This is a genomic window from Parabacteroides gordonii MS-1 = DSM 23371 (assembly GCF_000969825.1).
Lineage (GTDB): Bacteria > Bacteroidota > Bacteroidia > Bacteroidales > Tannerellaceae > Parabacteroides > Parabacteroides gordonii.
The window spans coordinates 1801544-2025162 of the sequence record NZ_KQ033919.1 but is presented as its reverse complement, the minus strand read 5'-3'; the positions used below and the strand labels follow the sequence as shown (position 1 = coordinate 2025162).

Here is a 223619-nt window from a genome sequence, read left to right as displayed (position 1 = left end):
CTACCAGAACTCTGTTTGCTTTGAATTATCGGATTTTGTGTTTTGTATATGAAAAAACTAGTGTTGATATTAATAAATGTGATTATGAAAAAAATCTTTTCAATTCTTTGCGCCATTTTGTTGTGTACTCAACTGGTGGTAGCGCAGGGTAAGCTGGTGAAGGGTGTCGTTACATCCTCGGAAGACGGTTTACCGATGATTGGTGTTGCGATCATGGATAAACAAACCATGAACGGAGTGACAACGAACGAGAATGGAGAGTTCTCTATTGAAGTGACTGCCCGCACCAAAGTTCTTCATGTCTCTTATCTGGGATACAAAACCAAAGAAGTTCCTGTTGTTGGAAACAACCTGTCGATTCAGATGGAACCGGATGTGGTAGCCATCGATGAGGTTATGGTAGTTGCTTATGGTACCGGAAAGAAATCGACTTTTACGGGCTCGGCAACAGTGGTTAAGAAAGAATCTTTGGAAAAGATACAAACATCGAATGTTACACAGGCATTACAAGGTCAGAGTAGCGGTGTTCAGGTTATAAACAGTTCCGGAGAACCCGGAGAAGATGCCAAGATTTCAATACGTGGTATCGGTTCGATCAATGCATCCAGTTCTCCTTTGTATGTAGTGGACGGTATAGCCTATGATGGATATATTAATGCGATCAACCCTTCCGATATTGAGTCGATGACAGTATTGAAAGATGCTTCTGCAACAGCATTGTATGGCTCCCGTGCTGCCAATGGTGTTATTATGATCACCACCCGTAAAGGGAATTCCGAAAAAGGACAGATCAATTTTAAATCGACATGGGGATTTGCAAGCTTGGCTGTCGGTTTGCCTGACAGACTGAGCCCGCAGGAATTTACTCAATTAACTTGGGCTGCATTGAAGAATGGTTATATGGACGACAAAGGTGTTTCTGCTGAAGAAGCTGCCCAATATGCGACAAACAGTCTGGCAACAGAGTTGAAGATTAATCCGTTCTCTATCAATCAGCCTGTGGGTTTGAATGGTTTGATGGATCCGAATGCCAAATTGTTATTCTCCGGTGATTGGGATGGTGAATTGATGAAATCACGTTTACGTCAGGAATATAATATTGATTTCAGTGGAAAATCGAAGAAAGCGGACTATTTTATTTCAGCCGGCTATGTAAATGACAAAGGTATATTTACTACACAGAAATTTGAACGTTATTCTACCCGTGGCAATGTCAATTATACAGTGAATAAATGGTTACAAGTAGGTACAAATATTGGTTTGTCTCACAGCCGCAGTGAAGGTTGGGCTAGTGGAAATACAACCTGGTTCCTTCGTACTATCCCTTCTACTTACCCTGTTTATGAATGGGATTATGATAAGGGAGCTTATAAAGTAGATGGTAATGGAAACCGTATCTATGATTATGGCGATAATCGTCAAAGCTGGATTGCCTGGAATCCATTGGCTGATGCTGTTTACAATCCTTCGCCGACTATGCATGATAACGTTTCTAACCGTACTTATGCCGAGATTACTTTCTGCCCGGAACTTAAATTCCGTACGAATGTTAGTTTTGATTATTTCTTGTATTCTTATGATGGATATACCAATAGTGAACATGGCTTTGGTGCCGGTTTCGGAGGGGAGGCTTATAAGGAATCTAATCGTGGTTTCTCTTATACGATCAATAATTTGCTGACTTTTAATAAGTCGTTTGGCGATCATACTTTGAGCGTACTTGTCGGACAGGAGGCTTATGCATACGAATATAAAAAATTGCAGGCAGCTAAACGCGGTTTCCCATTTAATGGTCTGACAGAGATCGGAGCAGCTTCGACGATGTACAGCATGGATTCATATAAGGATAAATATCGTTTATTAAGCTGGTTGAGTCGTGTTGAATATGATTACAATGATCGTTATTATATCTCAGGAAGTTTCCGTACGGATGGTTCTTCCCGTTTCCATCCAGACTCACGCTGGGGTAAATTCTGGTCGGTAGGCGCATCCTGGAGAATCTCGAATGAAGATTTTATGAAAGAATATACCTGGATCGACAATTTGAAGTTGAAAGCTAGTTACGGTGCTGTTGGTAATGACGGACTTTCAGATTATTATGCTTACCAGGGGCTTTATGCTACAGGAAATAACGATTATAACAACGCAGGTGTAAAGATCAGCCGCCTACCGAACAAAAACCTGAAATGGGAAAGTAATATGCAGTTCAATGTCGGTTTGGATTTCGCGTTATTCAACAAACTGACCGGTGGTATCGAATGGTTTAGCCGTAAGTCGAAAGATCTGCTGTTCCCGATGCCTATGGCTCCTTCTACCGGTTTCTCAAGTATCAACCGGAATGTCGGAGATGTTAAGAATGCCGGTATCGAGTTTCAGTTAAGCTATGCTGCTATCACGAATAAGAATTTCAAATGGACGATCGATTTGAATGGAACTTCTTATAATAACACAATCACCAAGTTGCCGCAGGAAGAAATGAATTCCGGTTATTTCAAATGGCGTGAAGGTGAATCCCGTTATAATTTCTGGGGGCCGGAGTATGCCGGTGTAAATCCGGAGACTGGTAACGATCAGTTCTGGAAAAATGTATACGAAACGAAAGATGGAAAGAAAGTGTTGGTAGACCGTGTATTGACTGAAGATTTCAACGAGTTGACCAGCGATGACCAGAAAAAATATCTGGGTGATGCTATTCCTGCCTTGTTCGGCGGTTTCACAAATAACTTCTCCTATAAAGGCATTGATCTTTCGTTTATGATTTATTATAGCATCGGTGGTAAATTGTATGACGGAGATTATTCACAAATGATGGCTTACCGTACCGGCTATAGTATGCATCCGGATATGTTGAAGGCCTGGACACCGGAGAATAAGAATTCCGAATTTCCCCGAATTTCTACTGCTTATGCGAATTCAATGGGATCTTATTCTTCTAAATTCTTGTATGATAACTCTTTTGCCCGTTTGAGAAATATAACATTGGGTTACACGTTACCTAAGTCTTTGTTGAGTAAGTTTACAATCAACTCATTACGTCTTTTTGTACAGGGTGATAATCTGCTCACAGTAGGTAGCGCCGCACGTAGAGGAACAGATCCGGAGCAGGATATTTCCGGTACAACCGAAAACCGTTTTCCGACAACGAAGTCTATCTCATTTGGTTTGCAGTTGAATTTGTAAGGATATAAAAAATAAAATGATATGAAATCAATAAAATATATAGTATCAGTGTTAGGTGCAGGTATGCTTGCATTAAGCACATTATCGTGCAGCGATTTTCTGGACACAAACCCGTCAACATCTGTGGCCGATAGCGAAGTATTCGTAACGGTGGCAGGTGCCCAGGCTGCATTGAATGGTTGTTATTATCACATGAGAGCTTATAATAGCGGAGGTGCCGATCGTTGGGATGATTGTGGTATCCCTTCTATGCAAATGGTTTCCGATGTGAGTGGAGAAGATATGATTGTTTGGGGCGGATGGTATGGCTATACTTATAATTATTGGGGTGAAACCCGTGGTGATATTTTCCGGAGTGGCGCATTATGGCGTTTTCACTATACGCTAATTAATAACACAAACGGAATTCTTGCCAATATCGATAATTGTGAAGGATCGGATATTGATAAACAATATGTGAAAGGACAGGCATTGGCTATCCGCGGATGGGCTTATTTTAGTTTAGCTCGTTTGTTTCAGCAGACTTATATTATTGCTCAGGACATGCCGGGTATGCCTATTTATACGGAGCCGACAACCGAGTCTACTGAAGGTAAACCTCGCGGGACATTGAAAGATACTTATACCCAGATCCTCTCAGACCTGACTGCGGCAGAACAGATGCTGGATGGTTTCGATCGTGGTAACCGAATCAATAACTTCGACCAGTCGGTGGTGCAGGGTGTTTTATCTGAAGTATACCAGGTAATGAATGATTGGCCAAAGGCGGAAGAATATGCGAAAAAAGTACTGGCTTTATATCCATTGACTACTGCGGAACAATTTAAAGCCGGCTTTAACGACGAAACGACTCCTTCCTGGATCTGGGGAATGAAACAGACAGAAGAGCAGAATATGAGTGATTATTCTCCGTTTGCGATGTGGGCGAATGATACGCGTAAATGCTTTACTTTCCGTTGTTTCTTCCTGAGTGATAATTTTGTCGCTATGTTCGATGAGGAGGATATTCGTGCCAGTCAGTTTGAATATTGGTGGGATCAGATTTATGCTTCCTTTAAATTCAGAGATAATGAAGAATGTCGTGGTTCTATCGTTTTTATGCGTGCAGAAGAAATGTTGTTGAATGCGGCGGAGGCTTTAGCCCGCCAGAACAAAGATAAAGAAGCACAGGAGTTATTGTGGCAGCTTCAGGATCTGCGTAGTGCCAAACACACAACAGCTACCGGTAATGATTTGGTTGAAGCAATTCTGATAGAAAGGCGTAAGGAACTGTATGGAGAAGGTTTTGCTCTGTATGATATTAACCGGAATCAGAAACCGTTGCTTCGCGAAGGCAATCATGTTACTTACGGAGGAGCAAAAAGTTTCCCTGCCCGTTCATGGCGTCTAATCTATCAGATTCCGAGTACGGAACTTAAGAATAATAAGTCGATGGTGGATGATATCTGGCCGGCCGGTGATCAGAATCCGTATGATGGAGTGTATGAGCCTTAATATTAATTACCAGTATGATAGTTTATCAGGTCCGGGCAAATTGTCCGGACCTGATTGTTTCCGTATAAATTTTATCCGTTACGCTTTTGATAAATAAAGATAAAAGCGTATTTTGCACGTTTAAATAATCAATGTGTTTTTAATAAAGTAAATTGACGTATGAAATATTTGTTTCGTTGTGTGTTATGTCTGTTGGCAGTTCTCAGTCTTTCTGTGTATGGTAAAGGTAAATATACGAATCCGCTGCCGGTGAAGTTCGGTGACCCGTATGTGTTGCTGGCTTCAGACGGTCGTTATTATATGTATGGTACGGGTGCCGGAGCTGTGGATGGTTTTTGTGCTTATTCTTCAGATGATCTGATAGACTGGAAGCCGGAAGGACAGGTCTATCGGGGAAATGTTCCCGGATCGTGGGCTGTTGCCAACTTCTGGGCTCCTGAAGTATATGAGCGGAACGGTAAGTATTATATGTTTTTCAGTGCAGACTGGAAAGAGAATCCCACGAATGAGTTGGAAAATTTCCGTATAGGTGTTGCTGTGGCCGATAAACTGACCGGGCCTTTTAAAGAGATGAGCGACCGCCCTCTTTTCGATCCCGGCTATCCGGTTATCGACGGTAACCTGCTGCAAGATTCCGACGGACGGTTTTATCTGTATTATTCCCGTTGCTGCTATAAGCATCCGGTAGAGAGCGAAGTGGCTACCTGGGCACGTGAAAAAGGTATGTTTAAAGAGATAGAAGAAAGTTGGATTTATGGAGTCGAGCTGAAACCAGACCTGAGCGGAATTATTGGTGAACCTGTTTTGATACTGCGTCCGCCTGTAACGAATGATGATCCGCAGGCAGAGTGGGAGAGCCGTTCCGTTACTTCCGGTGAGGTGAATCGCCGATGGACGGAAGGTTCCTATATATTCAAGAAAGGTGCTCTTTTCTATATGATGTATTCGGCGAATTATTTCGGAGGTAAGAACTATGCCGTCGGTTATGCTACTTCCAGATCCCCGCTTGGCCCGTTTGTCAAATCAGCGAATAACCCGGTATTGCAGAAGAATGTGGAAAAAGGAGGAATAGTAACCGGAACCGGTCATAACAGCGTGACTTATTCAAAAGACGGGAAACAGATGTATTGTGTCTATCACGGTCGTACAAAGGCTACTGGTGAAGAACGGGTCGTTTTTATCGATAAGATGGGCGTTGACAAAGACGGACATTTGTATGTGGAGGGACCCACCACCACTTTGCAGCAAATGCGTTGAAAGTTTACACTTTGGGTATCAGAAAAGATTTCCTACCTTTGTGGACTGTATTTACAGAAAGAAAAACGGATTGAAAACGAAAAAGTACGATAAGAGATGGCAAAGATATTAGTGATACGACTCGCGGCGATTGCCGATGTGGCGATGACACTTCCGGTCATCTATTCGGCTGCTAAAGCCAATCCGAAGGATTCGTTTACGGTGTTGACGCAGGCATTTATGATGCCGGTTTTCATGAATCGTCCTTCCAATGTGGAAGTGATAGGTATTAGTACTAAAGGTGCTGAGAAAACGTTGATCGGTCTGTTACGGTTTACTTCCGCTTTGGTGAAGTTTGATTTTGATATCGTTCTGGATTTACAGAATGTGATTCGTACTATGATTATTCGTACTTCCTTTTGGATGAAAGGTAAACCGGTCTATGTGCTGGACAAGATACGGAAAAGATACCCTCCGCTTATGCGTAGGGAAAACAAAAAACTGGAACCTCTGCCTTCCGTGCTCGAACGTTATGCCGATGTATTCCGTGCTGCCGGGCTGGCTTATACCGAATCTTTCACCTCTTTATACGAATCACATCCGGCCAACTTGTCAAAAATGGAGGCTATTGCCGGGGTTAAGACTGGTAAGTGGCTGGGAGTCGCCCCTTTTGCCCGTTATCGGGGTAAAGTTTATCCGATCGATGAAATGGAGCAGGTTGTTGCTACACTATCTAAAAGGGAAGATCTGACATTGTTCTTGTTTGGGGCGAGGGGATATGAAGAAGCTGTACTGGAAGATTGGGCTTATCGTTATCCCCGTGTAAAAAATGTAGTAGGTAAATATACGCTTGACAATGAATTAGCGTTAATAAGTCAGTTGGACTTGCTGCTTAGTATGGATTCCGCCAATATGCATTTTGCTTCACTGGTTGGAACACGGGTGTTATCCGTATGGGGAGCTACGCATATCTATACCGGATTTTATGGCTATCGCCAACGACCGGATGATGTGATCCAATTGTCCATGCCTTGCCGTCCTTGTTCGAAGTTTGGGCAAAAAGAATGTCCTCGGGGAGACTGGGGATGTCTTACGCAATTGCCTTCGGAACTTATTGTCTCAAGGGTATTGGCTGCGCTGGAAGAGAATTAGCTGACGGACAACAACCATATTTCAAGTATTGAAAATAAAGAAAGAAAAGATGAAGCAATTACATATCATTACCCCGGTAAAAGATTCGATAGAGTTGGCATTGCAAACGATCGAGTCGATACTGGCGTCCGATTTCACAGTGCCTTACCATTATTATGTTTATAATGATTTCAGTACCGAGGAGAATACAATGCGGTTGCATGAGGCTTCGGAGCGATTGGGCTTTGAACTGGTCAATCTTTCGGATCTGACAGATCATCCTTCACCGAACTATTTGCTGACCCTTCAGACAGCGCAGCAAAAAGCGATTGATGCTAATGCCGGGTTGTTGATAGTGGAATCTGATGTGATCGTAAAAAAGCATACGCTGCAAGCCCTGTTTGACGGAGCTTCGACTCGTCCGGATTGTGGTATTGCCGCAGCCGTGACGGTGGATGAGCAGGAAAATATCAATTATCCTTATTTGTATGCAAAAGGAAAGGAGGGCCAGGTCTTTCCGGAGAAAAAGCATTTGAGCTTTTGTTGCTCCCTGCTTACCTTCTCTTTTCTGAAGGCTTTTGATTTCCATTTGCTGAATCCGGAGAAAAATTGGCATGATGTCACTATTTCGCACCGTTCGCAGGAAAAAGGATTTACAAACTACCTGTTCACATCCCTGACTGTGTGGCATCGTCCGCATGGCAGTCGGCCCTGGAAACAGCTTAAATATACAAATCCTCTAAAATATTACTGGCTGAAGTTTACGAAAGGGCTGGATAAAATCTGATTTGCTTATGGAACATTCGCCGTTGGTTTCGGTCATCGTACCTGTCTATAACATGGAACAATATCTGGGAGAGACACTCGACTCGGTGTTGGCTTCCGATTATCCTTCTTTTGAAGTTATTGTCATGGACGATGGTTCTAAAGATGGCTCTTTGCGAATAGCGGAAGAATATGCTCGGAAAGATTCCCGGGTAAAAGCTTTTACGCAACCGAATGGCGGAGCCTGTGCTGCCCGTAATCATGCGATTTCGCTGGCGGAAGGTGAATTGATCTTACCCGTCGACGCCGATAACACTATTGAACCCGATTTTATCCGTAAAGCCGTAGAGGTAATCATGACAGATGAAGATATTAAAGTCGTTTGCCCGCGTTCGGACTTTTTTGGCGATCGTTCGGGAGAATGGCTTTTGCCCTCTTTCTCTTTAAAGTTGCTGGCACGGAAGAATATAATGGATACCTGTGCCTTATATCGTAAATCGGATTGGGAACGGGTAAAAGGCTATTGTGAGGAGATTGTCGCACGTGAAGATTGGGAATTCTGGATTTCTGTATTGAAGGATGGAGGGAAAGTAGTAAAGCTTCCTGATATATCTCTGCATTACCGGATTAGAAACAGCTCGAAGCGTGTAACGGACCGTTTACTGAAAAAGCATGTAATTGATGTGCTGAACAAGCGTCATCCTGAATTTTTCGAACGGGAGTTGGGCGGCCCTCTCCGGTACAGAAGAACCTGGTCGAAGCTGATCAATAGAATATACCGGATTTTCCATCCTCGTGTTTCATTTGTAAATGAAGCATATAGCAGTTTCTCTTATTTTGTAAAGACTCTCCCTGTCCATTTTAGGAATGGGGATGGCGAAGTTATTTATAAAGGGCGTAATGAACTGCGCGAATTTAATTATAAAGGACAGGATCTGGTAATAAAATCCTTCCGTAAACCGAATCTTGTCAATCAGATCGTTTACGGCTTGTTCCGTTCTTCCAAGGCACAGCGTTCGTATGAATATGCAGAGATGTTGTTGAAGTCGGGTATCGGCTCTCCGCAACCGGTGGGTTATTATACGGAGCGTACAGGTTTATTGTTTGAACGCAGTTATTATGTCAGCCTGAAGTCGGAATGTCCTTATACCTATTATGATCTGGTAAAAAATAATTTCTCCAACCAGGAACAGATACTTCGTGCAATTGCCCGTACAACGGCTGCTATGCATGAACATGGCTATTTACATAAGGATTATTCACGGGGTAACATCTTGTTTAATGATACGGAACAGGAAATAAAGGTCGAAATTATCGATTTGAACCGGATCCGCTTCAAAGAGATCGGGATGGATGAAGGCTGTAAGAATTTTGAGCGTTTGCCCGGTACGCCTGAAATGTTTGCCGTTCTGGCGGATGAATATGCAAAAGCAAGAGGCTTTGATGCGGATGAATGTTTCAGGTTGATTATGAAATATACGTTGGCGCAACAATAAGGTTTTAGTATTGTTCTGTCGGCACAGATAAAGTGTTTACCTATAATTAGAATTGAATATGGATTATCTTTTTCTTATAAAAAAGATCGTTCTTGCAGTTGTTGAGGGTGGTGTGCGGACAAATAAACGGAAATCCACGCCCAGGTTGATCATGACGTTGCTGGTTAAGAATGAAGAGGATATGCTGGAGGAAAATTTGATTTTCCATAAAGCAATGGGTGTGGATGAGTTTATCATTACAGATAATAACTCATCGGATCGTACGCCAGAAATTATCCGGAAATATAAAGAGAAAGGGTGGATAGTAGAAGCCATTGAAGAGAAAGCGACGGATTATCAACAGAAAAAATGGGTAGATCGCATGATCTGGAAGGCAAAATCGGTGCATAAAGCAGATTGGGTTATTAATGCGGATGCCGATGAGATATGGTATGCTCCGTTCGGTGATCTGAAGACTGAACTTGTTTCGAGCCAGGCAAATGTCCTGACCTGTGAGATGAAGTGCGTTTATCCCGAAGAGGGTAAGCCTTTCTGGCAATGGGGGCAGACTGTCGAAGTTGTAAACGATTTGGAGCGATATAACCTTTCCCGTTATTCTCTTTTTGCCCGTCAGAATAAGAAAGTGATTCATCGTACAGCCGGTTATATACAGATATCGATGGGTAATCACAAGGTGACTATGTTCCCGAAAAAGGTGGCAAAGAGTAATATTCGTATCTATCATTATAACATTCGGGGTAAAAAACCGTTTTTAGAAAAGATGATCAACGGTGGCAAACAGTTGGAACAAAACCCTAAAAAGCATGGAGGACGTCACTGGCGTTACTTCTATCAGCTTTATAAAGAGGGTTTGCTGGAAGCCGAATATGATAAAGTGATAGGAGCGACATCGTTCGATCAGCTTAAACAAGATGGATTTATCCGAACGGATACAACCATACCGGAATGGTTTGGGCGATTGGATGAAAAAACGATAAAATGAAACATGCATATTTGGTTATAGCACATGGAGAGTATCTCGTATTAGAAGCTCTTTTGTCGATGCTGGATGATGAAAGAAACGATGTTTTTCTGCATGTGGATAAGCGTGCATACGAGTTATCCCGCCAAGTGGGTCTCTTTCGGATGAGAAAAGCCGGTTTTTATCTTTTGGAGAAACCTATGAAAGTGCATTGGGGAGATATCAGCCAGGTTAAAGTTGAGTACCTGTTATTTGAGACGGCTTTGTCGAATGGGCCGTATGCTTATTATCATTTGTTGTCGGGAGTAGATTTGCCTATACAACGTCAGGATTATATTCATACGTTTTTCCGGGAGAATGCCGGAAAAGAATTTGTGGGCTTTTGGCAGAGCTCTTTTCATCAAAAAGATATGGATCGTAAGGTGTCCCGGTATCATCTGTTCACACGGCGTTTTAAGGGTGGAAATATTTTTTTGCACTCTGCTTCGTCTATTAGTCGTAATATCGTATTATGTTTGCAGAAAGTTTCCAAATATCGCAGGTATCATGAACTGGAATTCAGGAAAGGGGCGAACTGGGTCAGTGTCACACATGAGTTTGTAGAGTATCTTATGACAAAGAAGGATTTTGTCTTGAAACGCTTCCGGTATACGCTTTGTCCGGATGAGATATTTCTGCAAACGATTTTGTGGAATTCGCCATTCCGCTTCAATTTATATTCGAAGGAAGAGACGGATGACAGTTCTATGAGGAAAATAGACTGGGAGCGCGGAAGACCTTACGTGTGGCAGAATACGGATTATGAAGAACTGGTCGGTTCGGATATGCTTTTTGCACGCAAATTCAGTTCTGCGAACCGGAAATTAATTGATAAAATACAGAAGCACTATAGCGAATAAAATAGAAATCGCACAATGGGAAATATAAAAGTTGCCGTTATCGGTTTGGGATATGTAGGATTGCCGTTGGCAAGATTGTTTGCAACGCGTTATCCTGTCATTGGTTTCGATGTAAAGGTAGAAAGGGTGGCGGCTCTGAAAGCCGGAAAGGATGTCACGCAGGAGATTTCGGACGAATGCCTGTCCGCCGTTCTCCTTCCCGGATTGCCGGCTGATGGCGAAACAGGTTTGTATTGTACTTCCGATATAAATGATCTGGCTGTCTGCAATTATTATATAGTGGCTGTTCCGACACCGGTGGACAGTCACAATAGTCCGGATCTGACTCCTTTGTATCGTGCCAGTGAAACAGTCGGCAAGGTGCTGAAGAAGAATGATATTGTGATTTACGAGTCTACCGTTTGTCCGGGAGTGACAGAAGAGGAATGTGTTCCTATTCTCGAGAAAACATCCGGTCTGGCTTTTAACCGGGATTTCTTTGCCGGTTATTCTCCCGAGCGTATCAATCCGGGAGACAAGGAGCATACGGTAGAAAAGATTATGAAGGTAACTTCCGGTTCGACACCGGAGACGGCAGAAAAAGTCGATGCGCTCTATCGCTCTGTAATTACGGGAGGAACATTTCCTGTATCCAGCATCCGTGTGGCGGAAGCCTCCAAGGTGATTGAAAATACCCAGCGCGATATCAATATAGCTTTTGTAAATGAGTTGTCTAAAATCTTTCATCTGTTGGATATAGATACGAATGAGGTGCTGGCAGCAGCCGGAACGAAATGGAACTTTCTCCCGTTCAAACCGGGACTGGTTGGAGGGCATTGCATCGGTGTCGACCCTTATTATCTGATCCGTAAGGCGGAGGATTATGGATATCATCCCGGACTGATTCTGCACGGTCGCCGTATTAATGATACGATGGGTGAATATATAGCCAACCGGGTCGTCAAATGTATGATCAAGAAAGATGTTCCTGTGAAGTCTTCAGAGATATTGATGCTGGGCTTCACCTTTAAAGAAAACTGTCCGGATGTGCGGAATACCAAAGTGGGCGATGTTGTCCGTGTTTTGAAGGATTATGGAATAAACGTTTCCGTATATGATCCTTGGGCTCGTCCGGAGGAAGTTCGGAAGGAGTATGGCATCGATCTGGCTGTCTCTTTATCCGGTAATAAAAAGTATGATGCGGTAGTGCTGGCGGTAGCACATAAGGAATTTATGACCCTCGATATACCGTCGCTTGTAAAAGAAAACCATGTAGTATATGACGTGAAAGGTTGTCTGAACCCGGAATGGGTAGACGATCGTCTATAACAAAATAACAAACAGAACGTATAGAATGAAAACAAAGACGCTCTTTTCTATTTTTATTTGTTGCCTGTTATCACTATCCTCCGTACAGGCTGGCAACTGGTGGGATAAAGTACCCTTATTAGTCTATACTCCCCGCTATTTTGGAGCCAATGCCTTTCCTATACCGGAGATGTTGGGAGGAAAGCTTTCATCCCGTTGGGAAGTCGAACTCAGGGGTGAATATCATACGATGCCGGGGGATAAGACCAAAGATGTTTTTGCCCGTTTGTATATCCCCATTGCCAAAGGACGTGCCGGTGTTACGGTTCAGGGAGTGATCCAGGAATGGTATGAGACTTCACCGGAAGTGCGTGACGAACGTAATGCCGTGGAGGTAAAACAGCCTATCCCTTGTCATGGGGATGCTATTTTCGGTTTCCATTATCAGGCTCTTACCAGTGAAAAGTGGATGGATATCATCGTAAGTGCCAATCTGAAAACGGCCAGCGGAGGACGCTTGTGTGATGCCCGTTATACGGATGCCGCCTCTTATTGGTTCGATTGCAATATAGGACGTACGTTATGGAATAATCCGGAAAAGACGCTTTCTGTCCGTGCACAGGGAATGGTCGGCTTTTATTGCTGGATGACAAACAGTATTCAGAACCGGCAGAATGATGCACTTTGTTACGGGCTCGGCTTGCAGGGAACCTGCCATAATTTTACGTTGGATGTAGATTATTCCGGTTTTCGTGGTTACAGGGGAGAAGGGGATAAGCCGATGGTTTTCCGTTCCAAGCTAAATTATGAGATTAAGAAAAACATTGTCTCGTTCAGATATAAGCACGGTTTGCAGGATTATCTGTATGATACTTTCTCGCTGGCTTATATCCGTTGCTTCTGATCCGTTTTATTTTCGTCCGAAGTCAGCCGGTATCTCACCCCATACCGCCGTCTCCCATTTCAGGATGGTGGTGGTATAAGTGTTGGAGTTGAGCCATTTCTCGGCACGTTCTATCAGTTCGAAGATCGGTTCGTTGACTGGTTCGCGTTCGAGTAATGTTTTACATTTCTTCTTTTTTACCCAGATGATGGCGTTGCGGCTGTCTGAATAAATAGGCAGGTCGCTTCCTTTCTGCTTCAGCAACGCCAGGCCATGTACAAGGGCGAGGAATTCACCGATATTATTGGTGCCCTTTTTCAACGGCCCGATATGGAAGATTTCCTGTCCGGTAGCCGTGTAAACGCCGCGATACTCCATATCCCCCGGATTACCGCTGCAGGCAGCATCGACAGCCAGACTCTCATTGATAGGCTTTCCGATGGGAGCCTGTGGAGCCAGGTTGGAAGCAGCTTTGGCTGATGACGCAGCTTTCAAGTAATAAGAATACCCTTTTTCGAAAGCCTCGGCAGCCTCTTCGCGGGTTTCGAACGATTTGTATTTGGCACCATCCTGTCCTTCAACCTGCATCTTGCACTCCGCCCAGTTGTCATAAACTCCCGGGTTCAGCCCTTTCCATACTACATAATATTTGTTCTTCGCCATTGTCTGCTATTATTCAGATAAGAGTACAAAGGTAATACATCGGAACGACTTTTTCAGATCCCAACTATAATTTAAGGAAATCATAGTTATGAGGAAAAAAAACTTTACATTTGCGGTAAACAATCATATACGAGATGAAGCGTATTTTTTTGATAGGTTATATGGGAGCCGGAAAGACGACGGTCGGAAAAGACCTGGCGGAACGGATGAAACTCTCTTTTATCGACCTGGACTGTTATATCGAAGCCCGCTATCACAAAACTGTCGGGCAGATTTTTGCTGAGAAAGGAGAAGAAGCTTTCCGTGATATTGAACGGCGGATGCTTCAGGAAGTCTCGATGTTTGAAGACGTATTGATCTCCACAGGCGGCGGTGCTCCCTGTTTCTTTGATAATATGGAGTTCATGAACGCGAACGGGACGACTGTCTATCTGAAAGTTTCGGTGCAAGAACTGGCCAAACGCCTGGAAGCCTGCAAGGGTACCCGTCCGGTGTTGAAAGGACGTTCCGGAGAGGAACTGGTCGCATTTATTGCCGAAAGCCTGGAGAAGAGAACCCCTTTCTATACGAAAGCTTCAATCGTATTTGATGCGGAAGTGATGTTGACAGAGTCGGATGTACATGAAATATCGGAAGCATTAGAAAATATATTATAATATAATAAGGTAAAGGCAATTGCAGGAGTTGCCGACAGGAGTCGTATTATGGAAGCAACAGGAGGCAAGCAGGTACAGGGGGCATATATCCCTCAGGAACTGTTGAAGGAATTGAATAAGGTAAGCAACCGCTTACTGATTGGTATCCCTCGCGAACGGAAAGAAGGGGAAAAGCGTTTGGTGCTTACTCCCGAAGCTGTCGATATGCTGACCGATCGCGGACATCATGTGCTGGTAGAATCCGGAGCCGGACTGGGTATAAACTATTCCGATAACCATTATTCCGAGGCAGGAGCTCAGATAGTCGCTACCCCGGCTGAAGTATTCCAGGCCGATATTATCCTGAAAATCCTTCCCCCGTTGCCGGAAGAAATCCTGTTGATGAAACCCCGTTCGACCATATTCTCGATGGTGCAGCTCAACCTTTTTGCCGCTGAAGCCTTCGAACTGATGATGGCCAAACGTATTACGGCTATCGCTTACGAACTGATGTCGGACGACCAGAAAAGATGCCCGGTATTGAATATCATATCCGAGATAGAAGGAACCGCTTCAATTACCATCGCTTCCGAGCTGTTAAGCAATACGCAGGGGGGAAAAGGAATCCTGTTGGGGGGAATCCCCGGCGTCTCACCGACCGAGGTCGTTATTGTCGGAGCCGGTAATGCCGGGACAGTTGCTGCCCGTGCCGCCCTGGCGCTGGGAGCTTCGGTGAAAGTCTTTGACGATGATATTAATAAGCTTCGTACCATTCAGCAGGTGTTGGGGCAGGGACTTTTTACTTCCAATTTCCATCCGAACGTATTGCACAACGCTTTCCGTACCGCCGATGTGGTGATCGGAGCTATGCGTTATATCAATACCCGTTACCGTTACGTGATTGCGGAGGAACTGATCCGTACCATGAAGCGGGGCTCACTGGTGATCGATCTGCGTATCAGCCAGGGAGGATGTTTTGAGACTACCTGCTGTTTGGGTAAAGCAGATCCGACCGTGTTTGAACAATATGGCGTATTGCATTACTGCAAACCCAATATCAGTAACCGGGTGGCACGTACCACTTCAATGGCTTTCAGTAATATATTCGTACCCGTTTTCCTCTCGCTGGGGGATGCCGGGTCGGTCCAGAATATGATAAAGACAGATGATGGCTTTCGTTCAGGTGTTTACATGTATTGTGGAAAACCTGTAAGCAGTTATGTATCTAATCATTTTAATTTATCATCTAATAACCTGGATCTATATCTATCTGCTTTTTAAGCCCCAAAAGTTTTGAACTAGCCAAGTTTATTCTTTACTTTGCGGAAATCTAACTACAAACAAGCGATTAAAGCTAATATAAGTAATTATGGCAGAACAGACAAAAGTAACAACTTTGGAACAGGTTGTAGTTCGTTTCTCCGGAGACTCCGGAGACGGTATGCAGTTGACCGGAACAATCTTTTCAAATCTGTCGGCTATCCTCGGAAATGAGATCTCTACATTCCCCGACTATCCGGCAGAAATTCGTGCTCCACAGGGAACACTTAGTGGTGTATCGGGATTCCAGGTGCATCTGGGATCGCGCAAGATCTTTACTCCGGGAGATAAGGCAGATGTATTGGTAGCAATGAATCCGGCCGCCCTGAAGGTTAATGTAAAGAATATCAAACAGAATGCGATTGTTATCATAGATACCGATTCTTTCAAAAAGGCTGATCTCGACAAAGCATTGTTCACTACCGACGATCCATTCAAGGAATTAGGTCTGGGAAGTGTGCAGGTGGTTGCCGCCCCGATCTCCACAATGGTGAAAGACGGACTGGCTGAATACGGCCTGGATAATAAGGCTGCTCTGCGTTGTAAGAATATGTTCGCTTTAGGACTTGTTTGCTGGTTGTTCGACCGTCCTCTGGAAGAGGCTATGAACATGCTCCAGAATAAGTTCGCTAAAAAGCCGGCTATCGCAAAGGCTAATATCAAAGTCTTGACCGACGGTTATAACTACGGACACAATATCCACGCAACGGTTTCCACCTATCGTATCGAAAGCGAAAAGGCAGAACCGGGGTTCTATACGGATGTAAACGGAAATAAGGCTACTTCCCTCGGGTTGATTGCCGCTGCCGAAAAGTCCGGCTTGCAGTTGTTCCTGGGAAGTTATCCTATTACCCCCGCTACAGACATCCTGCATGAATTATCAAAACGCAAAGACCTGGGAGTCGTTACTGTACAGGCTGAAGATGAAATAGCCGGTATCTGTACTGCTATCGGTGCCAGTTTTGCCGGTAGCCTGGCTGCTACTTCCACTTCCGGCCCGGGGCTGGCTCTGAAGAGTGAAGCTATCGGTCTGGCTGTTATAGCCGAAATACCTTTGGTGATCATCGACGTACAGCGTGGCGGCCCTTCCACAGGTATGCCTACCAAGAGTGAACAAACCGACCTGATGCAGGCGCTTTACGGCCGTAACGGTGAAAGTCCGCTGGTTGTGATTGCCGCTTCTACTCCGACAGACTGTTTCGATGCTGCTTACTGGGCAGGTAAACTGGCTGTTGAACATATGACTCCGGTTATCCTGTTGACAGATGCTTTCATTGCAAACGGTTCGTCTGCATGGAAACTGCCTGATCTAGACAAGTATCCGGAAATCAAACCGAATTACGTATCTAACTATACGGAAGAAAAGGTGTGGAAAGCATACCGCCGTGATAAAGAAAGTCTGGTTCGTTACTGGGCTATCCCGGGTATGGAAGGTTTCGCACACCGTCTGGGTGGTCTGGAAAAAGACTACGAAACAAGTGCGATCTCAACGGATCCGATCAACCACCAGAAGATGGTTTCTACCCGCCAGGCAAAGATCGACAAGATTGCCGATTATATCCCTGAACTGGAAGTGATCGGTGATCCCGATGCCGACCTGCTGCTGGTAGGATGGGGAGGAACCTACGGACACTTGTATGAAGCAATGGAGACCATGCAGAAACAAGGCAAGAAGGTTGCGATGGCTCACTTCAAGTTCATCAGCCCGCTGCCGAAGAACACGGTTGAAGTACTTTCCAAGTTTAAGAAAGTCGTTGTTGCCGAGCAGAATAACGGACAGTTTGCCAACTACCTGCGTGGTAAAGTTCCCGGATTCAATCCGTACAGATTCAATCGCGTAAAAGGCCAGCCTTTTTTTGTTGCGAGATTAGTTGAGGAATTCACTAAAATATTGGAGGCTTAAAAAATGACAGATATAAAATTCGAACCGAAAGATTATAAGAGCGACCAGTATGTACGTTGGTGTCCGGGTTGTGGAGACCATGCCGTATTGAACTGCTTACACAAAGCAATGGCTGAAGTAGGAGTGGCTCCTCACAATATGGCCGTTATCTCGGGTATCGGGTGTTCTTCCCGTTTACCTTATTATATGAATACTTACGGCTTCCATACCATTCATGGACGTGGTGCTGCTATTGCAACAGGTGTAAAGACGGCTCGTCCCGACCTGAGCGTATGGTTGATCACAGGTGACGGCGACTGTCTGGCTATCGGTGGTAACCATTTCATCCATGCCGTACGCCGTAACATCGATTTGAACATTGTTCTGTTCAACAATAAGATCTATGGTCTGACAAAAGGTCAATACTCTCCGACATCCGAACGCGGTTTCGTCTCCAAGAGTTCTCCTTACGGAACAGTGGAAGATCCGTTTATCCCGGCCGAACTGGCTTTGGGTGCACGCGGAAACTTCTTTGCCCGTGTGATCGATGTAGACCTGAAGAATACAACCGAAGTGTTGGCTGCTTCAGCCCGCCATAAAGGTGCTTCCGTTACCGAAGTATTGGTCAACTGTGTGATCTTTAACGACGGTATCCACAAAAGTATCGTCGATAAGGAATTCCGTGCAGACCGTACTATCTTCCTGCGTCACGGCGAAAAGATGGTCTTCGGAAAAGACGGTAATAAAGGCCTTGTATTGGACGGCTTGAAGCTGAAAGTTGTTACGATCGGTGAAGACGGCTATACGATGGATGATATTCTGGTTCATGATGCCCATGAGAAAGATACGACTCTCCATATGATGCTGGCTATGATGAAAGACGATATGCCTATCGCACTGGGAGTTATCCGCGATGTGGAAGCTCCGGTATACGACCAGGCTGTTCATCAGCAGATAGAGGAAGTACAGACGAAAAATCCGACCCGTAAGCTGAAAGATTTGCTTATGCAGGGTGAGATCTGGGAAGTAAAATAAGATGGAAAAGGCGGTCGGATGATCGCCTTTTTTATTTCAGATAGTACTGTGCCTGAACACTTGAACTGACATTTTTGTTCTATATTGTAAGGTCTGGTTTGCAAATAGACTAGTGTATTTGTTAATTGCATGGAAAAGAGCAATTATTACTGAAAAATTTCCTTAATAGAGTATCAGCAATTAAAAAAAATATTACTTTTGTACCGGTCTTAACAAGGCGGGGTAACAGCAAGTTACAAGTAGGTATCAGAGCCCTGCTGTTTTTAATTTCGAGAGAGAGAAAAGTTATATAAAGTCAATCATTTAAATTATTATCAAGAATGGCTAATTTAGATTTAAGCAAGTACGGAATTACTGGTGTAACAGAAATTGTACACAATCCGTCTTATGAAGTTCTGTTCGCAGAAGAAACAAAACCAGGTCTGGAAGGTTTCGAAAAAGGTCAGGTAACTGATATGGGTGCTGTAAACGTTATGACTGGCGTTTATACAGGACGTTCTCCTAAAGATAAATTCTTTGTAAAGGATGCTACCAGCGAAAACACTGTATGGTGGACATCTGAAGAATATAAAAATGATAACAAACCAGTAGACGAAAAATGCTGGAAGGCGTGTAAAGAATTAGCAACAAAAGAACTTTCTAACAAAAGATTGTTCGTTGTTGACGCATTCTGCGGTGCTAACGAAAACAGCCGTCTGAAACTGCGTTTCATCATGGAAGTAGCATGGCAGGCTCATTTCGTAACAAACATGTTCATCCGTCCTTCAGCTGAAGAACTGGCTAACTTCGGTGAACCTGATTTCGTTATCATGAATGCTTCTAAGGCTAAAGTTGAAAACTACAAAGAACTGGGCTTGAACTCAGAAACTGCTGTAGTATTCAACCTGACTGAAAAGATCCAGGTTATCCTAAACACTTGGTATGGTGGTGAAATGAAGAAAGGTATGTTCTCTTACATGAACTATCTGTTGCCGCTGCAGGGTATGGCTTCTATGCACTGTTCTGCTAACACAGACAAAGAAGGCAAGAGCTCAGCTATCTTCTTCGGTTTGTCAGGTACAGGTAAGACTACATTGTCTACAGACCCGAAACGTCTGTTGATCGGTGATGACGAACACGGATGGGATAACGACGGTGTATTCAACTTCGAAGGTGGTTGCTACGCTAAGACTATCAACTTGAGCAAAGAAAACGAACCGGATATCTGGAACGCTATCAAACGTGACGCTCTGTTGGAAAACTGTACAGTAGACGCTAACGGCGCTATTGACTTCTCTGACAAGTCAGTTACAGAAAACACTCGCGTTTCTTATCCTATCTATCATATCGAAAACATCGTTAAGCCGGTTTCTAAAGGTCCGCACGCAAAACAGGTTATCTTCCTGTCTGCTGATGCATTCGGTGTATTACCCCCGGTATCTATCCTGACTCCGGAACAGACTCAGTACTACTTCCTTTCTGGTTTCACAGCTAAATTGGCTGGTACAGAACGTGGTATCACTGAACCGACTCCTACATTCTCAGCTTGTTTCGGTGCTGCTTTCTTGTCATTGCACCCGACTAAATACGGTCAGGAACTGGTTAAGAAAATGGAAATGGCTGGTGCTAAGGCTTATCTGGTTAACACAGGTTGGAACGGTAGCGGCAAACGTATCTCTATCAAAGATACTCGTGGTATCATCGACGCTATCCTGGACGGTTCTATCGACAAAGCTCCGACTAAGGTTATTCCTTATTTCGACTTCGTTGTTCCTACAGAACTTCCGGGTGTTGATCCGAAGATCCTTGATCCTCGCGACACTTATGCTGACGCTGCTCAGTGGGACGAAAAAGCTAAAGATTTGGCAGGCCGCTTCCAGAAGAACTTCGCTAAGTTCACTGGTAACGAAGCTGGTAAGGCTTTGGTTGCTGCTGGTCCGAAATTGTAATTTCCCTACCGGAGATAAGTTTTTATCAAAGGTTAAGAATAAAGCTATTGAAAAGCGTAGAACATCATGTTCTACGCTTTTTTTTATATATTTGAATGAATTTTATTATAATTGTTAGCGTATTTTAATTTCTATTGCTATCTTTACCGCATATTATCTGTTAATGTGGGGTTTTAAGGTATAATGATTAAACGTTTATTACTGTTTTTCGGAGTCGTATTGTTCTTGTCGTCATGCGGCGGGGACGTCCCTTACCGGATTGAAGGCAAATTGTCTAATCTGGAAGATGAGACGCTATATGCCGTTTTTGAGAATGACAGTTATAAAGTAGTCGATACCATCACCTGCGAAAAACCCGGACAGTTCTCTATCAAACGGAGTGAAGGCGACTTCAATACGGTAACTATCTTCTTTGATCATAAAAAGCGCTGGGCAACGGCTTACCTGATACCGGGCGAGAAAGTGACGATAACGGGTGATGCCCTTTATCCGGCTCTGTTGCAGGTAAAAGGCGGACGTATTAACGACCAGTTGACGGTTTTCCGTAAAGGCGTCAACCCCTTGCTGAAGGAACAGGCTGATTTGATCAATATCCTGAATAATAAGAGTAATCATACCAATACAATAGAGGAGACGGATATTCCTTCCCGCCTGACGAATGTAACCCATTCGCTGAGTGAGCGTGCTCAGGCCTATATCCAGGAGCATCCGGATGAAGAGGCTTCGGCTGTCCTTTTGCAGTATTTCTTTATGAATCCGGACGATACCCGCAAGATGGACGAACTCTTGGCGGTGCTGAGTCCGAAGCTGAAGGATTTCTACCTGATCCGTAAATTGCAGGAGTATAGTGCCAAGGCGCAGCGTACTTCGCTGGGGGCTGAAGCTCCGGGATTTAATGTGAAGAATATCTACGGGCATACCGTAAGCCTGGATTCTTTCCCCAAACGTTATTTATTGCTGGCTTTTACAGCTCCGTGGTGCGATATGTGCCAGACGGAAGATCTGCTTTTGGATAAGGTCGCTATGAAATATCCGAAAGACAAGGTCGAAATGTTACTGGTCAGTCTGGATGATGATCCGAAGGAAGTCCGTAAGTTGTTGGCTAAAGACAGTATCGACTGGAACCTGGTGACCGACTCGGCCGGTCAGGCTACTATGCTGGTCGACCTGTATAATGTAAATGCGCTTCCGCGCTGTTTCCTGATCGATGAGGATGGTAAGATCATCATGAAAACGGACAACGGCCTGGAAATCGAACAAACACTCGAAAAACTGGTAGAATGATGAGATAACGAATTATAAACTTTCAACCAAAAACCTTTTAATTATGTTAGTAAAATCTTACGCTGCTGCCGTGCAGGGCATTTCTGCAACCATCGTAACCATTGAGGTGAATTGTACAAAAGGCATCCAGTTCTTTCTGGTAGGCCTTCCCGATGTCGCTGTACGCGAAAGTCACGAACGTATCATTTCCGCACTTCAGGTGAGCGGGTATAAATTCCCCCGCAACCGTCTCGTTATTAATATGGCACCTGCCGATATCCGGAAGGAAGGTTCGTCGTACGACCTGCCGCTGGCTATCGGTATACTGGCCGCTGCCGAAGAGCTGGATGCGTCGCGTCTGGATCGTTTTCTGCTGATGGGGGAACTGTCGCTGGATGGTAGTCTGCAACCGGTAAAAGGAGTCCTTCCGATAGCGATCAAAGCACGGGAGGAGGGTTTTAAGGGATTTATCCTTCCGAAGCAGAACGCCCGTGAAGCGGCTGTCGTGAATGACCTGGATGTGTATGGTGCGGAGAATATCAAAGAAGTGATCGAGTTTATTGCCGGCAGACGCGACCTGCAACCTACCGTTGTCAATACGCGGGAAGAGTTTTACGCCCGTCAGCAACAGTTCGAATTCGACTTTTCCGATGTACGTGGACAGGAGAATGTGAAACGTGCCTTGGAAGTAGCTGCGGCAGGCGGTCATAACCTGATCATGATCGGCCCGCCGGGGAGCGGTAAGTCGATGTTGGCGAAACGCCTGCCTACAATCCTTCCCCCGTTCACTTTGCACGAATCGCTCGAAACGACAAAGATCCATTCCGTTGCCGGGAAAATAGGGGTGGAGACATCCCTGATGGTGCAACGGCCGTTCCGTTCCCCGCATCATACCATTTCGAATGTGGCGATGGTAGGTGGCGGTGCTTATCCGCAACCGGGAGAGGTGAGCCTGGCGCATAACGGTGTGCTTTTCCTGGATGAATTGCCGGAGTTCAACCGGAGTGTCCTTGAAGTGATGCGTCAGCCGTTGGAAGACCGGAAGATAACGGTTTCCCGTGCCCGTTTCTCGGTCGATTATCCGGCCAGCTTTATGCTGGTTGCTTCCATGAATCCCTGTCCCTGCGGATATTACAACCATCCCGACCGTCCCTGTCTTTGTCCACCGGGTGCGGTGCAGAAGTATATGAACCGTGTTTCGGGGCCGTTGCTGGATCGGATAGATATACAGGTGGAGATCGTGCCTGTTCCTTTCGAAAAGATCTCCGAACAACGTCCTTCCGAGTCGAGTGCCGATGTCCGTGAGCGGGTGATCAAAGCTCGCTCCGTCCAGGAAAAACGTTTTGCCGGTCACGAAGGTATCTATTGTAATGCCCAGATGAGCACTCAACTTCTTCATACATATGCTGTCCCCGATGCTGCCGGGCTGGCTCTTCTCAAAACAGCCATGCAACGCCTGAGCCTTTCCGCCCGTGCCTACGACCGTATCCTCAAAGTTTCCCGTACCATCGCCGACCTCGACGGCTCTGAAAAGATAGAAGCCCGCCACCTGGCCGAGGCTATCAATTACCGTAATCTGGATAGGGAGAGCTGGGGATTGTAGGAAAAATAGAGTTGTTTTTATTGGGTGAAATGTAATTAATTAGTTACCTTTGTATGAAATGCGGATTTCGATAGGCAATAATGAATATCGGACAATACTGTTTACAGTAGACGATAGGAATGTTATCCTCTCAACCAAAGTTGTTCTTTTGAATGGTTTCCTGAAAAAGTCAACCAAGGACTATGAAAAGCAAATAAAGAAAGCATTGAAACTTATTGATAAATATAACTTATGGGAGATATAATAGTAGAAAATAAAACCAAGCTGTTGAGCTTTACTAAAAGGCTGGTAGAAGAGTATGGTGAATACGGCACTCCGGAGCGTGAAGCTTTTCAGGCAAAGGCCTTAGCCTGGTATTATGGCGAGATACTTCGCGATCGTCGGAAGGAATTGAATTTGACTCAGAAACAGCTGGCGGAACGCATAGGAAAAGAACGTGCTTATATTGCAAAAATCGAGAAAGGTGAAACGGATATGCAACTATCCAGCTTTTTGCATATTGCGAATGCATTAGGGCTAACGGTTGATTTGAAGCCTATTCCCTGATAGCACATAACCTTTCAGCCTTCAGTGCCTTCATCTCTCTTCTAGCTTTTAATTAATAAGGAATAGCCCATGAACCCGGTTTTCATTCCGGGTTCATGGGGCCTTCATAGGGGCTTCATCAAACTTTTATTACATGCCAGAGATTGCCCCGCATCGTATGTCTTTTCGCTATTTCGTTCTTTATGAGGACGCGGGCGAAGGTGTTCATATTGGTTCTGCTTAGATGCACGCCGCTACGTTTTTGCATATCCAGCAGCATCTCGGTGGCCGACAGCCAAAGGCCTTCCTCTCCCGATTCCGCTTTCCGGTAATATTGAAGGAGCAACTGCTCTTCCGCCGGGCATTGCTGAAATCTTCTGTTGTCCTGCATGATAGCGACCTCTTCCTCATGCGTGAACCAATACCGTTCGCCACGCTTCAGCGCATCCAGTGCCTGTGCATACAATTGCTCGTAACAGATTGTCCGGCTGTTATCGATCTGCCCGTTCAGCTCGATACAAAGGAAACGGCGGCTACCTGTCGGGTCGGCCAGCAGGTCGAGGTTGTTGCAGGTCGCCATGAACGAGCCATACCGTTGTCGACTGTGAATACTCTGTCCGTACGGCTGCCTGATCTTCACTTCCGGCTTCTGCAATAAATGTTTCAGGAAAGCTTGCTGCCTGGAACTGATCGAATCGAACTCATCCAGGTTGATCAACGCAAAACGCCCCAACGCCATTTCCGCTTCCCGCCGACTGCTGAAATCGAGACTTTCGGCATAATACTCCCGCAACTCCGGCGGTAGGAGCGATCGGCACCAGGTGGACTTGCCACATCCCTGCGGCCCCACGATAAGCGGAACTACACTGTTGGCATGCATCCTGTCCATCTGCCGCCATTGGGCAACCACTCCCAGGAACCAGATATAAAAACGGTCGCGCCACATCCCGTTTTCCACCAGTAACGAGTCGGCCAGGCTGCGTATCCGGTCTTTTCCGTCCCAGGCCGGCAGATTTCCGAGATAAGTATCCAGCGGATCATAAGAAGGCGTTGCCGTGGAAAAGATAAAACGTTTCACATCCCTGTCCCATAGCTCGATCCCCTCTTTCTGTGCCTCTATGCTGATCGTGTTGATCACCTCGTCCGTCACCGGGCGGAAACGGAAGCAAAAGGAGCACTGCTCCCGGTATTCCATATCACCTCTCAGTTTGTTACGCCGGAATTCATAGCGGCGCGACATAAAATCATCCAGCTGCGCCATCAATACCTGTCCGGACGAAAGCTCCGGCTTGCCGCCGAAATTCTTCTCCACCAGGTAACAGGTATGTATCGTTTCCCGCAGTTCCGGCTCGAACTTGCGGAAACCCGTATGTAGCAATGTCCAGCGTACGGCATCCTCTTCCGGTACCTCGTTACGGAAACAATGTTCGGCCAGGTTCACCAGAAACGCCTGCTTATCGGCTTCCGCTTGGGGAACCGGCGTCGTTGCCAGTGTCTTTTTCAGTGCTACGTTATACAATCGGGCGATGACCTGGTAACGTTCGTAACCCGGCATCAGGTGGAGAAGCGGCTCTTTCTTTTCTTTCGTCCTGTTTTCTGCCTGAATTTCATCCGGTTCCTGTTGCGGTTGGGGCATACGGATCGCGATCGCGTCGGGATTATAATAAAGTCCGGGATCGAACGTGTAACGAACCCCTTTCGACGGCGAAGCACTGGTCGGCGTGACCGGCTGCTGTAATTGTTCCCCGTAGAAGATGACCGCCCGGCGATAGGCATGCGCGTGAAACAGCCTGATCTGCCGTTCTTCGTCCGGCAATGAACCGTCCGGTAGCGTAAAGTGCGTCAGTATCTTTACGCTTCTACCGCTCGAACCGACAAAGGCCGCCAAAGTTTGGAGAATTTCCGCCGCTTTTCCCCGAATTTTCTCCGCTTCGGAGCGGTTGGCAAGCCGATTGATTTCTACCAGGATGATACCGGTATACCGCTTTAGGACGGGGCTGCCCGACGACCGGCTGTAAACTCCGCTGAAAACAGTCACCGGTAACTTCTCCACTTCGGCCGGCCGGCTCTCCGGCATGCAATAATCCAGCATTTCGCGAAATGCCGTTACCGGAATTTGTTTTTGCGCTGTCCGCATCTCTTCCAGTAAGGTTGCCAACGCAATCTTTTTCATCTTTTTGTTCGTGCTATTGTAAATAGTTGCTTCCATATTGATTGATTTTTGATGTTTCTGTCAGCAAATATACAACCGTGATATCCGGTTTAAAGAACACTCCGACCGATAGTTATCCGGTTTTTGCTCTGTCCGCTACTAATAAATAAGTCGTTGTATCTTATGGTTTTGTTCGTTATATTTTATATCTTAGATGCCGACTTCTTATTCTTCCGCCAATTGTAATAAGATCTTTTGCCAGCTGTCGAATAATCTTTCGGCAATAGGCAAACAATCTTTCGACAATTGTCAAAAGATTACTAAGTAGGGACAAAAACAATAAGCACTAGTATATTAACCTATAATTGAATACTATATGGAAGCTAATTACAGAATGGAGCGAAACCCCAACCCCAAAGGCGAGAACGATGAGATGCCGTTGCATCCCCGTCTGATTCCTCATAATACATACAATATTAGAGAGTTGATGCGATACGGCAAAGAGCGGTCTACTTACTCGGAGGCCGATATTGCGGGTGCACTTCGACTGATAACGGATCTGGTGGCGGAAAATCTGCGTTCGGGAAATAATGTCGAGATCGAAGGGCTGGGCTTTTTCAGCGTCTCGCTTCAGTCGCGCCCGGTGATGGACAAGAAGGAGTTGCGAAGCGAGTCGGTGCATTTCAAGAACGTAAACTTCAGGTGCAGCCAGACGTTGAAAGACAGGCTGAAGACAATGCCGCTTACCCGTTTGAAAGAAGAAAAGTTGCGTACTTTCAACGACGATGAGAAATACCGCCGGTTGCAATGGTATATGGATCGCCACCCGTATATCACCGTTATGAAATATCGCGGATTGAACGGCTGCTCGGATTATGCGGCACGGAAAGACCTGGCCGGGTTTGTAGAGAATGGCACGCTCGAGGAGACCGGCACCCGCCATATAGCGATCTATACCCGCCCTGCCGGGAACGACGAACCGGAGCCGGGTAGCCTGATCATCGACTCGAATATCACCACGGATTAGTCTTTTCGATGAAGGCGGAATGAAGGCCGGTATGAATGCGGTCATGGAGTGCGTTCATATTGCAAATTGCTTTGTATTAGTTGAATATGAGGCATATGAAGGCATGAACGCACTTTTCTTGGAAAAGCGATTATGTACCTGAGTTCTTGCAGAACTTAGCTATTCCGGTATTCCTGCGGCCCCATGCCGACATGTCGTTTAAAGTATTTGCCGAAGAAAGACATATTGGTGAAGTTGAGCGAATAGGCGATGTTTTGTACCGAAACATCCGTCGATTTCAATTGCGCCTTTGCATCCATAATGACCATCGACGCAATGATATCCATACATGTTTTCCCTGTGACCTGCCGTATCGTGGTGCTCAGATGTGCCTGTGTAATACCCAGTTTATCGGCATAGAAGGCCACATTCCGTTCCTGGCTGTAATATTGCATGACCAACTGTGTGAAGTCGTGCGCAATCTTTTCGCTTTTGCCCTGTACGGTTTTTATCGTCCGGATGTCTTTGTACAATTCCCCCAGTCCGTAAACCAGTGTGAAAAGTATGTGTTTGATTACCTCTTTACTTATTTTCCCGTAAAAGGTAAGGTACGTTTTAGCAAGCAAGGCCAGATGATCCTGTATGATGGCGGCGACTTCCGCTTTCAGCGGGACGACAGGCGTGGCCTTTATTGTATAGAAGATATCGAGCGTCGGCTTGATCACGTTTGCTTCCGTGATAAACTGCGAGGAATATCCCAGGAAAAAGATCTTCAGATCGCCTTCTACCTTGTGTATCTGAAGGATACTGCCGGGGATGATTGTCACGAAATCGTTCTCTTTTACCTTATATTGGGTCATATCGATCGAAGCCTCGATCTCTCCCCCCATGCAAAGCACGAAGATACCGGCCTTCAGTCGGCAGGGAAAATTGGTGTACATATTCAGTATTTCCCGGCTGATATCCATCCCTACGATCCAGTCTTCGGGTATGTCCAGTTTGGGTAGCTCCTTGGGTATATTTGCGTTCATTTGCTTGCTTGTTTACTGGATGCAAATGTATTTATTATTTTTCAAAGGATGTCGTCTTTTTCTTATAAATAGAACACCGGATTTATCCTTTCCGGTGCTATATCGCATATAATAAAGTGAGTTAGTTAATATGTTTTAAGGCATATCTAATAAAAAGGACAGTAAATCGCATAAATAGACCTTGTGGGATTTTATAATTCAAGGTTACTTTGCACCCGATAAAAAGTGCATATCACATTAGTATATAATATTAAGGTTAGACAATAACCGCAAAAATAGGTAGATGAGGGAAATGGAAATGACGAAAAGACATAGTTCTGCAAGAACTGTGGTATTATTTGCATGTATTTCTGTATTAATAATAGGTTTGTTTGCTTGTGATGACCGGAAAGACGGTTCTTCCGCCCATTCGGGAAAACTCCGTTTAAGTTTGACTGCTGATACAACCTCTCTGAAGAAAGGAGTGAACTCGAATCTGACGAAAGCTGTTTCGGATGAGTTCGAGAAATTCCTGACCGTAGAGGATTACCAGATCCGTATCGTCACAGATAAAGATACAGTAAAATCTTACGACCGCTTCGACAAAATGCCTTCCGAGATCGAACTCCCCGAAGGTGCCTACACAATAGTTGCATCCAAAGGCAACGACCTTCCTGCTGCATTTGAAAATCCTTATTTTGAGGGGAGTACGGCATTTACCATTAAGGAAGGAATGAGCACTCCGCTGGATATGACTTGTACGCTGGGGAATGTGCGGATTACTGCCGAATATACGGATGATTTCAAAGAAGCATATTCCGATTATACGGCTCTGTTAAGTTCCACCTTTGCCACTACCGAATTTGAAATTGCCAAAGGAGAAACGCGGCCGGCTTATATGCAGGTGGCCAAAGAGGGAACAGACGTGGCGATCGGTATCCGTTTAAAGAAGATAAACGCAGAAGAAGAAAAAACATATTACGTGCCGACTGCTTTAAAACTGGAACGCCGCCAGAATGTCCGCTTGGTGTTCAAGACGGATGGCGAGGCGTTGGATGGGATCGGGCTGGATATCGTATTGGATGATACGATGGAAGAGGTGGCGCTGACAACGAAGATTCCTGATTTTATGTGGCAACAGGTGTCAAAACCGACGTTGAGTGCGGCAGGATTTGAAAACGGAGCTTCGATAGAGATAAAAACATCTGTTTTCGATGATGAGCTGCAAGTAGGATTTAATATTCCGGGTGGAGTGAAGTCTTTCTCTGTAAAACGTTGGATAGGTGACGAAGAGGAGGAAGATGCTGAGAGCCTTGATCTGGTCACACAAGCGGACGAGGCATTGAAACAAGGATATTGTTGGATGGTCGGAGAGACTGAAAACGGCAGTTTGTCTAATGCCCGGGCGGGATATATCAGTTTGTTGAAAGCGATCCGGAGTTTACAAGCGGATCCGGATAATCCTGTGACTTATCATTTCGTTTTTCAGGCTGTCGATGCGACCGGTAAGGCATACGAAAGCAATACGATTCGTCTGACTGTGGTCGTTCAACCGGCCGGCGCTCCCTTTATTGACGAGCAGGCATTGGCTTTGCCATCCGAAGCGGTGGAAGGGGATGAATTGGTTGATGTGCTGCAAGCCTCTTTAATAGCAGAAGGATTGATCGATGAAGAGCATACGACCTTGACGTTGACAAGTTCAGCCGGATTGAATGAGGTATTCCGCTTGACAAACGATGATGAACGGAAGAAGTTGTATGAAGGGTATGGCATAGGCGTGGAGAAAATTGCCGATTCCCGATTGGAACTGTATGTTTTCAAGTCGTTTACGACATTCTTGACTGCACCGAAAGAGGGAGGAAGTACTACTTATTCGTTGAAACTGCATCTGCAAGATAAAAACGGAAAGACGGACGAGGTGACGAAAGAGATTGTGGTGAAAGCTCCGAATTTTGAATTGGTAACAGGTAATGGGGATGCTTTTGCTAAACGAATCGTCTTGCGTACGAATTTCTTGGGTAACGAAAATAAGAATAAGTTGACTTATCAATATTTGAATGGAAGTGATTGGACGGATCTTCCGAACCAATCGTTGAAGAAGGATGCTTCCGGCACCCAGTGGGTAGATACTTTGCGTAATTTGACGCCGAAAACGAAATATTCTGTTCGTGCGATATACAACAGGGGGAAAGTTTATGAACGTATCAGCAAAGAGGTAACGGTTGAGACTGAGACGACCGGCACGATTCCGAATGGAGGGTTCGAAGGAAGTTGGTACTCACGAACTATTTCGAAAATGCTTAATGGTGCAAATATAATAGCATCTAGGGTCTCATTAACTGCGAATGATCCGGAGTCGTGGGCAACAGTCAATGTCAAAACTTTTGCAGAGGAGAGCAATGTTAATTCTACTTACAACAGAGTCCCTTCGACTATGAAATATGCCGAAGGATATAGTGGTACTGCTGTTCGATTACGGACGGTGGGATGGGATAATGGAGCTGGCAACACAGTCTCTATTTGTCGTCATGCAGCGGCAGGTAAATTATTCTTAGGTTCTTATGCTTATGATCATAATGCAAATACAGATACTTATGATTATGGTATATCATTTAATTCTCGACCATCTTATGTGAAAGCCTATTATAAATACACACCGGTCAAAGGTGATTCTTTTAAGGCTTGGGCTGTGGTGTTGAATAGGGAAGGTGAAAGGGAGTCTGTTCTTGGTATGGGTGAATTGGTGAAAGGTGAGTCTGTTACCGACTGGGAAGAGATGTGTTTCAAAATCAATTATACAAATTATGAAAAGAAAGCGACTCATATTTATGTCGTCTTTTCTTCTTCTTCCAAATGTTCAGAAAGAGAGGATGTAGAAACTGATAATTTGAAACCGTATCTGAATTTAGGTACGGAGGTGGATGGATATACCCACCATGAAGGTAGTAACCTTTATATTGACAACGTCGAATTAATATACGAATAAGAAAAGATGAAAAGAAATATACTATACTGTTGTCTGTGTGCCGTATTGCTGGGTTTGTCGGCTTGCGGTGACGAGCCGGAAAACAAGGTGACTGGCTTTGAGGAAGGAACGGGTGGTCTGCGACTGATGGCGGGTTATTCTACTGAAATAAAGGTTCCGGTCATTACCCGGAGTGCGGATTTCAGTGGTTTGGCAGTTAAAGACCTACATATAGTGATTACTGATAACAAGGACAATTCCGTGAAGCTGGATAAGGTGTACGGTGATTTGTTGAATGAAGAAGAGGGGGGATTACCTATTGTTCTTCCATTGGGAGAATATACAGTTAAAGCCTGTACGACAACAGATACAGCCGAGGGTGTGACGGAAATACCCTATTTTATGGCTGAGAATGATAAAGTAAGGGTAGAAGAAAAACAAATATCCAATGTCTCTCTTCGTTGTACATTTGAGAGTATAGGTGTGGAACTAGCCGTTTCCGACCAGTTCAAGCAGTTGATGGAAGAACAACCGAATAACTATTCTTACCAGGTAACAGTCTCCAATGGAATCGTTTCCAGAGAGTTTACTCCGGATAAAATGACGGCTGTCTATTTTCTGGACGCTTGTAAAGCTTTGGTTGTAAAGGTGAAAGTTAGGCTAGGTGCTTCCAATAGCTGGTATCCGGAACGAACCTATTACGTAAAAAACAGTTTGAATACGCCTGCCACCTCCCCGCAATTGGGAGAGTATTATGTTATACACCTGGATGCAGGGGCTGAACAGGAAGAAGCTTTGTCATTGAAATCGGTAACACAGGAGATAAAAGAATAAACAGATGAAGTACGTACGAATATATTGTAGTCTTTTATTATTTCTTTCTTTCTTGTTTTCTTGCGAGATGAAGAAAGATCTGTTTGGTGAAAAAGACGGGCAAACGGGAGATGGCGTGTCGATAGAGAATGTCGGTTTGCTTGATTTGGAAGTAAGTGCAGAAAAAGAGATTCCGGTACCGGGAACTAAAGGGGATGCTGATGAAACATTGAACTCGGATGAGTTTGGCGTTTCCATTTTAGATAGTTTAGGGCAAGTAGTAAAGGCATACGCCTCGTATGCCGAGCTGAAAGAAGCAGGCGAATTGTTGTTGCCTCCCGGGCTTTATCATGTGGTGGCTAGTCTGGGGGATGATGTGAATGCCGGATTCAACCGACCCTATTATGCAGGTGATACCACTTGTGTGGTCTCGGCTAAAGAGGTGGCAAAAGTGGTAACGAACTGTCGGTTACAAAATAAAAAAATACAGTTTGGCTTTTCTGATAAATTCCAGCAGGAGTTTTTAGGGGATTATACGATCGTGGCAGACAATGGCTTAGGAGTGTTGACTATTCCGGCGGAAGAGAAGCGGATTGCTTATCTGAAAAACAGCGGAACTTTACGCTTTACAGTATATGCCACGACAAAAGAAAATAAGGCTTGTACCTATTCGGTAGACCTATCCAAAGAAGAGACTGTGTTGGAACATAATAATGTATATATAGAATTGGGCACCGAGCCGATGAAACCCGAAACCCCTGATACACCGGGTGGAGGTGGTGATGGTGAGGGAGAAGAACCCGAACTGCCGGAGGATCCGGAAGAACCGGGCGATTCGTCACAAACGGTAGCTCGCCCCTTGTTGAAAGTGGATATATCTTTGGTGGAAAAGGACTATGTGATTGAAGTACCCTCTGTCTTTGAAGAGTCGGGAAAACCGGATACACCGGGAGGAGGCACGGATACGCCCGGAGGTGGAGACGGACCGGGAGGGGATACGCAACAGAAGATTGGTATAACCGGAACGATCGATGGCAAGTCGTTTAATGTCAATCAAGCACAGACAATTACTTCTGCTACTAAAAGTGTGGTGATTAACTTGTATTTACCGACAGGCTTGTCTCAGTTGGGTGTGGATGTGGCGATCGGAGCAGATATCAATTTGTCACTTGACTTGCTAAATAAGTCTTCAGTAGATGAAGTGAATGCTATTCTGGCTAACTTAGGTAAGAAATTAGTAGTCCCATCCAAAGGGGATAAAGGAAACCTGAAGTTTGATATATCGGGCTTCTTGGGACTGATGGATACGAATAACTCGTTTAAGATTTCTTTGGGAGACAAGAATGGGGAGACGACGAGTGCAACTATAAAGTTGAATAAGAAATAAGCGATGAACATGGACTATAAAAAGATAATAGGATACACTCTTTGCCTCTTGATGGCTTTTTGTCTTTCCTGTAAAGACGAGACAGAGGGAATACCGACAGGCATGCTTTATTTGAATGTGGAGGAGGATGCTTCTTTGCAAACCCGGGCTACGTCGGAGGTGACGTATGAGTCGCTTCGGGTAGCTATTATCAAAGGGGAGGAAGATACGCTGAAAGTCTACAACGATTACCTGGAGGAGGTAAAAGGCGAACGGTTGATATTGCCGATCGGGACATATACGGTTGCCGTTACTTCCAACCATGATGGGACAGCGGCATGGGAATCTCCTTTCTATCAAGGACAGGAAACGGTGGAAGTGAAACAAGGCGAGATAACGAATGCAAAGGTGACTTGTACCATTCACAATACAAAAGTATCGGTAGATGCTTCACAGTTGAAAGATTATTTTACCGATTATCAAACGGAAGTGAGTAATTCTTCCGGCTCTTTGATCTATACCCGTGACGAATATCGTGCCGGATATTTTGCTCCGGAAAAGTTGGCGGTCAAGCTCAAGCTGGTGAACCGGGATGGTAACGAATTTGTCATTAAACGGGTCTATCCGAATATCGAGCCGAAATATCATTATACTTTTAAGTTTGAAATAGATAACCAGGGACCGGGTGATACGAATGCCGGTATCGATTTCGATATCACTATTGATGAGGAACATAAAGAAATAACCTGTCCGATCTTTATCCGTAAAGAGGATTTGACACAAAAGGGAGAGCCTTCTTTGCTTCTTCGCGGTTTTAAGGATGAAGGTATATTCCAGCAACCGGAGATAGTGGACGGGGTAGAACCTCCGGCAGCCGGAACTGTTGGCTTGGTTTATCGTATCGGTAAAAAGAATAGTGTACAGTCGTTTAAGGTGACAACCAACTCCCCGGTATTTTCGGCAGCCGGATTAGCGGAGTTTGAGATGACCGATGAAACGGTTGCAATGCAGGCTGCTCGGTTGGGATTTCCGCGTTTGCCGGGGGTAGCGGGTAAAGAAGAAGAACTTTATCTCAACTATGAGTTGGATCTTTCGGGGATATTGCCTTATTTGAAGACGGTAGACCGCAAACCGACAGTGCATGCTTTCACGGTTACGTTGCTTGACAATATCAATCAGGAAACATCCATTGATTTCTCTTTCAAGATAATGCCGGATGTGGATGCTTATGTGGAAGAGCCTGTAAAATGGACGCACTTCGCTGTATTGAAAGGTGTCTGTCTGGACGAATCCAGCTATTTCATGTTGAAAGCGGCAGAGGGAGAACCGAAGAAGGTAGATGTTGTCCAGCGAGATGCGGAAGGAAATCTGTCGGCTTTGGTGGTTGGATTGACACCGGGTACAGACTATTCGTATTGGATTGAATCGGCGGATAATAGTGCGATGAAATGCGAACCGACAGGCTTTAGCTTAGCTAAACCATTGGAGGTGCCGGGATTGAATATGGACGATTGGGGAACACGGAGCGGACAGGGAGCTATCGGAGGAAATGTCTCTTATCCTTGCTTAAATGGAGTGAATAGTTCCGGAGGTGTGTACTGGGAATCCGGAAACCGGGGTGCTGCATCCGGGGGGGAAGTCCTGCTGCAGGGAGAAAGCACGGATGTCAAACAGGGGAAAGCTGCCAAACTGACTTCTCGTTGGGCAGGGGCTATTGGTATCGGTGCGTTCTCTGCAGGTAGTCTATTTTCTGGTTCTGTGCAAGATGTATCTACGGCAGGGGCTAAGCTGAAGTACGGGCAACTGCATAATGGTTATCCGACAGCCTTACAGGGATGGTATAAATATCATCCGGGCAAGATCAATTGGGTGGATAATAAAGAGACATCGACAAACGAAACAGATGAAGCAATTATTTATGCGGCATTGACTACCAAACAATATATCTTGGAATCGTTGCGTACAAATATTGGTGGAGTTATAACTTTTGATCCTACCGATGGTGGCGTGATTGCTTATGGCGAGATGAGGACTCAGCAGGAAGTTACAACTTATGAACAGTTCAATATTCCGTTAGTCTATGCTCGATTGCCGAAAGCAGAGGAGAAAGTCTACCTTATTATTATGGCTGCATCAAGCAGTAAGGGAGAGTTTTTCAAAGGATCGACGGATAGTTGGTTGCTTTTGGATGAGTTCGAATTGCTTTACGACTACAATGATTCTGCTGTTCCAGCTTCGGTAGTTGGAAATATGGTTTCGGTAAATATAAACGACAAATAACGAATATGAAACAACTCTTATCTTTAACCGTTTTGTTGCTTCTCTGTTTTTCTTTTCCTGCGTTGGCCAAGAAGAACAAATACGACCGGGGCATTCTGATGAAAACCTTTATTCCGAAAGGGCAATGGATGGTCGGTACTACATTTTCCTATAGCGAACATGTGGATGAGAATTTTGAGTTTTTGTCTGTGTTGAAGGATATTAACAGCGAAGGGTATACCTTTAAGGTTACTCCGTTGGTAAGCTATTTTATCCGCGATAATATTAGTCTCGGTGGACGGTTTGCCTATTCGCGTTCGAATATGGATATAGGTAATATATCGTTGGAGCTGGGTGACGATCTGAGCTTTGCGGTCGAAAACTTCAAGTCTGTATCCAACACATATACGGTTGCTGCCTTTATCCGTACCTATCTGAATCTGGGAGACAGCAAGCGTTTCGGATTGTTTAATGAGGCACGTGTGTCGTATGGTTATTCGGAAAGCAATAGCAGCTCGGGTACGGGTATCGATCTTTCCGGTATGTATCAGTTGAAACACAACCTGAATATCGGTCTGGCTCCCGGGTTGACTGTCTTTATCAACGATTACGTGGCAGCCGAGGCTTCGGTCAATGTGGCGGGATTGAACTTTAACTGGTATGACCAGACGAAAGACCAGGTGTATAAAGGGAAACGTACGGCAAGTTCCGCTAATTTCAAGATCAATCTGTTGTCGATCGATTTAGGTATTGTCTTTTATTTGTAAAAACAGGGCATGAAAGGAAGAAATCATATATTGTGTTTTTTATTAAGTCTGTTGCTGGCAGGCTGTGTGAAAAACGATCTGCCTTATCCTACCATCAAAGGGGTTATCGAGGAGTTCGCCATCGAAGGGCAGACTTCGGCAAAGATCGATAAGGCTTCGGCTTCCGTCTCTGTGAAGGTGGCGGATACGTTAGACTTAAGAGACCTGAGGGTGGAAAAGCTGGTCGTTACTCCGGGCATGACCGTGCTGCCGGATTCTGTTGCCTGCAAAGACTTCCTGCATTTCCCGGATACCGGATTTGTGTCGGTAGACAGTTTGCCCGCAACGGTCAATACGCGGATGAACTTCAGGAATCCGGTTTCTTTTCTGCTTCGTTTGTATCAGGATTATCCCTGGAAAGTGACGGTGGAACATGACATACAGCGTAAAGTAACTGTTGCCAACCAGCTGGGGGCTTCCCTGATCGATGCTGATACGCATAATGTAATTATATATGTGGATTCAATGGCCCAGCCTTCTTTGCGTAAGGTGAAAATAGAGACTTTCCAGCTGGGTAGCAGCATTGCAAAAACGACACCCGAACCATCGGCGGTCACCGATTTCACCCGTCCTCGTGTATTTCAGGTATCGGCTTTCGGTGAAACGGAAGAATGGACCGTGAGTGTGGCGTATCCGCCTGCCGGCATGTCGTTTACCTCATTGTCCGCTTGGGCGAAACGGGCGGTAGTAACGGGCAAGACATTGACCGGACAGGTTTCGGCTCGCTATCGCGGTAAACCGCAGGCGGAGACAAAGGCCGATTCGGAAGAAGGTTGGGAAGAGGTGCTTTCCAGCGAAATAGAGATAGATGAAGAAGGAAACTTCACGTTGGTCTTTACGCATCTTAAACCAAGCATGGTGTATGAATATCAGTTAACGGTGGATGGTGTAGCCGAGGATATCAAAACATTTACGACGGAGGCTGTGGAGTTGGTGCCGAATCTCTCGTTGGACGATTGGTTCAAAGATGGCAAAAGCTGGTATGCTAATCTCGACCTGACAGCGGAAAACTATTTCTGGGATTCAGGCAACAAGGGCTCGAATGCGGTAGGTGAAGCCAATCCTACTTCTCCCGAAACAAGTGATGTCGTAAAAGGAAAAGCAGCCCGTCTGGAAAGTAAAACGGTGGCCGGTGTGTTTGCAGCCGGTAGCCTTTATTGCGGTACATTCGGCAAAGTGGAAGGGCTGAGCGGTGCTTCGCTGAACTTCGGCCGTCCGTATACCGGTCGTCCGTCAGCCTTGCGTGGCTACTATAAATACAATTCCGGCACGATCGATAAAGCGAAAGATCCCTATAAGGATTTGGAAGGTCGTAAAGACTCCTGTCATATTTATATGGCGTTGTTCTCCGATTGGACAGCTCCTTTTCCTGTCAATACGAATACAGGAACCTTTGTCGACCTGACCTGGAACAATGAAAGCCTGCTTGCCTTCGGCCAACTGGTTCAGGGCGAAACAGTCAAGGATTATACGCAGTTCCGTATCGACCTGCAATATCGCGACCAGACAACAAAGCCAACCTATATATTGATTGTAGCTTCCGCCAGCAAGTATGGCGATTACTTTACAGGCAGTACGAGCAGCGTGTTGTTGCTGGATGAGTTGGAGTTGGTGTTTGAATAGGATTCGAATGTGGAAGAAAACCTGCTTATCGAGTAAGGTCAAATCTACTCGATAAGTAGATGCTCGTCTACTTAGTAAGTAGTGGGGGGGTCTGCTTATTAAGTAGACGATGCTCTACTTAGTAAGTAGTTTTTGGCTTGCTTCAATACTTCATAGAGCGGTTGTTAAGAATGAAATAAGAAACCGGATAGAACCGGAGGCTTTAAACCTCGGTTTTGGACCGGCATAAAATAAAAACAGTTTAAGAATAAATAGAGTAGTATCGGAAGAACGTATGTTTTCTTCCGAAAGAAACTGGGTTTTCTCCCGAAAGAAACGGTGTTTTGCTGGGAGGAAAGGATATGAAGATGGAAAGGAAGAGATATATGAAATGGCTGGTTTTGCTGGTCGGGGTACTTTGCTCGGTCGGGGTGAAGGCGGTGGATGTGAATTCTGCAAATGCGTTAAAAGATGCATTGCAAGGAAAAGCTACAGTTAATGGAAATACGGTGACATTGACGGGTAATGTAAACATATCGGAGACGATTAAGATAAAAGGAGGAGATATTATTTTGAATTTAGCAAAGTATATCATCTCTATGGAGAAGACAAACTCAAAAGCAACTTGCATTCTGGTCGATGGAAATAATGCTCGTTTACTCATTAAAGGGGGTGGAAAAATATCCGTTACAACAAAATATAAATTTGGAGGTGGCTCAGGATATGATGCTGTCGCTTTAGAATTTAAATCGGGTTTTTTGCAGATTTTGGATTGTGATCTAGAAGCATCAACGCCATCTGTAGCAACTGCTTATACAATAAAATCTTCAACTTCTTTGGCATCTCTTATACCTTATGGAGCGTATGTGTCGAATCAAAACATATCGTACACGGATAGTAATTTGAGCGAGTATATGGCGTGGACTAAGGGCACTTATGCAACAAATATAAAATCATCCAACTACAAAGCTGTGTTTAATATAAATGGACAGCAATATTCAGCGATCTCTAATTACACTTTGGATGGAGGCTTTTCCTATCCCAACTATGAAGTAGGAAAAGGTTATGAATTTTCTAATTGGAGGACATCGACTAATAATGTCACATATGTGAATGATATTCCGGTCTTAACAAATCGGGTAGCTAGTGGTACAATCACATTTGATGCTACAACATTATTAATAGAATATAAGATTAGCTATGATTTAAATGGCGGAGATACGAATCCCAATACGATTGAATACTATACAATAAAGGAAAATGAAGGAAAACCAATTACTTTGCAGGCTCCAACCAGACGGGGATATGATTTTACTAGCTGGCGACATAATGATGCGATTGTAAGGACAATTAACTATGACGATGTTGAGGCACAATCGGTAGATAAGGTATATACCTTAACAGCACAATGGGAAAAACATATATATAATGTAACATTTGATGTAAATGTAAATGGTGTAAAACAAGGAACATTCACAATTGATGATAATCATTTCTCTGAACCTGATGCCGATCAGATTCCTGAAGGGAAGGTCTTTGATGGTTGGTACATAAAAGGAACAAATACAAAAGTAGAGTTCCCTTTGGTTGAACTGAAAGATTTGCAGCTTGAAGCCCATTGGAAAGACAAAACCTATTATGCCTCTTTCTATGACGGAAATACAGAAGTGAATAAAGAACCTTTTACCGTTACAACTGGATTAGCTTCATTTGAGAATCCGGACTTCAAAGATGGATACATCTTTGAATATTGGATGGATGTCCCGGAAAATGGGAAAAAGGTTATATCTATTCCTACGAACGTTTCTGGAGATAAGGTCTTTTATGCTAAATGGACTCCTATCGAATATACATTGACGTATGATCTGAAGGGTGGTTCTTATGCCGGTGATAAAACGATTACTTATACATATAATGAGAGAGCTATACTATTAACCGGTGATGTGGTATCTCGTACTGGTTATAAACTTAAAGGATGGAAATTGGGGGATAAGCAGGTTACAGAAGTTCCGGTATCTGACGGTACGGTGAGTGATGGAGGACGAAAAATGTCTTTTACAATCACTGCCGACTGGGAGTTGATCAATTATGATATTGTATTTATTGAAAATGGTGGCACACCTGTTGACGATCGTAAATATAATGTGAAAGAAGGAGTTTCAGAAAAGGATATGCCTAAAACGGAGCGTGCCGGTTATAAATTCTTAGGTTGGTATAATGATCAGGATAAAGTAGTGACATCGATTGCTCCGGGTAGCGAAAAATTAACATTAACGGCCAAATGGGAGTTGATTGTATATAATATAACATATAATTTGTTTGGCGGTACGAATCCGGATGATGCCCCTACAACGTATACCTATGAAACGGAGGCGATTAAATTGCCTGATCCAACAAAGGAACATTACACTTTTGGAGGATGGTTTACTGAAGAGGAATTAGAGAATGCGGTTGAAGTTATAGCAACGACTTCCACGGGCAATAAAGTGTTTTATGCGAAATGGTCTCCTAAGACATATATTTTGACATTTGATCCATGCGGAGGACGTATTAGCCAAACAACGCAGCAATATGTATATGGCGAAGTAACGGAATTTGCCCGTAAACCATACAGGGATTACTATGGTTTTGCTGGTTGGTATTATGATAAAGCTTATACACAACCTTTTGGAGGTAAGATTGCAGCCGATAAAAGTGGCGATCATACATTATATGCTAAATGGGCGCCTGCAAAATATGAAATCGAATTAAATTGCTATTACGGAGAGTTTCTGGCAGGAACGAATGAGCCGACTTCGTATACGTATGGAAGTACAGTAGACAAACTTCCAATACCTATACGTGAAGGTTTCTCTTTTGCCGGTTGGTATGCAGATGATTTATTGACAAAGCCGGTATCTTCTCCGGTGGTTAAAGCGACAGATTCCGGCAACAAAACCTTCTACGCCACCTGGGATCGTGGTTACCAATTAATCTTTACCCAACCCTCTTATGGTAAGATTACCGTTACCCGCAATGGCGTTGCCTTGCCTGCCGGAACGATGATCGGTAAAGGCGAATCGTTGGCGGTGACAGCCGAAGCGACGGATGCGAATTATGAATTGAAACAACTGGTCATTGACGGTAAGACGTATACCTCCAGTCCGCAATTGATAACGATGCCGGAAAAGGATTTGAAGATTACGGCAGAGTTTACAATGTCATCTGTCCCTGCTGCCCCTGCCCCTAAAATAAACCTTACCCCATCCGGTGTAGATAAATTCCCGAAGGGAGAAGAGGTGAAAGTGCAGTTGGAGAAAACAGATGAGGCTACAACTTTATATTACCGTTTGGACGGTTCGCCGGAGAAGGCTTATTCGGGTGAGTTCCTGGTTGAGAGTGCTAAAGATACGGTTCTTTTGGAGGCTATTGCCAAGAAAGATGGTTATCGGGATGGGGTAACAACACGTTATATCATCTTCGATAACGGGAAGATTACCCTGACTTTCGATCTCCCCCTTGGCGTGAAAGCGAGCAACCCGACAGGTGGCGATGTGGTGACGGCTACCACGACCGGAGGCTCTTTTGAATTTAAGCTGACGGTAGATAAAAACTATTATACGAATCTCGACTCAATGGTTGTCTCGGCAAATGACTCGACGATTCGGGCGAATGCTTCCGGACTTTATACGTTGACGAATTGTTCTTCCGATATTATGGTGACTGTCTCCGGCCTGAAAGCCAGAACCTGCACGGTTACATTGCAGCAGACAGAGAACGGGAAGATCAGTTTTACAGACGGAGCAGAAGAAACGACCGCGACAGTAGACTATGGGGCGACAGTCTCTATAACAGCAACGGCGGATGAAGAGTATAAGTTCCTGCAATGGAGTACCGGCAGTCAAAGGAACCCTTTGCAACTGACAGTAACGAAGGATACGACTATCTCAGCTCGTTTTATTTCCGATTATAAAGCCTACGCGATTACATTGCCGCAATTGGAAGGGGTAACGGTGAAACCTTTTTCCGGCTTTACTACTGAAGTGAAGAAAGACGGAACTTTCAAATTCTATCTGCAATTTGCCAATGGTTATCACGAAGATAATCTGGTGGTTCGCGCTAATGGAGAAGAGTTGACGAAGAATAAAGGGGGATATGCGATTTACCATATCAATAAAAATATCAGTATTTCTGTTGAAGGTATTGGTAGGGATGCCATGACGTTGAAAGTACCTGAACATGTAACTGCGAAAGTTGTAGAGACTATGGCAGATGTTACCAAGCAGGGGGTATATGGAGAAACGGTGGTTCTGTTGCATGCGGAAGCACCGGCCGGTAAAGTCTTTACCAAATGGACAGATGGAAAAACAGATAATCCCCGTTTATCAACGGCATTAGATGCGGCACAACTGATCCCTCTTTTTGATGATAAAGGAGACGAGTCTTATGCGAAAGTGATTCTGAATCAAACGGCCGGAGCGGGTATTACCGGTGTGAATGCAAACTTGGATGCTGTAAAGAGTGGAGATGTGGTACAATTAAAAGTTGTTTTGCTGCCGGCATACAGTCAGAGTGAAGTGGTGTTGACAGCTGACGATCAAAAACTGTCACCAGAGGTCTCTTTACGTGCTGCAACAGATACGAAAACGTATGTGTATAAATTGCCGGTACAGAAAGACGGGGTTGCGGTAAAAGTGTCTGGATTAAAATTAAATACCTATGATGTAACGATGGCTCAAACAGATGGCGGAACTGTATCTGTCCTTCCTATCGGAAAAGTAACACATGGTGATAAAATTCAGCTTAAGGCACAGCCGGCATCAGGGATGTTATTTGTCAAATGGTGGGACGGAAACACCCTGAACCCTTATCCATATACGGTAACATCCGATACGGAAGTAAAAGCATATTTCTTAGGTGCAGAATCCACTGTCAATAACGAATCGATCCAAAAAGAAGAAAATGCCCAGATCACGGTATCCGGACAAACGTTATCGGTTACTGTTGCAGAAGAGTCGATGTTATATATATGGGATTACAAAGGCTCCCTGTTCCGTAATCAGAAGATACCGGCCGGAGCATACACATTGAACTTACCTGCCGGGGGATATCTCGTGAAAGTGGGAGATATGGGAACAAGGAAGATTATAATTCGATAAATAAAAGGATAATAAGGCATATCCTTGCAAATACAAACGAAATTACTTTACTTTGTGATAAAGTAAGTGTTTGTTTATGAAGACAAAGAAGGAATATATAGAGTTACTGCGTAGCTATTTTTTGAATAATGCCAAAGGATATGGCGTTGTTCGGATGGCTTTGTTCGGTTCAGTTGTCAGGAATGAACAAACAGAAAATAGCGATGTTGATGTCGCTTATGAAGGAGAAGCTAATCTTTTACTGCGCAGCCGTATGAAACAGGAATTGGAATCTTTGTTTGGATGTAAAGTAGATCTTGTTCGTTTGAGAAAGCAGTTGGCTGGTTCTGATTTTGGGAAAAATATCTCAAAAGATTTAGTCTATGTTTGAAAAAGAAAGAATTCTTTCCTTGCTTAACAGAATAGAAAATTCTATTTTGCTGATACAAACTAAATCCGGACAGATATCCAGTGCTGAGGATTTTTTATTAAGTCCGGATGGAATGTTTGTTCTAAGCGGTATTTGTATGCAATTGATATTTATTGGAGAAAGTGTTAAGACAATTGATAATAAAACAGGACATTCTTATTTAATAAATTATCCGATTGTACCATGGACTGGAATTATGGGTTTACGGGATATTATTGCTCATGAGTACCATCGAATAGATGAAGAAGAAATATTTAATGTAATAAAACGGGACTTAGATCCTCTCCTCAATACTATCCGTCAGATGAAGACTGACTTATCAGTGTAAATACGATCACCCTATATTCACTTTTCACAAATATTTCCGTACCTTTGCCCCTCAAAAAGAGAACACAAGGTATGGAAAAACAGTTTAAGAGAACGCTGATTACTACGGCGTTGCCGTATGCGAACGGGCCGGTACATATCGGGCACCTGGCTGGTGTGTATGTGCCTGCCGATATATATGCCCGTTACCTTCGCCTGAAGGGAGAGGATGTTTTGATGATCGGGGGATCGGACGAGCACGGTGTGCCTATTACCCTTCGCGCTAAAAAAGAAGGGGTTACACCGCAGGATGTGGTGGATCGTTTTCATGGCATCATCAAGAAATCTTTTGAGGACTTCGGTATCACGTTCGATATCTATTCCCGTACAACTTCGCCGACACATCGACAGGTGGCATCGGACTTCTTCCGCACCCTGTATGAGAAAGGCGAATTCATCGAAAAGACAAGCGAGCAATACTACGACGAGGAAGCTAAACAATTCCTTGCCGACCGATATATAACCGGTACATGTCCGCATTGCGGCAACGAAAAAGCGTATGGCGACCAGTGCGAAGCCTGCGGTACTTCGTTGAATGCTACAGACCTGATCAATCCGAAGTCTGCCATCAGCGGTAGCGAGCCGGTGATGAAGGAAACCAAACACTGGTATCTTCCGTTGGATAAGCACGAGCCTTTCCTGCGTCAATGGATATTGGAAGATCATAAGGAATGGAAATCAAACGTATACGGACAGTGTAAGAGCTGGTTGGATATGGGATTGCAACCACGTGCGGTAAGCCGCGACCTCGACTGGGGTATTCCTGTGCCGGTGGAAGGTGCTGAAGGTAAAGTGCTTTATGTATGGTTCGATGCACCGATCGGCTATATCTCCAATACAAAAGAATTGCTGCCGGATAGCTGGGAGACCTGGTGGAAAGATCCTGAAACCAAGATGCTGCATTTCATCGGTAAGGATAACATTGTGTTCCATTGTATCGTTTTCCCGTCTATGCTGAAAGCCGAAGGCTCTTTCAACCTGCCGGAGAATGTGCCTGCCAACGAGTTTCTGAACCTGGAAGGCGACAAGATTTCCACCTCTCGTAACTGGGCGGTTTGGTTGAATGAATATCTGGTGGATATGCCGGGTAAACAGGATGTGTTGCGTTATGTATTGACGGCCAACGCTCCGGAAACGAAAGATAATGACTTTACCTGGAAAGATTTCCAGGCTCGCAATAATAATGAACTGGTTGCTATTCTGGGTAACTTCGTAAACCGTGCCTTGGTACTGACGGAGAAATACTTTGAAGGTAAAGTGCCTGCTGCTGGTGAGCTGACCGATTACGATCGTCAGACATTGAAGGATTTTGAAGATGTGAAAGCCAATGTGGAACGTCTGCTGGATACGTATCATTTCCGTGATGCGCAGAAAGAGGCTATGAACCTGGCCCGTATCGGTAATAAATACCTGGCGGATACAGAACCTTGGAAACTGGCCAAGACGGATATGGAACGTGTGGCAACGATCATGAATATCGCTTTGCAGATCACAGCGAACCTGGCGATCGCTTTCGAACCGTTCCTGCCGTTCAGCATGGAGAAACTAAATAAGATGTTGAACGTAGAGCCGTTGGGGTGGAACCGTCTGGGCTCGACAGACTTGCTCGAAGCCGGTCATCAGTTAGGTAAATCAGAACTTCTGTTCGAGAAAATCGAAGACAGCGTGATCGAAGCACAGGTTCAGAAGTTGTTGGATACGAAGAAAGCAAACGAAGAGGCTAGTTATAAGGCTAAAGCAATTCGGGAAAACATTGAATTCGACGATTTCACAAAACTGGATATCCGCGTAGGTACGATATTGGAATGTACAAAAGTGCCTAAGGCAGATAAGTTGTTGCAGTTCCGTATCGATGATGGGTTGGAGAAACGTACGATCGTTTCCGGTATTGCCCAGCATTATGCACCCGAAGAGTTGGTAGGAAAACAAGTTTGCTTTATCGCAAACCTGGCTCCCCGTAAGCTGAAAGGGATCGTATCGGAAGGAATGATCTTGTCTGCGGAAAACTTTGACGGTAAGCTGGCTGTCATCACTCCGGAAAAAGAGGTGAAACCTGGTAGTGAAGTAAAATAAGAGAAATAAACCTTGCGTAAGAGGTATCAAAGGTGTGTCATCTTGTTTCCGCATGAATGGCACACTTTTTTTATAATAATGTAGCAGTTGCTACGTTATTAAATGCAAGGAAAAACAAAACGGGTACAAGAGAATAAAGATGTTTGAAAAACAGATACAAATGGTCGATTTGCATGGACAATATCATCGCCTGAAAGAGGAGATTGATACTGCGATGCAAACAGTAATCGAAAGCAGTGCCTTTATCAATGGCCCTCAGGTGAAAACCTTCGGAGATCATTTGGCCGGCTATCTGGATATTCCTTACGTGATCCCATGCGGGAATGGAACGGATGCCTTGCAGATCGCACTGATGGCGCTCGAACTACAGCCGGGGGATGAGGTGATCGTTCCTGCATTCACTTATGTGGCTGCTGCGGAGGTGATTGCTTTATTGGGGTTAACGCCTGTCCTGGTGGATGTCGACCCGCAGACTTTCAATCTCGATCCGCAGAAAATAGAAGGGGCGATCTCCCGTAATACGAAGGCGATAATAGCCGTGCATTTGTTTGGACAGTCCTGTGATATGGAGCCGATCCTGCAACTTGCCAAAAGATATCACTTGTATGTGATAGAAGATAATGCCCAGTCGATAGGAGCTGAATATACTTTTGCAGACGGGCATGTGAAGAAAACCGGAACGATGGGAGTGATCGGAACGACTTCTTTCTTTCCTTCCAAGCCATTGGCCTGTTATGGGGATGGGGGAGCCCTGATGACTTCCGACGAGATACTGGCTAAACGTATCCGTATGATCGCCAATCACGGGCAGGAACGTAAATATCATCATAAACTGATCGGATGTAATTCGCGGTTGGATACTTTGCAGGCTGCTGTGTTGGATGTGAAGTTGAAACATATCGATGAATTCACGGAAGCCCGCAGAGTGGTTGCCGGAAGGTATGATGAAGCACTGGCTTCGTGTGATCTGTTAATCATTCCGAAGAGATCTGCTTTTTCTACCCATGTATACCATCAGTATACGATTCAGTTGAAGCCTGCGGCTGGTTTTTCAGAGATGGCGAAGCAACGGGAGCTGTTGCAGAGTTACCTGAAAGAGAAAGGTATTCCTTCGATGGTTTATTACCCCTTACCTCTGCAGGCACAGGATGCCTATAAATGGATGGCCCGTACGCCGGGATGTATCGATGAATCGGCTCGTTTGAGCAAATGCGTCTTGTCACTGCCTATCCATACCGAAATGTCGAAAGAAGAACAAGAATATATAATTGATGCTATAGTCAATTTTAAATATGATGAATAAGATAAAATTTGCCGTAGTTGGTTGTGGGCATATCGGAAAGCGCCATGCCGAAATGGTGACCCGCGATCCGGACGCTGAACTGGTTGCCTTGTGTGATATCCGTCCTCGTGGGGAGTTGGGAATAGAGGCTTATGATGTCCCTTTCTTTACGGATCTGCAGGATTTGTTGCAAAGCGGTCTGCAGATAGATGTAGTTAACATCTGTACGCCGAACGGCTTGCATGCTTCTATGGCGGTAAAGGCTGTTGAGGCCGGATGTAATGTGGTCATAGAAAAGCCGATGGCACTGACGCTGGCAGATGCGGAGAAGGTGGTTTATGCTTCTTTGAAATATCATAAACAGGTGTTCTGTGTGATGCAGAACCGGTATTCTCCTCCTTCTGTATGGATCAAGGAAATGATTGAGTCCGGTAAACTCGGTAAGATCTATATGGTTCAGTTGAATTGTTATTGGAACCGTGATGACCGTTACTATAAACCGGGCGGCTGGCATGGGGATGCAGCATTGGATGGGGGTACGCTTTTCACCCAGTTCTCCCATTTTATCGATATCATGTACTGGCTGTTTGGCGATATTTGCAATATCCAGGCTCGTTTCGCGGATTTCAATCATGAGAAACTGACTGCTTTTGAAGATTCAGGCTTCGTAAACTTCAACTTCGTGAACGGAGGAATGGGTAGTCTGAATTATTCAACCTCTGTATGGAACAGGAATATGGAAAGCAGTATGATGATCGTAGCCGAGAATGGCAGTGTAAAGATCGGCGGTCAATATATGAATGAAGTGGAATATTGTCATGTGAAAGATTATGAAATGCCGGAGCTGGCTCCGACTAATCCGGGTAATGATTATGGTCCTTATAAGGGTTCGGCGCAGAACCATAACTTCGTGATCCGCAATGTCGTTCGCGTATTGTCGGGCACAGGATCGGAAAGTATTACTACCAATGTACTGGAAGGTATGAAGGTGGTCGATATGATACAGCGTATTTACGCACAGAAAGAATAATTGCATAACTAGTATTAATAACATAAGTAGTTTTAGTAAGTCACTCCGGCTGCTTTTGTACAAATAAGCTTTTTTATAGGGGTAGAATCCCTTCAATTTCCTATCTTTGTGACAGTTTAGTCATTCTCGGCATGGGACTGACGAACCTTTGCGTGCTTTCATTTTTTGAAGCTTGTTGAGATATATAGGGAAACTCAAATTTAACAAATAGCATGAAACAGATTTTAGTTACCGGAGGAGCCGGATTTATAGGCTCTCATCTTTGTGAACGCCTGCTGAAAGACGGAAACAATGTGATTTGTATGGATAATTATTTTACAGGTCGTAAACAAAACGTTATCCACTTATTGGACAATCCATATTTTGAACTGGTCCGCCACGATGTGACGTTTCCTTATTATGTAGAAGTTGATGAAATCTATAATCTGGCTTGTCCGGCGTCGCCTATACATTATCAGTTCGATCCGGTGAGTACAACTAAAACATCAGTTATCGGTGCTATCAATATGCTAGGGTTGGCTAAACGTACAAAAGCCCGTATCCTTCAGGCATCTACCAGTGAAGTATATGGGGATCCGGTGGTTCATCCTCAGGAAGAAAGTTATTGGGGAAATGTGAATCCGATAGGTATCCGGAGTTGCTACGATGAAGGCAAGCGTTGTGCGGAGACTCTGTTTATGGATTATCACAGACAGAATAAAGTCGACATCAAAATCATCCGCATCTTTAATACCTATGGCCCGCGTATGCGTCCGGACGACGGTAGAGTTGTATCAAACTTTATCGTGCAGGCTCTGAAGGGGGAAGATATCACTATCTATGGAGACGGAAAACAAACCCGTAGCTTCCAGTATGTGGATGACCTGATCGAAGGCATGGTTCGTATGATGGCTTCAGAAAACTTCACCGGCCCCGTAAATTTAGGTAACCCCAGAGAGTTTACAATGATAGAACTGGCAGAGGTAGTGCTTAAAATGACTAACTCAAAATCAAAAATAATATTTACACCGCTTCCTGCTGATGACCCCAAACAGCGCAAACCGAACATCTCTTTGGCAAAGGAAAAGCTGAATGGCTGGGAACCGAACATCCGTTTGGAAGAAGGGTTGGTTGAGACGATTAAGTATTTCAAAAGTCTTTAATTTTGTATTTGATTATAAATTATGAAAATAGCGATAGTAGGTACAGGCTATGTAGGTCTGGTAACCGGAACCTGTTTTGCCGAAATGGGTACCGAAGTTTTTTGTGTAGACGTAAATACCGAAAAGATTGAGAACCTAAAACAAGGCATAATTCCTATCTACGAACCCGGGCTGGAAGATATGGTTCATCGTAACCAACAGGCCGGAAGATTACATTTTACAACTGATTTGACAGAGTGCCTGGACGAAGTGGAAGTTTTGTTCAGTGCCGTAGGTACACCGCCGGATGAAGATGGAAGTGCGGACTTGAAGTATGTGCTTGAAGTGGCTCGTACGGTTGGCCGCCATATCAAGAAACATATTTTGGTGGTGACAAAGAGTACGGTTCCTGTCGGTACGGCGAAGAAAGTTCGTCAGGCTATTCAGGATGAATTGGATAAACGGGGGGCACAGATCGAATTTGATGTTGCTTCCAATCCTGAATTCCTGAAAGAAGGAGCGGCGATCAGTGACTTTATGAGTCCGGATCGCGTTGTTGTCGGTGTCGAATCGGAGCGTGCGGAAGAGTTGATGACTCGTCTGTATCGTCCTTTCCTTTTGAATAATTTCCGTGTGATTTTTATGGATGTGCCATCCGCAGAGATGACCAAATATGCTGCAAATGCTATGTTGGCTACCCGTATCAGTTTTATGAACGATGTGGCTAACCTGTGCGAGATTGTCGGTGCCGATATAAATATGGTGCGTAAAGGCATCGGTTCGGATAACCGTATCGGTAATCGTTTCTTATATGCCGGTATCGGTTATGGAGGTTCTTGCTTTCCGAAAGATGTAAAAGCGCTGATCAATACAGCGAAACTGAATAACTATCCGATGCGTATTTTGCAGGCGGTAGAAGATGTCAATGATGAGCAAAAATCTCTGTTATTCCGTAAACTGGAAAAACATTTCAATGGAGATCTGAAAGGTAAGCGCATCGCTATTTGGGGATTGGCATTTAAGCCGGAAACAGATGATATGCGTGAAGCTCCATCATTAGTACTGATAGAAAAGTTATTGGCAGCAGGTTGTGAGGTATATGCCTACGATCCGGTAGCGGTTGAAGAGTCTAAACGTCGTATCGGAGAGTCTGTACATTATGCAAAAGACATCTATGATGCTGTTGTAGATGCCGATGCCCTGATGCTCGTTACGGAATGGAAAGAGTTCCGTATGCCTTCCTGGTCTGCCATTAAGAAACTGATGGCTACCCCGCTGGTACTTGATGGCCGTAATATCTATGACATCAAGGAGATGGAGGAGAATGGGTTTGTTTATCATTGCATAGGGCGGTAAATGCAGGACATTCGATAGTAAAAAGGATGGTGTGTTTGTTCTCAAGAGTTTTTGAAAAAGAACTATCACACTATCACCTTTTTTATGTATCTTTTGATTTATAAGTGATTTAATGGTGATAGTTGATGAAATCATCTATCACTGATCTATCACAAACTATCACTGTCTCTATTTTTGTGTTAAGTATATACTTTTTCATATCGAACAAGTTACCTTTTTAAGACAAAACAAGGAGAAAAGTTGTTCGAGATCCCTATTTTCATGCTTTTTACACCCCGATCTGAACGATGCGGAGACCTGGGTGTGAAGTTGTTCGAGACCCGGGTCTCAATGAGTTTTTATAGTTATGTCGTTGAAAATAAGTAGTATACTATCGGTAAATAGATTACTGTTTTTGTGATAGTATGATAGTATAAATAAGCTCTGTCACAGATACTATCACTGCTTGAATGGTTTGATTTACACCAGGTAGAAGGTGGTGAGTGATAGTGTGATAGTTGCTTTGTAAAATGCATTGAGAATCAAAAAATAAAAGATGTTAGCGGCATTATATAGAAAAGTTATACCTAGTGATATACGGGCTTTTATTTACAGAGTATTTCTGGGAGATTTATTAGCAGTGATTCGTATTTCTAAACCTTGGATGAAGCATAAATGGTATAGAGTTTATTATAATATAGTTGCTCCCAAAACAGAAAAGGAGCAGGCTTATAAAGCCTGGAGTAAGGCAGAAAACTGCCTTACTCCATATCCATATTTATGGAAAGGAAAATATGATCAACTGCTTATTGATGTTCATATTGATATGGAAAACTCTCTTCCATTTGTTATACATCATGGTAAAAGATTATATTTTCAGCGTGATATGATTAATGATATTCCTGGGATGTATAAAGGGCTTTTGATCGAACAAGATGAACGTTCTGCTCATCGTTATGTTGTTTCATATAGTGACTTGAGAAATAAAGTTTTATTGGATATCGGTGCAGCAGAGGCTATTTTTGCTCTTGACACAATTGAATATGTTAATCATACATATCTTTTTGAATGTGATGAGAGATGGTTAGAGGCTTTGAAGGCTACATTTGCTCCTTGGAAAGAAAAAGTAACAATCGTTCGAAAGTATGTAAGCGATTTAAATGATGAAAATAATGTAACGTTGGACTCCTATTTCTTAGATAAGCAAACTGATAACTTTTTCTTGAAGATGGATATAGAAGGTTATGAGCGAAACGCATTGAAAGGAGCAAAGAATCTTTTGGGAAAGGCAAAGAATCTTTCGGGATCAGTTTGTATTTATCATCTACATGATGACAAGGAAGTTATACAAGAACTTCTGAAAATGTTTAATTGTGTTACTGAAATTCAACCGGGATACATTATATTTGAAAACGAATTTAGATCTGCGATATTACGATTTCATTTGTTTTCATGAAAATTTGAGTAGCAATTATTGTGTGATGTTATAAAATCAATTTGAGATAGAGATGAAATTAGTATAATGCAAGAAGAAACATTAAAAGATAAAACGGCTAAAGGACTCTTTTGGGGTGGTATCAGTAATGGATTACAACAGATTCTATCATTATTATTCGGAATATTTCTGTCTCGAATTTTGGATGCAGAAGATTATGGCTTGGTGGGATTATTGGCTATTTTTACAGGTATTGCAGGAAGTTTGCAAGAAAGTGGTTTTTCTGCAGCATTGACTAATAAATTGAATATTAGACATGATGATTATAATTCTGTCTTTTGGTTTAATATAGTTACAGGTGTTGTTTTATATATTATTTTATTTTTTTCAGCACCATTGATTGCTCTTTTTTTTGAACAGCCCAAATTATTGTGGGTTTCTCGAATTGTTTTTTTAAGCTTTTTGTTTGGATGTTTTGGAACTGCTCAGGCGGCTTATTTATTTAAAAATTTAATGGTTAAAGAACGTGCGAAAATTGATATTTTTGCATTGTTGTTATCTAATATTGTTGCATTGATAATGGCCTTAAAAGGTTTAGCATATTGGGGAATTGCTGTTCAGAATGCGCTATATATGGGTATTGGAACATTTTTTCGTTGGTATTATTCCCCATGGCGTCCCACATTTTCTTTTACAATTAAGCCATTAAAAGAAATGTTTCCTTTTAGTTCTAAGTTATTATTGACCCATTTGTTTGGGCAAGTTTCTACAAATGTCTTTTCGCTTTTGTTAGGTAAGTTTTATACAGTGCAGCAAGTTGGTTATTATTCCCAAGGTTATAAATGGATGAATATGGGGGGAGGGTTGATTTCAGGAATGATAACCAGTGTAGCTCAACCTGTATTTGCACAGGTTACATCAGAAAAAGAACGACAGGTACAGGTTCTGAGAAAAATGATTCGTTTTACGGCCTTTATTTCTTTTCCGTTAATGTTTGGTATGGCATTGGTCGCTAAAGAGTTAATTCTTATTACTGTTACAGATAAGTGGTTAGCATCTGTCCCTATATTACAGATTTTATGTGTTTGGGGGGCATTTTCTCCGATCTGCGAATTGTATAAAAACATTGTTATTAGTAGAGGGAATTCAAAGATTTTCTTATATGCAAATATCATTTTTGGTATTTTTCAGTTACTATTATTAGTTGTAATGTTACCTTATGGTATATTATGGATGGTCATTGCTTATGTAGTAGCTTATATGGGCTGGTTGCTGTCTTGGCATTACTTTGCGAATCGATTAATTGGTATTAAATTTTTTGATGTAGTTAAAGACATAGTTCCTTATTTAATTATTACATTTGCTGTATTGGGTGGAAGTTTTTTAGTTACATATAAGTTGGATAATATATATGTGAATTTTATTTTGAAAATTCTTATATCTGTGTCTTTATATATTTTTATTATGTGGTCTATGAAATCTGTTATATTTAGAGAAAGTGTAAACTATTTATTGCGTAAATGATTTTTCAAATAAAATACCAAATTATAGAATAATGGAAACTGTTACATTTGAAACAAAATGTTATGAGAATGATTGGGAGTTTGTTTTAAAGACAAACTATTTAGATGAAATGTTGCAAAGGATCCCTTGCTCTTTTACACATAAGCAATTAATAATAAACAATGTAAGTGATATTTCTTTAGTTTGTAAATATGCAGAAGAAAAGGTGAAAACAGGTGTAATTGATGCTTATTATATAGCAGAGGATTATGCAAAAGATTCGCTTAGTTTTTTTCAGATTGATAAAAAATCTTTTGGAAGAGGATATTATTATTCAATATCTGAATTAGTTGGACTCTATTTAAGTAAAACAACTTATCATCTTCATTTTTCTAGTGACGCTATAATGGGAAAGAATACTACTATTAATTGGATAGAACAAGCAATGCGACAAATGAACACGCATTCTGATTTTGTCGTAGCTAATCCTTTATGGAATTATAGACATCAAGATGCATTTAATGAATCTATGGACGAAATAGAAGAGTTCTATATAGGATATGGTTTCTCGGATCAGTGTTATTTAGTAAAAAATGAAGTATTTAGAAAACCTATCTATAATGAATATAATATAGCTTCTTCTAGATATCCAATTTATGGTGGCGAATTGTTTGAGGAGAGAGTGGATAGCTATATGAGAAACCATGAATTAAAAAGATTAACTCATAAACAAGTAAGTTATATTCATCAGAATTTTCCTAAAAATAAGTTTTTGAGGATGGCTCGAAAATTAAAAATATATTTAAATGTTTGATGCTTTTTATGAGAAAAAAACAAATAACATTAGTTCCCGTTGGTGGATTAGGAAATAGAATAGAGGCTATAAGTTCTGCAATAGCTTTTTGTATAGAAAAGAAATGGAATTTGAAAATATTATGGTTTAAGGATTGTGGGCTTAATTGTAGCTATGAAAAATTATTCTATTTGGATCCAATGTTAGATTTTGTGGAGATTTGTAATGCAAGAGTAAGTGATTTTTTATTAAGAGATAATCCTCGAAGAAAAAATTTATGGATACCTTCTGTTTTTGAGAAATTCTATTATGATAAGGCTATATATTACTATCATGATGATTTTCATGTAAGTTGTGAATATCCTCCTTTTGATGAACAATTAGATTGTTATTCTAATGTTTACATGGTTTCTTGTGGGGTGTATTGGAGGAATGAAGGAATGTATAAGTGGATAAAGCCTTCTGATATAATAGAAAGAAAGATCCAAGCACTTAAGTTCTCTAATATTTCTAGTATGGTGGGTATTCATATTAGGCGAACAGATAATTGGAATACTCAGAAATATAGTCCGACAAATTTATTTGTAAGTGCAATAAATAATGAAATAGAGATAGATGAAGGTATCTCTTTCTTTTTAGCCTCGGATTCCATGGAAGAAAAAAAATACTTAAAGGATTTATATGGTGATAGGATAATGGCATTTATGAAAGAAACCAATCGAAATACTGAAGAAGGAATTATTGATGCCTTTGTTGAGATGAATATATTATCACGAACAAAGAAAATTTATGCAGGTGATAGTTCTTTTGCTCGAATATCTGCTAATATATCTGGAATTGATTATGTTCAATTGGATTTGAGATTGTTGAAAAATGAGTAAAAAGAGCATTGTATATAACTTTTCTCATTATGATAAGGTTGAATTGTTAAAAACTTTCCCTCTTCCTTATTATATTGGTAAACAAAACAATATGTCTGTTGCAATAGTTTATCGTGCTGATGAGAAAAGTAAGGATCTTGCTGAATATTATAGAGGTGTACATTTTTGTCCGTTGAAATTCTGGGGAATTAGAAAAACTGGTTCATTAATTGGTGAATGGTATTTTCTTTGGTTTTTTTATATGCATGCACATGAAATAGATGTATTAATTAGACCGCATTTTTCTTATTTGACTATAATAATAGGTTGGATTTATAAATTAAGAAATCCCAAAGGTATATTTTATATTTTTAGTGATGGATATGGACTTTGGGCTGCTTTATTTAGAAAGAAAACATTACTGGTAAATATTAAAAACTTCTTTATAAAAAAAATCTTGTATAAAGCATGTAATATTGCAGACAAAATTTCTGTAGAATTAGTTGATATTTATAATTTTTATAAGATTCAAGAACCTTTAAGTGTAAATCAAAATAAATTGATTCATATGCGATTAGGGATTGATGAAGAAATTTTAAATACATATGATATAAAAGAATATCCAATAAATCAAAAAGAAAAACTTATTATCTCTGTTGGTCGCCATGGTTCTAAACAGAAGAATACAGAACTGTTTCTTGATGCTTTAAAAAAGATTGATTTGAAAGACTATTCTGTTGTATTTATAGGACCAGTTGAAAAAGAAGAATGTGATTTTCAATCATATATTGATACTTATTTTGTTGAAAATAGAGAATTGAAAGAAAAAGTTCATTTTATAGGAGCTGTTTATGATAAAAAGGAATTGTACTCTTGGTTTAATAGATCCAAAATTTTTGTTCATACAGCTATTTATGAATCCTATGGTATAGTAATTGGAGAGGCTTTTCGTTTTAATAATTATATACTTTCAACAGATGTTGGATGTGCTAAAGAATTAATTTCGATGGGTATGGGTGAATTATATCCTATGAATGATGCAAGAATATTAGCTTTTCGTTTACAACAAATAATAGATGGAGAAATAGATATTCAATCTATCTATGAGAGTAAACCGATAGATAATAAGATTATTTCATGGGAGAATGAAGTAAGAAAGCTGGGAAGGTTCAAATGAAAATATCTGTAATAACTATTAATTATAATGGACTTTCAGATACTAGAGTTTTTTTGGGGTCATTTAGAAAAGAGATTCAAGGAGTCGAGTATGAAATTATTGTTGTTGATAATGCTTCGGTGAATAATGAAGCTAAAATACTTGAAGATGAGTTTGATGGAGTAATTTGTGTTCGGAGTGATGTTAATTTAGGCTTTTCAGGAGGAAATAATTTGGGAGTTAAATATTCTACGGGTGAATTATTATTATTTATAAATAATGATATCATTATTAAGTCAAATTTTATACTACCATTATTAGAAAAAATTCACCAAGATACAAATATTGCAGCTATATCACCACAAATAAGATATATGGATAATACATTATGTTATGGGGGATGTGAGCCTATTGACAAGTATCTGCTGCGAATACATTATTTGAACGGTAGTTTAGAAAAAGGACTTTCTGTATCGCAGGAAGTTTCGTTAATGCACGGAGCTGCAGTTATTATTAAAAAAGATGTTTTGAATAAAATAGGTGGATGGCCTGAAATATATTTTTTGTATTCTGAAGAAGTTGATTTGTCTATTCATATTAGAAATCTGGGTTTTTCTATTTGGTATGAGCCGCAGTCAATAGTCTATCATGTAGGTAGCCAAAGCACAGGTAAAGACTCTTCTTTAGTTTGTTATTATAACACAAGAAACAGACTTTTGTTGTATAAAAGAAATTTGTATGGATTAACACGGCTTATATCTATTTTATATCAGTTGCTGGTTATTAATTTATCTACTTCCTTAAATTTGATTTTAAAAGGTGAGATAGATTTGTTTAAGGCTGTATGTCAAGGAGTAATTGATTTTTTATGTGGAAATTTTTATAAAAAGAAATGATATTAGCACCTATTGTTTTATTTACATACAATCGTTCTAATCACACTCAGCAGGTTATTAATTCGTTATTGAAGAATAAGTGTGCCAAGGAAAGTGATTTATTTATTTATTCAGATGGAATCAAAAACAGTAATGTTGCTCATGAAATTTTATCTGTACGAGAGTATTTGAGAACAATTAGCGGTTTTAAGTCTATAAATATAATAGAACGTAAAGAAAATTGGGGACTAGCAAAGAATATTATTGATGGTGTGACCTCAATAGTTAACCAATATGGAAAGGTGATCGTTTTGGAAGATGATCTCGTCGTCTCACGTTATTTTTTAAAGTATATGAATGAAGCGCTTGATTTTTATGAGAAAGAAGAGCAGGTTGTTTGTATTCATGGATATGTATATCCGGTAAAACAAAAACTACCTGAAACCTTTTTTATAAAAGGAGCTGATTGTTGGGGATGGGCTACTTGGAAGCGTGGATGGGATCTGTTCTGTCCAGACGGAAAGAGATTATTAAATGAAATAGAGAAACGAAATCTGCAAAAAGAATTTGATTTTGACAATTCCTATCCTTACTTTCGGATGTTAAAACGGCAAATTGAAGGAAAGAATAATTCTTGGGCGATCCGTTGGTATGCATCTGCATTTCTACAAAATAAATTTACGTTATATCCTGGACGGTCTTTAGTAAATCAGATAGGAGTGGATGGGAGTGGTACGCATTGCGGAGTTAATGAAATGTTTAATGTATCGCTGGCAGATTCTCCTATAGAACTTTCTGAAACAGTGATTCAAGAATCGAAGCAAGGAAGAAATGCTTTTATTTATTATTTCAGATATGTGATGTTTTACTATAAAGTTAAAGCCAGGCTGAAACGTCTTTTTAAAATTAGTTGATATGCTTAATTTCTGCACTTTATTTGATTCTGTTTATCTTTCAAGGGGACTGGCAATGTATAATTCGCTGAGTCAACATTGTAAAGATTTCCATTTATATATATTTGCTTTTAATGATAAGTGCTATTCGATCCTGAAATCGTTGCAGTTAGTAAATGCTACAGTGATTTCTCTATCTGAGTTTGAAGACGAAGAGTTATTGAAGGTGAAACCTACCCGTACTCGAGCGGAATATTGTTGGACATGTTCTTCTTCAACGATTCTATACGTACTTAATAATTATAAAGTGGATCATTGTACTTATCTGGATTCGGATTTGTACTTTTTTTCTTCCCCTCAGGTCTTATTGGATGAGATGGGAGATAATTCTGTATTGATAACGCCTCATCGCTATACTCCGGAATATGATCAGAGTGAGAAAACCGGCATCTATTGTGTTCAATTTGTCACCTTTAAAAATAATCAAGAAGGACGAGTTGTACTTGAATGGTGGCGTAATGCTTGTTTGGATTGGTGCTATAATCGATTTGAAGAAGGACGTTTTGGAGATCAGAAATATCTGGATGATTGGCCTGAGCGTTTTGAAGGTGTTTATGTCTCCCGAAATTTGGGGGGCGGAGTAGCCCCTTGGAATATGCAACAATATGAGTTTGAACAGTTGAATGATTGCATAAGAGGGCGCGAACTGAAAACAAATAAAAGATTTCCTGTAATCTTTTTTCATTTTCACTCTTTTGTCTTTGTTACTCCGGACTATTTCTCTCCCCGGCCTTATTATGAAAGAAACGAAACTTCAATCGTTTTGCTTTTCAAGCCATATGTGAAAGAAATTAAACAAATAAGAAGTAATTACCCTGCGATACAAACTTCTGAGTTATATTTGCATGGATGGAAATATTATAAGTATCTGCTAGAGCTTCTTGTTCGTCGCGGACTGAAGGAAAAAAAATATATTAAATTATTACATGAGAACTAAAATATGGCTCATATCATAGATTTGAAGACGTTTACAGATGATCGTGGAAATCTGACTGTAATAGAAAAAGTATTACCGTTTGATATGAAACGAATATTCTATATATATGGTGTTGATGATTCAGAGAGAGGTGGTCATCGTCATCATAAGACAGTACAGGCGGCAATTTGCCTGCAAGGTCATTGTACAATATCCAATAATACAGGGAAAGAGAAACAAGTCTTTGTCTTGGATTCTCCCCATAAATGCCTGATATTGGAACCGGCAGACTGGCATATCATGCATCATTTCAGTAAGGATGCTATCCTTATGGTTATAGCATCTGAGTTTTTTGATTCAAATGATTATATCTACGAACCTTATGATTGAATATGAAAGTTTAGGGAGATTGAATAAATCTTTCGAAGATGAATATGTGCAATGTTTTAGAGAGTTACTGAATAGTGGTTGGTATATTCTTGGTAAACAGGTTGCAACATTTGAAGAGGCATTCGCGCAATACTGCGGAACAAAACATTGTATAGGGGTTGCCTCTGGACTGGATGCTTTAATGCTGGCTTTACGTTGTTATGATTTTCCTGCAGGAAGTGAAGTACTTGTCCCTTCGAATACCTATATCGCAACTATCCTATCTATTCTTCAATGTGGTCTTAAGCCAGTGTTGGTAGAGCCGGATATCCATACATACAATATCGATCCTCTCAAAATAGAGGAAAAGATAACAAAGAATACCAAGGCGATCATGGTTGTTCATTTGTATGGGAAGGCATGTGATATGGAACCTATTATGCAGATCGCCGGCAAATATAAGTTACCCGTTATTGAAGATTGTGCACAGGCTCATGGAGCAATGTATAAAGGGCAGAAAGTCGGAACTTTTGGTATCGGGGCTTTTTCTTTTTATCCGACTAAGAACTTAGGTGCTTTAGGAGATGCGGGGGCTATTACAACGAATGATCAGGAAAAGAAAGATCTGTTTATGGCTTTAAGAAATTACGGGTCTAAAATTAAATATCAGAATGATTATATAGGTTATAACTCCCGTTTGGATGAAATTCAGGCAGGCTTATTAAGTGTAAAGCTTAAATATCTTGATAAGATTAATCGGCATAAGAGAGATTTGGCAGCAATATATCTGAAAGAATTAAAAGATGATTTTATAAAACCGTCGGTTTCTTCAGACTATTTTGATGTATACCATATCTTTAATATACGTCATCCAAAACGGGATGAGTTAAAAGAATATCTTCTGAAAAATGACATTAAAACAGATATTCATTATCCGATCCCTCCGAATAAGCAGAAAGCAATGGAAGGAATTATTATTGGAGAATATCCCATATCGGAAGAAATCCATAGAACGACATTGAGCCTCCCTATTTCATTCGGTCATACGGAAGATGATATTTATAAAGTAGTAGAGACGATAAATAAATTCTGATGGAGGCTTATTTTTATTGGGGTAAGAACTTGGGAGATGTTATTTATCATTCCTGTGTTTGCCTTGCAGAAGGATTTACAGAAATGGGAATAGCATGCTATTCAGACTTTTCCAATTGCCTTACTGGCATTGGAAAAGATTTTTTAATAAAATATGATGACAAGCACTCCCTCTCTGATGCTGATATTGTAATTATCCATTATACTATATATGAGCGGGATCCTCAAGCTGACGAAACGTTAATCCGGTTGAATAAGAAACCGAGAAAATATATTACGGTTTTTCTGGATGACAGTGATGGCCTACGTACTCCAGGATTTAGAAAAGGTGGCCGTTCGTGTGATATTGTTTTGAAGTCGCATTATAATAAACTATACAAATATCCTCAAAATTTCCATCCTTGGCAGTTTGGTCTTTGTAATAGAATATTAAAAGCTGTATCTCCTTTACCTTATAAGGAACGTGTCCCTCAGGTTCTGGTAAATTTTAGAGCAAAGCATCAATTAAGAGATTTTGTCGGGAATTTGGTTGCTCCTGTTTTTTCAAAGTATATGATTTGGAACACATCGTGTGATGCTTTCTCTAATGAGGGACTGGAGGGAGATGATCTTTTATACTGGAAGCAGACCGGTGCAAGGCATTATCCTGAATACTACAAGAAACTGTCATCGAGTATGGCTTGTGCTTGTTACGGAGGGGTTTTTGCTATTCCTGTGGGTAATTATAATAAATATACTGCTAAAATTGCACGTGAAATAAATGGAGTCTTGAATATTTATGAATGGGATAGAGTTCGTCAATGGGATTCCTGGCGTTTGTGGGAAGCTTGGGCTGCTGCAGCTTGTGTAATTCATGTGGATTTGGAAAAATACGGATGTGTATTACCTGTAATGCCGGAGAATGGTAAGCATTATATTGGTATAGATATTAAAAACGTGGATCGATTAGATAAGCTCTTAAGCCAGGATGCAAAAAGTCTTGATGAATCGTCGGTCTTAGGGGAGATTGCTACGAATGGTCGGGAGTTTGTTTTAGAAAATTATACACCCCGGAAAGTTGCCGAACGTTTGTTGGCAATGATTAATTTATAGTTTCTTTTTCATTAATGAATATGCAACAACCTCTTTTTTCAATTATAACAATCACATATAATGCTTCCCGCTGGGTGGAGCAGACTATTCTTAATGTGCTGAGCCAGTCGTACTCAAATATAGAGTATATTGTTATTGACGGAGGTTCGACAGATGGAACAGTGGATATAATAAAACAATATGCTTCTGGTATATCTTATTGGGTCAGTGAACCGGATAAAGGTATTTATGATGCGATGAACAAGGGGCTTCAAAAAGCGACTGGAGATTATGTCTGGTTTATAAATGCAGGGGATTCTTTGTATACTTCAGATACCGTACAGCGAGTTGCCTCATTGGTACAGAAAAAGAAAATTCTGCCTGATATTATATATGGGGAAACCTTTATTGTTGATGAAGATGGTAAATCATTGGGGAAACGGAGATTGAAGGCTCCCGAGAAACTTACATGGAAAAGTTTCAGGATGGGGATGTTAGTTTGTCATCAGTCGTTTATAACAAAACGTACTATTGCTCCGTTATATGATTTAAAATACCGTTATTCGGCTGATTTCGAATGGTGTATTCGGTGTATGAAAAATGCACGGAGAATATATAATACACGAATGGTTCTCTCTAATTTTTTGGATGGTGGCGTGAGTACAACACAAAGAAAAGCGTCATTAAAAGAGAGGTACGATATTATGTGTCAGTATTATGGAATAGTGTCGACATCGCTGTTTCATATATGGTTCGCTATACGTTTTTACGCGGCCAAATGGTTTAAAGGAAGAGTATAAACAAATAATATATAATATGCATAGTATTATGAAAAATGTGGGTAAGCATATTGCTGCCCTTATCTTATTTTTAGGGTTAGTAATGGCTTATTTCTCTCCGGCTGTATTTGATGGTAAGGTCATCATGCAGGGGGATAATATAAAAGCTACGGGTATGGGAGGAAGCCAAGCCGATAAATATGCAAAAACGGCCGAGCCTGGAGAATTTAGCGTTTGGTCGGATGCAATGTTTTCGGGTATGCCTTATGGTCCCGGATATGGAAATCCGGCTCCGGAGTTACCTTCTTACAGTATAGTGGATAGTTGGCTGAAAACAGTAGGATATGGAGATGCTGCGATGGTTTTTGTAGGCCTGGTTTGTTTTTATCTTTTGATGTGCATCATGGGGGTAAACTGGTGGTTAGCAATTGCCGGGGCTATTGCTTTCGCCTTTGCATCTTATAATATTATTATCATTGAAGCAGGGCATATAGTAAAGGCTTATGTGATTGGGTATATGCCTGTTACTTTAGCTGGAATGTTCCTGTTATTCAAACGTAAATGGTTGTGGGGAGCTGTGTTGTTCCTTCTTGGCGTTGCGTTTTCTTTATATAACGGACACATCCAGATTACCTACTATTTAGTACTACTTTGTTTATTCATCTATTTGGGATATGCGATAAAGATGTTTAAAGAAAAGGCCTACGGAGAGTGGATGAAAACATCTTTGATTATGGCTGCTTGTGTTATTTTGGCCGTGCTACCCAACGCCAAACATATGTATTCAAACTGGGATTTGGGTCAGCACTCTATCCGTGGAGCTTCTGAGCTGACCCCTAAAGCTGATGAAACAGGAAAAGTAGAGAAAGCTTCTACAGGGCTGGATAAAGACTATGCTTTCCAATGGAGTTATGGCTGGAAAGAGTTGCTGACGGTTATGGTTCCCGACGTATATGGAGGTGGCTCCGGAGGAACTTTGGATAGTTCTTCTGAATTATACAAAGAACTTAAGAAGAATGGGGCACAAGTGGGGAAGGAAGTACAAACTTATACTTATTGGGGGGATAAGCCGTTTACTTCCGGGCCGGTTTATTTCGGGGCGTTGGTTTGTTTCTTGTTTGTCCTGGGTATGTTTGTGATCCGTAATCAGATGAAGTGGTGGCTGTTAGGAGGCTCTGTCTTTTTGACGTTCCTGGCTTTAGGTAGAAATTTTGATGCCTTTAATGATATCATGTTCCACTATTTGCCTTTATATAATAAGTTCCGTACTGTGGAGATGGCATTGGTAATACCGGGATTGGTGTTCCCTCTTGTCGGTATCTGGGGATTGAGAGAAATTTTGACAGAAAAGATTGAAGAGGCACGTTTAAAAAAGAGTTTTCTTTGGTCGTTGGGAATAACCGGTGGTATTTGTTTGATACTTTGGTTAATGCCTTCCTTATTATTGAACTTCCATTCGCTTTATGATGCCCAGTTCCAGAATCAGGTTCCGGAATGGTATTACACTGCCTTGTTGATGGATCGTGCTTCGTTGGCTTCTGCTGATGCATTACGTTCTTTGATTTTTATTCTTTTGGGAGCCGGATTGCTTGTGTGGTTCTGGAAGTCGAAGAATAAAACCAGGACTTCTATGTTTGTGAGTGCTGGTATGGCTGTGCTGATCCTGGTTGATTTGTGGAGTGTGGATCGTCGTTACCTGAATGATAGTAATTACGTGAAAGAAACTGCACAGGAAACATACAAAGAAAGTGTTGCCGATAAAGAAATATTTAAAGATATGGATGAGTCATTCCGTGTATTTGGTCTGAATAATCCTTGGCAGGATACAAATGTCTCTTATTTCCATCATTCTATTGGAGGATATCATGCTGTTAAATTGCGCAGATATCAGGAGTTGATCGACCATCGGTTAGATGGAGAGTACCGGAATATAATCGGAGCTTTACAAAAGGCACAATCTGTTGATGATATAATGTCGGTTCTGGCTGCGTCGCCTTCTTTGAATATGCTGAACATGCGTTATATTATCTATAATCCGGATCAGGCTCCGATTCGTAATCCGTATGCTTTTGGCAATGCCTGGTTTGTAGACAAGGTTGAGATAGTAGATAATGCGGATGCAGAAATAGAGGCTTTAAATGTGATCAATCCGTTAGAGACAGCTGTTGTCGATAAACGCTTCGCAAAAGATCTGGAAGGTTTTACACCGCATAAAGACTCTACGGCTACGATCGTTCTTGAAAAATATCGTCCCAATCGTTTAACTTATAAGACTAAAGCCGATTCGGAACAGCTGGCTGTTTTTTCTGAAATCTATTATCAACCAGGTTGGAAAGCTACGATCGATGGAAAAGAGGTTCCTCATTTCCGTACAGATTGGATATTACGGGGAATGTTAGTTCCGGCAGGAGAGCATACGATAGTTTTTGAGTTCCGTCCGGAAGCTTATGTGACAGCGGCCTATGTCTCGTCTTACAGCTCATTTTTGATCCTGTTGTTGCTGATAGCTGCAGTTGGTTGGTCTGGTTGGAAATACTGGCAAGAATCTCGTAATACTACAGATATAAAAGACAAATGATTTCTTATTCAATCATAATACCCGTATATAACCGTCCGGTTGAAGTTCGCGAGTTGTTGGACAGCCTGTTGTTGCAGACGTTTAAAGACTTTGAAGTTTTAATTATAGAAGATGGTTCTGCCGTTCGGTGTGATGAGGTGGTTAAAGAATATGCGGACAGGTTGAATGTACGTTATTTCTTTAAGCCGAACTCCGGACGAAGCCTGACCCGTAACTATGGGATGGAGCGTGCAGAAGGTAAATACCAGATCTTTTTTGATTCGGATTGTATTATTCCTGCCGATTATTTTCAAAAGGTAACAGACTATCTGAAGGAAACAAATGCCGATTGTTTCGGTGGGCCAGATAGGGCACATTCGTCTTTCTCCCTGATGCAGAAAGCTATCAGTTATTCGATGACCTCTTTTCTGACAACCGGTGGTATCCGGGGTAGTAAAAAAGGATTGGAGAAGTTTGTCCCACGTACGTTCAATATGGGATTCTCCCGGGAGGTTTATCAGAAGGTCGGTGGTTTTAAGGATATGTTCGGAGAGGACATTGATTTAAGCACCCGTATCCGCAAAGCCGGATTCACCGTAGAGTTGTTCCCCGAAGCCTATGTCTATCATAAGCGTCGGGTGAGTCTGAAATCTTTCTACAAACAGGTCTATGTGTTTGGTATGGCTCGTGTGGATTTATATCTGATGCATCCGGACTCATTGAAATTTGTACATCTGCTCCCTGCTGTTTTTGTCTTGGGAGTTTTGTTCCTGCTGATCTCCTCATTTATTTGTCTTTGGGCATTGTTACCTTTAGGTATATATATCCTGGCATTATTCCTGGAATCTTTGTGGGTAAATAAGAGTTTGTCTATCGCGTTGCTGTCTATTATAACCAGCTTTATACAGTTAGGCGGATATGGTAATGGCTTTATCTATGCGTTTGTTCGTAAGGTGATTTTGAAACAAAAGGTCGATGTTGAAGCAGAACTGAAGAAACATTACAAGAAAAAAGCCTGAGCGAAACTTAATAAATCAGAATAATGGGCCTGGTAGAGTGTTTTTGAAATCTCTCCCGGGCCATATTTATTTCCAATAAAAATACCTGTAATCCCTGCATTCTTTGCAAAGAGCATATCGCTTATACTATCGCCGGCCATAAAACTGGTAGAGAAGTCGATGTCCGGAAAGTCCTGTTTAGCCTGAAGAGCCATGCCGATATTCGGTTTCCGGCTTTTATGGGAATCGCTGGTTGCCGTACAAACATATACTTTGTCTATTCTTCCTCCGTGAAGTGCTATCGTAGCCAACATAGAGGCATGTATCTCTTCTAATGTCTCCCTACTCATAACCCCTTTACCAACCCCTCGTTGATTAGTAACGATCACGATATGATCGAACAAGGGGGAAAGAAGTTCGAGGGCTTCCAATACTCCGTCAAGGAAGATGAACTCGTCCGGTGATTTGACATAATCATGCGGGCGTTGTTTGTTGATAACGCCGTCGCGATCCAGGAATAACGTGCTATATGGCTTTGTACTTTTCATCTTTAAAGTCTGTTTGGGCACGTTCGTAATCTTCGGGGATACCGATGTCTATAAAGTAACCTTCCGATATATAGCCGGAAAGGGTAGAGGTACGAACAGCCGTTTCAAAGAAGTCTTTCTCCAGTGAGAACTTTATCGGGAAGTTATCCAGTTCGTGACGGTTGATCAGGTATACACCTCCGTTGATCAGGCCTGATTCGCAATACTGCTTTTCGTTGAAGCGCAGGATACGGCTGGTTGGCTGTTCTATATCGACCACTCCGTATCTGTCGAACTTCTCCATTCTTTTTAGGGCAACGGTAACCGCCGATTGTGTTGACTTATGCAAGCTCAACATTTCCGGATAATGGACGCCAAAGAATGTATCACCATTTAAGACAAATACTTCGTTGGTTCCTGCCTTAGATAAAGCCAGTCTGACGGCCCCCCCCGTACCCAGCGGAGTCTCTTCCGTAACGGTAGATATATGGATGGGGAATGCATTGGCCTCGATCCATTCTTCAATAATTTCATGCTTGTATCCCAGGGCAAGGATGATATGGTTGAATCCCGCTTCAATCAGAGAGGTTATCAGGTAATACAGGAAAGGATGTCCGGCCACCGGCGCCATACATTTAGGAACGTCCGATACTACGCTTTGTAGCCGTGTCCCCATTCCTCCTGCCAGTATGATACATTCCATCTTATTTCTTTTTACCGAATATTTCTTCTTCTACCAGCTCGCAAATGATATGTCCGATGGTGATATGCGCTTCCTGGATGCGCGGTGTATCGGTAGACGGCACATTGATGATGAGTTTGGATAATTCACGCATCCGTCCCCCGTCGGAACCAGTAAAGGCCACCGTCGTGATCGCCTTTTCATGGCACGTCTCGAATGCTTTTACGATATTGGCCGAATTACCTGAGGTAGATAAGCCTATCAGGACATCACCGGCTTTCCCTATACCCGAAATAAGGCGGGAATAGATGATCTCGAAGCTAAGGTCGTTGGATACGGCTGTGATGTAAGAAGAGTTACAGTGTAATGCTTCGGACGGCAGGATATCCCGTTCCAGATAGAACTTACCGGAGAACTCGGCAGCCAGATGTTGTGCATCGGCGGCACTTCCCCCGTTTCCGCAGAAATAGACCCGTCCCCCGTATTTGAAACAGGTGACAATCGTTTCAGTGATCTGTGCGATCATGTCCTGCAACTTCTCATCCGACAAGATCTGCTCGATTACGTCGCGGTGTTGCTCCAACCGTTTTCTGATTATTCCTTTACTGTCCATGTGTTCAATCCTTTCTTGCAAAATTCAAATTGTTGTATATGTCCGATATCCATCTTTTCCAATACTTCGGACACTTTATAGCAACTATTGCCGGGGCAATAGAAAAACATGAATCCTCCTCCTCCGGCTCCGGAGATCTTTCCTCCCAGGGCACCGTTGGCGATGGCTGTTTCGTAGATATGATCGATAAATTCGTTGGAGATATTGCGTGCCATTTTCTTCTTGTTCGTCCAACTCGTGTTCAGGGCTTTTCCCAGTTCGATGAGTTCGTCCCTTAGCAGGCAATTCTTCATACGGAAAGCCTCATGCTTCACGTTGTGCATGGCTTCCAGCGAATCGTTTTTGTTGTTTTTGACGTTCTCGGCCTGTTCTTCGATGATCTTTCCGGAGCAACGTTGCTGTTCGGTATAGAAAAGGACAGTGTTCATCGCCCATTCCTGCAGGATGTCGTCGCTGATACGAAGCGGATTGACGATTACTTTGTCGTCTTCCAGGAACTCCATGAAGTTGACTCCTCCGAAGGTGGCCGCATACTGGTCTTGTTTACCACCGGCCATGTTGAGGTCGATACGTTCTATTTCGTAAGCGTAATGTGCAATGTCGTATTTACCCAGCGGCAGTCGCAGCCATTCGGTGAATGCTCCGAGAATAGCGACAACGAGGGTGGAAGAGGTGCCAAGACCGGAACCGGAAGGCACATCCATCTGGGTGATCAGTTCGAAAGAAAGAGGTTTTCCGTTGTTATACCGCGAAACGATCGAGTTGTAGATGCCCCGTTGTAGCAACAATCTGCCTTCCAGTGGAAGCTGGCTGACGGCATCGAACTCCTCCGTGATGTTTTCGTTGATGTGGATGAGCCGTATCTTCCCATTGTTAAGCGGGCGGATAGTGGCGTGGGCATATAAGTTGACGGTAACGTTGAGGATAGCACCACCATAGAGGTCTGAATAAGGAGATACATCTGTCCCTCCTCCGGCAATACCCAATCTGAAAGGTGCTTTACTTCGGTATAACATAACTGTTGTCAGGAGTTTTATTTATTCGTGATCGTAATAGGATATCGATTGCGCCCGGAATAAGGTGTCGATTGCGACCGAGATGAGGTATCAATCCCGACCGAGAGGATGTGTCGATCGCGATCGGGATTGAATGCCTGTTAATATCTGTAGTGATCAGCTTTGTACGGGCCTTCTACCGGCACTCCGATATAATCGGCCTGTTTCGGGCTCAACGTAGACAGTTTCACACCGATGCGTTCGAGGTGCAGGCGGGCAACTTCTTCGTCCAGGCGTTTCGGCAGGCGGTAAACACCTATTTCGTAAGGCATTGTCCACAAATCGATCTGGGCTAATACCTGGTTGGTGAATGAGTTACTCATCACGAACGACGGGTGGCCTGTTGCACAACCCAGGTTTACCAAACGGCCTTCAGCCAGCAGGAAGATAGAATTTCCGGTAGGGAATGTGTATTTATCCACCTGCGGTTTGATGTTGGTGTGCTTGATATTCGGATAGTTAACCAAATTCTCTACCTGAATTTCGTTGTCGAAGTGACCGATGTTACAAACAATTGCCTGATCCTTCATCTGCGACATATGTCCGATCGTGATAATATCACAGTTACCGGTAGTCGTAACGAATATATTTCCTTCCTTAACGGCATCTTCCATCGTAGTCACCTCAAATCCTTCCATTGCAGCCTGAAGTGCACAGATCGGGTCGATTTCAGTCACCAGCACGCGGGCTCCGTAAGAGCGCATGGAGTGGGCACAACCTTTACCTACGTCACCATATCCGGCAACGACTACCACTTTACCTGCAATCATTACGTCGGTTGCACGTTTGATACCGTCGGCCAGCGACTCGCGGCAGCCATACAGGTTATCGAATTTGGATTTTGTTACAGAGTCGTTTACATTGATAGCCGGAACCAACAGTTCGCCTTTCTCCATCATCTGGTACAGGCGGTGAACTCCGGTAGTCGTTTCTTCCGAAACACCCTTCATTTCAGCTATCGTACGATGCCAGCGCTGGTTATCTTCTTTCAGGATACTGTTCAGTGTGTCCAGAATAACCTGTTCCTCATGGTTTCCACCTTTACGGTTGATCGTCTCAGCATCGTTTTCAGCACGATATCCCATGTGAACAAGCAGAGAAGCATCGCCTCCGTCGTCAACAATCATCTGCGGGCCTTTTCCGCCGGGGAAACGGAGTGCCATATCGGTACACCACCAGTATTCTTCCAGTGTTTCACCTTTCCAGGCAAAAACGGGAACACCTGTTGCAGCAATAGCTGCGGCGGCATGATCCTGTGTAGAGAAGATGTTACAGCTTGCCCAGCGTACATCCGCTCCCAACGCAACTAATGTTTCGATTAACACTGCAGTCTGAATTGTCATGTGCAGTGAGCCGGTGATACGGGCACCTTTCAGAGGTTTCTGATCGGCATATTTCTGGCGAAGCGCCATCAATCCCGGCATTTCGTGTTCGGCGATTTCAATCTCTTTGCGACCGAATTCTGCCAAACCCATATCTGCCACTTTGTAAGGCAGATTAGTTGGAAATAATTGTGACATAAATAATAATTATTTTGAATGTGTGGCAAAGATAAGAAGAACACGCTAATTACCTGTAATAAATTTATAATTTTGCAGGTCGAAAATACAAATAGGGTTTTATAGTTATGAGTATCAAATTAAGGGATAATATCACCAGGGTATTGGGGGTGATTATTGGTTTTATTCTCATTTTTGGATGTACGGACAATAATGACAGCGATGGGCCGGCGGAAAGTAAATATGGTCTTATCCGAATGTCAGAAAATGATTATAATTCCGACAATACGGCTTATATTTTGCAGGATGGCGAACCGGATAGTTTACTTTTCAACCGCAACCAACGTAGCTTTCGTGTAAACGCGCCTTTACAAATTTCTGTAACTGAAAACCAGGAATTTCTTTTCCGCTTTTATAGCCCGAGAGGAATCAAAAATGTAATTGTGTGGGCGACCATAGAAGGATATGAAAAGGAATTGCGATTTGCGGAATTTACACATATACATCCTTTTCAAGAATTCCGGATAAAGATACCTTTTATCAATAACGATAAAATCTATTCTACCCGGGAGGGTGAAGAAGTGATTGTATCGGCAACTCCCGAGATCAATGCTAAAGATTTTAAGTTCAGGATCGAGTCTGCCGATCCGGTCTATCAGGGCATGATCAATGTCAAACCTAAATGGAACATCTGGTTCGGTAAATATTCCGGTTCCAACTGGGGGAGCTTTGGTCCGCATCTTGCTCGTGAAGCGGTAGCCTTGTCCCTGAATATGGCGGCAATGTTCTCCACTTCTTTGTTTGAACAGGAGTTAGATAAATGGAAGGGAAAACTGATTAATAATGGAAACATTGTTGACATCAACACTTTGAAGAAACAAATTACTAATCATTCAGGGTTTTGTTTCGGACGTGTCGTAAATGTGGTAGGACTGGGAGGAGGAAATACCTACGGATTAGGTGAATATGTTTATCTAACCCATTATGCCGACGATGCAAACGGGAGTGACACTCCCTATCACGAAATGGCACATTGTCTCGGCTACGGACACAGTGGTAATATGACTTATTATCCGGCGGAAGGGGGATTCCCGACCGTTTGTATGAAAGTGTATTCGCAACTATCCAGGGAAAAGAAATTGCCGGTTTATTCACGTCGTTTCTTGCATACGAGGCGAAACAAGAACTTGATAGAGAATAAAAATATCTATACCGCTTCGGCCTATATCATTGAAGATCCGGAGCTGGATGCCATAGATGGCGGACTTAGTATTCCTTTTACAGAAACAGACAAAGCCGGCAATGAGGGTTCTCCGCTTTCCTTTACCATTTCTGTACTGGATGTTCCCGGAGCCACCGTTGAAACGTTTCAACCTAAAGCCGCTCACTTGTATCAAAATACACTCTATGTGGCCAACAGTGCTCCCGGCAATTACAGTCTCGAAATCTTTGACGTTTCTTCCGGTATCCGCCATATACGGAGTATTCGGAAATGGACAGATAACAATACAGAAGAGACTTTTGCCGGAGAACCTACTGGTGTAACCCGTTCTTTCAATAAGATATACGTGACAAATGCAGGAAGTCGAACGGATGTGTTCGATGCTTCCACATATGAATTTATAACATGTATCGGAACCGGGGCTTGGGGAGAAGGTGCTTATCAGACTGTGCATGCTTTTGATGTGGCAGCCAGTCAAGGTAGCATCCTGATTCGGGATAAACGTAAACTGGTCGTCGTTTTGGAAAACGACGTACAATCCGGGACGGCACGACGGATTCCTATTTACAGTCGAAGTGTCAATCTAAAAGAAGCTGCCGGAACATATGGAATTGCTGTTAACGAAGAGGGCCTCATATATGTAACTGCCCAAAACACGAAAGAAATTCATATTTTCGATCCGAAAAACATACGGGAAGGTAATAGTGGCTTCATGTATAACAGCGTATCTCTCGGTTTCGAAAATGCGCCGCAATCATTGGCTTTTATTGATAATCGATTATTTGTAACTTTACGTATCAATAGTAAACAGTCTGAACTATGGGAAATAGATCCGTCTAATGGTAAGTTGCTGCAAAACTATACTGCTTCTTTTACCAATCCTGAAAAAATAATGGTTTCCCGCCGAACTTTGCTTGTGGTAGATCGTGGAACTCAAAGTATTAAAGCGATTCCTATAACTGATTTATAGCAAATTATTCCGCGTCGGTATATTGAATAAAAATAGCCGTTGGGCAATGCCAACGGCTATTTTATAAGTAAAAGCCATCTGTTTTATACCGGAGTGATACCTTGTTCGGCCAGCAATTTGAGGCTGAGGTCTTTCAATTTGAACTTCTGTATCTTTCCGCTACCCGTCATCGGGAAGGTATCGACAAAGAAGATATATTTCGGTATCTTATGACGGGCAATCTTTCCACGGCAGAAATCCTTTACCACATCGTCAGTCATCGTAACGCCTTCATGCAGAATGATAAACGCACCGACTTCTTCTCCATATTTCTTGGACGGGACGGCGGCCACTTGGACGTCTTTTACGCCTTCCAGGTGATAAAGGAATTCTTCTATCTCACGCGGGTAGACATTTTCGCCTCCACGGATGATCATATCCTTGATACGGCCGGTGATGCGGTAGTAACCGTTTTCGTCTTTTATACCGAGGTCGCCGCTATGCAGGAAGCCTTCTTTATCGATCACCTCGGCAGTCGCGGCAGGATTGTTATAGTAACCTTTCATGTTGTTGTAACCACGGTTACACATTTCCCCCTGTACGCCAACCGGACATTCCTCGCCTGTTTCAGGATCGATGACACGTACTTCCGTAAATTCAAAGTCGCGGCCAACCGTATTGTGACGTGCTTCTGCCGGATCATCGATACGGGAATGAGTCATACCGGGCGATGTTTCCGTCAGGCCATATACACTGGTTACCTTCATATACATTTTCTCTTCTACCTGACGCATCAGTTCTACCGGGCACAGTGAACCGGCCATGATACCGGTACGGAGCGAAGTCAGGTCGAACATCGGGAACATCGGGTGGTTGAGTTCGGCAATAAACATGGTCGGAACGCCGTAAAGTGCCGTACATCTTTCTTTGTGGATGGACGCCAGCACCACCAGCGGATCGAACTTTTCGACCATCACCTGTGTGCAACCATGTGTCAGTACGTTCATGGAAGCCAATACCACGCCGAAGCAGTGGAAGAGGGGAACGCAGCAACAAAGCTTGTCTTCGGTAGTGAACTTCATATGCTCACCAGTCAGCAGACCGTTGTTGGCTATATTATAGTGCGTCAGCATGACACCTTTCGGGAAACCTGTCGTACCGGAAGTATATTGCATGTTGACAACATCGTGGCAGGTAACGAGCTTCTTGGCATCTTCCAGTTTGTCGTCGCTGATGTTTTCTCCCAGCAATAACAGTTCCGGCGTGTTATACATACCGCGATATTTCTCCTGGCCGATATAAACCACATTCTTCAGTTTCGGGAAACGTTTGCTCTTCAGGTAGCCGCGCTGTGATTCTTTCAGCTCGGGAAGCATAGCATACATCATGTCGATATAGCTGCCATCGAAGACACCGTCGGTGATACACATCGTATGAATATCGGCGTTCTCTACCAGGAATTCCAGTTCATTCTGTTTGTAGTTCGTATTCACTGTGACGGCAACAGCCCCAATCTTGGCAGTTGCATAAAGGAAAGTCAGCCAGTCGGGGACATTGGTTGCCCAGATACCGACATGTGTGCCATGCTCGATTCCGATAGACAGCATTCCTTTAGCCATCCGGTCTACACGGTTGTTGAATTCTTTCCAGGTGAAACGCAGGTCGCGATCCGAGTAAACCAGATATTCTTTATCCGGGATGGTTTCGGCCCAGTGCTCCAACCATTGACCCAGTGTTTTGTCTTGCAATTGTATTTCCATATCCTTCTTTCAATTAATATGGGGTATAAACGACTCCGAGTATCTTAGCTGTACTTTCAGCAGCCGCATGTACATGGTGGGCAACGATCGAGTCGTAATAAATGCTATCGCCTTCTTCCAATATATATGTGTTCTTCCCGTAGTTTATTTCGAGAATACCTTCAAGCACATATATAAACTCTTCTCCTTCATGGGTAGAAAGAACAAAGTCGACACCCTCTTCCGACGGAGCCACATCGATCAGGAACGGCTCCATATGGCGGCCTGACTTATCCTGCGACAGAGAGTGATACTCCATATGTTTGCGGTTCTCCATCGAATTGTTGGTGAAACCGATGCTGTTAGAGTCGTTGCTGTCTTTCTTACGGCAGATTACCGGGCCGAGTTCAGACTGGTCGTCGAGGAATGTACCCAGACGGACTCCCAGTACCCGTGCTATTTTGATGAGTGGTGCGAGCGAAGGAAAATCTACATTACTTTCGATGCGTTCGATCTGTTCTACACTCAGGCCGGAACGTTCGGCCACTTCTTCGATGGAAAGTTGTTTAGAATCACGGATACTTTTAATCTTGGCTCCGATAATTTTGTTGTTTCCCATAAGTATGATTTTATTAGTATATCTTTTAATTTGTAACTAAACGCCGCAAATTTACATTAATATTTTATTTTACCATGTAATTTACTGAAAGAAAAAAAGGACAACCCAATAAAGAGTTGTCCTTTTACGAACTTCCGGAGAAGCTGTTTCTTATTTTCTGATACCAAGCTCTTTGATGATAGCACGGTATCTTGTGATATCAACTTTGATCAGATAATCCAGTAAACGACGACGTTTACCTACTAACATTTTCAGAGCTCTTTCAGTGCTGTAATCCTTGTGATTAGCTTTCAAGTGTTCTGTTAAGTGAGAAATACGAACTGTGAACAGAGCGATCTGGCTTTCTGCAGAACCTGTGTCTGTTGCTGATTTGCCGTACTTTTCGAATAATTCTTTTTTCTTTGCTGAATCTAATTGCATGATTCTTTTTACTTTAATAAATTGATACTATATTATCTAAGCGGCGACAAAGATATGCATAACTTTTTTGTTTGACAACTGTTTTCAGTATCTTTTTTATATTTTGCAACATGAAAATCACATACATATCGTAAAATTGTCGTACTTTTGCAGCCAATAAATTAGTCTTCGATGCAAAAACTCAGAAACATCGCGATTATCGCGCACGTAGACCACGGCAAAACGACGCTTGTGGATAAGATGTTATTAGCCGGTAAGCTTTTCCGTGAAGGACAGGCAGAGCCGGATCAGTTTATGGACAACAATGACTTGGAACGTGAACGAGGAATTACGATCCTGGCCAAGAATGTCTCTATTAATTATAAGGATTATAAAATCAATATTATTGATACTCCGGGGCATGCCGATTTCGGAGGTGAAGTTGAACGTGTATTAAACATGGCTGATGGCTGTCTGCTGTTGGTCGATGCGTTTGAAGGCCCGATGCCTCAGACCCGTTTCGTGTTGCAGAAAGCAATTCAACTGGGGCTGAAGCCGATTGTTGTTATTAATAAGGTAGACAAACCGAACTGCCGTCCGTCGGAAGTGCAGGAAATGGTTTTCGAACTCATGTTCAGTCTGGATGCAACGGAAGAACAGTTGGACTTTCCGACAATCTATGGTTCAGCTAAACAGGGTTGGATGTCGACCGACTGGAAGGAACCGAAGGAAGACATTCTGGCGTTGCTGGATGCCATTATCGAATATATTCCGGAGCCGAAAGTGTTGGAAGGTACTCCCCAGATGTTGATTACTTCGCTCGACTTCTCTAAATATGTGGGACGTATCGCTGTGGGACGTGTTCACCGTGGAGAGTTGAAGGAAGGTCAGGATGTTATGCTGTGTAAGCGTGACGGAACGATGGTGAAATCAAAAATAAAAGAAGTCGATGTGTTTGAAGGTTTGGGACGTACCAAAGTATCTTCAGTCCAGTCGGGTGATATTTGTGCTGTTATCGGAATCGAAGGGTTTGAGATCGGTGAAACAATTGCTGATGTAAATGAACCGGAAGCATTGCCGACGATCGCGATCGATGAGCCGACCATGTCTATGCTCTTTACCATCAACAACTCTCCGTTCTTTGGAAAAGACGGTAAGTTCGTGACATCACGCCATATCTTTGAGCGTCTGCAGAAAGAGTTGGATAAGAACCTGGCATTGCGTGTGGTTCCTACCGATTCGGCCGACTCCTGGTTGGTATATGGCCGTGGCGTACTTCACTTGTCTGTGTTGATCGAAACAATGCGTCGTGAAGGATACGAATTGCAGGTTGGTCAGCCGCAGGTAATCATTAAAGAAATTGACGGAGTAAAATGCGAACCGGTTGAACAGCTGACTATCAATCTCCCGGAAGAGTCTTCCAGCCGTATCATCGATATGGTAACGAAGCGTAAAGGCGAGATGACAATGATGGAAAGCAAGAACGACCGTATGCATCTTGAATTCAATATACCTTCACGTGGTATTATCGGTTTGAACAATGCCGTTCTGACTGCTTCTGCCGGTGAAGCGATCATGGCGCACCGTTTCCTCGAATATCAACCGTGGAAAGGGGAGATCGAACGTCGTAGCAACGGCTCGATCATTGCTATGGAAGGTGGTACGGCATTTGCTTATGCGTTGAACAACCTTCAGTCGCGCGGCCGTTTCTTCATCTCTCCGCAGGAAGATGTTTATGCCGGTCAGGTGGTTGGTGAACACACTAAGGAAGGTGATCTGGTAGTAAACGTAACGAAGTCGAAGAAACTGACCAATATGCGTGCTTCAGGTTCTGATGATAAAGTATCATTGGCTCCTCCTATCGTATTCAGTCTGGAAGATGCTTTGGAGTATATCAAAGGAGATGAATATGTAGAGATCACACCGAACTATATGCGTATGCGTAAGATCATCCTGGATGAAACGGAGCGTAAGCGTCAGGGTAGATAATAAGAAGTAATATACTATAATAGAAAACGGATGGCTCTGTAAAGAACCATCCGTTTTTGTTTCTAAGAATCGTAAACTGCTTACTTTACGATCACTTTGGTTGTCGTTGTTTTACCGGATGCCGACAGGCGTACGATGTAGATGCCGCTACCGGCCGGGATCTGTTCGGATGCGCTGATGGTATCGTTATAAACAATTTGTCCGTTCATTCTGATAATCATTGCATTCATCGTTGTTGCCGGTTCGATGCGGATCGCTCCCCTTAGTCCGTATATACGGCTTTCGGAAAGGATTTCTTCGATACCTGTTGCAGTGCTATTTACCGTTACTTCGCACAGGGCGGTGTAACCGCCGTCTTCAGTTGTGGCGATGATTGTAGCATTGCCGCCTTTTATTGCTTTCACTGTCCCGTCTGAAGTAACCGTTGCCACTTTGGGATCGGTACTGATCCATTTAACAGACTTATTGGTTGCATCTGTCGGAGTGATCGTGGGTATCAGTTGATACGTTTTTCCGGTTTGCAACTCCAGTGTTGTTTTATCGAGCGTGATACCGGTGACTGCTGTTTCTTTATCACCCGGTTTTTCCGGCTCTTCCGGTTTTCCCGGATCGACTGTGCCCGATTTGAAAGTGATAGTCAGTGTGAAGTCGTTAGCTGGGGCTGTACATGTCCAGAAAAGTACTTTGTCGTTGGCATCTTTATTTACAGAATGATCTACTCCCATGACGCTTTCTATTTCACCTTTTACCGGGGTGATGGTCAACTGCATTCCTTGTTGTATCAAGTCACCGCTTTTTACTTCAACGCCGCTTGCATTCGTTATCAGTGCTTCCCCATTGGCATTTCCAGCTTTTTGGATGGTTACTGTATGGGTTTGTACATCCAACAGGCTGACATAAACTTTTAAACCGTTAAGAGTTGAAGCGTCATAATTCGTATTTGTAGTAGTGAATGAAACTGATTGTTCTCCGGCTGCATTTACCGTAGCATTCTCACTTGCCCACTTAAAGGAACCGGCTATTGGTTGTCCGTTTAAACTAACCGAACCTCCTGTAAGTGTCGAAGTGGAAAGGGCGGCTCCTGTCAAAACGCCATTTGCGGTAGGTAAGACGATCGTCGTTTTATCACCCGTAGTGAGCTTCGCTTGCTCAATCTTTAATGTACCTACTTTTGTCGCAGTCGCAGCTGTATGCGTCTCACTTTCTTTACAAGATGCATAAATATCATATGAAGCAACATTAACCGGGGCAGCCTGATTTTCATCTTGTTTATAAGTGAATATCCACTCATCGGCAGCTACTGATGCAGGGAGAGTTAGTTGGGTAGCAGTAACGTTGACTGGCATACTGGTATAAGCTGTCTCAATGCTTTGGGAGGAAGAATTGATCTTGACCTCTTCTTTTTTCACAAAAGCTTGTGAAGCATTAATTGTCATGTCCTTGTCTTCGATTGTAAATGTGTGATCCGCACCCAAAGACTTACTATCAACTGTAACTTTGCTCCAATCGATCCTATAACCCGGATTTGCTTTTAAGGTAACCGTAAGCTTCAAACCTACCATTAACTTCTGGCCGCTGGTTACATCTGCATCCTGATTTTTGAGGCCGACAACTCCGTTTTCAGAGCCATTGATTGTTATAGTTTTAGTTTCTGCTTTATTCTTCATCTCGGTTGTCTGTGGAGCCTTAACAGTAACCGGTGATATGTTCGGATCTTCCGGATAGAAAGTGATCGTTTCAAAAGTTACTTCTCCACTTGTCTTTGTTAACAATAAAGACTTTCTTTCCGTTACACCTCCTTTTCTCCATACACCTTTTACTGTTGTAGTGTTGGCTACTTCTTTCCCCGTTGCCTGATTATTTATTTCTTCTGCTGCCGGAATATCCAGAATACCCGGCAGAGCCTTTTCAATGATCAGGGTACGTGTTTCGTTTACAGCTTTATATATATCATCTGCAGGACGAGTAATAACAACGGTATATGTATTGGCTGCAATTGGATCTGTGTAATTCGAATTGCCGGAAGCTCTGTACTTGATGTTGAAGTTACCCAGATTATTAGCTGTTTCGACAGCGTATTCCTGTATATTCGAGTTGTAGGTAACGGTGGTTACTTCCGGATTCAGTATTTTCAGATCGACCAACTGACGTATATCGACGGTAATGGTTGTCGGCCCTTCTACTATTATTTCACTACCGTTGGCTACCGGTTTGTTATTGACTAACAGTGAAATGATCTTGTAGTTGTCGGCATTCTTTTCTTTGGCCGATACCTGCAATTTACTTTTGTAGGCATATTTACTGCCGGAAGAGGCTACACCACTGACAGTAATATCTGCTAGCCCCAACCCATCGGTAGATACCAGATATTCTTCCGGTTCGAAGGTGGCGACTACTGCCATATCATCGTTTACGGTAGCCAGGCCGGTTTTTGTAATATCCGTACCGCCTGCCCGTAATTCTTTCAAACGATAACCTTTATTCGGAACGGCGATGATATTAACCGTACTCCCTTTTACAACCGAAGAGTTCGGGGTGACAATATCATTCCCTTGTTTCATTACAACCGTACCATTTTCCATTGAAGAAACGCTGATCATATATTGATCAGGAACGATCTCTTTAAACGTGGCTGCGATTGTATAAGATCCTTCTTTCTCTCCACCTACAACGAAGCTGGTTGCATCTGTTTCCGGATCGGTGCCGTTAGCATTCTCTTTTTTATAGGTATATCCGCATTTCACAACTTCCTTACTCTCATTCGGTTTTGCTGTAAGCGTCAGGGTGGTTCCGACTTCGATGTCAATACCTGTTGTGTTTAGAGATAAAGCTGTTGTCCCGTTTCTGACTTCTACCGTACCATCAGTCATAGTTGCTAATTTGACTTTGCGGGTCGCTTTGGCAAACTCTGCGGTGATAACTGTTCCATCCTCCACAGTACTGAATTCTTTTGTTACGGCTGTTTCTGAATCGGCACTTTCTGCATTAGAAGGTATTACCCATTTTACAAACTTATATCCAGCATCCGGAGTGGCTGTTGCTTTTATATCTGCAAAAGCGTCCGTTGTTCCTACATATTTATTATCGGCAGTTGCTTTATCAATTGTAACCGTACCGCCAACCGTCTGCTTAACCGTCACGGTGGCTACTTTCTTGGCCGCGACACTGATCGCTGAAACTTTTACGGCATTGTAGATAGCTGAAGAGTCAGGTGTGAAGGTTGCTGCATAATTATTGGTACCGCCTTTCAGAGCCAGATTCGGATTATCCCATGACCAGGTGCCTGCTATCACATGGTCTGCCTTACCATCAACCGTAACTTTACCACCTGTAAAGGTAACAGTAGAAAGCGGCTGGCCTTGCAAAGCTCCGGTGCTAACCGTTGGATTGGTTGCTACACTCAATGTTATTTTCTCATTGATGACCAGAGGAACTACCATATCCACTCCTTTATGATTGAAAGTTTCGTCTGTTTTTAGCTTTATATAATATGTACCGGCGTTATTAATCTTATCAAGGGTGGTGCTAGTCGTACATGCCTTGTCCGAATAATAGGTCGGTGTCAAAGTTAAATCTGCAATATCGGTGGTAACCGTGACAGCGGTTGCGCCGCTGGTGGTATTCACCGTTTGTTCCGTGCCACTGATTGTCACTTTCACTTCCGGTTTATCCACCCATTTCAGCACGATGTCAGTCTTTTCTTTGAGTTCTCCTAATGCAAAAGAGTAGGTGTTGCGTCCTTTATCGGTACCGGTCGTCTGAAATGCACCGTTAGCCGCTGATAACTTATCCGTGTTATTCACCGTAAAACTTTCCAGCATTTTCTGTGCTTCAGCCACCATGATGATCTTTGCGTCCGTGTTGTATGTGACTTTCTGATCCAACGTGGATGGCTTCTGGGGGGTGCTATGAAACAAAAGCGTTTCATACTTATCGTCACTTGTTGTCTTTTTCGCTCTCAGGGTATCTGAACCTCCTCCGTTATTCGTAACATTCAGGGTAACCTTGAATGTGGGAACTTCCGGAGCTGCTTTTGTCTGGGCATATATCGTCGGAGCCACTGCAAGGAGGGCCAGAGATATAAGGTATTTTATCTTTTTCATATTCTCTATTGTTTAAATTGTTACTTAACTATTACTTTCTGTCTGTTTACAACATAGATACCGGCTGGTACGGCAATCTGATAATCGCCGGATACACGGTCGTTGAAATAAACATGTCCTACTATATCGACCACCGTTACCAGTACCGGAGCAGCCGTATGAACTGTAATTGTTCCTTTGCCTGTCTGAACATAATAGCCGGCAACCGGTGTGATTTCGTTACCGGTCGGTGTTTCATCGACACGCAGCGAACGCAGTGTTGAGGTTGTCTGTTTGTCAGCCAGTACAAAGCTCTGGAAGGCTTTGATTGTCGGGTTGTCTTTGCGCTCGAAGGTAGTGCCGTCCGAACTCAATATATAAGCTGTTTGCGTCAGCTGGATATCGTAGGTGTTGGGATTTGCTACCATTTTAAAGTGCTCCGTTCCGCTTTTCATTACAAGATTGGCTGCTTCCGGTATTACCGGAGCCTCCGGTTCTGCTTTAGATGCCAACGAGATAGAACCGCTTGAAGTAACAACGATCTTACTGTTTGCATTGGCGGCTATGATACAGGTGGCAGCGGGTCTTGTATTTTGGGAGCTTACCTCGAATATTGGGGCAGTGGCTTTGATATTGGCTGTCCAGATACCATCATTCTCTTTGGCAACGGTTTGGATATCCTTTGTACCTTCAACGTCTTTAACCGTACCGATTGTGTATGGGAAACCGAAAGCTTTCCAGCTCTTTGCTACGTTATAAGTCAACTGTACTGCTCTGGCTGTTACGTTGGCACTGGTTTTCAGCTGTGCCGTTTCTGCCATGAAGACGGTATCCAAAGCCATATCGACGTTGATCGTCAGCGTTGCATTGTCGGCAATTTCAACCGAACGGTTGGCGTTGTTGGCATTGTTCCAGGTGGTGCTGGTCGGAACTTTTACCCGGTTATCGCCGACAGCAACTGTGCTAAACTTAGTAGCTGTTTGCTTTAGATAGAAAACGGGCTTGTCGGAAATTGAATTAGCAAATTCCTTTGCTGCCGTTTCCCCTGTTACTAAATAGCCGTCTTTACAATGGAAAACTATATTGTCGGGGATAGTATATGCTTCCCATGTCTTTGCAGTATTTGGTTTTTGAAAAAAGTTGTCTTTAGCAGCATTTAATGAACGCAGCGTTTTGTCTACTGTTGTATCTGTTGCCATAATCATATCTCCAGCGTGCGCTATTGGTTCATGATAATACACTGTATCATACAATTCTCCAAAGTCAATAGTCGCAAGAATAGTTGCTGATGCATTTCTGAAAGCACCTTCTGGCTTATTTATTATGATACAATCTTTATCATCCTGATCTTTTAATTGTATCTGGTTACCTTCAATGATAATAGTGTTGTTATCTTCTGCTAAATCCTGACCATAGCTTACCAGGGTTGGATTAGTTTGACTTTTTAAAGTTCTGATAATACTTCGGCCTTTTATCGTTATCGTGTTATTCTGGGCATATTTGTCTTTCCCATCTGACTTATATGGATTGCTATTAAACAGAATAGGAGTCATTGATGCGGTTTGCTTTGCCCTAAACTCGTTTCCTATGTACGAATCTTCGATCGTAACTTTATTGTTTGAAGCCTGCAATATGAGTGCGCCAAAACTATCGGACGGGCCGTTGTTTTTCGTGATACCAGTTAATGTACTTCCTCCTAAAACATTAATGATCATATTTTCAGATCCAAACGAATAGATAGCTCCATATCCTGAAAGAAGAGATTTATTCTTTACCGTTATAGTTTGATTACCTGCATATTTTGCATAAATGCAATAATGGTTATTCAGTAATATGGTTGTATTATCTAAAGTGACAGGTGTTTTCTCATGGAAGATATATACTCCATACTGGCAACTTCCTTCTTCAGTGTTTCCATTTACTTTTACATTAGTAAGAGAGATATCTTTCATGATGCCATCCACTAGAATGCAACTTTGGCAATTAGCGTTTAGATTAACAACAGAATTTTTTAATGCTAAACGACCTGTTGCATTTGGTGCTGTATAAAACACATGCTGATGTTGTTTGGCTGGTAACATCGTATTGTACGCTCCATATCCTGCAGTCTGATTATTAAACAGGCAATTCTCAACCAGTAGATTTACATTTCCTTTTATTCCAATCAAAGGCTTACAAGAATCCGTGCCACTTACCTTTTGTGGTGCATAATCGAACTTGATCCCTTTGATAGCAATACGGGTGGTATCGGTTGCGGAGTCATCGGGCGAAAGAGTGATTGCACCTTTAAGTATAGTCTTTGTCGTGTCTGTTCCCGATAGGGTTAAATTCTTGTTTACAGTAAAAAGCGTATTGCTAAAATCATACTCTGCTTCTGCCAATTGGATGGAACATTTGCGCGGACCGGCATTTAAGGCGGTAACAGCCGCATTGAAATCGCCACTTGTTTCAATTTCCATGTTTACAGAGTCGGTCGCTACTGTAAATTTACTCAAATCTTTAATGGCGGCAGGGACAAAGAAGTTTCGGTACTCATTGTTTTTATCTGCGTATAATACGGAAGATGGCTTTTTATTGTCTACGCCATAAGTGATCGAACCTTTCCAGCCGTCAGCCAAAACTATTTTGTTGTTTTCGCCTATATGCTCCTCTCCATCCTTGTCTGTCGCTTTTGTTTCTGAGTATGCCAATACCGGATTGGAAACATCCCCCCGATCCATGTATAAAGAAGATGTACCTTTCAATGTCACTGTGTTGCCGGTTACATTCCGTACATAACTACTGGTAGTAGAATATCTGATTTGAAAAGAAATGACTGCCTGTCCTTGTGTCGACTCAGCCGTATGCAGGGCTGCAACATAAGTGTCTTCTAATTGTATCTTGCCATTTTGTGTACTTTCCAATATTAAGGTTGCGAAGCCATTACTGGGGGCATTGGTCTCCCAATTCATAGTGAATTTATCACCATAACTATTGGTTCCATACAAATACGAATCTGTTATAGTGATATCCGGTTGTCCCAAAGAAGCATAAATGGCGCACCAACCTTCCAGTTTAGAACTTTTGACTTTGATTTCATTAGTAGCTTGTCCTCTTACCCACATTGCATAATGTTTAGGAGCATTAATATGTGAATCTTCAATATTTACACTATACTTATTAGTTGCTGTTTCCTTGTTTATTTTTAAACCCGAGTCAGGGCTGTACAATGCAACCTCTTTCAACGAAATAGTTCCTCCATCGGCCTTATTCGAATATTCCACTCCAGACACATCTCCCGAAACAGATATACGTAATTGGGATAATACTACCGGCTCGGTGGTAGCAACTGTTATTGGCTTGGTAATGACCGAACCGGCCTCTGTGCTATCCTTTCCTTGGATAGTCAGTTTCTTGTCGATAGTCAGTGCTTCAGCGTATGTTCCGCTTTTAAGAATAATAGAATCACCGCTACTGGCGGCTGTTATAGCAGCTGCTACTGTTTTGTAGGGTTTGTCTTGTGAGCCATCATTGTTAATATTAACACCAGTGTTTGCATCTACATAAATTGTAGTTTGTGCTTGCAGCCAGCTACTGCTGGCTAGTAGTCCGATGCCTAGTGCCAGTAGAAGATGTAAGGTTCGTTTGCCGCCGGAGGGGGTCGGTTGTCCGGTAGCTGCCATGTTGTGGTTCGACGATGGCCTGTCAATCATTTTGTGTAAAGTTACCCTTTTCATATTGAAAACTTATTAGGGTATCCATCAATTCCCAGAATGGATGTTGTAAAAATAAAGAAGGCGTAGGAACTGTTGATATATCTTTTAATGAGGCTCTCGACTGCCCAATGCACTGATATAAACAACAACCCACGCCCTTTATCTTGTTAATCCATACAAATGTACAAATATATACACCTATGAATAGGTATAACAAGGAAAGGCACGTGAGCGTTCTTGTTGTCTATTATCCAGTGCATTTGAAATTGTCGAGATTTCATTAAAAGGATAATATCTTTAAAACGCTTCCGTAATCAATAAAATGTACTGACCGGTAACGCTTTACCGGAGTACGTAGCAAAAGTATGGAGTATCATCGGATAAAACAAGTAAAACCCGGTTATTTTTCACACATCTTCCGAAATTCGGTATTTGTAAAGATTTCAGGCACTGTGCCTTTGTGATCTGTCATGTTAAGCACGGGAACAGGATCTCCTATTGCAGTGGGAGTTTATCCCCATTGCAGTGGGGAACATTCCCCGTTGTTGTGGGGGATAATCCCCGTAGTAGTGGGGAATATTCCCCACATGAATAAAAGAAGTGGGGAATTTTAACTGGTAAAACATTCTACAAGGTCGCCGCATGGTTGTAAACCTGCAACACATCCTCTATTACTTCGAAGTTTATATCATTGTCTTTAATGTATTTCCTTAATACCTCTTTATGTTCCGGATAAGCTTTCAGGAATTGTTTCTCGCTGGAGAAACGATATTGCTTGCCGCCTCGTTCGATGCGGAATATCTTGAATATGCTGGTTAGGATAAGTTTTTCTGTTTCCAGTTTATGTACGGTGGCTCCGGCCTGGAAGGTGGAATAAGACTCTACAGCCGAGGTTTCCGAACGTCCTCCGTATCCAACCTGTTTCCCTTCCCAACGCATCGAACCTTTGTATTGGACGAAAAGAGGTGGATTCATTTGCAGTACTTCCGTGGCTCCGTCTTTGGTAGGCAGGAAGATCCTGTCCCCGATCTTGATCGTTGCGACCATCTCCGGTTCGAGGAATTCTTTTATGTTGTTATTATCGTTTGGGTCAAGAAAGAGGAATTTCTTGATCGGCAGGCTATAGTTCATCGGAACCTGGAATTGACGGCCGTCTTTGTAAAAGACGTATCCATCCTGAAAACCTTTCAACAGAAATTGTGTACTGTCTATCTGAGCAACAAGGCCGGTAGTATGCACGATACAAATCAGGCAAAAGAGTAGAATTCGTTTCATAACTAGTCTATTAAGTGGTTTCTGATCCATTTGTTTCCTGCTGTAAATATAAACTATTTATGGGTCATTCCGATAGGATACAGGTATATTTTAGGACATAAAAAAAGAGGGAACCTTTTGGGCTCCCTCTTTGTATGTAGGTTGTAAACTTACTTACTTAACTAAGCTAGCGAAATCTGCGTTAGTTGCATATTTTGCAAATTCCAGATCGATAGCAGCTTCTTTAGCCATAGCTTTGTCAGCAGCGATAGCAGCTTTCAGGTTGCTGATAACTGCGTTTGCATCGTTTGTACGAGCTGCAACAACAGCCTTCAGGTAAGAAGTAGTAGCGTCAGGGTTAGCAACAGCGTTCAGAGTCTGAGAAGCTTTGCTATAATCCTTAACTAACAACTGAGCCAAAGCAGCGTTGTTTGTCTTAACTGAACCGAAAGAGTTAACAGCCTTAGCATATTCGCCTTGTTCCAGGTAAAGAACACCCAGAGCTTCGCCTAATTCAGCTACACCAGCAGCGTTACCGAACAATTGCTGAGCTTTAGCTTGGTCACCCTTAGTAAGAGCGATAAGACCTAAGTTCATGTTAGCTTCGTTGTTAGCCTTAACAGAGTTAGATTTGTTGAACATCTGTTCAGCCTTAGCCAGGTCACCAGCCTTGAACGCCATCATACCGATGTTGTTCCAAGTACGGTAGCAGTTAGGATACAATTCAGAAGCTTTTGTATAGATAGCCATCTTTTCAGCATCGTTGTTAGTCAGAGTAGCAGCATACAGAATTTCTTCGATGTTCAGTTCTGAAGGATTGCTCTTAGCCAATGCGCTGATTTCGTCGTCAGACTTACCGATGATTTCGATGTTAGCAGTCAAACGAGAACGACGCAACTGAGGTAAGATAGTTTCAGCCAGGTCAGAATAAACAACAGAGATATTTTTGATTTCTTTTTCTCTTGTTTCAGGATCCTGATACATAGAGATAACTCTTAATACGAGGTCTTTGTCCTGCAGGTTAGAAGCAGATACCAATTCTTTGAAACCTTCCCAGTCCTGAGCAGTGTAACGAGCGTCAACCGGAGCGTCAACTTTCATTTTCTTCAACTCTTTGTTCAGATATTTAGAAGTGTTACCTTCACGTCTTTCTGCCAGACCTGTATTCAACTTAACACCACCATCAGGAGATGCATAAGCAGAGATTTCGATTGCTACGTTCTGATTAGGAGCTTCGTCAGCGTTTTTAACCAGTTCTTTCCATTCTTTGATTGCGTCAGAGTTCAACTCTTTAGCACGCAATTCAGCCTGTTGGATAAGGAACATGATGTTTGCATCGTGAGCTTCTTTGATGATGCGCTGGAATTTGTCAGCAGCGATAGCAGCAGTTGCAGTAGCAGCGTCAGCCAGTTCAGAAGTAGCGATTACACCTTCACCGATTTTTACGTCTGGCAATTTAACTGTTTTGTTCTTGATCTTTGCGTCGAAAGTCAAATACAATTCAGATTTTTTCATTTCCGGTTTGTAAGTAAATGCAGACTTCATAGTTACGTTGCCACCTTCTTTCTGTGCAATAACCTGATTGTTGCCTTTTACTTTTTCACCTTGGTAAGTGTAAGATGTTCCCCATGCTTCACCACCTGCGTAACGAAGAACCGGAGTTACTGTTACAACAGCTTTTTTGTTGAACCATTTTGCAGGGAATGTTGCGTTGATAGTTACCGGAACTTTGCCTCCGATAGCCTCTAGCGGCTGCGGCTCAGCTTTGATATACTCTTCAGCTAGCGGTTTCAACTTGTTAGAACAAGAAGAAAGGGTTAAAATTGCTGCCATTACGAAGAATGACAATAAAAACTTTTTGTTCATAATTTGATGTAAGTTTAAAATGTTACTATGTTTATATATTCACTTTCAATTGTCCCTTAGCCATCAAAGTGCAAAACTAAAGCATTTTTTTGTTATGAATAGCAAAGATACAATAAAATCTTTCTAATTAATACTTATTAATGAATCGGCAACCTCTTTTTGGCTGAAATGGATGCAAATAGTAGTATTTATGGCCTTTCTTAAGGCGACTACTCCGATGTAATTAGGTTAATTTTTTGTATTTGCTTTGTCTTTGATCATACAACAATCTGGTATTTCCGACTCACTTATTGTGTATTTTTGATTAAAATAATATCTTTTGCGTGAAACTTTCATTATTGTAAGTAACCTGTATCAGATAGATCCCTGCTGTGGCAGAGGGTGTTGTCACTGTATTTTGCCCGGCGTAGACCGTGCCGCCCTGCAATGTTTTTCCATCTGCCGTGAATAAAGTATACCGGGCTTGCCGGATATCTTCCGGTAGCAGGACATGAACTGTTCCGGGATTTGCCCCCATAAAGATACGGATAGGATTACTTTTTTCGATCGAAGCATTGGCTGATGCCGTGTTATACTGAATGACCGGATCCACAAACAAGGATGTGCTCATCGGTGATGCCGGGTGAGCGGTTGCCTCTATCCATTGCCCTTTATAATTGATCCATGTGGTGTTCTTGGTGGTTTCTCCTTTCGGAAGGTTGAATGCCGAGAAGGAAACATTCTCTGTAGAAGACTTGATTCTGTATCCGACAAAGAAAGTTCCGGACACCGCTACCGGTTCGGAAAATGTAATAAATGATTCCTGATCGCGGTTCAATGGCTTGGAGACGCTTTCGAAGTCTTCTTTCTCAAACGTTGTGAATTTCGGTTGGAATGATTCGGAATGTAAAAGCCTTTCCGGTTTGTCGGAGCCACTGTATACGGTTATTTCTATGTCGATGTTTTTAGAGTCGCTGATAGCCGGATTGACTATATAAGTGCCGAAAATAGTGGCATCGCCAGTCGTTTTGTAAATCTCTGCAAACTCGGTCATGCCTAATGAGTTGTTTCCGAAAGCCGGCCCTGTTCCGGGTGAGGGGAGGGCTGTCGTTTCTATCGTGCTTGTTTTACCGCTTTCACTAATGTTACTCAGGCGGATAGCGGGTGTGGTACTATAAGGGTCGAGGCCATTACAGGTGAGTTCTTTGTTTCGGTTGGCAGGGTCGAGCCATGCTTTTAATTGTTTGTCGGCATCAGAGGAAAAATCCCAGCTTTTGGCTAATGCGAAATAGTAATCGTCGTATGGCTGTGAACAACTTGCTCCTCCTCCGGAAAGTCCTCCGATTATCTGATTGTTGTTGTCGAATAAGGCAGAACCAGAAGAGCCGTCCTGTGTACTTCCTTCTGCCCATTCCTTGACATGCCAGTGTCCATTCTTCTCAAAAAAAGAAAAAGAAGTTAATACAACACTTTCTGCTTTTGCAAATCTTTTTACGGATGCCTTTGGATGATGTATACTGATATAAGGCGCAGTTCCCTGATTCTTTGCATTCCATCCGGCATAATAAGGCTGATAGTAAACTGGTGGAGTTTCTATTAGTTCTAGTAATGCCATATCTGTATTTTCATTGGTCGCCCTGAAAAGGGTTGATGCCATTGACATTTCTTCTGTGCCTCTCATAACGGGGTCACAAAGCGGACTTTCATAATTGAAAAAGGTAACGATATTGCCTGCTACTTGTTCATAGTCAGGTTGAATCTGAAATCGATTGTTCAGGCAATGGGAGGCTGTCAGAATATAAGGTTTACCGTCATTTTCCGTATTATTAATTAATGTACCCGTACAAGCTGTTTCTCCATTGATAACGATCAGAATGATGCTTCGCCCGATCTCGTCATATTTATCTGTTTCCTCTTGCAGGTAGACCAATGGTTTCATGCACCATAAAAAAGGATCTTCTCCTTTGGGCTCATATCTTTTAAATCCCCGATAATCATGGTTCACTTCGCCAACCTTCAACTTGCCGTGAAACGGAGCATTTGCAGGTTCCTGGTATTCGATGATCAATTCGTCTCCCTTCACCGGTGCAACAGGCAATAATCCCAGTTCCGAATTATTAAGCTGGTTGAATGAACCCAATATATGTGTCTGATCAGGATTATAAAGGAAAAGCCGGGCACCTTCCGGCACTTCATATTCCGAGAATAATACATTAATAGAGTAAGCCCCGGCTGAGCGTATACCCAGACGCCATACCCGGGTACCATCCGCCAGTGTAAAGCGAGTACCCGAATTTTCCGGTGTAAAGTCCGTCATAAACTTATAGGCAAAGTGATAACCACTGCGCAAATCACTTTCATTTAGGGAGTCGATACGTAGTTGCTCTTTTATATCAAAGGATGGCATTTCTTTGAATATGCTACCGGAGCGGGTGTTGATTTCCGTCATCGGAAGTGGTTTGCCTCCGTGACTTATCTGTGCTGTCAAATGGTTGGTTATGAGCAGACACAATGTGAAAAATATGGTAAGCTTTTTCATATTCATGCAAATATATGTTTTTCTTTTCAAAACCTCTCCCGTATTTCGTGATTTTTATCTAAGTTTGCCATGCGAAAACGGATCATTCTTGAATTATAAAACCAATATTACATAATTAAATAATAAAGATATGGCAACACCTCCTTTCAAGTATCAGGAACCGTTCCCACTGGGACCGGATACTACAGAGTATTATCTGCTTACAAAAGATTATGTGTCGGTATCCGAATTTGAAGGACAACCGATGCTGAAAATTGCAAAAGAAGGACTAACGGCAATGGCTAACGCTGCTTTCCGTGATGTGGCTTTTATGCTTCGTCCCGAACATAACGAACAGGTTGCTAAGATCCTGAGTGATCCGGAAGCCAGCGACAACGACAAATTTGTTGCCCTGACTTTCCTTCGTAATGCCGAAGTTTCAGCCAAAGGCCAGCTTCCTTTCTGTCAGGATACAGGTACAGCAATCATCCACGGTGAAAAAGGCCAGCATGTCTGGACAGGTTATTGCGATGAAGAAGCGTTGTCGTTGGGTGTTTACAAAACATATACAGAAGAAAACCTGCGTTATTCTCAGAATGCTCCGTTGAATATGTATGACGAGGTAAATACAAAATGTAATTTGCCTGCACAGATTGACCTGGAAGCAACTGAAGGTATGGAATATAAATTCCTTTGTGTAGCAAAAGGCGGTGGTTCTGCCAACAAGACTTATTTGTTCCAGGAAACAAAAGCGATCCTGAATCCGACAACTCTGGTTCCTTTCCTGGTTGAAAAGATGAAGACATTAGGAACGGCTGCTTGCCCTCCTTATCATATTGCATTCGTTATCGGCGGTACTTCAGCAGAAAAGAACCTGCTGACTGTTAAGCTGGCTTCTACTCATTATTATGACAATTTGCCTACAAGCGGCAACGAAGGCGGACGTGCTTTCCGTGATATCGAACTTGAAAAGCAAGTATTGGAAGCTGCTCACAACATTGGTCTGGGTGCTCAGTTCGGTGGTAAATATTATGCACACGACGTACGTATCGTTCGTCTGCCCCGTCACGGTGCTTCTTGTCCGGTGGGTATGGGTGTTTCCTGTTCTGCGGATCGTAATATTAAATGTAAGATCAATAAAGATGGTATCTGGATCGAAAAGATGGATTCCAACCCAGGCCGTCTGATCCCTGCAGAATTGCGTAAAGCCGGTGAAGGTAACGCAGTTAAGATCAATCTGAACCAGCCGATGGCAGATATCCTGAAAGAACTGACCAAATATCCGGTTTCAACCCGCCTTTCTTTGAGCGGTACAATCGTGGTGGGCCGCGACATCGCTCACGCAAAACTGAAAGAACGTATCGATAAGGGCGAAGGTCTGCCTCAGTATATCAAAGATCATCCTATTTATTATGCAGGCCCGGCCAAGACTCCGGCAGGAATGGCTTCCGGTTCGTTTGGCCCGACAACTGCCGGTCGTATGGACTCATATGTCGACCTGTTCCAGGACAACGGCGGTAGCATGATCATGATCGCTAAAGGTAACCGTAGCCAGCAGGTAACAGACGCTTGCCAGAAACATGGTGGTTTCTACCTGGGAAGTATCGGTGGTCCGGCTGCTATCCTTGCACAGGAAAGTATCAAGAAGGTAGAATGTCTGGAATATCCTGAACTGGGAATGGAAGCAATCTGGAAGATCGAAGTAGAAGATTTCCCTGCCTTCATCCTGGTTGACGATAAAGGAAACGATTTCTTCAAACAACTGAAACCGCGTTGCTCTTGCAGTAAATAAAAACAATTAATTATAAGAGGTAAGAAACCTGTTCTCTGTTAAGGGAGCAGGTTTTTTCTTTATTGTATTTTGCTGTCGATGATTATGGGCAAGCTTGTTGATAATTATCGACAGGTTTACCCATAATTGTAAACAGGCTTGCTGATAATTGTGAGCAAGCAGGTTTAATGGAACGAGGTAAAAAAAGAGCTACCCGAATTGCGGATAGCTCTTTATATAATGTATAAGAAAGTCGTTTATTAACGATCGCCACGGTTATTGCGATCGCCGCGATCCTGACGAGGGCCACGGTCACTGCGGTCGCCACGTTCTGGTCTCGGGCCTCTTTCTGGTCTCGGCGGACGTTCTTCGTAACCTTCCGGCTTTGGCAACAATACCTTGCGTGAAAGTTTGAACTTACCGGTCTTTGCGTCGATGTCTACCAGCTTAACCTGGATCGTATCGCCTTCTTTCAAACCAGCCTGTTCTACTGTTTCCAGACGAGCCCAGTCGATTTCAGAGATATGAAGCAGACCGTCTTTGCCCGGCATGAATTCAACGAATGCACCGTAAGGCATGATAGAAGAGATCTTTCCTTCGTATACTTCGCCTACTTCCGGAACGGCAACGATACCTTTGATTGCTCTGATAGCAGCATCGATAGTATCTTTGTTTGTTCCTGAAATCTCGATTCTACCGAATCCGTCAACTTCTTCAATCGTGATAACAGCACCTGTTTTTTCCTGGATACCCTGGATGATCTTTCCGCCCGGGCCGATTACGGCTCCGATGAATTCTTTACCAATCATCATCGTTTCGATACGAGGTGCATGCGGTTTCAGATCTTCACGGGTTGTCGGTTGAGCTTCCATGATCTTGCCTAAGATGTGCATACGGCCTTCTCTTGCCTGAGCTAATGCGTTTTCAAGGATTTCGTATGACAGTCCGTCTACCTTGATGTCCATCTGAGTAGCAGTGATACCGTCTTTTGTACCTGTTACCTTGAAGTCCATATCTCCCAGGTGGTCTTCGTCTCCTAAGATATCGGAAAGGATAGCATAGTTCTGACCTTTGTTTTCAGAGATCAACCCCATTGCGATACCTGATACCGGTTTCTTCATCGGAACACCGGCATCTCTCAGAGCCAGCGTACCTGCACAAACTGTTGCCATAGAAGAAGAACCGTTTGATTCGAGGATGTCAGAGATTACGCGGATAACGTAGGGGTAATCTTCCGGTATCATGCGTTTCAATGCACGGTGAGCCAGGTTTCCGTGACCTATTTCGCGACGTCCTACACCACGCTGAGCTTTTGCTTCACCGGTAGAGAACGGAGGGAAGTTATAATGTAAAAGGAAACGTTCTTTGCTGTGGTTCAGTACGTCGTCAACCATTTTTTCGTCGGCTTTGGTACCAAGCGTAACAGTTGTCAGTGACTGCGTTTCACCACGAGTGAAGACTGCTGAACCGTGAGGTCCCGGAAGATAATCTGTTTCGATCCAGATCGGACGGATCTCAGTTGTCTTACGGCCGTCCAGACGTTTACCTTCGTCGAGGATTGCACGGCGCATAGCTTCTTTTTCTACATCGTGGTAGTAACGGCCGATCATTTCAGCCTTTTCTGCCAGTTCTTCTTCAGAGAAGTTGGCTTTATATTCTTCTACGATTGCCTCGAAAGCATCGTGACGCTGGTGTTTGTCTGTACCTGATGTCGCAACAGCATACGCTTTAGCGAAACATTTGTCGTGTACATCCTTACGTAATTCGTCATCATTTACTTCATGGCAATATTCACGTTTTACCAGCTTGCCGCAAGCTTCAGACAGTTCGATCTGTGCCTGGCACTGTATTTTAATCGCCTCGTGAGCAACCTTAATGGCTTCAAGCATTTCAGATTCCTGTACTTCAGACATCTCACCTTCCACCATCATGATGTTGTCGATAGTTGCACCAACCATCATATCGATATCTGCTTTTTCCAATTCTAAGAATGTCGGGTTGATAATGAATTTACCATCGACACGTGCTACACGCACCTCGGAGATCGGACCGTTGAAAGGAATATCTGAAACAGCCAGAGCTGCAGAAGCGGCTAAACCGGCCAGTGCATCCGGCATGTCTTCGCCGTCAGAAGAAAACAATATAACGTTTACATATACTTCAGCATGGTAGTTGTCCGGAAATAACGGACGCAACACGCGGTCAACCAGGCGTGATGTAAGGACTTCGTAGTCAGAAGCCTTTCCTTCTCTTTTTGTGAAACCTCCGGGGAAACGGCCAAATGAGGAGTACTTTTCTTTGTATTCAACTTGCAGCGGCATAAAGTCAACACCGGGATTTGCATCTTTTGCGGCACAAACAGTAGCCAGCAACACTGTGTTGCCCATACGAACGGTAACCGCACCGTCCGCCTGTTTTGCCAACTTCCCGGTCTCGATGGTGATGGTTCTTCCATCAGCCAACTCGATCGTCTTGTTAATTGGATTAAGCATAATCTTCTTTCTTATTTTTCTATCTGTAAAAATTGGTGCAAATGTAATGAAAGTTTACCTGTAAATGCATGAAAATGAAAATAAAAAACATCAGAAAAGTTCTTTTTTATAAAAATAAAGGGAAGATTTTGAGAATAATAGTGCCACAATTGTAAAATAATGTATATTTGCATCGGAATTACGAACATTGTAAAGAAGAAAGAATGAAACAAATATCTGCGCAGTTACTGCTTGTTATCGGAATATGTATGCTGTTGTTCACTGCATGTAACAATGCATCCGATTTTACAGTGAAAGGTGTGGTGTCCGGAGCTGATGGGCAGACCATGTACCTGGAGAATGTGGGTATATCGAATGTCGAAACTCTTGACTCTGTCAAACTGACGGCTGCCGGCAAATTTAAATTTAATCATAAACGTCCGGGATTTCCTGATTTTTACCGCTTGCGGTTGAATAATCAGTTGATCAATTTCGCGATCGACTCGGTTGAAACGGTTACTATCGCTGCCGATGCGGGGACATTTGCAACTTCCTATACGGTAGAAGGTTCTGAGAACTCCAAGGCGATCAAAGCAATTACGCTGGCACAGCTGGATGCAAATCAGGCGATCGGCAGATTGCGTAAGGAATACGAAGATAAGCATATAGCGGATACGACTTATCGTGCAAAGATGCTGGAAACAGCAGAGGCATATAAGGAGGTAGCCCGTAAATATATTTATTCGGCTCCGATGTCTACAGCTGCCTACTTTGCATTATTCCAGCAAATTGACGGTCTGTTGTTCTTTGACTTATATGACAGGAATGATGTGAAAGCCTATGGTGCAGTAGCGACCAGCTACGATCATTTCTATCCGGGCAGCCCGCGTTCCAAACATCTGTACAACCTGACATTGCAATCTATGAAAGTGCTTCGCGCACAACGTCCGGTGAACTTTGATGATGTGAAAACAACCGAAATAAGCTTCCTCGATATCGAATTGCCGAATCTGAAAGGGGAAGTGGTGAAGTTGTCGGGTGTGGCAGAAGGAAAACCGGTAGTGATTAACTTCACGGCTTATCAGGCAGAATGGTCGCCGGCGCTGAATATGGCATTAGGCGAGATTTATACGAAGTATCACGGACAGGGATTGGATATTTACCAGATATCTCTGGACTCTGATGCTCACTTCTGGAAAAATGCAGCTTCGAATTTGCCTTGGGTGACAGTGCGCGATCCGCAGTCGGTTTATTCGCAGATTGCCGGATTGTATAATGTGAAGCAACTCCCGGCGATTTTCATACTCGATCGCAAAGGTAACCTGGTGAAGCGTGTGGATGATCCTAAAACACTGGAAGCCGATGTGAAAGCTGTACTTTAATGTATTTTACTAGTAATCAGATTTATATGTTTTAAAGCACTTGCAAGGGTTTGTACATTCTGAAAAGATGTCTTATCTTTGCCTAGTCTAAAATAAAGAGAAAGAGGAGTTCCGGCCAGGCTATTGGTCGGGATTCTTTTTTTATATGTGGTATAAATATTAATTTAATAATCAATAATTAGGAGGATTTAGTATGGCTGTTAGTTATATGACAGAAGACGGCTACAATAAGCTTTTAGCTGAAATCAACTATTTGGAAACCGTGAAACGACCGGAGATTTCTGCCCAGATTGCTGAAGCCAGAGATAAAGGAGACTTATCTGAAAATGCAGAATACGATGCTGCAAAAGAAGCTCAGGGTATAATGGAGGCAAAGTTGTCTCAGTTGAAAGGCCTGTTGGCTAATGCGCGTCTGATCGATGAAACGCGTGTTCAAACAAACGAAGTGCAGATTTTGAATAAAGTAAAGATCAAGAACACAAAGAATAACGCTGTGATGACATATACTTTGGTTTCTGATTCGGAAGCCAATCTGAAAGAAGGTAAGATTTCTGTCAGTACTCCGATCGCTCAGGGACTGATGGGTAAGAAAGTTGGTGACGTTGTAGAAATCAAAGTGCCGTCAGGCTTGATGACTTTCGAAGTGATGGAAATTTCAATTTAATACAATAAGATATGGCAACAATATTCAGTAGAATAGTGGCTGGTGAAATACCTTGTCATAAAGTTGCGGAAGACGAAGAATTCTTTGCCTTCCTGGATATCAACCCGGTTGCAAAAGGGCATACATTGGTGATTCCGAAGAAAGAAATTGATTACATTTTTGACGTGGAAGACGCATCATTAGGGCGAATGATGGCATTTGCCAAGTGTGTGGCCCGTGCGCAGGAAGCTGCTATTCCGTGCAAGCGCGTAGGGTTGGCTGTGATGGGGTTGGAAGTACCTCACGCCCATATTCACCTGATCCCTATAACCAAGGAATCGGACATGTACTTCGGCGGTGAAAAAATGACAATAAGCCAGGAAGAATTGGCTTCAATTGCCGCCTTGATAAGAAAAGCGTACAAATAATTGGGTAAAGTCTTTTTTTATTCAAAATAATACGTATATTTGTAACCACTATTTCTGCTTAGTTTTTGAACTGCAGAAGTAGTGGTTTTTTTAAATGATTCATTAGTGGTTTTTACTCATAAATTTGTTAACCTTAGAAGAAAGGCCCCTCTGAGACAGAGCGGCCTTCTTTTTTTAAACACACATTTACTTATAAACAAAAGTCTTTAATCTCCCTATATATGTATTGAAAAATTAGAATTGTGCCATAGGTACGGACTAAGTGCCGGTAATCCCAGGTTTACAAAATAAATAATGCAGCCAATAAGAGCAAGTACCCAGATGGCCAGTAATGTCCATTTCGCAGGATTGGGCAACGGTTTTAAATTGAATAATTGTCCGAATATGGCGAAAAGCAGTGCTATTGCAGGTATTCCGATCAGTAAGATGATGCCGATACAGCCTATTACCGCTATATAAACAGGGACTCCGTTGTAAAGATCCATTCCGAAAGGAGAAAGTTGGTATAATATTCCTGCCCCTCCTCCAATCAAGGCAACTGTTATAACAAACAATATAAATACGACCAGCAGGAGAGGTGGCAGTAAAATGATACCAGCCAGGACAGCTCCAAATTTTAAGAGGAAGCCGAACACTGTGACGAACAGATCAGCTATTTTTTGAAAAAAACTCCTGGGTTTATCAGAACTTATATAGTCATTCACATTGTTTGAAACTTTTTCGAAACCGTCTGTAACCGTTTGTCCGATCGTTTCAAGCGTGACGCTTTTTCCCCGCATGATCAGCCGGTCGGCTGCCGTTTTTGCTAACGGCATTACCAACCAGAGTATAATGTATAATAAAGCCATCCAGTGTACGAACGGAATGAAGAGCAGCAGGATCATCGCTAATCTGACTGCTGTGGCATCCCAACCCATATAGGCAGCAATACCGGCGGCAACTCCGCCGATTACGCGGTTGTCGGGGTCGCGCATCAGTTTTTTCTTGCCGGAGATTACTTGTTCCTGATAAACACGTTTTCCCGTAGTCTCTTTTTCTTCCTCTTTTTCCTCTTCGAATATTTCTTCCGGTTTCCCCATGCGGTTGATCACCTCTTCGACATGTTCGATCGTGATCACTTCGTGACCCAGACGAACCCGTTCGCCGAAAAGCTCGGATATACGCATTTCGAAATCGTTCATAATTTCTTCAGAGCCCTCTTCTTTGCGGAAATGTATGCGCAGGTTCGAGAGATACTTATCTAATAGTTGATATGCGTCTTCGTCAATGTGGAAAACTGTTCCTCCCAAATTAACAGTAAGTGTCTTCTTCATTGTTTTGCTGTTTTAATTGTTTCTGATGTGGTTTATTGTATCATTTAGTTCCTGCCACGAGTTTTCCAGTTCTCCGAGAAACTCTTCTCCCGTCGGAGTGAGTTGGTAATATTTGCGGGGCGGACCCTGAGTCGATTCTATCCACTGATAACTTAATAGCTCACTATTCTTTAATCGTGTTAAAAGGGGATATAAGGTGCCTTCAACTACAATCAATTTAGCCTCCTGTAACTTCTGAATAATGTCAGAGGTGTAAGCCGGCTCTTTCTTGAGAAGCAGGAGGATACAATACTCCAGTGTCCCTTTTCTCATTTGTGATTTTACGTTCTCTGCATTCATATTTTATAGTTTTATGATGCAAATATATGTATTGCCTATGTACTATGCAATACATACTACTATATTTATTCTATTTTAACACGCTTTTCTCCGGATGGCCCTGATATGGAGTTTATGTTTTTGCACAAAAAGTGCGATTGTGTGTAAAAAAAGAAGGGAATCTGTTGCTATTCAGTAGGAAAGCCGTACTTTTGTTGTATCAACTCAAAAAGAAGATTTATGGTTTATTACCACTATGCTGAATTAATTCATAGGCAGGCTGAAAAATATGGCTCGCGTACAGCTTTGAAATACCGCGATCATGAAAGCGGAAAATGGTTAAAGATCTCATGGAAAGATTTCTCTGAGTGTGTAATGCTTACTGCTAAAGCGATGGCAGAGTTTGGAATAGAGGTACAGGAGAAAATCGGTATCTATTCTCAGAACATGCCTCAATGTTTGTTTACTGATTTCGGGGCTTATGGAAACCGGGTGATCTCTATCCCGATGTATGCCACCAACTCTCCGGCCCAGATAGAATATATTATTAATGATGCGGATATACATACCTTGTTTGTGGGCGAACAATTGCAGTATAATAATGCATTTAAAGTTCAGAAGGAATCGACCGTATTGAAGCGTTTGGTGGTATTTGACTCAGCCGTTAAATTGAATCCGGAAGATAAAACTTCTATTTATTTTGAAGATTTCCTGCGTTTGGGAGATACTGCTCATGCGGAGACAACCGTAAAGATCCGTACCAATGAGGCTACGGCCGATGATATAGCAACGATCATGTATACATCCGGTACGACCGGCGAGTCGAAAGGTGTTATCCTCCATCATTTTAATTATCTGGAAGCGATGCGCATCCATGATATTCGTTTGCCGATGGTGAACGATAAAGATACATCCATGTGTTTTCTTCCTTTGACTCATATTTTCGAGAAGGCCTGGACGTATTACTGTCTGCATAAAGGGGTGAAGATCGCTATAAACCAGGATCCGAAGATGATCCAGAAAACGTTGCCGGAAGTTCATCCTACGCTGATGTGTAATGTTCCCCGTTTCTGGGAAAAAGTATATGTGGGAGTTCATGAGAAGATCAATTCTTCTGCTCCTTTTATGAAAAAGATCTTTTTGGATGCGATAGAGACCGGTCGTTCATATAATCTGGAATATAAGAATAAAGGTTTAAAGGCTCCTTTCTGCCTGAAGTCCAAATTTAAATTCTATGATAAGACTGTCTTTACCTTGCTGAAGAAAGTTCTGGGTATTGAGCGGGGACGTTTATTCCCTGTTGCCGGGGCTCCGCTGTCTGATACGGTGAACGAATTCCTGCAGTCTGTTAATATCCCTATTGTTTATGGTTATGGATTGAGTGAAACTACGGCTACTGTGTGTTTCTATCCGGAAATAGGCTTCCAGTTTGGTTCGATCGGTGAGATTATGCCGGGGGTTGAAGTAAAAATAGATGAAAGTAACGGGGAGATCCTGGTGAAAGGAAAAACGGTTACCACCGGATATTATAATAAACCGGAAGAAAACTCCCGTTCGTTTACGGAAGACGGCTTTTTCCGTACCGGGGATGCCGGACGTCTGGAAGGTAATGTGCTATTCTTTACTGAACGTATCAAAGACCTTTATAAAACTTCCAATGGGAAATATATTGCTCCACAGGCCATAGAAATGGAAATGAGCAGCGATAGGTATATCGAGCAGATTGCGGTTATCGGCGACCAGCGTAAGTTTGTCAGTGCTTTGATTGTGCCGGCTTATCTCTTATTGGAAGAGTATGCAGAGAAGAAAGGTATAACGTATGGTAGCCGTGAAGAGTTGGTTGCCCATAACGAGATTATCCGTCTGATAGAGTCGCATATTGAGGAACATCAGAAGAACCTGGCTTCTTATGAAAAGATCAAGCGGTTTACTTTGCTTCCCCAACCGTTTACGATGGAAGGAAGGGAACTGACCGATACGTTGAAATTACGTCGTCCGGTTGTCCTGCAAAAATATGCCAATGAGATTGAAGCAATGTATGCTGAGTAAACTGAAGATTAATTTCCTATCTTTGCACAAAATTTAAAAGAAGAACAAGAGTATGATAACATCAGACCAACTACAGAATGTGTTGGAGCGCGAGCTCGCGCTGAGGGGGTATCTTTGACATAGATGGTAAGGCCATCCAGTTAGAAGAAGAAGAACTGCGTACACAGGATCCCGGTTTCTGGGAAGATGCCAAACGGGCGGAAGCTCAGATGAAAAAAGTAAGGGAGCTGAAAAAGTGGATTGAACTTTACAATGAGGTTCATGATGCGGCAGAGGAGTTGCAGTTATCTTATGAATATGTAAAGGAAGAAATTATCACCGAAGCTGAAGTCGATGCCGCTTATGGCAAAGCGTTGGAACTGGTAGAGAACCTGGAATTCCGGAATATGCTTCGTGATGAAGCCGACCAGATGAGTTGTGTCCTTAAGATCAACTCCGGTGCCGGTGGTACTGAAAGCCAGGACTGGGCTTCCATGCTTATGCGTATGTATCTGCGTTATGCGGAATCCAACAATTATAAAGTATCTATCGCCAACTTGCAGGAAGGGGATGAGGCCGGTATCAAAACAGTCACGATCAATGTGGAAGGTGATTATGCATTCGGTTATCTGAAAAGCGAGAACGGCGTACATCGTCTGGTTCGTGTATCTCCTTATAATGCACAGGGAAAACGAATGACCTCTTTCGCTTCGGTCTTTGTTACTCCGTTGGTAGATGATACGATCGAGGTTAAGATTGAAACGGCAGCTATTTCGTGGGATACGTTCCGCTCAGGAGGTGCCGGTGGACAGAATGTGAACAAGGTGGAATCCGGTGTTCGTCTGCGTTACCAGTTTAAAGATCCTTATACCGGTGAGGAGGAAGAGATCTTGATCGAGAATACGGAAACGCGCGACCAGCCTAAGAACCGTGAGAACGCCATGCGTCAGTTGCGTTCTATCCTGTATGATAAGGAATTGAAACATCGTATGGCTGAGCAGGCCAAGATCGAAGCCGGTAAGAAGAAGATCGAGTGGGGATCGCAGATCCGTAGTTATGTCTTTGACGACCGTCGTGTGAAAGACCACCGTACCAACTATCAGACCTCTGATGTAAATGGTGTAATGGATGGTAAGATCGACGAATTTATCAAGGCTTATCTGATGGAGTTTGGTGGTGAGGAAACTGCTGAAAAGTAAAGTTTTTACAAGAATACTTGCAAAATCCGATTAAAAGTCGTAATATTGCACCCGATTTCAGAGTAACCCTCTGAAATACCGGTCCTATAGCTCAGTTGGTTAGAGCACCTGACTCATAATCAGGGAGTCCTTGGTTCAAGCCCAAGTGGGACCACATATATGAATCGCTTAAATGTTGAAAATAAAACGTTTAAGCGATTTTTTGTTTTTTAGTGTTTGGGTATCATCAACATCAAAGTAAGATAGTTATGAACGAGAATGTGAATACCATATTGCAGGAAATAGACATTCTTAAAGCGGAATTGTCGATATTACGTCCATTGCCTTCGGAAGCTCTTAAGAAGATTGAGGATGCTCTTGATATGGAGTATACCTATGAGAGTAACCGGATTGAAGGAAATACACTTACATTGCAGGAAACAGCTTTGGTTGTAAATGAGGGTATAACTATATCCGGTAAGTCTATGCGTGAGCATTTAGAAGCTATCAACCATGCGCAGGCCATTGATTTTATTAAAGATGTTGCCCGGCAGGATATAGATATCAGTGAACGAACGATTAAAGATATACATGCTATTGTTTTGCATGGAATCAACCGGGAGAATGCTGGTCGATATCGTACTGTTCCTGTGATGATTTCCGGTAGTATGCACATGCCACCTCAACCTTATTTGATTGAAAATCTGATGGAGGACTTTATATTGAAGTTCAAGCAAATGGAGGAAAACAAAGTTCATCCGGTAATAATTGCAGCTTACCTGCATGATGAACTTGTACGGATTCATCCGTTTATCGATGGGAACGGACGTACATGCCGTCTTTTGATGAACCTTTACCTTTTGCAGCATGGTTATATTATTGTTACCTTGAAAGGGGATAATGAAAAGAAGTTACAATATTATAAAGCTCTGGAGAAATCGCATACAGAGCAAGAACCGGATGCTTTTTACATGTTAGTTGCCGAGGCTGAAAAAGAGGCATTGTTGCGGTATATTAAGATTGTAAAGTGAAGCATTAGAATATGTAAAAAAACCAGACACGGGAACATAGAGCCTCGTGTCTGGTTTTTTTGTTTATTTATTTGGATCCGTATAAAGTTTCATTGCATTATTCCAAGGAAGCATTTCTCCATTCCCCCACCAATAGAAATCATCCAGGTTGCAGAAGTCATTATTTCGTTTCATTTCTTCTTTTAAGAGGTTCTTATAAGCAGAAAGTTTGAAAGCGTAAGCCGGTTCCTGTGCATGGTTGACCATCTCCCAGGGATCATTTTTCAGATCGAATAGTTGCTCCGTTCTGAAGCCACCGACATTATAGACGATATATTTCCAGCCGTCCTTTACCAGGCCGCGTTGGATGCTATTGTAGGCAAGGAACAGGCAGTCTCTGTGTTTGTCGGCACCTTTCAGGACAGGAAGTAAGGATTTTCCTGTTACGGAAGGAGCCGGACGGATACCGGTCAGGTCGCACAGAGTCGGGTAGATGTCGTATAGATAACAATTGGCATCTCGTTTTGTCCCTTTTTTCTTATCCATACCGGGAGCAGAAATAACAAGAGGTACGCGTACGCTATGATCGTATAAATTTTGTTTACCCAGAAGACCATGCTGGCCGACTGCCAGGCCGTTGTCGGATGCAAAGACAAGGATCGTATTGTCCAGCTCCCCACTTTCCCGCAAGGCTTGTATGACTCTGCCTATTTGCGTATCAACCTCACTGATCATGCCGTAATAACCGGCTAGCTCTTTCTGAGTCGCTTCCTTAGTGCGGGGAACAGGAGTCAGTACTTCGTCACGTACTTTCATATCTCCGTTATCGAACGGATGCTGAGGCAGGAAGTTTATAGGCAGGTTTAGCGTATCCGCTTTATATCCGTGAGCATAATCGGGATGTTGCATCCGGGGATCGTGCGGGGAAGTGAAGGATACGAAGGCAAAGAACGGATTTTTTTCTTTTTTACGGCTTTTCAGGAAGTCGACGGCAGCATCTGCAAACATTTCGGAAGAAAACTTTTCTCCTATAAAGGGTTTCTCACTGTAGTTTCCGCTCGGATCATAGTGATGCAGATGGGGAGATACATGCCCGTTTGTCTCATAGGTATGCATTCCTCCGAAGAAAATATTTTCGCCGGTGCTGAATGAACGGGTAAAGGATTTATAGTCGGAATGCCATTTCCCGGTTGCAAAAGTAGTATATCCGTTTTGTCTGAATAACTCCGGCATAGTAACATGTTGTTCCGGTATCTGGGCACCATCCTGAATGACCTGATAAACACCTCGTCCTGTCATAATCATAGCCCGACTCGGCATCGACAGGGCACCTCCCAGGGAACCGTTCGTGTAAGTACGGGTGAATGATACTCCGTTATCGACGATCCGGTCGATGTTGGGTGAATAAACCTGATCGCATCCATAAGCATGAATGCATGTACTCTGCATGTCATCCACAAGGATGAACAGGACATTCGGCGCTTTCTTTTTAGATTGTCCGAAACATGCGGTAGATAAAGCCAGTGCGCAGACTGGAATTAAAATCTTTCTCATATAGATAGTGTTTTTTAGGTATCATTTATTTCGGATGTAAATATAAAGAAAATAGAAAGATGATATGGTGGAGAAAAAGTCTTTTGTGAAAATGTAGATTATAAGCTTGTATGAGCTATATGAGAAAGGGAATCGTTTTTACAAAAAAGGAGGACTTTACTTCCTCCTTTTCTCTAAATTGTATTTTTATAAATTAGAAATCCATTTTTTCAATTGTTTTACCATCGGAATTTCAAAGTAAAACATCCAGTCACTATTATTTGTCCTTGCCGAAAGATGTTTATTAGAATCAACCTCCTCTATATAGCCGTCTGCTACGGATAGGAAGCGTATTTCAGAATAAACATTTTCAAATTGACTTCTCATTACATTGAAATAATTGCATAAATTGCTTATTTCGGAAAGAGCCAGCTCTTTTTGTACAGAAGTACTTGCTAAATCATATTTATGAAGAGCAATTATAACTTTTGCAGAAAATGCGAACAAATGGGCTGTTTGTCTGTATACTTGAAGTGTATATCTGTTTCTTAAAGCAACTTTTTCCCCGAGATTGAGGATAGAATCAATCTTTTCATATCTTTTGATTGCTGTTGTTGCATCTTCCACCCTTTTGCCGTTATTTAAACTCCATTTTCCCGGATTATTAGGATCAGGCATATCTAATAAGGTAAAAGGCGTAACACCCCATGCCGGATTTCTTCTTCCACTTGTGACCAGCGCTTCGTCAAAAAAGTCTGCTAAAGCTTTCAGATCATTTATAAATTCCGTTAATGAATCAGCCGGACAAAAGCCGAACTCTCTTTGACCATGTGCCAGGCTGAAAGATTTCCTGTCTTTGCCAGTAGGGTTCCAACTATATTCTCCCAGAGCAATAAACTCACGCCATACGGCTTCTGCATGTGGCGAACCGTCATCCCAGGTTGTAGCCAGAATCCCTGTCAAATTATTTTTTGCAGTGATACCACAGAACCCTTTTATGAAATCAGTTCTTTCAATTTCTCTGGGAAGGTAAAGACTGTTTCCGGTAGCAGCGGCTGTTGCAGCCATTACTTTCAGGCCTTTATCTTTATACCAATTTAGAAGTTTCTGATGGATAGGAGTCACGGCTTGTTCATATTTCCAACGCATATAAATACAATCTTTAGGAAATAGATTAATGGCTTCATCAAGTTTCTGGGTATTCCATTGAATATCCAATTCTTTCCCTTGAAGAGTATCGTTTTGGAGAATATCCCATAAACCTGCGTGCTTCAGAGGCATATCATCCCAAAAGATAGGAGTGCGTCCATGCTCTGTCGCATAACTACATGTTTTTTGCAACCAATCCATTTGTAATTCAAAAGGAGTCTTTCCTGTGGCTTTACATCGTTCATCAATACCGATAGACTGAACTTCATCTCCTCCTATATGAAGATATTTTCCATAGGGCATTGCTTCGATGGCATCTTGATATAAATCAAATTGGAGTTCATACGTTCTGGGATCTGCAGGACAAAAGTCTCTGTCGCTTGCCGGATCTTCCCGTAGTTCCCAATGGTGTTTCAGAATATAAGAAGCATGGCCTAAACCTTGAACAAGAGGTGAAACATCAATATTTCTATCTCGTGCATAACGACAAAGGGCTATCATTTCTTCTTTGCTGATAGCATTAGGTGCTCCTATTTCTGGGCGGCGAATATAGCGGAGTTTATCTTCCAGTTCCCAAATTACAGCATTGATCTTATATCTGGCCAACCGATCCATCGCCTTGTAATAATACTCCATCCGATTTAGATGGTGTTTTGTATCGAAGTGAATGGCTCTGTAAGCTAAGATTGGATAATCAGTGATGATCATTTCTGGAATACTGCGTTTGAAATCCCGACTATCTTCCAATAACTGCTCTAATGTCTGACAACCATAAAAAATTCCAGCTTTATCTTTGGATGTTATAGTAATACCTTTTGAACTAATATCTAATACATACCCTTCAATGGAAGAAGGAACTCCCTCTTCCGTAATTATTAATTGGACACCTTTACCTGGTTTTTCAGTTTGCGGCAAAGCATCTAATATGGGGGGAAGCACCGGAATCTTGTTATTATGGGTGGATATTAAATAAGTTAACTCTCCATAATGTAAAGCCTTTCCTCCTTTTACTTCTATTTTTTGAGGTGTAGGTATTAGTTGGAATACATTGTCAAGCTCTTTTCCATTGATATTGGATAAGAGTAATAGCATGATTGTAATTAACTGTATCTTCATTTTAATAACCTGTATTTTGTTTAAGATTCGGATTCTTATCAATACTTGACTGTGGAATAGGCAAATATCGATTGTAAGGAGCGAATTTCCGGGTTTCGATCAGAGATAAAACTCCTGGCTCGATTACGGCTTTCTTATATGGATCTGTTTCATTGTAATTTATTGTTCCCGTAATACGGTATAAATTACTATTCAGCAAGTTCTCAGCCAGCATTTTCCCTGAGGAATCTTTCCATCGGAGGATGTCTGCTTTGCGAAGGCCTTCTCCTGCCAATTCTATTGTTCTTTCTCTTCTGATCAGTTCTCGAAGTGTTTCTTTAGTTCCGTACTTAGTCCGGTTTACAGTCGGCATGTTTACTCGGGCACGGATTTTGTCCAGTACTTTATATACATCATCAGATGGACCATTCAGTTCGTTTTCTGCTTCAGCAAAGGAAAGTAAAACTTCCGCATAGCGGAATACGATTGGGCAAGCACCTGTGTCCCATATATTGCTATATTGATCCATTGGTGCCAGATACTTAGACCATGAAAGAGCCGTTTTAGATGCATTATCTAATCCTTCAGGATAATTGTCATTGCTGATGCCATTAATTTCTTTGTCTAAAGTATTAAGAACTACAGCATCTTTTCCTTGCGCCTGCCACATTTGTCCAGGGAACAAAATTGTCATTTCCATTCTAGGATCTCTATCTTTGAAGGGATATTTAGGGTCGTATATATCTGATTCCTCTTTTGTCGATCCATCCTTCATTTCATACATATCTACTAAATTCTGGGTTGGAACGATAGACGACCATCCTCCATCTGCGTTGTTATACATTTGTCCGATAACTCCTAATCCTTGGAGGTTTTCGAGATATTGCACAGACAAGATTATTTCATTCGAACTTTTCCCTTTTAATGTGAATAGCTCTGCATAGTTAGGATGCAGATCATATTTTTTCATGTCTATAATTGCCTGAGCAGCATCTTTAGCACGTTGATAATCTCCCCAGTAGAGAGCAGATCTCATTTTGATCGCCAAGCCGGTAGCTTTAGCCACTCTCCCCGATTCAGATGGTGTTTCTTTCAGGTCTGGGATCAAAGCATCCAATTCATCATAAATATATTTTTTTACTTCTTCTTCCGTATTGCGGGGAACTTTTGCTTCTTCTGCAGTAATATAGGATGCTATAATGGGAACACCGCCATACCAGAAGTTCATTTCAAAATACTTATAGGCCCGTATTGCTCTTATCTGGGAAATCAAGTCTTTTTTTTCCGCATCGTCAGTAAATGATATATTTTCTATGTTTTCCAGGAAATCATTACAACGACGAATTGTTGTGAAATCGTAGAAACTGGCACCAGTATTGGAAGCACTGAGCTTTCCATTTCCGTGTACAGTCCATTTTTCCCAGGGAAAATTATTGTAACCAATATCGGAAGCGCAGTCCTGATAGAGAATTGTGTATCCGTCAAGCCATTTATTGTAACAACCGACAGCAAAACTTCTGGCATCAGTTTCACTTTTCCAGGTAGTAGCTGGAGATAATGCATCATAAGGTGCAGTATCGAGAAAATCAGAACAGGATGTAGTAGATACAACAATGGTAGAACTGATTAATATATATGATAATAAATGTTTCATGATGTATAATTTATAGTTATGTAATTTAGAATGTTAAATTAACACCGATAGAATGAGTTTGTACCAGTGGATAATGTGATCCGCGTCCCTCCGGAGCTTCTGGATCTACATTGATCATTAAATTATCGATTGTAAAAAGATTTTCACCGGAATAATATATTCTCAAGTTGGATAATCCTGATGGTTTTATCCATTCAGATGGAAATGTATAACCTAGCTGAATACTTTTCATTCTGAGGAAGTTTGCATTTTGTATCCAAAATGTAGAGACTGTATTCATAGAGCTACTGGGTGAATTTACTGCAACCCGGGGCATTTTTCCATCAGGGTTTTCTGTAGACCAGGCATCCAACCATGCTGTAGACGGATGAGTGGTATCTCCGGAAAATTCACCATACATTTGTGTGTTGAAGAAGCGGGAAACTCCGGCAGCTCCTGTAAATATGGCAGAAAGGTCAAACCCTCTCCATCCTGCATTAATATTTAAACCATAGGTGAATTTGGGGTCTTTACTACCGCAAATAACGCGATCTTCTGAGGTCATTTTTCCGTCTCCGTTTGTGTCTGAGTATATAATATCTCCAGCTTTGAAGTCTGATGTAAACGGATAACCCTCTTTCCCTTTGTATTTATCCATATATGCTTGTGCTTCTGCATCTGACTGGAAAAATCCAACAGCCTTGTATGCATAGTATGAATTAATCGGTGAACCTATTTGTTTAATATCATTTCCGTCGATCATACGTTGTACGCCTCCCAAATTCATGATTTCATTCCGGTTATACGTAAAATTACCGTTGACAGACAGGCTCCAGTCTTTCCATCTGTTATTGTATCCAAGTGCAATTTCAAGACCACGGTTAACCATTGCTCCTACATTATCTTTATATGCACCTAGTGCAAATTCAGAGGGAACAGGAACATCCATGATGATATCTGTCGTTTTGCGGTCGTAATAATCCATAGAGAAATTTATTTTATTCATTAAGGTCATGTCAAGACCAATGCCCCATGTACGTGCCTTTTCCCAGGATATACTTGCAAGTCTGTAGTTTTCCTGATAATATCCTGTTGATAAATTGTTATTGAACGGGTAATTTGCCCCAATAGAATAGGTATTCATCCATGGATAATAATCATTTAGTGCATCCTGATTTCCTAGAAATCCCCATGAACCCCTTATTTTCAGGTTGTTCATCCATTCATTCGCGTTTTCCATAAAATCTTCCTCGCTTAGGCGCCAGGCAGCTGATAGAGAAGGAAAATATCCCCAACGATTATCCGGGCTGAAGCGGGAAGAAGCATCAGCTCTGATGTTTGCTTCGAATAAGTATTTACTGTCGTAATCATAGTTGATACGTCCAAAATAGGATAACATGGCTAACTCCCGTGTAAAACCACCATTGGTTTGTGTAGAGGCTGTACCGGCATTCATATCTGTAAGGTCGTTGTTTGGAAAACCTTTACGGAACATTGTGTTCTCATAATAATTATATTTCTCCAAATGATAACCTAGTAATACTTTTAATCCATGTAGGTTGAGTCTTTTATCATAATTCAATAGCACATCCAGATTGGAGCGATTCCAGTTATAAACAGTTTCTGTTAATTCGTTCGGACCGTGATATTTAATCGGGCTATACTGTATATCTTTTACAAACGATTTGTAGTGCTGGTTATTTGTAATATATGCTCCCTGTACAGAGGTCTTAAGCCCCTCAATTATTTGATAATCTACAGCTACAGTTCCGGAGAAATTCTGGATATTGTTGTCTACTGTTTGATCCATATCCAACCATGCTATAGGGTTTCCATCTGAAACGGTTCCATAACTGCCATCTTCGTTTTTGTATGGGATCCAAGGAGCTACAATGTTCACTTCACGAATCAGTAAATCCGAATTACCAGGGATAAGACAACTATTTGGATCAGAATATGTGTTGTTAAAATAAGCCATATTCATTCGGACATTTAATTTTTCTGAAAGTTTTATATCCAGATTTGTCCGTGCATTGAATTGGTTTCTGGAGGAGTTTCTCAGAATCCCTGATTGATTTAAATATCCTACAGATGCCAGATATCTTATATTATCGGTACCTCCACTAACGTTTACATTGTGCTGATGTTGCACCCCAGTCCTGAATGCCAGATCTTGCCAGTCCGTGTTAGGATATTTGTAAGGATCTGAGCCGTCTCTGAATTTCTGTATTTCTTTTTCATCGAAACGGGGGTTTTTTCCTTCTGCCGTTAATGCCTGGTTGTATAATGTTGCATAATCAGCCGAAGAAAGAAGATCGATCATTGCGGTAGGGTTCTGGATCCCAACATATCCATTATAAGATATTTGAGGTTTACCGGTTTTTCCTCGTTTAGTAGTGATCAATATAACACCGTTCGATGCTTTGGAACCGTAAATTGCAGCAGAAGAAGCATCTTTTAAAACAGTGATGCTTTCAATGTCATTCGGATCTATGGAGTTCATAGAGCCACTTTCTATTCCGTCAATAAGAACATAAGGGTCTGAAGAATTTAATGTCCCTACACCACGTATGCGGATTGAACCGTTATCTTGTCCCGGACGTCCTTCCGATGTCGTAACAGTTACACCGGGCATTAATCCTTGAATGCCGGATGAGATGTTTGTGATTGGGCGATTGCTCAGTTCTTTACTATCTAATTGGGCTACAGCTCCGGATAGATTCGCTTTCTGTTGAACACCATATCCAACAACGATAACTTCATCTAATGCTAATTGATCTTCAGACAGTTTAATTGTAAAATTCGTTTTGTTGCTGACAGAGATAGTCTGAGACTCATAACCTAAGTAAGAAACCACTAACAGATCGTTTGGGGAGACTTCCAGAAAGAATTTACCATCGATATTTGTAGTTGTACCGATGTTTGTTCCCTTAATGATGATGTTAGCACCAATAATCGTCTCTCCGTTGGAATCGGTAACAACTCCGGTTATTTTTTTCTTTTGTGTCGTTACGGGAGTCGATCCGTCCGATTCCTTCTCGAAAAGATAGATCTTGTTGTTTTTGATTTCATAATTTAAATTAGTATCTGCTATAAGTTTTTCCAATACCAGATTAACATCTGCATTTTCAACTTTAATACTAACTTTTCTGTCCAGATTTACAATCTGTTTGCTATATGCTATACTAAGTCCTGTTTGCTTGGAAATGGAAGATAGTACTTTTTCTACCTTTGCATTATTAAAGGAAATAGACACTTTTTGAGCAGAAGCCTTTACTGTGAAAGTTAACAAAGAAATAACCAGAAAAAAGAATGTCAGTTTCATTGCATTCGGAATTTTCTCAATTAATATTAAAAGGTACCTAGATATGAGGCACAAATAGTTTTTTTTCATACTTTTGAAATGAATTAATGTATTAGAAATTGAACTAAATTTCAGTACTGCGAATAACCGGGAATGTGGGGACATTTCCGGTTGTTTTTTGAGCTTGTTAGGTTGTGTTGTTCATACAGTCTTTATTTTAAAAGGTTAAACAAAATAGTCTTATCTCGATTTCCTCTGATAAGAATGAGTCTTACCAGTGCTTTGTATAATAGACACATGATAAGAGAAAAAGTATGAGTCAGAAATGTAAAATGTCTTATTTTTTTCTCTTTATTTTAATAATTCCTTCTTCCTCTGTAAATTGTATCGGCGTTATTTTCTCAAGATCTTTAAGTATTATCTGAAGTTCCTGATTGGTCGAAGTCAATGTATAGTTGTAATATAGAGCAGAAGAATCCACAACAGTGAACTCTACATTATACCAGCGTGACAGAGTTTCTATGACTTCTGATAGAGGAGTATTATTGAATATGATCTGATTCTGTTTCCAGGCAGAGTTCTGTTCTATGTTTTCGGGTCTGGATATTTTACATAAGCCTGTTTTACGATTATATGTTGCTTTATCCCCCGGTTTTAGATGACCAAGTGGACGAGTATTGTTAGCTAGTGCTACTTTCCCAGTTTCCAGTGAAACAAAAATATTCGGATCTGTAATATATGCTTTTACATCAAATGTTGTACCTAATACTTTTACACTGACATCTTTCAGATCTACAATAAATGGGCGATCTTTGTTTGGAGACACTTCAAAAAACGCTTCTCCCTCCAATTCGACTTTGCGTTCGGAGAAACCGAATTTCCGCGGGTATTTGATGCGTGTCTCGGCATTGAGCATGGCTCTGGAGCCGTCCTGGAAGATCAGTTGCATACGTTCGCCTTTGGGTACATATATTTCTTCATAACCGGAGTCGGCAAAAAGATCGATACGTTTATCTATATACCAGAACTGGCCGAGAAGGAAGATAAAAGGGATTAGAATGGCGGCTGCACGGAAAAGCATTCGTTTTCTTTTTTGCAGATGGATTCTTTTCATGATGTACTGATACATTTCATCAGAAGGAATAGTCCGTTCTGCATATAGTTCTTCATTACCTGGCTGAATTGTATCAATATCTTCATCCATTAACGAAGACAGATAGTTTGCACCTTCAGGAGTGGAGAACCAACGAATTACCTGACGGGCTTCTTCCGGGGTAGCCGTATTACTGAGAGTTCTGTCGATGATATGTTTATCCGGTGCTTTCATTTTTATTTTTGTTTTCTTAATTGACACATAACTGAGCTGATAGTATGAGTGTTTGTTACTCTTTTTCTCTTTTCAGAGGAAAAGGGAGGAAAGTAACAGGATTAACAATTTATCGAAATGCTCACGAAGCAGCTTGATAGCCTGCGAGTAATGGGTTTTGACAGTTGGTATGGATATCTGCATTTTCTCTGCAATTTCCAGATTTGATAAGTTGTCTCTTAACTTGTACAGACAGACTGCCTTTTTTTGCTCCGGAAGATCGTTGATGGCTCGGTATAATTGCTCGGTCATTTCTTTTTCTTCCAGTTTCGATAATATTTCATTTTCATATTCGATCGCTTCCTGTGCCAGTTCATAATTCTTTTCCAGAGCCGTGTAATTATTTCGGATCTCATTTAGCAGATGATTTTTCAACATAGTATACAGATAATTTCTCAGGTTGATACTTATACTGAAGAGTGTGCGCGACTCCCATAGTTTCAGAAATATCTGCTGAACAGCGTCTTTAGCACTGTCATTGTCTTTTAAGTACTTATATGCCACCACAAAGAGAAGTTTGTGATAGCGTTCATAAATTGCAGTAAAAGCCCTCTCATTTCCTTTTTGCAAAAGAATAAGTAATTCGTCATCGGTTTGCCCGGATATGGAGAGGAACCGCTTGTGCATATAATAGTATCTCTTTTAGATTTTGTGCAAATATAGCTTTAATATGAAACTTTCCAATCCCCGAACTCCAAACTTAACTGTTCCCAGCGCTCTTTTCTTTCCTCTTCATCCCTTTCTTCCTGGGGATTTGAAACTGAAAGGCCGATCAGGCGGATGGGGTGGGTGGCGTAATCGACTTCCTTTAGCAATTGTTTGGCGAGGGGAAGAATATCGTTCAGGGTGGTCAGTTCACGGGGCTGTGTGATACTTTTGGTTTTGAGGGTGAAATCGTGGAATTTGATCTTTAATGTCAGGGTATTTCCTTTGAAACCCGTTCGCTGGAGACGACCGATCAGTTCGGTGGCCGCATGATAAAGCTCGATGATAACGGACGACTGGCGGGAGATATCTTTCTCCAGCGTATGCTCACAACCGACGGATTTGCGGATACGGACAGCTTCGACCGGGCGCAGGTCTATCCCTCGGGCACACTCATAATACAAGATACCTGCTTTCCCGAACTGGCGGGTCAGCATATCCAGAGAACATTCTCTCAACTGAACGCCGTTGTGGATGCCTAGCGTATGCATCTTTTTGGCGGTGACAGGGCCGACTCCCCAGAAAGACTCGATCGGTAAACGGCCGATGAAATCGAGTGCCTGGTCGGGATGGATAGTACATAGGCCGTCCGGCTTGCGGTAGTCAGAGGCTATTTTGGCAAGGAATTTATTGTAGGAGATACCGGCTGAGGCAACCAGGTTTAACTCCTGGCGGATACGTTGTTTGATCTCTTTGGCGATATCGACGGCCAGCGGGATCTGTTTCTTATTGACGGTGACATCCAGAAAGGCTTCATCCAGGGAGAGAGGTTCTATGATATCCGTATAATCATGGAATATTTCGTGTATCCGGTTAGAAACCTCTTTGTAGACACTCATCCTTCCGGGAACGAAGATCAGATGCGGACATAACCTCTTGGCTTTCTGCGACGACATCGCAGAACGTACACCGAACTTGCGTGCTTCGTAACTGGCAGCGGCAACCACACCGCGTTCTTCCGAATAACCGACAGCCAAAGGCTTTCCGCGCAGCTCCGGATTATCCCGTTGCTCGACCGATGCATAGAATGCATCCATATCTATATGTATGATTTTACGTTCCGTCTGAACCTCCTTTTCCTAAACAAAGATAAGAAAAAAGGGGGATTCATAATGCTCAGTTCTTGACAAGTTTTGAATGTAGTGTCGTTGTCTTGAAGGCTGTAAGCCTGACCTCAAAATTGGCTCAGGGTTTTAATCCTGGATATTGATAATCAACTAATCTGCTTTTAAGCCCTGTAAGGGCGACACAAGAGGTGCGCATTTTCTTGTAACGTCCTTACAGGACTTAAAATATACTTAACTTACTTATACCCAAGCTTAAAACCTTGGGCTAGCTTTGCACGCCCTTACAGGGCTACTTCGTCGCTATCAGGTTCAAAACTTTCTAATTTCGAGCCCCAATTTAACAGGATTCAGCTTGTAATTCCATTATAGCCTCCATCGCCTGCCCGGCTTTCTCCTTCTGAACAAATATATGGTCGTGATAATAAGCCGCAACAACATTAGCACTGATATCTTTTGATGCTAGTTTTGTGGCTATGGCAGCGGTTAATCCCACGGCATTAAGACTTGAATGAACTGTGAGTGATATTAATTTATAGACAGTATCAAAACGAATACCGTTCGATAACGCATCATCTGTTGTTATAATTAATGTCAGTCCCTCTTTTTCCCGGAAAGTACCAATCGGGGTTAAATTCGTTATTGCCTCCATAGAGAGGGGATTATCAAACGTACAGAATACAAATTCCCTACTATCTAATTCCGGTTTCATAGAAGACAATAATATCTTCAAATCCTCAATTCCTGCCATAAGTTTATTCATTAGTTTATAGTATACTCACAACAAATATAATACAACTCACGACAAATACAAACGATTTCTCTTGTACTCAGTAGGTGTCGTCCCGGTATGCCGCTTGAAGAACTTAGTCAATGTCGCCTGGTCCGGGAAATTAAGTCTGTCTGCGATTTGCTGAATGGAATTATCCGCAGCCTCAAGTTGTTGAGTAATCTCTCCAAGCAGCAAGGTGCTAATCCATTCATAAACGGTACGGCCGGAGATACTCTTTACCACCCGATTCAGATACTGAGGGGTAATACAGAGCTTTGAAGCATAGTAATTAACCGTACGCTCCTCGCCGATATGGCAGGAAAGCAATTTCATAAACTGTTTAAACAGGACATCTTTACGTTCCGTCTCCATTCTCTTGCTATTATTCTCTTTTTCCTTATGCAAATGGACATTCGATATATCCAGAAAAAGCATCCAAAGAGAATACTTCAACATCTCGGATTGAAAATAATGAGTACGATCCTGAAAAGCCGACTCTATATATTCCATCCGCTGAGTTAAAATATCCAACGTAGAAGTATTCAGGACAGATACCGGCTGTTTTTTCCTGTTCAACACATAAGTAATAGGAAACGGAGGCCTATTCTTCAATAAATTCGTAAGAAAAGATTCCGTAAAGAACAATTGATAGGCCGTAATATCATCAGAAACAGCAGTCATTTCCCAGGGACGCTTACCGATAATATCCGCGAAACAGTTTTTAGTAAGCAAAAGCTGCCTGTCACTGATTCTGACCTTCAGTTCCCCTTTCATGACTATTATCATAGAATGCACATCATTCAACACAAACCGGTTGGAATCACTCTCACCGGCAGTCATCTTCCACAAAGCAAATCCTTCTTCTATTGCATAACAATGCTCGTTCTGTTTTACAAATTCATAAAAGTCCATCTCTTTTCTCTTTTAGCATAACGGAACAATACAGGTTACCGATATAGGTGAATAAAATCAATCATCTTTTTACAAATCTAATTTGTTTGCCTGCCATAAGAAAACAAAATAGACCAACTCCCCCTTTTTGTCTCTAAAGCAACCATGTAAATCGACAAGGCAAATCTGCCCGGCTCCGTCACAGTTGTCAGGCTATTATTCCATTGCCCGTTTATGAGCTGTGTTTCCATATTGACAAAGGACGGTTCGGATTATACAAACCGTTTTGTTTTTTTATCTATCCTGTTTCCAATCTGACAAATACTGTTCCCTGTAAAACAAATGAGTCTCCACTTCACCACACGAACTTTGCAGCGAACAAAGAAACATTTCAACAAGTATTGGTTATGAGAAAGAAAAAAGTATTAGGTTATTTGATGCTGGCAAGCATCTTACTCTTTGGAAACTCATGTAAGGAACGTTCCGCTATGCCGGCGAACAACAATTACAAGACAATGCGTGTTTCCACGACAGACAAAACCTTGCATTCCAACTATTCCGCAAGTATTCAGGGACGACAGGATGTGAGTCTCTACCCGCAGGTATCAGGACTGATTACCCAGGTATGCATCACCGAAGGGGCTAATGTTAAAAAGGGACAGACCTTGTTTGTAATAGACCAGGTACCGTATAAAGCAGCCCTGGAAACCGCAAAGGCAAATGTGGAAAGTGCCGAAGCTGCTGTTGCCACCGCCCAGATGACGGCAGACAGCAAACAGGAATTATACCGGGAAGAGGTCGTGTCAGACTTCGACCTGCAAACGGCACGCAACACACTACGCTCCCAGAAAGCCGCATTAGCACAGGCACGTGCCGAATTAATCTCGGCCCAGAACAACTTGTCTTATACAGAAGTCAAGAGTCCGGTGGACGGTACGGCCGGAATGATACCCTACCGGGTCGGAGCCCTGGTCAGTGCCTCTATCTCCACCCCGCTGGTTTCGGTTTCCGACAATGACGAGATGTATGTCTACTTCTCCATGACGGAAAAACAAATCCTGGCCCTCTCCCGCCAGAACGGCAGGCTGGCAAACACATTGGAAGAGATGCCGGAAGTGGAACTTATACTGAGTGACGGTGTCAAATATACCGAAAAAGGAAAAGTAGATGCCATCAGCGGAATCATCGACACCAAGACAGGAGCCGTGACCGTCAGAGCCGTATTCCCTAATCCTCAACATATTCTGTGCAGCGGAGGTGCCGGCAATATCCTTTTCCCCTATGAAAAGAAGGATTGTATCGTCATCCCCCAGGCAGCCACTTTTGAGTTGCAGGATAAGGTATTTGTTTATAAAGTAACGGATGGAAAAACAAAATCGACCCAGATTTCCGTCTTCGCGATTAATGACGGGAAAGAATACGTTGTAGAGTCCGGCCTGAATACCGGCGACGTGATTATTGCCGAAGGCGCCGGACTGTTGCGTGACGGCATAACCGTAGAGGAAGGAGGACAACAATGAAACCGAAATTATTTATAGACCGCCCCATTCTGGCCGGATGTATCTCCGTACTGATTCTTATGCTGGGAATCATCGGACTTACAAATCTGCCGATGGAACAATATCCGGATATCGCCCCGCCCACCGTCCAGGTATCGGCCACCTATACCGGAGCCAGTGCAGAAACGGTTCAGAAGAGTGTCATCGTCCCCCTGGAAGAGAGTATCAACGGGGTGGAGAATATGATGTATATGACCTCCTCGGCCACCAATACCGGCAGTGCCACCATCAACGTTTATTTCAAACAAGGGACTGATCCGGATATGGCAACCGTCAACGTGCAGAACAGGGTGACAAAGGTACAAGGCTCGTTACCCTCGGAAGTAACCAAGATCGGTGTGACGGCACAGAAGCGGCAAAGCAGCCAGCTGAAAATCATGAGCCTTTACAGCCCGGACGGTTCATACGACCAGAATTTCTTAAGTAATTATCTGAAGATTAATATCGTGCCGCGCGTTCAGCGTGTATCGGGCGTAGGAGAAGTAATGGTGATGGGGAACGATTATGCCATGCGTATCTGGTTAAAGCCGGATGTAATGGCACAATACGGACTTGTCCCGTCGGATATTATCACCGTGCTGGGAGAACAAAATGTCGAGTCTCCTACCGGGACACTCGGAGAGGACTCCGAAAACACCTTCCAATATACATTAAAGTATCGCGGACGGTACGAAACAAGTGAGGAATACGGCGACCTGGTAATCCGTGCACTCTCGAACGGGAATGTCCTGCGTCTGAAAGAGGTGGCCGACATCGAACTCGGAGCCGTTTCATACAATTTCAGCAGCGAAGTGTCCGGACATCCGGGAGCAACCTTTATGACGATGCAGACAGCCGGTTCGAACGCAAATGAAATCATTACCGAAATAGATAAGCTGGCCGAAGAAATCAAAGCCGATTTACCCGAAGGAATGGTTCTGTCGGATATGATGAGTACAAAGGATTTCCTCGATGCCTCTATCGCCAATGTGATGCAGACGCTTCTCGAGGCTATCTTGTTGGTTATCATCGTCGTGTACGTCTTTTTACAGAGTATACGTTCTACTTTCATCCCTATGATTGCCATTATCGTATCTCTGGTCGGGACTTTTGCTTTCCTTTATGTGGCAGGCTTCAGTATCAACCTGTTGACGCTGTTCGCACTGGTGCTCGTCATTGGTACGGTGGTGGACGATGCGATAGTCGTGGTGGAAGCCGTACAGGCCAAGTTTGATGAAGGATATAAATCGCCTTACCTTGCCACGGTGGATGCTATGGGAGGAATTACGGCAGCCATCATCACGACAACCCTTGTCTTTATGGCCGTATTTATCCCTGTCAGTTTTATGGGAGGCACGACCGGAACGTTCTATACGCAGTTCGGATTGACAATGGCGGTGGCTGTTGCCATATCGGCTATCAACGCCCTGACTTTAAGCCCGGCTCTCTGCGCCTTAATTATGACTCCGCATATGGAAGCGCAGGAAGGGGAGAAACTGAGCTTTTCTTCCCGCTTCCACATTGCTTTCGACACGGCATTCGGCAGAGTGCTAGGCAAATATAAAAGAGCCGTACAATATTTCTTCCGCCGGAAATGGAAGGTCGGTGTCGCATTGGTAATAGCAGTCGTCACCCTTTTCGTCCTGCTAAAAACGACTAAAACGGGTTTGATTCCTGATGAGGATACCGGAACCGTATTCGTTTCCGTCACAGCCTCTCCGGGAAGTACGCTGGCCGAGACAAAAGTCATTTTGGACGAAGTGGAAAACCGCCTGGAAGCGATTCCTCAGATACAGCTTTTCGCCAAAGTCGGAGGTTATAACCTGATGGGAGGCGGACAGAGTAGTGCCGGCGGTACCTTCATTGTCCGGTTAAAGCCGTGGAGTGAACGCAAAGGGAAAGAGAACAGCAAAGATGCCGTTATCGGACAGATATTCGGCAGAACCGCCGATATAAAGAACGCACAAGTATATGCTTTCGCCCCGCCGATGATTATGGGATACGGAGCCAGCAACGGACTGGAAATCTATGTGCAAGACCGTAAAGGGGAAGACATAGTAACCCTGTTCGAACATACCCGGGCATTTATCCAGGGATTAAACGAACGCCCGGAAATACAAAGTGCACTGACTACCTTCGACACCCGTTTCCCCCAATACCTGGTAGAAGTGGATGCCGCCCGTTGTAAACGTGCCGATATTTCGCCCTCGGACGTACTCGATGTTCTTTCGTGCTATGTTGGTGGAAACTATGCGTCCAACATCAACCGTTTCTCCAAAATCTATCGTGTAATGATACAGGCCAGACCGGAAGACCGGCTGGACACAGAGGCTTTAAATAATATGTTCGTACGCACATCGAACGGCGATATGGCTCCTGTCGGGCAATTCGTTACCCTGACAAAAACGTATGGCCCGGAAATCCTGAGCCGTTTCAACCTGTTCAATGCCATCTCCGTAAATGCATCCGCAGCTACGGGATACAGTTCCGGGGATGCAATCAACGCGGTAGCGGAGGTTGCCAAAGAAACGCTGCCTTCTGGTTATGGGTATGAATTAGGAGGTATCTCACGTGAAGAAGCCTCTTCCGGAACTTCTATCGTAATCATCTTCGTTATCTGTATCCTGTTCATATACATTATTCTATGTTCCCTCTACGAGAGCCTGTTCATTCCGTTGGCCGTAATGCTTTCCATACCGTTCGGACTGGCCGGCAGCTTTGTCTTCGCCAATATATTCGGTATAGAGAACAACGTTTATATGCAGACCGGACTGATTATGCTAATCGGACTGCTGGCCAAGACCGCTATCCTGCTGACGGAGTATGCTTCGGAACGTCGCCGGGCCGGAATGTCGATTGCTGCTGCCGCACTATCTGCCGCAACAGTCCGCCTGCGCCCTATCCTGATGACAGCCCTGACGATGATTATCGGTTTATTGCCTTTGGTTGTCGCTACCGGAGCCGGAGCAAACGGAAACATTTCACTGGGAGTGGGAACGGTAGGCGGTATGCTTATCGGAACGATAGCCCTGCTATTCGTCGTCCCCGTACTGTTTATCGTATTCCAGCACATCGAAGAACGCGTAATGCCCAAGCGGAAGCTATAAGGCAAAGACTATTTTAGCAGCTTAAAAACAGGAAAAGATGAAAAAAGAACTGATTATAACAATAATACTGGCAATCCCGGCACTAAACGGTTGCGGCATATACACCCACTACCAAAGGCCGGAAGGATTACCAACCGACAGCCTCTACCGGGACATCCCGACAGGGGAAGACACCGCTTCACTCGCCTCCCTCTCCTGGCGGGAGTTGTTCACCGACCCCCAACTGGTAAAATGGATTGAACTGGGACTGGAACAGAACACCGATTTGCAGACCGCCCAACTGAAAGTCGAAGAGGCCGAGGCCACGCTGTTATCCGCCAAACTGGCTTTTCTTCCTTCCGTATCTCTCAGCCCGGAAGGTTCATTAAGCAGCTTTGATGGAAGCAAGGCAACTAAAACATACAACCTCGGTGCTTCCGCCAGTTGGGAACTGGATATTTTCGGAAGCCAGCGGAATGCAAAAGAAAGCGCCCGTGCCCTGCTGGAACAAAGCAAAGCCTATCAGCAAGCTGTCCAGACACAATTAATAGCGACTATTGCCGACACCTATTATTCACTGCTGAAGCTGGATAAACAACTTATCATTACCCGGCAGACAGTTGAAAACTGGCAGAAAAACGTCCGGATGACATCCGCGCTGAAACGTGCCGGGCAAGCAGACGAAGCAGCCGTGACCCAGGCCGAAGCAAACAGGCTGGAAGCCGAAGCCTCTATCCTGACATTGGAAAGGCAGATACACGAACTCGAGAACTCATTCTCTACCTTATTAGGAATGGTTCCCGGAGATATAGAACGGGGAGAAATATCCAACCAGGATTTCCCGGCCGACATGTCTGTCGGCATCCCGTTGCAGTTAGTCAGCAAACGCCCGGACATACGGCAGGCTGAATATAACCTGGCAAGCGCTTTCTATGCAACCAACGAGGCTCGTTCCGCCTTTTATCCGAAGATTACGCTAAGCGGTTCGGCAGGCTGGACAAACAGTTCGGGGGCAGCAATCGTCAACCCGGGTCAGTGGCTACTGAATGCCGTCGGCTCCCTGACACAGCCCCTTTTCAACCAGGGAAAGAATATCGCCCAGTTGAAAATAGCCAAGGCGCAACAGGAAGAAGCCGTCCTTGCCTTCCGCCAGAAGTTGCTGGATGCCGGCTCTGAAGTGAACAACGCCCTGGTTCAGTGGCAGACTGCCAGGAAATGCCAGGAGATAGACAAACAACGAATCAAATCATTGGAGTCGACCGTACGGAGCACCCAACTATTGATGCGCCACGGCAATACCAACTACCTGGAAGTACTGACTGCTCAACAAACCCTGTTGCAGGCCGAACTAACGGAAGTATCGGATAAATATGACGAGATACAAGGAGTCATCAATCTGTATCACGCATTGGGCGGCGGTGCCGATTGAGTTTATTTCATTAACCCCAAACAGATAGATTATGAACAGATTATTGGTTTTATTGATGGTGCTGTTGGTGAATATGGTAGCCAACGCACAGACAGAAAAGCGTATTTATACGCAAGCCGAGCAAGAGAGCGCACAAGAGCGTGAACTTCAGAAGCGTCTGGAAGCCATTCAGGATTCCGTTAATTATGTAAACGCTGTAAATGCGCTGGAGAAACTGGATTTCGTACTGGAAGCAGACCGCCTGGTCTTTAAACGGGGTGAAACGGCTTATGTAACCTCCAACACCAACTTTATCTCTTTATCAGACGATAAAGCAGTTATACAAATCGCCCCTTTCAATGGTGGCGGCCCGAACGGTGTAGGAGGAATTACCCTGGAGGGACAGGCTTCCAATATCAAACTCAAAACAGACAAAAAAGGGAATTCCATTCTCTCTATGAGCGTTATGGGAACAGGCTTGTCCGCCACAGTGGATATCTCTTTACCCAAAGGAAGCAACAGGGCTTCTGTAACTGTCAATCCTAACTTTCATTCCAATAAGGTAACCCTGAACGGTTACCTGGTACCCTCTACTTGTTCAGATGTTTTCAAAGGAAGAAGCATTTAACCGAGCGACCTAATTTTCTTCCTGTTTGAAAAGAAGCTCCGGCATTATCTTGCACAGCAAGCTCTATGCCGGAGCTAAATTCGTTAAAGTAACACAAAAACGCGTTGAATACTATGTACCGAACAGACGAATATGTATTTTCGTACCCAAATTCAGCTGTACATTATTGCATGGCATTTACGCAACATACGATTTATACTGTCAAAGCACGGGCAATCTGTATCATCATGTTATTCCTGGTGTTACTCGATGTATTCGGATACGTTGTGCCCAATTATGATACACATACAGCAGACCAGACGGAAATTTCCAACCAGGCGGAAGATACCGATGAGCCGGGTAATACGGACGAACTGTTTTACCGCAACGGGAACCGCCCCGTTCATCCCCTGATTCCGGTTTGTTCCGTACCGCTTCCCGACCAGTTCACACAGCTGGTTCATATTGATTACTATATCCCCGTTAACAACAGACCTGCCCCACGGCAGATACATTCCCTGTTCTGTACATTCCTTATTTAGTACACAGCCATATTCTTTCACCGGACGAAAGCATAATATCATATATTATAAGACTGCTGTATCATATATTGTGATACTCCGTTCGCATATATTATAATATTCTTGTATCATATATTATGATACTACCACCGCATGCAAACCATCCGGCCCCGCCCATAAGACTTTTAAATAATAAACTAAAACAGTATCATTTTCATGAACGAAATAATAATAATCATTTCACTTATCCTATTGAACGGCATATTTGCCATGTCTGAAATCGCATTAATCTCCGCCCGCAAATCGAGCTTGAACACTGACGCAAAGAAAGGCAGTAAAGCGGCTAAACTGGCCTTGAAGCTGGCAAATGAGCCGGATCGTTTCCTCTCGACCATTCAAATCGGCATCACACTGATCGGTATCCTGACCGGTATCTATTCCGGTGCAGCTTTGACGGACGACTTCTCGGTTATCCTGAAGAATTGGGGAGTGTCCCCTCTCTACGCATCCCTCATTGCCCAGGGGTTGATTGTTGTAGCCGTCACTTACCTGACCTTAATATTCGGCGAACTTGTTCCTAAAAGAATCGGTTTGAGTATTGCAGAAAAAGCCTCCAAAGTTGTTGCCCGCCCGATGTATATCTTATCGCTGGCAGCCGCCCCGTTTGTATGGCTGCTGTCGAAAAGTACTTCCTGCATGTTCAATCTGCTGGGCATAAAGGACTCGGATAATAAGGTGACGGAAGAAGAAATCAAATCGATCGTACAGGAAGGAAAGGAAGGCGGAGAAATACAGGAAGTAGAGCAGGACATCGTCGAACGTGTTTTCATCCTGGGCGACCTGAAGGTCAGTTCCATTATGACACAGCGGAATGAAATCATCTGGCTGGACCTGGATATGGATAAGAAGCAAGTGAAAAAGACCATCGAACAGGACTTATATGAAATGTATCCGGTGACCGGCAAGAAAAAGGGAGACGTGGAAGGAGTCATCTTTCTGAAAGACCTGGTTCTCCATCTGGATACACCTGATTTCAATCTGGAATGCATCGTCCGCCCGGCTTTCTATTTCCATGAGAACATGAGTGTATATAAAGTGCTTGAAGAAATGAAAGAACAGGGAATAAGCCGCGCTCTTATATGCGATGAATTCGGTATGTGCCAGGGGATTATAACACTCAGGGATATTCTGGAAGCCTTGTTAGGCACCATCAACGATACGCAGAAGGAACCGGAGATTATCCAACGGAGCAACAACGACGGCTGGTTGGTCGACGGACAGTGTTCTTTTTATGATTTCCTGTCTTATTTCGATAAAGAAGATTTATATGAAAGATGTAACTATCATACGGTAGGAGGATTATTACTGGAACAGCTGGGACATATCCCTCAATCCGGAGAACAAGTCGAATGGAACAACTTCCGCTTCGAAATTGTTGATATGGATGGAGCCAGAATAGATAAAATACTGGTTCAGGTACCCAACGATAATAATGCATAAAATACCCTATGGACTTTTCTGATTTAATCCAATGGTGCCTGGAGCACCTCAGCTATTGGGTGATTTTAATCCTCATGATACTTGAAAACTCGCTGGTTCCGCTACCATCCGAGTTGATCGTCACACCTGCCGCCTACAAGGCGGCAAACGGTGAGATGAATATTTTCCTCGTGATACTTTTCACAACCTTGGGAGCGCTCATTGGGGCGTTGATCAATTACCATCTCGCCCTCTTCGTCGGCAGGCCCATCGTCTATAAATTTGCCGACAGCCGCTTCGGCCATCTGCTCGGCATAAACCGGCAAAAGATAGAGTATGTGGAGTCATTCTTTCTAAAGCATGGAAAAATATCTACTTTCTTCGGAAGATTAATACCGGCCGTACGGCAGTTCATTTCCATCCCTGCCGGACTGGCACGAATGCGGCTTCCCGCCTTCATCCTGTTCACAACGCTCGGTTCGGCCATCTGGAACAGTATCCTGGTGCTGCTCGGATATTACCTGGCACAGATACTTCCGGAAGACCGGTTGCTGGAAGAACTGGAGAGATACAGCAGAGAAATAAGCTATGTTTTTGTGGCATTGGTAACACTCGCCCTCATTACCTGGTATCTGAAAAGGAAACTAAAAGCATGTCGATAATACTTGCATAACCCTATATCTTTGTATGCTTAACAGAAAGATATATTTATGCAAAATACAGAACTTATCATACTGGGAACGGGTAATGCGACAGTTACCCGTTGCTATAATACTTGCTTTGCGTTGAAACAGAACAACGATTTCCTGCTGGTGGATGCCGGTGGAGGAAACGGCATTCTTGCCCAATTGGAAAAAGCCAATATCCCTTATTCCGCGATACATGAAATATTTGTAACCCACGCCCATACCGACCATATCCTGGGAATAATCTGGATGATACGCATTATTGCCCAACAAATGAATAAAGGGAAATATCAAGGGAGATTAAAAATATACGGGCATGATAAGGTTATAAAAGTTCTGAATACTATTTGCGAACTGATATTGCCCCCAAAAATAACGGCACATATCAGCCGGGATATCCAATTATGCGAAGTACACCATGGTGAAACCTTTACAGCAATCGGCATGGACTTCCAATGTTTCGACATCGGCTCGACTAAAGAAAAACAATACGGATTCCGCACTGCACTTCCCAACGGCAAGAGTTTGGTCTGCCTCGGAGACGAACCGTACAATGAAGCCAACCGTCCATTTGTTGCAGATGCCGATTGGATGCTATGCGAAGCCTTTTGTCTATACGAAGACAGAGAAACCTTCAAGCCGTACGAAAAACATCACAGTACGGCACTGGATGCCGGAAAGATCGCTCAACAACTGAATATCAAGAACCTGCTGTTATACCATACGGAGGACAAAACCCTCGCTACACGTAAAGAAAAATATACAGCCGAAGCACAGGAGAACTTCTCCGGGAATATTTTCGTCCCGGAGGATATGGAGGTCATCACATTATAACAGCACCCGACAGAGAAGAGGCGATGATGAAGCGGCTAATGATAGAACGTGCCCGAAAACGAATCATACTGGCAGACAGCTACAAACTGAATATGGCAGAAGCCTATACTGTTGCCTCTCCGGAAGATATAGATTATCTAGGTTACCGAAGACTGTAAAATCGATTACATCAAACAACACTAGCCCAAAGGGATTATATTGTTTTATAAATTATAAAACAAAACGTTTGTATCTATCCGCCGCCTTTTCTATTTGCTCATCATCCGGCTTTTGATATTCACCGAAGAAAGAGGTTTCAATGGAGATATCTCCTTTCTTTACTGTTTTCTTCCAGTTACCGATAATCCTTCCGTTGTGTAATATGACCGGATAAAATATACCGAAATTATTAAATGCCTTAGGATGATGCTCCTTATCCATTGCCGCCGTACGATCCTTATAGCTGATCAGATATTCGTCGTAAGGCGGTAGGAAATGCAACACATCACTACTTTTTATCCTCTTGCCCCACTGTTGATGCACAAATAAGTTTTGAGAGGCAAACTTCTCTTTTATCAGTTCCGCATCGATCAAGCCTATGGCCTGCCGGGCATCAATGACAGGTAAGCCAGACCACCATACAAAATCCTCCAGGCTTGCAGGAGAATGGCTACAGAAATACTTCCTCGCCAATAAAGCCAGCGCCTCTTCCCGGGGCAAATCTTTTGCCATCGGAGCCCGCTCTTCAAGCAGTGCATAAGTAAACTTACCGCCTTTATCGTTGCCACTGCATATAATTCCTTCCTGTTCTGCCCGTGTGAAAAGATAGCCTAACTTAGGGGAATCGGGGAGAATGCCGGCCTTTACGATCTCGTCTTCCAGTTCTTGCTTTGTCAGGTGATTATTTCCCTCCAATATCTTTACAAACAAATCATTGGCTTTTGTATAAATACTTTCCGCGATATCAACTCCATTCCCTTTCGCAAACGAATTGCAGGCAGCTATGATCCGCTGCGAGGAAAGTTTCAACATCCAGCGGATATCTTCGGCAGTAACAAAATGCCATGTAGGCCGCATCACATGGGTACGGAGAATGTCACCTCGCCGGATAGCCTCATCAACGGCCTTGATCTTTGGCGATTTAAGCCTGATACCCAGTGCCCATTTCACCCTCGGATAATCCTGCGCCTGCATAGCTCCCATCCACGATACAAGATCTTTCGGATCATTGAATTCAGGCTTCACCAACTGTTGGCTTCGTAAACGGATATCAGTAATCATATGGATCATTGGTATTTACTAAAATTATATTTCTCACGTAAAGCCTGTTGTTCTTCGATGCTTAACGAAAGAAAATAGGCTTTCCAACCCGGACAAAAATTAATGTGCCAACGCCAAAAACGCCCCATTAAAGACTGCGGTTTTCTATCGTGCTTCGCCCGTAACGGGCATTCATTACAATGGTGCTTCATAAATTTGATTTTGTGGATATGCACAAATGTAGTAAAAAACCTTATTTAGTCGGTTCATTTCTGTTTGTTTTCCTAATTCTTTCTATTTTTGCACTCAGTATTCTTCGGGGCAGGGTGAGATTCCCTACCGGCGGTGACAGTCCGCGACTCTTCTGGACGTATGAACAGGAGACTGATTCGGTGAAATTCCGGAACCGACAGTTAAAGTCTGGATGAGAGAAGAAGACAGTATTTATCGATATGACATTTCTACCAACATAATATATATGTAGGGGAAAATGTTGCATCTGCCTCCCTTTGCCCTGTCGCATACCTTAATTTATAAACAACTACTTAATAACAGGGTTTGAAAATGAAAACTATCAAAGATTTCGGCGTTGACTACAAGGCACGCGTAGAAAAAGCAATCAGCTATTTGCAGGCAGGAAAAGGTATTTTACTGGTCGACGATGAGAACAGGGAAAATGAAGGGGATATCATCTATTCCGCAGAAAAAATGACCGTAAAAGATATGGCCCTGATGATCCGTGAATGTAGCGGAATAGTATGCCTCTGCCTCACTCCTGAAAAATGTAATTCGCTCGGGCTACATCAGATGGTAGAAGACAACACAAGCAAAAACCAGACAGCCTTTACGATCTCCATCGAAGCGAAAGAAGGTGTTACCACCGGTGTCTCTGCTGCCGACCGTATACAAACAATCAAAACAGCCATCGCCCCCAATGCCCAACCGGAAGACCTGTCTCACCCGGGACATGTTTTCCCTTTACGAGCCAGAGAGAATGGAGTTTTAGAAAGAAGGGGGCATACCGAAGGAAGCGTCGATCTGGTAAAACTTGCCGGCCTGGGAGACACGGCTGTTCTTTGCGAACTGACCAACGAAAACGGAACAATGGCACGCCTCCCCGAAATCATCCGCTTCGCTGCTCACCATGATATGACCGTCGTCTCCGTAGACGATATATGCAAATACAGACAGTAATATCAGCTAACAGGTGATATTACCGGTTAGCGTCTACGGGCACTAGCCGGTAATATCATTTTAACACCAAACAATCACATCATACACATTTCAAATAAAAACATTGACACATTTTAAATACGTCAAAACATTTTTTGATTTCAATTTGACATTTCATATCTTTGTCACGTAAACAAAAGACATTCGCATTTTACATGCATTTAATATAAACATTATAAAACTACGTATTGATATGAAGACTGAATTTACAGGTAAAACCCGCACCGAAAGCGACCTGATCGGTGCACGGGAAATACCGGCCGAAGCATTATATGGTGTACAAACACTCAGAGGAATCGAAAACTTCTCCATCAGCAAATTCCATCTCAACGAATATCCGCTATTTATCAACGGACTCGCAATCACCAAAATGGCAGCCGCCGAAGCGAACTTCGCTCTGGGACTACTGACAGACGAACAATACCGTGCCATCACACAGGCCTGCCACGAGATATTAGACGGACAACACCATGAGCAATTCCCGGTCGATATGATCCAGGGGGGAGCCGGTACGACCAGCAATATGAACGCCAACGAAGTCATAGCCAACCGTGCCCTTGAAATCATGGGACACCAGCGGGGAGAATATACTTATTGTTCACCCAACGACCACGTGAACCGTTCGCAATCGACCAACGATGCCTATCCGACAGCGATACATCTGGGTATGTATGCCACACATCTCCGGTTGATCCCTTATCTGGAAGCGCTGATCTCTTCTTTCCGTAAAAAAGGGGAAGAATTTGCACACATTATTAAAATGGGACGTACCCAGTTGGAAGATGCCGTTCCTATGACATTGGGACAGACATTCAATGGTTTTGCCAGTATCCTGCAGGATGAGATCGCTCATCTGGATCATGCGGCAAATGATTTCCTGACCGTCAATATGGGAGCAACAGCTATCGGTACAGGAATTTGTGCAGAACCGGGATATGCAGAAAAATGTATCGAAGCTTTACGTAAAATCACCGGATGGAATATCAAATTGTCTGCCGATCTGGTCGGTGCCACTTCCGACACCTCCTGCTTGGTAGGTTATGCCGCTGCCATGAAACGGGTAGCCGTCAAAATAAATAAGATATGTAATGATCTTCGCCTGTTGGCCAGCGGCCCGCGCTGTGGGCTGGGTGAGTTCAATCTGCCGGCAATGCAACCGGGATCTTCCATCATGCCTGGAAAAGTAAATCCGGTTATTCCGGAAGTTATGAACCAGATCGCCTACAAGGTGATCGGAAATGAGCTTTGTGTGACAATGGCCGGTGAAGCTGCCCAAATGGAACTGAATGCGATGGAGCCGGTAATGGCACAATGTTGCTTTGAGTCTGCCGAATTACTTATGAACGGTTTTGAGACACTTCGTACCCTTTGTGTAGAAGGAATTATAGCCAATGCCGAACATTGCATCGAAGAAGTACATCACAGCATTGGTGTAGTAACAGCTTTAAACCCGGTTATCGGTTATAAGAACTCCACGAAAATAGCCAAAGAGGCATTGGAGACAGGTAAAAGCGTGTATCAGCTGGTACTGGATCACGGCATCCTGACGAAAGAACAACTGGATACGATTTTAAGCCCGGAAAATATGATCCATCCGGTAAAGCTGGATATTCATCCGGCCAAATAACTTATCCATCGATTTGCTATCACTTAAAAGGAAGTGTATCTGAATATAGACAGATACACTTCCTTTTTTCTGTCATTTTCTTATATTTGTACCTTCATTAATTCTAAACCAGGAAAAACAATTAATCAATCGATGAACACGCAACAATCTGCAATCACAAAAACGCCCCGTATAGAGGTCGTTGACGCCCTAAGAGGCTTTGCCGTCATGGCAATTTTACTAGTTCACAGTCTGGAACATTTTATCTTTCCGGTTTATCCGGATGTTGCCACCCAACCGGGTTGGCTGAATATTTTGAATGAAGGAGTATTCAGTATCACCTTTTCTCTTTTTGCCGGGAAAGCGTATGCGATCTTCGCCTTATTATTCGGTTTCACCTTTTATATCCAATATACCAACCAGCAAATGAAGGGGAAAGATTTCGGATACCGCTTCCTGTGGCGTCTGCTTCTACTGGCCGGTTTTGCAACATTGAATGCTGCCTTCTTCCCGGCTGGCGACGTATTACTCTTATTCAGCATCGTAGGTATATTTCTTTTCCTCGTGCGCAAATGGAGTGACAAAGCTGTACTTATCACGGCCATTATCCTGCTATTACAACCGGTAGAATGGTTCCATTATATTGCAAGTCTCTTTAACCCCGAATACACCTTGCCTAATCTGGGAGTCGGAGAAATGTACGGAGAGGTTGCCGCCTATACCAAAGAAGGTGACTTCGGGAAATTCATCCTCGGAAATATCACCTTAGGACAAAAAGCCAGCCTGTTCTGGGCAATAGGAGCCGGACGTTTCCTGCAGACAGCCGGATTGTTTATGCTCGGATTCCTGATCGGCAGGAAACAGCTATTCGTCACATCCGACAACAATACTCGTTTCTGGATAAAAGCCCTGATCATTTCGGCTATCGTCTTCTGCCCGTTGTATCAGCTAAAAGTCATGCTATATGATAACAGCGACACCCCTATTATTCAACAAAGCGTCGGCGTCATTCTGGATATGTGGCAGAAGTTTGCCTTTACGATCGTACTGGTAGCTTCATTCGTTCTGTTATACCAGAAAGAGGCGTTCAAGAAACTGACTTCCGGACTGCGGTTCTATGGTAAAATGAGTCTGACGAACTATGTATCACAATCTATATTTGGTGCAATTATTTACTTCCCGTTCGGATTATATCTGGCACCTTACTGCGGCTACACAATCAGTTTGCTCATTGGCTTCGTCCTGTTCCTCCTGCAGGTCAACTTCTGTAAATGGTGGCTGAAAAGTCACAAACAAGGGCCACTTGAAAGCCTGTGGCATAAGCTTACCTGGATCAATTCCAAATAAACATGTAATGAAATGGCATTTCGGTACGGGAACAAACTATTTTATCGAACTCTCCCGTACCGACAGATGGGTAGGAACAACGATCTGGCGGGGTTTCTCCCTTTTTTTTATCTGCTTCAGTAACAGGCTGCAACACTCCTCTCCCATTTTATAGGTCTGGTGAGTGACGGCGGTAAGGGCTGGTTCCACATAGTTGGAATGCAGCTCATCGGTATAACCGATAAGCGAGATATCGGAAGGGATACGCAAACCATGCTTCTTGATTTCCTTCATGGCGGCAAAGGCCAGCGTATCATTCATGGCAAGGATCGCATCGGGCGGCGCCGGCAACGAAAGCAGGCGGCTGCATCCTTCGCGCCCTTCGCTGTAAGTCATCTTTTCACAGATTATCAACTCCTCTTCAACCGGAATACCCAGTTCGGCAAGTGCCGCCAGATATCCGGCTTTACGCTGTCGCACGATCTCCAGATGATCGGAACCACCGAGAAAAGCGACCCGTTTAGATCCCGTTTGTAACAAATGTTTGGTCGCAACGAGAGCCGACTCCATATTATCCGCCACCACCGAAGGGATAGCGTTCGGCATGCATACCCGGTCGAAAAAGACCAACGGGATATCCATATCGGACAGAGAAAGGAAATGGGAATAATCGATCGTTTCCTGTGAAAGACAAGCCAGTATACCTTCCACACGCATATTCACCAAGTCTTCCACGCAATGCAGCTCCTGTTCGTACTGCTCGTATGAAGAGGTGATGATAACCGAATAACCGTTCTTCCGCGCCACATCATTTATGCCGCTGATGATGGAAGAATAGAAATGAGTAACCAGATCGGGCACGATAATACCGATAATACGCGGCGTATTCTTCAGCAGGCTAAGGGCAAAAGGGTTGGGACGATAGTTCCACTGCTCGGCAAGCGCCTTTACACGCTCCCGCATCTCGGGACTGATCTCATAACTGTCGTTCAGTGCCCGTGAGACAGTCGAAACAGAGACTCCCAGTTCGTTTGCGAGGTCTTTCAATGATATGTGTCTTTTCCTGGCCATCGGGGTTTATTCAGTGACACAAATATAAGGTTTTTCCGATAGCAAGGTACTGATTTCCTGCTTTTATTACGCAAACGTTTGCGTAGATTTTTATGCATAATACGGTTATAATCAATACATAAAAGCTATACATTTGGCTTCTGACAACTTTAATCATACAAATTATGAACTATTCATATTGCGGAAAAACAGGAATGAAAGTCCCCATCCTAAGCTACGGCGCATCGTCGTTGGGCAGTGTATTTCACGAAACGCGCGAAGCAGAAAGCATCGATGCCGTCTTCACCGCTGTGGAAAACGGGATGAACTTCATCGATGTCTCCCCTTATTATGGACATTATAAAGCTGAAACAGTCTTAGGAAAAGCTTTGAAGCAAATCCCGCGTAAAGCCTATCTGCTCTCCACCAAAGTAGGCCGTTACGGGAAAGACGGAGTGAACACCTGGGATTACTCTGCCCGCCGGGCTACCGAAAGCGTCTATGAAAGTATGGAACGGTTGCATATCGAACAGATCGACCTGATCAACGTCCACGATATCGAGTTTGCCGACCTCAACCAGGTCGTTAACGAAACTCTTCCGGCTCTGGTAGAACTGCGTGATAAAGGCATCGTAAAGCATGTCGGCATCACCGACCTACAACTGGAGAATCTGCAATGGGTTATAGACCGTGTACCGGAAGGAACTGTCGAAACTGTTCTCAACTTCTGCCATTACTGCCTGAACGACGATAAGTTGGCTGATTATCTCGACTATTTCGAAGCGAAAGAGATCGGTGTGATCAATGCTTCCCCTTTGTCGATGGGTTTGTTGTCGTTGCGCGGCGTACCCGACTGGCATCCGGCTCCGGCATCACTGGTAAAGGCTTGTCAACAGGCGGTACAGCATTGCCAGTCGAAAGAGTATCCGATCGAGAAGCTGGCTATTCAGTATGCTATCAGCAATCCACGGATCGCTACGACTCTATTCAGTTCGGCCAACCCGGAGAATGTACTGAAGAATATCCGTTATGCGGAAGAACCGATCGACTGGCAACTGGTACGCGAAGTACAGGAAATCATCGGAGATCAGAAACGCGTAAGCTGGGCGAACTCATGAACAGAACAATCATAGATGCCCACTCCCATCTGTGGCTCCGGCAAGATACCACTGTCGACAACATGCCCATCCGCACACTCGGAAACGGCCGTTCGCTCTTTATGGGTGAAGTACGGCAGATGCTTCCCCCCTTTATGATCGACGGGAAGAACAGTGCGGAAGTTTTTCTATCGAACATGGACTATGCACAGGTAGCAGCAGCCGTCGTAACGCAGGAGTTTATCGATGGGATACAGAATGACTACCTGTTGGAAGTAGCTGCCGAATATCCGGAACGCTTCTTCGTCTACGGACTTTGCGAGTTCCGCCGTCCCGGTTATTTTGTACAGGCACAACAACTCATCGCACAGGGTTTCAAGGCAATCAAGATACCGGCACAACGCCTATTGCTGAAAGAAGGACGTATCTTCCTCAACTGCGATGAAATGATGCGTATGTTTCACTATATGGAAGAACACGGGATCATCCTGTCTGTCGATCTGGCGGATGGCGACACACAGACAGCCGAATTGGAAGAAGTAATACAGGAATGTCCTGCGCTGAAAGTAGCCATCGGCCATTTCGGGATGGTGACACGCCCGGATTGGCTCGCACAGATACGTCTGGCTCGGTATCCGAATGTGATGATAGAATCGGGGGGCATCACCTGGCTGTTTAATGACGAGTTTTATCCGTTCGACGGTGCCGTTCGTGCCATTCGCGAAGCTGCCGGACTCGTAGGAATGGAGAAACTGATGTGGGGTTCCGACTATCCCCGTACAATCACGGCCATCACCTATAAAATGTCGTATGATTTTATCGTTCGCTCCAAAGAACTGAGCGAACAAGAGAAAGACCGTTTCCTCGGAGAGAATGCGATTGCTTTCTACGGATTCCGGGATCTTCCGGTGTTACCTTATATAAAGAATATGTCCGAGTAGAACACCTTAAAATAAATCACCATGAAAAAGAACAACTACACATTACCACTGGCTCTGATATTCAGTCTTTTCTTTCTATGGGCGATAAGCAGTAACCTGTTGCCTACGATGATCCGGCAGCTGATGAAGACTTGCGAACTGAATGCTTTCGAAGCTTCTTTCACCGAAACAGCCTACTGGCTGGCTTATTTTATCTTCCCGATACCGATCGCAATGTTTATGAAGCGATACAGTTATAAATCGGGAATCATATTCGGTCTCTTGCTGGCTGCATTCGGCGGATTGCTGTTCTTTCCGGCCGCCATCTTAAAGGAATACTGGGGTTATCTGACAATTTTCTTTATCATTGCTACGGGTATGTGTTTTCTGGAAACGGCCGCAAACCCATACGTAACGGCTTTAGGGGATCAGGAGACTGCCCCGCGCCGCCTCAACCTGGCACAATCATTCAATGGGTTGGGGGCATTTATTGCGGCTATGTTCCTTAGCAAACTGGTATTGAGTGGCGACCACTACACTCGCGCTTCCCTGCCTGCCGATTATCCCGGAGGATGGGAAGCTTATATCCAGTTTGAAACGGATTCGATGAAGCAACCGTATCTACTCTTAGCACTACTCTTAATAATAATAGCGGTTGTCTTCATCGTTTCCAAACTTCCTAAAATACAGGATGAAGAACCTTCAAAAGACAAAAGTAATACCGGAAAACTAATCGACTTCGGCGTACTGAAACGTTCGCATCTTCGTTGGGGAGTGATCGCACAGTTCTTCTATAACGGCGGGCAAACAGCTATCAATAGTCTGTTCCTCGTGTATTGTTGCAGTTATGCCGGACTGTCGGAGTCTACAGCTACGACTTTCTTCGGACTTTATATGCTGGCCTTCCTGCTTGGCCGCTGGATCGGTACACTGCTGATGGTGAAGTTCCGCCCACAGGATATGTTGCTGGTATATGCCCTGTTGAATGTAGTTCTTTGCGGGATGATCGCTTTATGGGGTGGTACGATCGGGCTCTATGCCATGCTGGCGGTTTCCTTCTTTATGTCGATCATGTATCCGACACAATTCTCACTGGCGCTGAAAGATCTGGGTGATAATACCAAGAGCGGGGCAGCTTTTCTGGTGATGGCGATCGTAGGAAATGCCTGTTTGCCACAACTGACAGCCTATGTGATGCATCATTTCGAAGCTATTTACTATGTAGCTTACCTGATTCCGTTAATTTGTTTCCTGTTCTGTGCCTGGTATGGCTGGAAAGGATATAAAGTAGTTGATTAATCTATAATATATAACGTATATGAAAGCAATTCAAATTCCGGCTCCTGCCGATTTACGGGTAGTCGATATAGAAAAACCGGAAGTTAAGAGTGGAGAAGTTCTTTTGAAGATCAAATATGTAGGCTTTTGTGGTTCCGACCTGAACACTTTCCTAGGGCGTAACCCGATGGTGAAACTGCCTGTTATCCCCGGACACGAAGTAGGTGCAACGATTGAAGCAGTAGGCACGGATGTGCCGGCCGGCTTCATGGCTGATATGCCGGTAACCGTCAATCCTTACACCAACTGCGGAACCTGTGCAGCCTGCCGCAACGGACGGGTGAATGCGTGTGAACACAACGAGACTTTCGGCGTACAACGCAACGGCGCAATGAGCGAATACTTATCCCTACCCTGGCAGAAAGTAATCCCCGCCGACGGTATTTCCCCACGCGATTGCGCCTTGATCGAGCCGATGAGCGTGGGCTTCCATGCAGTTTCACGCGGACAGATAACCGATATCGATACTGTTCTGGTAATCGGTTGCGGGATGATCGGCATCGGTGCTATTGTACGTGCCGCATTACGAGGTGCAACTGTCATTGCCGTAGACCTTGACGATGATAAACTAGCGTTAGCCAAACGGATCGGAGCAGACTATACGATCAACTCAAAGACGGAAAACCTGCATGAACGTCTACAAGTAATTACCAATGGCTTGGGGCCGGATGTCGTCATAGAAGCAGTAGGAAGTCCCGCCACTTACATCATGGCTGTGAACGAGGTTGGCTTTACCGGACGCGTAGTGTGTATCGGTTATGCAAAAAGTGAAGTAACTTTCCAGACAAAATACTTTGTACAGAAGGAGTTGGATATACGCGGTTCACGTAATGCATTGCCGGAAGATTTCAGGGCTGTAGTACGTTATCTCCAACAAGGTGATTGTCCACTGGAAGAGTTTATATCCAATATAGTACACCCGGAAGAAGCACTTAACGCGATGCAGCAATGGAGCGCCGCTCCGGGTAAAGTATTTCGTATTCTTGTAAAGTTCTGAGATATCAAAAATTTATTTACCTTCGCACGAATCAAGAATCGAGATAAGTAAAATGAAAAAGCTAATCAATCTGATCGTATTATTCCTGCTCGTCAGCCTTAATGGATGGGCGCAGGACGCTGCCGAAGTGATTCGGGTGGCATGTGTGGGAAACAGTATTACTTACGGGGCCGGGATAGCGAACCGTGATCGTGATAGTTATCCGTCCGTACTCGGGCAAATGCTCGGACGGGAGTATGAAGTGCGTAACTATGGCTTCAGTGCCCGAACGATGCTGATGAAAGGAGATCATCCGTATATGAAAGAACAGATGTTTAAGGAAGCACTCGGTTATAATCCGAACATCGTTGTGATTAAACTCGGAACAAACGACTCAAAGTCATTCAACTGGAAATATAAAGCAGGATTATCCGGAGATATTCAGACAATGGTGAATGCATTTAAGGCATTGCCTTCGAAACCGAAGATATATCTTTGTTATCCACCAAAAGCCTATGTCAGCGATCAGGGTATTAACGATAGCATCATTGCTGCCGGGGTTATTCCTGTTATCGAACAGGTTGCAAAACGGAATAATCTTCCTGTGATAGATTTGCATACGGCATTAAGCGGAATGAAAGAACACTTTCCTGATAATGTGCATCCCGACCCTGCCGGAGCGCATAAGATTGCAGAGACAGTTTATAAAGCGATTACCGGAGAAGATACGGCTCATCAGATGCAAGCCTTCCCCGGTTTCAAAAGTGAATGGAATGGTTGCGACCGCTATGATTTCCAGTTTAGAGGACGGGATGCGATTGTTGTTGTTCCGAAACAGGCGGCTAAAGGCAATCCGTGGATCTGGCGTCCGGCTTTCTTCGATGCTTTTCCAAGTGTAGATAAAGCGTTACTTGAAAAAGGTTTCCATGTGGCTTATTACGATCTGACACATGCCTATGGAAACCCGCGTGCAGTCGCCCTGGGTACGGAGTTCTATAATTATATGAAGGATTATTATAACCTCTCTCCTAAAGTAACACTGGAAGGTTTCAGTCGCGGCGGACTTTATGCATTAAACTGGGCAAGTAAAAACACGGATAAAATAGCCTGCATCTATATCGATGCACCGGTATGTAACGTTTTCAGCTGGCCGGGAAGAAAAAACACAGAACTATGGAACGGTTTGCTGAAAGAATGGAACCTGACAGACGAAGAGATGAACTCGTTCAAAGGCAATCCGATCGATAACCTGGAGCCATTGGCTAAAGCGGGCATTCCTATTATCAGTGTTTGCGGAGATAGCGATCAGGTCGTTCCGTTCAAAGAGAATATGGACGTGGTGCGTTCCCGTTATCTGGCATTGGGCGGCCCGGTAGAACTCATTATCAAGCCGGGAGTAGACCATCATCCGCATAGTCTGGAAAATCCTGAGCCGGTTGTCGACTTTATTATCCGTCACCAGCCGGAATATGAGAAATACTTACATTATAATATACGCGGCAGCCTGCAAAACTCATTCGTCAAGTTTGAGAAAGAACGTAAAGGGCGTGTCGCCTTCCTCGGGGGTTCGATTACAGAAATGAACGGATGGAAGAACATGATCGAGAAGCAATTGCAACAACGTTTCCCCTATACGGCTTTCGAGTTTGTAGAGGCAGGCATCGGATCTACCGGAACAACGCCGGGATCTTTCCGTATGCAAAACGATGTGCTGTCGAAAGGAAAGATCGATTTGCTGTTTGTGGAAGCTGCCGTGAACGATCATACCAACGGCTTCAGTGCACTGGAACAGGTGCGCGGTATGGAAGGAGAAGTACGTCATGCCCTGATAAGCAACCCGCAGATGGATATCATTATGTTGCATTTCATCTATGATCCGTTTATCCCGATGGTTGCCAAAAGACAACAACCGGATGTACTGCTGAATCATGAACGGGTAGCGAACCATTATCTGATTCCTTCCGTCAACCTCGTTCAGGAGATAGGCGAACGGATGCAGGACGGTGAGTTCACCTGGGAACAGTTCGGCGGCACTCATCCCCTGCCCTTTGGACATAAATTCTATGCAGCAGCTATCAACCACCTGTTCGATAGTATGTGGAAAGGAGTTACTCCCGATATGCCTGTCACAGCACATGAGATACCGGAACAACCGCTTGATGCATACAGCTATTATAACGGCGACTTTATCGACCTGCAGGAAGCAAAGCTGAATAAAGGTTGGAAGTATATCCCTTCCTGGCGTGCAGATAACAAGTATGAAAAGAGAAAAGGCTTCGTCGATGTACCGATGCTCGAAGCTACCCGTCCGGGAGACAAGCTGACGCTCGACTTCGAAGGAAAGGCGATCGGTATCTTCTGCACCCCGGGCCCGACAGCAGGGATCATTGAATACAGCATCGACGGTGCACCGTTCAAAAAGCTGGATACATTCACTGAGTGGAGTAAATATCTTTATATCCCCTGGGTATATATGTTGGAAACAGAATTAAACGATACAAACCATAAGCTGGTACTCCGTATCTCGAAAGAGAAGAACCCCGATTCTTTAGGGACGGAATGCCAGATACGGAATTTTGTCGTGAACAGATAAAGATCAAAATGAAAGAATTAAACAGGCAGCATGTTCCGGTCGTTACCCGACCGGAACGTATCATACAGTTTGGAGAGGGTAATTTCCTTCGGGCATTCGTGGACTGGATCATCCGGAACATGAATATGAAAACAGACTTCAACAGCAGTGTCGTAGTTGTCCAACCCATCGAGAAAGGGATGGTCGATAGGCTCGGCAAGCAGGACAACCTGTATCATGTCAACCTGCAGGGACTGGATAAGGGCGAAGCCGTCAACAGCCTTGAACTGATCGACGTGATCAGCCGTTCGCTAAATCCATATACGGATCACGATGCCTTTATCCGACTGGCCGAACAACCGGAAATGCGTTTCGTGATCTCCAACACGACCGAAGCGGGAATAGCCTTCGATCCTTCCTGCAAACTGAATGATGCACCGGCTGCCTCTTATCCGGGCAAACTGACGCAATTGCTTTATCACCGCTTCAAAACCTTCAACGGAGATAAAAGCAAAGGACTGATCATCTTCCCCTGCGAACTGATCTTCCTGAACGGACATAAGCTGAAGGAGACAATCTACCAGTATATCGACCTCTGGCAACTGGGAGACGATTTCAGAAACTGGTTTGAAGAAGCTTGCGGTGTCTATGCCACGCTGGTAGACCGTATCGTTCCCGGTTTCCCGCATAAGGACATCGATGCGATCAAAGAGAAACTGCAATATAACGACAACCTGGTGGTGCAAGCCGAAGTATTCCATCTGTGGGTTATCGAAGCTCCGCAAGAAGTGGCAAAAGAATTCCCTGCCGATAAAGCAGGTCTGAATGTCCTGTTCGTTCCTTCCGAAGCGCCTTATCATGAACGGAAAGTGACCTTACTGAATGGCCCACACACCGTTCTCTCACCGGTGGCTTTCCTTTCGGGGATCGATATCGTAAGGGATGCCTGCCAGGATGAAGTAATCGGGAAATACATCCATAAAGTCATGTTCGACGAACTGATGGAGACGCTGAACCTGCCTAAAGCTGCACTCGAACAGTTCGCCAACGATGTATTGGATCGTTTCAACAACCCGTTTGTCGATCATCAGGTAACTTCCATCATGTTGAATTCTTTCCCTAAATTCCAGACACGCGACTTGCCGGGACTGAAAGAGTACCTGAAACGAAAAGGGGAACTCCCGCAAGGACTCGTCCTGGGACTTGCCGCCATCTTAACTTATTACAAGGGTGGCAAGCGTGCAGACGGAACAGCAATCATCCCGAACGACAACCCGAAGATCATCTCTCTGATGAACAATCTTTGGGCGACAGGTTCCACCCGCGAAGTTGCCGTTAATGTATTGGCGGCAGAAGATATCTGGGGAGAAAACCTGAACGAAATCCCCGGCCTGACAGACCGGATTGTTTACTATCTGGATGAGATTCAGGAAAAAGGAATGCGTGAAGTAGTAAAAGAAATCCTCTGATGAAAAAGTATATCCAAATAAATCCTGCCGATAATGTGATCGTAGCTATCGATCCGCTATCGGCAGGAGATAATATCACCGTAGGGACTACGCCGATCACCGTCAGTGAAGACATTCCGGCCGGTCATAAAGTAGCTCTGCAGGATTTCAGAACAGGCGATCCTGTTATCAAGTATGGTTTCCCGATCGGGCATGCCCGGAAAGATATCCCCACAGGTTCCTGGGTAAATGAGAAAAATATCAAAACAAACCTGGAAGGATTGCAGGACTATACCTGGCAACCGCAGGAAACTGTTTTGAACATTCCCAACCAGGGTCTGACCTTTAACGGCTACCGTCGAAAGAATGGTGATGTTGGTATTCGTAACGAGATTTGGATCATCCCTACGGTAGGCTGTGTAAACGGTATCGTTAACCAATTGGCAGAGACTCTCCGGCGGGAAACTTCCGGCAAGGATATTGACGCCATCGTCGCATTCCCCCACAACTACGGCTGCTCACAACTGGGCAACGACCATGAGAATACCCGTAAGATCCTGCGCGATATGGTAAAGCACCCGAATGCCGGTGCCGTGCTGGTAGTCGGTCTGGGATGTGAAAACAACCAACCGGATTCCTTCCGTGAATTTCTAGGCGAGTATGATACCGACCGTGTCCGCTTCCTGGTTTGCCAGCAGGTGGAAGATGAACAGGAAGAGGGAATGAAACTCCTGCATGAACTATACGCCATCGCTTCCGCCGATAAACGCACATCCGTCCCGTTGAGCGAGCTGCGTGTCGGATTGAAATGCGGAGGATCGGACGGCTTTTCCGGCATCACCGCCAATCCGTTGCTGGGAGTCTTTTCCGACTTCCTGGTTGCACAGGGAGGGACAACCGTATTGACGGAAGTGCCCGAAATGTTCGGTGCCGAAACACTCCTGATGAACCGTTGCGGAACGGAGGAGCTATTCAACAAAACGGTTCACCTGATAAACGACTTCAAAGCCTACTTTCTGGAAAACAAACAACCGGTATACGAAAACCCTTCCCCCGGCAACAAGGCGGGCGGTATCTCCACCCTGGAAGAGAAATCCCTCGGTTGCACACAGAAGTCCGGCAAGTCGGCAGTAAAGGATGTCCTTATGTATGGCGACAGGCTTTCAACCAAAGGGCTGAATCTGTTGAGTGCGCCGGGAAACGATCTCGTTGCCAGCACAGCCCTGGCTGCATCGGGTTGCCACCTGGTTCTGTTCACCACCGGACGGGGAACGCCTTTCGGTACTTTCGTCCCGACCGTCAAGATCTCCACCAACAGCCCGTTAGCGAAAAACAAACCCGGATGGATCGACTTCAATGCCGGAACATTAACAGAAGGTGTATCTATGGACACACTCTGCAAACAGTTTATACAATTCATCCTGAACGTAGCCGAAGGTAAGCAGACAAACAACGAACGGAAAGGTTACCGGGAGATTGCCCTGTTCAAATCGGGAGTGACTCTATAAATAGTCAAAACGTCACCCTCGCCTTAGTTGTAGAGTCATCAAACTGCGTTCATGCATTCATAACTCCTTGCAGGTATTGATTAATAATGAATAGGTTGATGAAGCCACTTTTCTTTTCGCTTTCATAGTGGCTTTCATCATTAGAAAAAGATGAGCTATCTGTTTATAGCGACAGGAGTAACTTTTCCCCTCTAGACATGATGTGATTGAACATATTGAAGATAAATCTCAATTCCTGTCCGGTATGAAACGTTATCTATCGGCAGGCGGTGTGCTCTTTATCGCCTTTCCTGCCTGGCAGATGCCGTTTGGCGGACATCAGCAGATAGCACGGGGCAGGGTTGTTTCGCATCTTCCTTTCATACATTTGCTTCCACGGGTTTTATATAAATGGATACTGGAAACAGGCGGTGAAGAAGAAGATACAATAAAGGAGTTGCTGAGTATTAAAGAAACGAAATGTACCATTGAAATGTTCCGGAATCTTGTAAAACAGACGGGATATCATATTGTTGACCAGCAATTATTTTTTATAAATCCGCATTATGAGGTTAAGTTCGGATTATCACCGCGAAAGCTGGGTAGAGTTCTTTCTTCCATTCCGTATCTGAGAAACTTCTTTAGTACAAGCTGCTTTTATTTGTTGAAAACGAATTGAGTGTTAAAATATAAACTATATTTGTGCGAAGTATGTTTAAGCATTCAGTTTGAAGCCATGTGGATTGTTTTCTAGTGACTATGAGACTCTGAAGGGTTGTTTTAGATGTTTGTTAAATAGAAACGGTAATGAGTTTAGATATTAGTGTGTACTGTAAAGAATTGACGGATGATTTAATGCCGAAAATTGTAAAGCGACTCAATGATTATGATATGATTGTTGAAGTTCATCCCGATGTCATGTTCACAAACCAAACAGGTTTTTGTCCTTTTAAATTTCAGTTGACAAATCCACCAGCGGAGATACTGAGAGGAAAAGTATTAGTAAGTGGTTTTGAGCTGTATGTAGATGATTTTGATTTGGCTATTGCTAAAGAAGAATTAAAACCCAAATTAGGTTTTTGGGATAAACTCTTAGGGAAGAAACAGCCGGAAATTGCTTTTGCCACTCCGGATATTGAAACACGGCTGAAGGATTGCAGGAAAGTAGTTTCATTTGTATGGCATATGGGGGATAGCTTCGAATTAAGATTTGTCTCTATGGTAAGTGCAATACTTACAGAGTTGACAAATGGGGTTTGTACATATCCTGCCGATGATATTTGGTATGAAAATAAGAATATCGTGGAGGAGTTTTATAAAGAAGTTTGTGATTATGAGAAATCTTTAAGCGAAGAAGAACTGGAGTATCATGAGTTTGATGGATGGTGAGCGTAATATGAAGTAATATTGATTGATTTTCATGTTAAACGACACTGTTCATAAAATGTGGATATCCTATTTCACAATTTTATGAACAGTGTTGTGTCGAATAAAAAACTTTCACGCTATTGTTTCTCTCCTGTTACTGTAATAGAGTAGATTCCGACATTTCCTGATTTATATTTCTGAATTGTATTTTCATCCAGATGTTCATATAGTACTTCATCGGGGATAATTACTGTCTTAGTCCTTTCCACACGGATATTTGTGAAATTCACTTTTTCTATCTCTGCTAAATAGTCTTCTTTTTGAATGGCACTAGCGATACAGCCTGCATACATAGCGGCATTGTCGGTAAACTCTTTGGGGAATATCCCATTCAGTACGACATCAGAGATGCAAAAATGTCCACCCGGTTTTAATACACGGTAGATTTCTTTGAAAATAATATTTTTTTGAGGAAGCAGGTTTAATACACAGTTGCTGACAATCACATCTGCAGTATTGTCCGGTAAAGGTATATTTTCAATATCTCCTTCTAAAAAATCAACATTCGTATATCCCCGCTTGAGTGCATTGGCTCGTGCTTTAGCTATCATTTGAGGAGCAAAATCAATGCCGATGACTTTGCCGCTTTCACCAACCTCCGAGCGGGCTATAAAACAATCATTTCCTGCTCCTGAACCTAAATCGATAACGGTGTCCCCCTTTTTGATGTTGGCATATTGGGTGGGTAATCCACATCCAACTCCTAAATCAGCATCGGGTTCATATCCTTTTAGGTTTTTATAGTCTTCACTCATTATAGTGAATACTTTTTTTGATGGGGTTGCCGGAGATTTGCCGCAGCAGCAACCTTTTAGCGTGTCGGAATCTAATGCTAGTTCATTATAACGCTGTTTTACCAATTCTTTTAAATCCTGATTCTCTTTCATATTCTTTTTTATTTAAATTAAACCCATTAGGTTGTTCGTAAAAAAACGAACAATATTCTCAAAAAAAGGTGCTGTTATTCACAGCACGATGTATTTGTAGAATTACAATTATTCCAAAAAGCAGCAAATAAATTGCGGGCAAGTTCCCAATTTTCCCGGTTGATACAATACCTGACTTTAGGAGTTTCTATTTCTCCCTGGATTAATCCGGCATCTTTTAATTCCTTTAAATGTTGTGAAACAGTTGCTTTAGCAATTGGTAGTTCTTCGTGGATATCTCCGAAGAAACAACTATCCTGTTTGGCTAAAAAATTAAGAATAGCCATCCGTGCCGGATGTCCCATCGCTTTAGCAAAACGGGCAATCTGCTCTTGTTCTTTTGTATACTGTTTCGTTCTCATTATTCCTTTACTGTTTGTTGTTCGCAAAACTACGAATAATATTCTGCTTTCCAAATGTAACTTGGTATTTTTAGTCTATTTAAAGGTTTAGTATGATTTTGACAGGTGTCAAAAGCCGGGGAATGCCATGCGGAACACTGTTCCTTCTCCGGGCTCTGAGGTCACAATAAGTTCTCCGCCGTGGAGTTGCATAATGCGGCGGGATAGTGGCAATCCTATTCCGCTTCCTTCTTTTTTGGTGGAATAAAAGGGGGTGAAGATATCTTCCAGTCGGTTTTCCGGAATGCCTTCCCCATTATCAGTTACTTGTATGAATGAAAAGGTAGCTTCTTTTCCTGACTCAACCCTGATTTGTGGCTCCGGGTTATTTGCGGTGGCCTGTAAGGCGTTGCGGATAAGATTAATGAGTGCTAGTGTTATTAAGTTTTGATCCAGTAGGATTTCTATGTTTTCCGGTGAAATATAACGGATGTTCTCACTGCCTTGTTCCGAGTTTAATAAACGGTCAAGTTTATCAAACAAAGTGCTGATTTTTACTTTTACTTTGACCGGGTCAGGGAGGTGGGTTAACCGGTGATAGGCATTCAGGAAAGTATTCAGCTGTTGTACCTGCTGGTTAATGGTTTGCAGTCCGTCAATTGTTCCTTCTTTTCCGTATTCATCATTATATTTAATCAGGTCGGCCGACAAAGAGGCTATAGGCGTAATGGAGTTTCTAATTTCATGCGTCAATACCCGAATGATACTCTCGTAATAGAATCGTCGTTCCTCTAATTCGGTATGATTGTTTTCAAATTGTGTGATAATCCGGTTCATCTCCCGGAATAATCCGTTCAGGAATTTATCGTCCCCTTTTTCCGTGAAGTGGGCGTTGAAGTCGTTATTATTGATTGCGCTGAAGAAGCTTTCCAACTGGCGGTCTGTCTTGTCCATTTTCCTTATCAGCATAATAGCCAAAGCTATGATCATACAGATGCAGACAAATGCAAAGAATAGGGAAGTCCGGCTAATCAAAAGCCAGGCACCTGCAATCGAGAATAACACAATTCCTGTTATTCCGCTGATGATGACCCGGTGTAATCTGCGATTCAGCATATCCTTTATTGCAAAAGTACAATTTAAACTAATATGATGCATTCAAAGTACTCTGCTTTCGGCTGAATGTCTGATTTATGGATAGCCACTTCCCGAAATTGTCTAAAATTTAGACGATTTCACCTCTTTGTAATAGAGGAACGCTATTTTTGTTGTCAGGCAGACAGGGACTGACTAGTTTTGACAAAAAACAGAAATATCATGAGGAACATATCATTCAAACTTATATTTCGGAGTTGGTTACGTAATAAAACATTTACTGTAATCTCTATTCTCAGCCTGGCAGTCGGCATCGCCTGTACCAATTTGCTGGCCGCTTTCGTTATCCATGAGTATAATATAGAACAGGAGAATCCGAATAAGGATAGGATGGTAGTGGTTAAACAAACTATTTCGGGGGCAGGAATGACTGCCTTTAATACGGTCTCACGGGATATCACTTCCCAGTTACTCGCGCGTGTCCCGGAATTGGATAAGGCGTGCCGTGTACATTCTGATATTGGTCATAGCTTGTTTCAATTATGTTAATCTGAGCTTTTCACGTGTATTCAAACAGTTATACTCCCTGCATATACAGAAACTGATGGGTGCAGGAAGCGGACAATTGAGCATGCAATTATTTGCTGATACATTTATGACTGTTGGTTTCGGTTTCCTGATTGCACAACTGATACAATTCGACCTGTTGGGGATAATGAATCGCATCATGTCTATTCAGGTTCCGGTCAATTTCCTGTATAGTAGTCAGATGTTGCCGGTTACATTCGGGTTTATTCTTTTTCTGGCGTGTATTCCTGCTTTGTATATGAGCCGGCGTTTACCGGATATGTCGGTTTCCATGTATAACAATTTCTACCGGGGAAAAGCAAAAGGGCGTATCATTACCTCTCTGGCTATCGTTCAGTTTATTATTTCATTTATCCTGATAATCGGTAATATTTCCGTGCGGCGGCAAATCTCGCTTTTATATGATAAGGCTGAAAATTATAAAGGAATTTATACTTTTTCAGTCGGAGATAACGAGACATCTATGTTCCGGCTTAAAGAAAATATCGGTTCTCTTTCGGGCATACAGGCGGTGGCATTAAGCAATCCCATATATGAATGGCCTCTCGGTGAGTTTTCGCCGGATGGTACATATGAATCTTATACTTCAGAGGATGGCGATGAAGAAATAATGGAAGTTATGGGCTATAAGCTATTGAAAGGTCTGCCCTGGAAAGAGGCGATAGAAAGGTATCCGCATCCGGTTTATCTAAACCGTACATGGGCTCAAAGCTTGTTCCCGGATGGAGAACTGCCTGTCGGGAGTCTTATAAAAGAATACGAACCCCGATTGAAGGATCGTCCTCCTTTTGGCGATGATCATGTTATTGCTGGGGTTGTTGAAGATTATTTTATGTATGTCTTCAGGTAAACCTGCTTCCATCAAGACAAAGCTAATATCTTTTTTGGTTGAAGCGGAAATAATGATAGGAAATATTCAGTGTAAATAAAGCAACATACGGTATATCACATTTTACAGATTATCAAAATGTCATTTCATCCCCTTCATAAAGGTTCCATACGAGAAAGAGTAAGTGCTCGTATGTTATTACTTGGCTCCTGGAGAGTTGTATACATACAAAATATCGCTATTATTGAATATTATCGCACATAATAACACCCATCAGCCACCACAACAACCCAGACATAACTTTTATGCATATTTCAAGTTACTATTGATATTCATAACCCGCACACTTTTTCAGTCATTCTGGAAAGAAAACATGTTCAAAAACACACCTTTCAGCCACAAAAAAGCTTCAAAAAGAATACACGCGCGTCTAAATTAACATATTTTCGCTTTAAAACAAACCTATTTTCTACTTCAAGAGAATTTCATTTCGTTTTAAACGAACTTGAAATTCGTTTAAAACGAAATGAATAGTTGAAACCCAAGAACCAACTTGTTAATTAATGTATACAACGATTATACAGAACAACTATTTGAGCATATACACCTGTTACGAAAAATGCACATATACAGACATATCAACATGTATTTAGCGATATTTTTATCATTATAACAACTCTTTTACTCATCCCTCAACGCTTTAACCGGATTTCCGGAAGCAGCCCTGAAGCTATGCCAACTGACAGTTAATAACGTTATACCGACAACAATTAATAGTGACAAAATATATGTCCAGATGCTAAAACTCGCCCGATAAACAAAACTTTGCATCCATTGATTAAGCAGCCACCAGGTTATAGGGACAGCAACAACGAAAGCGCTCCCAATCCATATAATAAACTGACGATTGAGCAGTTTTATAATCTGCCAGGTAGTCGAGCCGTTTACTTTTCGGATCCCGATCTCTTTTGTTCGTTGTTCGATAGCATACAGCGCCATACCAAAAAGCCCGAAACAGGTGAGCAGAATACTGATAACTGAATACATCATCAACAAGTCAGACAATTCGAAAAGTTTCTTATTATTACCCAGCACTTTGTCATACAGGCTCTCATGTTCAAGGTATTTCCCCGGATAAAGTTTATCCCATTCCCTATAGATTTGTTTGATAACCGAAGTATTTCCGGGAGCGATACGGATTTTTAAGTTAGTTCCATCCCTGGTATAGCCAATAATACCTTTATCTATAGGCGTCTCAAGACTATTAGGGATATAAAGCTTAAAATATAATTTGAAGAACAGAATGAATACAGATTACAAGGTGGGCGATTTGATTTATGACGCAAATATTTATGACGGATTAAATACCTTCCTGTCTGATTTGCAATTTTACAAAAAGTGGCTGCCGAAAAATAAAGAGGCTAAAATACTAGAGCTTTGCTGCGGCACAGGTAGGCTTACAGTTCCAATTGCAAAGGCGGGATACAACATTTGTGGAGTCGATTATACTTCATCGATGCTTGAACAAGCAAAGGTAAAAGCTTCTGAAGCAGGATTAGAGATCAATTTTATTGAAGCAGATATTAGATCGTTAAACTTGCAAGAAAAATTCGACTTTATATTTATTCCGTTTAATTCGATCCATCATTTATATAAAAATGAAGATTTATTTAAGGCATTCAATGGGGTTAAAAATTATCTCAAAGAAGAGGGCTTATTCCTGTTAGATTGCTTTAACCCTAATATCCAATATATTGTTGAAGGTGAAAAAGAACAGAAGAAAATTGCTGAATATACAACTAAAGATGGAAGGGCAGTATTGATAAAACAAACAATGCGTTATGAAAGCGCAACCCAAATTAATCGCATAGAATGGCATTATTTTATAAATGGTGAGTTTCATTCAATCCAAAACTTGGATATGAGATTGTTTTTCCCGCAGGAATTAGACTCCTATCTGGAGGGGGCTGGATTTGAGATTATCCATAAGTTTGGGAGTTTTGAAGAAGAACGATTTGAAAACAAATCAGAGAAACAAATCTTTGTTTGCAAAACCATGTGAATCTATTTTTTGCGCCGCCTTATTTATGCAGTTCCTTGCTCATCTTGTAATTGATGAGACACAATTGATTTGCTTTCCGCTTTTGCTCTTCATCGACTTGAAAACCTTGTTTTTCAAAAAATGGTTTAGCCGTGATGCTAACCTCTGATGTTAATTTTTTCGCACCCTTTTCTTTCGCATATATTTCGAGGTATTTATACAAAGATGATGCAATGCCTTGATGCTGAAAATCTTTGTGTACAAACAACGCATGCATATAGCCAGCATCGTTTACAGACGCAAAACCTACAATCACTCCTTTTTCATTTTCAGCCACTACATAATGTTGCTCTTTGAGAAGCTCGTCCCAATGTGCAGCATCTGCTCCACAAGAAGCCCAGTCTTTCACTTCCTCAGCTGTATAGTCTTTTCGGTTTACAGTTAGAACGGTATTCTGATATAACTCTTTCAGAGCCGGAATATCTGATCGGTTTGCTTGGCGGATTTTATTCATTTCTAAATTATTATAGTGGGAATTCATGCTAGATACCAATGTTTAATTTTGAAATACTTCAAAGTAAAAAGCTCCTGATAAAATTTTATCAGGAGTTTTAAGTACCCAGAGCCGGGATCGAACCGGCATGGAAGTGAATCCACTGGTGTTTGAGACCAGCGCGTCTACCAATTCCGCCATCTGGGCATTTGTTTTTTTCTAATGCGTTGCAAAGGTACGCATATTTTTTATTCTTGCAAGCGTTCAGCTATTTTTTTTCAAATTATCTGTTACGGAAGGCTAATAATACAAGATAGGGAGACTAAATCCCGGATTATTTCGTTAACTTTGTAAGAGTATAATATAAAAACAACCTGTGTATCATGAAAGATAATTATTGCGTTATCATGGGAGGAGGGATTGGCAGTCGCTTCTGGCCTTTTAGCAGAGAAAGTTATCCTAAGCAATTCCTGGATTTCTTCGGAACCGGACGTTCTTTGTTGCAGATGACTTTCGACCGCTTTTCCAAGATCATTCCAACAGAGAATATTTTTATTGTAACAAATGAAGCTTACGCCGATCTGATCCAAGAGCAACTACCTGAGTTAAAAGAAGACCAGATCCTTCTGGAACCTGCACGTAGAAATACGGCACCCTGTATCGCATACGCAGCATATCACATCAAAGCATGTAATCCGAATGCCAATATCGTTGTAGCACCTTCCGACCATCTGATCCTAAAAGAAGATGTGTTCTTGAATGATGTTCAGCGCGGGTTGGATTTTGTTAAGGAGAATAAGGCACTGGTTACATTGGGTATCAAGCCCAGTCGTCCGGAAACCGGTTATGGTTATATCCAGAGCAGCGACTCTATGCTGGGAGAATTTACCAAAGTAAAGACGTTTACGGAAAAACCGAACCTGGAGTTGGCAAAGGTCTTTTATGAAAGTGGCGAATTTTTCTGGAACTCCGGATTGTTCCTGTGGAATGTAGATGCTATTCTAGATGCATTCAGCAAATACCTACCGGATATCGCTGTACGTTTCGATCTGGGTAAAGATAAATTCAATACGGAACATGAACGTGACTTTATCCGTGAGAACTTCCCTTATTGCCTGAAGATATCTATCGACTACGGTATTATGGAGAAAGCGGATAATGTATATATGTTGTGTGCCGACTTCGGTTGGGCCGATCTGGGAACCTGGGGGTCGTTGTTCGAACTGGCTCCGAAAGACGAGAACAACAATGCCGTATTGAAGAACAGTAATGCGCTGCTGTATGAAAGTTCGGGCAATGTGATCGCAGTAGGAAACCCTAAAAGGTTGACTGTTGTACAGGGACTGGATGATTGTATCGTGGCTGAATCAGGAAATGTACTCCTCATTTGCAAGAAAGACGATGAACAACGCATCAAACAGTTTGTTGCCGATGCGCAAATAAAACACGGGGCGGAATTTAATTAAACCATTTCTTCCCCAGATAATGAACGGGATACCAGGCGGCCATAAATCCAATGGCCGCTACCGTTACAAACGCTACCAGGATATCCGTAAAGATAACACGTACGGGATAAGCATCGATAATAAAGGCACCGGCCGTCTGTCCCAGTTTGATCAGGCCGAACGATTGTTGCAGCAGGCAAAGAACCAGGCCGATCACAATCCCTATCAACGCTCCGAAGCCGGAGATCATCCAACCCTCAAACAAGAATATACGGCGGATCAGGCTGTCGCTTGCTCCCATGTTGCGGAGTGTGCGTACATCATCCTGCTTCTCGATCATCAGCATCGACAGCGAGCCTACTACATTAAATAAAGCGATTGCCAGGATAAAGCAGAGGATCAGGAAAGTCATCCATTTCTCTATCTGCATCATTTTGAACGAGGCCTCTTGTTGTTCGAAGCGATCCCGGATAATGAACTCATCCCCTAAAATGCTTTTTATTTGCTTTTTTACGGAAGAAAGATCTGCTTTATCTGTCAGCTTCAATTCTATGGCGCTGACTTCTTTGTCATAATGGAACAGCTCGCGGGCCAGCGAGAGAGGTACAATCATATAGCCTTCATCGTAAACCTGTTGATTGATCATGAAAACTCCGCCGGTATAGGCATATTTCCAGTTGAACGAAGAAGAAGGATTTGATAAGTTGACCTTCACATCCCGTTTAGGCACATAAAGTTCCAGAGGAGAGGCGAAGCCCGGCCGTGCTCCCAACTTTGACGACAGGCCAACTCCCAGCAAGGCGTAGTCTGCCACTTCGTCTTGTAGTGTGAAATTTCCGTCTATCAACGCGCTATCCATCATGGTAAGATGCTGGTAAGCATCATCCACCCCTTTTACGACAGCTACATCCTGACGGTCGTGGTAGCGGATCAGGGCATTGTCCTGCAATGTCTCACTGAAAAAAGCAATATCCGGCAACTCCCTTATTTTCTGCATATCGGAGGTTGTCGGATCGAATACTTTTCCTGTCCGGGGCGTGATCTTCAGTTCCGGATCGAAACTGCTGAACATACCTGCAACCAGATCATTGAACCCGTTATAGACCGACAGGGCGCAAACCAATGCAATGGTAGCGACCACCACCCCGCAAACACATATCATCGATATGATATTGATCGCATTGTGGGATTTCTTCGAAAAGAGGTACCGCCGGGCTATATAGAACGGGAGATTCAAAGTTCGGATGTCTTATTTTTGAAGCAGTTTATCTATGTTTTCAATATAATCCAGCGAGTCGTCGATGAAGAAGCTCAGTTCGGGAATGATACGTACCTGCTTACCGATGCGTTTGCCCAGATCAAAGCGGATCGCTTTGGTATTGGCGCGGATCGATTCCAGCAGCTCTTCGCCTTTTTCGGAAGGGAAGATGCTCAGGTATGCTTTGGCTACACCCAGGTCGGGGCTAACGCGCACTGCACTTACAGAAATCAGAATGCCAGGCATTCCCTGGGTCTGTTTCTGGAAAATGTCGCCTAATTCTTTCTGGATCAGACGACCAATCTTATTCAGTCTTGTACTTTCCATATCGTTGTAATTTTACTTTTTCCAAATCATTGTCAGGCCGTCGCGAAGCGGAAGGATCACTTTCTCCACCCGTGGGTCTGCTTTTATTTTATCATTAAAACTAAGAATACCGATGGTTTGTTTATCTGCCGGGTGAGGTTTTTCCAATACTTTACCGTCCCAAAGCGTGTTGTCGGCCAGGATCAGGCCGCCGGGACGGACTTTCGGAAATACCAGATCGAAGTATTCTGAATATAGTCGTTTGTCTGCATCGATAAACACCAGGTCGAACGTTTCATCGAGCTGCGGGATGATTTCCATCGCGTCACCGAAATGCAGCATTATTTTATCTTTATAAGGAGAACGGGAAAGATACTTCATGATGAAATCTTCCATTTCATCGTTTATCTCAAGGGTATGGATCAGTGCATCTTCTTCAGTTCCTTCGGCCATGCAAAGAGTGGCGTAAGCGGTATAAGTACCGATTTCCAATACACGCCGGGGGCGTAGCATACGACAAAACATTTTCAGTATCCTTCCCTGCAAATGGCCGGACAGCATACGCGGACGCAGGAGGTTTACGTTGGCATCCCGGTTTAAGGAGGATAACAACTCGCCTTCTTCGTCACTGTGGGAGAGAATGTATTCGTCTAATGTCATTATAAATAAAGATGTTTACGGGTCAAATATACAAAGAAGATGTTACAAATAGTCTTTTTACCATGACAGACTTGATCCGTCACCGCACTTCGACTTTTATAACACCTTCTTTTATCTTTATCGGATTATTCTTTAAAAGTCGGCAGGGAATAGTTGCTTCCTGAATCCAACACTTTACCTACGTTGTTGATTTCAAGGAATGTCGTTCCGCCACCTTCGCCGAAGCTACCGCTCAGATAAGCTACCATGTCGTTGCGTGTGATACGTCCGCTTTTGATCAGTTCGTTCAGCGCACTGAAGAAATAACCGCGGCGGCTGTCGTCCCAGGGTTGATAAACAGCCCATACACCGTATGACAAAGAAAGCATGCGGGTTACACGCTGGTTATAACAGATCGCAAATACAGTGGATGTACCGCGGAATGCAGCCAGATAGCGTGCTGTACGTCCGGTATGGCTGTCTGTGATAATCGCTTTTACGTGCAGTTTGTTGGATGATTTCACCGCCTGTTTTGCCAGGAATGAAGTAACATCCAGGTCGTTCCCTTCGATAGGAACGCGGATATCGTTTGCGGCCAGCTTGGTCTTTTCAGCTTCGCGGGCAACCTTCGTCATTGTCTGGACTGCTTCCAGCGGATATTTACCATAAGCCGTTTCCCCGCTCAGCATCAACGCATCCGTACGATAATAGATAGCATTGGCGATGTCGGTCACTTCCGCACGGGTAGGACGCGGGTTCTTGATCATGGAGTGGAGCATCTGGGTAGCCACAATTACCGGCTTCTTCATTTCCACGCATTTGCGGATCAATACACGCTGGATGCCCGGGATCTTTTCTGCCGGAACCTCGATACCCAGGTCACCGCGGGCGATCATGATACCGTAAGTCACTTCCAGGATTTCGTCGATATTGTCGACCCCTTCCTGGTTCTCGATCTTGGAGATGATTTTGATCGGGCTTTTATGTTCGTCGAGGATCTGTTGGATATCCAATACATCCTGTTTGTTTCTTACAAAAGAGTGGGCGATGAAATCAAGGTCGTTTTCGATAGCCCAAAGAATGTTTTTACGGTCTTTTTCTGTCAGTGAAGGCAGGTTGATACGTACACCCGGAACGTTCACGCTCTTGCGGCTACCGAGTACGGCATCGTTTTGGACTTCGCAAACCAGGTGATCGTCATGTTTTTCGATCACTTTCAGTTCCAGGTCGCCATCGTCGATTAGGACATCGCTTCCGACGATGAGGTCGCCGACAAAATTCTTGTATGATACATAAATACAATCATGCGTAGTTTCACCGTTCGGATCACCTATGATCTTTACACGTTCACCAGTTGTAAACGGGATCGGTTCCTGGCATATCGTAGTACGAACTTCAGGGCCTTTTGTGTCCATCAGGATACCGATGCGGTCGGATACGGCACGGGCATTTGTTACGACACGGTTCAAACCTTCTTCCATCATGTGAGCCGTATTCAGGCGCACAACATTCATTCCTGCATTATACAGCGAACGGATGAATTCAACATCACAACGCTGATCAGAAATCGTAGCAACAATCTTAGTATGCTTTAACATATAACCTTATAAATATTATAACCTATTATTCCTTGTAAGAGTCGACAACAGTCAACTAGATAAGCGCTTCAAGCGCCAACCGGTATGAATCCAGACCGAACCCGAGGATCACTCCTTTGCAGGCAGCGGATATCATAGAGACATGGCGGAATGATTCGCGTGCATGTACATTTGAAATATGTACTTCTACTACCGGCGTATTTACAGCTTTTATGGCGTCATGTAATGCGATGGATGTATGTGTATATGCTCCCGCATTCATTATAATACCATCATAGTCGAAACCCACTTCGTGAATTTTGTTTATCATTTCACCTTCAATATTACTTTGATAGTACGCTATTTCGCACTGAGGATATCGGGCGCGTAGTTCGTCCAGATAACTTTCGAATGAAGCACTACCATACACTGTCGGCTCTCGTTTGCCCAACAGGTTAAGATTAGGACCGTTAATAATCTGAATCTTCTTCATTTTGCTGTAACTTTATTACCTTTGTACCACCTTGTACGGGCTGAAAATATCCGGCAAAGGTAGTGATTTTATTTGACACATACATAATTACCTGTCTACAATGCAGCAAGGAAAAGATATAATCGGCAAATATAAGACCTGGCTCCGGCTGGAGAAGTCGTTATCTGCCAATTCGATAGAGGCTTACCTGACCGACCTCGATAAACTGACCCGTTTCATCGAATCGGAGGAAAAGGATTACACCGACATAACCTATCAGGATTTACAGCAGTTCGTCGCCCAGTTGCGTGATATCGGCATACATCCCCGTTCGCAGGCTCGCATCATCTCGGGTATTAAGTCGTTCTACCGCTTCATGTTGCTGGACGAGTATATAACAGTCGATCCTACCGAATTGTTAGAATCGCCCAAGATCGGATTGAAGTTACCCGAAGTTCTGACCGTCAACGAGATAAATGACATACTCGATTCTATCGACCTGTCCTTGCCGGAAGGCCAGCGTAACCGGGCGATGCTGGAAGTGTTGTACAGTTGCGGATTGCGTGTTTCCGAGCTGACTTCCCTGCGTTATTCGGATGTTTATTTCGATGAAGGTTTTATCAAAGTGGAAGGGAAAGGGAGCAAGCAACGCCTTGTCCCGATCTCCGATACGGCTATTCGGGAGATAAAGAATTATCTGTTGGATCGGAATCTGGTTGCAGTAAAGAAAGGGTATGAAGATATTCTTTTCCTGAGCCGCCGGGGGACAGGGCTTTCGCGTATCATGGTGTTTCATGTGATCAAACAGCAGGCGGAGATGGCCGGCATAAAAAAGAATGTCAGTCCGCATACGTTCCGCCATTCTTTTGCCACCCATTTACTGGAAGGCGGTGCCAACCTTCGTGCCATTCAGGATATGCTCGGGCACGAAAAGATCACGACGACAGAGATCTATACCCATATCGACCGGGAATTCCTGCGTAAAGAAATCCTGGAACATCATCCCCGGAGCCGTTACCGGGAATGAATGCCTTTTATCCTTTCAATTAGTTCGTCTCCCAACGCCCGTTTCGTCACGATATGCTCTTTGACGGCTGTAACGAATGGGTTTTGTTCGAATGCGCCGCGAACGGTTTCAAAGTCTTCCTGTTTCTCTTTTCTGGAACCGTCTACGCCGAAGCCGGTCATTGAGGTAAGCGAGAATTCCTTTTGCGCGTCCTTGTACAGCAGCTCATCCAGTTCGATTACGGAAGACTTCCATGTCTCCACCAGTTGTATGATCTCGTTAGCGGTGATGGAGTCAAGTTTTATGCCGTAGTATTCTTCTATTTTCTTATAAGCCCACGTCCATTCCATCTCATAATACAGATAGTGCATGGTGTGGAAGAACAAATCGATAAAACCCAGCGAGGTTGTTTCCTGGTTTTCAATATCCTCGATCAATCCATCCAGTTGGTCTTTGGGAAGGATCAGGCCGGCCAGGTCTACCCATTCTCCTTCTCCCTCTTCGGTTGTCGGGATCAGTTGACTGTGTACTTCTTCCAGGCTCTTGAACCGGGTGCCTTCCAGTCTTTTGATCAATGAGTTACCCAGAAATTTATTGATTGCCATCCCGTACAGTTTCAGGGCATTCCGCAGGGAAGAGCCTTTAATACGGGTGTTCTGGTAGTAATAGATCTCGGAAGTCTCACCGACAAGGCTTTGCAGGTTCTTCAGGATGTCGACTGCCTTCATCATCTTCTGGATGGTGTAAGGGCTTAACAGGTTGTAGTTGATCATATCCTGTTTGTTCGGGTCGGTACGCTTGTCGCGTTTCGGCCATTTCTGGGCATCACGGATCGTTCCGACGCTCCGCAGGTTAACGCCCGGAACAAGATAAGTTTCGTCATCCTGTTCTATTAGGTAGGAGAAAGGCATGTCGGATGTATCGCTGTGATGGTGATGCCGTCCCATGATCAACGAGAAAGCACCGATACGTGCCGGCCAGAGGATATAAGAGTCGCTGGTTGTCTTGGAGCCCCTTTCCACAATACCCTGATGGATCGGGCCGAGTTTGTACATGTGGTTGCTCTGGTTGGAACCGCTGCCGGCGTTCAGGAACGAATACATACCGGCAATCAGCAGGCTGCTCTTGTGCATGGATACCGTAAACGGCCCGGCAAAGATTGCGCAAGCCTCCCCGTTTTCGAACGAACAGTTACTGAACAGCAGGGAGTCGTGTGCCGAGAAATTATGCGTCACATGGCAGGCCTGTCCGATAAAGCAGCGGATAATCTTTGCTGCATCGGCAATAACCGCTCCGGAAGAGATAATGAAGTCCTGGGCGATCACGCTGTCGCCGATATATACAGGAGCTTCTTCGTTACTGTTTATCGTTCCGTTTTCCAGGCGTGTGCAGTTTTCGATGGTGGTGTATGGGCCTAGATCGACATTGCGGATCGTTCCGGCATTGATTATCTTTACATCCTTACCTACTGTCCCGTAGTCGGAAGTCAGTTTTTTAGTATAATCGGCAATCATTTCCTGTAGCTTGCCGATCAGCTTCGGGCGGTGGCGGTAAAGTGCGATCACATAAGCCAAAGGGGCGGAAAGCCGGTTGAAGATCGGTACTTCACGACCGCCGGTTTCGTTTAAGACCGATACCTGTACGTTGTTGCCGAACGTCGTTTCCCCTTCCACGACCATTATGTTGACATTCTCTATATAGCAATTATCGTGAATGCGGTAGTTCGCAATATAATTATGTACGTTCTCGATCAGGATATTATTGCCTAAGAAGCAATTATGCAAAGTAGCATTCCTGATCCCGCTATGCTTCTTTATTCCGCCGGGCAGCGTAAACTCCTTTTCGAAAAGACCGATTATAACCGTTCCCGAAAAGCGAACATTAACGAGATACTTCGTATCGAAGGAAAGCGGGACTAATACCTGATCCCAGCTCTCTGCGCGGCAGTCCTGAGATTGCAGGATCGCAATCTCTTCCGGCCGCAGGTTTCTTATTTTATCCATTGGTCAACTAGTTTGTATTTCTTCCGGCTTACTCCTGTTCTTCGTCGTCGTACTGCTGGAAGAGGAAGTCGTTGTAAGGAAAACGGGTGATATGTATCTGTTTAACCCGTTCGTATAGTAATGCTTTCAAAGCATCGATATTGGTACGTTCCTTGGCGGAGATAAAGATACAGTTATCCTGCAATTTATTCATCCAGGTACGTTTCAGTTCGTCCAGGTCGATATTTTCACGTTTCCGCGGAGTGAGGTCGTCCTCGTCTTTCGGAACGAAGGTGAAGGCATCGACTTTGTTGAATACCATGATCATCGGCTTTTCGCTCTTGTCGATCTCGGCCAATGTTTTGTTTACCACCTCGATCTGTTCTTCAAAAGTCGGGTGGGAGATGTCTACCACATGAACAAGCAGGTCGGCTTCGCGCACCTCGTCGAGTGTCGATTTAAACGATTCCACCAGTTCGGTAGGCAGTTTGCGGATGAAACCGACCGTGTCTGACAACAGGAACGGCAGGTTCTCGACAATCACTTTCCGGACAGTCGTATCGAGTGTCGCAAACAGCTTGTTCTCGGCAAATACTTCGCTCTTGCTCAACTGGTTCATCAGCGTAGACTTGCCGACGTTGGTATATCCGACCAATGCCACACGAACCATTTTACCGCGGTTCTTCCGCTGTACACTTTTCTGTTTGTCGATCTCTACCAGGTCGCGTTTCAGCTTGGCTATTTTATCCAGGATGATACGTTTATCGGTTTCGAGCTGCGTTTCACCCGGCCCACGCATACCGACACCACCACGCTGGCGTTCCAGGTGAGTCCACAGACGGGTCAGTCGCGGCAACATATATTTATATTGGGCCAGCTCCACCTGCGTCTTTGCGTTGGCGGTCTGTGCACGATGGGCGAATATATCGAGGATCAGGCTGGTACGATCGAGTATCTTCACCTGAAGTTCTTTCTCAATGTTACGGAGCTGCTTGGGGGTGAGTTCGTCATCGAAGATAACCAGTCCGATTTCATTTTCGATCACATACTCTTTTATCTCCTGAAGCTTACCGGTTCCGACGAATGTAACGGGGTTCGGATAGTCCAGTCTCTGATAAAATTGTTTCACGGCTTCGGCTCCGGCCGTATCGGCAAGGAATGCCAATTCGTCCAGATATTCTTTTACTTTCTGTTCGTTTTGCTCGGGGGTAATCAAACCAACGAGCACCGCTTTTTCTGTCAGCGCTTCTGATATGATAAATTCTTTCATGCGACAAAGATAATCATTTCAATTATTTCTTTATATTTGCGGACATAAATCAATCCAAAATAGTATTAACTATGAAAAAGAAACATTTACGTATGTTTCGGCGCATCTTAGCCGGGACTGCAATTCTTACAGTTTTAGTGCCTGTCCGGGCACAAGTGTCTAATCCGTCTGAATGGTCTGGTTTTGTGAAAGGAAGCGGGAATACGGTAGTTGTCGATACGTTTCGTATGCAGACGTTTTCGGGGGCGGCTGGTGATAACTGGGAGTATACGGGAAGTGACGGGGTAGTTATAGAGAAAGGAAGGGGGTTGAAAATACCCTTGAAAGGCAAGGTCTCGTTTGAACCTTATACGTTGGAGAGCTTTCAGAGAGTGTCGGCTGTGATTACTCTTTTTGCTCATTCGATTGTTGCAGGTGATACGTTGTTTGTCGAGCTCGATAATAAAAACGGGAAAAATCGGGGAGGAGCAGTTTATCCTCAAGGAAAAGATAAGCCCGTTGAGTCTGTACGATTTGGAAGTAACCCTTATCGTCTGGACTTTTTTGCATCTACTTTGAAGGCTAATACTCAGGGGTATTTCCTTATTGACAGTATTTATGCAAAGGATACAATACCTAGATATTCTCTCTTCTCTGGAACAGGCAACTGGAATGATAAAAGCTGTTGGTCTCACCTTCCCCCTTTCCGTCACCGGCGTGCTTTGATAAATGGGGTCGTAGAAATCAATTCTTTGGTACAATGTAACCAGGCCAGTTTAGCTGACGGTCGCTTACATATTACCGATAATGGTCATTTCATTGTGGATGAACTGTTTCTCCATAACACTGACATTTCACTGACAGTCGCCGGAGAGCTAACAGTAAATAAGCAGATAACGATATACTATACCTTCCCCGAAAAAGGCAAATGGCATTTCCTCTCTTTCCCTTTCGATGTTTCCCTGAAAGGGCTCGATCCCCGTTTTGAGTTGAAAGATGATACCTTTTCCGGTAATGGTAATTACCTGTATGTACAAACTTATAACAGCGACAAACGAGCTTCCAGTCAACAGGCTACCGGAAACTGGGAAGTCTTTCCTATGCCGTCCTCTTTAGAGAATCCTTTTATCTTTGAGAAAGGAAAAGGCTATCTGGTCGCATTAGACGCAACGGCATCTGACAATACATTGACCTTTTCTGTCGATAAAGAGAATATACCGGACAATTTCGGTAAGGGCACTTCTATACCAATAAATATATCATCTTCCGGTGATGCCAATTCAGGTCATAGCGGCTGGTATCTTTGTGGCAACCCGTTGCCCGAACCGTTGGAACTTTCCCGGATAAAACTTGATCCGGCACTGGATGGAAATATCTATTTATACGATGGGAATACCTATAAGCCCTATCCGATAGGCAGCAATTACGCACTTCCACCACTTGCCGCTTTCTTTGTCAAGGCGACGGCTGCTACCGAGTTGACTATTACCGGTGAATTATCTGAGGCAAATGTAATCTTGCTGAAATCCGATTTCTCTTTGCGTTCAGAGTTGGCAGAGCCGACAGAAGTTAAGACCCAAATATCCCAAGTCGAAAAGGAAACAGGGAAAAGTTTCATAAAAGGTAATACACTTTATCTCGAAGATCTCCCGTCTGCCGGAAAAGTAAAAGTGATAGATGTTGCCGGACGCGTTGTATATTCCCGCGCCGTATCAAATCGTTCATCCGTATTGCCTTTGTCTCTCCGGTCAGGATTGTACATTATTATTGTTGAAGCCGGTGGTTATCGCGCCCAACACAAATGCGTTCTGACCCAATAAAAGCCGGAACTATCTTGTATCTTTGCCTGTTCAAAGTAATAAAGAAGAAAATCGGTATGAAGAAGATTAATATTACAACCGGTGTCCTGTTGATCTACCTGATCGTAATGAGCGTATGGGGCTGGCCCGGAAAGCAACCCGACCCCGACTGGGTACAGTATTTCGCTGTCATGGGAGTATCCGTGTTCGTCATCCTTCTGCTGCGTTATCTGCAAATCAAGCGGATGAAGATGCGTAATAAGTGGAAGGAAGAGAACAAACGGTAGTTCAATGCCTGGAACTTGCCCCTAGAGAAACTGGCTGGCCTGGGAGATAACTTCCCCTGGAGCTGATGTGAACTTATTTACCTCCGCAATAAAACATTGTTCGACCTTCGTCAGACAGCTGTTCGACAAGTGTGAGACAGCTGTCTGACGAGTGTCGAACAGCTGTCTGACGAGTGTCGAACAGCTGTCTGACGAGTGTCGAACAGCTGTCCCACACCCGTCGAACAAAGTTTTCCTCCGTACCCCGCTGAAATTGCGACCGCGCTGATCGGTAATTCCCTCCCGGATAGTTGGAAATATGTCCGGGATCATCCTCCCTTCCCGCCGGGTAATGCTCTTTATCTGGTAGGTAACTTCATCTTTAATACTTATTAACTCCTTTTCTCTTGCTTGCTTACGATTATTTCGTAAGTTTGCGATACAATCGTAAATAAATAGGAATCATGGAAAAATTGACAATGCAGGAAGAAGAGGTAATGCGCTGGATATGGCAGATTGGTCCTTGTTTCGTTAAAGATATACTGGCGAAGTATCCGGACCCAAAGCCCCCTTACACCACGCTTGCTTCTATCGTGAAAAATCTGGAACGCAAAAAGTATGTGAAGAACAAACGCTATGGTAATACGTACGAATACACTCCCCAAATACCGGAGAGCGAATATAAACGTACCTTTATGAGCGGTGTTGTACGCAACTACTTTGAAGACTCGTACAAAGAGATGGTTTCCTTCTTCGCCAAAGAGCAGAAGATCTCTACGGATGATTTGAAAGATATCATCGATCTGATAGAAAAAGGAAAAGAATAAACCTTTTAATACCTTATTACCATGACACCGGAATTTGCCTACTTTCTGAAGGTGAATGTAGCCTTTGTACTCTTTTATGCCTTCTACCGACTGCTCTTTTATAAGGACACGTTCTTTAAGTTGCGTCGCTTTTCACTCCTTGCTTTCTTTGGGTTGGCGTTGATTTATCCCCTGCTCAACATACAGGAATGGGTGAAGGAGCAGGAGCCCATGACGGAAGTGATACAGATGTATTCGGCTATCCTGCCGGAAATAACCGTGACGCCCGAAGTGGTGGTCGAAACAGACTGGAAGAGTATCCTGCTCTCGGCAAGTTCTTATTTTTACTGGGGTGTCGTGGCCCTTCTTTTAGTCCGCTTCCTCGTTCAGTTAGGCAGTATCCTGCTACTGGCTTACCGCAGTCGGCGGACGGTCATACACGGCGTGCCTGTTTATCAACTGGATAAACCCGCCGGGCCTTTCTCGTTCTTCCAAATGATATTCATACATCCGGAAAACCATTCGGATAAAGAGATAGATGAAATACTTACACACGAATGTACCCACGTATTCCAATGGCATTCGGTAGATGTGATGATTTGCGAGCTGATTACCGTTATATGCTGGGTGAATCCCTTTGCATGGCTTCTCAAACGGGAAGTGCGCCATAACCTTGAATACCTGGCAGATAATACCGTTATCCAATCCGGATACGACAGCAGGAGCTACCAGTATCACCTGTTAGGTCTTGCCCATCACCATCAGGCTGCAGCAACGTTATATAATAGTTTTAATGTATTACATCTAAAAAACAGAATTAGTATGATGAACAAAAAGAGATCCAATGGGATCGGAAGAACAAAATACCTGATATTCATTCCACTGGCGGCATTCCTGATGCTACTCAGTAATATTGAGGCGGTTGCCCGCATTACGGGACAAATTGCAGCCGATGCAGTTGCTGAAGTAAAGGAAGCGACCGAGATCAGTCTGGTTCCGGCAGAAGCCGTGAAAGTGAAAGGTCAGGTAATAGACGATTTTAACGGGCCGATCATCGGTGCGAATGTGCTTGTAAAAGGATCCAACGTCGGGACAATAACCGACATGGATGGTAACTTTGTACTCGAAACGACAAAAGATGCCGTCCTCGTATTCTCTTTCCCGGGAACAAAGGCGAAAGAAGTGGCAGTGAAAGATGTGCTGGGTGACCTGAAGGTACAGTTGTATTCGGACGGAACGGTACAACGGTCACAGTCGGCCACGGCTTCTCCTGCTCCGCAACGGCAGTCGGATGGGCCGCAGGTTGTATCGGATCAGGTATTTACCGTTGTAGAAGTAATGCCGGAATTTCCCGGTGGACAGGGTGAATTGCTTAAATTTCTGGCCAAGACTATCAAATATCCGGTGATTGCACAGGAGAACGGTATTCAGGGACGTGTTACGGCTTCATTTATCATAGAGAAAGACGGTTCTATCCGTGATATCGAAGTGATCCGTGGTGTCGATCCATCACTCGATATGGAAGCTGTCAGGGTACTTTCTGCAATGCCGAGATGGACGCCCGGAAAGCAAAGGGGACAGGATGTGGCCGTTAAGTATACGGTGCCGGTTACTTTCCGCTTGCAGGGAAAAACAGAGAATCAACCCACTCCGGGCAAGGATGATATAGTAGTTGTTGGTTATGGTAGCGACGAGGCTGATAAAGTAGCCGATTCTAACCAGGTCTTTGCAATGGTGGAAAAGATGCCGCTATTCCCCGGTGGACAGGACGGCTTGATTGCGTTTTTGGCAAAGACAATACAATATCCGAAGGAAGCACAGGAGAAAGGTCTTCAAGGACGTGTTGTCTGCTCATTTATCGTGGAGAAAGACGGTTCGCTCAGTGATACGAAAGTAATTCGGGGTATCGACCCGTTATTGGATCAAGAAGCTTTGCGTGTCATTAGTGTGATGCCGAAATGGACTCCGGGAACACAGCGCGGAAAGGCTGTTCGGGTTAAATATACCGTTCCTCTGACTTTCACCTTGCAGTAACCACCAAATAATACGAAGCTGATGATGCATAAATATACTGTTTTGCTTCTTCTCAGTGTCCTGTCCCTGATGGGGCAGGCACAGAGTTTATCACTACAGGAACTGGTTAACAGAAAGCAGTTTACGCAAGTGATTGCCCTGGCCGATAGTCTTACGGCGGCAGACTCTGCCGACTATGTTACTATGTCGGCTATCGGCCAGGCTTATGAAGGCGTGCTCCGGTATAAGGAAGCATACCAGTGTTTCCGCCATTGTCTGTCGATGGACACGACGAATGTAGATGCTTTGAATGCGGTTGCCCGTGCAGCCATCAACTTCGGAAAGATTGCGGAAGCGAAGCGTTGTTTTCAGAAAGTGCTCGAAACGGATACGCTGAACTTCTACGCCAATAATCAGTTGGCCCGCCTGTATTATCAGTTGGGCGATTACGGGCAGTCGATGGAATATTACCATACGTTGGCTTCTTTCGAGAGTGATAATCCTTCTATCCTGGCCGGCCTCGCCGATTGCCATGTCAAGAAAGGAATCGGGCCGAACACGTTGATTGCCCTTTCCCTGTATGCCCGTGCGCTGGAAATAAACCCGGAAAATATACGTGTCGCCTCTTCCCTGATCAATACTTTGCTTCGGATGGGGGATGGAAAAGGGGCGTTGCAGGTATGCGATACCGCTTTGTATTATAACCCGGATAGTCGCCAGATCCGGCAGAGCCAGGGGATGGCTTTGTATATGACGAAGAATTACCTGAAAGCGGATACGGTCTACACCGGTTTGCTGGCTGAAGGCGATTCCTCTTTCATCAACCTCAAATATGCAGGAGCAGCCCGTTATATGTCGGGACATGCACTGGATGCTGTCGACCCTCTGGAGTTCGCTTACGAGATCGACTCTACCGATGTGGAGACGGTTCTTCTCTACGGTGCTTCGCTGGGGAAAACATACGACCGTCAGCGAGCGTACCGTTTATTCGACCAGGCGGAAGAGTGTATGAAGCCGAAGCCCTTTTTTGTCAATCTGCTGACTGCTTTCAGAGGAAGTACCCTGGAACGTGACGGCCGTTTCAACGAAGCGGAGAAGATATATTATGAAGCCTGGAAGAAAGATCCGACGCAACTGAATTTCCTGTATGAGATCAGTAAGAATTATTGGGCAATAGAACCGGATCTGTTTAAGGATGAGGTGAAGTTGCAGAAAACGCTTTTCAGCAAGTACACCTACCTGACGGAATATATGAAGCGGAATGAATCGTCGAAAGGACTCCATAGCTACCGCTTTTTCCTCGAAGACCTGTATCAGGACGCCTTCTTCCGTAGTGTCAGCGAGCTGACAATGTTGGCACCCGACGGGAAAAAGAGTAAACTCTCATTGATCGACCTGCGTTCTCTGATCAACAGCTTGCCCGAACCACCCGAAATAGAAAAGCAACACTACGAACAGATGCGTGCTGCCATGAAGAAACGGGAACAGAAAGAGATGGCTTCGAAGGACTCGTCCGATCATTACTTCAATGCCGGCAGGAAAGCTGCCCAGGAGAAAAAATCCGAATAACCTAACAGGTATGCATATGGTAAAACAGATCAGAATGGCAGGTGTACTTCCTGTCTGCTTATTTCTGCTTTCATGTGGAGGACAGAAGTCCGGTGATCAACAGGCGGAAGATATTTCCGGAGTATCCGGATATCCGGTAACGATCGCTTTTGAGAAAGGGATCGAGACGGAGCAGGAAGTACTGCTGAGTGAGATCGCTAAGGAAGTAAAGATCGTGCCGCTGGAGACGAAGCCCGAATGTCTGGTAGCCAAAGTGAATAAGGGGATGATACAGATGGTGGATCATAACTTGTTTATTCCATGCAGTGAAGGGTTGTTGCAGTTTACGGATGACGGTAAGTTCGTCCGCTCGGTCGCCAAGCGGGGACAAGGGCCGGGAGAATATGCGGCAGTCAGGTTTATTGCTGCAAATGACAGGTTGAAACAGGTTTATTTGATGGATCACGGAAAACTCCTTACTTATTCTGTCGATGGAACGTATATAAGAGAGTGCAAAATACCTTTCTGCTGGCAGTTCACCGTGTTAGGCGATAGTACGTTTGTCGGCTATATCTATAATAATACGGGACAGAAGAAAGATAAACTTCTTCTCATAAATCAGGAGGGTGAGACATGGAATACTTTTCCGCAGTATGATCAGTTTACCATTGCCAGCGGCTTGAATTATTATTTGTGGGGACGTTACGACCGTTATGTCTATTCATTTAAGGAGGAAGCCTGCTGCAAAGAGTATTATAATGATACGGTCTTTACGGTTACACCGGAGCAGCTTCAACCCCGTTATATCCTGGATATGGGAAGATATAAAATTCCGAAGGAAAGACGTTTTGAAATCCTCGAAGGAAACTGGCTGGTCTATTCAGAACCGGCACAGGCGTATCTGCGCCCGGATTTCCACGAAACTTCTCAATGGGTGTTTCTCCCCTATACTTCCTGGGATGTGACCAGTGAAGATGAGTCGCCCCGGTTGGCTATGTATGATAAGAAGAAAGGCGTTTGCTATAAGGTGAAGAACGACCGGATCAAGAACGATATGCCGGGCGGTTTGCCTTTTTATCCGGAAGCTCGCATCGCAGATGATGTGTTGCTTTATTACCTGGAAGCATCCGAGGTACTGGAGCTGGCAGAAGAGGATCCTTCGATCCTAGACTATGAGCAATTGAAGAATTTGAAAGAAGATGATAACCCGGTGTTGATGATCGTTCAGTTGAAATGATCTGAACAAGTAATAATCAACTAAATACTTAGGAGTATGAATAGATTTAGTACCATATCATTCGTTATTATCTCCTCTCTTTTGTTTTCCTGTGGCGGGAAGAAAGCAGAGAAACAGACGGAAGAAGTGGAGGTAGCAAAAGCTCCCACATATCCTATGACTGTTCCGTTTGAAACCGGTATAGAGACGGAGCGCGAAGTCTTATTAAGCGAGATTGCCGATTCTGTAAGGTTTATACCGTTGGAGACAAGCGATAAATCTTTGATCAGAGGAATAAAAGAGGCGAATATCCTGAAGACTGACAAATACTTCTTTTTACCGTGGGTGGAAACATTGTTCCAATATACTACAGATGGTCAGTTTGTCCGTAAGATAGGACGTAAAGGAAGCGGCCCCGGTGAGTTTGTCTGGATCTCCCAGATTGATGCTGATGAAGAAAAGGGATTGCTTTTTATGCAAACGACCTCGCAGCGGATCAATGTGTATGATATGGAGTCCGGGAAGTTTCTGCGATCGATGAAATGCCCGGATATTGAGTCGGGGGACTTTGCGATGTTGAATGATACGACATCCGTTACATTCGTTCGTAATACGAACGGCAAAAGGAAGATACGCCTTTATATCGCTGATGCCAAAGGTGATACCATGAATGCCTTCTCCCGGTCGGATCTGTTTGAGTTGAATAGCCAGTATTCGTGGATGATGAGTAGCCCGACGGATCGTTATATGTTCCATTATAAAGATATGGTTTGCTGTAAAGACTATTACAACGATACCCTGTTTACCGTAACGAAAGATTTACTCGAACCTCGGTATATCTTTGAAATGGGGAAATACTCTTTGCCTATTGATTGTCGTTTTGAATACCTGAACGGGGATGGCAAACGTTTCCAGGAGTTGGCAGCACCTTATCTGAGGTATCAGGCGATCGAGACAGAATCGTATCTGTTCATGCCTTATACGAATTGGACAGGTGAAAAAGCACGCAAGCGGCGGCTGGCTCTGTTCGACAAGAAAACCGGGGAGTGTTATAAAGTATCGGGTGATGGCTTCATAAAGAATGACCTGGGAAGTGAATTGCCTATTCGTCCTGTAGCTGCATTAGACAGTAAAACGCTATTGTCTGTATGGGAAATGCAGGATATATTTAAGGAAGCAGAAAAGAATCCGGCTATCCTTGAATTAGAACAATTGAAAGGGATAGACGAAGATGATAATCCGGTGTTGATGCTTGTTTATTTGAAATAAAATAAAAAGAGCGGACAAAAGCCCGCTCTTTTTAGAGATATCTTTGGATACAAATCTCTTATTCACTCAGAATAGTAAGTTCTGCTCCCGTTGCGAAATCCTGTCCATTCTGTGAGCTCAGTGCGGTGAAACGGATGTAACGTCCTTTCACTGGTTGGTCGAAGAGGACTTTCTTTTCATCCCGGTTATTTGCGAACTGGCCTTTGCAGACAGGCTCACCCCAGTTCTTGCCGTCGGAGCTGACCTGGATGGAATATTCTTTGATATTACCGTTGTTGCTGTCTTTGCGAGGCATGTAGATAAAGCCTTTGAATGCTTTTTCTTCGCCGGCATCCAGGTCTACCCAATGCGGATATTTAGCTACCGTAACCGAATACATGCTGTGCCAGATTGTATTCGGATCGCCGTCTACCAGGTTCTTGGCATCGCCTTCACCCACTTCCTCACTGCTGGCGTAGATAACTTCTGTCTGGATACTTTCCAGTTTGTTGAAAGTCTTTGTCGACTTGATCTCCGGATTATTCTTCAACCAGGCTGTGATTGTTCCGCCTTCGCGCATCGGGATGGCTCCGGTATATTCTTTCGCTTTCTTTTCCTTGCCGATCGTATAGTAGAAAACAGCGTCCTTGTCGATAGACGACAATTCGACCATACCTACCCGGCTGCGGGTGATGGAGAAAGGAATCTCACCGGCAGGCGATACCTGTGCCGCAGCAGACAGGTCTTGTGTTGCCGGGCGGATGATAAAGCCGATATTGTTCTGTCCGGCAAATACACGGTCGTACATCAAGGGGCCACCCTGTCCGCAACTGTTACCACCCAGGCCTGTAACGGCAAGGTCGAGATGCAGGTAGGTATCACCGGCTTTCGGCAATTGGTAAGGATGTCCGGCCAGGGTCATATCGAGTGCGGAATACTGCAAAGCCGAGGTAGAAAGGCGGTTGGTTGCTACAAAGACAGCTCCCTTGCCGGCCTTGTCGGTCAGGGCACACCAACGTATGTCCTCATGGTTGCCCATGTCCTGCGGTTTGGGGAAATTCACGAACAGGTCGGCTACGGTCGATTGATACTGCTCGATGAACTGTCCGGATTTACGGTCGGCATAGTTCTCAATAGGGCCGCGTCCGTAGTACGTATAGTTTTCGTAACGTTGAGGCACTATCATCCGGTAACCTAAACGCGGCAGTACCAGGCTCGGGTTGTTGGAAGTGATGCTTGCCTGCAGCTCGATGGAGCCGTCGCGGTAGATTGTCCATGCCTGGTCGGTCGTGAACTTGAAGTCGTCTTCACCGAATACCTTGTCGGTTTCTTCTTCCACCTTGTTCTTACCGCTCGAGGTTCCGCCCAGTATCTTGGCTGCATTGGGCGCCTGCGATTCTACGGTGTAGAACAATACCAGAGAACCGTCTTTCCGCTGGATTACTTTGGATGCGGTCGCTTTATGTTTCAGATTATGCAAGCCGTTTTCGAACCAGCTGCCGTAGAACCAGTTGTCGTTGTTGGTGAAGGCTCGGAAAGCATCCAGTTTCGGGCCGTTACCGTCGGCAATGATCGTTTCGCCACCGTAATTCAGACTGTAGATCGTTCCGGTTTCGTTATCGAATGTCGCTTTGAAATTATCACCCTTGATCGTTGAGAAGCGTGGGTCTGACTGTTTTTCGATCGATAATTCTCCTGCTGAGGCATTGGCCACTTCATTGATAGCGGGTTTGCCGGCGGAAGCTTTTACCGGGAGTTGTTCTTCAGCCATTACATAACCTTTGGCAGCCCAGGGTTTGTCTTCATTCAGCAGGAACTGTATTTTGACGAAATATTCGTTCTCCGCTTTCAGCTGACTGTAATTGTAAGGGATGGCTACCTGCGTACGTTTGCGCGGTGAAACCTTGCCCGGGTTCAGTGAGCCGCTTTCCACTTCTTTACCGTTTTCGTAAAGCGACCATTTCACATCGTAGTCAGACAGATCGTTGAAATAGTATTTATTGAACAGCTCGAAAAGGCCTTTTTGTGCATCCACTTCTGTTACACCGATATGCTGGTACACTTTCTTCACTTCGTAATACTGCGGTTTCGGTTCCAGGTCGCCAAATACGATACCGTTCATTACGAACTGTCCGTCGTTAGGCGTATCGCCGAAGTCACCGCCATAAGCCAGGTAACGTTTACCGTCCGGCGTATAGTTGTAGAGCGACTGGTCTACCCAGTCCCAGATGGCACCGCCACAGAAGAAGTTGGTCGACTCCATCGCATCCCAGTAATCAATCAGGTTACCGCAGGCATTCCCCATCGAGTGTGCATATTCCGAGATATGGAACGGATACTTGATATCATAATCACCTTTCACGGCGCCGCGTACCCAGGAGATAGACGGATACTGGTTGGAACCCATATCCACAATTTTATTGTTACGTTCATACTGTACAGGACGTGATAAGTCCGCTTTCTTCAACGCATTATAAGCATCCACGAAGTTCTGTCCCGGCCCGGCTTCGTTGCCCAGCGACCAGATCACGATAGACGGATTGTTGATATTGGCGTGAACCATTTCCAGGACACGTGCCACATGGGCATCTTTCCATTCCGCAGGGTGGGATAGGGAAGCTGCACCGTAATAATACTCATGCGATTCGATATTGGCTTCATCTTCCAGATAAAGACCATATTTGTTACACAGGTAATACCAGTACGGATCATCCGGATAATGCGAGTTACGAACGTGGTTGATATTGGCACGTTTCATCAGCATCACTTCCTCTTCCATCATCTTACGGGTGATGGCATGGCCTACGGCCGGATTGCTTTCGTGGCGGTTCACGCCTTTCAGCTTGACAGTCTTACCATTTACATAATAGTAGCGTCCGGCCAGTCCGAACTCGTCTTCCGAAGCGGGCGTATCTTTTATTTCCACTTTGCGGAAACCGACAGTGGTGGAGATTGTTTCTACCGTACGGCCTTTCTTATCTTTCAACTCGCCTACCAATGTATAACGGTATGGTTGTTCGGCAGACCATTTATTCGGGTTTTGTATTTTCAGGACTGTTTCAGCATTCATCTCCAAGCCCGGAGGAATCTGGGCGATGGGGGCGGTAGCTGTTACGTTCTCTATTTTCGTATTGTCGTCAGAATAGAGTTTATTGGCATACAGCGAATAGACCATCGAATATCCTTTCGCCATTTTCTTACCCAGGTTACGGATGTCTGCCCGGATAGCCAGTGAACCGTCTGTGTAGGTTGCGTCCAGGTCAGGCGTGGCAACCAGGTCGCGAACGTGCAGCTGCGGAACGGCAGTCAACGATACGGTACGGTAGATACCCGGCAGGCGGAACATATCCTGTGCTTCGAGGAAAGAACCGTCCGAACTGCGGTACACTTCAGCAGCTACGATGTTTTTCCCTTTCACCAGATAAGGAGTGATATTGAAGCTGGCCGTATTACGCGAGTTTTTGGAGAAACCGACGTATTGCCCGTTTATCCAGAGATAGAAGAACGAATCTACCCCGTCGAAATTTATAAAGACTTCTTTGTCTTCCCAATCCTGGGGGATGGTGAATTCGCGACGGTAAGAACCGACTTCGTTACGGTCTTTGAAGGTTGTCCAGTTTTCCGGCGGGGTACGCATCACGCCGCCGCGCCAGTCGTCGACAGCTACTTTATGCTGGAAGATAACCGGTTGATTCACATAGATAGGTGTCCCGTACTTCTGTGTCCCGTCTTTTTGAAGACCGACGATGTTCCAGCTGGAAGGCACCGGGATATTGTCCCATCCCGATACATCGAAGTTCGTTTGATAGAAGTCCTTCGGACGTTCTTCGGGAGTTCGTACCCAGTTGAATTTCCAGTCACCGTTGAGTGACTGCCAGTACGTACTGTTTTCCGGTAATACTTTCCGGGCACTTTCCTGATCCTGGAAAGAGAAGAACCAGGCATGAGGTTGTTCTTTGTTCAGCGCAAGGTTTTCGGGCGATTCCCATTCATTCCCTTTCGGCGCCTGTTCTGCGGCATACTGATAGCCTTTTAGTGGATCTACTGTAGCAAAGCTTTGCAATGTAAAGCTGCATAGTAATAGACATAATGCTAGTTTTTGCATATTGAGTTTTTCTTCTTAAGGTGAGAAACAGCCTCAAAAATAATACAATTATCGGAGAGTGTGGTTATTACTTAGTGTTTTTATTAGTAAATCTATTAAATACAGTAAACTTTATTTCATTTGTATCTTTAGCGTAAACCAACTACATTTGCTGCAAATAATGTGAAGATGAAAAAGTTACTTTACTTTTTGCTCCTGGTGCTGTTCACTTTCCCTTCGCTGTATGCTCAACGGAAGAAAGTAGGTGTGGTATTGGGAGGCGGAGGTGCAAAAGGAGTAGCTCATATTGGAGTGTTGAAAGTACTGGAAGAGGCGGGTATCCCGATCGATTATGTGGCAGGAACCAGTATGGGGGCTATTGTAGGCGGTTTGTATGCAATCGGTTATACGCCGGATGAGATCGACAGCATGGTGATTGCACAAGATTGGACAATGCTTTTGAGTGACCGGGTGACGCGTACCAGTCTATCCTTCCCGGAGAAAGAGAACTCCGAGCGATATATCGTATCCCTTCCTTTCGGCAAGGATAAGAAAGACCGTGTGATCAGTGGTATGATCCGGGGACAGAACCTGCAAAACCTTTTCTCGAACCTGACGATCGGATATCATGATTCCGTGGACTTCAAGAATTTTAATATTCCTTTTGCCTGTGTGGCGGTAGATGCCGTGAACGGGAAAGACTATGTGTTTGATAAAGGCAGCCTTCCGCTGGCGATGCGTGCCAGCATGGCTATACCGGCTGTGTTCACGCCGGTGAGACTGGATAGCATGGTGCTGGTCGATGGCGGATTGAACGATAACTTCCCGGTCGATGTGGCCCGGAAGATGGGGGCCGATATCATTATCGGGGTCGACCTGGGTACCAGCGACCTGAAAGAACTGAAAGACCTGAATACGCCCGGTGACCTGATCGGGCAGATCATCGCGTTGCATGGTTACGAGAAATATGCCAGAAACAAGGAACAGACAGATTTATTATTCCGTCCCAACATGACGCCTTATAATGCCGCCAGCTTCAGTACGGTAGCCCTCGATACCCTGATCCGGCGCGGCGAACGGGAAGCCTATGCCCGTTGGGACGAGATTTGCGCTTTAAAGAAGAAGATCGGCATTCCGGACAACTACCAACCGGAGGAGCAGGGGCATATGCGGAAGTCCTATCCCGTATTGCCGACCGACAGCTTTTATATCCGCCATATCCTGTTTACCGGAACTGACTCGCGGGATGAAAAATGGCTGATGAAAATCAGCGGCCTGCGGGAGAACAGTCATATCACATTGAATGAGCTCCATCATGCCATGTCGGTGTTGGTAGGTTCGAATGCTTATTCGAATGTAAATTATAAACTGACAGGCGAGCATCAACAGGATCTGGTATTGATGGCTCAGAAGAAATCGGTCAGTTCCTTGAATGCCGGCGTCCGCTTTGACTCGGAAGAGATCATCGGTGTGCTGCTGAACGCGACGTTCGATTACCGGACTCGCAACCATTCGAAACTGGCGTTCACCGGACGTGTCGGAGGGAAGATTTCTTCTGCCCGGCTGGATTATTCAATCGAGCGGAATCCGTTGCGTAACCTTAATCTGGCTTACCAGTTTACCTACAATGACCTGGATATTTATAAGAAAGGGGATAAGACGTTCAACACCAGTTACACGCATCATCTGGCGGAGTTCGGGTATTCGGATATGAACTGGCTGAACTTCAAGTTCAAGGTCGGCCTTCGTTACGAATACTTCAACTATACTTCTTTCCTGTACACGGGGGATAATAACAACGAGTATGCGGTGAAGCCGGAAGGGTTCATCAGTTATTTTGCCTTGGCGCATCTGGAGACATTCGACCGCCGCTATTTCCCGACAAAAGGGGTTTCCCTGAAAGCAGACTATTCGTTCTATACGGATAACTTTGTCAGTTATAACGGTCATGCTCCCTTCTCGGCTGTAGGACTGAACTTCACGTCCGTCCTGCCGATCACTTCCCATCTGAGCGTGTTGCCGTCTCTTTACGGGCGTGTGCTGATCGGGGGAAACCTGGCTTATCCTTTCCTGAATGCCGTAGGTGGCGAAGTGGAGGGGCGGTATGTTCCGCAGCAATTACCTTTTGCCGGTATCAACCGCGTGGAGATATTCGACAATGCCCTGGCTGTGGCCCGGTTGCATTTCCGCCAGCGTATCGCCGGACGCAATTATATCTCATTGATCGGTAACTATGCCATCCACCATGACGACTTCCTTCATCTGTTTAGTGGCAAAAGCGTGTGGGGAGGCAGCATCGGGTATGCTTATAACAGTATTGCCGGGCCGCTGAGTGCCAATTTCAGCATGTCCAACCAGAATACAAATCTTCAGTTTTATTTGAATCTGGGATTTTCGTTCTGATTTTTATTATACATTTGCTGATAAGTTAATCAATCAAATACATAGGAATCATGAAGCTTACACGAATTACCGGGATGGCGATCGGCTTGTCCCTGCTGGTGGCCGGTGTACAGGCACAGATCAGCCTGCCGTCTGTTTTTACTGACCACATGGTTTTGCAACAAAAAAGCGATGTGTCCGTATGGGGCTGGGGAGTAGCAAGCGGTACGATCAAAGTGGTCGGTAGCTGGGCTCCCAAAGATACGGCGACTACGGTTGTCCGTTCGGATGGAACCTGGGAGACGACGTTGAAAACGACTGAGGCCGGAGGCCCTTATACTTTATCTATCCTGGGGAACGGGAGCCGTGAACTGAAAGATGTCATGCTGGGGGAAGTATGGCTTTGCAGCGGGCAGTCGAATATGGAATGGACACCCATGAGCAATATCGATAACCGCGACGAGGAGATTGCCTCCGCCAACTATCCGGATATCCGTTTCTTCCATATCCCTAAGCGGGGAGCAACAACTCCACAGAATAACTGCGAAGCTTCCTGGGCTACCTGTACTCCGGATGTAATGAAGAATACCAGTGCGGTTGCCTATTTCTTCGGACGTAATCTGCAAAAAGACTTGAATGTCCCTATCGGCCTGATCGTTTCGGCCTGGGGCGGTACTCCGGCAGAGGTTTGGACGCCGGAAGAACGGGTGATGGAAAATCCACAGATACGTGATGCCATGCCGGATAAAACGTATCCCTGGTGGCCGGTAGAACCGGGTGTGTTATATAATCAGATGATTAATCCGATCGTGCCTTATAGTCTGGCCGGTGCCATCTGGTATCAGGGTGAGTCGAACCGTGACCACCCCGACTCGTACGGTATCCTGCTGAAAACGATGATCGAGAGCTGGCGGAAGAGTTTTAAGAAAGACTTCCCGTTCTATCTGGTGCAGATCGCTCCTTATACCTATAATGCCGGTGATAACGGAGCCGCTTTAGTTCGTGAGCATCAGGAATGGGTGTCCCGTACAGTCCCGGAAACCGGAATGGTTGTCGTTTCGGACTGTGTGGCAGATATAAAGAACATCCATCCCACCAATAAGCAGGATGTCGGCTTACGTCTGGCAAACCTGGCTATGGGAAAGACGTACGGACAACTTGCCTCCGGATACGAAAGTCCGGTATTCAACGGAATGACGGTTAATAAGAATAAGGCGGTTATCTCATTCCTGCATGCCGAAAACGGATTGGTCTGCAAGGATAAACAGATAACCGGTTTCATGATTGCCGGTGAAGACGGTGTTTTTGAGCCGGGTAAAGCGCAAATCAAAGACAATACCGTTATCGTGACTTCTCCGCGTGTGAAGCAACCTGTTACGGTACGTTATTGTTTTGATGATGCAACCGTCGGAAACCTCTTCAATAAAGAAGGTTTACCGGTAGCTCCTTTCCGTACGGACAGAAACTGGAATAATGAATGATATTATTCTGTATCTTTGCCTGTAAAACAAACAGATATTTATGAATGCAGAGATTATACAATTCCTGAAGGAATTAAGCCAGAACAATAACCGGGAGTGGTTTCAGGCAAACAAAGACCGCTACGACGTATTGCATAAAGGGTTTATTGACGAGGTTCAGCAAATCATCAACCGGATAGCGTTGTTCGATCCGCAGGTGGCAGGTCTGGAATCGAAAGACTGCCAGTTCCGTATTTACCGGGACTTGCGTTTCTCTCCGGATAAGACGCCTTATAAAATTCATTTTGCGGCTTATATGGCGCAGGGTGGACGTGCCAGTGAGCGGGGCGGATATTATATCCATCTTGAACCGGGTGCCTGTATGTTATCCGGTGGTGTATGGTGTCCTCCTCCCAAACTGCTGAAAATGCTTCGTCAGGATATTTATGATCATATCGATGAGTTTGTCGGTATTATCGAAAAGCCCTCTTTTAAGGAGGCGTTTCCGGTGATGGAAGGGGAAGTGTTGAAGCGTATGCCGACCGGTTATCCTACCGATTTCAAGTATGATGAGATCCTGAGACATAAGGATTTCTGTTTTGCCGTCAACTTGCCGGACGAGTTCTTTATGGCGGATGACTGGATGGAGCAGTCTTTGAAACGGTTTGAAGAGCTGTTGCCGTTCAATAACTTCCTGAATTATACGGTGGACGAGTTTCTGGGACGGGTATAAAATAGTAAAAGGCTTTAGTCGAACTCTATGGTTGGACTAAAGCCTTTAAAAAACTGAAACCTTACTTTAAATAATACCTTCTTTGTACTTTTTATTTTTATCAATCAGTTCATTAATCTTAGCAACGGAAGCGGTAGAACGCAGTCCGTCTTCCGGTGTATTCATGCAGTAATCCACCAGTACATCTATGGTAGAGACTGCAACATGCATCCGGGTATCGCTGGATGCATAATAGATGAATACTTTTCCATCTTCATCGGCAATCCATCCGTTGGAAAATAGCACATTCGACACGTCTCCTGTCCGTTCTTCCCCGACAGGGGCGAGGAAGTAGCCGCCGGGCTGTGCGATGACCTTTGTAGGATCATCGAGGGCTGTCATATACAGATAGAGTACATAACGAAGCCCGGCGGCACAAGCTCTGACTCCATGAGCCAGATGCAACCAGCCTTGCGGCGTTTTGATCGGATGAGGCCCTTCTCCATTCTTTACTTCCTTGATTGTATGATAGTAGCGTTTATCTATTATTTGTTCCGTGATGACTTCCGCATGTGTAATATCATCGATGAGCGACCAGCCAATACCGCCGCCGCTACCGGCATCGATAAAGCCGTCCTGCGGACGGGTGTACAATGCATATTTCCCATTCACGAATTCCGGATGCAGCACGACATTGCGCTGCTGGCTTTTTGATTTCAGATCGGGTAACCTTTCCCAGTTGATCAAATCTTTGGTACGGACAATCCCTGCTTTGGCTACCGCCGAGGACAGATCACCCGGTTTGGCAACCGGATCATGCCGCTCGCTACAAAAGATACCGTATATCCACCCGTCTTCATGTGCCGTCAGGCGCATATCGTACACATTAGTTTCTTCCGGGTCGATGTCCGGCAGATTGACCGGACGTTCCCAAAACCGAAAGTTATCCACCCCGTTCGGACTCTCGGCGATGGCGAAGTAAGATTTCCGGTCGAATCCCTCCACACGTACCATCAGCAGGTATTTGCCGTTCCATTTGATAGCACCGGAGTTCATGCAAGCATTCACGCCTATGCGTTCCAGGCAGTAGGGGTTGGTTGCCGGGTTGAGGTCGTAACGCCATTCGAGGGGCACATGTGCTGCTGTTACAACAGGGTTCTTATAACGTGTAGCGATGCTGCGGGGAGCATCCAGAGGGGCATTCTCTGCTGATAGAAGCATTTCGTGTTGTATCTGTAACTTTTCGATCGTATCTGAGAAACTGATTTCCATTATCGTATTGTTCTTTATTTATCTATGTATATTGTTAATCACTGTTCAGCATTCCGTTTTTAGAGGTTTTCCGGATAGAGGGAGATGCGGTTTACCCGATGGAATACTAAATAATCCGGTCGGGAAATATGCACTTCATATACAACTTCCTTGGTCTTATAATCTATCTCTATTATTTTTCCTCCAGCTCCATTCACATTGGGAGTGCCGACTCCCGGACCAAATAATATATGATTCGTTTGTGGAAGATATTGCACAGAAGAAAGTGCTACAGAATAACATCTGCGTCCCTGTTCTTTATGTCCGTATTCCCATATCTGTCGTACGGTCTTGTTTTTCTCATTAATCTCAAACTCAACAGCACGACTATATCCGACTTGACTATGAAGGTCTATCTCTTCATGACGACGATGATACCCGTTGTCGAAGATGAGTATGTGTCCGTTGTCAAGTATGACCGGACAATGTGCTCCCCACACCCAGTCGAAATCTTCATGGTATGTTTTTCCATCCAGCACTTCCTTGTCCGTAATTGAAGCCCCGTTGGTATCCAAAGGCGTTAACAATGAATTTCTGTTTTTTTCTGCTCCACGATGTGGCGTGAGAAACCATACCAATTGATTAGCACGCGTTAGTTTCACTAATCCTTGGTAGCGGTTGGAAACCAGTATGCAATCATCATCTTGTGAGTATGCAACAGCGTTGGAATGTGCCCAGTTATGCTGGAAATCGTCCATATCTTGTATGCTTAACAACGCATTCCGGTTCGGATCCATGCTTTTTTTCAAGTCCCATTCGGTTACAATGTCGCCTGTTTCACGGTTTACTTCTATCACATAATCGAAACGGGTGTAAGTCCCTTGTGAATTTGTGCTTCCGGCTTTAGTGACAGTCGCTAGAAGATTTCCATTAGGCATTTCTATCACATCATGGTGGAACGTGTAACCTCTCGAAGCAATATCCCACTCTTTCACAAGATTGCCAACCATATCAAACTCGAATAAGTTCCCTTTCCGGGCATCACCACCCAGAAAGTTGCCGTCCTCCAAACGCTTGAATCCGCAATGAGCCGTGATATTCAATTTCGGATGATTACGTAACCAAAGGTACCAACGTACCTCCCCGTCGCTGTCCAGCATATAGGCACGATGGGCATCATATTCCCCTCCCCCCTGATCATTCACAATAGTGACACCAGGCTCCATCTTGTCCGGTTTACTTATGACCGTTTGTCTGGCGGAAAAGAAATCGGGTACCAAATCTTCGGGAGTAGTCGTTTCGACTTCTATCGTTTCCGTCAGTAGGACTTTTCCTTCCTTATTGACAAAAGAAACATCGACTGTATTCTTTGAGTCACGGTACAAACCATGTATATATTCCTGATGATTATATCCGAATTTGGAAAAAAGGTGCGACAAATCGCCATGCGAGCCATGTTTACCTTTTACACAGACTTTTAATCTCCCTTCTACCGGAAAGGGAACAGTAAGCTGCATACTGCAAGGGGCGTATCCCGTAGGATTCACTTTTATGTTTTCCTTAGACAAGTTTAATGAATTGCCTAAAGTCGGTATGATAATTGTTGTGCCATCTACGTCTGTCAGCGTAGTCCGCCAAGCGGTTGCTTCCGTATTTATGGATGCAATGGATTTTGTAGGTATGAATACCGTATCTCCATCAAAAAAGAAACAGGTGTTTTCTGTTTCCTGCTCCACTTTCAGGAGCAGCTTGTTCTGTTGGATACAAGCATCCATTTGAATATATGTTTCATTGTATTCTTGTTCCTCCTCTTCTTCACAAGAACAGATCAAACCTCCACAGAGTATTACCATCCAAAAGGATAAGTAGCTTCCCGTTTTATTCATATCGGTAGTGTTTTAGGAAAGGAATCCTATCCTCCGCAAACAAAGTACACGTGGACAGGATTCCTTTATTTCAGTTTATTTCCACAACGGATTCTGTTCTATTTTCGGATTATTGTTCCTCTCTCCCTCGCTGATAGGATAGTAAAAATATTTCTCTGCAAAGTTTTCACCGCCTACCTTGCCACAGTCAATGAAATGCTGCTTGATTTCGGCTGCTGTATAATAACGTTTCAACTGATAGAAACGATGCCCTTCCATACAGAATTCCAGGAAATTCTGATGTTCTATCTCTTTCATTACAGCATCTTGTGACATTGCACTAAAATCCTTAGGAGCCAATCCGGCACGATTACGTATACGCTGTAAGTCGGCATTGGCACCGGCAAGGTCATTGGTCATGGCGCAGGCTTCTGCGTGAAGCAACAATACTTCAGCAAAACGGAATACACGCAAACTGTTGCTACGGTTAGACGGAGTATACATGGCATCATTGTCACCGCCAAAGAAGTTGGTGTATTTCTTTCCCAATGCCAGGAACTGAACGCCATTATCCGCTTTCGGATTCGTCATGTAAGAATGTTCCGGATCCCTGTTTAACTTACCTTTGCTCGGAGTTTCCCATAATTCGGCAAAGGTCTTGTCATAAGGATTGTCATAAGGCTTGTTGTCTCCCACTTCATTCTGGTTAAAGTAGAAAGTTGCATACATACGCTTATCGAATTTGCTATCCGATCCTTCAGGACGAGGTTCTTTGATAAATTCGCGTAATGCTTCTGAGGCCGGAGCCATCTTAAACCAAGCTCCCGTTCCTTCCGGACCTAAATAGGTAGGAAGATTCATACCCATACTGGCATTAGCATCGTCGCCGCCCCATGTACCTGTACCGCCTAATTCATTCACATAATCAATCTCGTAAACCGATTCTTTATTGAATTTGTTGTCTTTGTGGAAGTTTTCCAATGGATCCTCTACCAAATCATAATTATAAGGAGACTGTAACAATTGTCCCAATACCTCCTTCGCTTCGGCATATTTTTTCTGGAACACATATGTCTTGCCCAGATAGGCCAATGCCATACCTTTGCTGATGCGCTGTCTTTCGGATGCTGCGCGTTCTACCGGCAAATATTTGGCTGCCTCGATAAAGTCATCTTCCACCTGTTTCCATACAGTTTCTTCCGGAGAGGAGGCAATGTAGGTGTCTTCCGGATTGACTACCGGTTCCAAATGCAATGGTACAGCCCCATAATTGCTTGCTAAAAGGAAATAATACATACCGCGCATACCGTATGCCTCTGACAGGTATTGTTGTTTCAATTCGGGCTTTTCCCATTCAATCTCTCCCGACTGCAAATTGCTGATAACCATGTTAGCACGCTGTATCCCTTTGTACAAATCACCCCAGATACCCGGATCCATATTGGCTGTATTGGTAAAAGTGGAATAGAACTTGATATCTCCGTCTTCGTTGGGGATAAGAAACACATCATCGCCACGGCTAGTCATGGTAAGATAATGAGTATGTGCACCATAATAACCTTCTGACTGGTTCCTGATAGGGGCATATATGGTACATAGTGCCTGGTCCACATTTTGGGGATAATCCCAAAAACCTTCATCTGTAGGAGTGTTGGGATTTGTTTTGGATAGGAAGTCCGCTTCATTACATGCAGAGAATGATAATGCAAGTAAAGAAGCCAGAGTCAAGTTTAATATATTCTTTTTCATGTTTATTTACTTTAAAAGATTAGAAATCAAGTTGTATACCGAAAGATATAGTACGTGCCAACGGATAACGTCCGTGGTCGCAACCGCTGGTCATGATACCTTCGCCACCACCATTTGTAGCGTCATTAGCTCCTAGGTCAGGTGAATATCCCTTGTAACCGGTAATGGTAAAGAGATTGTCCATTGTGGTATAGAAACGGAGTTTATTCACATTGATTTTCTGTGTCAATGCGCTTGGTAATGTATAGCCGAATTCCAAAGTCTTCAAGCGGAAGAAGTCTCCATTTTCCAGCCAACGATCGGTCCAGCGAGTGTAGTTCATCTCATCTTTTTTAGCGTATCGAGGCATATCCGTATTCGTATTCTGGGGAGTCCATGAATCGAGTACTCTTACCGAATAGTTGTTGAGTTCGTTAGTAGACTCCATGCGGGCACGGGTATAATTGTAAATCTTTTGGCCGAAAGAACCATCGAAGAAGAGATTCAAATCAAAACCTTTCCACATACCTCCCATATTAAGGCCCAAATTGAACTTAGGGAAAGGTGAACCGCAATATTGACGGTCGCCATCTGAAATCTTTCCGTCGTTGTTGATATCTATGAAACGTATATCTCCCGGTTCGGCATCCGGTTGAAGCACAGTGCCATTGTTGTCTTTATGTGCTAATACTTCGTCTTGGCTTTGGAATAATCCGTCTGTTTTCGTTAACCAAAAACCGCCAATGGGATAACCAACCTTTGCCCGAGTGATAATTCCTTCTCCTTGCGGATTATAACCTCCATACTCTTGTACTTGGCCAATGGTGATTTCTTTTAGTTCGTTGGTTTGAGTAGAAGCGTTCACGCCTACGAAATAGTACAAATCACCTATCGTGTTGCGATGAGTTACCGCTATTTCAAAACCTTTGTTCTCCACAGTACCGGCATTCATGGTTGGAGAGCCTTTCAAACCGGCATTACCAGCCATGTTGATAGACAGCAAAATATCTTCTGAACGCTTCACATAGTAGTCGGCAGTCAAAGTTAATCTGTCGTTGAAGAATCCTAAATCCGTACCAATATCCCAAGTTTTGGATTTTTCCCAAGTCAAATTCTGTGGAGATACCCAGCTTGCATTGGTAATGGCACCTTGCCAAGACTTGTCTCCTATAATATAGTTCATACCTGTTACCAAGCCTGCTTGAGTCCTGTAGTTGCCGATTTCCTGATTACCCAATACACCATAGCTGGCTCGTATTTTAAAGTTGTTCATCGTTTCTTTCCAATCCTCAAAGAAGTTTTCCCTGGCTATGTTCCATGCTGCAGAAGCAGAAGGGAACCATCCGTAGCGATGTCCGTCAGCAAAACGGGAAGAACCATCACGACGTACAGAGGCAGACACCATATAACGACCTGCATAGCTATACATTGCGCGTCCGAACAATGAGACCAATGAATTGGACTGCTTGCTTCCCGAGTTAGTCATACTGGAATTAGGAGCAGCATCAAGGGTATGGGGAGCTCCCGGTGCAAAACCTTCGCGGTATGCAGAAACAGAACGTGAATTGAAATCCTGTGCAGAATAACCAACCATTGCAGAAAGGTCATGTTGTCCAAATGTACGGTCATAGTGCAGTGTATGTTCCAACAACCAGGAATCAGATTTGTAGGTGTTTTCATTCAATTTGGAATTACCGCTACTTCCCAAGTCACCCCAGTTATAACTACCATTCCACTTTGAATCGCTATATTCACTACGGTTGATACCTGCATTTATTTTATACTTCAAGCCTTTGAGGAATAGATCTACTTCTGCCCAGGCATTGATCAAAAGGTCTGAACCGTGACGCTCAAAGTCGTTGACATAAAGATAACCCAACGGGTTGGAAAGGTTCTTGAATCCACTGTTCGTGATGCCACCAAATCCATCTACCTTGTTATTAGGATCATATACAGGAATGATCGGGTTTTGCCGCAACGCATCCGTAATGGTAAAGTCGTCATAATCCTTATTGTAGAACTTCGCCATTATCGAGGATCCCATACGCAGATGATTATTCAAGAAAGAAAATGTATTTTTGGCATGCAAGGTGAAGGCTTCGTAACCTGTGGTACGCAATACACCTTTTTGGTTCAGATAACCTCCTGCCAGACTATAAGTCGAATTTTCAGCACCGCCGTTCACTGCAAGGGAAGCCTTGGTTACAGGAGCAGTATGGAACACTTCATCTTGCCAGTTTGTCCCTGCTCCGCCTTTCCAGTTCTTTACTGCTTCGGGTTCACCACCCGGAGAATAATAGTTATCCTTCATGAATCCAATCCACTGGTCGGCATTCATGACATCCAGTTTCTTGGTAACAGTTTGAAAACCTGTATACACGTTGGCGGAAATCTTAGCTTTGGAATTTTTGAGGCCTCCTTTGGTTGTTATCAGCACTACGCCGTTGGCTGCACGTGAACCGTAGATGGCTGCCGCTGAAGCATCCTTCAATACTTCTATGGATTGAATAACGGAGGGGTCGACCATATTGATGTCACCATATACACCGTCGATCACGACTAAAGGTTCGTTTGTGTTATTTACAGACCCTACGCCACGAATGTTGATGTTCATGCCAGAACCCGGCTGACCACCCACATTGGAGATATTAACACCTGCAATTTTCCCTTGCAAAGCGCTGGAAGCGCTGCGTGCTACATCGGCCATCAAATCCTTGTTGGATACGGAAGCTACTGCACCTGTCAAGTTACTTTTCTTTACTGTACCGTAACCGATTACTACAACTTCATCCAATAATTCGCCATCAGCCATTGTGATGTTGATTACATTCTTGTTACCAACAGTGATAGATGACTGTTGCATACCTACGTAAGAAAATTCCAGGACCTGTCCTGGATTGGCATTGATGGTGTAATTTCCATCAATGTCAGTTGTTGTACCTATTGTGGTTCCTTTTACAACAACTGTTGCTCCGATAACGGGATTATTCTCCGCATCTTTTACCGTACCCTTCACGGTAATTGCCTGTTGCGCCCATCCGGAGAGAGCGAAGGCTCCTAGTAATAGAGAAAAAGCTAGTTTTCTGTTCATGATAATATAGTTAAATAATAATTGTTAAGTTAGATTTACCACCATTCTGGAATATAACCGGTATCGGAAGGATTTGGGTCTACACCATCAATTGCAATAACTTTCTTTGTTAAAACAATATCAAGATTATCTCCTGTAACATGAGCTTTGATCGTTTGTTCTCCAAGTGCTTTTTCACGAACTACGACAATGTACTGTAACATATTTGTAACTTGATGGAGATCATCCAAATCCCATTCTACACGAACGTTTGCTGGTTTGTCTCCCATGATAGTATATCTTCTACCTATTTGATTATAAATATCATCTCTACCATAGATATAATAACCAGATTTGTTTTGTTCATTTACAGACTGATTTGTTTTGTTTGGGTTTTCAGCATAAACGTTGATTCCAGTTAACAATAAAAGAGAAATTACGAATACAATTTTGAAAGTCTTCATAATATTATGTTTTAAATTTATTGTAAGATATTTATTGCGTTTTATGTATAGAGCTCACAATAAGCTTACTTTCTTTGATTTAGTGAAAGTAAACTTATTGTATTGCTGTGATTACTTCTTAATAATCTTGGATGTTTCAACTCCTGTTGTTTTCTCTACTTGAATGTAGTAGATACCATTTTTACAGTTGGAAAGATCTATGTTGGCTTCCATACTGTTATTACCGTATGATTGGCTTTTAACTAAATCTCCCATTGTTCCGATAACTCGAATTGATTTTATAGCAGAATCGTCAGTCGATTTGACGGTTACATTGGATGCATCGTAATACGAAACTGTAATAGATAATTGTTTTTCTACAGAAAGGGATTTACTCTTTCCGTTGGAGATGCAATAAGAACCGTTGAAAAGCGGTAGTCCAGAACCTTCTGCATAAATAAAATAAAAATCTAAATATGTATAATTATCAGATGTTTGTTTTAAATGATAAGGCCAATTTGTTGGTATTTTGATCATAATATCAGTGTAATCATGTGCTGGTATCGTGACTGTGGATACTTTATCTCCACCACCATTGTAAACTTCACCAGTGTATGGTGATTCATGATAACCAAATGCAACTAAAATTCTCGGGTAATTTACTACAATCGGGTTATTTGTAGTATTTGTAATACTTCCTGACACATATATATCACCAGTAGTTGTTACAAAACTGTTTCTTGAATCCAGAGTATATGAACTTAAACGACCTCCAGCTGAACCTCGATCACTAATGTAATATAAGTCTAATCTTAGATCATTTTCAGAAGTAGAGGCCATAGTACTGGTCTTGGTTACAGAATTTGTAACATTATAAGTTCCTGTGAAGAAATATCCGCCTGCACCCTCAGCATAAACGAAATAAAGATTTAATTTTCCATTTCTAATTTGATAATTGCTGGGAATTTTGACTATTACTTCAGCAAAACCATGTGCTTCTATATTGAGGCTTGTTAACATGGTTTTATCATAAGAATATGTGGTTGAAGTATAGGGGGAATCTCCTTGAACAAAAGCAACTAAAATTCTGGATGTATTTAGTTGAATATCCTGATAAGTCTTATTTATCAATCTTCCTTTTACATAAATGTCTCCAGTTGTAAGGAATGTTTTTCCTGAACCATCAGTATATTCATTTATATCAGAATATGTTCCTGAGAGTTGGGTGCTGATTCCATCCAGCTGTAAAGAGATGTCATTTTTAGTAATTGCAAATGTTGTTGCTGTTCCTGCAAATATTGCTATCAGCAAAAAGATTGTTTGTGTTAAAAGCTTTTTCATGATTTTATCTATTTAAAGTTATTCAACGTTTCCTGTAAATGTTACAACACTCTTAGCCGGGAGCGTAACTACATATGTATTATTTACCGGTTGTATTGTATCAAGAGTTGCCCATTTGTGTGTGGCATCAGTCAGATGGCCTACTATCGGACCGGTAGTTTGAGTATTGTTGATCAGTAGATCTAGGGTCTTTTCTGTGTCATTGGTATTGATGGCAACCGCAGTGAATGAATTACCGTTTTTGTAACCGGATACCATATATCCCTGATCCGTATTATATTCGGCTGATATGCGTCTACTGCCTACGGGTATGTAGCGTGTAAAGTTTCCGAATGTTTCATATCGTTTACCGGTTTCGTAGTCCGTACGGTTCTTAGCGATATAGATCAGTCCTTCGTTTGTTCCGCTGTCAGGCAACGCTCCTGCCCACCAAATAATCGAACTTACATTGGCTTCACAAAGATAACGGTGGAATTTGACTGCCCAGTTAAGCCCATCTTCTATGGAAGTACTGTATGAGTTATGCGGGTCGCTGATCTCTGTCAACCATACCGGAACGTTTTTCGATTCAGCTTTGGTAAACGGTTCGATAGCCGGATCTTTTTTCGTTACCGGATCTACATAGCCATGTCCGGCTGCGATGATCGGGTAGTTGGTAATACGAGTATTGAGATTTAGAATATCACGTACATAGTTTTTACTACCCATGATAAAACCTAAAATACCTGTCCATTGTGCATTTTCTCCAAAGATTATCTTCACATCCGGTTGCTTGCTGGCGAATGTAGGCCCCATGTTGTTGACGATGAAACGTCCCAGGGTAGTTGTTCCCGGTAACCAGAGACAAGAACTCCAAGAGGCTGCATATTCCGGCTCATTGGCTGGTGATATGGCATAAGGCTTTAAACCTACTGAACCGTAAGCATCACAAAAAGCAGATAGATAATCGGCATATTCTTGATAGTAAGCAGATTTTAAATTCCCTTTCGAATCGCTGCCGTTACTTTTCATATACGCAGGCGGACTCCAGACGGAGTAAACGAATTTATCGACATCATATAATGCTTTGACACGTTGGTTGATCCATAGCTGACCTTTGCGTTGGGCCATTTCTTCGGCTGCTTCATTTCCATCGGCACTGTAGTCTATATCGAAAAATGGGTCGTCGAGCGGCATATCGATTTCTTCATCTAAATAGAAAGAGGTATCTCCTTCCTTTTTCCAATAATGAGAATAGACTTCACCTCTTAAGATATTCAGGTGCAATCCATCTTTTCCGAACATCAGGTCTAATACTGTATCACGTTTTCGGTGTGCATACAGATAATCAGCCCATCCGGCTTGTGCCACCCCGAAACCATCGATATTTTGTTCTTCTTTATCCCAATGAAGTACTACATCAGTATTTGCAACGGCTTTTGTCGCAATGGAACTACCAGCTTTCTGGTCTGCAAATTCGTTGTCTGTGCAAGATCCTAACAGGAACAAACAAGCGAATAATCCTAAGGTTAAATTTCGACGTGTTTTCATAATGAATGGCATTAATGTTAATCTTCATTGCAAATGTAGAGATTGGAAGAATCCTGGAAGTGTCTTATTCAGTCAAATTATTGCGCGTTTCTGTCAATTTTATTAAATCAAAACTCTTGCAACTGTCTTTAAATTGCATAAATTAACAGTATGACTGTCTGATAGGCGTTAGGTTAACAAATAAAAACCGAATATATGTGAATATTTGTAGGCGATGATTGCTGAGGCTTATTGTACTTAAATTATTGTTTTCCAATTGCTTTAGAGGTGTGGAAGTGCACTGTGAAGTCAAAAGTGATTGCTCTATTCGGTCAACGGAATAAGGGAGGTTCTTTTTTTCTAATTCGGATTTGAAAATATAGTGGGGGGAATAATGGGAGGAATGGTTTAATGAAGGGTAAAATCTTCTATGGTCAAAATGATATAACTATACTATGTAATCGAATTTACTATACGTACTAAATAGAATTACTACGGCGACTAATCAACGGTTGATAACCGTCAGCCGTATGGTTGATGATCGTCGGCCGATTGGCTGATAATTGTAAACCATACGGCCGATAATTATCAGCCGCTGATTTGTTCAGACGATAACTCGCATACGTTGGTAATTCTCGCGGTACTCCTGCGGGGTAACGCCCTTGAATTTCTTAAATACTTTGTAAAAATAAGACTGACTGACAAAACCACACCGGGAAGCGATGTCCATGATACATTCCTTTTCATTGTTGTTCAGTTCGCGGACAACAGAATTGATACGATATTCCTGTAAAAAGTCTGTGAAATTATGGTTCGTATTCTTTTTAAGGAAGCGGGAAAGTGTGGAAAGACTCATTCCCATATATTGGGCCAGTTCGTCTATCGTGATCGGTTCAGCCAGGTTTTTGCTGATATAATCGAGTATCTTTTTCATTTGATAGTCAGTCTCCGTATATTGCGGAGAAGCGTTTTTGGATAAAACGCGCACATCTTCCGACAGGGAGAGCTCATGTAGCAGAATAAAGAACTTCATGACCGAATAGAACCCTTTTTCAGTAGAGATCATTCGCATAATAGGAAGCACACGGTTGATATCGGCCTGGCCGAATACCAATCCATGTTCTGCTTTTGCCATCATTTTCATGACAGAATCGAACTGGTTCTTCTGGAAAGCCGGGTTAGAAAACAGGGACGGATGAAACTGGATGGTGATTTCATGAATATCGTTCGACCGGCAGTTACCGTTCATCCAGGCATGTTTCAATTCAGTGCTGGTGATCAGTACAAGGTCTTTTTCGCCGATAGTTTCTTCCGAGTCGCCGACAATACGCTGGGCACCGCTAGCATTTTCTACAAAGTTAAGTTCCCAAACATTGTGGACATGTATTGGGAAAGTGAAAGAAGATTTTGTGCGTTCGAATAGTATGAAACTGTCCTTAATGGATAGAGGCGACTTTTCTCTGAAAACTTCTGTTATCATGGCATTCATATTAAAACTAGTGTGTATGGGCAAAGATAGCAGATTGAACCTTAATTTGTACGATGAATTTTAAAAAATATTATGATAAATCATCAGCCGGATTGTATGGAAAGGTAAAAGGTTCGAAATTTCAACTCGTTTCGAACCTTTTACAATATGATCAGGACAATGCAGCGATACCTGTTCCGATCAGGTTGGCATTGTTCATTTTGTTGATATGAACTTCTACGTCTCCCAGTCCGAATTCATCCAGAAGCTCCTGCAATTTCTCCATTACGAGAATGTTATAGTCTTTGTCATTCCTGTTTTGACTCCAGAAAAGACTGCCTTCAGCTACCAGGCAAATCTTTTTGGTCTCTTTATTATAGGAAACAAGTAGTCGGATAAGACCGGCAAGCGATGCGGCTACCAGCTGTGCCGAGCGGTTGTAGATCCAGTGGGCTACCTGTACATATTTTTCTTTATGGATATCCGGATAGTTCATAATGGTAGTCAGTTTCTGCGCATCGAACTTTTCTTCGAATTCATCCAGCGGGAAGGTCGCTTTAAGTATGTCGCCCAGATACATGCCGGAAACAGCTTTCTCAAAACGCTGGTATCCACGGGTATTGGTGCAGGCATCTACCGTATCGTCGACAGTGGTCAGGAAAGGCGGATTAAAATCACCGGATTCCAGATTGACAGGGATCAGTCCTTGGACTTGGCAGGAGGGAGGAAGTTTTGTTATTTTCTCCGCAGGGATAAAAGTGGCCATATTCGTTCCGGTTCCGACAATCAGTCCTATATAGGCATCATAACCGCTGTTGGTCAGTCCGGCGAACAGGCTGGCTACGGTATCGTTGAGTACCTTTATACCAGTGAATTTGATGTCGTTCCTTTCATTCAGATAGTCGAGCAAAGGTTTTCCGACAGGTTCTCCGATCATATCCTTTATTTCAACACCCTTCGTCCAGTGCAATAACCGGGCGTCGCCATCGGGAAGGGATTCGGCTGCATAGGAGAAACAGTAACCGATCGGCATTTCTTCGTCCCGTTTGATCTCTCCGATCGGATCGGCCAGTTCCTTAAACAACTCCTCACGGGTGAAACCGGGTGTTTTCATAACGGACAGATCCTTTTTCCATCCGTTATCAGGGTGAATAGTTGCTTTGTCGTCTGCAAAATTGACTGTTGCCACCCTGTAATTGGTGCCGCCCAGGTCGAGAACCAAAGCCTTTCCGTTGATACCTTTACTCCTGGGAGTAATAAATGTTGGCAGACATTGTATTTCTGCATTGTCTTTTGCCAGACCTTCTTCTACTTTCTTCTGTAACGTAAGGGCAATTTCCTTCAATTGCTCCTGTTCTAGTTTAAAAATATTTCTCTCCATGATATACCGATTTAATTAGGATGCTAAGATCCTTCCTTTATTTGTAAATAACAAATTGCAGGGGGTATTTAGTTTTAAAAAATGTAGATGATGATGAAAAAACTCTTTGTGTCAATTCGTAAGTGGCGCGACTGTTTTTATTGTTTTTTTAAGAGGCGTCAGGCATAAAAGGACTTTGTTTGGCATTAATAGACCTGATTTCTTATAAATTGTAAGTTGGTGTTCGATTCGTTCTAATTTGATATTGGTTTAAAATGGTTAAATATGTTATTTTGGCTATCAAATTGTCAAATAATATTTGGTTGATACCGGAAAACTGTGTTCATTTGCACGCAATTTGAAAGTAAATCTTATAAGTAATATATTTTATGAAAGCTTCATTATTGAGAAAAGAAATTTTGACACTGGTTGTCTTGTTCGTATGTAGTTTGGCAATGAGTGCAGCCTCTCCGAGAAACTATCTTTATGATACAAAGGAGGAGAATGGTAAGATCGTATCGAAAGTTATCTTCCTGCAGGAAGAAGGACTTTTAAACAAGCAGGTGAAATATGAATTCACCTATAATGATAACGGCAAAGTCGCTGAAAAGAAAGCGTACCGCTGGAATCAGTCAAAAGAAACCTGGGATCCTTATTATCTGATTTCTTATCAGTATAACGAGGCAAAGGGAGAAATTAATTCCGTATACGGAATGTGGAACAAAAAGAAAAAAGATTTTAGTTTGAATACACAAGAAATGGTTGTACCAGCAACCAGTTATGAGGAAATATTCTCATAATACCTATTTTAAAACATTTCATAGACACACACACACGAAAGTGGCGCGAATAACAAAAGACGTGAGTCCCTGTTATTAGCGCCACTTTTACTATTTAAAAGATTATCTGTCGATCAGATAATCTTTTCTATTTCTGCTAAGTTCTTTGCTACATCCTCATCGGTAACTTCGTAGTTGCCCAGGTCGCCAGCCAGATACTGGTCGTAGGCGGCCATATCGATCAGTCCGTGGCCGGACAGGTTGAACAGGATGGTACGTTGCTTGCCTTCTTCTTTTGCTTGCAGCGCTTCGTTGATGGCAACGGCGATAGCGTGAGAAGATTCCGGAGCCGGGATAATACCTTCTGCCTGTGCAAACATAGTAGCTGCCTGGAATGTATCCAGTTGTTTTATGTCTGCGGCATTCATCAAACCGTCTTTCATCAGCTGGCTGACGATAGAACCGGCACCGTGGTAACGCAGGCCGCCGGCATGAATATTGGCGGGAGCGAAATTATGTCCTAACGTGAACATCGGGATCAGCGGGGTATAACCGGCTTCATCGCCGAAGTCGTACTGGAATTGTCCGCGTGTCAGCTTCGGGCAGGAAGCCGGTTCGGCAGCAACGATACGTATCTCTTTTCCTTCTGTCAGCTTGTGGCGCAGGAAGGGGAATGTAATACCTGAGAAGTTTGAACCGCCACCGAAGCAACCGATCACAACATCGGGATATTCGCCGGCCATTTCCATCTGCTTTTCAGCTTCGAGGCCGATCACGGTCTGGTGGAGCATGACGTGGTTCAATACACTACCTAAAGTATATTTACAGTTTGGTGTCTGCATTGCCAGTTCAACAGCTTCCGAGATCGCTGTACCCAGGCTTCCCTGATAATTAGGATGGTCTGTCAGGATCTTGCGTCCTGCTTTTGTGCTCATACTAGGAGAAGCGATCACCTGTGCACCGAATGTCTGCATGATCGAACGGCGGTAAGGTTTCTGGTGGTAGCTAACCTTTACCATGTAAACGGCCAGTTCCAGCCCGAATGCCTTGGCTGCATAAGAAAGGGCTGCACCCCATTGTCCGGCACCTGTTTCGGTCGTGATATTGGTTGTGCCTTCCTGTTTACAATAGTAAGCCTGTGCGAGAGCCGAGTTCAGTTTATGAGAACCGATCGGGCTGACACTTTCATTTTTGAAATAGATATGAGCCGGAGTATCCAGCATCTTTTCCAGGCCATAAGCACGAACCAGCGGAGTAGGACGCCATACCTTATATAGTTCACGTACTTCTTCCGGAATTTCGATCCATGCATCCGTAGTGTTCATTTCCTGGTGGGATACCCCTTTGGAAAATAAAGGATACAGGTCTTCTTCCTTCAACGGTTGCTTTGTCTGCGGATTTAACATAGGGCGTGGTTTGTTCTTCATGTCAGCCACTATGTTGTACCAGGCTGTAGGTATGTCTTTCTCCTCTAGTAAAAATTTTTTCGTACTCATAATTCTTTATGTAGTTTACATTATTAATCAAATTTGGCCTTTAAGGCTTACAACTTGGAAGCAAAGTAACAAATAATATTTCGTTCTTCAAATTGAATGAACAAAAATATATACCTTTGCGGCTTCAAACTAGACAAATAGGTAACAAACAACAACAATGAAAAAGCTGGCTCTGCTCTTGGTAAGTGCACTGACTTTGTTTTCCGCAACTGCCCAAAAGAAAAACTTTACTTACAAGTTTTATGGATTCGTACGTGGTGACCTGTTCTACAATACGCGTGCCAATATGGCTCCGGTAGACGGAAACTTTTACCTTTTCCCGCTGGATAAGAATCCGGATGAAGACGGGAAAGATCTGAATGCGACCCCGAATGGTAGCTTCTATACTTTTACTTCCCGTTTAGGGATCAGTGTAACAGGGCCGAATGTGGGTACAGCCCGTACTTCGGCTTGTCTGGAAACCGACTTCGGCGGCTTTTCGGGAAGCACCACGATGCTTCGTATCCGCCAGGCCTGGGTGGCGCTCGATTGGGAGAAGAGTAATGTATTGATCGGTCACACCTGGCATCCGTTGTTCGGTTCCGTTTTTCCGGATATGCTGAACCTGTCTACAGGGGCACCTTTTCAACCGTTTAATCGTAGTCCGCAACTCCGTTACCAATACAAGGCCGGTAAGGTGAAGCTGACGGCTTCTGCTATCTGGCAGCTGCAATACACGTCGAGCGGCCCGAAAGGAATGAGTGAAGATTATATTAAGAACAGTTGCGTACCGGAATTTTACGTGGGGGGCGATTATACTTCCGACAATGGCTGGTTGGCCGGAGCCGGTGTTCATTTGATTTCCCTGAAACCCCGTACGACCTCGGAGGTAGACGGTAAAACGTATAAAGTAAATGAGCGGATGACCACATATTCATACGAAGCTCACTTGAAATATACCGGCAGGAATTATACCTTTGCAGCCAAAAGCCTGATGGCATCCTGTCTGGATCAAACAGCCCTGATCGGTGGTTATGGTATCAGCTCGATCGATCCCCGGACAGGGGAACAGGAGTACACTCCTTTCCGTCATTCAACTACCTGGGCTAATTTTACTTACGGTACGAAATGGAAGACCGGGCTTTTTATGGGATATACCAAGAACCTGGGGACGGACGACGAACTGATTGCTTCGAAAACTGTCTATGGTATGGGATTGAATATCGATCAGTTGTTTACTGTGAATCTGAATTTATCATATAACCTGCCTCACTGGCAGATCGGACTTGAATATTCGCCGGCAACGGCCTGGTATGGTACGATCAACCAGAAGAGCGGGAAAGTGGGAGACACCCACGCCGTAACCAATCACCGGATACTGGGATTGGTTATGTATTATTTCTAAATTAAACGCTTTTGAATGAGAACGAAACTGAGCATGCTTTTACTGGCCGGACTGTTAGCGGTAACTACCGGTTATGCACAGAAGAAAAACTTTTCGTATAAGTTTTACGGACAGGTACGTGGTGATTTGTTTTATAACTCCCGGGCAAACTCCGAGATAGTAGACGGTTTGTTCCATCTTTATCCGCTGGATAAGAAACCGGATGCCGATGGCAACGACCTGAATGCTACGGCAAACGGTAGTTTCTACCTGCTTTATTCCCGGTTGGGGATAGATGCGGCAGGGCCGAATGTGGGGAAAGCGAAGACAACGGCCAAGCTGGAAGTTGACTTTCGTGGCTCGGGTAGTAACTTTGCGATGATCCGTGTGCGCCATGCTTATGTGAATCTCGATTGGGGCAAATCAGCCGTATTGATCGGCCAGACCTGGCATCCGCTGTTTGGCGATATCTTTCCGCAGATGCTGAACCTTTCTACCGGTGCTCCTTTCCAGGCGTTCAGCCGTAACCCGATGCTGCGTTACCGCTATACGGATAGCGGGTGGAGCCTGACCGGAGCGGCTATCTGGCAGTTGCAGTATCTCTCTACCGGCCCCAACGGGAAGAGCGAGGAATATATAAAGAATAGTTGTGTGCCCGAATTTTATGGCGGTATCGATTATAAATATAAGAACTGGACGGCAGGAGTCGGGGTGGATGTCCTTTCGCTGGCTCCCCGGGTGAAGTCTGAATTTAACGATAAAGTATATAAGGTAAAGGAGCGCATTACTTCCGTTTCGGTGGAGGCGCATGCCCGCTATACGGATGATAACTGGAAGATCTCCGCCAAGACAATTATGGGAGAGAACCTGGCTCACCTCTGTATGTTGGGTGGCTACGGCGTCAGCAGCATCGACAAACGTACCGGCGAACAGGAATATACGCCTTACCGCCATTCAATGACCTGGCTGAATATCGTATACGGAAAGAAATGGCAACCCGGCCTGTTTGTCGGTTATCTGAAGAACCTCGGAGCCGGTAAAGATATTGTCGGAGCGACCTATGGTGTCGGCCTGGATGTGGATCAGGTGTTTACAACCAATCTGCAAATGTCGTATGTGTTACCTCACTGGAAGCTGGGATTTGAATACAGCCCGTCATTGGCCTGGTATGGCGATAAAACACTGGCTGACGGACGTATCCGTGATACACACTCTGTAACGAATCACCGTATATTAGGTGTCTTAATCTATTCATTCTGATGAAAACACTGATAATCGGAGCCAACGGTTTCACGGGGAGACGGATTTTGCAGAATCTGTCCCAGCGTGGAGGATATGAACTGACAGGTTGCTCTCTGCACGGAGATATCGCCCCGGGAGATAATTACCGATTTGTCCGGGCTGATATCAACGATCACGCCATGATCGCGCAATTGGTGGATGAAATCCGCCCGGAGGTTGTGATCAATGGTTCCGCTCTTTCTGTTCCCGATTATTGCGAACTGCATCATGAGGAAGCTTATGCAGCCAATGTGCTGGCTGTCGAAAATATAGCCCGCTGTTGCGATAAACTGGGAAGCCGCTTTATCCACTTGTCTACCGATTTCGTATTTGACGGGAAGAAAACTACTTTGTATACTGAAGAAGATACGCCTGATCCGGTAAATTATTATGGTATCTCCAAATATCAGGGAGAGCTGGCTGTGGCAGCCAATTGCAGCAGTTATGCGAATGTCCGCGTAGTCGTTGTTTATGGCAAAGCCTTCCCCGGACAGCATGGCAATATCCTGCAACTGGTGAAGAACCGTTTGCAGGCAGGGCAGGAGATACGGGTCGTTTCCGATCAGTACCGCACGCCGACCTGGGTCAATGATATTGCTGACGGAGTGGAAAAGCTGATGCATATATCCCAAAACGGCATCTGGCATATTTGCGGTGGCGAATGCCTTTCCATTGCAGATATAGCTTATCGCGTAGCAGATTATTTCAAGCTGGATCGCTCGCTGATCCTTCCGGTCACTACTGAAGAAATGAACGAAGCAACGTCACGTCCGCGGTTCAGTGGGCTGAGTATCGAAAAAGCCCGTTGCGAATTAGGGTATAACCCGCATTCCCTGGAAGAAGGAATGGAAGAAATGAGATCGTAAATCATATATATAATAAGTAATATGAGTACAGAAAATAAGAACTCTCTGGAACTGAAGTACGGCTGTAACCCCAACCAGAAGCCGTCGCGCATCTTTATGCAGCAAGGGGAATTGCCAATTGAGGTATTGAACGGCCGTCCCGGATATATCAATTTCCTCGACGCCTTCAATAGCTGGCAATTAGTAAAGGAACTGAAAGAGGCTACCGGCCTTCCCGCAGCAGCATCTTTCAAGCATGTAAGCCCGGCCGGTGCGGCTGTCGGTATTGAAATGAGCGACACGCTGAAAAAGATCTATTTCGTGGATGACCTGCCGCTTACTCCTTTGGCTACAGCTTATGCCCGTGCCCGTGGTGCCGACCGTATGTCTTCTTACGGTGACTTTATCGCTTTGAGCGATACTTGCGACGAGGCTACCGCCCGCCTGATCAACCGTGAAGTTTCGGATGGTGTCATTGCGCCCGACTATACGCCGGAAGCCTTGGAGATCCTGAAGAACAAACGGAAAGGTACTTACAATGTAATCAAGATCGATCCCGCATATAAACCGGCTCCTATCGAACATAAGGATGTATTCGGTATCACGTTCGAGCAGGGACGCAATGAGATCAAACTGGATGAAAGCCTGTTGACGAATATCCCGACCAAGAGCAAAGAGTTTACAGAAGAAGCCAAACGCGACCTGATCATTGCCCTTATTACATTGAAATATACACAGAGTAACTCTGTTTGCTATGTAAAAGACGGACAGGCTATCGGTATCGGCGCCGGCCAGCAAAGCCGTATCCATTGTACCCGTCTGGCTGGTAACAAAGCGGATATCTGGTTCCTGCGTCAGCATCCGAAGGTAATGAATTTGCCTTGGATCGAAAAGATCCGCCGTGCCGACCGTGACAATACGATCGATGTGTATATCAGCGACGATCACGAAGATGTGTTGGCCGACGGTGTATGGCAACAGTTCTTCACCGAAAAACCGGAAGTGCTGACCCGCGAAGAAAAACGTGCCTGGTTGGATACGATGAACGGCGTTGCTTTAGGTTCGGATGCTTTCTTCCCCTTCGGCGACAACATCGAACGTGCCCACAAGAGCGGCGTTGAATATATTGCACAGGCAGGCGGCTCCGTCCGTGACGATAATGTAATCGATACCTGCGATAAATATGGTATGACGATGGCCTTTACGGGGGTACGGTTGTTCCATCATTAATTGATAATAGACGAATGGTTATTTGAATAGGCCTGGTTAGACTTATTCAAGTAACCATTTCCAGATAGGGAGGACGGCGATCTCTTTTCCGTCTTCCATGATTATTTCTTCTTCATCGTAAGTGATAATGAGTAATTTATCAACATCCATAATTTTCGCTATTTTCAATAGAGCGGTTATTTCGCGTTTACGTGTTGCTTCCTCTTTCAGACTGTATGATACTTGTACTGCAAGTTTCTTTGTCGGTATATAAAAGTCAACTTCAATATTTTGATGGTAAAAGTAAAGTTCATCTTCATATTTCTTTTTTAAACTGACAGCCACCAGATTTTCCAATAGTGAAGTGACCGGATCAATGAGGAATAGGTTCAGCAGGCCATTGTCAATAAAATAGTATTTCTGATTGGATACTTTCTCTACTAATTTGCTGGCATAATTCTCAATAGAAAAAATCAACCATGTCGCTTGTAGAAATTCCAGGTAATCAATAACAGTATCTGTGGTGACTTTAACTCCTGTGGACGAAACGATGTTTGACAGCCGATTGAATGAGGATGGCTGTTTTACGCTTTCCGCCAACTTGCGAATCAGGACTTTCATGGCTAAATCGTTTCGGATAGAATACCGTGTTATTAAATCACCGAAAAATATCTTATTGAATAAGCTGCTTAACCATTGGCGTTTTTCTATCTCTTCTATCAGTTCCAGTTCCGGTAGCCCGCCAAAGTAGAAATATGCAGAGAATGCACGGACTATTTCAGTACGATTTTTGAAATACCAGACCGGTTCAACAGTTATACTATTAGCTTTCAGATATTCCCGGAATGAAAAAGGATATACATTCTGAATGAGAAACCGACCACCAAGTGTTGTGGCAATCTCGCTACTTAGCATTTTGGCATTGCTTCCGGTGATGTATACCCTATATTTCTGATCGGCCAGCCGACGGGCAAACTTTTCCCAATGCTCCACTATCTGAATTTCGTCCAAAAAGAAGATTGGATGATGTGCATAAAGCTCTTCGTAACAGACTTTGATAAGATCCAGATCTTCGATTGTTAGGCCTACCAGACGGTCATCCTCGAAATTGAAATAAAGAATTTCCTCTATCTGGTGTCCTTCTCTCAATAAATGTTGTATCTGTTGATACATCAGATAAGACTTTCCGGCACGGCGAAGGCCGACAAACACATAGTTTAGCTGGTCTGATAGATGAATATCTCGTTCTATCAGTGTTATTTTCTCTACGAAATTTTGATATTCAATAATTAGAGACTTTATCACATCCTTTTCCATGTCGTTTTATCTTTTATACAGGCAAATATACTGCGATTTTATCGACTATAAAAGATAAAAGTCTGTTTATTTTGTCGATTATAAAAGACGAATATGCCTTTTTCATTCTGTAAGCAGGCGAACGTGATATAATAATGGTGTTTACTTAGGTATAAAAAACGAAAGGGACGGTCTCCAACAGACCGTCCCTCTCTTATATAGAAAGATTGTAAAGTTGTTATCCTATGTTCTTTACCTTGATCAGGTATTCGGCGATCTGAACAGCGTTCAGGGCGGCGCCTTTCTTGATCTGGTCGCTTACTGTCCAGAATGTCAGTCCGTTCGGGTTGCTGATATCCTTGCGGATACGACCTACGTAAACAGGTTCTTTATCGGCAACGAACAAAGGCATCGGGTAGTCTTTGTTTGCCGGATCGTCCTGCAGGATGATACCTTCGCCTTCGGCAAATGCCTTGCGAGCTTCTTCGATACTGATAGGACGTTCTGTTTCAATCCAGGTTGCTTCGCTATGGGCACGCATAACCGGAACACGTACACAGGTTGCGCTCACTTCGATATCGGAGTGCATGATCTTGCGTGTTTCGTTATACATCTTCATTTCTTCTTTCGTATAACCGTTTTCAGTGAACACATCTACGTGAGGGATCACGTTGTATGCCAACTGATAAGCGAATTTTTCTACAGTAGGTTCTTCGCCCTTCAACAGTTGTTCGTACTGCTTGATCAGTTCGGCCATAGCTGTTGCACCTGCACCACTGGCTGCCTGATAAGTGGCTACCTGTACGCGCTTAATGTGCGATACCTTTTCGATTGCCTTCAATGCAACGACCATCTGGATGGTAGTACAGTTCGGATTGGCAATGATACCGCGGGGACGATTCAGTGCATCTTCCGGGTTCACTTCTGGAACTACCAAAGGTACATCGTTTTCCATACGGAATGCGCTGGAGTTATCGATCATCACAGTACCATGTTTTGTAATGGTTTCTGCAAATTCGATAGATGTACCACCACCGGCCGAAACAAAAGCAACATCGATTCCCTTAAAGTCGTCGTTATGCTTAAGTTCCTTCACGGTATACTGTTTACCACGGAAGTCATAAACATGTCCGGCACTACGCGATGAGCCAAAAAGCACAAGCTCATCCATCGGGAAGTTTCTTTCGTCGAGTACGCGCAGGAATTCTTGTCCTACAGCTCCACTCACACCAACAATTGCTACTTTCATTTTGAGCACTAATTTAATTGTGATATAAAAAAATTGTTATAACTTTACCGCATCCAAAATCGGTTACGCGTATAGTTGTAAGCTATTAGCGTGCAAAGATAGATAATTTTATAACAAAACTATATAACTATGAAACAATTCATTCTATTTTTCCTCGTATTGCTTCCTGTTTGTGCATTTGCACAGTTCACAGAAACGTTTGATGGGCCTGAGATTAATTCCGCTAACCCGTGGGAGGGTCATTTGGACAAGTTTATAATCGATAAAGAGGGTTGGTTGCGGCTAAACGGAGTAGAAGGAGAGGTCGATACTGTTAGCTTGAGGTGTCCTATTTCCTATGCATCCACTATGCAGTGGGAATTTGATACCTGGATCGAGAATGCTCCGAGTAATGAAAATTACCTCCGTTTGTATCTGTATACAGAAGAGAGCGGTGCTTATTATTATGTACAAATCGGAGATGCAGGAGCAAAAAAAATCAGCCTCCGTACTAAAGGCTCTAAATCTCTGTTTACAATGAAAGAAAGTGATTTGCCAAAGGAGTCTGTATCTCTTTCTATAAAAGTAACATTAGAAGAAAATAAAGTTTGGACTATGTATTCTCGCAGAGCAGGAGAGTCTTCTTATCGCTTGGAGGGCCAGACTTCAACATTTCCTGTGAAAACGCCTCTGGAGAGCGGAAAGCTTATACTGAATATCAGACATACAAAAACACGTTACCGGAATTTTGCCATCGACAATTTAAAGGTCTTGCATGATATTACTCCAACCGATACCATTCCGGATGAAACTCCGGAAGATCCTGATCCGGAAGAACCGTTGCCACCTGATATTGTTTTGCCGAAACTGCTTTCTGTCGAACCGTTAAGTTTGTCTGAACTTCAGTTTACTTTTGATCAAGCGGTGAATATAACAGATGCCGAGTTCTCCATATCTAATATTGGTAAGGCTAATCGTGTGACATATACTGACGATGAAGAAATGACGATTGTGAATACCCGCTATCCAAAGGAGATGGTTGCGGGAGTAGAATATACAATTTCTTATAAAGGGATTACTGATAAGGAGGGAAACAAACTTTCCTCTTTCTCACAAGAGTTTAAACTGGAAGAAGAGGGAGAAGAAGCCACTTCCGGTTCTGTTCGGATAAACGAAATAATGGCAGATCCGAAAGGCTTGAAAGAATTACCTGAAACGGAGTATGTGGAGCTATATAATAAAACGGCCAATGTGATCAGCTTGGCAGACTGGCAGTTTTCCTATGGTGGAAAAGCTAAATCTATGGGCTCGTTTGAAATTCCGGCAAACGGTTATGCTGTACTTTTCCGTTCCGGACGTGATATAAAGATTGATCCTTCGGCTATAAAAGTACCATTAGATAATTTCCCGTCTCAATTGGCAAATGCAGGTAAGCAACTGCAATTACTCGATGCTTCGGGTAATCTGATCGACGAAGTAACTTACGATAAAGCCAAACCCGGCAAATCATGGGAACGTTCATCTTCCGGCTCTTGGCATCTTTCTTCCGATCCCCGAGGAGGAACACCCGGTTCGGCCAACTCTTCCGGGCAAGGAGAGCCGGAACAACCGGAAAAACCTGTTGAACCCGATAAGCCGGCAGAACCCGAAATCCCCGACGATCCTTCAGTTTCGCCAACTATCAAAGTTGAACCGAAAGAATTTATCTTTAATGAGCTTCTTCCCAACCCCTTTGCCGGAGGTAGCGAATACTTCGAGTTATATAACCGTTCCGACCGTTCTTTGCCTTTGTCCGGTTTGTCTGTCGCTGTGCGTAAAACGGATGGAACGTTGAGCACACGCTACCCGTTATCTTCAATAAATACGCTTATCGAGCCGGATGGTTATGCCGTACTGACCAAGAGTATTGAGGGAGTAGCTGATTTCTATATGGTGACGTCCCCTGCAGCCCTCTTTGAAATCTCAAAATTACCTATATTGGCAAATACATCTTCTACCCTTGTTTTGTTCCGTACTGAAGATGGAACGATAATCGACGAAGTGTCCTACTCTTCCAAATGGCATGCCTCTTCGATAAAAGATCAGAAAGGAGTCGCCCTTGAACGGATCGATCCCGAAGCCGAAACACAATCTCCTTCCAACTGGACTTCTGCATCAGCCACAGCAGGTTATGGAACTCCAGGATATCCTAATTCCCAATCTGATATTTCTTTCCCGAATGAACCGGATAAGCCGACCGGTATCGAAGCTCCTGAATGGGTTCCCGGTTCAAAGCATTACAAAATCACCTACTATCTGGATCAACCGGGATATAGTTGCCGTGCATTTGTTTTCAACACGATCGGGCAACGTGTAGCCGAGATAGCCAACCATGAACTGCTGGGACTTTCCGGTGAGTTAACCTGGGATGGCGCGTCACTGACTGGTAGCCACTTACGAACCGGCGTTTATATTTTCTATGCCGAACTGTATCATACCAGCGGTACGGTAAAAAGATATAAACAGGTATTCCTGGTTCGCTGAGAACGTGTGGATAAGTAGTAAAAGTTGCTATATTAGAGTACGATAACCATGTATTCTGATATAGCAACTAAATTCTTTTATTTATAAACCGCCTTATACCATTGTGTATTATTCCTGTACCAATCGGTTAGTTGAGTCAATTTTTCCTGTGGGGGATAAATGGATAAGCCGGAGAAGGTATCTACTTTTGTTGTTCCGCCTTTTGTACAATAAATATAATCAGTACTATATCTGTTCGTTACAGCTTTATCCATGCAGGCCGTAAAACGTGCATACTGCTCGTCCGTAGCTAAATGTTTGATAAGGTCGCTGAAGTCGTAAAGTCTTGTAGGAGCACTCGGAAGATAAGATAAAGTCTGTATCTCTCCAAGTGGTAACGAATATATCCCATCCTCCCCTCCGTTAGCGGAAATGATCTCTTTGGTGATAGCTGCGAGATTATCCAATTCGCTTGTATTTGTCACGGCAATGCAACCATAAGGACTTTCATTATTCTTATAAAATTCGTAAAAACCTTTTGCTATCCCTTCTAAGTTTACATTTTTCTCAAAGAAATAAGGTAATATAGTCTGGTAAGGGAAGCCCGCTGCAATAACTTCTGCCGGGGATGCGATGATATGATCCGCTTTATCCTTTAGCTCATAAACACATTCGACACCTCCCATGCTGCAAACATCAAAAAGAAGGAAATCAAAGTGATATTCATCGGGTATGCCCTCAGCCAGTTCATATATTTCCATATTTTTACCTCCTTCTTCTCCGAATGATTTTAGCATCTTATTATAACCGGAAGGCAACCAGGAAGTACCGTGGCTAGAGAAGATCATACCATAACTTTCAGCAGGGAAATCGGTAACTACTTTGTTGATAACACTTCTCATTACCTCCGGATCGATTGCGCTTTGATTGGTATAATCAGCGATATGATGCTTGGTCACAACGCCGTTCGAACCTTCTTTGATCTGATAGAGTTCTGCTGACTTATCACTCTTGGAATAATAAATAATGAGATTTCCACCATTCAGGTTTTTGGGAGTGGCAACAGAGATCATACTGTCAATATTTTTATTGATATACGATCCCAGATTACTGGCTACTACATATACCAGAACTGTCCGTTTGGGCCCTTGTTCCTCAAATTCCTCTTTCGTACAACTACCAAAAGTGAGTATGGTAAGTAGGATATATATAAAATATTTACTCTTCATATTATGTTATGTATGCTGAAGATTACAAAGGTACGGATAATTTTTATCCAGACGCTGAATTTAATATCATTTCTATCTATCTGAATATACTTTTTGTTTATATTTGTGAACTTAAATGAATTGAGAATCAAAGATTAAATAACTGGTATGAATAAACTCTTGTTGATATTCCTGACATCTTTGTGTATAGGGATAGGGGTAAAGGCACAAGTTGTAGCTGTAAAGACCAACTTGCTTTATGATGCGACAGCAACTGTCAACCTCGGGGCTGAGGTCGCTTTCAATAAACACTGGACATTGGATATTTCCGGTAACTATAATGGTTGGGAGGTTGCCAGCGACAAATCGTGGAAACACTGGTTGGTGCAACCCGAGGGCCGTTACTGGCTGCATGAGAAGTTTAACGGGCATTATTTCGGCGTTCATGGCATTTACATGGATTATGATATGTCTAACGTGAACTTCATGTCGGTGATGAAAAAAGACTTTGCCTATGATGGCAATGCTTACGGGGGCGGTATCTCGTACGGATATCAGTTATATCTTTCTCCGCGCTGGAACCTGGAGTTCTCTGCAGGTGTGGGATTTGTGCATTTCGAATACGATAAATCGGCGTTTCCTGCTACTGATGATAACGTATCCGCCAAATACCGCAATAATTATTTCGGGCCGACAAAGCTTGGCGTAAGTATTACTTATATCATTAAATAAGCGAACAATGAAAACTTCATTCTACATATTCTTTTTCTTCCTGATCATGCAGGTGCTGCCGTCTGAGGCGCAGACGGCTGTTTACCAGGGAATGGTTAATATCAAGCCGAATAAGATTGAACTTGAAAAGGGTGTTTTATCGTTGGATATGAACGTCAGCCTGTGTGGTTTGTCGGTGGCACGCCATCAAAGCCTGCTGTTGACTCCGGTGTTGCGTAACGGCGATAAGTCTTTGCGTCTGCAGCCTATCCGGGTTAACGGTGCTAACAAGCAGAAGATGTATAAACGCACACTGGCACTTCAAGGTAAGATGGCAGCCGATGGTAACACTTATGTGACTTTGGAGAGTGATCCAGCTCTGTTGCAGGAGGTTACTTATAAGAAAGAGGTGCCTTTTCAGGCCTGGATGGAACATGCCGAACTGATTCTTGTCGGCGAATTGAATAATTATGATGATATCCCGGTTCAAACTTATACGGATGTCCTAACGGATGATTTGAATATCCGGCAGGAATAGGGTTCATGCGTTCATATCTGCGTTTGTTCGTTGATATACAATATCTATATCCGTTGTAGTGACTTCATTTTGCCTTCATATCGGATTCATATAGCCTTCATCGGATAACATTTATCACATGAAGGCTATATGAACCCGACATGAAGGCTGTATGAACCCGGAAGGTTGTTGCAATAGTCCTATTATCAGGCATATATGCAGATATGAATGCATGAATCCAATATTCTACAAAACTTATTTGAAGTGAGTATCAGATAGCTGCGGCAACCATAAATATTGACTGCGGCAGTGGTTTAAAATGGCTGCGGCAGTCACTGAAAATGGGTGCCGCAGCCATTTTTATTGAGTGCCTACCCGTTGAGGAGCCGATGCCTACCCATTTTCATAAAGTCGCAAGCTTTTCAGCGAAAGGCTGTACGCTTTTTCCCTATACCCCGCAAGGTTTTCCCCTTAAGGATAAGGAGTAACAGGATATAGGGTATAAGTCGATACTATATAGGCTAGAAATAAACTGTTTCGTTACTTGTCCCTCCATCCACCCAAGGATTGATACTCCCGGAAATAGTGATGTCTTTCGCTTGTATAGTAAATGAATAAGTTTGTTTTTTTCCTCCTTCGAATGCTTTTGTTGATTCGATGCGATAATCTTTGTCGCTCATCCTAACAATAAATACGGGCTTCTCTATGGGATAAAGAAGGTAGTTTATCACGATTGTTTCTTCGGTGGGTGTCATTGTCGTGTTCTGTCCGCTGATAATTGTATAAGGACTGGTTGAGGGAGCGGCATTTAATTTACCAGTTTGTACGTTTAGTTGTATAGACGAGGGGTAATTCTCCAGCGAAATGCTTTGCAGGATCATATCTTCTTTAATATCATCCGCCTTCTTGAATTTAAGGGTGATAGCAGATAAGATATGGTTGAAGGAAAGATTGATTGGTGTGTCAGCTGTCGTTTTATCCTTGTTTTTCACGGGAGTAGCCCACATGATGTCATCTTGTTTTTTTAGATCGAACGGGATGTTAGAAGGATTGGCTGCTGCTATATATGGATAGTAGGCATAAAAGTTTAGTAGCGTGTCAGGGTTGATAGGGTAGTGGGCGTGTAAATCACTAGTAAATTCATTGCTTCCGGCTACTTTGATATATTGTGCGTTATTTAAATCTTTACGAAGGGATTGGTTTGTTGTGCTACCATCGGTGTGCCCCCAACCGAAGATACCGATAGCTGCCTTATCTGGAAAATCATTGCTTTCCGTAATAGCTTTGGATACGATGTTTGTTATTTCTCCTCCGAATCGTATGACCGCACCATTAACCGTCTCGTTTTGGGGAACATCGTTGTCACTATTACAGCCGAATATGAGAACGAGTAGGGTAATTATGAAATATCTTTTGTTTGTCATATTAAATATCTTCTGTTACGACAGGTGTTGTCATAGGATTGTTTAATGAGTTGATAGAAATGGTTAAGGTGTAGACAGAGCTTTCCTGCCAGGAGGTTGTTGCCTGTTGATCGAATGTAACAGGGTAATAGTTATCTCCTATTAGTAAGGAAAAACTGTATTCGCTTTTGGGGAATAGTAATAATTCTCCTGATATTTCTGTTTCTGCATTTATGTCTAATTGGTCAAAAGTCAAATTGGTAGCTAGCTTGAATGTCTTTGTTATTTCGGATGTAATATATAATTCCCCATTTGTAAGATTCATCGTTCCGGAGTTGGGGCCGGTTGCGATGATGCTAACGGGTTCTTGTCGTTCTAATGTATCTATGGTGTTGTTTTTAAGTTTAAATTTGATTTGTGCCAGTTTATGATCGAAAGTTAAATTGACAGTTGTAGGGTTACGCTTATTTCCTGCCGGGGCGGAAGCGTACATTAAATCATCTTTTCCTGATATGGAAAAGGCTATTTCGTTTGTAGCGGTTGATTGGTAAATGTCTTGTATGTTGGAAGGGTAGAAACTGTATATGGTAACGTTGCTACCGTCTACCGGATAAACGAGTGGAGATTCGAATTCTAGTTCGGAATTCAGTGAGTTGGTATAGGGAGTTATACCATTGGTATACGAATTGTCAGTTTCGCTTGTCCTGTATATTCTAATATTAGAGATATTATCGGAAGTGAAAGCATCAATAACCGCTTTGGTGTTTACATCAATCTGCTTGGGGGTAGTGATAAGAATAGGGATAGGCTTCTCTATGATTTTATCAGCTTCCTCGGCAACTTCGCTACTGCATCCGCAGAGGATGAGTAGGAGTGTTAGTATGTATGAGGGGTGAGCTTTCATGAGGTAGTTCCTTGTGTTAAATATTGTTTGTGTAGCTTGATATAAAGCACATTAATAACACTGATTTTTATGAATAATTATATTATCATATACGATCAGTGTTACTAATGACTTCCTGTTTGTTAGTCTACCGTACCTTCACCTCCGGCAACAGGTGTCCATGCAGTAACAGAAGCTGTAGATTCAATTTCGTTAGCCTTAAATGTTAAGGTTACTGTATAAGCTTCTCCTGCTAATGTAGTGTTTGCTGGGCGAGGGTTTTCTCCTGTTCTTTCAGGAATTGTGATAATCACATCCTTGGTAGTTTTATCAGTTGTTACTGCTAAAGTTATTTGACTTCCTTGTGGGGGAATCATACAATATCCTGCATCATCAGTTGTTGTTGCAATTGTGGGAAATCCAGAGGCGGGAGCCTCAAAATTAATAGCAGTAGCTTCGTTGTCGTTAGTAACAACTGTTAATTTCCCAGTTGATAGTGCTAAAGTATATTTTGGCTGAATACTTTTTACTGAAATAGAACTGATTGTACCCCATGCTGCAGCTGCTGCGTTTGCTTCAGCTTCAGTTGTTCCCCCTGTAATTTTTAATACAAGTTGAGATAGTAAATGGTTAAAATTTGGTGTTAATGCAGTTGTCTTTTCTTTGTTGCCATCCACTCTTTCAGCATACATGATATCTGTATTACCATCTATTGTATATTCTACTGCTCCAGATGTTACGGTCCTTTTAGGATGATAACCAATCATGTATGCACTGGTTGCCTTGTCTGCAGGGTAGTAGGGAACAGGAGTAAAAGTAATTGCTCCCCCTGCAGCAATCTTAGCACTGTATTCCGTAGGGCTGGTAGTCCAATCAATTGTATTAGCGTCTGCGGGTTTTGCATCTTTTCTAATAAATCCAATGTCATCAATGGCGGTATTAACATCATTAATTGGACCTGTTGCTCTAGTTTCGATATTAAGCACTTTTGCACTCATTTTAATCTCCACCGGTGCATCCTTAGTAAGATCATCTATCCCATCACTCTCGCTTGTACAAGCGGTCATTGCTGCAACAGTTGCAGCAATTGAAATCATACTTAATACTAATGTCTTCATAACTATAAAAATTAAATTGTTTGAACTTTATTCGTTGCTTGTTAATGTCTATTCAATGACCATGTTATCGCCGGCGGAGACTTCCCAGTTGTTGATTTTAACAGTGAAGGAAGCGGTCTTTTCTACCGTTACGGATACGTCTACATTTACGTTGTTGCTTTCCGTGCTACCGATCGAGTCACCCAAATCGATTGTGGCGGAAGAGGTACTGCCGTCAGTGAGGGTGAAATCCAGCTTGACCTCGTTTGTGGGGGTGGCGGGAGGAGTTTCTCCGGGCTTGGGGGCGGTTCCTAGTATCATGATGTTTGCTTTTACTCCTTCCTTTGAGGGAGCGGCTTCAAAGTTTACTGTGGTTGTTTTGTCCGGTACGATCTCTAACTTGCTCAGGCTGAAGGCTGCCGGTACTCCCGATAACATCCCTTTGCAGTCTTTTATATACTCCATACCGTCGACTTTGATGTCGAGCGTTACTTCGCGGATCAAGGGGGCCGGACTGAACTCACGTTTGTTTTGTGTGCCTTCGTCGGCTTCCACTTCCAGGTCATTGATGGCGATCCCGTATAAAGGAATCTGTCCCGATACTACGCTTCCGGATGCTTTTGTCTCCGGGATGTATGCTTCTGCCGTTTCGAACGACTCCATGTTGCGGAACTGAATATTATCCGCGTCACAGTTGAAGATCAGCAAACGGTATTTATCCGGTGGCAACGTGAACTTCAAACCTTCGGCATCGCCTTCGATCTGTGTCATCGCTCCCTTTTCCATGGGATAAAAGCAATAACGTAATTTCCGGGGTGCTTCGTAGCCGCTCATGGCCTGTTCCCATTTCAACGAATACGAGATAAAGCCATAGGAGGTCTGTTCTGACTTATCTTCGGGACTGCATTTTATGAAACATGTAATGATCAATAATATGCAGACTGCTATGCCACACGAGCAACCGACTTCTCCCTTTATCATCGTCTAATAATCGTTGATTTTCATTTCTTTTTCTCTATGGCGCAAATGTATCGGGAAAAAGCAGACATAAAATTGCTTTTTCTATTCAATAAGTTGTAAAAAATGTAATAAGCTTTGATTTTTACTGCTTTTCGCCTCTCTGAGTACGAATGGCACGGGGAGACTGCCCGAAATTAGTCCGGCAGAAGTGGGAAAAGTTGGAAAGAGACTCGAAACCGTATTTATAACTGATCTCGGAGATAGACATTTCGGTTGTGGTCAGATCGTTCTGGATGTCTTCACGTTTCTTCTTCAACATCCACTGATAGGCCGGTTCGCCGAACGTTTCCTTAAACAGACGGCGGAAAGTAGGTGTACTGTAGCCTCCCATCTGGGCGAAGGCTTCCACATCCTTTGCCTTCATATAATTCTGCATGACGAAGTAACGGAAGCTTTTGCTGTACCGGTAGATCGGGGAATAGAATGCAGCCAGGTCTTTTAATGTATAGTAGCAGTTCAGCAGATAGACAAGTTCTGTCCGTTTGGCTTGCAGGAAACCGGCACATAGCAACTCGTCATTCAGATACATCCTCATTCCTTCCACGAAAAAGCGTAAAGGCGGGCACATATCCAACACTACCGACTCGGTGCGCGCTGTCTCGGCTATGCTTGCCCCTTTGTTGAAGCGCTCGCTGCATACGTTGATCGGGCGTTCGAACAGGTAAAGGATACATTCGCACGCCTCGAGTACTTTGAATTCTACTTTTGAACCGATCGGCTGCAGAATGAACTGGCCTTCACTGAAAATGGTATTGGGATGTTCTTCACTGTTTACCAGGACACTACCTTTCAGCAGAAAATAGAGTGTATTCTGCATGCATCTTTCCTGAGGGAGTATGATCCCCTTAGGATAAGAACGGTATTTAAAGATTTGCTTCCTGTATTCGGCACAGGAGGCACAATCTGTGAATTTGGTGTATCTCAGGTCTTGTGAGAACATATTACCCTTTTACGCTTATAACTTTACCTTTTTACTCTTCCCCGGACTCTCGTTATGGAAACGATCGACGGCGGTCACAATATAGTGATATTTTTTCTTTCCGTTATCATAAGGCATTAAATATCTTGCCTCGCGGGTTATTTTTACGATTTTTGCAGGGTTGGTCAGGTCTACCGGCTCTTTGGGATCGAAACGGTAAACGACAAAGTAGGAAGCCAGTTCCGGATTTGTCGGGCTTTGTTCGGTCTGCCAGTGCAGCATATAACCGTCGGCTGTCCATTCCGCTTTCAGCTTTTTCACATCCTGCGGGGCACGGTTATGCATATGCGTATAAGCCGGGATCAGGGCCGGGGTACGGTGATAGTTCCTTTTCAAGCTATCGGCTATGCCTTTGTTGTTCCATAGGATCTCGTTGGCCGGCCAGAAGCAGTTGCCTTTTACTTTCGAGAGCGAACGTTCGTAAAGCATTTTACGGGTCAGTTGGTCGGCTTTCATGGTACGGGCTACGTCCTGACCTATATAAAGATGCGGACCTTCGGGTGTCGCATTCTTGTTCCACCATTGGATCAGGGTGATATAGTCGGCTGCCGGATGGCCGATTTCCCAGTATATCTGCGGCATGTTGTAGTCGATCCAGCCTTCTTTCACCCAATGGAGCACGTCGGCATACAGGTCGTCGTAGTTTTGCAGGCCGTTGGTGTTGCTACCCGAGCCGTCGGGCGTACTTTTCTTATTCCGGTAGATACCGAACGGGCTGATACCGAAACGTACCCAGGGCTTGGTCAGCAGGATCGTCCGTTTCAGTTCGCGGATCAGGGTGTTTACGTTCTCACGGCGCCAGTCGCCACGTTGTGCGTTGGTATATCCTTTGTTCAGGCCGTATTTCCGGAAACTGTCGTCATCCGGGAAAGGCATCCCTGCTGCAGGATAAGGATAGAAATAGTCGTCCATATGGATGGCATCCACATCATAACGGCTTACGATATCGCGTACTACCTTGCAGATGAACTGCCGGCTTTCGGGCAGTCCCGGGTCGAAAAGTATCTGTTTATTATAGGTAACAAACCATTCGGGATGTTTATGGTAGATATGCGAGTCTGCGAAACGGGTATTCCCTGCCGTACTTGCCCGGTAGGGGTTCAGCCAGGCATGGAACTCCATATTCCGTTTATGGCATTCTTCAACCAGGAAAGCCATCACGTCGAAGTTTCCGGCGGGGGCAACGCCCTGTTCTCCGGTATAGAAACGGCTCCAGGGTTCGATATCCGATTTATAGAAGGCGTCGGCTTCGGGGCGTACCTGGAAAATGATGGCATTGATACCGCAAGCCTGCAGGTAGTTGAGTTTCCGAACGAAGTCTTTGCGTAACTGGGCGGGAGTCATATCCTTGTATTCTCCCTGGAAGGCTGTTTGTATCCAGGCTCCCCTGAATTCCCGCTTGTCTTTTCTCTCGGTCTTTTGAGTTGGAAGTTGTTTGGTTGTCGAACAGGATGTCACGGCACATAGGAGTATGGCCAGGAACAGGCGGATATATTGAATCTTCATGAATTTTCGTTGGTTTGGGATTATTGTAACACATTATCAAATCTTGTGGCAAAGATACATTTCTTTTTGCTATTTTTGTATCCTTTATTAGGGAAAGATTTATGTCTGAAAATAATTCTATATTTATCAAGGGGGCTCGTGTCAATAACCTGAAGAACATTGATGTAGAGATCCCGCGCGACAAATTAGTCGTCATCACCGGATTATCCGGCAGTGGAAAGTCTTCGCTCGCTTTTGATACCTTATACGCCGAAGGTCAGCGCCGGTATGTGGAGAGCCTCTCGGCTTATGCCCGCCAGTTTCTGGGGCGTATGAGCAAGCCGGAATGTGACTATATCAAAGGTATTCCGCCTGCCATTGCGATCGAGCAGAAAGTGAATACCCGCAACCCCCGTTCGACGGTGGGTACATCCACGGAAATTTATGAATACCTGCGTCTGCTTTACGCCCGCATCGGAAAGACGATCTCGCCTGTTTCGGGACTGGAGGTGAAGAAGCACCAGGTGAAAGATATCGTCAGTGAGGTATTGTCTTACCCGGACGGAACCCGTTTTGCCGTATTTGCACCGGTAGTGCTACCCGAAGGCCGCAGCATGAAGGAGCAACTGGAGATACTGCAGAAGGAGGGTTATACCCGTTTATCGATAAATGATACGGCTTACCGCATTACGGAAGTGATGGCGGACGAGGCGTTGCTGGCTTCCCCGGTCATCGAACTGCTGATAGACCGTCTGGTCGTTTCGGACGATAAGACGCTGAAAAGCCGTCTGGCTGATTCGGCGGAGACGGCTTTCTTTGAGGGGCACGATACCTGTATCATCCGTATCTATACAGCCGAAGAGACGATCGTAAAGGAATACTCCAAGAAGTTCGAGGCGGACGGTATCACTTTTATCGAGCCGACCGATATGATGTTCAGTTTCAATAATCCGCTGGGTGCCTGTCCTGTTTGCGAAGGATTCGGGAAAGTGCTCGGGATAGACGAGAACCTGGTCGTGCCTGATAAGAGCCTGTCGCTCTATCAGGGGGCGGTAGTCTGCTGGAAAGGCGAGGTGATGGGAGAGTGGCTGAAGGAGTTTATCGCGAAAAGTGAGAAATACAACTTCCCGATCCATCGTCCGTATTACGACCTGACGCAGAAGGAGAAAGACCTGCTGTGGCATGGTGCCAGAGGATTACACGGCATCGACGATTTCTTTAAATTCGTAGAAGAGAACTTATATAAGATACAATACCGCGTTATGCAGGCTCGCTACCGGGGCAAGACGACCTGTCCTTCCTGTAAAGGGGCGCGCCTGAAGCCTGAAGCTCTGTATGTGAAGGTCGGTGGAAAGAACATTGCCGAACTGGTGACTTTGCCTATTACGGATGCGAAAGCCTTTTTCGACAACCTGCAACTGGATGAGACGGATGCTGCCGTAGCAAAACGTCTGCTGACGGAGATTATGAACCGCCTGCAATTCCTGTTGGATGTAGGACTGGGGTATCTGTCGCTCGACCGTCTGTCGGCTTCCCTTTCCGGTGGTGAGAGCCAGCGTATCAACCTGGCAACGTCGCTGGGTAGTAGCCTGGTGGGGTCTTTGTATATCCTCGATGAACCGAGCATCGGTTTGCATTCGCGGGATACCGACCTGCTTGTAAAGGTTTTGCGCCAGTTGCAGTCGCTGGGTAATACGGTGGTTGTGGTTGAACATGACGAGGATATTATCCGTGCAGCCGATTATATTATCGATATCGGCCCGAAGGCCGGTCGTCTGGGGGGCGAAGTGGTTTACCAGGGGGATGTAAACGACCTGCAGACCAGCAGTAACAGTTATACTGTCCGTTACCTGACCGGGGAAGATAAGATCGAGGTTCCCGCCTTCCGCCGTTTGTGGAATAATTATATAGAGGTGAAAGGGGCCCGCAAGAATAACCTGAAAGGGATCGACGTGAAGTTTCCGTTGAATGTGATGACGGTGGTGACAGGTGTCAGCGGTTCGGGAAAGAGTTCGCTCGTACGTGATATCTTTTATGAAGGAGTGAAGCATTATCTGGATGATGCCGCCCGCCTGATGGTGGATTGCTCGGGGTTGGACGGCGACATGATCCTGATACAAGGTATCGAATTTGTCGATCAGAATTCGATCGGAAAGAGCTCCCGTTCCAATCCGGTGACCTATATCGGTGCTTACGATGAGATCCGTAAACTGTTCGGCGAACAACCTTTGGCCAAGCAAATGGGTTATACATCTGCATACTTTTCTTTTAATAAAGAAGGAGGACGCTGCGAGGAGTGTAAGGGCGATGGCCGGATCACTGTCGAGATGCAGTTTATGGCGGATATCACCCTCGAATGCGAAACCTGTCACGGTAAACGTTTCAAACAGGATGTGCTCGATGTGGAATATCACGGAGCCAATATCTATGATATGCTGGAAATGACAGTGAACCAGGCGATTGAGTTCTTCGAACAATATCCCGGCTCGCAGGAAAAGAAAATCGTAAAGAAGCTGAAACCGTTGCAGGATGTCGGTCTGGGTTATATCAAACTGGGGCAAACCTCTTCCACGCTTTCGGGGGGTGAGAACCAGCGCGTGAAACTGGCCTATTACCTGGGACAGGAAAAGCAACAGCCTACCTTGTTCGTATTCGACGAACCGACAACGGGATTGCACTTCCACGATATCAAAACATTATTGAAAGCATTTAATGCCCTGATCGATAAAGGACATACGGTGGTGATCATCGAACATAATATGGACGTGATCAAGTGTGCCGACTATCTGATAGACTTAGGCCCGGAAGGTGGTAACGCCGGCGGTAACCTGGTTTGTGCCGGGACACCGGAAGAAGTTGCCATGTGTCCGGAATCGTATACAGGAAAGTATTTAAAGGAAAAATTGTAAAGCTATGAACAACTTCAAGTTTCAGAATCCTACCCGATTGATCTTCGGAAAAGGGATGATCGCGGAATTAAGCAAAGCTATTCCCGCCGGTAAACGTATTATGATCACTTTCGGTGGTGGTAGCGTGAAGAAAAACGGCGTGTACGACCAGGTGATAAAAGCCCTGGAAGGACGGGAGTATGTGGAGTTCTGGGGGATTGAACCGAATCCTTCCATCGAAACATTACGTAAGGCCATCGCTTTGGGTAAAGAGAAGAACGTAGATTTTCTGCTGGCCGTGGGCGGTGGCTCGGTGCTCGACGGAACCAAGCTGATCTCCGCCGGATTACTGTATGACGGTGATGCCTGGGATCTGGTGAAGAGAGGTGCTGCTAAAGATACTATCCCGATGGGGGCTGTGCTTACCTTGCCGGCTACGGGATCGGAAATGAATAACGGGGCGGTGATCTCTCGCCATGAAACGAAAGAGAAGTATCCGTTTTATAGTAACTACCCGGTATTCTCTATCCTCGATCCGGAAACGACCTTTACCTTGCCTGCTCATCAGATCGCCTGCGGTCTGGCTGATACATTCGTGCATGTAATGGAGCAGTATATGACGACAACGGGTCAGTCGCGCCTGATGGATCGTTGGGCGGAAAGTATCTTGAGCACTGTAGTTGAGATCGCTCCTAAGATCAAAGCAAATCAGCAGGATTATAATGTGATGGCTGACTTTATGCTTTCTGCCACTATGGCGTTGAATGGTTTTATAGCCATGGGTGTCACCCAGGATTGGGCTACCCACATGATCGGTCACGAACTGACTGCTTTGCATGGCTTGACGCATGGTGCAACGCTGGCGATCGTTTTCCCGGGTACTTTACGTACTCTCCGCCAGCAGAAACAAGATAAAATCCTTCAGTATGGCGAACGTGTCTGGGGTATTACCGAAGGCTTGGTGGACGAACGCGTCGATCAGGCCATCCAAAAGACGGAAGAGTTCTTCCGCAGCCTGGGATTGTCTACCCGTCTGGGTGAAGAAAATATCGGTGATGAAACGATCAAAGAGATCGAACGCCGCTTCAATGCCGCCAATGTAGCTTACGGTGATGCCGGAAATGTAACGGGGGCTGTGGCTAAACAGATTTTGGAGAATTGTAAATAAGAAATCTTTTCTACTCTTGAGAGAGTAAAGGTTATAGGAAAATAAAAAAGGAGAATGTCTCACATCGGGAACATTCTCCTTTTTATATAGATCGTACTATTTCTGAATTACTTCTTCTTCATGTCGAATGACAGATCGATCGGAGCCCAAGTAGCGAAATCATTTCCTGCTACTTTTACTTTTGCAGCTTTCAAATTGAACTTTAGGTTCTTGTCTTTGATTGCATAAGATGCTGTTTCAGCTTCAATAGTAACTTCAACAGCAGCGGCAGCAATTGTTAACGGTTCCGGTTTCAAAGTCATCACAACTGAATCGTTTGCTGCATTCATGACTGCAGTGTAGTTGATTTTATACTCTAATGTTCCGATAGCTTTGATAATAGCTTCAGCAGCAGCTTCATCAGTGATAATCGCTTTCACTAATGGCTCAAAAGGAAATTCTTGAAAGTTAACAGAATCATTCTTTACTGTCAAGTCCAGTGTTGTTCCTTCTTCAGCAGCAGCTTTAGCCATTGCATAAGTCATCTTACCAGAAAATTCACCATTTACATCTTCCACTGTCGGTACAGTAGGTGTCTCATCGTCATCATCACTACAAGATGCAAAGGTTAAACCAAATACAGCTAACATCATCACAAGCGACCATTTCAACGTCTTCTTCATCTTTCTTATTATTTTAATGTTAATAAATTATGTACGACTAATTAGATGTAGGGAATTGCAAAAAGGCTGCATCGAGGGAGAAAGAATAATTGAAAAAAGTGTTTTTCCGCAAGAATGCATATCCGGATAAAGAAAATATATTTACTTTTAAACATTCAATCAATAGCTAATAAAATGTATTCTAATAACCATGTCGCTTACCCGAAAGAACATATACGTTATGCTGTTCTTTCCTTCTTTCTTGCTCAGGGACTTTGCTTTTCCAGTTGGGCGAGCCGTATTCCTGATATAAAGGAACTTTTTACTGTAAATGATGCTCTCTATTGGGGAATGGTGTTGTTTATGATTCCGGTCGGAAAGTTCATAGCGATTCCGCTGGCCGGTTATCTGGTGTCGAAACTGGGAAGCCGGATTATGGTGCAGGTCAGTATTATGGGATATGCTCTTTCGCTGTTTGCTATCGGGACGGCAGTGAATATTTATATGTTGGGGGTATGCCTTTTCTCTTTCGGGGTGTTCTGGAATTTGTGCGATATTTCGCTGAATACACAGGGGATCGGCATTGAACGTTTTTATGGGCGGACAATCATGGCTTCCTTTCACGGAGGTTGGAGCCTGGCGGCCTGTATGGGGGCACTGATCGGTTTTATTATGATTATTTCGGGTATCACTCCTTTCTGGCATTTTACGATGATTGCGGTGATTATTCTTTTTATAACGATGATTGGACGTAGATACTTGCAGGAAGATACGTCTGAGGAACAGGCAGAAGAAGCGGTCGTGAAAGAAGAATCATCGGAAAAGTGGAAATATATCCGGCGACCGGAAATGCTGCTTATCAAGTTGGGACTGGTGGGTTTATTTGCCTTGATAGTGGAAAGTGCGATGTTTGACTGGAGCGGGGTCTATTTTGAATCGGTCCTGCAGGTGCCTAAATCGTTACAGATCGGATTTCTTGTCTTTATGGTGATGATGACGGTAGGGCGTTTCCTGGCAAATTATGCATATCGGATATTAGGTAAGCAACGAGTGTTACAGTTGTCCGGTGCCTTTATTTTTATCGGATTCTTTATTTCGGCCCTGTTGGGAAGTCGTTTTGATTCGATGGCATTGAAGGTGATCGTAAACTCATTGGGTTTTATGCTCGTTGGGTTGGGTATTTCCAGTATGGTTCCTACTATTTATAGTCTGGTCGGCGCGAAGTCTAAGACGCCGGTCGGTATTGCTCTGACTATTCTGTCCAGCATCAGTTTTATCGGATCGCTGATCGCACCGCTTCTGATCGGCGCAATCTCGCAGGCATTCAATATGGAGTATGCTTATATGGTGGTAGGACTTTTAGGGCTTTGCATCCTGTTGATGACAACGTTTAGTAAGGCGTTTAAGTAACTCGGCTATTTTACTTCCCTTAGAATGGGTATTTTTCCCCATTGCAATGGGGATTATTCCCACCATTGCTGGGGAAAATTCCCCATAATTTTTATTTGTGTGGGGAATTAATGCAGACAGTATCCTCATACCTTTGTTCCGCCGTCTCCATGCAGCGGATGATATCTTCTTTGCTTCCGCTGAAGGGCCCTGATGCTTCGATCTTGATGGTCGACATGGCAGCAGCGAAGCGACCTGCCTCTTCTATGCCGGCACCTTTGGCGCGTTGGTACAGGTATCCGGTCATGTATGTATCGCCACATCCGGTAGCGTCAACTACTTCCCGGGGTTTATAGGCGGGTATTTTATAGAATGTATCGCCATCATAAATAACAGATCCCAGACTTCCCAAAGTGATCAGCACCTCTTTTACTCCCCAGTCGTATAACTGCTTTGCGGCGCTGGCTACATCCGAATACCCGGTCAATGCCACCATTTCAAGCTCGTTCGCTTTTAAGAAATGGATATATTTCAGGGCTTCTTCTTTTCCGATCCAGTCGGTTGCATAAACATTCTTGTCTCTTACTTCGCGCAGATATCCCTGTGAGTCGGCCGAAACAAACCCTTTGGTTGCCATGTATTTGACTACATCCAGCGAAAAGTCGTCAGCCAGCAGGCTACCCAGATGGAATATTTTTGCTTCCACCTCTTTCAGGTAATCGATAGTGAAAGGATCGGCTTTGGCCAACACCCGCTGCGTACGGTTATCCTGATTCTCTCCATAGATATTTTCGAAATAAACGGAATGTTTACTGGGCATAACAGCTACGTCGATTCCTTCCGACCGCAATCTGTCGACCTCTTTCATTTCAGACTCGGCAAGAGCAGTTATCAGCGTATAATCTATATCGTTGAAATGTTTAATCGCGTGGGAGAAATAAAATGCGGTTCCTCCCGCCATGTGTACAGTATTTTTAGGGGTCACTATCTTATCCAGTGTGATGTGCCCGATACAGCAAAGATCATGCATATTATTGATTGTTTATTATACAAAAGTAGTCAAAATTGCCACTGATAGGAACTACTTCTTTATTTTTATTATTTTTGTCTATTGACAATCATTAAAATTGTGGTTATGAGTAAAGACCTGATTCACGAAAAGTTCGTTGGCGCAATCAGAGAGAAGATACCACACAAAGCAACTTTAACTAACACATTGGTTGATTTATTGCGCCTGGAAAAAGAAGCTGTTTACCGCCGTATGAGGGGCGATGTTGCTTTCTCTTTTGCTGAGATTGCGTCAATCTCCCATAAACTAGGGATCTCGTTGGATAATCTGGTCGGAGCACACTCGGCTAAGAGCCGTCCTTATCAGCTGAGTCTGGTGGAGTATGTAGAGCCAATTGAAGACGACTACAAGATGTGGGGACTGTATAACGAACGGTTGCAGGAAGCACGGGAAGATCCGACATCCTGTAGTGTGGAATGTATGAACGTTCTACCCTCTATTTTTTTGTTGGATTATGAATACATCACCCGCTTTTATTTATTCAAATGGTATAACCAGTATGGTCATTCGGACAAGACTGTTCATTTCAGAGATATTGAAACGGCTGAGAAATTGCTGGCTGTTCAACGTGTTACGGCTATAGAATCCAGGCATGTCAGGAAAACGGTTCATGTTTGGGATCCTTTGATCTTTCAGTATATTGTGAATGATATATTGTATTACAGTAGTATCCGGTTGATTGATCCGGAAGATGTCCGGAAGCTAAAACAAGAGTTGATGCATTTCCTTAACTATATGGAAACGCTTGCTTCCAGGGGGACGTATAGTGAAACCGGCAATCCGATACAGATCTATGTTTCCAATATTAATTTTGATGCCAGTTATAGTTATCTGGAGACTAAAAAAATGCGTATCAGCATGATCCGGGCATTTATACTGAACTCGGTTGTCTCGCTGGATGAGAAGGCGTATGAGATATTTCATAACTGGATGCAAGCATTGCTGAAATCGTCAACCATGATCTCTGTCAGTGGAGAAAAGCAGCGGATTTTGTTCTTTGAGAAGCAAAGAATGATCATTGGTAGCCTGTAATCCAAATAAATCCGTATCTTAGGCACGGTCTTTAAATATAACGTTATGGAATTTCTACTTGTTGTACTGATCGTTGTCGTCTGGGTCAGCTTGTATTCACATATAAGTAAGATGAATGCTCACACGGATGCTCTCCGGAAAGATATTTATAGTCTGAAAAAGCTGGTGGAGTCTCGGCTGGAAGAGATAAAACGGCCGGAAACGACAAGTGTGACGGAATTGACGGAAGAGATGCCGGAAAAGACTGTCGTGGAGGAATTGGTGCCGCTTGTTATTGAGGTGCCTGTTGAGGTTCCTGTAGAAGTCGCTACCGAATACTTACAGAAAGAGATGGTGAGTGGAGCGGTTGCCGAAGTACAACCGGAAAAGAAGAAGGTCGTTCCACAGCCTGTCATCAAACCCTTTGGGCTGGTTAAGGAGAAAAAGAAAGTCGATTATGAGAAGTATATCGGAGAGAATCTGTTCGGGAAGATCGGTATCCTTGTATTGGTGGTCGGCATGGGATTGTTCGTTAAATATGCGATCGATAAGAATTGGATCAATGAAGTTTTCCGTACGGTATTGGGTTTTGTAGTTGGTGGCGGATTACTGGTCTTGTCGCAGAGACTGAAAAATACTTATCGTACATTCAGTTCTCTGCTGGCGGGTGGTGCATTTGCCATCTTCTATGTGACGGTGGCGATGGCTTATCATTATTATGGCTTGTTCAGCCAGACAGCCGCTTTTGTTATATTGGTGGTTCTCACGGTGCTGATGTCTTTGTTGTCGGTCGTTTATAACCGGCGTGAACTGGCGGTGATCGGTTTGGTGGGTGGGTTTATCGCACCTTTCCTGGTTAGTAACGGGATGGGAAACTATCTGGTGCTGTTTACTTATCTAACGATCCTGAATGTGGGAATGTTCGGGCTGTCGCTCTATAAGAAGTGGGGAGAATTGCCGGTGATCGGTTTTGTGGCTACTTATGTGATCATGTTGGGGTATTCGCTGGTGGCTGACCTGGATATTGCCGGGAATATGCAATTGATACAGCTGCTGCTTTTCTCTACATTATTTTATCTGATATTCCTGTTACCGGTCGTTTCGGTGTTGCGTACGGATAATAAGAAGTCTAATCAGCCGTTGATGATGATCGTTGTGTTGAATAATTTCATCTATCTTTATTTTGCCTTGTGGTATCTGCATGAGTTGCATCTGCCGTATAATATTAAGGGGGCGTTTACTATGTTTATCGCTTTGGTGAATGTTTGTCTGGCTTATGTGATACGGGGGAAGAAATCGGAAACCGGTTATCTGTTTACTGCGTTGGTAGGCATGTTTCTGACATTTATTTCGATAAGCATACCTATCCAGCTGCAAGGTAGTTTTATTACATTGCTTTGGGCGACAGAAATGGTGGTTGTCCTTTGGTTGTTCATTAA

General features: G+C 43.6%; 167 protein-coding genes, 2 tRNA genes, 4 pseudogenes and 1 riboswitch (1 of these 174 cut by a window edge). Of the genes and pseudogenes, 107 read left to right on the top strand and 66 right to left on the bottom strand.

What is annotated here, in order from left to right; genetic code table 11:
• Positions 1 to 84 precede the first annotated feature (84 nt).
• The 10 genes from HMPREF1536_RS08025 (at position 85) to HMPREF1536_RS07980 (ending at position 13353) form a co-directional block, all read left to right on the top strand.
• Complete coding sequence (locus HMPREF1536_RS08025; RefSeq protein ID WP_028726522.1) at positions 85 to 3180, top strand: SusC/RagA family TonB-linked outer membrane protein; 3096 nt, start codon at positions 85 to 87, stop codon at positions 3178 to 3180.
• Between the two features lie 21 nt (positions 3181 to 3201).
• Positions 3202 to 4674: a RagB/SusD family nutrient uptake outer membrane protein gene (locus HMPREF1536_RS08020; protein WP_028726521.1), complete on the top strand. Its 1473-nt coding sequence runs from the start codon at positions 3202 to 3204 to the stop codon at positions 4672 to 4674.
• Between the two features lie 159 nt (positions 4675 to 4833).
• Positions 4834 to 5931 carry a glycoside hydrolase family 43 protein gene (locus HMPREF1536_RS08015; RefSeq protein ID WP_028726520.1) on the top strand — a complete coding sequence of 366 codons (1098 nt, stop codon included), beginning with the start codon at positions 4834 to 4836 and terminating at the stop codon, positions 5929 to 5931.
• Positions 5932 to 6027: 96 nt separating this feature from the next.
• On the top strand, positions 6028 to 7062 hold the full coding sequence (locus HMPREF1536_RS08010) for a glycosyltransferase family 9 protein (protein WP_028726519.1): 1035 nt from the start codon (positions 6028 to 6030) through the stop codon (positions 7060 to 7062).
• 49 nt (positions 7063 to 7111) lie between these two features.
• Positions 7112 to 7828 carry a glycosyltransferase family A protein gene (locus tag HMPREF1536_RS08005; protein ID WP_028726518.1) on the top strand — a complete coding sequence of 239 codons (717 nt, stop codon included), beginning with the start codon at positions 7112 to 7114 and terminating at the stop codon, positions 7826 to 7828.
• Between the two features lie 7 nt (positions 7829 to 7835).
• Complete coding sequence (locus HMPREF1536_RS27045) at positions 7836 to 9302, top strand: glycosyltransferase family 2 protein (RefSeq protein WP_028726517.1); 1467 nt, start codon at positions 7836 to 7838, stop codon at positions 9300 to 9302.
• A gap of 151 nt (positions 9303 to 9453) precedes the next feature.
• Positions 9454 to 10284 (top strand): glycosyltransferase family 2 protein, encoded by an 831-nt coding sequence (locus HMPREF1536_RS07995; RefSeq protein ID WP_044191446.1) that lies wholly within the window; start codon positions 9454 to 9456, stop codon positions 10282 to 10284.
• A complete protein-coding gene (locus HMPREF1536_RS07990; protein ID WP_028726515.1) occupies positions 10281 to 11162 on the top strand; it encodes a beta-1,6-N-acetylglucosaminyltransferase in 882 nt (293 codons plus the stop codon). The genes HMPREF1536_RS07995 and HMPREF1536_RS07990 overlap by 4 nt, the downstream gene beginning before the upstream one ends.
• A gap of 15 nt (positions 11163 to 11177) precedes the next feature.
• Positions 11178 to 12470 (top strand): nucleotide sugar dehydrogenase, encoded by a 1293-nt coding sequence (locus tag HMPREF1536_RS07985; protein WP_028726514.1) that lies wholly within the window; start codon positions 11178 to 11180, stop codon positions 12468 to 12470.
• A 25-nt stretch (positions 12471 to 12495) separates the two neighbouring features.
• Entirely contained in the window at positions 12496 to 13353 is an 858-nt protein-coding gene (locus tag HMPREF1536_RS07980; RefSeq protein WP_028726513.1) for a hypothetical protein, read from the top strand.
• Between the two features lie 6 nt (positions 13354 to 13359).
• Here HMPREF1536_RS07980 and HMPREF1536_RS07975 read toward each other — a convergent pair whose 3' ends face one another.
• A complete protein-coding gene (locus HMPREF1536_RS07975) occupies positions 13360 to 13995 on the bottom strand; it encodes a ribonuclease H1 domain-containing protein (RefSeq protein WP_028726512.1) in 636 nt (211 codons plus the stop codon).
• A 134-nt stretch (positions 13996 to 14129) separates the two neighbouring features.
• On the opposite strand from HMPREF1536_RS07975, the gene HMPREF1536_RS07970 reads away from it, so the two are divergent.
• From HMPREF1536_RS07970 to HMPREF1536_RS07930, 9 genes are all read left to right on the top strand, one after another.
• On the top strand, positions 14130 to 14651 hold the full coding sequence (locus HMPREF1536_RS07970) for a shikimate kinase (protein ID WP_028726511.1): 522 nt from the start codon (positions 14130 to 14132) through the stop codon (positions 14649 to 14651).
• 48 nt (positions 14652 to 14699) lie between these two features.
• A complete protein-coding gene (locus HMPREF1536_RS07965; RefSeq protein ID WP_028726510.1) occupies positions 14700 to 15911 on the top strand; it encodes an alanine dehydrogenase in 1212 nt (403 codons plus the stop codon).
• Between the two features lie 88 nt (positions 15912 to 15999).
• The gene (locus tag HMPREF1536_RS07960) at positions 16000 to 17853 is read left to right on the top strand and encodes a 2-oxoacid:acceptor oxidoreductase subunit alpha (protein ID WP_028726509.1); all 1854 of its coding nucleotides are present in this window, start codon (positions 16000 to 16002) and stop codon (positions 17851 to 17853) included.
• Between the two features lie 3 nt (positions 17854 to 17856).
• Positions 17857 to 18867, top strand: coding sequence for a 2-oxoacid:ferredoxin oxidoreductase subunit beta (locus tag HMPREF1536_RS07955; protein ID WP_028726508.1), 1011 nt, complete (start codon positions 17857 to 17859; stop codon positions 18865 to 18867).
• 320 nt (positions 18868 to 19187) lie between these two features.
• On the top strand, positions 19188 to 20795 hold the full coding sequence (gene pckA / locus HMPREF1536_RS07950; protein WP_028726507.1) for a phosphoenolpyruvate carboxykinase (ATP): 1608 nt from the start codon (positions 19188 to 19190) through the stop codon (positions 20793 to 20795).
• 183 nt (positions 20796 to 20978) lie between these two features.
• Positions 20979 to 22079 (top strand): TlpA disulfide reductase family protein, encoded by a 1101-nt coding sequence (locus HMPREF1536_RS07945; protein ID WP_028726506.1) that lies wholly within the window; start codon positions 20979 to 20981, stop codon positions 22077 to 22079.
• A gap of 43 nt (positions 22080 to 22122) precedes the next feature.
• A complete protein-coding gene (locus HMPREF1536_RS07940; protein WP_028726505.1) occupies positions 22123 to 23661 on the top strand; it encodes a YifB family Mg chelatase-like AAA ATPase in 1539 nt (512 codons plus the stop codon).
• Positions 23662 to 23719: 58 nt separating this feature from the next.
• Entirely contained in the window at positions 23720 to 23905 is a 186-nt protein-coding gene (locus tag HMPREF1536_RS07935) for a type II toxin-antitoxin system RelE/ParE family toxin (RefSeq protein ID WP_052349776.1), read from the top strand.
• Complete coding sequence (locus HMPREF1536_RS07930; protein WP_044191441.1) at positions 23893 to 24207, top strand: helix-turn-helix domain-containing protein; 315 nt, start codon at positions 23893 to 23895, stop codon at positions 24205 to 24207. The genes HMPREF1536_RS07935 and HMPREF1536_RS07930 overlap by 13 nt, the downstream gene beginning before the upstream one ends.
• Before the next feature lie 118 nt (positions 24208 to 24325).
• Here the strand turns inward: HMPREF1536_RS07930 and HMPREF1536_RS07925 are convergent, their stop codons facing one another.
• Complete coding sequence (locus HMPREF1536_RS07925; RefSeq protein ID WP_028726503.1) at positions 24326 to 26395, bottom strand: VapE domain-containing protein; 2070 nt, start codon at positions 26393 to 26395, stop codon at positions 24326 to 24328.
• A gap of 319 nt (positions 26396 to 26714) precedes the next feature.
• Here HMPREF1536_RS07925 and HMPREF1536_RS07920 point away from each other — a divergent pair, with 319 nt between their 5' ends.
• Positions 26715 to 27365 (top strand): HU family DNA-binding protein, encoded by a 651-nt coding sequence (locus tag HMPREF1536_RS07920; protein ID WP_028726502.1) that lies wholly within the window; start codon positions 26715 to 26717, stop codon positions 27363 to 27365.
• A gap of 155 nt (positions 27366 to 27520) precedes the next feature.
• Here the strand turns inward: HMPREF1536_RS07920 and HMPREF1536_RS07915 are convergent, their stop codons facing one another.
• Positions 27521 to 28363: a helix-turn-helix domain-containing protein gene (locus HMPREF1536_RS07915; RefSeq protein WP_028726501.1), complete on the bottom strand. Its 843-nt coding sequence runs from the start codon at positions 28361 to 28363 to the stop codon at positions 27521 to 27523.
• A 295-nt stretch (positions 28364 to 28658) separates the two neighbouring features.
• On the opposite strand from HMPREF1536_RS07915, the gene HMPREF1536_RS07910 reads away from it, so the two are divergent.
• From HMPREF1536_RS07910 to HMPREF1536_RS07775, 28 genes are all read left to right on the top strand, one after another.
• Positions 28659 to 31340, top strand: a complete 2682-nt coding sequence (locus HMPREF1536_RS07910; protein ID WP_081693253.1) for a DUF4493 domain-containing protein — start codon at positions 28659 to 28661, stop codon at positions 31338 to 31340.
• Positions 31341 to 31346: 6 nt separating this feature from the next.
• Complete coding sequence (locus HMPREF1536_RS07905) at positions 31347 to 32153, top strand: DUF4493 domain-containing protein (protein ID WP_028726499.1); 807 nt, start codon at positions 31347 to 31349, stop codon at positions 32151 to 32153.
• Between the two features lie 4 nt (positions 32154 to 32157).
• Complete coding sequence (locus HMPREF1536_RS07900; RefSeq protein WP_028726498.1) at positions 32158 to 33519, top strand: DUF4493 domain-containing protein; 1362 nt, start codon at positions 32158 to 32160, stop codon at positions 33517 to 33519.
• A gap of 3 nt (positions 33520 to 33522) precedes the next feature.
• A complete protein-coding gene (locus HMPREF1536_RS07895) occupies positions 33523 to 35778 on the top strand; it encodes a DUF4493 domain-containing protein (protein ID WP_081693252.1) in 2256 nt (751 codons plus the stop codon).
• Between the two features lie 5 nt (positions 35779 to 35783).
• Entirely contained in the window at positions 35784 to 36524 is a 741-nt protein-coding gene (locus HMPREF1536_RS07890; protein WP_028726496.1) for a hypothetical protein, read from the top strand.
• A 9-nt stretch (positions 36525 to 36533) separates the two neighbouring features.
• Positions 36534 to 38186 carry a PCMD domain-containing protein gene (locus HMPREF1536_RS07885; protein ID WP_028726495.1) on the top strand — a complete coding sequence of 551 codons (1653 nt, stop codon included), beginning with the start codon at positions 36534 to 36536 and terminating at the stop codon, positions 38184 to 38186.
• A 347-nt stretch (positions 38187 to 38533) separates the two neighbouring features.
• Complete coding sequence (locus tag HMPREF1536_RS26575; protein WP_167331490.1) at positions 38534 to 43303, top strand: InlB B-repeat-containing protein; 4770 nt, start codon at positions 38534 to 38536, stop codon at positions 43301 to 43303.
• A gap of 76 nt (positions 43304 to 43379) precedes the next feature.
• Positions 43380 to 43673, top strand: a complete 294-nt coding sequence (locus HMPREF1536_RS07875) for a nucleotidyltransferase family protein (RefSeq protein ID WP_028726494.1) — start codon at positions 43380 to 43382, stop codon at positions 43671 to 43673.
• Positions 43666 to 44040: a HepT-like ribonuclease domain-containing protein gene (locus HMPREF1536_RS07870; protein WP_028726493.1), complete on the top strand. Its 375-nt coding sequence runs from the start codon at positions 43666 to 43668 to the stop codon at positions 44038 to 44040. The genes HMPREF1536_RS07875 and HMPREF1536_RS07870 overlap by 8 nt, the downstream gene beginning before the upstream one ends.
• Before the next feature lie 71 nt (positions 44041 to 44111).
• Complete coding sequence (gene metG, locus HMPREF1536_RS07865; RefSeq protein ID WP_028726492.1) at positions 44112 to 46151, top strand: methionine--tRNA ligase; 2040 nt, start codon at positions 44112 to 44114, stop codon at positions 46149 to 46151.
• Between the two features lie 139 nt (positions 46152 to 46290).
• On the top strand, positions 46291 to 47454 hold the full coding sequence (locus tag HMPREF1536_RS07860) for a DegT/DnrJ/EryC1/StrS family aminotransferase (RefSeq protein WP_028726491.1): 1164 nt from the start codon (positions 46291 to 46293) through the stop codon (positions 47452 to 47454).
• Complete coding sequence (locus HMPREF1536_RS07855; RefSeq protein WP_028726490.1) at positions 47444 to 48463, top strand: Gfo/Idh/MocA family protein; 1020 nt, start codon at positions 47444 to 47446, stop codon at positions 48461 to 48463. Before HMPREF1536_RS07860 ends, HMPREF1536_RS07855 begins: the two co-directional genes overlap by 11 nt.
• A gap of 212 nt (positions 48464 to 48675) precedes the next feature.
• Complete coding sequence (locus HMPREF1536_RS07850; protein WP_028726489.1) at positions 48676 to 49605, top strand: UDP-glucuronic acid decarboxylase family protein; 930 nt, start codon at positions 48676 to 48678, stop codon at positions 49603 to 49605.
• Positions 49606 to 49626: 21 nt separating this feature from the next.
• Positions 49627 to 50940 carry a UDP-glucose dehydrogenase family protein gene (locus HMPREF1536_RS07845; protein WP_028726488.1) on the top strand — a complete coding sequence of 438 codons (1314 nt, stop codon included), beginning with the start codon at positions 49627 to 49629 and terminating at the stop codon, positions 50938 to 50940.
• A 535-nt stretch (positions 50941 to 51475) separates the two neighbouring features.
• Complete coding sequence (locus tag HMPREF1536_RS07840) at positions 51476 to 52375, top strand: FkbM family methyltransferase (RefSeq protein ID WP_052349772.1); 900 nt, start codon at positions 51476 to 51478, stop codon at positions 52373 to 52375.
• A gap of 66 nt (positions 52376 to 52441) precedes the next feature.
• Complete coding sequence (locus HMPREF1536_RS07835; protein WP_028726487.1) at positions 52442 to 53878, top strand: lipopolysaccharide biosynthesis protein; 1437 nt, start codon at positions 52442 to 52444, stop codon at positions 53876 to 53878.
• 31 nt (positions 53879 to 53909) lie between these two features.
• Complete coding sequence (locus tag HMPREF1536_RS07830; protein WP_028726486.1) at positions 53910 to 54671, top strand: hypothetical protein; 762 nt, start codon at positions 53910 to 53912, stop codon at positions 54669 to 54671.
• Between the two features lie 8 nt (positions 54672 to 54679).
• Positions 54680 to 55531 (top strand): O-fucosyltransferase family protein, encoded by an 852-nt coding sequence (locus HMPREF1536_RS07825; protein ID WP_150115608.1) that lies wholly within the window; start codon positions 54680 to 54682, stop codon positions 55529 to 55531.
• A complete protein-coding gene (locus HMPREF1536_RS27040) occupies positions 55524 to 56687 on the top strand; it encodes a glycosyltransferase family 4 protein (protein ID WP_081693251.1) in 1164 nt (387 codons plus the stop codon). Before HMPREF1536_RS07825 ends, HMPREF1536_RS27040 begins: the two co-directional genes overlap by 8 nt.
• Positions 56684 to 57562 carry a glycosyltransferase family 2 protein gene (locus HMPREF1536_RS07815; RefSeq protein WP_028726483.1) on the top strand — a complete coding sequence of 293 codons (879 nt, stop codon included), beginning with the start codon at positions 56684 to 56686 and terminating at the stop codon, positions 57560 to 57562. Before HMPREF1536_RS27040 ends, HMPREF1536_RS07815 begins: the two co-directional genes overlap by 4 nt.
• Positions 57559 to 58455 carry a glycosyltransferase gene (locus tag HMPREF1536_RS07810; protein WP_028726482.1) on the top strand — a complete coding sequence of 299 codons (897 nt, stop codon included), beginning with the start codon at positions 57559 to 57561 and terminating at the stop codon, positions 58453 to 58455. Before HMPREF1536_RS07815 ends, HMPREF1536_RS07810 begins: the two co-directional genes overlap by 4 nt.
• Position 58456: 1 nt before the next feature.
• Positions 58457 to 59431, top strand: a complete 975-nt coding sequence (locus HMPREF1536_RS07805) for a hypothetical protein (RefSeq protein ID WP_028726481.1) — start codon at positions 58457 to 58459, stop codon at positions 59429 to 59431.
• A gap of 3 nt (positions 59432 to 59434) precedes the next feature.
• Positions 59435 to 59800 (top strand): sugar 3,4-ketoisomerase, encoded by a 366-nt coding sequence (locus HMPREF1536_RS07800; protein ID WP_028726480.1) that lies wholly within the window; start codon positions 59435 to 59437, stop codon positions 59798 to 59800.
• Complete coding sequence (locus tag HMPREF1536_RS07795) at positions 59793 to 60872, top strand: DegT/DnrJ/EryC1/StrS family aminotransferase (RefSeq protein ID WP_028726479.1); 1080 nt, start codon at positions 59793 to 59795, stop codon at positions 60870 to 60872. The genes HMPREF1536_RS07800 and HMPREF1536_RS07795 overlap by 8 nt, the downstream gene beginning before the upstream one ends.
• Positions 60872 to 61963 carry a glycosyltransferase gene (locus tag HMPREF1536_RS07790; protein ID WP_028726478.1) on the top strand — a complete coding sequence of 364 codons (1092 nt, stop codon included), beginning with the start codon at positions 60872 to 60874 and terminating at the stop codon, positions 61961 to 61963. The genes HMPREF1536_RS07795 and HMPREF1536_RS07790 overlap by 1 nt, the downstream gene beginning before the upstream one ends.
• A 20-nt stretch (positions 61964 to 61983) precedes the next feature.
• A complete protein-coding gene (locus HMPREF1536_RS07785) occupies positions 61984 to 62742 on the top strand; it encodes a glycosyltransferase family 2 protein (RefSeq protein ID WP_044191433.1) in 759 nt (252 codons plus the stop codon).
• Between the two features lie 16 nt (positions 62743 to 62758).
• Positions 62759 to 65299 carry a YfhO family protein gene (locus HMPREF1536_RS07780; RefSeq protein ID WP_028726476.1) on the top strand — a complete coding sequence of 847 codons (2541 nt, stop codon included), beginning with the start codon at positions 62759 to 62761 and terminating at the stop codon, positions 65297 to 65299.
• Positions 65296 to 66297, top strand: a complete 1002-nt coding sequence (locus HMPREF1536_RS07775) for a glycosyltransferase (protein WP_028726475.1) — start codon at positions 65296 to 65298, stop codon at positions 66295 to 66297. Before HMPREF1536_RS07780 ends, HMPREF1536_RS07775 begins: the two co-directional genes overlap by 4 nt.
• Here HMPREF1536_RS07775 and HMPREF1536_RS07770 read toward each other — a convergent pair.
• The 5 genes from HMPREF1536_RS07770 to ahcY form a co-directional block, all read right to left on the bottom strand.
• Positions 66279 to 66824 (bottom strand): D-glycero-alpha-D-manno-heptose-1,7-bisphosphate 7-phosphatase, encoded by a 546-nt coding sequence (locus HMPREF1536_RS07770; protein WP_028726474.1) that lies wholly within the window; start codon positions 66822 to 66824, stop codon positions 66279 to 66281. The two genes, HMPREF1536_RS07775 and HMPREF1536_RS07770, sit on opposite strands and share 19 nt — an antisense overlap.
• Positions 66802 to 67506, bottom strand: a complete 705-nt coding sequence (locus HMPREF1536_RS07765; RefSeq protein ID WP_028726473.1) for a nucleotidyltransferase family protein — start codon at positions 67504 to 67506, stop codon at positions 66802 to 66804. Before HMPREF1536_RS07765 ends, HMPREF1536_RS07770 begins: the two co-directional genes overlap by 23 nt.
• Before the next feature lies 1 nt (position 67507).
• Positions 67508 to 68098, bottom strand: coding sequence for a D-sedoheptulose-7-phosphate isomerase (locus tag HMPREF1536_RS07760; protein ID WP_028726472.1), 591 nt, complete (start codon positions 68096 to 68098; stop codon positions 67508 to 67510).
• The gene (locus HMPREF1536_RS07755) at positions 68080 to 69114 is read right to left on the bottom strand and encodes a GHMP family kinase ATP-binding protein (protein WP_028726471.1); all 1035 of its coding nucleotides are present in this window, start codon (positions 69112 to 69114) and stop codon (positions 68080 to 68082) included. The genes HMPREF1536_RS07760 and HMPREF1536_RS07755 overlap by 19 nt, the downstream gene beginning before the upstream one ends.
• Positions 69115 to 69254: 140 nt before the next feature.
• Entirely contained in the window at positions 69255 to 70673 is a 1419-nt protein-coding gene (gene ahcY, locus HMPREF1536_RS07750) for an adenosylhomocysteinase (RefSeq protein WP_028726470.1), read from the bottom strand.
• 107 nt (positions 70674 to 70780) lie between these two features.
• On the opposite strand from ahcY, the gene HMPREF1536_RS07745 reads away from it, so the two are divergent.
• The gene (locus HMPREF1536_RS07745; protein ID WP_044191430.1) at positions 70781 to 72844 is read left to right on the top strand and encodes an NHL repeat-containing protein; all 2064 of its coding nucleotides are present in this window, start codon (positions 70781 to 70783) and stop codon (positions 72842 to 72844) included.
• 83 nt (positions 72845 to 72927) lie between these two features.
• Here the strand turns inward: HMPREF1536_RS07745 and HMPREF1536_RS07740 are convergent, their stop codons facing one another.
• The 3 genes from HMPREF1536_RS07740 to rpsO all read right to left on the bottom strand — a co-directional run bounded on the left by HMPREF1536_RS07740 (position 72928) and on the right by rpsO (position 75601).
• Positions 72928 to 74583 carry an AMP-binding protein gene (locus tag HMPREF1536_RS07740; protein ID WP_044191427.1) on the bottom strand — a complete coding sequence of 552 codons (1656 nt, stop codon included), beginning with the start codon at positions 74581 to 74583 and terminating at the stop codon, positions 72928 to 72930.
• A gap of 13 nt (positions 74584 to 74596) precedes the next feature.
• A complete protein-coding gene (locus tag HMPREF1536_RS07735) occupies positions 74597 to 75181 on the bottom strand; it encodes a helix-turn-helix domain-containing protein (RefSeq protein WP_028726467.1) in 585 nt (194 codons plus the stop codon).
• A 150-nt stretch (positions 75182 to 75331) separates the two neighbouring features.
• Entirely contained in the window at positions 75332 to 75601 is a 270-nt protein-coding gene (rpsO, locus tag HMPREF1536_RS07730) for a 30S ribosomal protein S15 (RefSeq protein WP_028726466.1), read from the bottom strand.
• A gap of 171 nt (positions 75602 to 75772) precedes the next feature.
• On the opposite strand from rpsO, the gene typA reads away from it, so the two are divergent.
• Positions 75773 to 77569, top strand: a complete 1797-nt coding sequence (typA, locus tag HMPREF1536_RS07725; protein ID WP_028726465.1) for a translational GTPase TypA — start codon at positions 75773 to 75775, stop codon at positions 77567 to 77569.
• Positions 77570 to 77649: 80 nt separating this feature from the next.
• On the opposite strand, the gene HMPREF1536_RS26570 is transcribed toward typA, so the two are convergent.
• From HMPREF1536_RS26570 to HMPREF1536_RS07700, 5 genes are all read right to left on the bottom strand, one after another.
• Positions 77650 to 81672, bottom strand: coding sequence for an Ig-like domain-containing protein (locus HMPREF1536_RS26570; protein ID WP_052349771.1), 4023 nt, complete (start codon positions 81670 to 81672; stop codon positions 77650 to 77652).
• A 20-nt stretch (positions 81673 to 81692) separates the two neighbouring features.
• Complete coding sequence (locus HMPREF1536_RS07715) at positions 81693 to 85367, bottom strand: DUF6383 domain-containing protein (RefSeq protein WP_150115607.1); 3675 nt, start codon at positions 85365 to 85367, stop codon at positions 81693 to 81695.
• 606 nt (positions 85368 to 85973) lie between these two features.
• Positions 85974 to 86621: a hypothetical protein gene (locus HMPREF1536_RS07710; protein ID WP_028726463.1), complete on the bottom strand. Its 648-nt coding sequence runs from the start codon at positions 86619 to 86621 to the stop codon at positions 85974 to 85976.
• A gap of 153 nt (positions 86622 to 86774) precedes the next feature.
• On the bottom strand, positions 86775 to 88466 hold the full coding sequence (locus tag HMPREF1536_RS07705; RefSeq protein WP_028726462.1) for a hypothetical protein: 1692 nt from the start codon (positions 88464 to 88466) through the stop codon (positions 86775 to 86777).
• A gap of 304 nt (positions 88467 to 88770) precedes the next feature.
• Positions 88771 to 90990: a trypsin-like peptidase domain-containing protein gene (locus HMPREF1536_RS07700; protein ID WP_052349770.1), complete on the bottom strand. Its 2220-nt coding sequence runs from the start codon at positions 90988 to 90990 to the stop codon at positions 88771 to 88773.
• A 124-nt stretch (positions 90991 to 91114) separates the two neighbouring features.
• Between HMPREF1536_RS07700 and HMPREF1536_RS07695 the strand changes: the two genes are divergently transcribed.
• The gene (locus HMPREF1536_RS07695) at positions 91115 to 92755 is read left to right on the top strand and encodes a fumarate hydratase (protein WP_028726460.1); all 1641 of its coding nucleotides are present in this window, start codon (positions 91115 to 91117) and stop codon (positions 92753 to 92755) included.
• Between the two features lie 239 nt (positions 92756 to 92994).
• Here HMPREF1536_RS07695 and pnp read toward each other — a convergent pair whose 3' ends face one another.
• Positions 92995 to 95226 carry a polyribonucleotide nucleotidyltransferase gene (gene pnp, locus HMPREF1536_RS07690; protein ID WP_028726459.1) on the bottom strand — a complete coding sequence of 744 codons (2232 nt, stop codon included), beginning with the start codon at positions 95224 to 95226 and terminating at the stop codon, positions 92995 to 92997.
• A gap of 203 nt (positions 95227 to 95429) precedes the next feature.
• On the opposite strand from pnp, the gene HMPREF1536_RS07685 reads away from it, so the two are divergent.
• The 3 genes from HMPREF1536_RS07685 (at position 95430) to HMPREF1536_RS07675 (ending at position 97658) form a co-directional block, all read left to right on the top strand.
• Complete coding sequence (locus tag HMPREF1536_RS07685; RefSeq protein ID WP_028726458.1) at positions 95430 to 96587, top strand: TlpA disulfide reductase family protein; 1158 nt, start codon at positions 95430 to 95432, stop codon at positions 96585 to 96587.
• Positions 96588 to 96780: 193 nt separating this feature from the next.
• A complete protein-coding gene (greA, locus tag HMPREF1536_RS07680; protein WP_028726457.1) occupies positions 96781 to 97251 on the top strand; it encodes a transcription elongation factor GreA in 471 nt (156 codons plus the stop codon).
• An 11-nt stretch (positions 97252 to 97262) separates the two neighbouring features.
• Entirely contained in the window at positions 97263 to 97658 is a 396-nt protein-coding gene (locus HMPREF1536_RS07675; protein ID WP_028726456.1) for an HIT family protein, read from the top strand.
• Positions 97659 to 97873: 215 nt separating this feature from the next.
• Here the strand turns inward: HMPREF1536_RS07675 and HMPREF1536_RS07670 are convergent, their stop codons facing one another.
• Together HMPREF1536_RS07670 and HMPREF1536_RS07665 are read right to left on the bottom strand one after the other, a co-directional pair.
• A complete protein-coding gene (locus HMPREF1536_RS07670; RefSeq protein WP_028726455.1) occupies positions 97874 to 98971 on the bottom strand; it encodes a PspC domain-containing protein in 1098 nt (365 codons plus the stop codon).
• A 12-nt stretch (positions 98972 to 98983) separates the two neighbouring features.
• A complete protein-coding gene (locus HMPREF1536_RS07665; RefSeq protein WP_028726454.1) occupies positions 98984 to 99310 on the bottom strand; it encodes a PadR family transcriptional regulator in 327 nt (108 codons plus the stop codon).
• 219 nt (positions 99311 to 99529) lie between these two features.
• Here HMPREF1536_RS07665 and HMPREF1536_RS07660 point away from each other — a divergent pair, with 219 nt between their 5' ends.
• The 4 genes from HMPREF1536_RS07660 to HMPREF1536_RS07645 all read left to right on the top strand — a co-directional run bounded on the left by HMPREF1536_RS07660 (position 99530) and on the right by HMPREF1536_RS07645 (position 103526).
• On the top strand, positions 99530 to 101338 hold the full coding sequence (locus tag HMPREF1536_RS07660) for an AMP-dependent synthetase/ligase (protein ID WP_028726453.1): 1809 nt from the start codon (positions 99530 to 99532) through the stop codon (positions 101336 to 101338).
• A gap of 52 nt (positions 101339 to 101390) precedes the next feature.
• Positions 101391 to 102516, top strand: a protein-coding gene (gene prfB / locus HMPREF1536_RS07655; RefSeq protein WP_122146548.1) for a peptide chain release factor 2 whose coding sequence is annotated in 2 segments (ribosomal slippage) — positions 101391 to 101453 and positions 101455 to 102516 — 1125 coding nt in all. Because the reading frame shifts where the segments join, the coding sequence is not laid out codon by codon here.
• An 80-nt stretch (positions 102517 to 102596) separates the two neighbouring features.
• Positions 102597 to 102670, top strand: a tRNA-Ile gene (locus tag HMPREF1536_RS07650).
• A gap of 94 nt (positions 102671 to 102764) precedes the next feature.
• Positions 102765 to 103526: a Fic family protein gene (locus HMPREF1536_RS07645; RefSeq protein ID WP_028726451.1), complete on the top strand. Its 762-nt coding sequence runs from the start codon at positions 102765 to 102767 to the stop codon at positions 103524 to 103526.
• A 63-nt stretch (positions 103527 to 103589) separates the two neighbouring features.
• On the opposite strand, the gene HMPREF1536_RS07640 is transcribed toward HMPREF1536_RS07645, so the two are convergent.
• From HMPREF1536_RS07640 to HMPREF1536_RS26565, 9 genes and pseudogenes are all read right to left on the bottom strand, one after another.
• Positions 103590 to 105059 (bottom strand): sulfatase family protein, encoded by a 1470-nt coding sequence (locus HMPREF1536_RS07640; RefSeq protein ID WP_028726450.1) that lies wholly within the window; start codon positions 105057 to 105059, stop codon positions 103590 to 103592.
• Between the two features lie 186 nt (positions 105060 to 105245).
• Complete coding sequence (locus HMPREF1536_RS07635) at positions 105246 to 107303, bottom strand: glycoside hydrolase family 20 zincin-like fold domain-containing protein (protein WP_028726449.1); 2058 nt, start codon at positions 107301 to 107303, stop codon at positions 105246 to 105248.
• Position 107304: 1 nt separating this feature from the next.
• Positions 107305 to 108936, bottom strand: a complete 1632-nt coding sequence (locus HMPREF1536_RS07630) for a RagB/SusD family nutrient uptake outer membrane protein (protein ID WP_028726448.1) — start codon at positions 108934 to 108936, stop codon at positions 107305 to 107307.
• Positions 108937 to 108961: 25 nt separating this feature from the next.
• A complete protein-coding gene (locus HMPREF1536_RS07625; RefSeq protein ID WP_028726447.1) occupies positions 108962 to 112309 on the bottom strand; it encodes a TonB-dependent receptor in 3348 nt (1115 codons plus the stop codon).
• A 247-nt stretch (positions 112310 to 112556) separates the two neighbouring features.
• Positions 112557 to 113546: a FecR family protein gene (locus tag HMPREF1536_RS07620; protein ID WP_028726446.1), complete on the bottom strand. Its 990-nt coding sequence runs from the start codon at positions 113544 to 113546 to the stop codon at positions 112557 to 112559.
• A gap of 72 nt (positions 113547 to 113618) precedes the next feature.
• Positions 113619 to 114212, bottom strand: coding sequence for an RNA polymerase sigma factor (locus tag HMPREF1536_RS07615; RefSeq protein ID WP_044191423.1), 594 nt, complete (start codon positions 114210 to 114212; stop codon positions 113619 to 113621).
• Positions 114213 to 114250: 38 nt separating this feature from the next.
• Positions 114251 to 115351, bottom strand: a pseudogene (gene dinB / locus HMPREF1536_RS07610) (DNA polymerase IV); the annotation flags it as partial.
• A 343-nt stretch (positions 115352 to 115694) separates the two neighbouring features.
• Positions 115695 to 116105, bottom strand: a complete 411-nt coding sequence (locus tag HMPREF1536_RS07605) for an ACT domain-containing protein (protein ID WP_028726443.1) — start codon at positions 116103 to 116105, stop codon at positions 115695 to 115697.
• Between the two features lie 48 nt (positions 116106 to 116153).
• A complete protein-coding gene (locus HMPREF1536_RS26565) occupies positions 116154 to 117038 on the bottom strand; it encodes a helix-turn-helix domain-containing protein (protein ID WP_028726442.1) in 885 nt (294 codons plus the stop codon).
• A gap of 386 nt (positions 117039 to 117424) precedes the next feature.
• Here HMPREF1536_RS26565 and HMPREF1536_RS07595 point away from each other — a divergent pair, with 386 nt between their 5' ends.
• From HMPREF1536_RS07595 to HMPREF1536_RS27035, 9 genes are all read left to right on the top strand, one after another.
• Positions 117425 to 118537 (top strand): efflux RND transporter periplasmic adaptor subunit, encoded by a 1113-nt coding sequence (locus HMPREF1536_RS07595; protein WP_028726441.1) that lies wholly within the window; start codon positions 117425 to 117427, stop codon positions 118535 to 118537.
• Positions 118534 to 121662, top strand: a complete 3129-nt coding sequence (locus tag HMPREF1536_RS07590; protein ID WP_028726440.1) for an efflux RND transporter permease subunit — start codon at positions 118534 to 118536, stop codon at positions 121660 to 121662. The genes HMPREF1536_RS07595 and HMPREF1536_RS07590 overlap by 4 nt, the downstream gene beginning before the upstream one ends.
• A gap of 37 nt (positions 121663 to 121699) precedes the next feature.
• Positions 121700 to 123070 (top strand): efflux transporter outer membrane subunit, encoded by a 1371-nt coding sequence (locus tag HMPREF1536_RS07585; protein ID WP_028726439.1) that lies wholly within the window; start codon positions 121700 to 121702, stop codon positions 123068 to 123070.
• A gap of 31 nt (positions 123071 to 123101) precedes the next feature.
• Positions 123102 to 123677 (top strand): DUF4251 domain-containing protein, encoded by a 576-nt coding sequence (locus HMPREF1536_RS07580; RefSeq protein WP_028726438.1) that lies wholly within the window; start codon positions 123102 to 123104, stop codon positions 123675 to 123677.
• A 170-nt stretch (positions 123678 to 123847) separates the two neighbouring features.
• On the top strand, positions 123848 to 124198 hold the full coding sequence (locus HMPREF1536_RS07575) for a hypothetical protein (protein WP_233426400.1): 351 nt from the start codon (positions 123848 to 123850) through the stop codon (positions 124196 to 124198).
• Positions 124199 to 124393: 195 nt separating this feature from the next.
• Positions 124394 to 125677 (top strand): hemolysin family protein, encoded by a 1284-nt coding sequence (locus tag HMPREF1536_RS07570; protein ID WP_028726436.1) that lies wholly within the window; start codon positions 124394 to 124396, stop codon positions 125675 to 125677.
• Positions 125678 to 125685: 8 nt separating this feature from the next.
• Positions 125686 to 126318, top strand: coding sequence for a DedA family protein (locus tag HMPREF1536_RS07565; RefSeq protein ID WP_028726435.1), 633 nt, complete (start codon positions 125686 to 125688; stop codon positions 126316 to 126318).
• A 48-nt stretch (positions 126319 to 126366) separates the two neighbouring features.
• Positions 126367 to 127176, top strand: coding sequence for an MBL fold metallo-hydrolase (locus HMPREF1536_RS07560; protein WP_028726434.1), 810 nt, complete (start codon positions 126367 to 126369; stop codon positions 127174 to 127176).
• Between the two features lie 23 nt (positions 127177 to 127199).
• A complete protein-coding gene (locus HMPREF1536_RS27035) occupies positions 127200 to 127334 on the top strand; it encodes a hypothetical protein (protein ID WP_233426399.1) in 135 nt (44 codons plus the stop codon).
• 52 nt (positions 127335 to 127386) lie between these two features.
• Here the strand turns inward: HMPREF1536_RS27035 and HMPREF1536_RS07555 are convergent, their stop codons facing one another.
• Positions 127387 to 128436, bottom strand: coding sequence for a winged helix DNA-binding domain-containing protein (locus HMPREF1536_RS07555; protein ID WP_028726433.1), 1050 nt, complete (start codon positions 128434 to 128436; stop codon positions 127387 to 127389).
• Positions 128437 to 128723: 287 nt separating this feature from the next.
• A riboswitch (FMN riboswitch) is annotated at positions 128724 to 128855 on the top strand.
• Positions 128856 to 128979: 124 nt separating this feature from the next.
• Here HMPREF1536_RS07555 and ribB point away from each other — a divergent pair.
• From ribB to HMPREF1536_RS07540, 3 genes are all read left to right on the top strand, one after another.
• Positions 128980 to 129609, top strand: coding sequence for a 3,4-dihydroxy-2-butanone-4-phosphate synthase (gene ribB, locus HMPREF1536_RS07550; RefSeq protein ID WP_028726432.1), 630 nt, complete (start codon positions 128980 to 128982; stop codon positions 129607 to 129609).
• Positions 129610 to 129841: 232 nt separating this feature from the next.
• The gene (locus HMPREF1536_RS07545) at positions 129842 to 131275 is read left to right on the top strand and encodes an aspartate ammonia-lyase (RefSeq protein ID WP_028726431.1); all 1434 of its coding nucleotides are present in this window, start codon (positions 129842 to 129844) and stop codon (positions 131273 to 131275) included.
• Between the two features lie 132 nt (positions 131276 to 131407).
• The gene (locus tag HMPREF1536_RS07540; RefSeq protein WP_028726430.1) at positions 131408 to 132601 is read left to right on the top strand and encodes a DUF418 domain-containing protein; all 1194 of its coding nucleotides are present in this window, start codon (positions 131408 to 131410) and stop codon (positions 132599 to 132601) included.
• A gap of 36 nt (positions 132602 to 132637) precedes the next feature.
• On the opposite strand, the gene HMPREF1536_RS07535 is transcribed toward HMPREF1536_RS07540, so the two are convergent.
• Positions 132638 to 133651, bottom strand: a complete 1014-nt coding sequence (locus HMPREF1536_RS07535) for a LacI family DNA-binding transcriptional regulator (protein ID WP_028726429.1) — start codon at positions 133649 to 133651, stop codon at positions 132638 to 132640.
• A gap of 164 nt (positions 133652 to 133815) precedes the next feature.
• On the opposite strand from HMPREF1536_RS07535, the gene HMPREF1536_RS07530 reads away from it, so the two are divergent.
• The 9 genes and pseudogenes from HMPREF1536_RS07530 (at position 133816) to HMPREF1536_RS07490 (ending at position 144857) form a co-directional block, all read left to right on the top strand.
• A complete protein-coding gene (locus HMPREF1536_RS07530) occupies positions 133816 to 134748 on the top strand; it encodes an aldo/keto reductase (RefSeq protein WP_028726428.1) in 933 nt (310 codons plus the stop codon).
• Entirely contained in the window at positions 134745 to 135668 is a 924-nt protein-coding gene (locus tag HMPREF1536_RS07525; RefSeq protein WP_028726427.1) for an amidohydrolase family protein, read from the top strand. Before HMPREF1536_RS07530 ends, HMPREF1536_RS07525 begins: the two co-directional genes overlap by 4 nt.
• A gap of 21 nt (positions 135669 to 135689) precedes the next feature.
• A complete protein-coding gene (fucP, locus tag HMPREF1536_RS07520) occupies positions 135690 to 136946 on the top strand; it encodes an L-fucose:H+ symporter permease (protein ID WP_028726426.1) in 1257 nt (418 codons plus the stop codon).
• A 19-nt stretch (positions 136947 to 136965) separates the two neighbouring features.
• A complete protein-coding gene (locus HMPREF1536_RS07515; protein ID WP_028726425.1) occupies positions 136966 to 137982 on the top strand; it encodes a zinc-binding alcohol dehydrogenase family protein in 1017 nt (338 codons plus the stop codon).
• Between the two features lie 52 nt (positions 137983 to 138034).
• The gene (locus tag HMPREF1536_RS07510) at positions 138035 to 140554 is read left to right on the top strand and encodes a GDSL-type esterase/lipase family protein (RefSeq protein WP_028726424.1); all 2520 of its coding nucleotides are present in this window, start codon (positions 138035 to 138037) and stop codon (positions 140552 to 140554) included.
• 8 nt (positions 140555 to 140562) lie between these two features.
• Positions 140563 to 142002: a tagaturonate reductase gene (locus HMPREF1536_RS07505; RefSeq protein WP_028726423.1), complete on the top strand. Its 1440-nt coding sequence runs from the start codon at positions 140563 to 140565 to the stop codon at positions 142000 to 142002.
• On the top strand, positions 142002 to 143489 hold the full coding sequence (locus HMPREF1536_RS07500) for a UxaA family hydrolase (protein ID WP_028726422.1): 1488 nt from the start codon (positions 142002 to 142004) through the stop codon (positions 143487 to 143489). Before HMPREF1536_RS07505 ends, HMPREF1536_RS07500 begins: the two co-directional genes overlap by 1 nt.
• A gap of 196 nt (positions 143490 to 143685) precedes the next feature.
• Positions 143686 to 144147 (top strand): annotated as a pseudogene (locus HMPREF1536_RS07495) (class I SAM-dependent methyltransferase); the annotation flags it as partial.
• Positions 144148 to 144275: 128 nt separating this feature from the next.
• The gene (locus HMPREF1536_RS07490) at positions 144276 to 144857 is read left to right on the top strand and encodes a hypothetical protein (RefSeq protein WP_028726421.1); all 582 of its coding nucleotides are present in this window, start codon (positions 144276 to 144278) and stop codon (positions 144855 to 144857) included.
• Between the two features lie 116 nt (positions 144858 to 144973).
• Here the strand turns inward: HMPREF1536_RS07490 and arsM are convergent, their stop codons facing one another.
• The 3 genes from arsM to HMPREF1536_RS07475 form a co-directional block, all read right to left on the bottom strand.
• Positions 144974 to 145783: an arsenite methyltransferase gene (gene arsM, locus HMPREF1536_RS07485; protein WP_028726420.1), complete on the bottom strand. Its 810-nt coding sequence runs from the start codon at positions 145781 to 145783 to the stop codon at positions 144974 to 144976.
• A 74-nt stretch (positions 145784 to 145857) separates the two neighbouring features.
• Complete coding sequence (locus HMPREF1536_RS07480; RefSeq protein WP_028726419.1) at positions 145858 to 146184, bottom strand: ArsR/SmtB family transcription factor; 327 nt, start codon at positions 146182 to 146184, stop codon at positions 145858 to 145860.
• Between the two features lie 108 nt (positions 146185 to 146292).
• A complete protein-coding gene (locus HMPREF1536_RS07475) occupies positions 146293 to 147279 on the bottom strand; it encodes a sensor histidine kinase (RefSeq protein WP_028726418.1) in 987 nt (328 codons plus the stop codon).
• A gap of 201 nt (positions 147280 to 147480) precedes the next feature.
• Between HMPREF1536_RS07475 and HMPREF1536_RS28115 the strand changes: the two genes are divergently transcribed.
• Positions 147481 to 147807 carry an ADOP family protein gene (locus HMPREF1536_RS28115; RefSeq protein ID WP_028726417.1) on the top strand — a complete coding sequence of 109 codons (327 nt, stop codon included), beginning with the start codon at positions 147481 to 147483 and terminating at the stop codon, positions 147805 to 147807.
• Between the two features lie 55 nt (positions 147808 to 147862).
• Complete coding sequence (locus tag HMPREF1536_RS27025; protein WP_028726416.1) at positions 147863 to 148696, top strand: hypothetical protein; 834 nt, start codon at positions 147863 to 147865, stop codon at positions 148694 to 148696.
• 660 nt (positions 148697 to 149356) lie between these two features.
• On the opposite strand, the gene HMPREF1536_RS28110 is transcribed toward HMPREF1536_RS27025, so the two are convergent.
• The gene (locus HMPREF1536_RS28110) at positions 149357 to 149725 is read right to left on the bottom strand and encodes an ABC transporter permease (RefSeq protein WP_028726415.1); all 369 of its coding nucleotides are present in this window, start codon (positions 149723 to 149725) and stop codon (positions 149357 to 149359) included.
• A 253-nt stretch (positions 149726 to 149978) separates the two neighbouring features.
• On the opposite strand from HMPREF1536_RS28110, the gene HMPREF1536_RS07460 reads away from it, so the two are divergent.
• A complete protein-coding gene (locus tag HMPREF1536_RS07460) occupies positions 149979 to 150737 on the top strand; it encodes a class I SAM-dependent methyltransferase (protein WP_028726414.1) in 759 nt (252 codons plus the stop codon).
• Positions 150738 to 150756: 19 nt separating this feature from the next.
• Here HMPREF1536_RS07460 and HMPREF1536_RS07455 read toward each other — a convergent pair whose 3' ends face one another.
• Both HMPREF1536_RS07455 and HMPREF1536_RS07450 read right to left on the bottom strand, forming a co-directional pair.
• Positions 150757 to 151230: a GNAT family N-acetyltransferase gene (locus tag HMPREF1536_RS07455; RefSeq protein WP_028726413.1), complete on the bottom strand. Its 474-nt coding sequence runs from the start codon at positions 151228 to 151230 to the stop codon at positions 150757 to 150759.
• Between the two features lie 102 nt (positions 151231 to 151332).
• A tRNA-Leu gene (locus tag HMPREF1536_RS07450) sits at positions 151333 to 151416 on the bottom strand.
• A 176-nt stretch (positions 151417 to 151592) separates the two neighbouring features.
• Here HMPREF1536_RS07450 and HMPREF1536_RS07445 point away from each other — a divergent pair.
• Positions 151593 to 152675, top strand: a complete 1083-nt coding sequence (locus tag HMPREF1536_RS07445) for a mannose-1-phosphate guanylyltransferase (RefSeq protein WP_028726412.1) — start codon at positions 151593 to 151595, stop codon at positions 152673 to 152675.
• Here HMPREF1536_RS07445 and HMPREF1536_RS07440 read toward each other — a convergent pair.
• The 5 genes from HMPREF1536_RS07440 to aroQ all read right to left on the bottom strand — a co-directional run bounded on the left by HMPREF1536_RS07440 (position 152668) and on the right by aroQ (position 156927).
• The gene (locus tag HMPREF1536_RS07440) at positions 152668 to 153891 is read right to left on the bottom strand and encodes an FtsX-like permease family protein (protein ID WP_028726411.1); all 1224 of its coding nucleotides are present in this window, start codon (positions 153889 to 153891) and stop codon (positions 152668 to 152670) included. The genes HMPREF1536_RS07445 and HMPREF1536_RS07440 overlap by 8 nt on opposite strands.
• 12 nt (positions 153892 to 153903) lie before the next feature.
• Positions 153904 to 154239, bottom strand: coding sequence for a 30S ribosome-binding factor RbfA (gene rbfA / locus HMPREF1536_RS07435; protein ID WP_028726410.1), 336 nt, complete (start codon positions 154237 to 154239; stop codon positions 153904 to 153906).
• A 12-nt stretch (positions 154240 to 154251) separates the two neighbouring features.
• On the bottom strand, positions 154252 to 154878 hold the full coding sequence (locus tag HMPREF1536_RS07430; protein WP_028726409.1) for an O-methyltransferase: 627 nt from the start codon (positions 154876 to 154878) through the stop codon (positions 154252 to 154254).
• Positions 154879 to 155003: 125 nt separating this feature from the next.
• Positions 155004 to 156455: a pyruvate kinase gene (gene pyk, locus HMPREF1536_RS07425; RefSeq protein WP_028726408.1), complete on the bottom strand. Its 1452-nt coding sequence runs from the start codon at positions 156453 to 156455 to the stop codon at positions 155004 to 155006.
• 55 nt (positions 156456 to 156510) lie between these two features.
• Complete coding sequence (gene aroQ, locus HMPREF1536_RS07420; RefSeq protein ID WP_028726407.1) at positions 156511 to 156927, bottom strand: type II 3-dehydroquinate dehydratase; 417 nt, start codon at positions 156925 to 156927, stop codon at positions 156511 to 156513.
• 100 nt (positions 156928 to 157027) lie between these two features.
• On the opposite strand from aroQ, the gene xerD reads away from it, so the two are divergent.
• A complete protein-coding gene (xerD, locus tag HMPREF1536_RS07415; protein WP_028726406.1) occupies positions 157028 to 157933 on the top strand; it encodes a site-specific tyrosine recombinase XerD in 906 nt (301 codons plus the stop codon).
• Here xerD and HMPREF1536_RS07410 read toward each other — a convergent pair.
• Positions 157921 to 159915: a DUF4954 family protein gene (locus tag HMPREF1536_RS07410; protein WP_028726405.1), complete on the bottom strand. Its 1995-nt coding sequence runs from the start codon at positions 159913 to 159915 to the stop codon at positions 157921 to 157923. The two genes, xerD and HMPREF1536_RS07410, sit on opposite strands and share 13 nt — an antisense overlap.
• 28 nt (positions 159916 to 159943) lie before the next feature.
• The gene (hflX, locus tag HMPREF1536_RS07405) at positions 159944 to 161164 is read right to left on the bottom strand and encodes a GTPase HflX (protein WP_028726404.1); all 1221 of its coding nucleotides are present in this window, start codon (positions 161162 to 161164) and stop codon (positions 159944 to 159946) included.
• A 71-nt stretch (positions 161165 to 161235) separates the two neighbouring features.
• Between hflX and HMPREF1536_RS07400 the strand changes: the two genes are divergently transcribed.
• The 7 genes from HMPREF1536_RS07400 (at position 161236) to HMPREF1536_RS07365 (ending at position 170060) form a co-directional block, all read left to right on the top strand.
• A complete protein-coding gene (locus HMPREF1536_RS07400; protein WP_028726403.1) occupies positions 161236 to 162963 on the top strand; it encodes a T9SS type A sorting domain-containing protein in 1728 nt (575 codons plus the stop codon).
• A 56-nt stretch (positions 162964 to 163019) separates the two neighbouring features.
• Entirely contained in the window at positions 163020 to 163229 is a 210-nt protein-coding gene (locus HMPREF1536_RS07395; RefSeq protein WP_028726402.1) for a hypothetical protein, read from the top strand.
• Positions 163230 to 163672: 443 nt separating this feature from the next.
• Positions 163673 to 164035 (top strand): BlaI/MecI/CopY family transcriptional regulator, encoded by a 363-nt coding sequence (locus HMPREF1536_RS07385; RefSeq protein ID WP_028726400.1) that lies wholly within the window; start codon positions 163673 to 163675, stop codon positions 164033 to 164035.
• A gap of 21 nt (positions 164036 to 164056) precedes the next feature.
• Positions 164057 to 166048 (top strand): M56 family metallopeptidase, encoded by a 1992-nt coding sequence (locus HMPREF1536_RS07380; protein WP_028726399.1) that lies wholly within the window; start codon positions 164057 to 164059, stop codon positions 166046 to 166048.
• A gap of 21 nt (positions 166049 to 166069) precedes the next feature.
• Positions 166070 to 167596 (top strand): tetratricopeptide repeat protein, encoded by a 1527-nt coding sequence (locus tag HMPREF1536_RS07375; protein WP_028726398.1) that lies wholly within the window; start codon positions 166070 to 166072, stop codon positions 167594 to 167596.
• A 10-nt stretch (positions 167597 to 167606) separates the two neighbouring features.
• Positions 167607 to 168812, top strand: coding sequence for a 6-bladed beta-propeller (locus HMPREF1536_RS07370; protein ID WP_044191496.1), 1206 nt, complete (start codon positions 167607 to 167609; stop codon positions 168810 to 168812).
• A 36-nt stretch (positions 168813 to 168848) separates the two neighbouring features.
• On the top strand, positions 168849 to 170060 hold the full coding sequence (locus HMPREF1536_RS07365; protein ID WP_028726396.1) for a 6-bladed beta-propeller: 1212 nt from the start codon (positions 168849 to 168851) through the stop codon (positions 170058 to 170060).
• 58 nt (positions 170061 to 170118) lie between these two features.
• Here HMPREF1536_RS07365 and HMPREF1536_RS28515 read toward each other — a convergent pair.
• Positions 170119 to 171675 (bottom strand): annotated as a pseudogene (locus HMPREF1536_RS28515) (beta-galactosidase small subunit-related protein); the annotation flags it as partial.
• Positions 171676 to 171773: 98 nt separating this feature from the next.
• Positions 171774 to 174144: pseudogene (locus HMPREF1536_RS28510) on the bottom strand (glycoside hydrolase family 2 TIM barrel-domain containing protein); the annotation flags it as partial.
• A gap of 168 nt (positions 174145 to 174312) precedes the next feature.
• Here HMPREF1536_RS28510 and HMPREF1536_RS07355 point away from each other — a divergent pair.
• The 3 genes from HMPREF1536_RS07355 to HMPREF1536_RS07345 are packed head-to-tail and all read left to right on the top strand — an operon-like array spanning position 174313 to position 178698.
• Entirely contained in the window at positions 174313 to 176526 is a 2214-nt protein-coding gene (locus HMPREF1536_RS07355) for a patatin-like phospholipase family protein (protein ID WP_028726394.1), read from the top strand.
• Between the two features lie 50 nt (positions 176527 to 176576).
• On the top strand, positions 176577 to 177986 hold the full coding sequence (locus HMPREF1536_RS07350; protein ID WP_028726393.1) for a sialate O-acetylesterase: 1410 nt from the start codon (positions 176577 to 176579) through the stop codon (positions 177984 to 177986).
• Between the two features lie 40 nt (positions 177987 to 178026).
• On the top strand, positions 178027 to 178698 hold the full coding sequence (locus HMPREF1536_RS07345) for a DUF2461 domain-containing protein (protein ID WP_028726392.1): 672 nt from the start codon (positions 178027 to 178029) through the stop codon (positions 178696 to 178698).
• Positions 178699 to 178764: 66 nt separating this feature from the next.
• Here HMPREF1536_RS07345 and HMPREF1536_RS07340 read toward each other — a convergent pair whose 3' ends face one another.
• From HMPREF1536_RS07340 to HMPREF1536_RS07300, 9 genes are all read right to left on the bottom strand, one after another.
• Entirely contained in the window at positions 178765 to 179949 is a 1185-nt protein-coding gene (locus HMPREF1536_RS07340) for a glycoside hydrolase family 130 protein (protein WP_028726391.1), read from the bottom strand.
• Positions 179950 to 180008: 59 nt separating this feature from the next.
• The gene (locus HMPREF1536_RS07335; protein WP_052349769.1) at positions 180009 to 181814 is read right to left on the bottom strand and encodes an aryl-sulfate sulfotransferase; all 1806 of its coding nucleotides are present in this window, start codon (positions 181812 to 181814) and stop codon (positions 180009 to 180011) included.
• A 75-nt stretch (positions 181815 to 181889) separates the two neighbouring features.
• Complete coding sequence (locus HMPREF1536_RS07330; protein ID WP_028726390.1) at positions 181890 to 183542, bottom strand: RagB/SusD family nutrient uptake outer membrane protein; 1653 nt, start codon at positions 183540 to 183542, stop codon at positions 181890 to 181892.
• 19 nt (positions 183543 to 183561) lie between these two features.
• The gene (locus HMPREF1536_RS07325) at positions 183562 to 186612 is read right to left on the bottom strand and encodes a SusC/RagA family TonB-linked outer membrane protein (RefSeq protein ID WP_028726389.1); all 3051 of its coding nucleotides are present in this window, start codon (positions 186610 to 186612) and stop codon (positions 183562 to 183564) included.
• Positions 186613 to 186647: 35 nt separating this feature from the next.
• Positions 186648 to 187055 (bottom strand): hypothetical protein, encoded by a 408-nt coding sequence (locus tag HMPREF1536_RS07320; RefSeq protein ID WP_028726388.1) that lies wholly within the window; start codon positions 187053 to 187055, stop codon positions 186648 to 186650.
• Between the two features lie 111 nt (positions 187056 to 187166).
• A complete protein-coding gene (locus HMPREF1536_RS07315) occupies positions 187167 to 188375 on the bottom strand; it encodes a T9SS type A sorting domain-containing protein (RefSeq protein ID WP_028726387.1) in 1209 nt (402 codons plus the stop codon).
• Between the two features lie 18 nt (positions 188376 to 188393).
• Positions 188394 to 189905, bottom strand: coding sequence for a glycoside hydrolase (locus HMPREF1536_RS07310; protein ID WP_028726386.1), 1512 nt, complete (start codon positions 189903 to 189905; stop codon positions 188394 to 188396).
• Positions 189906 to 190488: 583 nt separating this feature from the next.
• A complete protein-coding gene (locus HMPREF1536_RS07305; RefSeq protein ID WP_028726385.1) occupies positions 190489 to 191364 on the bottom strand; it encodes an AraC family transcriptional regulator in 876 nt (291 codons plus the stop codon).
• Positions 191365 to 191524: 160 nt separating this feature from the next.
• Positions 191525 to 192733, bottom strand: a complete 1209-nt coding sequence (locus tag HMPREF1536_RS07300; protein ID WP_028726384.1) for a hexokinase family protein — start codon at positions 192731 to 192733, stop codon at positions 191525 to 191527.
• Between the two features lie 368 nt (positions 192734 to 193101).
• Between HMPREF1536_RS07300 and HMPREF1536_RS07295 the strand changes: the two genes are divergently transcribed.
• Positions 193102 to 193512, top strand: coding sequence for a DUF3836 domain-containing protein (locus HMPREF1536_RS07295; protein ID WP_028726383.1), 411 nt, complete (start codon positions 193102 to 193104; stop codon positions 193510 to 193512).
• A gap of 113 nt (positions 193513 to 193625) precedes the next feature.
• On the opposite strand, the gene HMPREF1536_RS07290 is transcribed toward HMPREF1536_RS07295, so the two are convergent.
• On the bottom strand, positions 193626 to 194987 hold the full coding sequence (locus tag HMPREF1536_RS07290; RefSeq protein ID WP_028726382.1) for a TrpB-like pyridoxal phosphate-dependent enzyme: 1362 nt from the start codon (positions 194985 to 194987) through the stop codon (positions 193626 to 193628).
• Between the two features lie 157 nt (positions 194988 to 195144).
• On the opposite strand from HMPREF1536_RS07290, the gene HMPREF1536_RS07285 reads away from it, so the two are divergent.
• The 4 genes from HMPREF1536_RS07285 to HMPREF1536_RS07270 are packed head-to-tail and all read left to right on the top strand — an operon-like array spanning position 195145 to position 199706.
• Entirely contained in the window at positions 195145 to 196371 is a 1227-nt protein-coding gene (locus tag HMPREF1536_RS07285) for a membrane protein (RefSeq protein WP_028726381.1), read from the top strand.
• A 15-nt stretch (positions 196372 to 196386) separates the two neighbouring features.
• On the top strand, positions 196387 to 197610 hold the full coding sequence (locus HMPREF1536_RS07280; RefSeq protein WP_028726380.1) for a DcaP family trimeric outer membrane transporter: 1224 nt from the start codon (positions 196387 to 196389) through the stop codon (positions 197608 to 197610).
• Entirely contained in the window at positions 197607 to 198497 is an 891-nt protein-coding gene (locus HMPREF1536_RS07275; RefSeq protein ID WP_199884262.1) for an SDR family oxidoreductase, read from the top strand. Before HMPREF1536_RS07280 ends, HMPREF1536_RS07275 begins: the two co-directional genes overlap by 4 nt.
• A 21-nt stretch (positions 198498 to 198518) precedes the next feature.
• Positions 198519 to 199706, top strand: coding sequence for a phosphoribosylaminoimidazolecarboxamide formyltransferase (locus HMPREF1536_RS07270; protein WP_028726378.1), 1188 nt, complete (start codon positions 198519 to 198521; stop codon positions 199704 to 199706).
• Between the two features lie 42 nt (positions 199707 to 199748).
• Here the strand turns inward: HMPREF1536_RS07270 and HMPREF1536_RS07265 are convergent, their stop codons facing one another.
• Together HMPREF1536_RS07265 and HMPREF1536_RS07260 are read right to left on the bottom strand one after the other, a co-directional pair.
• Positions 199749 to 201002 carry an ATP-binding protein gene (locus HMPREF1536_RS07265; RefSeq protein ID WP_028726377.1) on the bottom strand — a complete coding sequence of 418 codons (1254 nt, stop codon included), beginning with the start codon at positions 201000 to 201002 and terminating at the stop codon, positions 199749 to 199751.
• Positions 201003 to 201219: 217 nt separating this feature from the next.
• Complete coding sequence (locus HMPREF1536_RS07260; RefSeq protein ID WP_028726376.1) at positions 201220 to 202230, bottom strand: aspartate-semialdehyde dehydrogenase; 1011 nt, start codon at positions 202228 to 202230, stop codon at positions 201220 to 201222.
• A 129-nt stretch (positions 202231 to 202359) separates the two neighbouring features.
• Here HMPREF1536_RS07260 and HMPREF1536_RS07255 point away from each other — a divergent pair, with 129 nt between their 5' ends.
• On the top strand, positions 202360 to 204732 hold the full coding sequence (locus HMPREF1536_RS07255) for a lamin tail domain-containing protein (protein ID WP_028726375.1): 2373 nt from the start codon (positions 202360 to 202362) through the stop codon (positions 204730 to 204732).
• 77 nt (positions 204733 to 204809) lie between these two features.
• Here HMPREF1536_RS07255 and HMPREF1536_RS07250 read toward each other — a convergent pair whose 3' ends face one another.
• Entirely contained in the window at positions 204810 to 205940 is a 1131-nt protein-coding gene (locus HMPREF1536_RS07250) for a clostripain-related cysteine peptidase (RefSeq protein WP_028726374.1), read from the bottom strand.
• A 147-nt stretch (positions 205941 to 206087) separates the two neighbouring features.
• Here HMPREF1536_RS07250 and HMPREF1536_RS07245 point away from each other — a divergent pair, with 147 nt between their 5' ends.
• The gene (locus tag HMPREF1536_RS07245) at positions 206088 to 206651 is read left to right on the top strand and encodes a DUF3575 domain-containing protein (RefSeq protein ID WP_028726373.1); all 564 of its coding nucleotides are present in this window, start codon (positions 206088 to 206090) and stop codon (positions 206649 to 206651) included.
• A 7-nt stretch (positions 206652 to 206658) separates the two neighbouring features.
• Positions 206659 to 207168 (top strand): DUF3868 domain-containing protein, encoded by a 510-nt coding sequence (locus HMPREF1536_RS07240; protein WP_028726372.1) that lies wholly within the window; start codon positions 206659 to 206661, stop codon positions 207166 to 207168.
• Between the two features lie 500 nt (positions 207169 to 207668).
• Here HMPREF1536_RS07240 and HMPREF1536_RS07235 read toward each other — a convergent pair whose 3' ends face one another.
• The 6 genes from HMPREF1536_RS07235 to HMPREF1536_RS07210 all read right to left on the bottom strand — a co-directional run bounded on the left by HMPREF1536_RS07235 (position 207669) and on the right by HMPREF1536_RS07210 (position 214035).
• Positions 207669 to 208571, bottom strand: coding sequence for a fimbrillin family protein (locus HMPREF1536_RS07235; RefSeq protein WP_028726371.1), 903 nt, complete (start codon positions 208569 to 208571; stop codon positions 207669 to 207671).
• A gap of 1 nt (position 208572) precedes the next feature.
• Positions 208573 to 209454 carry a fimbrillin family protein gene (locus HMPREF1536_RS07230; protein ID WP_028726370.1) on the bottom strand — a complete coding sequence of 294 codons (882 nt, stop codon included), beginning with the start codon at positions 209452 to 209454 and terminating at the stop codon, positions 208573 to 208575.
• A gap of 122 nt (positions 209455 to 209576) precedes the next feature.
• Complete coding sequence (locus HMPREF1536_RS07225; protein ID WP_028726369.1) at positions 209577 to 210551, bottom strand: fimbrillin family protein; 975 nt, start codon at positions 210549 to 210551, stop codon at positions 209577 to 209579.
• A gap of 48 nt (positions 210552 to 210599) precedes the next feature.
• Entirely contained in the window at positions 210600 to 211511 is a 912-nt protein-coding gene (locus HMPREF1536_RS07220) for a DUF5119 domain-containing protein (protein WP_028726368.1), read from the bottom strand.
• Positions 211512 to 211632: 121 nt separating this feature from the next.
• A complete protein-coding gene (locus HMPREF1536_RS07215; RefSeq protein WP_028726367.1) occupies positions 211633 to 212490 on the bottom strand; it encodes a helix-turn-helix domain-containing protein in 858 nt (285 codons plus the stop codon).
• A 15-nt stretch (positions 212491 to 212505) separates the two neighbouring features.
• A complete protein-coding gene (locus HMPREF1536_RS07210) occupies positions 212506 to 214035 on the bottom strand; it encodes a glycoside hydrolase family 10-like protein (RefSeq protein WP_028726366.1) in 1530 nt (509 codons plus the stop codon).
• A 101-nt stretch (positions 214036 to 214136) separates the two neighbouring features.
• On the opposite strand from HMPREF1536_RS07210, the gene uvrA reads away from it, so the two are divergent.
• Both uvrA and HMPREF1536_RS07200 read left to right on the top strand, forming a co-directional pair.
• Positions 214137 to 216923: an excinuclease ABC subunit UvrA gene (uvrA, locus tag HMPREF1536_RS07205; protein WP_028726365.1), complete on the top strand. Its 2787-nt coding sequence runs from the start codon at positions 214137 to 214139 to the stop codon at positions 216921 to 216923.
• A gap of 4 nt (positions 216924 to 216927) precedes the next feature.
• Positions 216928 to 218070: an iron-containing alcohol dehydrogenase gene (locus HMPREF1536_RS07200; RefSeq protein ID WP_028726364.1), complete on the top strand. Its 1143-nt coding sequence runs from the start codon at positions 216928 to 216930 to the stop codon at positions 218068 to 218070.
• 107 nt (positions 218071 to 218177) lie between these two features.
• On the opposite strand, the gene HMPREF1536_RS07195 is transcribed toward HMPREF1536_RS07200, so the two are convergent.
• Positions 218178 to 218732 (bottom strand): DUF4840 domain-containing protein, encoded by a 555-nt coding sequence (locus HMPREF1536_RS07195; protein WP_028726363.1) that lies wholly within the window; start codon positions 218730 to 218732, stop codon positions 218178 to 218180.
• Positions 218733 to 218906: 174 nt separating this feature from the next.
• Here HMPREF1536_RS07195 and HMPREF1536_RS07190 point away from each other — a divergent pair, with 174 nt between their 5' ends.
• A complete protein-coding gene (locus HMPREF1536_RS07190) occupies positions 218907 to 220121 on the top strand; it encodes an MFS transporter (RefSeq protein WP_028726362.1) in 1215 nt (404 codons plus the stop codon).
• 91 nt (positions 220122 to 220212) lie between these two features.
• Here HMPREF1536_RS07190 and HMPREF1536_RS07185 read toward each other — a convergent pair whose 3' ends face one another.
• On the bottom strand, positions 220213 to 221130 hold the full coding sequence (locus HMPREF1536_RS07185) for a PfkB family carbohydrate kinase (protein ID WP_028726361.1): 918 nt from the start codon (positions 221128 to 221130) through the stop codon (positions 220213 to 220215).
• A gap of 105 nt (positions 221131 to 221235) precedes the next feature.
• On the opposite strand from HMPREF1536_RS07185, the gene HMPREF1536_RS07180 reads away from it, so the two are divergent.
• The gene (locus HMPREF1536_RS07180) at positions 221236 to 222201 is read left to right on the top strand and encodes a helix-turn-helix domain-containing protein (protein WP_028726360.1); all 966 of its coding nucleotides are present in this window, start codon (positions 221236 to 221238) and stop codon (positions 222199 to 222201) included.
• Positions 222202 to 222246: 45 nt separating this feature from the next.
• Positions 222247 to 223619 carry the 5' portion of a DUF2339 domain-containing protein gene (locus HMPREF1536_RS07175; RefSeq protein WP_028726359.1) on the top strand. Its footprint extends 964 nt past the window's final position, so only the first 1373 of its 2337 coding nucleotides appear in the window; its start codon is at positions 222247 to 222249; its stop codon lies off the right edge, out of view.

Coding starts and splice junctions, on each gene's coding strand:
- HMPREF1536_RS07850 (WP_028726489.1), top strand. CDS start 48,676: ATGAAACAGATTTTAGTTACCGGAGGAGCCGGATTTATAGGCTCTCAT.
- HMPREF1536_RS07290 (WP_028726382.1), bottom strand. CDS start 194,987: ATGAGTACGAAAAAATTTTTACTAGAGGAGAAAGACATACCTACAGCC.
- HMPREF1536_RS07955 (WP_028726508.1), top strand. CDS start 17,857: ATGACAGATATAAAATTCGAACCGAAAGATTATAAGAGCGACCAGTAT.
- HMPREF1536_RS07995 (WP_044191446.1), top strand. CDS start 9,454: ATGACGTTGCTGGTTAAGAATGAAGAGGATATGCTGGAGGAAAATTTG.
- HMPREF1536_RS07685 (WP_028726458.1), top strand. CDS start 95,430: ATGAAACAAATATCTGCGCAGTTACTGCTTGTTATCGGAATATGTATG.
- HMPREF1536_RS07695 (WP_028726460.1), top strand. CDS start 91,115: ATGGCAACACCTCCTTTCAAGTATCAGGAACCGTTCCCACTGGGACCG.
- HMPREF1536_RS07310 (WP_028726386.1), bottom strand. CDS start 189,905: ATGAAAACACGTCGAAATTTAACCTTAGGATTATTCGCTTGTTTGTTC.
- HMPREF1536_RS08025 (WP_028726522.1), top strand. CDS start 85: ATGAAAAAAATCTTTTCAATTCTTTGCGCCATTTTGTTGTGTACTCAA.
- arsM (WP_028726420.1), bottom strand. CDS start 145,783: ATGAAAGAGAATCAGGATTTAAAAGAATTGGTAAAACAGCGTTATAAT.
- pyk (WP_028726408.1), bottom strand. CDS start 156,455: ATGTTAAAGCATACTAAGATTGTTGCTACGATTTCTGATCAGCGTTGT.
- HMPREF1536_RS26565 (WP_028726442.1), bottom strand. CDS start 117,038: ATGGACTTTTATGAATTTGTAAAACAGAACGAGCATTGTTATGCAATA.
- HMPREF1536_RS07260 (WP_028726376.1), bottom strand. CDS start 202,230: ATGAAAGTAGCAATTGTTGGTGTGAGTGGAGCTGTAGGACAAGAATTC.
- HMPREF1536_RS07835 (WP_028726487.1), top strand. CDS start 52,442: ATGCAAGAAGAAACATTAAAAGATAAAACGGCTAAAGGACTCTTTTGG.
- HMPREF1536_RS07745 (WP_044191430.1), top strand. CDS start 70,781: ATGAGTATCAAATTAAGGGATAATATCACCAGGGTATTGGGGGTGATT.
- ribB (WP_028726432.1), top strand. CDS start 128,980: ATGAAAACTATCAAAGATTTCGGCGTTGACTACAAGGCACGCGTAGAA.
- HMPREF1536_RS28110 (WP_028726415.1), bottom strand. CDS start 149,725: ATGATGTATTCAGTTATCAGTATTCTGCTCACCTGTTTCGGGCTTTTT.
- HMPREF1536_RS07320 (WP_028726388.1), bottom strand. CDS start 187,055: ATGAAGACTTTCAAAATTGTATTCGTAATTTCTCTTTTATTGTTAACT.
- ahcY (WP_028726470.1), bottom strand. CDS start 70,673: ATGTCACAATTATTTCCAACTAATCTGCCTTACAAAGTGGCAGATATG.
- xerD (WP_028726406.1), top strand. CDS start 157,028: ATGCAGCAAGGAAAAGATATAATCGGCAAATATAAGACCTGGCTCCGG.
- HMPREF1536_RS07735 (WP_028726467.1), bottom strand. CDS start 75,181: ATGGGAAACAACAAAATTATCGGAGCCAAGATTAAAAGTATCCGTGAT.
- HMPREF1536_RS07510 (WP_028726424.1), top strand. CDS start 138,035: ATGAAAAAGCTAATCAATCTGATCGTATTATTCCTGCTCGTCAGCCTT.
- HMPREF1536_RS07860 (WP_028726491.1), top strand. CDS start 46,291: ATGTTTGAAAAACAGATACAAATGGTCGATTTGCATGGACAATATCAT.
- HMPREF1536_RS07285 (WP_028726381.1), top strand. CDS start 195,145: ATGAAAAAGCTGGCTCTGCTCTTGGTAAGTGCACTGACTTTGTTTTCC.
- hflX (WP_028726404.1), bottom strand. CDS start 161,164: ATGAAAGAATTTATCATATCAGAAGCGCTGACAGAAAAAGCGGTGCTC.
- HMPREF1536_RS07555 (WP_028726433.1), bottom strand. CDS start 128,436: ATGATTACTGATATCCGTTTACGAAGCCAACAGTTGGTGAAGCCTGAA.
- HMPREF1536_RS07315 (WP_028726387.1), bottom strand. CDS start 188,375: ATGAAAAAGCTTTTAACACAAACAATCTTTTTGCTGATAGCAATATTT.
- HMPREF1536_RS07460 (WP_028726414.1), top strand. CDS start 149,979: ATGAATACAGATTACAAGGTGGGCGATTTGATTTATGACGCAAATATT.
- HMPREF1536_RS07490 (WP_028726421.1), top strand. CDS start 144,276: ATGAGTTTAGATATTAGTGTGTACTGTAAAGAATTGACGGATGATTTA.
- HMPREF1536_RS07700 (WP_052349770.1), bottom strand. CDS start 90,990: ATGAATATGAAAAAGCTTACCATATTTTTCACATTGTGTCTGCTCATA.
- HMPREF1536_RS07240 (WP_028726372.1), top strand. CDS start 206,659: ATGAAAACTTCATTCTACATATTCTTTTTCTTCCTGATCATGCAGGTG.
- HMPREF1536_RS07300 (WP_028726384.1), bottom strand. CDS start 192,733: ATGGAGAGAAATATTTTTAAACTAGAACAGGAGCAATTGAAGGAAATT.
- HMPREF1536_RS07385 (WP_028726400.1), top strand. CDS start 163,673: ATGGAAAAATTGACAATGCAGGAAGAAGAGGTAATGCGCTGGATATGG.
- HMPREF1536_RS07910 (WP_081693253.1), top strand. CDS start 28,659: ATGAGGGAAATGGAAATGACGAAAAGACATAGTTCTGCAAGAACTGTG.
- HMPREF1536_RS07535 (WP_028726429.1), bottom strand. CDS start 133,651: ATGGCCAGGAAAAGACACATATCATTGAAAGACCTCGCAAACGAACTG.
- HMPREF1536_RS07560 (WP_028726434.1), top strand. CDS start 126,367: ATGCAAAATACAGAACTTATCATACTGGGAACGGGTAATGCGACAGTT.
- HMPREF1536_RS07905 (WP_028726499.1), top strand. CDS start 31,347: ATGAAAAGAAATATACTATACTGTTGTCTGTGTGCCGTATTGCTGGGT.
- HMPREF1536_RS27045 (WP_028726517.1), top strand. CDS start 7,836: ATGGAACATTCGCCGTTGGTTTCGGTCATCGTACCTGTCTATAACATG.
- HMPREF1536_RS07180 (WP_028726360.1), top strand. CDS start 221,236: ATGAGTAAAGACCTGATTCACGAAAAGTTCGTTGGCGCAATCAGAGAG.
- HMPREF1536_RS07515 (WP_028726425.1), top strand. CDS start 136,966: ATGAAAGCAATTCAAATTCCGGCTCCTGCCGATTTACGGGTAGTCGAT.
- HMPREF1536_RS07975 (WP_028726512.1), bottom strand. CDS start 13,995: ATGGCGAAGAACAAATATTATGTAGTATGGAAAGGGCTGAACCCGGGA.
- rpsO (WP_028726466.1), bottom strand. CDS start 75,601: ATGCAATTAGATTCAGCAAAGAAAAAAGAATTATTCGAAAAGTACGGC.
- HMPREF1536_RS07590 (WP_028726440.1), top strand. CDS start 118,534: ATGAAACCGAAATTATTTATAGACCGCCCCATTCTGGCCGGATGTATC.
- HMPREF1536_RS07990 (WP_028726515.1), top strand. CDS start 10,281: ATGAAACATGCATATTTGGTTATAGCACATGGAGAGTATCTCGTATTA.
- HMPREF1536_RS07185 (WP_028726361.1), bottom strand. CDS start 221,130: ATGCATGATCTTTGCTGTATCGGGCACATCACACTGGATAAGATAGTG.
- HMPREF1536_RS07480 (WP_028726419.1), bottom strand. CDS start 146,184: ATGAGAACGAAACAGTATACAAAAGAACAAGAGCAGATTGCCCGTTTT.
- HMPREF1536_RS07765 (WP_028726473.1), bottom strand. CDS start 67,506: ATGGAATGTATCATACTGGCAGGAGGAATGGGGACACGGCTACAAAGC.
- HMPREF1536_RS07530 (WP_028726428.1), top strand. CDS start 133,816: ATGAACTATTCATATTGCGGAAAAACAGGAATGAAAGTCCCCATCCTA.
- HMPREF1536_RS26575 (WP_167331490.1), top strand. CDS start 38,534: ATGGAAAGGAAGAGATATATGAAATGGCTGGTTTTGCTGGTCGGGGTA.
- HMPREF1536_RS08005 (WP_028726518.1), top strand. CDS start 7,112: ATGAAGCAATTACATATCATTACCCCGGTAAAAGATTCGATAGAGTTG.
- typA (WP_028726465.1), top strand. CDS start 75,773: ATGCAAAAACTCAGAAACATCGCGATTATCGCGCACGTAGACCACGGC.
- HMPREF1536_RS07665 (WP_028726454.1), bottom strand. CDS start 99,310: ATGAATGCAGAGAACGTAAAATCACAAATGAGAAAAGGGACACTGGAG.
- greA (WP_028726457.1), top strand. CDS start 96,781: ATGGCTGTTAGTTATATGACAGAAGACGGCTACAATAAGCTTTTAGCT.
- HMPREF1536_RS07235 (WP_028726371.1), bottom strand. CDS start 208,571: ATGACAAACAAAAGATATTTCATAATTACCCTACTCGTTCTCATATTC.
- HMPREF1536_RS07770 (WP_028726474.1), bottom strand. CDS start 66,824: ATGAAAAGTACAAAGCCATATAGCACGTTATTCCTGGATCGCGACGGC.
- HMPREF1536_RS07760 (WP_028726472.1), bottom strand. CDS start 68,098: ATGGACAGTAAAGGAATAATCAGAAAACGGTTGGAGCAACACCGCGAC.
- HMPREF1536_RS07805 (WP_028726481.1), top strand. CDS start 58,457: ATGCTTAATTTCTGCACTTTATTTGATTCTGTTTATCTTTCAAGGGGA.
- HMPREF1536_RS07500 (WP_028726422.1), top strand. CDS start 142,002: ATGAAAAAGTATATCCAAATAAATCCTGCCGATAATGTGATCGTAGCT.
- HMPREF1536_RS07900 (WP_028726498.1), top strand. CDS start 32,158: ATGAAGTACGTACGAATATATTGTAGTCTTTTATTATTTCTTTCTTTC.
- HMPREF1536_RS07255 (WP_028726375.1), top strand. CDS start 202,360: ATGAAACAATTCATTCTATTTTTCCTCGTATTGCTTCCTGTTTGTGCA.
- HMPREF1536_RS07740 (WP_044191427.1), bottom strand. CDS start 74,583: ATGGAAATACAATTGCAAGACAAAACACTGGGTCAATGGTTGGAGCAC.
- HMPREF1536_RS07795 (WP_028726479.1), top strand. CDS start 59,793: ATGATTGAATATGAAAGTTTAGGGAGATTGAATAAATCTTTCGAAGAT.
- HMPREF1536_RS07225 (WP_028726369.1), bottom strand. CDS start 210,551: ATGAAGACATTAGTATTAAGTATGATTTCAATTGCTGCAACTGTTGCA.
- HMPREF1536_RS07710 (WP_028726463.1), bottom strand. CDS start 86,621: ATGAAACGAATTCTACTCTTTTGCCTGATTTGTATCGTGCATACTACC.
- HMPREF1536_RS07545 (WP_028726431.1), top strand. CDS start 129,842: ATGAAGACTGAATTTACAGGTAAAACCCGCACCGAAAGCGACCTGATC.
- HMPREF1536_RS07190 (WP_028726362.1), top strand. CDS start 218,907: ATGTATTCTAATAACCATGTCGCTTACCCGAAAGAACATATACGTTAT.
- HMPREF1536_RS07645 (WP_028726451.1), top strand. CDS start 102,765: ATGAACGAGAATGTGAATACCATATTGCAGGAAATAGACATTCTTAAA.
- HMPREF1536_RS07925 (WP_028726503.1), bottom strand. CDS start 26,395: ATGGAAGCAACTATTTACAATAGCACGAACAAAAAGATGAAAAAGATT.
- HMPREF1536_RS07265 (WP_028726377.1), bottom strand. CDS start 201,002: ATGGAAAAGGATGTGATAAAGTCTCTAATTATTGAATATCAAAATTTC.
- HMPREF1536_RS07220 (WP_028726368.1), bottom strand. CDS start 211,511: ATGATAAAGGGAGAAGTCGGTTGCTCGTGTGGCATAGCAGTCTGCATA.
- HMPREF1536_RS07845 (WP_028726488.1), top strand. CDS start 49,627: ATGAAAATAGCGATAGTAGGTACAGGCTATGTAGGTCTGGTAACCGGA.
- HMPREF1536_RS07800 (WP_028726480.1), top strand. CDS start 59,435: ATGGCTCATATCATAGATTTGAAGACGTTTACAGATGATCGTGGAAAT.
- HMPREF1536_RS07210 (WP_028726366.1), bottom strand. CDS start 214,035: ATGAAGATTCAATATATCCGCCTGTTCCTGGCCATACTCCTATGTGCC.
- HMPREF1536_RS07230 (WP_028726370.1), bottom strand. CDS start 209,454: ATGAAAGCTCACCCCTCATACATACTAACACTCCTACTCATCCTCTGC.
- HMPREF1536_RS08010 (WP_028726519.1), top strand. CDS start 6,028: ATGGCAAAGATATTAGTGATACGACTCGCGGCGATTGCCGATGTGGCG.
- HMPREF1536_RS07445 (WP_028726412.1), top strand. CDS start 151,593: ATGAAAGATAATTATTGCGTTATCATGGGAGGAGGGATTGGCAGTCGC.
- HMPREF1536_RS07245 (WP_028726373.1), top strand. CDS start 206,088: ATGAATAAACTCTTGTTGATATTCCTGACATCTTTGTGTATAGGGATA.
- HMPREF1536_RS27035 (WP_233426399.1), top strand. CDS start 127,200: ATGATGAAGCGGCTAATGATAGAACGTGCCCGAAAACGAATCATACTG.
- HMPREF1536_RS08020 (WP_028726521.1), top strand. CDS start 3,202: ATGAAATCAATAAAATATATAGTATCAGTGTTAGGTGCAGGTATGCTT.
- HMPREF1536_RS07705 (WP_028726462.1), bottom strand. CDS start 88,466: ATGAACAAAAAGTTTTTATTGTCATTCTTCGTAATGGCAGCAATTTTA.
- HMPREF1536_RS07920 (WP_028726502.1), top strand. CDS start 26,715: ATGGAAGCTAATTACAGAATGGAGCGAAACCCCAACCCCAAAGGCGAG.
- HMPREF1536_RS07250 (WP_028726374.1), bottom strand. CDS start 205,940: ATGAAGAGTAAATATTTTATATATATCCTACTTACCATACTCACTTTT.
- HMPREF1536_RS07380 (WP_028726399.1), top strand. CDS start 164,057: ATGACACCGGAATTTGCCTACTTTCTGAAGGTGAATGTAGCCTTTGTA.
- HMPREF1536_RS27040 (WP_081693251.1), top strand. CDS start 55,524: ATGAGTAAAAAGAGCATTGTATATAACTTTTCTCATTATGATAAGGTT.
- fucP (WP_028726426.1), top strand. CDS start 135,690: ATGAAAAAGAACAACTACACATTACCACTGGCTCTGATATTCAGTCTT.
- HMPREF1536_RS07635 (WP_028726449.1), bottom strand. CDS start 107,303: ATGAAGATACAGTTAATTACAATCATGCTATTACTCTTATCCAATATC.
- HMPREF1536_RS07825 (WP_150115608.1), top strand. CDS start 54,680: ATGAGAAAAAAACAAATAACATTAGTTCCCGTTGGTGGATTAGGAAAT.
- HMPREF1536_RS07930 (WP_044191441.1), top strand. CDS start 23,893: ATGGGAGATATAATAGTAGAAAATAAAACCAAGCTGTTGAGCTTTACT.
- rbfA (WP_028726410.1), bottom strand. CDS start 154,239: ATGGAAAGTACAAGACTGAATAAGATTGGTCGTCTGATCCAGAAAGAA.
- HMPREF1536_RS07565 (WP_028726435.1), top strand. CDS start 125,686: ATGGACTTTTCTGATTTAATCCAATGGTGCCTGGAGCACCTCAGCTAT.
- HMPREF1536_RS07525 (WP_028726427.1), top strand. CDS start 134,745: ATGAACAGAACAATCATAGATGCCCACTCCCATCTGTGGCTCCGGCAA.
- HMPREF1536_RS07540 (WP_028726430.1), top strand. CDS start 131,408: ATGAACACGCAACAATCTGCAATCACAAAAACGCCCCGTATAGAGGTC.
- HMPREF1536_RS07755 (WP_028726471.1), bottom strand. CDS start 69,114: ATGTTATACCGAAGTAAAGCACCTTTCAGATTGGGTATTGCCGGAGGA.
- HMPREF1536_RS07815 (WP_028726483.1), top strand. CDS start 56,684: ATGAAAATATCTGTAATAACTATTAATTATAATGGACTTTCAGATACT.
- HMPREF1536_RS07355 (WP_028726394.1), top strand. CDS start 174,313: ATGAAAAAGTTACTTTACTTTTTGCTCCTGGTGCTGTTCACTTTCCCT.
- HMPREF1536_RS07475 (WP_028726418.1), bottom strand. CDS start 147,279: ATGCTGAATCGCAGATTACACCGGGTCATCATCAGCGGAATAACAGGA.
- HMPREF1536_RS07365 (WP_028726396.1), top strand. CDS start 168,849: ATGAATAGATTTAGTACCATATCATTCGTTATTATCTCCTCTCTTTTG.
- HMPREF1536_RS07870 (WP_028726493.1), top strand. CDS start 43,666: ATGTTTGAAAAAGAAAGAATTCTTTCCTTGCTTAACAGAATAGAAAAT.
- HMPREF1536_RS07345 (WP_028726392.1), top strand. CDS start 178,027: ATGAATGCAGAGATTATACAATTCCTGAAGGAATTAAGCCAGAACAAT.
- HMPREF1536_RS07985 (WP_028726514.1), top strand. CDS start 11,178: ATGGGAAATATAAAAGTTGCCGTTATCGGTTTGGGATATGTAGGATTG.
- HMPREF1536_RS07200 (WP_028726364.1), top strand. CDS start 216,928: ATGAACAACTTCAAGTTTCAGAATCCTACCCGATTGATCTTCGGAAAA.
- HMPREF1536_RS07350 (WP_028726393.1), top strand. CDS start 176,577: ATGAAGCTTACACGAATTACCGGGATGGCGATCGGCTTGTCCCTGCTG.
- HMPREF1536_RS08015 (WP_028726520.1), top strand. CDS start 4,834: ATGAAATATTTGTTTCGTTGTGTGTTATGTCTGTTGGCAGTTCTCAGT.
- HMPREF1536_RS07580 (WP_028726438.1), top strand. CDS start 123,102: ATGAACAGATTATTGGTTTTATTGATGGTGCTGTTGGTGAATATGGTA.
- HMPREF1536_RS07885 (WP_028726495.1), top strand. CDS start 36,534: ATGAAAGGAAGAAATCATATATTGTGTTTTTTATTAAGTCTGTTGCTG.
- HMPREF1536_RS07575 (WP_233426400.1), top strand. CDS start 123,848: ATGGCATTTACGCAACATACGATTTATACTGTCAAAGCACGGGCAATC.
- HMPREF1536_RS07625 (WP_028726447.1), bottom strand. CDS start 112,309: ATGAAAAAAAACTATTTGTGCCTCATATCTAGGTACCTTTTAATATTA.
- HMPREF1536_RS07715 (WP_150115607.1), bottom strand. CDS start 85,367: ATGAAAAGGGTAACTTTACACAAAATGATTGACAGGCCATCGTCGAAC.
- HMPREF1536_RS07195 (WP_028726363.1), bottom strand. CDS start 218,732: ATGAAGAAGACGTTGAAATGGTCGCTTGTGATGATGTTAGCTGTATTT.
- HMPREF1536_RS07335 (WP_052349769.1), bottom strand. CDS start 181,814: ATGAATAAAACGGGAAGCTACTTATCCTTTTGGATGGTAATACTCTGT.
- HMPREF1536_RS07395 (WP_028726402.1), top strand. CDS start 163,020: ATGAAGAAGATTAATATTACAACCGGTGTCCTGTTGATCTACCTGATC.
- HMPREF1536_RS07615 (WP_044191423.1), bottom strand. CDS start 114,212: ATGCACAAGCGGTTCCTCTCCATATCCGGGCAAACCGATGACGAATTA.
- HMPREF1536_RS07945 (WP_028726506.1), top strand. CDS start 20,979: ATGATTAAACGTTTATTACTGTTTTTCGGAGTCGTATTGTTCTTGTCG.
- HMPREF1536_RS07830 (WP_028726486.1), top strand. CDS start 53,910: ATGGAAACTGTTACATTTGAAACAAAATGTTATGAGAATGATTGGGAG.
- HMPREF1536_RS07595 (WP_028726441.1), top strand. CDS start 117,425: ATGAGAAAGAAAAAAGTATTAGGTTATTTGATGCTGGCAAGCATCTTA.
- HMPREF1536_RS07775 (WP_028726475.1), top strand. CDS start 65,296: ATGATTTCTTATTCAATCATAATACCCGTATATAACCGTCCGGTTGAA.
- HMPREF1536_RS07340 (WP_028726391.1), bottom strand. CDS start 179,949: ATGGAAATCAGTTTCTCAGATACGATCGAAAAGTTACAGATACAACAC.
- pnp (WP_028726459.1), bottom strand. CDS start 95,226: ATGCTTAATCCAATTAACAAGACGATCGAGTTGGCTGATGGAAGAACC.
- HMPREF1536_RS27025 (WP_028726416.1), top strand. CDS start 147,863: ATGGGTGCAGGAAGCGGACAATTGAGCATGCAATTATTTGCTGATACA.
- pckA (WP_028726507.1), top strand. CDS start 19,188: ATGGCTAATTTAGATTTAAGCAAGTACGGAATTACTGGTGTAACAGAA.
- HMPREF1536_RS07430 (WP_028726409.1), bottom strand. CDS start 154,878: ATGACATTAGACGAATACATTCTCTCCCACAGTGACGAAGAAGGCGAG.
- HMPREF1536_RS07780 (WP_028726476.1), top strand. CDS start 62,759: ATGCATAGTATTATGAAAAATGTGGGTAAGCATATTGCTGCCCTTATC.
- HMPREF1536_RS07965 (WP_028726510.1), top strand. CDS start 14,700: ATGGAAGCAACAGGAGGCAAGCAGGTACAGGGGGCATATATCCCTCAG.
- HMPREF1536_RS07370 (WP_044191496.1), top strand. CDS start 167,607: ATGCATATGGTAAAACAGATCAGAATGGCAGGTGTACTTCCTGTCTGC.
- HMPREF1536_RS26570 (WP_052349771.1), bottom strand. CDS start 81,672: ATGAAAAAGATAAAATACCTTATATCTCTGGCCCTCCTTGCAGTGGCT.
- HMPREF1536_RS07215 (WP_028726367.1), bottom strand. CDS start 212,490: ATGTTCTCACAAGACCTGAGATACACCAAATTCACAGATTGTGCCTCC.
- HMPREF1536_RS07790 (WP_028726478.1), top strand. CDS start 60,872: ATGGAGGCTTATTTTTATTGGGGTAAGAACTTGGGAGATGTTATTTAT.
- HMPREF1536_RS07570 (WP_028726436.1), top strand. CDS start 124,394: ATGAACGAAATAATAATAATCATTTCACTTATCCTATTGAACGGCATA.
- HMPREF1536_RS07295 (WP_028726383.1), top strand. CDS start 193,102: ATGAAAGCTTCATTATTGAGAAAAGAAATTTTGACACTGGTTGTCTTG.
- HMPREF1536_RS07970 (WP_028726511.1), top strand. CDS start 14,130: ATGAAGCGTATTTTTTTGATAGGTTATATGGGAGCCGGAAAGACGACG.
- HMPREF1536_RS07875 (WP_028726494.1), top strand. CDS start 43,380: ATGAAGACAAAGAAGGAATATATAGAGTTACTGCGTAGCTATTTTTTG.
- HMPREF1536_RS07505 (WP_028726423.1), top strand. CDS start 140,563: ATGAAAGAATTAAACAGGCAGCATGTTCCGGTCGTTACCCGACCGGAA.
- metG (WP_028726492.1), top strand. CDS start 44,112: ATGGAAAAACAGTTTAAGAGAACGCTGATTACTACGGCGTTGCCGTAT.
- HMPREF1536_RS07305 (WP_028726385.1), bottom strand. CDS start 191,364: ATGATAACAGAAGTTTTCAGAGAAAAGTCGCCTCTATCCATTAAGGAC.
- HMPREF1536_RS07785 (WP_044191433.1), top strand. CDS start 61,984: ATGCAACAACCTCTTTTTTCAATTATAACAATCACATATAATGCTTCC.
- HMPREF1536_RS07940 (WP_028726505.1), top strand. CDS start 22,123: ATGTTAGTAAAATCTTACGCTGCTGCCGTGCAGGGCATTTCTGCAACC.
- HMPREF1536_RS07980 (WP_028726513.1), top strand. CDS start 12,496: ATGAAAACAAAGACGCTCTTTTCTATTTTTATTTGTTGCCTGTTATCA.
- uvrA (WP_028726365.1), top strand. CDS start 214,137: ATGTCTGAAAATAATTCTATATTTATCAAGGGGGCTCGTGTCAATAAC.
- HMPREF1536_RS07890 (WP_028726496.1), top strand. CDS start 35,784: ATGAAACAACTCTTATCTTTAACCGTTTTGTTGCTTCTCTGTTTTTCT.
- HMPREF1536_RS07670 (WP_028726455.1), bottom strand. CDS start 98,971: ATGAAGAAGACACTTACTGTTAATTTGGGAGGAACAGTTTTCCACATT.
- HMPREF1536_RS07325 (WP_028726389.1), bottom strand. CDS start 186,612: ATGAACAGAAAACTAGCTTTTTCTCTATTACTAGGAGCCTTCGCTCTC.
- HMPREF1536_RS07840 (WP_052349772.1), top strand. CDS start 51,476: ATGTTAGCGGCATTATATAGAAAAGTTATACCTAGTGATATACGGGCT.
- HMPREF1536_RS07675 (WP_028726456.1), top strand. CDS start 97,263: ATGGCAACAATATTCAGTAGAATAGTGGCTGGTGAAATACCTTGTCAT.
- HMPREF1536_RS07620 (WP_028726446.1), bottom strand. CDS start 113,546: ATGAAAGCACCGGATAAACATATCATCGACAGAACTCTCAGTAATACG.
- HMPREF1536_RS07270 (WP_028726378.1), top strand. CDS start 198,519: ATGAGTACAGAAAATAAGAACTCTCTGGAACTGAAGTACGGCTGTAAC.
- HMPREF1536_RS07855 (WP_028726490.1), top strand. CDS start 47,444: ATGATGAATAAGATAAAATTTGCCGTAGTTGGTTGTGGGCATATCGGA.
- HMPREF1536_RS07660 (WP_028726453.1), top strand. CDS start 99,530: ATGGTTTATTACCACTATGCTGAATTAATTCATAGGCAGGCTGAAAAA.
- HMPREF1536_RS07455 (WP_028726413.1), bottom strand. CDS start 151,230: ATGAATAAAATCCGCCAAGCAAACCGATCAGATATTCCGGCTCTGAAA.
- HMPREF1536_RS07960 (WP_028726509.1), top strand. CDS start 16,000: ATGGCAGAACAGACAAAAGTAACAACTTTGGAACAGGTTGTAGTTCGT.
- HMPREF1536_RS07280 (WP_028726380.1), top strand. CDS start 196,387: ATGAGAACGAAACTGAGCATGCTTTTACTGGCCGGACTGTTAGCGGTA.
- HMPREF1536_RS07375 (WP_028726398.1), top strand. CDS start 166,070: ATGATGCATAAATATACTGTTTTGCTTCTTCTCAGTGTCCTGTCCCTG.
- HMPREF1536_RS07330 (WP_028726390.1), bottom strand. CDS start 183,542: ATGAAAAAGAATATATTAAACTTGACTCTGGCTTCTTTACTTGCATTA.
- HMPREF1536_RS07400 (WP_028726403.1), top strand. CDS start 161,236: ATGAAAAAGAAACATTTACGTATGTTTCGGCGCATCTTAGCCGGGACT.
- HMPREF1536_RS07935 (WP_052349776.1), top strand. CDS start 23,720: ATGCGGATTTCGATAGGCAATAATGAATATCGGACAATACTGTTTACA.
- HMPREF1536_RS28115 (WP_028726417.1), top strand. CDS start 147,481: ATGAGGAACATATCATTCAAACTTATATTTCGGAGTTGGTTACGTAAT.
- aroQ (WP_028726407.1), bottom strand. CDS start 156,927: ATGAAGAAGATTCAGATTATTAACGGTCCTAATCTTAACCTGTTGGGC.
- HMPREF1536_RS07605 (WP_028726443.1), bottom strand. CDS start 116,105: ATGGCAGGAATTGAGGATTTGAAGATATTATTGTCTTCTATGAAACCG.
- HMPREF1536_RS07630 (WP_028726448.1), bottom strand. CDS start 108,936: ATGAAACATTTATTATCATATATATTAATCAGTTCTACCATTGTTGTA.
- HMPREF1536_RS07895 (WP_081693252.1), top strand. CDS start 33,523: ATGAACATGGACTATAAAAAGATAATAGGATACACTCTTTGCCTCTTG.
- HMPREF1536_RS07410 (WP_028726405.1), bottom strand. CDS start 159,915: ATGGATAAAATAAGAAACCTGCGGCCGGAAGAGATTGCGATCCTGCAA.
- HMPREF1536_RS07585 (WP_028726439.1), top strand. CDS start 121,700: ATGAAAAAAGAACTGATTATAACAATAATACTGGCAATCCCGGCACTA.
- HMPREF1536_RS07810 (WP_028726482.1), top strand. CDS start 57,559: ATGATATTAGCACCTATTGTTTTATTTACATACAATCGTTCTAATCAC.
- HMPREF1536_RS07640 (WP_028726450.1), bottom strand. CDS start 105,059: ATGAGAAAGATTTTAATTCCAGTCTGCGCACTGGCTTTATCTACCGCA.